Annotated in this window: 183 protein-coding genes and 2 tRNA genes; 96 read left to right on the top strand and 89 right to left on the bottom strand. The window is 71.4% G+C overall.

Going from position 1 to position 199,590, the window contains the following annotated elements; translation table 11 throughout:
* Positions 1-1,207 precede the first annotated feature (1,207 nt).
* Positions 1,208-3,349: an elongation factor G gene (fusA, locus tag ACFQPS_RS07050; RefSeq protein ID WP_377357668.1), complete on the bottom strand. Its 2,142-nt coding sequence runs from the start codon at positions 3,347-3,349 to the stop codon at positions 1,208-1,210.
* 274 nt (positions 3,350-3,623) lie between these two features.
* Positions 3,624-4,403: a TetR/AcrR family transcriptional regulator gene (locus ACFQPS_RS07045; RefSeq protein WP_377357667.1), complete on the bottom strand. Its 780-nt coding sequence runs from the start codon at positions 4,401-4,403 to the stop codon at positions 3,624-3,626.
* A 325-nt stretch (positions 4,404-4,728) separates the two neighbouring features.
* Between ACFQPS_RS07045 and ACFQPS_RS07040 the strand changes: the two genes are divergently transcribed.
* The 7 genes from ACFQPS_RS07040 (at position 4,729) to ACFQPS_RS07010 (ending at position 13,938) form a co-directional block, all read left to right on the top strand.
* Entirely contained in the window at positions 4,729-6,495 is a 1,767-nt protein-coding gene (locus ACFQPS_RS07040; protein ID WP_377357664.1) for an AMP-binding protein, read from the top strand.
* A gap of 91 nt (positions 6,496-6,586) precedes the next feature.
* Positions 6,587-7,777 carry an acyl-CoA dehydrogenase family protein gene (locus ACFQPS_RS07035; protein WP_377357662.1) on the top strand — a complete coding sequence of 397 codons (1,191 nt, stop codon included), beginning with the start codon at positions 6,587-6,589 and terminating at the stop codon, positions 7,775-7,777.
* Complete coding sequence (locus ACFQPS_RS07030) at positions 7,777-9,393, top strand: acyl-CoA carboxylase subunit beta (protein ID WP_377357661.1); 1,617 nt, start codon at positions 7,777-7,779, stop codon at positions 9,391-9,393. Before ACFQPS_RS07035 ends, ACFQPS_RS07030 begins: the two co-directional genes overlap by 1 nt.
* A 5-nt stretch (positions 9,394-9,398) precedes the next feature.
* Positions 9,399-10,217 (top strand): enoyl-CoA hydratase/isomerase family protein, encoded by an 819-nt coding sequence (locus tag ACFQPS_RS07025; protein ID WP_377357659.1) that lies wholly within the window; start codon positions 9,399-9,401, stop codon positions 10,215-10,217.
* Entirely contained in the window at positions 10,214-12,148 is a 1,935-nt protein-coding gene (locus tag ACFQPS_RS07020; protein ID WP_377357657.1) for an acetyl/propionyl/methylcrotonyl-CoA carboxylase subunit alpha, read from the top strand. Before ACFQPS_RS07025 ends, ACFQPS_RS07020 begins: the two co-directional genes overlap by 4 nt.
* An 11-nt stretch (positions 12,149-12,159) precedes the next feature.
* Positions 12,160-13,023, top strand: a complete 864-nt coding sequence (locus ACFQPS_RS07015; protein WP_377357656.1) for an SDR family oxidoreductase — start codon at positions 12,160-12,162, stop codon at positions 13,021-13,023.
* 33 nt (positions 13,024-13,056) lie between these two features.
* A complete protein-coding gene (locus ACFQPS_RS07010; protein WP_377357654.1) occupies positions 13,057-13,938 on the top strand; it encodes a beta-keto acid cleavage family enzyme in 882 nt (293 codons plus the stop codon).
* A 16-nt stretch (positions 13,939-13,954) separates the two neighbouring features.
* On the opposite strand, the gene ACFQPS_RS07005 is transcribed toward ACFQPS_RS07010, so the two are convergent.
* From ACFQPS_RS07005 to ACFQPS_RS06995, 3 genes are read right to left on the bottom strand one after another with little or no spacing between them, the layout of a single operon-like run.
* The gene (locus ACFQPS_RS07005; RefSeq protein WP_377357653.1) at positions 13,955-14,749 is read right to left on the bottom strand and encodes a MaoC family dehydratase; all 795 of its coding nucleotides are present in this window, start codon (positions 14,747-14,749) and stop codon (positions 13,955-13,957) included.
* The gene (locus tag ACFQPS_RS07000; protein WP_377357651.1) at positions 14,746-16,257 is read right to left on the bottom strand and encodes an acyl-CoA synthetase; all 1,512 of its coding nucleotides are present in this window, start codon (positions 16,255-16,257) and stop codon (positions 14,746-14,748) included. Before ACFQPS_RS07000 ends, ACFQPS_RS07005 begins: the two co-directional genes overlap by 4 nt.
* A 50-nt stretch (positions 16,258-16,307) precedes the next feature.
* A complete protein-coding gene (locus ACFQPS_RS06995; protein ID WP_377357649.1) occupies positions 16,308-17,051 on the bottom strand; it encodes a TetR/AcrR family transcriptional regulator in 744 nt (247 codons plus the stop codon).
* Between the two features lie 205 nt (positions 17,052-17,256).
* On the opposite strand from ACFQPS_RS06995, the gene ACFQPS_RS06990 reads away from it, so the two are divergent.
* The 5 genes from ACFQPS_RS06990 (at position 17,257) to ACFQPS_RS06970 (ending at position 24,719) form a co-directional block, all read left to right on the top strand.
* Entirely contained in the window at positions 17,257-18,108 is an 852-nt protein-coding gene (locus ACFQPS_RS06990; RefSeq protein WP_377357647.1) for an alpha/beta fold hydrolase, read from the top strand.
* A gap of 39 nt (positions 18,109-18,147) precedes the next feature.
* The gene (locus tag ACFQPS_RS06985) at positions 18,148-20,355 is read left to right on the top strand and encodes a TonB-dependent receptor (protein ID WP_377357645.1); all 2,208 of its coding nucleotides are present in this window, start codon (positions 18,148-18,150) and stop codon (positions 20,353-20,355) included.
* Between the two features lie 128 nt (positions 20,356-20,483).
* Positions 20,484-21,797: a spinster family MFS transporter gene (locus ACFQPS_RS06980; RefSeq protein WP_377357643.1), complete on the top strand. Its 1,314-nt coding sequence runs from the start codon at positions 20,484-20,486 to the stop codon at positions 21,795-21,797.
* A 187-nt stretch (positions 21,798-21,984) separates the two neighbouring features.
* Positions 21,985-22,803 (top strand): enoyl-CoA hydratase, encoded by an 819-nt coding sequence (locus ACFQPS_RS06975; protein WP_377357641.1) that lies wholly within the window; start codon positions 21,985-21,987, stop codon positions 22,801-22,803.
* Positions 22,804-22,850: 47 nt separating this feature from the next.
* On the top strand, positions 22,851-24,719 hold the full coding sequence (locus ACFQPS_RS06970) for an AMP-binding protein (RefSeq protein ID WP_377357640.1): 1,869 nt from the start codon (positions 22,851-22,853) through the stop codon (positions 24,717-24,719).
* A 21-nt stretch (positions 24,720-24,740) separates the two neighbouring features.
* On the opposite strand, the gene ACFQPS_RS06965 is transcribed toward ACFQPS_RS06970, so the two are convergent.
* From ACFQPS_RS06965 to ACFQPS_RS06955, 3 genes are all read right to left on the bottom strand, one after another.
* Complete coding sequence (locus ACFQPS_RS06965; protein WP_377357638.1) at positions 24,741-25,286, bottom strand: VapC50 family PIN domain-containing toxin; 546 nt, start codon at positions 25,284-25,286, stop codon at positions 24,741-24,743.
* 50 nt (positions 25,287-25,336) lie between these two features.
* Entirely contained in the window at positions 25,337-25,819 is a 483-nt protein-coding gene (locus tag ACFQPS_RS06960; protein WP_377357636.1) for a helix-turn-helix domain-containing protein, read from the bottom strand.
* 263 nt (positions 25,820-26,082) lie between these two features.
* A tRNA-Val gene (locus tag ACFQPS_RS06955) sits at positions 26,083-26,157 on the bottom strand.
* Between the two features lie 454 nt (positions 26,158-26,611).
* On the opposite strand from ACFQPS_RS06955, the gene ACFQPS_RS06950 reads away from it, so the two are divergent.
* The 4 genes from ACFQPS_RS06950 to glk all read left to right on the top strand — a co-directional run bounded on the left by ACFQPS_RS06950 (position 26,612) and on the right by glk (position 30,902).
* A complete protein-coding gene (locus tag ACFQPS_RS06950) occupies positions 26,612-27,484 on the top strand; it encodes an N-formylglutamate amidohydrolase (RefSeq protein WP_377357673.1) in 873 nt (290 codons plus the stop codon).
* Positions 27,481-28,023 carry a GNAT family N-acetyltransferase gene (locus tag ACFQPS_RS06945; RefSeq protein WP_377357634.1) on the top strand — a complete coding sequence of 181 codons (543 nt, stop codon included), beginning with the start codon at positions 27,481-27,483 and terminating at the stop codon, positions 28,021-28,023. The genes ACFQPS_RS06950 and ACFQPS_RS06945 overlap by 4 nt, the downstream gene beginning before the upstream one ends.
* 489 nt (positions 28,024-28,512) lie before the next feature.
* Positions 28,513-29,925, top strand: coding sequence for an alpha,alpha-trehalose-phosphate synthase (UDP-forming) (gene otsA, locus ACFQPS_RS06940; protein ID WP_377357632.1), 1,413 nt, complete (start codon positions 28,513-28,515; stop codon positions 29,923-29,925).
* A complete protein-coding gene (gene glk / locus ACFQPS_RS06935) occupies positions 29,922-30,902 on the top strand; it encodes a glucokinase (RefSeq protein WP_377357630.1) in 981 nt (326 codons plus the stop codon). The genes otsA and glk overlap by 4 nt, the downstream gene beginning before the upstream one ends.
* A gap of 132 nt (positions 30,903-31,034) precedes the next feature.
* Here glk and ACFQPS_RS06930 read toward each other — a convergent pair whose 3' ends face one another.
* The 7 genes from ACFQPS_RS06930 to ACFQPS_RS06900 all read right to left on the bottom strand — a co-directional run bounded on the left by ACFQPS_RS06930 (position 31,035) and on the right by ACFQPS_RS06900 (position 35,314).
* Positions 31,035-31,517 carry a F0F1 ATP synthase subunit B family protein gene (locus ACFQPS_RS06930; protein WP_377357628.1) on the bottom strand — a complete coding sequence of 161 codons (483 nt, stop codon included), beginning with the start codon at positions 31,515-31,517 and terminating at the stop codon, positions 31,035-31,037.
* A complete protein-coding gene (locus tag ACFQPS_RS06925; RefSeq protein WP_377357627.1) occupies positions 31,517-32,248 on the bottom strand; it encodes a F0F1 ATP synthase subunit B family protein in 732 nt (243 codons plus the stop codon). Before ACFQPS_RS06925 ends, ACFQPS_RS06930 begins: the two co-directional genes overlap by 1 nt.
* Before the next feature lie 163 nt (positions 32,249-32,411).
* Entirely contained in the window at positions 32,412-32,636 is a 225-nt protein-coding gene (locus ACFQPS_RS06920; RefSeq protein WP_012568647.1) for an ATP synthase subunit C family protein, read from the bottom strand.
* 71 nt (positions 32,637-32,707) lie between these two features.
* Complete coding sequence (locus ACFQPS_RS06915; RefSeq protein WP_377357625.1) at positions 32,708-33,454, bottom strand: F0F1 ATP synthase subunit A; 747 nt, start codon at positions 33,452-33,454, stop codon at positions 32,708-32,710.
* A complete protein-coding gene (locus ACFQPS_RS06910; RefSeq protein WP_377357623.1) occupies positions 33,447-33,851 on the bottom strand; it encodes an AtpZ/AtpI family protein in 405 nt (134 codons plus the stop codon). Before ACFQPS_RS06910 ends, ACFQPS_RS06915 begins: the two co-directional genes overlap by 8 nt.
* 240 nt (positions 33,852-34,091) lie before the next feature.
* Positions 34,092-34,664: a copper chaperone PCu(A)C gene (locus ACFQPS_RS06905; protein ID WP_377357622.1), complete on the bottom strand. Its 573-nt coding sequence runs from the start codon at positions 34,662-34,664 to the stop codon at positions 34,092-34,094.
* A 14-nt stretch (positions 34,665-34,678) separates the two neighbouring features.
* Positions 34,679-35,314 carry an SCO family protein gene (locus ACFQPS_RS06900; protein ID WP_377357620.1) on the bottom strand — a complete coding sequence of 212 codons (636 nt, stop codon included), beginning with the start codon at positions 35,312-35,314 and terminating at the stop codon, positions 34,679-34,681.
* A gap of 299 nt (positions 35,315-35,613) precedes the next feature.
* Between ACFQPS_RS06900 and ACFQPS_RS06895 the strand changes: the two genes are divergently transcribed.
* Entirely contained in the window at positions 35,614-36,555 is a 942-nt protein-coding gene (locus ACFQPS_RS06895; protein WP_377357618.1) for an L-lactate dehydrogenase, read from the top strand.
* A gap of 28 nt (positions 36,556-36,583) precedes the next feature.
* Here ACFQPS_RS06895 and ACFQPS_RS06890 read toward each other — a convergent pair whose 3' ends face one another.
* Together ACFQPS_RS06890 and ACFQPS_RS06885 are read right to left on the bottom strand one after the other, a co-directional pair.
* Positions 36,584-37,216, bottom strand: coding sequence for an HdeD family acid-resistance protein (locus ACFQPS_RS06890; RefSeq protein WP_377357616.1), 633 nt, complete (start codon positions 37,214-37,216; stop codon positions 36,584-36,586).
* A 110-nt stretch (positions 37,217-37,326) separates the two neighbouring features.
* Entirely contained in the window at positions 37,327-38,073 is a 747-nt protein-coding gene (locus ACFQPS_RS06885; protein WP_377357614.1) for a PhoH family protein, read from the bottom strand.
* Between the two features lie 393 nt (positions 38,074-38,466).
* Between ACFQPS_RS06885 and ACFQPS_RS06880 the strand changes: the two genes are divergently transcribed.
* From ACFQPS_RS06880 to minE, 4 genes are all read left to right on the top strand, one after another.
* The gene (locus ACFQPS_RS06880) at positions 38,467-38,688 is read left to right on the top strand and encodes a hypothetical protein (RefSeq protein ID WP_377357612.1); all 222 of its coding nucleotides are present in this window, start codon (positions 38,467-38,469) and stop codon (positions 38,686-38,688) included.
* A 351-nt stretch (positions 38,689-39,039) separates the two neighbouring features.
* Entirely contained in the window at positions 39,040-39,852 is an 813-nt protein-coding gene (gene minC / locus ACFQPS_RS06875) for a septum site-determining protein MinC (protein WP_377357610.1), read from the top strand.
* Between the two features lie 40 nt (positions 39,853-39,892).
* The gene (gene minD, locus ACFQPS_RS06870; RefSeq protein ID WP_012568638.1) at positions 39,893-40,708 is read left to right on the top strand and encodes a septum site-determining protein MinD; all 816 of its coding nucleotides are present in this window, start codon (positions 39,893-39,895) and stop codon (positions 40,706-40,708) included.
* Positions 40,705-40,998 carry a cell division topological specificity factor MinE gene (gene minE / locus ACFQPS_RS06865; protein ID WP_377357608.1) on the top strand — a complete coding sequence of 98 codons (294 nt, stop codon included), beginning with the start codon at positions 40,705-40,707 and terminating at the stop codon, positions 40,996-40,998. Before minD ends, minE begins: the two co-directional genes overlap by 4 nt.
* Positions 40,999-41,064: 66 nt before the next feature.
* Here the strand turns inward: minE and panB are convergent, their stop codons facing one another.
* A complete protein-coding gene (panB, locus tag ACFQPS_RS06860) occupies positions 41,065-41,892 on the bottom strand; it encodes a 3-methyl-2-oxobutanoate hydroxymethyltransferase (protein WP_377357606.1) in 828 nt (275 codons plus the stop codon).
* 169 nt (positions 41,893-42,061) lie between these two features.
* The gene (locus ACFQPS_RS06855) at positions 42,062-42,697 is read right to left on the bottom strand and encodes an HAD hydrolase-like protein (protein WP_377357604.1); all 636 of its coding nucleotides are present in this window, start codon (positions 42,695-42,697) and stop codon (positions 42,062-42,064) included.
* A 304-nt stretch (positions 42,698-43,001) separates the two neighbouring features.
* Here ACFQPS_RS06855 and ACFQPS_RS06850 point away from each other — a divergent pair, with 304 nt between their 5' ends.
* The 8 genes from ACFQPS_RS06850 to ACFQPS_RS06815 all read left to right on the top strand — a co-directional run bounded on the left by ACFQPS_RS06850 (position 43,002) and on the right by ACFQPS_RS06815 (position 50,226).
* A complete protein-coding gene (locus ACFQPS_RS06850; protein WP_377357602.1) occupies positions 43,002-43,640 on the top strand; it encodes an EF-hand domain-containing protein in 639 nt (212 codons plus the stop codon).
* Between the two features lie 110 nt (positions 43,641-43,750).
* Complete coding sequence (locus ACFQPS_RS06845) at positions 43,751-44,719, top strand: ribonucleotide-diphosphate reductase subunit beta (RefSeq protein ID WP_012568632.1); 969 nt, start codon at positions 43,751-43,753, stop codon at positions 44,717-44,719.
* 99 nt (positions 44,720-44,818) lie between these two features.
* Positions 44,819-45,178: a hypothetical protein gene (locus tag ACFQPS_RS06840; protein WP_377357601.1), complete on the top strand. Its 360-nt coding sequence runs from the start codon at positions 44,819-44,821 to the stop codon at positions 45,176-45,178.
* A 14-nt stretch (positions 45,179-45,192) separates the two neighbouring features.
* Positions 45,193-45,639: a type II toxin-antitoxin system YhaV family toxin gene (locus ACFQPS_RS06835; RefSeq protein WP_377357599.1), complete on the top strand. Its 447-nt coding sequence runs from the start codon at positions 45,193-45,195 to the stop codon at positions 45,637-45,639.
* A gap of 168 nt (positions 45,640-45,807) precedes the next feature.
* On the top strand, positions 45,808-47,955 hold the full coding sequence (locus tag ACFQPS_RS06830; RefSeq protein ID WP_377357597.1) for a prolyl oligopeptidase family serine peptidase: 2,148 nt from the start codon (positions 45,808-45,810) through the stop codon (positions 47,953-47,955).
* Positions 47,956-48,145: 190 nt separating this feature from the next.
* Positions 48,146-48,634, top strand: a complete 489-nt coding sequence (locus ACFQPS_RS06825) for a DUF29 domain-containing protein (RefSeq protein ID WP_377357595.1) — start codon at positions 48,146-48,148, stop codon at positions 48,632-48,634.
* Between the two features lie 26 nt (positions 48,635-48,660).
* Positions 48,661-49,206, top strand: a complete 546-nt coding sequence (locus tag ACFQPS_RS06820; protein WP_377357593.1) for a GNAT family N-acetyltransferase — start codon at positions 48,661-48,663, stop codon at positions 49,204-49,206.
* A gap of 99 nt (positions 49,207-49,305) precedes the next feature.
* Positions 49,306-50,226: a haloalkane dehalogenase gene (locus ACFQPS_RS06815; protein WP_377357591.1), complete on the top strand. Its 921-nt coding sequence runs from the start codon at positions 49,306-49,308 to the stop codon at positions 50,224-50,226.
* Positions 50,227-50,267: 41 nt separating this feature from the next.
* On the opposite strand, the gene ACFQPS_RS06810 is transcribed toward ACFQPS_RS06815, so the two are convergent.
* Positions 50,268-52,133: a ribonucleoside-diphosphate reductase subunit alpha gene (locus ACFQPS_RS06810; protein ID WP_417715181.1), complete on the bottom strand. Its 1,866-nt coding sequence runs from the start codon at positions 52,131-52,133 to the stop codon at positions 50,268-50,270.
* Positions 52,134-52,391: 258 nt separating this feature from the next.
* Here ACFQPS_RS06810 and ACFQPS_RS06805 point away from each other — a divergent pair, with 258 nt between their 5' ends.
* From ACFQPS_RS06805 to ACFQPS_RS06790, 4 genes are all read left to right on the top strand, one after another.
* On the top strand, positions 52,392-52,646 hold the full coding sequence (locus ACFQPS_RS06805; protein WP_377357589.1) for a type II toxin-antitoxin system prevent-host-death family antitoxin: 255 nt from the start codon (positions 52,392-52,394) through the stop codon (positions 52,644-52,646).
* A 291-nt stretch (positions 52,647-52,937) separates the two neighbouring features.
* Positions 52,938-53,084 carry a hypothetical protein gene (locus ACFQPS_RS06800; RefSeq protein WP_377357588.1) on the top strand — a complete coding sequence of 49 codons (147 nt, stop codon included), beginning with the start codon at positions 52,938-52,940 and terminating at the stop codon, positions 53,082-53,084.
* Positions 53,085-53,198: 114 nt separating this feature from the next.
* Positions 53,199-54,545 carry a CRTAC1 family protein gene (locus ACFQPS_RS06795; RefSeq protein WP_377357586.1) on the top strand — a complete coding sequence of 449 codons (1,347 nt, stop codon included), beginning with the start codon at positions 53,199-53,201 and terminating at the stop codon, positions 54,543-54,545.
* A gap of 143 nt (positions 54,546-54,688) precedes the next feature.
* Positions 54,689-56,554 carry a DUF885 domain-containing protein gene (locus ACFQPS_RS06790; RefSeq protein ID WP_377357583.1) on the top strand — a complete coding sequence of 622 codons (1,866 nt, stop codon included), beginning with the start codon at positions 54,689-54,691 and terminating at the stop codon, positions 56,552-56,554.
* 42 nt (positions 56,555-56,596) lie between these two features.
* Here the strand turns inward: ACFQPS_RS06790 and ACFQPS_RS06785 are convergent, their stop codons facing one another.
* The gene (locus ACFQPS_RS06785) at positions 56,597-57,430 is read right to left on the bottom strand and encodes a hypothetical protein (RefSeq protein WP_377357582.1); all 834 of its coding nucleotides are present in this window, start codon (positions 57,428-57,430) and stop codon (positions 56,597-56,599) included.
* Between the two features lie 163 nt (positions 57,431-57,593).
* On the opposite strand from ACFQPS_RS06785, the gene dgcA reads away from it, so the two are divergent.
* Positions 57,594-58,598, top strand: a complete 1,005-nt coding sequence (gene dgcA, locus ACFQPS_RS06780) for an N-acetyl-D-Glu racemase DgcA (protein ID WP_377357580.1) — start codon at positions 57,594-57,596, stop codon at positions 58,596-58,598.
* A gap of 59 nt (positions 58,599-58,657) precedes the next feature.
* On the opposite strand, the gene ACFQPS_RS06775 is transcribed toward dgcA, so the two are convergent.
* Both ACFQPS_RS06775 and ACFQPS_RS06770 read right to left on the bottom strand, forming a co-directional pair.
* Entirely contained in the window at positions 58,658-59,125 is a 468-nt protein-coding gene (locus tag ACFQPS_RS06775; RefSeq protein WP_377357578.1) for a hypothetical protein, read from the bottom strand.
* Entirely contained in the window at positions 59,122-59,484 is a 363-nt protein-coding gene (locus tag ACFQPS_RS06770) for a hypothetical protein (RefSeq protein ID WP_377357576.1), read from the bottom strand. Before ACFQPS_RS06770 ends, ACFQPS_RS06775 begins: the two co-directional genes overlap by 4 nt.
* Before the next feature lie 311 nt (positions 59,485-59,795).
* On the opposite strand from ACFQPS_RS06770, the gene ACFQPS_RS06765 reads away from it, so the two are divergent.
* The 3 genes from ACFQPS_RS06765 (at position 59,796) to ACFQPS_RS06755 (ending at position 63,494) form a co-directional block, all read left to right on the top strand.
* Entirely contained in the window at positions 59,796-60,542 is a 747-nt protein-coding gene (locus ACFQPS_RS06765) for a hypothetical protein (RefSeq protein ID WP_377357575.1), read from the top strand.
* A gap of 64 nt (positions 60,543-60,606) precedes the next feature.
* Complete coding sequence (locus tag ACFQPS_RS06760; protein ID WP_377357573.1) at positions 60,607-61,371, top strand: metallophosphoesterase family protein; 765 nt, start codon at positions 60,607-60,609, stop codon at positions 61,369-61,371.
* A 158-nt stretch (positions 61,372-61,529) separates the two neighbouring features.
* A complete protein-coding gene (locus ACFQPS_RS06755; protein WP_377357571.1) occupies positions 61,530-63,494 on the top strand; it encodes a PAS domain-containing hybrid sensor histidine kinase/response regulator in 1,965 nt (654 codons plus the stop codon).
* Between the two features lie 4 nt (positions 63,495-63,498).
* Here ACFQPS_RS06755 and ACFQPS_RS06750 read toward each other — a convergent pair whose 3' ends face one another.
* The gene (locus ACFQPS_RS06750) at positions 63,499-63,984 is read right to left on the bottom strand and encodes a YajQ family cyclic di-GMP-binding protein (RefSeq protein ID WP_377357569.1); all 486 of its coding nucleotides are present in this window, start codon (positions 63,982-63,984) and stop codon (positions 63,499-63,501) included.
* Between the two features lie 198 nt (positions 63,985-64,182).
* Here ACFQPS_RS06750 and ACFQPS_RS06745 point away from each other — a divergent pair, with 198 nt between their 5' ends.
* Positions 64,183-64,821 (top strand): class I SAM-dependent methyltransferase, encoded by a 639-nt coding sequence (locus ACFQPS_RS06745; protein WP_377357567.1) that lies wholly within the window; start codon positions 64,183-64,185, stop codon positions 64,819-64,821.
* 76 nt (positions 64,822-64,897) lie between these two features.
* Positions 64,898-65,374: a hypothetical protein gene (locus ACFQPS_RS06740; protein ID WP_377357565.1), complete on the top strand. Its 477-nt coding sequence runs from the start codon at positions 64,898-64,900 to the stop codon at positions 65,372-65,374.
* 50 nt (positions 65,375-65,424) lie between these two features.
* On the opposite strand, the gene ACFQPS_RS06735 is transcribed toward ACFQPS_RS06740, so the two are convergent.
* From ACFQPS_RS06735 to ACFQPS_RS06715, 5 genes are all read right to left on the bottom strand, one after another.
* A complete protein-coding gene (locus tag ACFQPS_RS06735; protein ID WP_377357563.1) occupies positions 65,425-66,774 on the bottom strand; it encodes a hypothetical protein in 1,350 nt (449 codons plus the stop codon).
* Positions 66,761-67,378: a BON domain-containing protein gene (locus tag ACFQPS_RS06730; protein ID WP_377357561.1), complete on the bottom strand. Its 618-nt coding sequence runs from the start codon at positions 67,376-67,378 to the stop codon at positions 66,761-66,763. The genes ACFQPS_RS06735 and ACFQPS_RS06730 overlap by 14 nt, the downstream gene beginning before the upstream one ends.
* Positions 67,379-67,502: 124 nt before the next feature.
* Positions 67,503-68,315, bottom strand: coding sequence for an N-acetylmuramoyl-L-alanine amidase family protein (locus ACFQPS_RS06725; protein WP_377357559.1), 813 nt, complete (start codon positions 68,313-68,315; stop codon positions 67,503-67,505).
* Between the two features lie 199 nt (positions 68,316-68,514).
* A complete protein-coding gene (locus tag ACFQPS_RS06720; RefSeq protein WP_377357557.1) occupies positions 68,515-69,405 on the bottom strand; it encodes a response regulator in 891 nt (296 codons plus the stop codon).
* Positions 69,406-69,677: 272 nt separating this feature from the next.
* Positions 69,678-70,448, bottom strand: coding sequence for a DUF1194 domain-containing protein (locus tag ACFQPS_RS06715; RefSeq protein ID WP_377357555.1), 771 nt, complete (start codon positions 70,446-70,448; stop codon positions 69,678-69,680).
* 404 nt (positions 70,449-70,852) lie between these two features.
* On the opposite strand from ACFQPS_RS06715, the gene ACFQPS_RS06710 reads away from it, so the two are divergent.
* Complete coding sequence (locus tag ACFQPS_RS06710; RefSeq protein ID WP_377357553.1) at positions 70,853-71,299, top strand: DUF3224 domain-containing protein; 447 nt, start codon at positions 70,853-70,855, stop codon at positions 71,297-71,299.
* Between the two features lie 15 nt (positions 71,300-71,314).
* Here ACFQPS_RS06710 and ACFQPS_RS06705 read toward each other — a convergent pair whose 3' ends face one another.
* The gene (locus ACFQPS_RS06705) at positions 71,315-72,382 is read right to left on the bottom strand and encodes a magnesium transporter CorA family protein (RefSeq protein ID WP_377357551.1); all 1,068 of its coding nucleotides are present in this window, start codon (positions 72,380-72,382) and stop codon (positions 71,315-71,317) included.
* A 91-nt stretch (positions 72,383-72,473) separates the two neighbouring features.
* On the opposite strand from ACFQPS_RS06705, the gene ACFQPS_RS06700 reads away from it, so the two are divergent.
* The gene (locus ACFQPS_RS06700) at positions 72,474-73,280 is read left to right on the top strand and encodes a PRC-barrel domain-containing protein (protein ID WP_377357549.1); all 807 of its coding nucleotides are present in this window, start codon (positions 72,474-72,476) and stop codon (positions 73,278-73,280) included.
* Positions 73,281-73,336: 56 nt separating this feature from the next.
* Here ACFQPS_RS06700 and ACFQPS_RS06695 read toward each other — a convergent pair whose 3' ends face one another.
* Positions 73,337-73,765, bottom strand: a complete 429-nt coding sequence (locus tag ACFQPS_RS06695) for a CBS domain-containing protein (protein WP_012568590.1) — start codon at positions 73,763-73,765, stop codon at positions 73,337-73,339.
* A 373-nt stretch (positions 73,766-74,138) separates the two neighbouring features.
* Here ACFQPS_RS06695 and ACFQPS_RS06690 point away from each other — a divergent pair, with 373 nt between their 5' ends.
* Complete coding sequence (locus ACFQPS_RS06690) at positions 74,139-75,389, top strand: DUF445 domain-containing protein (protein ID WP_377357548.1); 1,251 nt, start codon at positions 74,139-74,141, stop codon at positions 75,387-75,389.
* 31 nt (positions 75,390-75,420) lie between these two features.
* Here the strand turns inward: ACFQPS_RS06690 and ACFQPS_RS06685 are convergent, their stop codons facing one another.
* The 3 genes from ACFQPS_RS06685 to ACFQPS_RS06675 are packed head-to-tail and all read right to left on the bottom strand — an operon-like array spanning position 75,421 to position 78,811.
* The gene (locus ACFQPS_RS06685; protein ID WP_377357546.1) at positions 75,421-76,344 is read right to left on the bottom strand and encodes a ketopantoate reductase family protein; all 924 of its coding nucleotides are present in this window, start codon (positions 76,342-76,344) and stop codon (positions 75,421-75,423) included.
* Between the two features lie 53 nt (positions 76,345-76,397).
* Positions 76,398-77,351 carry a YcjF family protein gene (locus ACFQPS_RS06680; RefSeq protein ID WP_377357545.1) on the bottom strand — a complete coding sequence of 318 codons (954 nt, stop codon included), beginning with the start codon at positions 77,349-77,351 and terminating at the stop codon, positions 76,398-76,400.
* 44 nt (positions 77,352-77,395) lie between these two features.
* Positions 77,396-78,811, bottom strand: coding sequence for a YcjX family GTP-binding protein (locus ACFQPS_RS06675; protein WP_377357543.1), 1,416 nt, complete (start codon positions 78,809-78,811; stop codon positions 77,396-77,398).
* A gap of 321 nt (positions 78,812-79,132) precedes the next feature.
* On the opposite strand from ACFQPS_RS06675, the gene ACFQPS_RS06670 reads away from it, so the two are divergent.
* From ACFQPS_RS06670 to ACFQPS_RS06650, 5 genes are all read left to right on the top strand, one after another.
* Positions 79,133-81,958, top strand: coding sequence for an EAL domain-containing protein (locus tag ACFQPS_RS06670; protein ID WP_377357541.1), 2,826 nt, complete (start codon positions 79,133-79,135; stop codon positions 81,956-81,958).
* Positions 81,959-82,331: 373 nt separating this feature from the next.
* A complete protein-coding gene (locus ACFQPS_RS06665) occupies positions 82,332-84,482 on the top strand; it encodes a DUF1302 domain-containing protein (protein WP_377357539.1) in 2,151 nt (716 codons plus the stop codon).
* A 46-nt stretch (positions 84,483-84,528) separates the two neighbouring features.
* Entirely contained in the window at positions 84,529-85,869 is a 1,341-nt protein-coding gene (locus tag ACFQPS_RS06660) for a DUF1329 domain-containing protein (protein WP_377357537.1), read from the top strand.
* 68 nt (positions 85,870-85,937) lie between these two features.
* Positions 85,938-86,936, top strand: coding sequence for a WD40/YVTN/BNR-like repeat-containing protein (locus tag ACFQPS_RS06655; protein WP_377357535.1), 999 nt, complete (start codon positions 85,938-85,940; stop codon positions 86,934-86,936).
* 54 nt (positions 86,937-86,990) lie between these two features.
* On the top strand, positions 86,991-89,357 hold the full coding sequence (locus ACFQPS_RS06650; protein ID WP_377357533.1) for an efflux RND transporter permease subunit: 2,367 nt from the start codon (positions 86,991-86,993) through the stop codon (positions 89,355-89,357).
* Between the two features lie 104 nt (positions 89,358-89,461).
* Here ACFQPS_RS06650 and ACFQPS_RS06645 read toward each other — a convergent pair whose 3' ends face one another.
* Positions 89,462-90,220 carry a TetR/AcrR family transcriptional regulator gene (locus tag ACFQPS_RS06645; protein WP_377357532.1) on the bottom strand — a complete coding sequence of 253 codons (759 nt, stop codon included), beginning with the start codon at positions 90,218-90,220 and terminating at the stop codon, positions 89,462-89,464.
* Between the two features lie 198 nt (positions 90,221-90,418).
* Here ACFQPS_RS06645 and ACFQPS_RS06640 point away from each other — a divergent pair, with 198 nt between their 5' ends.
* On the top strand, positions 90,419-91,066 hold the full coding sequence (locus tag ACFQPS_RS06640) for an efflux RND transporter periplasmic adaptor subunit (protein WP_377357529.1): 648 nt from the start codon (positions 90,419-90,421) through the stop codon (positions 91,064-91,066).
* Positions 91,067-91,100: 34 nt separating this feature from the next.
* Here the strand turns inward: ACFQPS_RS06640 and ACFQPS_RS06635 are convergent, their stop codons facing one another.
* Both ACFQPS_RS06635 and ACFQPS_RS06630 read right to left on the bottom strand, forming a co-directional pair.
* Positions 91,101-92,942, bottom strand: a complete 1,842-nt coding sequence (locus ACFQPS_RS06635) for an autotransporter domain-containing protein (protein WP_377357528.1) — start codon at positions 92,940-92,942, stop codon at positions 91,101-91,103.
* Between the two features lie 154 nt (positions 92,943-93,096).
* Positions 93,097-93,318: a hypothetical protein gene (locus ACFQPS_RS06630; protein ID WP_377357527.1), complete on the bottom strand. Its 222-nt coding sequence runs from the start codon at positions 93,316-93,318 to the stop codon at positions 93,097-93,099.
* Between the two features lie 176 nt (positions 93,319-93,494).
* Between ACFQPS_RS06630 and gcvA the strand changes: the two genes are divergently transcribed.
* Positions 93,495-94,409, top strand: a complete 915-nt coding sequence (gene gcvA / locus ACFQPS_RS06625; protein ID WP_377357526.1) for a transcriptional regulator GcvA — start codon at positions 93,495-93,497, stop codon at positions 94,407-94,409.
* Between the two features lie 8 nt (positions 94,410-94,417).
* Here the strand turns inward: gcvA and ACFQPS_RS06620 are convergent, their stop codons facing one another.
* The 4 genes from ACFQPS_RS06620 to ACFQPS_RS06605 form a co-directional block, all read right to left on the bottom strand.
* Positions 94,418-94,774 (bottom strand): hypothetical protein, encoded by a 357-nt coding sequence (locus ACFQPS_RS06620; RefSeq protein WP_377357524.1) that lies wholly within the window; start codon positions 94,772-94,774, stop codon positions 94,418-94,420.
* A gap of 145 nt (positions 94,775-94,919) precedes the next feature.
* Positions 94,920-95,459, bottom strand: coding sequence for a hypothetical protein (locus ACFQPS_RS06615; protein ID WP_377357523.1), 540 nt, complete (start codon positions 95,457-95,459; stop codon positions 94,920-94,922).
* The gene (locus tag ACFQPS_RS06610) at positions 95,456-96,094 is read right to left on the bottom strand and encodes a hypothetical protein (RefSeq protein ID WP_377357520.1); all 639 of its coding nucleotides are present in this window, start codon (positions 96,092-96,094) and stop codon (positions 95,456-95,458) included. The genes ACFQPS_RS06615 and ACFQPS_RS06610 overlap by 4 nt, the downstream gene beginning before the upstream one ends.
* A 183-nt stretch (positions 96,095-96,277) precedes the next feature.
* Positions 96,278-97,306 (bottom strand): NADP-dependent oxidoreductase, encoded by a 1,029-nt coding sequence (locus ACFQPS_RS06605; RefSeq protein ID WP_377357518.1) that lies wholly within the window; start codon positions 97,304-97,306, stop codon positions 96,278-96,280.
* A gap of 256 nt (positions 97,307-97,562) precedes the next feature.
* On the opposite strand from ACFQPS_RS06605, the gene ACFQPS_RS06600 reads away from it, so the two are divergent.
* The 7 genes from ACFQPS_RS06600 to ychF all read left to right on the top strand — a co-directional run bounded on the left by ACFQPS_RS06600 (position 97,563) and on the right by ychF (position 103,167).
* Positions 97,563-98,714, top strand: a complete 1,152-nt coding sequence (locus ACFQPS_RS06600) for a GGDEF domain-containing protein (protein ID WP_377357516.1) — start codon at positions 97,563-97,565, stop codon at positions 98,712-98,714.
* 100 nt (positions 98,715-98,814) lie between these two features.
* Positions 98,815-99,588 (top strand): hydroxyacylglutathione hydrolase, encoded by a 774-nt coding sequence (gloB, locus tag ACFQPS_RS06595; RefSeq protein ID WP_377357513.1) that lies wholly within the window; start codon positions 98,815-98,817, stop codon positions 99,586-99,588.
* 67 nt (positions 99,589-99,655) lie between these two features.
* Entirely contained in the window at positions 99,656-100,267 is a 612-nt protein-coding gene (locus ACFQPS_RS06590; RefSeq protein WP_377357512.1) for a glutathione S-transferase N-terminal domain-containing protein, read from the top strand.
* Positions 100,268-100,272: 5 nt separating this feature from the next.
* Entirely contained in the window at positions 100,273-100,731 is a 459-nt protein-coding gene (locus ACFQPS_RS06585) for a cupin domain-containing protein (protein ID WP_377357511.1), read from the top strand.
* 140 nt (positions 100,732-100,871) lie between these two features.
* Entirely contained in the window at positions 100,872-101,363 is a 492-nt protein-coding gene (gene bfr / locus ACFQPS_RS06580; RefSeq protein WP_377357509.1) for a bacterioferritin, read from the top strand.
* A 356-nt stretch (positions 101,364-101,719) separates the two neighbouring features.
* Positions 101,720-101,917, top strand: a complete 198-nt coding sequence (locus ACFQPS_RS06575; RefSeq protein ID WP_377357508.1) for a (2Fe-2S)-binding protein — start codon at positions 101,720-101,722, stop codon at positions 101,915-101,917.
* A 152-nt stretch (positions 101,918-102,069) separates the two neighbouring features.
* Positions 102,070-103,167 carry a redox-regulated ATPase YchF gene (gene ychF, locus ACFQPS_RS06570; protein WP_377357506.1) on the top strand — a complete coding sequence of 366 codons (1,098 nt, stop codon included), beginning with the start codon at positions 102,070-102,072 and terminating at the stop codon, positions 103,165-103,167.
* Between the two features lie 91 nt (positions 103,168-103,258).
* Here the strand turns inward: ychF and ACFQPS_RS06565 are convergent, their stop codons facing one another.
* From ACFQPS_RS06565 to petA, 4 genes are all read right to left on the bottom strand, one after another.
* A complete protein-coding gene (locus ACFQPS_RS06565; protein ID WP_377357504.1) occupies positions 103,259-103,816 on the bottom strand; it encodes a DUF924 family protein in 558 nt (185 codons plus the stop codon).
* 255 nt (positions 103,817-104,071) lie between these two features.
* On the bottom strand, positions 104,072-104,866 hold the full coding sequence (locus ACFQPS_RS06560) for a cytochrome c1 (protein ID WP_377357502.1): 795 nt from the start codon (positions 104,864-104,866) through the stop codon (positions 104,072-104,074).
* Positions 104,866-106,170 (bottom strand): cytochrome b, encoded by a 1,305-nt coding sequence (locus tag ACFQPS_RS06555; RefSeq protein ID WP_377357500.1) that lies wholly within the window; start codon positions 106,168-106,170, stop codon positions 104,866-104,868. Before ACFQPS_RS06555 ends, ACFQPS_RS06560 begins: the two co-directional genes overlap by 1 nt.
* 31 nt (positions 106,171-106,201) lie before the next feature.
* Entirely contained in the window at positions 106,202-106,771 is a 570-nt protein-coding gene (gene petA / locus ACFQPS_RS06550; RefSeq protein WP_377357498.1) for a ubiquinol-cytochrome c reductase iron-sulfur subunit, read from the bottom strand.
* Positions 106,772-107,101: 330 nt separating this feature from the next.
* Here petA and ACFQPS_RS06545 point away from each other — a divergent pair, with 330 nt between their 5' ends.
* Both ACFQPS_RS06545 and hemF read left to right on the top strand, forming a co-directional pair.
* Positions 107,102-107,563 carry a tRNA (cytidine(34)-2'-O)-methyltransferase gene (locus ACFQPS_RS06545; protein WP_377357496.1) on the top strand — a complete coding sequence of 154 codons (462 nt, stop codon included), beginning with the start codon at positions 107,102-107,104 and terminating at the stop codon, positions 107,561-107,563.
* A gap of 103 nt (positions 107,564-107,666) precedes the next feature.
* Positions 107,667-108,584 carry an oxygen-dependent coproporphyrinogen oxidase gene (gene hemF, locus ACFQPS_RS06540; protein ID WP_377357494.1) on the top strand — a complete coding sequence of 306 codons (918 nt, stop codon included), beginning with the start codon at positions 107,667-107,669 and terminating at the stop codon, positions 108,582-108,584.
* Positions 108,585-108,605: 21 nt separating this feature from the next.
* Here the strand turns inward: hemF and ACFQPS_RS06535 are convergent, their stop codons facing one another.
* From ACFQPS_RS06535 to ACFQPS_RS06520, 4 genes are all read right to left on the bottom strand, one after another.
* Positions 108,606-109,859 (bottom strand): CCA tRNA nucleotidyltransferase, encoded by a 1,254-nt coding sequence (locus tag ACFQPS_RS06535; protein ID WP_377357492.1) that lies wholly within the window; start codon positions 109,857-109,859, stop codon positions 108,606-108,608.
* A gap of 158 nt (positions 109,860-110,017) precedes the next feature.
* Positions 110,018-110,353, bottom strand: coding sequence for a DUF6111 family protein (locus ACFQPS_RS06530; protein WP_377357491.1), 336 nt, complete (start codon positions 110,351-110,353; stop codon positions 110,018-110,020).
* Between the two features lie 65 nt (positions 110,354-110,418).
* Entirely contained in the window at positions 110,419-111,099 is a 681-nt protein-coding gene (locus tag ACFQPS_RS06525) for a CoA pyrophosphatase (RefSeq protein ID WP_377357489.1), read from the bottom strand.
* On the bottom strand, positions 111,054-111,689 hold the full coding sequence (locus ACFQPS_RS06520; protein WP_377357487.1) for a DUF1285 domain-containing protein: 636 nt from the start codon (positions 111,687-111,689) through the stop codon (positions 111,054-111,056). Before ACFQPS_RS06520 ends, ACFQPS_RS06525 begins: the two co-directional genes overlap by 46 nt.
* A gap of 169 nt (positions 111,690-111,858) precedes the next feature.
* Between ACFQPS_RS06520 and ACFQPS_RS06515 the strand changes: the two genes are divergently transcribed.
* From ACFQPS_RS06515 to ACFQPS_RS06500, 4 genes are read left to right on the top strand one after another with little or no spacing between them, the layout of a single operon-like run.
* Positions 111,859-112,872, top strand: a complete 1,014-nt coding sequence (locus ACFQPS_RS06515) for an AAA family ATPase (RefSeq protein WP_377357486.1) — start codon at positions 111,859-111,861, stop codon at positions 112,870-112,872.
* A gap of 52 nt (positions 112,873-112,924) precedes the next feature.
* Complete coding sequence (locus tag ACFQPS_RS06510; protein WP_377357485.1) at positions 112,925-113,836, top strand: DUF58 domain-containing protein; 912 nt, start codon at positions 112,925-112,927, stop codon at positions 113,834-113,836.
* Complete coding sequence (locus ACFQPS_RS06505) at positions 113,836-116,598, top strand: DUF4159 domain-containing protein (RefSeq protein WP_377357483.1); 2,763 nt, start codon at positions 113,836-113,838, stop codon at positions 116,596-116,598. The genes ACFQPS_RS06510 and ACFQPS_RS06505 overlap by 1 nt, the downstream gene beginning before the upstream one ends.
* Positions 116,595-118,673: a hypothetical protein gene (locus ACFQPS_RS06500; protein WP_377357482.1), complete on the top strand. Its 2,079-nt coding sequence runs from the start codon at positions 116,595-116,597 to the stop codon at positions 118,671-118,673. Before ACFQPS_RS06505 ends, ACFQPS_RS06500 begins: the two co-directional genes overlap by 4 nt.
* A gap of 31 nt (positions 118,674-118,704) precedes the next feature.
* Here the strand turns inward: ACFQPS_RS06500 and ACFQPS_RS06495 are convergent, their stop codons facing one another.
* A complete protein-coding gene (locus ACFQPS_RS06495) occupies positions 118,705-119,763 on the bottom strand; it encodes a hypothetical protein (RefSeq protein ID WP_377357480.1) in 1,059 nt (352 codons plus the stop codon).
* Positions 119,764-119,922: 159 nt separating this feature from the next.
* Positions 119,923-121,203, bottom strand: a complete 1,281-nt coding sequence (locus ACFQPS_RS06490; protein ID WP_377357478.1) for a hypothetical protein — start codon at positions 121,201-121,203, stop codon at positions 119,923-119,925.
* 466 nt (positions 121,204-121,669) lie between these two features.
* Between ACFQPS_RS06490 and ACFQPS_RS06485 the strand changes: the two genes are divergently transcribed.
* Both ACFQPS_RS06485 and ACFQPS_RS06480 read left to right on the top strand, forming a co-directional pair.
* Positions 121,670-122,161 carry an RNA pyrophosphohydrolase gene (locus tag ACFQPS_RS06485; RefSeq protein ID WP_377357477.1) on the top strand — a complete coding sequence of 164 codons (492 nt, stop codon included), beginning with the start codon at positions 121,670-121,672 and terminating at the stop codon, positions 122,159-122,161.
* A 218-nt stretch (positions 122,162-122,379) separates the two neighbouring features.
* Complete coding sequence (locus tag ACFQPS_RS06480) at positions 122,380-124,404, top strand: hypothetical protein (protein ID WP_377357476.1); 2,025 nt, start codon at positions 122,380-122,382, stop codon at positions 124,402-124,404.
* A gap of 39 nt (positions 124,405-124,443) precedes the next feature.
* Here the strand turns inward: ACFQPS_RS06480 and ACFQPS_RS06475 are convergent, their stop codons facing one another.
* Positions 124,444-125,316 carry a prephenate dehydratase gene (locus ACFQPS_RS06475; RefSeq protein WP_377357475.1) on the bottom strand — a complete coding sequence of 291 codons (873 nt, stop codon included), beginning with the start codon at positions 125,314-125,316 and terminating at the stop codon, positions 124,444-124,446.
* 10 nt (positions 125,317-125,326) lie between these two features.
* Entirely contained in the window at positions 125,327-126,100 is a 774-nt protein-coding gene (locus tag ACFQPS_RS06470) for a 3-deoxy-manno-octulosonate cytidylyltransferase (RefSeq protein ID WP_377357473.1), read from the bottom strand.
* Between the two features lie 232 nt (positions 126,101-126,332).
* Here ACFQPS_RS06470 and ACFQPS_RS06465 point away from each other — a divergent pair, with 232 nt between their 5' ends.
* Both ACFQPS_RS06465 and hisN read left to right on the top strand, forming a co-directional pair.
* Positions 126,333-126,920 (top strand): c-type cytochrome, encoded by a 588-nt coding sequence (locus tag ACFQPS_RS06465; protein WP_377357471.1) that lies wholly within the window; start codon positions 126,333-126,335, stop codon positions 126,918-126,920.
* Between the two features lie 178 nt (positions 126,921-127,098).
* Entirely contained in the window at positions 127,099-127,920 is an 822-nt protein-coding gene (gene hisN / locus ACFQPS_RS06460) for a histidinol-phosphatase (RefSeq protein WP_377357470.1), read from the top strand.
* A 64-nt stretch (positions 127,921-127,984) separates the two neighbouring features.
* On the opposite strand, the gene ACFQPS_RS06455 is transcribed toward hisN, so the two are convergent.
* Positions 127,985-130,153 (bottom strand): ATP-binding protein, encoded by a 2,169-nt coding sequence (locus ACFQPS_RS06455; RefSeq protein WP_377357468.1) that lies wholly within the window; start codon positions 130,151-130,153, stop codon positions 127,985-127,987.
* 360 nt (positions 130,154-130,513) lie between these two features.
* Here ACFQPS_RS06455 and ACFQPS_RS06450 point away from each other — a divergent pair, with 360 nt between their 5' ends.
* From ACFQPS_RS06450 to ACFQPS_RS06435, 4 genes are all read left to right on the top strand, one after another.
* A complete protein-coding gene (locus tag ACFQPS_RS06450) occupies positions 130,514-131,959 on the top strand; it encodes a porin (protein WP_377357466.1) in 1,446 nt (481 codons plus the stop codon).
* Between the two features lie 236 nt (positions 131,960-132,195).
* Complete coding sequence (locus ACFQPS_RS06445) at positions 132,196-133,125, top strand: 2-hydroxyacid dehydrogenase (protein ID WP_377357464.1); 930 nt, start codon at positions 132,196-132,198, stop codon at positions 133,123-133,125.
* A gap of 120 nt (positions 133,126-133,245) precedes the next feature.
* Complete coding sequence (locus ACFQPS_RS06440) at positions 133,246-133,572, top strand: type II toxin-antitoxin system PrlF family antitoxin (protein WP_377357462.1); 327 nt, start codon at positions 133,246-133,248, stop codon at positions 133,570-133,572.
* Positions 133,563-134,051, top strand: coding sequence for a type II toxin-antitoxin system YhaV family toxin (locus ACFQPS_RS06435; RefSeq protein WP_465269612.1), 489 nt, complete (start codon positions 133,563-133,565; stop codon positions 134,049-134,051). The genes ACFQPS_RS06440 and ACFQPS_RS06435 overlap by 10 nt, the downstream gene beginning before the upstream one ends.
* Positions 134,052-134,071: 20 nt before the next feature.
* On the opposite strand, the gene ACFQPS_RS06430 is transcribed toward ACFQPS_RS06435, so the two are convergent.
* From ACFQPS_RS06430 to ACFQPS_RS06420, 3 genes are all read right to left on the bottom strand, one after another.
* A complete protein-coding gene (locus tag ACFQPS_RS06430) occupies positions 134,072-134,611 on the bottom strand; it encodes a hypothetical protein (protein ID WP_377357460.1) in 540 nt (179 codons plus the stop codon).
* A complete protein-coding gene (locus ACFQPS_RS06425) occupies positions 134,601-135,137 on the bottom strand; it encodes a hypothetical protein (RefSeq protein ID WP_377357459.1) in 537 nt (178 codons plus the stop codon). Before ACFQPS_RS06425 ends, ACFQPS_RS06430 begins: the two co-directional genes overlap by 11 nt.
* A 229-nt stretch (positions 135,138-135,366) precedes the next feature.
* Entirely contained in the window at positions 135,367-136,161 is a 795-nt protein-coding gene (locus ACFQPS_RS06420) for a competence/damage-inducible protein A (RefSeq protein ID WP_377357457.1), read from the bottom strand.
* Positions 136,162-136,296: 135 nt separating this feature from the next.
* Between ACFQPS_RS06420 and sfsA the strand changes: the two genes are divergently transcribed.
* The 3 genes from sfsA to map all read left to right on the top strand — a co-directional run bounded on the left by sfsA (position 136,297) and on the right by map (position 139,089).
* Complete coding sequence (sfsA, locus tag ACFQPS_RS06415; RefSeq protein ID WP_377357455.1) at positions 136,297-136,998, top strand: DNA/RNA nuclease SfsA; 702 nt, start codon at positions 136,297-136,299, stop codon at positions 136,996-136,998.
* A gap of 155 nt (positions 136,999-137,153) precedes the next feature.
* Positions 137,154-138,125, top strand: coding sequence for a glutathione S-transferase family protein (locus ACFQPS_RS06410; RefSeq protein WP_377357453.1), 972 nt, complete (start codon positions 137,154-137,156; stop codon positions 138,123-138,125).
* A gap of 97 nt (positions 138,126-138,222) precedes the next feature.
* Positions 138,223-139,089: a type I methionyl aminopeptidase gene (map, locus tag ACFQPS_RS06405; protein WP_377357451.1), complete on the top strand. Its 867-nt coding sequence runs from the start codon at positions 138,223-138,225 to the stop codon at positions 139,087-139,089.
* Here the strand turns inward: map and ACFQPS_RS06400 are convergent.
* Positions 139,032-139,490 (bottom strand): hypothetical protein, encoded by a 459-nt coding sequence (locus tag ACFQPS_RS06400; RefSeq protein WP_377357449.1) that lies wholly within the window; start codon positions 139,488-139,490, stop codon positions 139,032-139,034. The genes map and ACFQPS_RS06400 overlap by 58 nt on opposite strands.
* 205 nt (positions 139,491-139,695) lie before the next feature.
* Here ACFQPS_RS06400 and radC point away from each other — a divergent pair, with 205 nt between their 5' ends.
* From radC to ACFQPS_RS06375, 5 genes are all read left to right on the top strand, one after another.
* Positions 139,696-140,472: a RadC family protein gene (radC, locus tag ACFQPS_RS06395; RefSeq protein ID WP_377357447.1), complete on the top strand. Its 777-nt coding sequence runs from the start codon at positions 139,696-139,698 to the stop codon at positions 140,470-140,472.
* A 103-nt stretch (positions 140,473-140,575) separates the two neighbouring features.
* On the top strand, positions 140,576-142,537 hold the full coding sequence (locus ACFQPS_RS06390; protein WP_377357445.1) for a M10 family metallopeptidase: 1,962 nt from the start codon (positions 140,576-140,578) through the stop codon (positions 142,535-142,537).
* 123 nt (positions 142,538-142,660) lie between these two features.
* Positions 142,661-143,956: an adenylosuccinate lyase gene (gene purB / locus ACFQPS_RS06385; RefSeq protein WP_377357443.1), complete on the top strand. Its 1,296-nt coding sequence runs from the start codon at positions 142,661-142,663 to the stop codon at positions 143,954-143,956.
* A gap of 121 nt (positions 143,957-144,077) precedes the next feature.
* Entirely contained in the window at positions 144,078-144,890 is an 813-nt protein-coding gene (locus tag ACFQPS_RS06380) for an arylamine N-acetyltransferase family protein (protein ID WP_377357441.1), read from the top strand.
* The gene (locus ACFQPS_RS06375) at positions 144,869-145,528 is read left to right on the top strand and encodes a phosphoribosylanthranilate isomerase (protein WP_377357439.1); all 660 of its coding nucleotides are present in this window, start codon (positions 144,869-144,871) and stop codon (positions 145,526-145,528) included. Before ACFQPS_RS06380 ends, ACFQPS_RS06375 begins: the two co-directional genes overlap by 22 nt.
* A 1-nt stretch (position 145,529) precedes the next feature.
* Here the strand turns inward: ACFQPS_RS06375 and ACFQPS_RS06370 are convergent, their stop codons facing one another.
* The gene (locus ACFQPS_RS06370) at positions 145,530-146,492 is read right to left on the bottom strand and encodes a DMT family transporter (protein WP_377357438.1); all 963 of its coding nucleotides are present in this window, start codon (positions 146,490-146,492) and stop codon (positions 145,530-145,532) included.
* A gap of 1,135 nt (positions 146,493-147,627) precedes the next feature.
* On the opposite strand from ACFQPS_RS06370, the gene ACFQPS_RS06365 reads away from it, so the two are divergent.
* On the top strand, positions 147,628-148,404 hold the full coding sequence (locus tag ACFQPS_RS06365; RefSeq protein WP_377357436.1) for a M48 family metallopeptidase: 777 nt from the start codon (positions 147,628-147,630) through the stop codon (positions 148,402-148,404).
* An 18-nt stretch (positions 148,405-148,422) separates the two neighbouring features.
* On the opposite strand, the gene ACFQPS_RS06360 is transcribed toward ACFQPS_RS06365, so the two are convergent.
* From ACFQPS_RS06360 to ACFQPS_RS06350, 3 genes are all read right to left on the bottom strand, one after another.
* Positions 148,423-148,932 (bottom strand): MgtC/SapB family protein, encoded by a 510-nt coding sequence (locus ACFQPS_RS06360; protein WP_377357434.1) that lies wholly within the window; start codon positions 148,930-148,932, stop codon positions 148,423-148,425.
* A gap of 137 nt (positions 148,933-149,069) precedes the next feature.
* Entirely contained in the window at positions 149,070-150,260 is a 1,191-nt protein-coding gene (locus tag ACFQPS_RS06355) for a phosphoglycerate kinase (protein WP_377357433.1), read from the bottom strand.
* Between the two features lie 153 nt (positions 150,261-150,413).
* The gene (locus ACFQPS_RS06350; RefSeq protein ID WP_012568518.1) at positions 150,414-150,587 is read right to left on the bottom strand and encodes a hypothetical protein; all 174 of its coding nucleotides are present in this window, start codon (positions 150,585-150,587) and stop codon (positions 150,414-150,416) included.
* Positions 150,588-151,196: 609 nt separating this feature from the next.
* On the opposite strand from ACFQPS_RS06350, the gene ACFQPS_RS06345 reads away from it, so the two are divergent.
* Complete coding sequence (locus ACFQPS_RS06345; protein WP_377357431.1) at positions 151,197-152,261, top strand: hypothetical protein; 1,065 nt, start codon at positions 151,197-151,199, stop codon at positions 152,259-152,261.
* Positions 152,262-152,282: 21 nt separating this feature from the next.
* On the opposite strand, the gene ACFQPS_RS06340 is transcribed toward ACFQPS_RS06345, so the two are convergent.
* From ACFQPS_RS06340 to ACFQPS_RS06330, 3 genes are all read right to left on the bottom strand, one after another.
* Positions 152,283-152,714: a YccF domain-containing protein gene (locus ACFQPS_RS06340; protein WP_377357429.1), complete on the bottom strand. Its 432-nt coding sequence runs from the start codon at positions 152,712-152,714 to the stop codon at positions 152,283-152,285.
* A 48-nt stretch (positions 152,715-152,762) separates the two neighbouring features.
* On the bottom strand, positions 152,763-154,142 hold the full coding sequence (locus ACFQPS_RS06335) for a sodium-dependent transporter (RefSeq protein WP_377357427.1): 1,380 nt from the start codon (positions 154,140-154,142) through the stop codon (positions 152,763-152,765).
* A 165-nt stretch (positions 154,143-154,307) separates the two neighbouring features.
* Positions 154,308-154,628 carry a DUF2934 domain-containing protein gene (locus tag ACFQPS_RS06330; protein WP_377357425.1) on the bottom strand — a complete coding sequence of 107 codons (321 nt, stop codon included), beginning with the start codon at positions 154,626-154,628 and terminating at the stop codon, positions 154,308-154,310.
* A gap of 210 nt (positions 154,629-154,838) precedes the next feature.
* Between ACFQPS_RS06330 and ACFQPS_RS06325 the strand changes: the two genes are divergently transcribed.
* The 4 genes from ACFQPS_RS06325 to ACFQPS_RS06310 all read left to right on the top strand — a co-directional run bounded on the left by ACFQPS_RS06325 (position 154,839) and on the right by ACFQPS_RS06310 (position 157,195).
* Positions 154,839-155,090: a hypothetical protein gene (locus tag ACFQPS_RS06325; RefSeq protein ID WP_377357423.1), complete on the top strand. Its 252-nt coding sequence runs from the start codon at positions 154,839-154,841 to the stop codon at positions 155,088-155,090.
* Positions 155,091-155,306: 216 nt separating this feature from the next.
* Positions 155,307-155,462, top strand: a complete 156-nt coding sequence (locus ACFQPS_RS06320; protein ID WP_377357421.1) for an entericidin A/B family lipoprotein — start codon at positions 155,307-155,309, stop codon at positions 155,460-155,462.
* Between the two features lie 73 nt (positions 155,463-155,535).
* Positions 155,536-156,081, top strand: a complete 546-nt coding sequence (locus tag ACFQPS_RS06315) for an NUDIX hydrolase (RefSeq protein ID WP_377357420.1) — start codon at positions 155,536-155,538, stop codon at positions 156,079-156,081.
* Between the two features lie 103 nt (positions 156,082-156,184).
* A complete protein-coding gene (locus ACFQPS_RS06310) occupies positions 156,185-157,195 on the top strand; it encodes an alpha/beta hydrolase (protein WP_377357418.1) in 1,011 nt (336 codons plus the stop codon).
* A gap of 31 nt (positions 157,196-157,226) precedes the next feature.
* Here ACFQPS_RS06310 and ACFQPS_RS06305 read toward each other — a convergent pair whose 3' ends face one another.
* The 7 genes from ACFQPS_RS06305 to oppB all read right to left on the bottom strand — a co-directional run bounded on the left by ACFQPS_RS06305 (position 157,227) and on the right by oppB (position 163,856).
* Positions 157,227-158,291, bottom strand: coding sequence for a TerC family protein (locus ACFQPS_RS06305; RefSeq protein ID WP_377357416.1), 1,065 nt, complete (start codon positions 158,289-158,291; stop codon positions 157,227-157,229).
* A gap of 167 nt (positions 158,292-158,458) precedes the next feature.
* Positions 158,459-158,848: a hypothetical protein gene (locus ACFQPS_RS06300; protein WP_377357414.1), complete on the bottom strand. Its 390-nt coding sequence runs from the start codon at positions 158,846-158,848 to the stop codon at positions 158,459-158,461.
* 130 nt (positions 158,849-158,978) lie between these two features.
* Positions 158,979-159,977, bottom strand: a complete 999-nt coding sequence (locus tag ACFQPS_RS06295) for an ABC transporter ATP-binding protein (RefSeq protein WP_377357413.1) — start codon at positions 159,975-159,977, stop codon at positions 158,979-158,981.
* 136 nt (positions 159,978-160,113) lie between these two features.
* Positions 160,114-160,839 (bottom strand): hypothetical protein, encoded by a 726-nt coding sequence (locus tag ACFQPS_RS06290; protein WP_377357410.1) that lies wholly within the window; start codon positions 160,837-160,839, stop codon positions 160,114-160,116.
* Positions 160,840-160,844: 5 nt separating this feature from the next.
* The gene (locus tag ACFQPS_RS06285) at positions 160,845-161,885 is read right to left on the bottom strand and encodes an ABC transporter ATP-binding protein (RefSeq protein ID WP_377357408.1); all 1,041 of its coding nucleotides are present in this window, start codon (positions 161,883-161,885) and stop codon (positions 160,845-160,847) included.
* Between the two features lie 16 nt (positions 161,886-161,901).
* Complete coding sequence (locus ACFQPS_RS06280; RefSeq protein WP_377357407.1) at positions 161,902-162,813, bottom strand: ABC transporter permease subunit; 912 nt, start codon at positions 162,811-162,813, stop codon at positions 161,902-161,904.
* A 119-nt stretch (positions 162,814-162,932) separates the two neighbouring features.
* Positions 162,933-163,856: an oligopeptide ABC transporter permease OppB gene (gene oppB, locus ACFQPS_RS06275; RefSeq protein WP_377357405.1), complete on the bottom strand. Its 924-nt coding sequence runs from the start codon at positions 163,854-163,856 to the stop codon at positions 162,933-162,935.
* Positions 163,857-164,510: 654 nt separating this feature from the next.
* On the opposite strand from oppB, the gene acnA reads away from it, so the two are divergent.
* Positions 164,511-167,219, top strand: a complete 2,709-nt coding sequence (acnA, locus tag ACFQPS_RS06270) for an aconitate hydratase AcnA (RefSeq protein WP_377357402.1) — start codon at positions 164,511-164,513, stop codon at positions 167,217-167,219.
* Between the two features lie 214 nt (positions 167,220-167,433).
* Positions 167,434-168,285, top strand: coding sequence for an NYN domain-containing protein (locus ACFQPS_RS06265; protein WP_377357401.1), 852 nt, complete (start codon positions 167,434-167,436; stop codon positions 168,283-168,285).
* 24 nt (positions 168,286-168,309) lie between these two features.
* On the opposite strand, the gene ACFQPS_RS06260 is transcribed toward ACFQPS_RS06265, so the two are convergent.
* The 5 genes from ACFQPS_RS06260 to ACFQPS_RS06240 form a co-directional block, all read right to left on the bottom strand.
* Positions 168,310-168,597 (bottom strand): SlyX family protein, encoded by a 288-nt coding sequence (locus tag ACFQPS_RS06260; RefSeq protein WP_377357399.1) that lies wholly within the window; start codon positions 168,595-168,597, stop codon positions 168,310-168,312.
* A gap of 32 nt (positions 168,598-168,629) precedes the next feature.
* Positions 168,630-169,103, bottom strand: a complete 474-nt coding sequence (locus tag ACFQPS_RS06255) for a hypothetical protein (RefSeq protein WP_377357398.1) — start codon at positions 169,101-169,103, stop codon at positions 168,630-168,632.
* Positions 169,103-169,345 (bottom strand): phosphoribosylformylglycinamidine synthase subunit PurS, encoded by a 243-nt coding sequence (purS, locus tag ACFQPS_RS06250; protein ID WP_377357396.1) that lies wholly within the window; start codon positions 169,343-169,345, stop codon positions 169,103-169,105. The genes ACFQPS_RS06255 and purS overlap by 1 nt, the downstream gene beginning before the upstream one ends.
* 86 nt (positions 169,346-169,431) lie before the next feature.
* Positions 169,432-170,196 carry a phosphoribosylaminoimidazolesuccinocarboxamide synthase gene (gene purC / locus ACFQPS_RS06245; protein WP_377357395.1) on the bottom strand — a complete coding sequence of 255 codons (765 nt, stop codon included), beginning with the start codon at positions 170,194-170,196 and terminating at the stop codon, positions 169,432-169,434.
* A 229-nt stretch (positions 170,197-170,425) separates the two neighbouring features.
* Positions 170,426-173,122: an EAL domain-containing protein gene (locus ACFQPS_RS06240; RefSeq protein ID WP_377357393.1), complete on the bottom strand. Its 2,697-nt coding sequence runs from the start codon at positions 173,120-173,122 to the stop codon at positions 170,426-170,428.
* 507 nt (positions 173,123-173,629) lie between these two features.
* On the opposite strand from ACFQPS_RS06240, the gene ACFQPS_RS06235 reads away from it, so the two are divergent.
* Both ACFQPS_RS06235 and ACFQPS_RS06230 read left to right on the top strand, forming a co-directional pair.
* Positions 173,630-174,538 (top strand): ICP22 family protein, encoded by a 909-nt coding sequence (locus tag ACFQPS_RS06235; RefSeq protein WP_377357392.1) that lies wholly within the window; start codon positions 173,630-173,632, stop codon positions 174,536-174,538.
* Complete coding sequence (locus tag ACFQPS_RS06230; protein WP_377357390.1) at positions 174,535-176,142, top strand: hypothetical protein; 1,608 nt, start codon at positions 174,535-174,537, stop codon at positions 176,140-176,142. The genes ACFQPS_RS06235 and ACFQPS_RS06230 overlap by 4 nt, the downstream gene beginning before the upstream one ends.
* 117 nt (positions 176,143-176,259) lie before the next feature.
* Here the strand turns inward: ACFQPS_RS06230 and ACFQPS_RS06225 are convergent, their stop codons facing one another.
* Both ACFQPS_RS06225 and ACFQPS_RS06220 read right to left on the bottom strand, forming a co-directional pair.
* Positions 176,260-177,324, bottom strand: a complete 1,065-nt coding sequence (locus ACFQPS_RS06225; RefSeq protein ID WP_377357388.1) for an NAD(P)-dependent alcohol dehydrogenase — start codon at positions 177,322-177,324, stop codon at positions 176,260-176,262.
* A gap of 57 nt (positions 177,325-177,381) precedes the next feature.
* Positions 177,382-178,374, bottom strand: a complete 993-nt coding sequence (locus ACFQPS_RS06220) for an aldo/keto reductase (protein ID WP_377357386.1) — start codon at positions 178,372-178,374, stop codon at positions 177,382-177,384.
* Positions 178,375-178,506: 132 nt separating this feature from the next.
* Here ACFQPS_RS06220 and ACFQPS_RS06215 point away from each other — a divergent pair, with 132 nt between their 5' ends.
* From ACFQPS_RS06215 to ACFQPS_RS06195, 5 genes are all read left to right on the top strand, one after another.
* Positions 178,507-179,400 carry a LysR family transcriptional regulator gene (locus ACFQPS_RS06215; protein ID WP_377357384.1) on the top strand — a complete coding sequence of 298 codons (894 nt, stop codon included), beginning with the start codon at positions 178,507-178,509 and terminating at the stop codon, positions 179,398-179,400.
* 156 nt (positions 179,401-179,556) lie between these two features.
* Positions 179,557-180,384: a MetQ/NlpA family ABC transporter substrate-binding protein gene (locus tag ACFQPS_RS06210; protein WP_377357382.1), complete on the top strand. Its 828-nt coding sequence runs from the start codon at positions 179,557-179,559 to the stop codon at positions 180,382-180,384.
* A complete protein-coding gene (locus ACFQPS_RS06205; protein ID WP_377357379.1) occupies positions 180,381-181,397 on the top strand; it encodes a methionine ABC transporter ATP-binding protein in 1,017 nt (338 codons plus the stop codon). Before ACFQPS_RS06210 ends, ACFQPS_RS06205 begins: the two co-directional genes overlap by 4 nt.
* Positions 181,394-182,062 carry a methionine ABC transporter permease gene (locus tag ACFQPS_RS06200; protein ID WP_377357378.1) on the top strand — a complete coding sequence of 223 codons (669 nt, stop codon included), beginning with the start codon at positions 181,394-181,396 and terminating at the stop codon, positions 182,060-182,062. Before ACFQPS_RS06205 ends, ACFQPS_RS06200 begins: the two co-directional genes overlap by 4 nt.
* Before the next feature lie 200 nt (positions 182,063-182,262).
* Entirely contained in the window at positions 182,263-184,215 is a 1,953-nt protein-coding gene (locus ACFQPS_RS06195; RefSeq protein WP_377357376.1) for a sensor histidine kinase, read from the top strand.
* A 33-nt stretch (positions 184,216-184,248) separates the two neighbouring features.
* Here ACFQPS_RS06195 and ACFQPS_RS06190 read toward each other — a convergent pair whose 3' ends face one another.
* The 4 genes from ACFQPS_RS06190 to ACFQPS_RS06175 form a co-directional block, all read right to left on the bottom strand.
* A complete protein-coding gene (locus tag ACFQPS_RS06190) occupies positions 184,249-184,863 on the bottom strand; it encodes an ATP-dependent Clp protease proteolytic subunit (RefSeq protein WP_377357375.1) in 615 nt (204 codons plus the stop codon).
* 125 nt (positions 184,864-184,988) lie between these two features.
* A complete protein-coding gene (locus tag ACFQPS_RS06185) occupies positions 184,989-188,366 on the bottom strand; it encodes an SIS domain-containing protein (protein ID WP_377357373.1) in 3,378 nt (1,125 codons plus the stop codon).
* Between the two features lie 176 nt (positions 188,367-188,542).
* Positions 188,543-189,457 (bottom strand): phenylalanine 4-monooxygenase, encoded by a 915-nt coding sequence (gene phhA, locus ACFQPS_RS06180; RefSeq protein WP_377357370.1) that lies wholly within the window; start codon positions 189,455-189,457, stop codon positions 188,543-188,545.
* 249 nt (positions 189,458-189,706) lie between these two features.
* Positions 189,707-190,705 (bottom strand): alpha/beta fold hydrolase, encoded by a 999-nt coding sequence (locus tag ACFQPS_RS06175; RefSeq protein WP_377357369.1) that lies wholly within the window; start codon positions 190,703-190,705, stop codon positions 189,707-189,709.
* Positions 190,706-190,888: 183 nt separating this feature from the next.
* Here ACFQPS_RS06175 and ACFQPS_RS06170 point away from each other — a divergent pair, with 183 nt between their 5' ends.
* Positions 190,889-192,061, top strand: coding sequence for a hypothetical protein (locus ACFQPS_RS06170; protein ID WP_377357367.1), 1,173 nt, complete (start codon positions 190,889-190,891; stop codon positions 192,059-192,061).
* 90 nt (positions 192,062-192,151) lie between these two features.
* Here ACFQPS_RS06170 and ACFQPS_RS06165 read toward each other — a convergent pair whose 3' ends face one another.
* Positions 192,152-192,625: an Lrp/AsnC family transcriptional regulator gene (locus tag ACFQPS_RS06165; RefSeq protein ID WP_377357365.1), complete on the bottom strand. Its 474-nt coding sequence runs from the start codon at positions 192,623-192,625 to the stop codon at positions 192,152-192,154.
* Between the two features lie 297 nt (positions 192,626-192,922).
* Between ACFQPS_RS06165 and hppD the strand changes: the two genes are divergently transcribed.
* A complete protein-coding gene (gene hppD, locus ACFQPS_RS06160) occupies positions 192,923-194,056 on the top strand; it encodes a 4-hydroxyphenylpyruvate dioxygenase (RefSeq protein ID WP_377357363.1) in 1,134 nt (377 codons plus the stop codon).
* A 30-nt stretch (positions 194,057-194,086) separates the two neighbouring features.
* Here hppD and ACFQPS_RS06155 read toward each other — a convergent pair whose 3' ends face one another.
* The gene (locus ACFQPS_RS06155) at positions 194,087-196,540 is read right to left on the bottom strand and encodes an ATP-binding protein (protein ID WP_377357361.1); all 2,454 of its coding nucleotides are present in this window, start codon (positions 196,538-196,540) and stop codon (positions 194,087-194,089) included.
* A gap of 267 nt (positions 196,541-196,807) precedes the next feature.
* Between ACFQPS_RS06155 and ACFQPS_RS06150 the strand changes: the two genes are divergently transcribed.
* Positions 196,808-196,884 (top strand) — tRNA-Arg (locus ACFQPS_RS06150).
* Between the two features lie 178 nt (positions 196,885-197,062).
* Here ACFQPS_RS06150 and ACFQPS_RS06145 read toward each other — a convergent pair.
* From ACFQPS_RS06145 to ACFQPS_RS06130, 4 genes are read right to left on the bottom strand one after another with little or no spacing between them, the layout of a single operon-like run.
* A complete protein-coding gene (locus ACFQPS_RS06145; RefSeq protein WP_377357359.1) occupies positions 197,063-198,055 on the bottom strand; it encodes a contractile injection system protein, VgrG/Pvc8 family in 993 nt (330 codons plus the stop codon).
* Positions 198,056-198,059: 4 nt separating this feature from the next.
* The gene (locus ACFQPS_RS06140; RefSeq protein ID WP_377357357.1) at positions 198,060-198,263 is read right to left on the bottom strand and encodes a tail protein X; all 204 of its coding nucleotides are present in this window, start codon (positions 198,261-198,263) and stop codon (positions 198,060-198,062) included.
* Complete coding sequence (locus ACFQPS_RS06135) at positions 198,257-198,652, bottom strand: phage tail protein (RefSeq protein WP_377357355.1); 396 nt, start codon at positions 198,650-198,652, stop codon at positions 198,257-198,259. The genes ACFQPS_RS06140 and ACFQPS_RS06135 overlap by 7 nt, the downstream gene beginning before the upstream one ends.
* A 23-nt stretch (positions 198,653-198,675) precedes the next feature.
* Positions 198,676-199,506, bottom strand: coding sequence for a phage tail tape measure protein (locus tag ACFQPS_RS06130; RefSeq protein ID WP_377357353.1), 831 nt, complete (start codon positions 199,504-199,506; stop codon positions 198,676-198,678).
* Positions 199,507-199,590 lie beyond the last annotated feature (84 nt).

Below are 199,590 nucleotides of genomic sequence, written 5' to 3'. Positions count from 1 at the left end.
GCATGTGTTAGGCCTGCCGCCAGCGTTCGTTCTGAGCCAGGATCAAACTCTCAGGTTTGATTTGATCCGCCCGAGGGCGGACCAATCGAGGACCGTATCGCACACGATCCAAGATCCCGAACAATCAGACCAGTTGGTCTGGCTTGCGTAGAGCACCGGAACCGTGATGCGATCGGTCTGTTGCGACCCGGTCGGGCCGGACAGCACCGCCGCCCACGCATTCCTTCTCGAAACCGTATTCTGTTGTCCAAGAACCGGACCGGAGAACCCCAGCCCGAACCGGAGCGGTGAAGACGCTTCCGACCACCGCGGAGGGCGGTCGCTGCGCGCTTCCCATTTCCGGAAGGAGCGTCAGGCTCGAACCGCCCGACGTTCCATTTGTTTAAACCTGACGCCGTCCGGCGTCAAGTCCCTTTTTGCTGCGACCAAGAAGTCTTTCGCGGCCGGCGATCCAGAGGATCGCTGCAACTGCGAAACCGAAACCAGATTTACCGCTTACCAAGTCGGGGTGGTGGAATTTACTCCACCAGACCAGACCTCGATTAGCGCCAGCAGGTTCCGGCAGCAAGAGGGGTGTGTACTTTGTTCAAGAACCTCGATCCGTTACTTGGTGTTTCGCGGATCGCCCCGGCGCATCGCGCTGGGGAGGCGGCTTATATGGGAGCCGACACCCCCTGTCCAGGCTTTTCTTCATCCCCCTGTCATTTTTCTGCTGCCGCCCGGAACGGCCCGCCCTGAGCCGGTTCCCACGGGATCGGACAGGGGCTCAGACAGCGGCCCCGTCTGAGCCTGCCTGCCCGCGCCTGCCTGTCAACGCCCCCTGCTCATGCCCCCTTGCCCGCGCGCAGCGCCACGGCCTCTCTCTCTGTAAAGAGGCCACCGCCTCCGTGTCTCCGGACGGAGCGCCACCGGGACGGCCTCGGGCGCGGCGGGCACCTGGCCAGCACCGGCAGCCCGGAGAGGCACGGCACCGGGGCTCTGGCCGGTCCAGAGCCTGCCGACCCCGGCAGATGCCGGGCGGGGATGCCGCGGGCCGTTACCGGCCCTCGCCCGCCTCAGGGTCGCACGGCCCGGCCCTGCGGCACCCGGCCCCACGCCCGGGGTCCCTCCTGACCGGCAGCGCAAAAGGAAACGGCCGCGCCCCGGTGGGGGCACGGCCGTTCCTAGGATCATCGGCTGACCGGGGTCAGCCCACGCGGGAAACCGCTCAGGCGGCCTTGCCCTGCTTGGCGATGACCTCGTCCGCGACGTTCTTCGGCACGGGCTCGTAGTGCGAGAACTCCATGCTGAAGGAACCGCGGCCGGACGTCATGCCGCGCAGATGGCCGATGTAGCCGAACATCTCCGACAGCGGCACATGGGCCTCGACCGCGATGTTCGCGCCACGCTCGAGCTGACCCAGGATGGTGCCGCGGCGGCGGTTCACGTCGCCGATCACGTCGCCGAGATACTCCTCGGGGACCACCACCTCGACCTTCATCACCGGCTCCAGCAGGACCGGGCCGGCCAGCTTGATGGCCTCGCGGAAGCAGGCCTTGGCGGCGATTTCGAAGGTCAGGGCGTTGGAGTCGACGTCGTGGTACTTGCCGTCCACCAGCGTCGCCTTGAAGTCCACGGTCGGGTAGCCGGCCAGGACACCGTCCTCTTTCTGGACCTGGAGGCCCTTGTCGACGGAGGGGATGTACTCGCGCGGCACCGTGCCGCCGACGACCTGGTCGACGAACTTGTAGCCCGCGCCGCGCTCCTGCGGCTCGAACTCGATCTTGACCTCGGCGAACTGGCCGGCGCCGCCCGTCTGCTTCTTGTGGGTGTAGACGTGCGAGACCGGGCGGGTGATGGTCTCACGGTAGGCCACCTGCGGCCGACCCATGACACCCTCCACGCCGAACTCCGTGCGCAGACGGTCGAGCGTCACTTCCAGGTGCAGCTCGCCCATGCCGCGCAGGATGGTCTGGCCGGTCTCCATGTCGGTCTCCAGGCGGAGCGACGGATCGGCGCGGACCATCTTGCCCAGCGCGACGGAGAACTTGTCCTGGTCGGTGCGGTTCTTCGGCTCGACCGAGACGCTGATGACCGGGTCCGGGAAGCGCATGCGCTCCAGCACGACCGGGGCGTTGGCATCGCACAGCGTGTCGCCGGTGTCCGTCTCCTGGAGGGAGACGAAGGCGACGATGTCACCCGCGCGGGCCTCTTCCAGGTCGTTGGTGTCCTTGGCGAACATCTCGACGATACGGCCGACGCGCTCACGCTTGCCGCGGGTGCTGTTCAGCAGCGAGACGCCCTTCTGCACCACGCCCGAATAGACGCGGGCGAAGGTCAGCGACCCGTACTTGTCGTTCAGCACCTTGAACGCCAGTGCGGAGAACGGCTCGTCGTCCGACGACTTGCGCTCGCCGACCGGGTTGCCGTCCATGTCCACGGTCTTGATGTTCTCGACGTCCGTCGGGGCCGGCAGATACCAGACCACGGCGTCGAGAAGCTGGGGCACGCCCTTGTTCTTGTAGGACGAGCCGCACAGGACCGGGACGAAGGCGCCGGTGATGGTCGCCTTGCGGATGCAGGCGCGCAGCGTATCGACGGACGGCTCTTCCCCGGACTCGAGGTAGGCCTCCATCGCCGCGTCGTCCAGCTCCAGGCAGGAATCGACCAGCTCGGTGCGGTACTGGGAGATCTGGCCCAGCAGCTCACGGTCGTAGGCGTTGGAGATCTTCAGCTTGTCGGCCAGATCGTCGGTGATCGGCCACTCTTCCCACTTCGAGTCCTTCTCGTCGGAGAACCAGACGCGGGCCTGCATCGTCACGAGATCGATATGGCCGAAGAAGTTGTCCTCGGAGCCGATCGGCATCTGGATGCAGACGGGCCGGGCGCCCAGGCGGTCGCGCACCATCTGCACGGTCCGCCGGAAGTTGGCGCCGGAGCGGTCCATCTTGTTGACGTAGCACATGCGCGGAACCTTGTAGTTGTCCGCGAGGCGCCAGTTCGTCTCGGTCTGCGGCTCCACGCCCGCCACGCCGTCGAACACGACCACGGCACCGTCCAGCACGCGCAGGGAGCGGTTCACCTCGATCGTGAAATCGACGTGGCCTGGGGTGTCGATCAGATTGATCTTCTTCCCGTTCCAGAAGCAGGAGACCGCGGCGGACTGGATGGTGATGCCGCGCTTCTGCTCCTGCTCCATGTAGTCCGTCGTGGTCGACGTCTTCAGATCCTTGGTATCGTGGACGTCGATGATCGTGTGCTTGCGCCCCGTGTAGTACAGGATGCGCTCGGTCGTCGTCGTCTTGCCGGCATCCACATGGGCGATGATGCCGATGTTACGGATGTCGGAGAGGGGAGTAGTGCGGGGCATAGGGGCTCCGTCCGGCGTCGTCTCGATCTCGATGGAAACCGTGCGAGACGAGGGCGTAACGCCCGACTAAGCCCGCACGAAAAAAACCGGAAGGCTGCCCGTCAAGTGCGGTCAGCGTCCCGGCGCGCGATCAAATAACCTGTCCGTCCCGATTTTCCAAGGGTTCGATGCATCATGCCTCCCCTGCACAGCGCATCGCCGGGGGAATGTCGCCGGAATGTCGCCGCCGGACCATGGGGGGACGCGGCCCGCGGACATCCTCCGGGGGCTCTCCTCAGCCCCGCCCGGCCCGCCGCAGAGGCATGGGGTCCGCGGTCCCCTCCGTCTCGTCGGCGAAGCGCAGCCGGTCGGCCAGCATGGTCGCCCAACTGTCCAGCACCCGCTCGACCAGGACCGGATCGCGGTAGATGCCCGCCTCCAGGCTCAGGCCCCGCAGCAGGGTGAAGGTCATGCCGACCAGCAGCGCCGGATCGGCCTCCACCCCCGGCCGGGGCCGGAACAGGGTGCCCATCGCCTCCGCGAGACTCAGCGACAGCCGCCGCAGCACCGTGTCGATGCGCGCCCGCAGATCGGCATCGCTGCGCACGGCGACGAACACCTCCAGCACCGCGTCATAGCGCGGGCTCGCCACCAGACGGCGCCAGAGCTGGTGGACCAGGGTTCGGAAGCGGTCGTCCCCGCCCGGCTTCAGCCGGTGGACCGTCTCGATGGTCCGGGCCAGCGCCCCGTCCAGCAGGTACTCCGCCGCCGCCGTCACCAGATCCAGCTTCGAGCCGTAATGATGCTGCATGGCCCCGCGCGACAGGCCCGCCATTTCCGCCACCCGCTGGGTGGTGGTGCCGGCATAGCCGTGGGTCGCCAGACAGTCGATGGTCGCCTCGCACAGGCGGCGGCGGGCCTCGGCGCTGCGCTCCTGCTGCCGGCGGCGCACCGGAGCGGCCAGCGCGGCCGGCGCGGGCGTCCCCGCCCCCTGCCCCGGTCCAGCTTCCGGCCCGGCTCCCTGTCTCTTCTCCGCCCGCCCCCGCCGCGCGGGTCCCGCCGCCTCGTCCGGCATGCTGCCGCCACCCTTCCGCTCCCACTGCCGGCAGTGTGCGTCGCCCTTGGGCGAAAAACAATACGCCGTGATGGTTTCTGCCGCCTGTCGGGAGCGGAAGGCAGAACCGGGGAGGTGGTGCCCAGGCCTTGGAATCCGTGCCGACGGGTCAAGCGCGCCCGCCCTGCGGGCAGCGGGACCACCCCCGCCGGGGGCTGTTGACAGGGCCGGATAAACAATCCAGGCTGATTGCAAATGAAGCATGACCGACGGCAGGCCGGACCCCGGACCAAGCCGCGGCACCCCGGCCGGGCCGGCCGGGACGCGACATCGGGAGGCAGCGTCCATGGATGCACTACAGCGGCCGCAGCAGGCCGGGCCGGCCGACACGCCGTCGCCCGGCTACCGAACGATCCCGGAGTTCTTCCGGACCTGCCTGCCGCGCCACGCGGCGAAGATCGGCCTGACCTGCGCCCTGCCGAACGGCATGACGGCGTCGCTCACCTGGGGCGACCTCGACCGCTGGTCGGACGCGGTGGCGGCGTGGCTGCGGGAGGAGCTGAAGCTGCCGCCGGGCAGCATGGTCGCCATCCAGGCGCCCAACAGCCTGGCCTTTCCGGTGGTCTGTACCGGCGTGATGAAGGCCGGCCTGGTTCCCACCGCCGTCAACCCGCTCTACACCGAGCGGGAGATGGCGACGCAGTTGAGCGCGTCGGGCGCGCGGGCGCTGTTCGTGCTGGACGCGCTGGCGGGCAAGCTGCCGGGGGTGCTGGCGAAGACCGGGGCGATGCCCGTGGTCCGGCTGTCGGTGTCGGACTTCTTCCCGCCGGCCAAGGCGATGCTGATCAATCTGGTCGCCCGCCACGTCAAGCGGCTGGTCCCGGCCTTCCCGGTGCCGCACATCCCGCTGCGGCAGGTGCTGACGGCGGGCGACGCGCACGCGCAGCGCCTGGGCAAGGAGGGCATCGCCGCCTACGCCCACGGGATCGGGCCGGACGACATGGTGACCTGCTGGTTCACCGGCGGCACCACCGGCCGGTCGAAGGGCGTGATGACGACGCATCGGGGGCTGCTGGCCAGCCTGACGCAGATCCAGGAGACGCTGAACGACCCCTGGATCGACAACCCGATGCGGACCCTGCTGATCCTGCCCTTCTACCATATCTTCGGCATCGGCATGCTGTTGCAGGCGGCTGACCTGGGCGGGCACGTCATCCTGATCCCGAACCCACGTCCGCTGACGAACCTGAAGGCGGCGGTGGAGGCGTTCCGTCCCACCTACCTGCCCGGCGTGCCGACCCTGTTCGCCAACCTGCTGAACGAACCCTGGTTCGTCGCCGCGGCGAAGGACAGCCTGAAGCTCTGTCTCAGCGGTGCGGCACCGCTGGCCCCGGCGACGCAGAAGCGCTGGATGGAGACGTTCGGCCAGCCGATCTACGAGCTGTACGGCATGACGGAGTGCGGCCTTGCCTCCTGCACGCCGCTGGACGGGCGCGACCATACCGGCACCATCGGCCGCATCCTGCCGAACCTGGAGTCCCGCATCGTGGACCTTCAGGGCAACGACGTGCCGGACGGGGAACCGGGCGAGCTGATCCTGCGCGGGCCGCAGGTGATGCAGGGCTACTGGCAGCAGCCGGCGGAGACGGCGGGCGCCCTGCGCGACGGCTGGCTGCACACCGGCGACGTGGTGGTGCGCGATCCCGACGGCACGCTGCGCATCGTGGACCGCCGCAAGGACATGATCCTGGTCAGCGGCTTCAACGTCTACCCGTCGGAGATCGAGGCCGTCATCACCGAGCATCCGGGCGTCACCGAGTGCGCGGCCATCGGCATCCCCGACGGCCAGACGGGGGAGACGGTGAAGGTCTTCGTCGTCGCCCGCGACCCCGCCCTGACGGTGGACGATCTGCGCCGGCACTGCCGCGAGACGCTGACCGGCTACAAGGTGCCGAAGCAGATCGAGATCGTGCCCGAGCTGCCGAAGTCCCCCGTCGGCAAGATCCTGAAACGCGAGCTGCGCCTGCGTGACCAGGGAGCCGGCGGCTCCGCCGGCGGCACCCTGCCCGGAAGCGACCGCCCTGGAAGCGATCCGGGCCGCAGCCCCGCCTGACCGACCCCTGTCGCCCGACCCGGCCCGTCCCCTGACGGCCTGCCGGCGTCCGGCCCAGCCCCATCAGAGACAGCCGTCCCGAGAGGAAGCCATGCTGTTCACCCAGGAGCACAAGGAACTGTCCCGCACCGTCGAGAAGTTCGTGGCGACGGAGCTGAACCCCTATGTGGACCAGTGGGAGGAGGAAGGCATCTTCCCCGCCCACGAGGTCTTCAAGAAGCTGGGCGACGCCGGGCTGCTGGGCATCACCAAGCCGACCGAGTACGGCGGGCTGGGCCTGGACTTCTCCTACGCCGCGGTGGCGGCGGAAGCCTACGGCACCTGCCGCGCCGGCGGCGTGCCCATGGCGATCGGCGTGCATACCGACATGGCGACCCCGGCGCTCGCCCGCTTCGGCTCGGACGAGCTGCGCCGGGAGTTCCTGCCGCCGATGATCGCGGGCGATCAGGTCTGGTGCCTGGGCGTGTCGGAGCCGGGCGCCGGCTCCGACGTGGCCAGCGTCAAGACCACCGCCCGCAAGGACGGCGACGACTACGTCATCAACGGCGGCAAGATGTGGACAACGTCCGGCACCCAGGCCGACGTGATGTGCCTGCTGGCCAACACCTCCGACGGCGCCCCGCACAAGAACAAGTCGCTGATCGTGCTGCCCATGAAGACCAAGGGCGTCACCGTCACGCGCAAGCTGGACAAGCTGGGGATGCGCTGCTCCGACACGGCGCAGATCCATTTCGAGGACGTGCGGGTGCCGCGCCGCTATCTGATCGGCGAGGAGGGCATGGGCTTCACCTACCAGATGCTCCAGTTCCAGGAGGAGCGGATGTGGGGGGCGGCCGGCTCGCTGCGCAGCATGGACATCATGATCGACGATGTCGTCGCCTACACGCGCAACCGCATCGCCTTCGGCAAGCCGCTGATCGACAACCAGTACATCCATTTCCGGCTGGCCGAGCTGAAGGCCGAGGTGGAGGCCCTGCGCGCCCTGACCTACCGGGCGGTGGAGACCTTCATCAACGGCAAGGACGCGACCATGCTGGCCTCCATGGCCAAGCTGAAGTCCGGCCGGCTGCTGCGCGAGGTGGCCGACGGCTGCCTGCAATATTACGGCGGCATGGGCTACATGAACGAGATGCCGATCACCCGCTACTTCCGCGACAGCCGCCTGACCTCGATCGGCGGCGGCGCGGACGAGGTGATGCTCTCCATCATCTGCAAGTACATGGGCACGCTGCCGAAGGTCCGCTTCGGCACGGACGCGCCGGAGCAGAAGGCGGCCGAGTGATGCCCGTCCTGGAGAGCAGCATCGACCCCGGCAGCGGGGAATACGCCCGGAACCGGGAGGAGATGCTGGCCCTGGTGTCGGAGATCCGCGACATCGAGGCCCGCATCCGCCGCAACTCCGAACGGCAGAAGGAGAAGTTCGCCAAGCGCGGGCAGATGCTGCCGCACGACCGCGTGGCGGCGCTGCTCGACCGGGGCTCCCCCTTCCTGGAGCTGTGCCCCTTCGCCGGCACCGGGATGCACGACGACGACGGCAAGGACGAGGTGGCCGGCGGCAACATCATCGCCGGCATCGGCTATGTCGCCGGCCGGCGCTGCATGGTCGCGGCGTCGAACAGCGCCATCAAGGGCGGCGCCATCAGCCCCATGGGCATGCGCAAGAGCCTGCGGGTGCAGGAGCTGGCCCTGGCCAACCGCCTGCCGCTGGTGACGCTGGCGGAGAGTGCGGGCGCCAACCTGACCTACCAGTCGGAGATGTTCGTGGAGGGCGGCCGCACCTTCGCCAACCAGGCGCGGCTGTCGGCCGCCGGCGTCCCGCAGGTGACCGTCGTCCACGGCTCCAGCACGGCCGGCGGCGCCTACCTGCCGGGGCTGTCCGACTATGTCGTCGTCGTCCGCGGCAAGGCGAAGATCTTCCTGGCCGGGCCGCCGCTGCTGCGCGCGGCCACCGGCGAGATCGCCACGGACGAGGAGCTGGGCGGTGCCGAGATGCATGCCGGCATCGCCGGCACGGCCGAGTTCGTGGCGGAGGACGACTGGCACGGCATCCAGATCGCCCGCGAGGTGATGGACAAGATCGGCTGGCAGCCGCAGAGCGTCGCCCCGCCCCGCCGGCCGCGGCCGCCCCGCTACAGCCCGGACGGGCTGGCCGGGGCCGTGCCGGTGGACTACCGCCGGCCCTACGACGTGCGCGAGGTGCTGGCGCGGCTGCTGGACGACAGCGACTTCCTGGACTTCAAGGCGGAGTACGGCGCCGCCACCGTCTGCGGCATCGGCGCCGTGGAGGGCTGGCCCTGCGGCTTCATCGGCAACAACGGGCCGATCGATCCGGCCGGATCGGTCAAGGCGGCGCAGTTCATCCAGCTCTGCAACCAGTCGGGCACGCCGATCTGCTTCCTCCAGAACACCACCGGCTACATGGTCGGGACGGAGGCCGAGCGCGGCGGCATCGTCAAGCACGGCTCGAAGATGATCCAGGCCGTCGCCAACTCGACCGTGCCGCACTTCACCTTCCTGATCGGGGGCAGCTTCGGGGCCGGCAACTACGGCATGTGCGGGCGCAGCTACGACCCCCGCTTCATCTTCGCCTGGCCGAACGCCCGCACCAGCGTGATGGGGCCGGAACAGGCCGCCACCGTGATGGCGATCATCATGGAGGAGAAGATGCGCCGGTCGGGGGCGGAGCCGGACAAGGCCGTGCTCGACGTGATGAAGGCCAAGATGGTGAAGAAGATGGAGCCGGAGACGACGGCGCTGTTCGGCAGCGCCCGGCTCTGGGACGACGGCATCATCGACCCGCGCGACTCGCGGCAGGTCCTGGCCTGGTGCCTCGCCACCACGGCCGACGCCGCGGCGCGGACGCTGCGGCCCAACAGCTTCGGCGTGGCACGGGGGTGACGGACATGAGCATGCCCGACGAGTTCCAGACCCTGCTGGTGCGCCGCCACGGCTGGCGCCTGGACGTGACCCTGAACCGGCCGGAGAGCCGCAACGCCATGTCCGGCGCCATGGTCGCCGAGCTGCTGGCCGTGTTCGAGGCGGCCGCCGCCGACACCGGCCTGCGCGCCATCGTGCTGCGCGGGGCCGGCGGCACCTTCTGCGCCGGCGGCGACCTGCGCGACATGGGGGGCGGGGAACAGGACGGTAACGACCCTGCCGCTTCCCTGGCCGCGATGAACCGCGCCTTCGGCAGCATGCTCCAGGCGGCGGAGGCCGTGCCGCAGGTGCTGGTCGCGGTGATCGAGGGGGCGGCCATGGGCGGCGGCTTCGGCCTCGCCTGCGTCTCCGACGTCGCCATCGCCCGGGACGATGCCAGCTTCGGCATGCCGGAGGTGCGCCTGGGCGTGGTGCCGGCGCAGATCGCCCCCTTCGTCGTCCGCCGCATCGGCCTGCCGCAGGCGCGCCGGCTGGCGCTGACCGGCGGAAAGCTGAAGGCGGCGGAGGCCCAGGCGCTGGGGCTGCTGCACCATGTCGAGGACGCCGACACGCTGGAGTCCCGGCTGGCCGAGGTGCTGGACGGGGTCCGCCTGTCCGCCCCCGGTGCGGTCGCCGCGACGAAACGGCTGCTGCTGGAGGTGGAGCGGGGCGACCTGCCGGCGCTGCTGGACCGCGCCGCCCGCAGTTTCGCCGACGCCGTGCTGGGCGAGGGGCAGAAGGGCCTGCCCGCCTTCCTGATGAAGAAGCCCGCCCCCTGGGCGGTGGCCGGAGGGGACCAGGGATGACCCGTTTCACGCGGCTTCTGATCGCCAACCGGGGCGAGATCGCCTGCCGGGTGATCGCCACGGCCCGCCGCCTGGGCTACGAGACCGTGGCCGTCCATTCCGCCGCCGATGCCGATGCCCGCCATGTGCGGCTGGCCGATCTGGCGGTGGAGATCGGGCCGGCGCCGGTCGGCCAGTCCTACCTGTCCATCCCGCGGCTGATCGACGCCGCGCGCAGGACCGGCGCCGACGCCGTGCATCCCGGCTACGGCTTCCTGTCGGAGAATGCCGATTTCGCCCAGGCCTGCCGGGACGCCGGTCTGGTCTTCGTCGGTCCCTCGCCGGAGGCGATCCGGGCGATGGGCTCGAAACGGCTGGCGAAGGAGCGGGTGGCCGCCGCCGGCGTGCCGGTGCTGCCCGGCTATTCCGGCGCCGCCCAGGACGAGGAGACGCTGCTGCGGGAGGCGGAGCGGGTCGGCCTGCCGCTGATGGTCAAGGCGTCGGCCGGCGGCGGCGGGCGCGGCCTGCGGCTGGTCACCGACGCGGCTGACCTGCCCGGCCAGATCGCCCGCGCCCGCGCCGAGGCGCAGAGCAGCTTCGGCGACGGCGAGCTGATTCTGGAGCGGGCGCTGATCGAGCCGCGGCATGTCGAGATCCAGGTGTTCGGGGACCGATTCGGCACCCTGGTGCATCTGGGCGAGCGCGACTGCTCGGTGCAGCGCCGCCACCAGAAGGTGGTGGAGGAGGCCCCCTCCCCCGCCGTGACGCCGGAAATCCGCGCCGCCATGGGCGAGGCGGCCGTGAAGGCGGCCCGCGCCGTGGACTATGTCGGAGCGGGAACGGTGGAGTTCCTGCTGGACCGGGACGGCGGCTTCTACTTCATGGAGATGAACACCCGCCTCCAGGTCGAGCATCCGGTGACGGAGATGGTCACCGGCTTCGATCTGGTGGAATGGCAGCTCCGGGTCGCGGCCGGGGAGCCGCTGCCCACGACCCAGGACCGGATCGGGCTGAACGGCCACGCCATCGAGGTGCGCCTCTACGCCGAGGACCCCTACCACGGCTTCCTGCCGCAGACGGGCACGGTGCGTTCCTGGCGACCGCCCGCCGACGAGGGCGTCCGGGTCGATCACGGCATCGCCGTGGGGGGCGAGGTCACGTCCTTCTACGACCCGATGCTGGCGAAGCTGATCGCCCACGGCCGCGACCGCGAGGAGGCGCGCCGGCGGCTGCTGCGGGCGCTGGACCGCACGGTGCTGCACGGCGTCACCACCAACCGCAGCTTCCTGCGCCAGATTCTGGCGCATCCCGACTTCGCGGAGGGCCGCGCCACCACCGGCATGCTGGCCGGGATGGCGCTGGCGCCGCCGCAGCCGGCCCCCGCCGCCCGCGCCCTGGCCGCCGTGATGCTGGCCGACGCGGACGGGCCGGAGCCCTGGCACAGCCACGGCGGCGCCGTCTTCCGCCTGCGGCTGGCCTGGCCCGGCGGGGAGGAACTGGTGGAGATCGTCCCCGGCGGGGACGGGATGTCGGTGTCGCTGGGCGATTCGGTGCATGCCGTGCGCGTGCTGGGCATGGCGGACGGGGTCGCGTCGGTGGTGCTGGACGGTATCCGCCGCGCCATCCCGGCGACGCGCGACGGCCAGTGCCTGCTGCTGGACCTGGACGGCGCCACCTTCGCCTTCGAGGAGGCGCCGCTGACGAAGACCGCCGGCCGCGGCGCCGGGGCCGGCGGGGACCGCGTCACCGCCCCCATGCCGGGCACGGTGGTGGAGGTCGCGGTCGAACCGGGACAGGCCGTCGCCAAGGGCCAGAAGCTGCTGGTCCTGGAGGCGATGAAGATGCAGCTCGAACTGAAGGCGCCCGCCGACGGGACCGTGGAGGAGGTGCGCGCCCGGCCGGGCGAGCAGGTCGCCGCCCGGTCGCTGCTGGTGAAACTGGCGCTCGCCTAGGGAGGTAACGCATGTACCGTTCCGTCTTCCGCGACGGGCTGTTCGCGGGCAAGACCGTCATCGTCACCGGCGGCGGCAGCGGCATCGGCCGCTGCACGGCGCACGAGCTGGCGGCACTGGGGGCCGACGTCGCCCTGATCGGGCGCAACCCGGAGAAGCTGGAGGCGGTGCGGGCGGAGATCGCGGAGGATGGCGGCAGCGCCGCCTGCTTCCCGCTGGACATCCGCGAGGAAGGCCCCGTCGAGGAGACGGTCGGGCGCGTGCTGGAGCGGTTCGGCCGCATCGACGGGCTGGTCAACAATGCCGGTGGCCAGTTCCCCGCGCCGCTCGCCGCCATCTCCCTGAAGGGCTGGGAAGCGGTGGTGAAGACCAACCTCACCGGCGGCTTCCTGATGGCGAAGGCCTGCTTCCTGCGCTGGATGGCGGAGAACGGCGGCAGCATCGTCAACATCGTCGCCGACATGTGGCACGGCATGCCCGGCATGGGCCATTCCGGCGCCGCCCGCGCGGGCATGGTCAACTTCACCGAGACGGCGGCCCTGGAATGGGCGCCCTGCCATGTCCGGGTCAACGCCGTCGCCCCCGGCTGGATCGCGTCCAGCGGCATGGACAAGTACCCGCCGCACATGAAGGACACCATCCGCACGCTCGCGGCCAGCGTGCCTCTGGGCCGGCTGGGCCTGGAGGCGGAGGTGTCGGCCGCCATCGTCTTCCTGCTGTCGCCGGCGGCGTCCTTCGTCTCCGGCTCCACCCTGCGGGTGGACGGCGCCGCCCCCGGCGTCAAGCCCAACTGGCCGATGCCGAAGGCGAAGCCCGCCCCGGCCTTCGACGGCTTCCACCGGGCGGTGACGCCCCGCGTGCTGGCCGAGGACTGAACCGCCCCCCGCCCGAGCAAAGGAGCGAGCGCCATGAGCAAGGTGATTCTCACCGCCGCCCTGAACGGCGTGCTGACCGACCCCAAGCGGTTCAACGTCCCGGTGACGCCGGCGGAGATGGCCGCCGCCGCCCGCGGCGCCCGCGACGCCGGGGCCGCCATCGTCCACATCCACTACCGCCGGCAGGAGCCGGGCATGGGCCACTTCCCGAGCTGGGACCCGGCCGTCGCCGCGGCGGTGGTGGAGGCGATCCGGGCGGAGTGCCCGGACCTCATCATCAACTCCACCAGCGGCCATGTCGGGCCGGACATCGCCGGCCCCCTCTCCTGCCTGCGGGCGGTGCGGCCGGAGATCTCCGCCGCCAACGCCGGCACGCTGAACTACCTCAAGGCCACCTCCGACGGGCGCTGGGCCTGGCCGCCGATGGTGTTCGACAACCCGGTGGAGAAGGTGCAGGGCTATCTGGACGTGATCTACGAGATCGGGTCGGTGCCGGAGTTCGAGTGCTTCGACGTGGGCATCGTCCGCTCCGTCGATCTCTACCGCCAGACCGGCATGATCCGCGGCCAGCCGCAGTACAACTTCGTCATGGGCGTCGCGTCGGGCATGCCGGCAGACGCGGACCTGCTGCCGATCCTGACCCGCTACATCGCCGACGGTTCACCCTGGCAGACGACGCTGATCGGACGGCAGGAGATCTGGCCGGTCCACCGCCGCTCCGCCGAGCTGGGCGGACACCTGCGCACCGGGCTGGAGGACACCTTCTACCTGCCGGACGGGGAGCGGGCGGACAGCAACGCCCGCCTGATCGAGGCGCTGGCCCGGGTCGCGCGCGACGCCGGCCGCGAGATCGCCAGCCCCGCCGAGGCGCGCGCGCTGCTGGGTATCGGCAAGGCCGCCCAGGCGGCGGCCTGAACGGAACGGGGCCGGCCTAAGCGCGCGGAGGATCGGCCACGTCCCCGACGAAGACCAGGGCGCGGCCGCTGGCGACCAGGGTGCCGGCCGCCGTGCGGCAGGTCGTCTCCAGGTCCACCAGCGCCTTCTCCGGCCGCACGCGGGTGACGGCGACGCGGGCGGTCAGCGCCTCCTCCAGCGGGGCGGGGGCGTGGAACCGGGTTTCCTGCTTCAGGTAGTTGGTGCCCAGCCCCGGCAGCCGGACACCCAGCAGATAGGAGAACAGCGCCCCGATCAGCGGCTCCGGCACCCCGCCCGGCGGGGCGGCCCCGCCCAGGGCGAGCCAGTCGGCCACGTCGGCCGCGCCGAAGCGGCGCGTCACCTCCGCCACCGTGGCCGAGGGCGGCGCGGCCGTGTCCGGCGGCGGGGGGAAGCCGCTGCGCCCGTCCGGGTCGAGGATACAGGTCCCGTCGCAGGTGACGGTGCCGTCGGCGATGCGGCTGACCCGGAGATTGACGGGAATGCCCTCCCCCGCCGCCCCGGCCGGGTCCTGCCACGCCTCGAACCGCATCGGCTCCCCGGCGTAGGTGGGGGCGGGGAAGCGCACGGCCTGGCTGACCTGCCGCGCGCCGGGCGCGATCCGGTCGGCCAGCCCGCGCAGGATGGAACAGAGCAGCACCCCGTGCGCCACGGTCCGGCCGAAGCGGGTGCGGGCACAGAAGTCCGGGTCCACATGGATCGGGTTGTCGTCGCCGGAGAGACGGGCGAAGCGGTCGAAATCCGCCTGGGTCAGGGTGCGGTCCAGGACCGCCGAGGCCGTCAGTGTCGTCATGCCATTCCTCCCTGGTCGCGCAGCCGGTGCTTCTGGACCTTGCCCGCCGCGGTGCGCGGGAAATCATCAAGAAAGTCGAAGCTCTTCGGCACCTTGTAGGCGGCCAGCCGCTCCCGGCACCACGCCGCGAGGTCCCCCGGATCGGGCGGCGCACAGCCCGGCCGGAGCATCAGGAAGGCGCGGCCGACCTCGCCCCAACGGTCGTCGGGCACGCCGGTGACGGCTGCCTCCAGCACGGCGGGGTGGCGGACCAGCACGTTCTCCACCTCCGCCGGATAGACGTTCTCCCCGCCGGAGATGAACATCTCCTTCAGCCGGCCGACGATGTAGTAGTAGCCGTCGGCGTCGCAGCGGGCGAGGTCGCCCGAGCGCAGCCAGCCGCCCGGCGCGAAGGCCGCCGCCGTGGCGTCCGGCCGGTTCCAGTAGCCGGGCGTGACGCCGGGGCCGGAGAACCACAGCTCCCCCGTCTCCCCCGGCGGCACGTCGCGCCCGTCCGGCCCGACGATACGCACGGCGCAGAGGAGCTGGGGCCTGCCCACGCTGCCGATCTTGCGCGGCGCGTCGGCCGGATCGACCAGGAAGACGGTCGGTCCCGTCTCCGTCATGCCCATGCCGTTGCAGACCCGCACGCCGCGGGCGAAGAAGCGTTCCGCCAGGGCATCGGGCAGGGGCGCGCCGCCGCAGCCCCAGCTCCGCACCCGGGCCGGGTCCACCGTGTCGAAGCCCGGATGCAGGCCGAGTTGCTGGTAGACCGCCGGCACGCCGAAGAAGGTGTCCAGCCGCCCCGCCGCCAGCAGCCCGATCATCGCATCGGCGTCGAAGCCCGGCAGGACCAGCACCGTGCCGCCGGCGATCAGGGTCGGCAGCGTGTGCAGGTTGATCCCGGCCGTGTGGAACAGCGGCAGGAAGTTCAGGGTACGGTCGTCGCCGCGCAGGTCGATGGCCTGGCCGATGTTGACATAGTTCACCAGCGCCATGGCGTAGGTATGGATCACCGCCTTCGGCCGCCCGGTCGTGCCGGAGGTATAGATCAGATACCAGACCTGATCGCCCGGCCAGCGTTCGCGCCCCGGATGCGGGACGGCAGCGGCCAGACGGGCCGCGAAGCCGTGCGGGCCGGGATCGTCCAGCCCCAGCGGCGGCGTGCCGGACGCAGCGGCGGCCGTGGCCATGTCCTCCCGCCCGGCGACGACGCGCCGGGGCGTGCAGTCGGCCAGCAGCGGCTTCAGCTCCGCCGCCGGCATCCGCCAGTTCAGCGGCACCAGGATGGCGCCCAGCTTCGCCACGGCGAACAGCAGCACGAAGAAGTCGATGCGGTTGCGGCAGAGCACCGCCACCCGGTCGCCCTCCGCCACCCCGTCCGCCGCCAGCACGGCCGCGGCGCGGGCGCAACGGTCCTCCAGCGCGCGGTAGGTAAGGCGGAAGCCGGTCTCCAGCTCCTCCAGCGCGCAGCGGTCCGGCCGCAGGGCGGCGCGTTTCGCCGTGATGTCGAACAGATCCAGCGTCATGCGTTCCCCCCGTTCCGGCGCCCTTTTCGGGCGTCCGTCTGCGACTGCGTCTAGTCCGCGGGCGCGTCCCGGTCCGATGCGCCCCCGTCGGATGTGCCCCCGTCGGATGCTCCCGGTGCGGCGGCCCCCGGTACGGCGGCCCCCGGCGGGGCGGTTCCCGCGGGTGCCAGTCCGTGGGAGATGATCTCCGCCGCGGCGGCCGCGATCTCCGCCGGGGAGCGGTCCTGACTCCACACCCCGTAGCGCAGGCCCAGGAAGACGCTCATCCCGATCAGGGCCCAGGCCCGCTCCTCCGCCGGGCCGGGCCGGATCTCCCCGGCGTCGGCGGCATGGGCGAGGTTGCTGCGGTACGCCTCGGCGAAGGAGGCGTAGTAGTCGCGGTAGGCGTCCTCCGCGACGAACTGCGCCTCCATGATGATGCGGTACAGGTCCTTGTGGCTGCGCGCGAACTCGATGAAGGCCTCGATCCCGAGCCGCTCCGCCGTCAGCCGGTCGGGCGCGCGGGCCACCTTCTCGGCGATGCGGCGGCGGGTCAACCGGCCCATGTGGCCGACCAGGGCGCGGAAGATCTGCTCCTTGCTGTCGAAGTAGGTGTAGAAGCTGCCCAGCGCCGCCCCGGCCCGTTGCGTGATCCCGCTGATCGACGCCTCGTGGTAGCCGCGCTCCCCGAACTCCTGCGCCGCGGCGTCCAGCAGCCGCTGCAAGGTGCGCTTGCCGCGCTCCGTCCGGGGGGCCTTGCCGGCCGCCGCGTCCTGGTCCGTGCCCCGCACGGCCCCGGGGGGCCTGTCCAGCACCCTTTCCTGCGCCTTTCCCCGGGCCGCCCCGTCCGCCGTTCTCTGTGCCCGCACCCGTGCCCCCTCGGCTCTCCGAGTTGAACATTGACTCATGTTTCAGTTTGCCGCAAGCATGGGGAAAACGCACAAGCAGTTCCTGCATGGAAGCCCTCCGCCCGCGGTGCCCGCACCGCCGGAGACGGACGGTCAGGGGAGGCAGGCGCCCATGGGTGAGATCGTCGCCGGCGACGGCGCACGCATCGCGTTCGACGACAGCGGCAGCGGCAGGCCGCTGCTGCTGCTGCACGGCTGGGCCACGCATGCCGGCTTCTTCGGGCCGCAGCGCGCCGGGCTGGCGGACGGCTTCCGGGTGATCGCCGTGGATCTGCGCGGGCACGGCCGCTCGCGCCGGCCGGCGGAGCGCCCCACCATCGAGCAGCTGGCCGACGACCTGCGCACCCTGCTGGACACGCTGGGACTGGAGGATGCGCTGGCCGTCGGCTGGTCGATGGGCGCCATGGTGCTGTGGCGGGCGCTGCTGGACGGGGCCGCCCCCCGCCTCGCCGGGATGGTGGTGGTGGACATGGCTCCGCGCGTGCTGAACGGCGACGACTGGACGCTCGGCCTGCCGGGCAGCCAGTCGCGCCGGCCTACCGCCCAGGTGCTGGACGCCATGGCCGCCGACTGGGCGGCCCTGGTGCCCCGGGTGGCGCGGCGGCTGTTCGCCGCCGGGCTGGAGACCGAGCGCGCCGACCTGACCGCCTGGGCCGCGGCGCAGATCCGCGACAACGACCCCGCCGCCATGGCGGCGCTGTGGGGATCGCTGACCGCGCAGGATTTCCGTGCGCGCCTGCCCGGACTGACGCTGCCCACGCTGATCGCTTCGGGCGCGCTGAGCCGGCTCTACCCGCCGCAGACCGCCGTCTGGCTGGAAGCGGCGCTGGGCGGTGCTGCGCGCCGGGTGACGTTCGCCCGCTCCGGCCATGCGCCGCATCTGGAGGAGCCGGAGCTTTTCAACCGCACGATCCGGGACTTCGCCGCGGGGCTGCCCCTCCGCGGCTCACAACGCGCGGGCTGACGAAGGCCCGCGCACCACAGGAAGGGACGCCCTATGACCATGCTGCGGAGAACCCTGACGGGACTGTTGTTCGCCACCACCGCCGCCGCCGGGCTGCACCAGCCGGCCGCCGCCCAGACCGGCCGGACGGCGCCCCGTGCCGGCCCGGTGGAGGAGATCGTCGTCACCGCCCGGCGCCGCGAGGAATCGCTTCAGGACGTGCCGGTCTCCGTCTCCGCCTTCACGGGTGAGACGCTGGACCTGCGCGGCGTGCCGGACATCACCGGATTGCAGCGCACCACCCCCAACATGACGCTCCAGGTGGCGCGCGGCTCCAACTCCACCCTGATCGCCTTCATCCGCGGCGTCGGCCAGCAGGACCCGCTGTGGGGCTTCGAGCCGGGCGTGGGGCTCTATGTGGACGATGTCTATGTCGCCCGGCCGCAGGGCGCCGTGCTGGACATCTTCGACATCGAGCGGATCGAGGTGCTGCGCGGGCCGCAGGGCACGCTCTACGGCCGCAACACGATCGGCGGCGCCGTGAAGTACGTGACCCGGCGCATCGGCAACGAGAGCGAGCTGCGCCTGAAGACCAACATCGGCACCGACGGCCAGCGCGACCTGATCGTCTCGGGCGGGCTGCCGCTGGTGGAGAACAAGCTGTCCATCGGCGGCGCCTTCGCGCTCTACACCCGCGACGGCTACGGTGAGAACCTGTTCAGCGGGGCCGACCACTACGACAAGGACGTGGGCGCCGGCCGGCTGGCGCTGGAGCTGACGCCGACCGAGACGACCTTCTTCCGCCTGTCCTACGACCGGACGGAGGACGATTCGAACGCCAAGCACGGCCACCGGCTGACGCCGCTGCCCGGCGGCTCCGCCCCCGTGCTGGGCGACGTGTTCGACACCCGCGCCGGCGCCGGCGACGACAACAGCGTCAAGAATGACGGCCTGTCGCTGCTGGGCGAATGGCAGGCGACGGACACGATCACGCTGAAGTCCATCACCGCCTACCGCCAGGGCGACACCGACACGCTGATCGACTTCGACAGCACGCCCGGCCCGATCCTGGACGTGCCGGCCTTCTACAAGGACGATCAGTTCAGCCAGGAACTCCAGCTCCTCTACCAGGGGGCCGGCTGGCAGGGGGTGTTCGGGCTCTACTACCTGGACGCCAACGCCTCCGGCGCCTTCGACACGGTGCTGGGCAATCTGGGCCTGACCATCCTCACCGCGGGCGAGGTGAAGACGGAGAGCTATGCCGCCTTCGCCGACGTCAGCTTCGACCTGACCGACCAGCTCTCCGCCTCCGTCGGGCTGCGCTACACGCTGGATGAGAAGGAAGGCACCGTCTTCCGCGCCAACTATCTGGGCATCCGCAGCCCCGAGTTCGGCGGCATCGCGCAGCCGCCGGCCCTGATCCGCACGGACTACACGAACGACCGCGACTTCGACGAGTTCACCCCGCGCGTCAGCCTGACCTGGCGCCCGACCGCGGACCTGACGGCCTATGCCTCCTACAGCCGCGGGTTCAAGTCGGGCGGTTTCGACATGCGCGGCGACGCGGTGCTGACGCCGAACACGGTCAACGGCTACGACCCGGAGACGGTGGACAGCTACGAGATCGGCCTGAAGGGCCAGTATTTCGAGCGGCTGACCCTGAACCTCGCCGGCTTCTATTCGAAGTATGACGGCCAGCAGATCACGACCCAGGTTCCGGCCACCTCCGGCATCGCCAGCTTCGTGGACAATGTCGGCAGCTCCGAGATCTACGGCGCCGAGGCGGAGGGCAACCTCTCGCTCACCGACGCGCTCTCGGCCAGCTTCGTGCTCGGCTACACCCATGCCGAGTTCAACGAGTTCCTGACCTACGACATCGCCACCGGACAGTTCGTGGACGTGTCCGACCAGCGCGTCTTCCAGAACACGCCGGAATGGAACGCGGCCGTGATCCTGACCTACCTGCACGACATGGGCGAGCGGGGATCGCTGACCTTCAGCGGCTCCGCCGCCTTCCGCGACGACGCCACCATGTTCGAGATCCCGAGCCCGCTGCTGGACCAGGACGCCTACACCCTGTTCGACGCTTCCATCGTCTGGACCTCCGACGACGAGCGCTGGCGGGTCGGCCTGCACGGCCGCAACCTGACGGACAAGGAGTACAAGGTGGGCGGCTACAGCTTCCCCGGTGCGCTCTACGGTGATTCCATCACCGCCTTCTACGGCCCGCCGCGCACCATCACCGGCACGGTGGAGGTGCGCTTCTGAGGACAGGCACCGGCGGCATCCGGGTCCGTCCCGGCTGCCGCCGCCTTGCCCCGGGCGGAGCCCTGCGCTAGGACCCGCGGGGTCCCCCACTTCACCACCATTCCCATTGCACAAGGCAGGACAGGCGCATGGCCGAGATGGCGGCAGGCGACGAGACGAGGACGACGACGGTCGGAGAGGACGGGGCGGCGCACCCGGAGCGGCGCTACCGCTACTACGTGCTGTTCGTGCTGTTCCTGGTCTACATCTTCAATTTCATCGACCGCCAGATCATCAGCATCCTGGCCGAGCCCATCAAGCACGAGCTGGGACTGACGGACAGCGAGCTGGGCCTGATGGGCGGCTGGGCCTTCGCCCTGTTCTACACGGCGCTGGGCATCCCCATCGCCGTGCTGGCCGACCGCCGCAGCCGGACCTGGATCATCACGATCGCGCTCTCGGTCTGGAGCGGCTTCACCATGCTGTGCGGCGCCGCCAACTCCTTCCTGACCCTGTTCCTCTGCCGGCTGGGCGTGGGCGTGGGCGAGGCCGGCGGGGTCGCCCCCTCCTACTCGCTGATCGCGGACTACTTCCCGCCGGGGGAACGGGCGCGGGCGCTGGCGGTCTTCTCCTTCGGCATTCCGGTGGGCTCCGCCGCCGGCCTGCTGTTCGGCGGGCTGGTCGCCGCCTACATCGACTGGCGGGCGGCCTTCGTCATCGTCGGGGCCGCGGGGCTGCTGCTGGCACCGCTCCTGAAGCTGACGGTGCGCGAACCGGTGCGCGGCGGCTTCGATCCGCCGGCGGCGCGGCCGGAGGCCCCGCCCCTGCGTGAGGTCGCGCGCGTGCTGGCAGGCAAGTCCAGCTTCTGGTTCCTGGCCTTCGGCGCTTCGTGCAGTTCGATCATCGGCTACGGCATGCTGTTCTGGCTGGGCTCGCTGCTGAGCCGGACCTACGGGCTGGATCTGGTGGACCGCTCGCTGTTCTTCGCCGCCATCGTCTTCTTCGGCGGCATCGTCGGCGTCTGGCTGGGCGGCTGGCTGGGCGACCGGCTGGGGGCGGCGAACCGCGGCGCCTATGCCGCCGTGCCTGCCGCGTCCTTCCTGCTGGCGGCCCCCTTCTACGCGGCGGGTCTGCTGTCGCCGTCGCTGACGGTCTCCTTCGTGCTGTTCCTGATCCCGCAGGCCCTGGCCCTGACCTGGCTGGGGCCGGTGCTGTCGGCCGTGCAGCATCTGGTGCCGCCGGCCATGCGGACCACGGCGTCGGCCGTCTTCCTGTTCGTCAACAACCTGATCGGGATCGGCTTCGGCATCTGGTTCCTGGGCTGGATGTCGGACCGGCTGGCGGCGGTCTATGGCGACGACAGCCTGCGCTGGTCCATCCTCTACGGCCTGGGCTTCTACATCCTGGCGGCGCTGCTGATGCTGCTGGCCTCGCGCCGGCTGGCGCGCGACTGGCACGGCTGATCCCGCCCCTTCTTTCCCCTTTCCCCTTTCCCGCCCCGGCAGGCGGAGGTCCCCCACCGCAGCGCGGACGGTCCGCGCATCCCGGCGCGAACCCGGTCGCGCCCCCCGGGGGTGCCGGGTAATCATCCCAGGCAACAACGAACGGCCCGGCGCCAGACGGCCGCCGGGACCCTGGGAGGATACGCGCATGGCCTTCACCGACATCCTGTACGAGGTCGCCGACCGGGTGGCGACGATCACCCTGAACCGGCCGGACCGGCTGAACGCCTGGACCCCGGCCATGGCGCAGGACCTGAAGGCCGCCTTCGCCGAGGCCGGCGCGGACGACCGGGTGCGGGTCATCGTCGTCACCGGTGCTGGCCGCGGTTTCTGCGCCGGGGCGGACATGATCGCCATGGGCGGCATGCTGGCGTCCGGCACGGCGCCCGGCCGCGAGGTGTTCCCCGATCTGGCGCACGACCCGACGCCGGGCAGGGATTTCGACCAGCCCCTGACCTATCCGCTGAAGACGCCGAAGCCGGTGATCGCCGCCATCAACGGCCCGGTGGCCGGGATCGGGCTGTGCTTCTCCCTGTTCTGCGACATCCGCTTCATCGCCGCGGACGCAAAGGTGACCACCGCCTTCTCCCGGCGCGGCCTGATCGCGGAATACGGCTCGGCCTGGATGCTGCCGCGGCTGGTCGGGCCGATGAACGCGCTGGACCTGCTCTACACCGCCCGCACCCTGACGGCGGAGGAGGCGGCCGCCATGGGGCTGGCCCGGCTGCTGCCGGCCGAGGGCTTCGCCGAGGCCGTGCGGGCCTATGCCGCCGATCTGGCGCACGGCGTCTCCCCCCGCTCGCTGGCGGTGATCAAGCGGCAGGTCTATGCCGGCCTGCTGCACGGGCTGGCCGAAGCGTCCGTCCTGGCCGACGAGGAGATGCTGGCGAGCCTGGGCTCGGAGGATTTCCGCGAGGGCGTCGCCCACTTCCTGGAGAAGCGCCCGCCGGCCTTTCCCGGCCGCTGACAAGGGGCGCGGTCCCCGACGGACACGAGAAACCAGGGAGGAACGGCATGGACATCCAGGACAGCCGAGAGCGTATCCGCGCCCAGGAGGCGGAGATCGACCGGCAGGAAGCCGAGATCGACCGGCAGGCGGCAGAGCTGATCGAGCGGCACCCGCGGCTGATCGACCTGATCGCCGCCGGGGCGGAGGCGAACCCGGACGGCACGGCGCTGGTCTATCTGCGGGTGCCGGACGACCCGGACCCGCCGACCATCGGCTATGACCGCTTCATGGGCCTGCTGGCCGCCGCCATCCGCTGGTACCGGGCGCAGGGTCTGACACAGGACGACACGGTATCGGTGCTGGCGCCGGGCGTGCCCGCCACCCAGGTCGCCCTGTGGGCAGCGGTGGAGGCGTGCCGCGCCCAGCCGCTGAACCTGCTGTTCACCCGCGAGGCCATCGCCGCCCAGCTGAACGCCGTCGGCGCCCGCCTGCTGCTGGTGCCGCCGCCCGGCCTGCCCGGCGGGCTGTACGAGAAGGTGGCGGGGCTGGAGCGCGAGGTGCCGACGCTGGAACGCATCGTCACCCTGCCGGTGGACGGCAGCGTCGCCTTCGGGGACGATGTGCTGGAGCCCGATCCGGACTGGCGCGCCACCCTGGCCGCGGGCCGCGACCCGGCCCAGGCGGAGCGGGTGGCCGCACTCTATCCCACCGGCGGCACGACCGGCCGGCCGAAGGTGGCAAAGCTGACCAACCGCTCCATGGTGGCGGCGTCGGTGGCGTCCATGCTGTCCACGGGGACGCGGGCGGAGGACCGGCTGCTGCTGGGGCTGCCGCTGTTCCATGTCGGCGGCGCCTTCACCGGCAGCGTCCCCACCTTCGCCGCCGGCGCCGCGCTCTACATCGCCACCGCGGCCGGCTACCGCGACCCGAAGATGGTGCAGGCCGTCTGGCGTCTGGTGGACCGGCACCGGCTGACAGTGCTGGGCGTGGTGCCGACGGTGCTGGGCGCGCTCTGCGCCGTGCCGCGCGACGGGCTGGACATCTCCAGCCTGCGGCTGGTCGGGGTCGGCGCCGCCACCCTGCCGCCGGAGGTGGAGCGGCGCTTCAACGCGATCTGGGGCGGCGCCGTGCGACAGGTCTACGGCATGACCGAGCTGTCGGGGGCGGTGGCGCAGTGGCCGCACTACCGCACGCCGGACAGCACCGCCGTGGGGCCGCGCGCGGCCCTGGCGGAGCTGGCCGTGCTGGCCGACGGCGTGCTGCACCGCGACCGGCCCGGCCCGCTGGGCGAGCTGCTGGTGCGTGGCCCCAGCGTCTTCGCCGGCTATGTCGATCCGCGCGACACCGCGGGCGCCTTCTACCGCGACAAAGCGGGAGACGAGTGGCTGCGGACGGGCGATCTGGCCCGCATCGACGCCGCGGGCTGCGTCCACATCGCCGGGCGGCTGAAGGACGTCATCATCCGCGGCGGCCACAACATCGACCCGCGCATGCTGGAGGACCCGGCCGCCGGCTTCCCCGGCGTCGCCCTGGCCGCCGCCGTGGGCCGCCCGGACGCCTATGCCGGGGAGGTGCCGATGCTGTTCGTCACCTCCGCCGGGCCGCTGGACGCCGAGGCGCTGGCCCGCTTCCTCCAGGAGAGGGTGGACGAGCCGCCGGCCAAGCCGCGCGAGGTGGTGGTGCTGCCGGAGATGCCGCTGACCCCGGTGGGCAAGATCTTCAAGCCGAAGCTGCGCCAGATCGCGGCCGAGCGCGCCTGCCGCGACGAGCTGGCGCTGGCCCTGCCCGGCGTGGCGGCGGCGGTGGAGGCGGTGACGGAGCCGGAGCGCGGCATGGTCGTCGTCGTCCGCGTCCCCGGCGGCGCGGAGGCCGAGGAGACCGCCCGCCGCGCCCTGGGCCGCCTGCCGCTGGCGGTGCGGGTGGAACCGGGGTGAGGCGCGGGAAGCGGGCTCCGCTCACCCCCCGGCCGCCCCGGCCGCCCGCGTGGCCCGCACCAGGTTGGCGAAGCGGGGCGTCAGCCTGTCGAGCGCGCGCAGGATGTCGTCCACGGTGCGCGGCGGCCGGGTCAGGGCCGCCGCCTGATCGGCAACCACCTGCGCCATCCGGTCGGGTGCGAGGTCGTGAAGATCACAGAGGAAGTCCTCCGCGGTCCTGGCCTCGATCCCGTCAGGAAGGCTACGGAAATGCCGGAGGTTGCCGGTTACGATGAGCTGCGCCGCGGACCTGACCGCCGCGGCAGCGACATGGCGATCCTCCGGTTCGTTCGGCATGCAGGGGATCAGGCATTCATGGCCGGTGATCCGCGCCTCCGGGACCGCCGCTGCGATTGCCGCGACCAGACGGTGCGACCGCTCCTCCGTCGTGTGGCCCCGCCCCGCGAGGTTGCGGCGCATCTCCGCCAGGATTCCGTCGGTCCATCCGGGCAGGTACAGATCCTGCTCGGCCGCCCGGAGCAGCGTATCCCGCACCGTGAAGGGGAAAAGGACATTCGCGTCAAGCACGACCCGGAACGGTGCTGGAATCAAGAAGATCCCCCGGTCGAGTTCGGGGCCTAGTCGAGTTCGGGATACCCCTCTCCCTCTTCGCTCAAGGCCGCCAGGGAGTCCAGGGCCTGCCGGCGCTGCCGGGCCCGTTCCTGCCGGAATGCCAGCACATCCTGGATGTCCAGGCGCCGATGGCTGCCCACCTTCCGATACGGAATCCGCCCGTCTTCCAGCAGCGTCACCAGATGCTGGCGGGAGATGTTGAGGATATTGGCGGCCTGCTGGGTGGTAAGGTTCTGGCCGACGGGTACGATGGTTATGGCGTCCCCATGGGCCATGACTTCCGCCACCCGCTCCAGAACATAGAAGACCGAGGGAGGCAGATCGACCGTCTCCCCGAGCGGACCGACGAGCCGGCAGCGGCCCGTGCCGGCCGCCACCCCCTTCAGGGCATCGTCCAGCAGAGCCGACAGCCTACGGACCTCGCTCCGCTCATCCTCTTGCGGTGCGATGGGCTCAAGGCGTCGAATCTGTTCTGCTGCCGCGTCCATGCGTCCCTCTCCCGGACCCGGTCGTTCAGCCCGCCGGTGCCGGCCGGCCACCGTCATGGCATGAGCATGTGGACCTGAACGCTATAAACGCAAGCGCCAAGATCATGGCGCAGCCATGGGCCGCGGCCAGGGATTCGACGCGAGCCAAGCGCAGTCGACGTGCAATGGCGCAGGGCGCCTTGGCTCAGGCCGGGCCACCCCCCTGTCGGGTGAGAAGCCATGCGGCCTGGGGATGCACCCTGATATCTGGATCGGGGAAGGGATGGTGGGCGCGACAGGGATTGAACCTGTGACCCCTACGATGTCAACGTAGTGCTCTCCCGCTGAGCTACGCGCCCATCCCTTGCGGGTCCGCCTCGGGGAAACCCCCGCGGCGTGGAGCGGGGGTTTAGCATCGCCGGCGGGGCTTGGCAACCCTTCCGTTGCGGGGACATGAACTTTTTTCCGGAGCGCCCCGGACAGCCCCGGAGAACCGCGCGCCCCCCGCTGGCAGAGCCGGACGGGACAGGGGCGAACGGGACAGGGGCGAACGGGACAGGGGCCGGGCGGCCGGTACGGAAGGTCAGGTGCGGCGGCGCGCTGCATGGCGGTGCGGTGACAGGGGCGGACAACTCCGTTACATCTGGAATCATGGACAGAACGCTCCCCCTCCCCGAGCCCGACCAGCCCTCCTGCGCCACCTCGACCCGAGGCACGCGGGCGGAGCGGGTCCCCGCGGCCAGGGCGGAGGGGCGCGGGGCAGAGGAAAGCAGGACGGGAGAACCCGGCGCGGGAGAAACAGGCTCTGTCCGGCTGGAGGCGCTGCCCGGCGTCTACCGGCTGTGGCGGCCGGCGCAGCAGACCCTGCCGCTGGTGCTGGCCTCCCCCCACAGCGGGCGGCTCTATCCGGAGAGCTTCCTGGCCGAGGCGCGGCTGGACGCGCACACCCTGCGCCGGTCCGAGGACTGTTTCGTGGACGAGATCTTCGCCGAGGCGGCGGAGCTGGGAACGCCTCTGCTGGCGGCGGAGTTCCCGCGCGCCTATGTCGATCCCAACCGCGAGCCCTACGAGCTGGACCCCGGCATGTTCGAGGGGCCGGTGCCGCCCTACGTCAACAGCCGCAGCGCCCGCGTCGCCGCCGGGCTGGGCACCATCGCCCGGATCGTCGCCACCGGTGAGGAGATCTACCGGCGCAAGCTGCGCTTCGGCGAGGCGCTGGAGCGGGTGGAGCGCTGCTACCGCCCCTACCACGCCGCCCTCCAGTCCCTGGTGGCGGAGACGCGGGAACGGTTCGGCTACTGCATCCTGCTGGACTGCCATTCCATGCCGTCCATCGACCTGCCGCCCGAGGCCGCCGCCGGGGGCCGGCTGGACATGATCCTGGGCGACTGCCACGGCAGCGCCTGTGCCCCCGCCCTGACGGAACAGGCCGAATCCACCCTGACCATGCTGGGCTATCTGGTCGGGCGCAACGCCCCCTATGCCGGCGGCTACACGACCCGGCACTATGGCCGGCCGGAACGGGGTGTCCATGCCCTCCAGATCGAGCTGAACCGGTCGCTCTACATGGACGAGCACAGGCTGCGCCGGCGGCCCTATCTGGCGACCCTGGCCCAGCACATGCGCCGGCTGACCGCGGCCCTGGCGCATGTCCCGGCGGAGCGGCTGCACAGGGGACGGCGGTGAGCCCCGTCCCGGGTGTCGCCGGCGTGCGGTTGCGCCCGGCCACGGCGGCCGACGCCGCCGCCCTGGCCGCCATCTACGCGCCCGAAGTGCTGCACGCCTGCGCCAGCTACGAGCTTGAGCCGCCCGACGCGGCCGAGATGGCCCGCCGCCTGGCCGCGGTGGAGGCCTGCGGACTGCCCTTTCTGGTGGCCGATATGGCGGGGCAGGTGCTGGGCTACGCCTATGCCAGCCCGTTCCGGCAGCGCCCGGCCTACCGCTACACGGTGGAGAACTCCATCTACGTCGCGGCCGGGGCGCGGGGCCGCGGGCTGGGCCGGCTGCTGCTGGAGGCGTTGATCGGGCGCTGCACGGCGCTGGGCTACCGCCGCATGGTGGCGGTGATCGGGGATGCGGGGAACGCCGCGTCGGTCTGCCTGCACCGCTCGCTGGGTTTCGCCGAGGTCGGGCTGCTGCCCGGCGCCGGCTTCAAGCACGGGCGCTGGCTGGACTGGCTGATGCTGCACCGTCCCCTGGGCGAAGGCGACAGCACCCCGCCCTGACGGGGAAGACCCTGGGCAGAGGCGGGCGGCCAAAGAAAAAGGCCGTGCCAAAGGGCACGGCCTGAGTTTAGGGAGGAAACGCCCAAGAAGTGCGTTACGACGTGATCGGGTCGAAGACGCGATCAATGTCGCACTGCACAATATGATCGCCGGGGCCGGAGTCCGCAAGGCCAAATTTCCGGACCAAGTGTCGCGCGGAATCCGCCCCTTGCCGACACCGTTGGGCCGGCGAAATGTTCGCGTCCGACGCAACCGCCTCGCTGCACTGCGAAAATCGACCCGGAAGCCCCATAGGGCCAAGGACATACGCCAACAGTCCGGGTGATGTCGCGCTCCCCTGCCCGTTATCGTGCCGTTACTTCGACCGCTCTGCTGCGGTCGGATGATTCCGTGCGCCCGACTTGCGGGCGCCCTGTCTGCGGCGAGGTGCCGCGGGTCTGTGGGACCCGCCCATCCCAGAACTTTCCTGAATCCGGAGGAACCGAACCCGTGAGCCGACTGGTGGTCGTATCGAACCGCGTCGCCCCGGTGGACGAGAGCAAGAACCAGGCCGGCGGTCTGGCCGTGGCCGTCCAGGAAGCCCTGAAGAGCCGTGGCGGCGGCATCTGGTTCGGCTGGAGCGGCGACATCGTGGAAGGCACCGACGGCCCTCCGCGCATCGCCGAATCCGGCCGCATCACCTACGCCACCCTGGGCCTGACCCAGCGCGACCTCGACGAGTACTACAACGGCTTCGCCAACTCGACCCTGTGGCCGCTGTTCCACTACCGGCTGGATCTGGCCAGCTTCAGCGGGCGCACCTATGCCGGCTACCAGCGGGTGAACAGCCTGTTCGCCGGCAAGCTTGCCGCCCTGCTCCGCCCCGACGACATGGTCTGGGTCCACGACTACCACCTGATTCCGTTCGCCGAGCAGCTCCGCGCCATGGGGCTGAGCCAGCGCATGGGCTTCTACCTGCACACGCCCTTTCCGGCGCCGGAGATCCTGGTGGCCCTGCCGGCGCACGAATCGCTGGTGCGCGGCCTGTGCGCCTACGATCTGGTGGGGTTCCAGACGGAGAGCGACCTGCGCTGCTTCGTCCACTACGTGAAGTACGAGGCCGGCGGCAGCGTGGAGGAGCTGGGCCCGGGCCGCGGGTGTCGCATCCGGGCCTACGGCCGAAACCTGCTGGCCCGCGCCTTCCCCATCAGCATCGACACGCTGCCGCTCGCCCAGCTTGCCGCGCAGGCAGCCGAGTCGGTGCAGACCCGGCGCCTGCGGGAGAGCCTGGTCGAACGGGCGCTGATCATCGGCGTGGACCGGCTGGACTATTCCAAGGGCCTGCCGCAGCGGTTCGAGGCGTTCCAGGAGCTGCTGGACAGCTATCCCGGCAACCGCGGCCAGGTCAGCTTCATGCAGGTGGCCCCGCCCTCCCGCGGCGACGTGGCCGAGTACCAGGCCATCCGGCGCGAGCTGGAGGCCCTGGCCGGCCATATCAACGGCCGCTATGCGGAGTTCGACTGGGTGCCGATCCGCTATCTGAACAAGAGCTTCAACCGGAAAACGCTGGCGGGCTTCTACCGGCATGCCCGGATCGGGCTGGTGACGCCGCTGCGCGACGGCATGAATCTGGTGGCGAAGGAGTATGTCGCCTGCCAGGACCCGGCCGACCCCGGCGTGCTGGTGCTGTCCCGATTCGCGGGCGCGGCGAAGGAACTTGACGCGGCCCTGATCGTCAACCCCTATGACATCCGGGCCACGGCGGAGAATCTCCAGCGCGGCCTGACCATGCCGCTCCAGGAGCGGCGCGAACGCTTCGAGGCGATGATGACCGTGCTGAAGGGCAACGACATCACCCACTGGCGGCGCAGCTACGTGGAGTCGCTGGCAGCGCCGCTCGGCGATGCGGGCGCCGCGGCATGAGCCCCACCGCCGATACGACCGGACACCTGCCGCCGGCCCTGATCGCGGACATCGGCGCCACCAATGCGCGCTTCGCCCTGGTGCTGGACGGCCGCGTCACGGCGGAGCGCACGCTCCGCTGCGCCGACTTCCCCTCCCCCGCCGAGGCGGCGGAGCATTATCTGGAGTCGGCACCGGCCCCGCTGCGGCCCGACCGCGGCGCCTTCGCCATCGCCTCGCCGGTGACGGGCGACCTGATCCGCATGACCAACCTGACCTGGGAGTTCTCCATCTCCGGGGTCCGGCGGGCGCTGGGCTTCGACCGACTGGACGTCATCAACGACTTCACGGCCGCGGCACTCTCCGTCCCCGAGCTGGCGGAGGACGAGCGGGTGCAGGTGGGCGACGGTGTCCCCGTGCCCGGCGCCCCCGTCGGCGTGATCGGACCGGGCACCGGCCTGGGCGTCTCTGCCCTGATCCCCGGCCCGTCCGGCTGGACGGCGCTGGCGACGGAGGGCGGCCATGTCACCATGGCCCCGGTCAGCGACCGCGAGGGGCAGGTGCTGACCGAGCTGCGCAAGATCTACGACCATGTCTCTGCCGAGCGCGTGGTCTCCGGCATGGGATTGCAGAACCTCTACACGGCGCTGATGCTGCTGGACGGGCGCGAGCCGGAGCCGCTGGACCCGGCCGACATCTCCGCCCGCGGGCTCGACCGCAGCGACGTCTACTGCCACGAAGCGCTGGAGATGTTCTGCGCCATGCTGGGAACGGTGGCAGGCAATCTGGCCCTGAGCCTGGGGGCGCGCGGCGGGCTCTATGTCATGGGCGGGATCGTGCCCCGCCTGCTGCCCTTCTTCAGCCATTCCCGGTTCCGCAAGCGCTTCGTCGAGAAGGGCCGGATGCGGGACTATCTGGGACCGGTGCCGACCTACGTCGTCACCCACCCCTACCCCGCCTTCCTGGGCCTGACCGCCCAGTTGAAGCGCACCGCCTAGGCCGCCGCGAGGTCGGCGGCGCGCGTGGAGCGAAGGCCGGCGCCCGCCGATTCCAGGCCGGCACCCCGGCGCGGGCACGAACAAAAAGGGCGCCCGCGAGGGGCGCCCTTTTCCGGACCGGCGGGGCCGGGATCAGTGGAGCTTGGAGGGAAGCTCGGCGATGGCGGTGCCGACCAGCGCCTCGTCGCGCGTCGCGTCCATGTTCTGGACCAGGATGCGCTCCGTGGCGGCGACGGCGATGTCCGCGGCGAGGTCACGGACCTGCTGCACGGCCTGGGCCTCGGCCTGGGCGATCTTCTCCATGGCCTGCGCCTCACGCCGCCGCAGGGATGCCTCCAGGTCGGTGGCGGCGCGGCGGCGGATACGGTCGGCCTCCTCGCGGGCGGCGGCGATGATGTTCTCCGCCTCCTTCAGCGCGTCGCGCTGCTTGCGCTGGTACTGGGCGAGGGCCGCCTGGGCGTCCTCGCGCAGCTTCTGCGCCTGCTCGATCTCCTCGCGGATGCGCTCCGCCCGGTCGTCCAGCGCCTTGCCGATGGTGTTCGCGGCGATGCGCCAGACGGCGGCGACGAACAGCACGAAGGCGACGAGGACCCAGAAGGTAGGATTCTGGAACATCACGCGACCTCCTGCCGGACACGGTTCAGGGCCTCATCGACCGCCGCCTCGGCGGTGGTCCGGTCGAGATCCAGCCCGGCCAGCTTCGCCGCGGCGGCGACGGCCGTCTCGGCCGCGACGCCGCGGATGTTGCCCAGCGCGGCGCGCCGGGCCTGCTCGATGCGGGCTTCGGCGGCGCGGGCGCGCTCGGCCAGATCGGCGGCCAGCTCACCCAGGCGTTGCGTCGTTTCGCTCTCCGCCGCGTGGGTCGCGTCGGACAGCACCTTCTGCGCCTTGGCGCGGGCCTCGGCCAGCTCGCGCTCGTAATTCTCGATGACGGCGTCCGCCTCGGCCTTCAGCGCACCGGCGCGGTCGAGGTCGTCGGCGATCTTCTCCTGCCGGGCTTCCAGCACCTCGGCGACGCGGGGCAGCGCCACCTTGGACATCAGGAACAGCAGCAGGCCGAAGGTCACCGCCAGCCAGAAGATCTGGGTCGGGTAGGTATCGGGGTTGAGCTGCGGCAGCCCGCCCTTGGCGTGCTCCGCCGTCTCCGCCGCCACGCCCTCGGCGATGTGCTCCGCCGTGCCGTGCGCGTCGTCCTGGGCGGCCGCCGGCGGCGCCACCTCCTGGGTCACGCCCTGCGGCGCCCCGGCATCCTGGGCGAAAGCCGGCAGGGCCGGGGAAGCGGCCAGCGCCAGACCCAGCACCAGGGCCCCGGCCCGCCGGGCCAACGTCAGCCTGAAATCCACCATGCGAGGATCACCTTGCGTGCGCGGCCGCCGGAAGGCCCGGCAGCCGCCTCGATCCCGGGAAGCGCGGGCCCCCGTGCCCGAAGGCGGGGGCCGGCCCCAACAAACCGCGGCGCGGAGACATCCCCACGCCGCGGACCGTTCCATCGAGCCGGAAGGGACTGGCTCAGGCGAACAGGATCAGGAAGGCGATCAGCAGCGCGAACAGCGCGACGGCTTCGGTCAGCGCGAAGCCCAGAATGCCGATCGGGAACACCTGGTTGCGGGCCGCCGGGTTGCGGGCGACCGAAGCGATCAGGTTGGAGAAGATGTTGGCGATACCGATGCCAACGCCGGCCAGGGCGAACATGGCCAGCCCGGCGCCGATGTACCTTGCCGCTTCAGCTTCCATTTTAACTCTTCCTCTTCCGATGGGACGGTTGGACGGTTAACCCGACCCCCGCTTCTTGTGCGTTCGAGCGCTCAGTGCAGTTCGATTGCGTCGCGGATGTAGATGCAGGTCAGGATGGTGAAGACGTAGGCCTGCATGAAGGCGACGAGGATCTCGAAGCCGATCAGGGCCACGTTGAGAAGGACAGGGATCAGACCGAAGGCGTAGCCGAGCCCGCCAAGGGCGGCGCCCATGCTGACCGTGAACCCGGCGAAGACCTTCAGCATCGTGTGACCGGCCATCATGTTGGCGAACAGTCGGATGCTGAGGCTGACCGGCCGGGACAGGTAGGAGACGATCTCGATCGGGACGATCAGCGGCGCCAGCCAGATCGGCGCGCCCTGGGGCATGAAGAACGAGAAGAAGTGCAGGCCGTGCCGCACCAGCGCCAGGATCGTCACGAACAGGAACACCACCATCGCCAGCGCGAACGTCACGGCGATGTGGCTGGTGAAGGTGAACGCCCCCGGGATCATGCCCAGCAGGTTGCCGAACAGGATGAAGGTGAAGATCGAGAACACCAGCGGGAAGTAGCGCCGGGCCTCCGGCCCCGCATTCTCCTTCACCATGCCGGCGATGAATTCGTAGAGAAGCTCCGCCATCGACTGCAAGCGGCCCGGCACGATGGCCCGACCGCGCATGCCGAACATCAGGAGCGTCGTGGTGGCGATCACCGCCGCGACCATGAAGGCCGCGGAATTGCTGAAGGAGAGGTCGAGCCCGCCGATCTGGATCGGCACGATCGGCTGGATTTCGAATTGATGCAGCGGATCAGCCACGGTGTCCTCGCCCTTCGTCCTGCCGACTTTCTCCGGCCTCTTCCGCCTCGGCGGAATGCCGGAACCCAACTGCGTAACCGGCGCCCGTGACGGCCCGGAAGACGTTCATGACCCCGGCGCCCGCGCCGAGGAAGAACATCCCCACCAGCCCCCAGGGCGACGTCCCCAGCCAGCGGTCGATCATCAGACCGCCGCCGACACCGACAACCATCGCGGCGAGCAGCTCGACCCCGATCCGGAAACCGAAGCCCAGCCCGCCGCGCGTATCGACTTCACCCCCCGGTTCGGGCGACGATGTCGCGATGCCGGCGTTCCGCCGCGCCTGCCGCAGCCTGGCCTCGATCTCGTCCAGCGAGGGGGGTGTTCTGTCCCCCGCCATGCCCGGATCATCCGTCATGATGGGAGCCCCCTTCGCCGCCGAGTTCGACGCCGCGCGAAAGCGGCGGCACCATACGGGCCGCACCTACCCCTGTCAAGTGTCGAAAACTCTCCGCTAAGTATATGAAATGACAAGGTTTAGTCTCCGCCTCCAAGGGAATGCTGCGGCGCAGCAGGCGGCACCGTCCGGGAACGGACCGGCGCGGTGCCGGAGCCCGTGGCCGACGGAGGACACCCCGCCGGCCACGCCCCGGCGGCCTCAGTGATGGTGGTCGGCGGCCTTCCCGTCCCCATGGTCGTGATCGTGGTCATGGTCGTCGCCATGCTCATGATCGTGGTCGTGCCCGGCATGGGCGTCGGGCTCGTCGCCGGGCGCGCGCACCTGCGCCGTCAGCCCGACAGTCCCCGCCTTCTCGAAGGTCAGGGTCAGCGGGAAGCTCTCGCCCGGCTTCAAGGGCTGCTTCAGGCCCATCAGCATGACGTGCAGCCCGCCGGGCTCCAGCACCAGTTCGGCATCGCCGGGGATCTCGATGCCGCCCTCGACCTTGCGCATGCGGGCGACGGAGCCGTCCATGATGTGGGTGTGCAGCTCCACCGTCTCCGCCACCGGAGAGGCGGCGGCGGTCAGGCGGTCGTCGGCACCGCCGTTGACGATGGTCAGGTAGGCGGCACCCGCCTTGGCGGACGAGGCGGTGGCGCGTGCCCACACCACCTCCAGCGACAGCGGCCCGGCCTTGACCGGGGGCAGCGGATCGGTCGCGGCCAGGGCCGGACCGGCCAGCAGGGCGCAGAGGGCGGCGGCGGCGGCCAGCCGGACGGACTTGGCGGACATGGATGCGGTTCTCCCTATCGGCTTCCGGAGCGGATGTACTGGCGGATGGCGTCGGCGATCTCGCCGGCCTCGGTCCCGCGGGGGAAGACGGTGAGGAACCCGCCGTCCGGCCCCATCAGGTAAGTGTAGGTGGAGTGGTCCATGGTGTAGCTGGAGCCGTCGGCGGCGGGCGCCTTGGCATAGTAGACACGGAAGGCGCGGGCAGCGGCCGCCACCTGTTCCGGCGTGCCGGTCAGCCCGACAATGGCGGGGTGGAACATGTCCGTGTACTCGGCGAGCTGGGCCGGACCGTCGCGCTCGGGATCGATGCTGACGAACAGCGGCTGCACCGCCGCCGCGTCCGACCCCAGCGCATCGAGCGCACGGGCGATGAGCTGCAATTCCGTCGGACAGATGTCCGGGCAGAAGGTGAAGCCGAAGAAGATCAGCCGGTACCTGCCGGCATAGTCGGCCGAGGTGACCTCGCGCCCCGTCTCGTCCACCAGCCGGAAGTCGCCGCCGATGGTCACCCCCGGCGTGGCGACGGCCCCCGCGGGCACGCCGCCGGCCCGGCCGGCATCCTGCCGCACCGTCCAGAGCGCCACCAGGGCGGCGAGGATCAGCCCGGCCAGGATGCCGATGGCGATGCGGAGAACTCGGGATGTCGTCATGCGCGTTCTCTCCTGGGGCGTTCTCTCCGGCGATCTCCTCTCCGGGTGGCTCTCCGGTGAGGGCGGGCCGGGCGGTATCTCCGGAAGCGTCCCGTCAGATGGTCCCGCGGACGCGGCGGCACCAGGGGCGAGCCGGACCTGGACGGGACCGGCCGCAGCCTACGCGCTCGGCCCCGGGGAGGAAAGGCCCGCCGGAGCGGGAGCGGGCGGAAGGAGCGCTCCGCTTGACCTGACTCAACACCCGGACACCATCGAAGCTGTTATGGTTACCGGGATCGAGAGGAAAAAAGGAGAACGGCATGAAGATCGGCATCGTCGGAGCCGGGTTCGTCGGCAGCACAGCCGCCTATGCCATGGTGATGCGCGGAGTCGGCAGCGAGATCGTGCTGGTGGACCGCAACGGCGAACTGGCGGACGCGCAGGCGCGCGACATCCTGCACGCCACCCCTTTCGCCTATCCCACCAAGGTCCGCGCCGGCAGCTATGCCGACCTGGACGGGGCCGGGCTGGTGGTGCTGGCCGCCGGGGTCAACCAGAAGCCGGGCGAGACGCGGCTGGAGCTGCTGACCCGCAATGCCGAGATCTTCGGCGGCATCATCCCCGAGGTCCTCAAGGCGGCGCCACAGACGATCCTGCTGGTGGCGACGAACCCGGTGGACGTGATGACCCAGATTTCCACCGTCATCGCCGCCCGCCACGGCGTGCCGACCTGCCGGGTGATCGGTTCCGGCACCATCCTGGACACCGCGCGCTATCGCGCGCTGCTGGGCCAGCATCTGGGCGTCAGCCCGAAGTCGGTGCATGCCCACGTCCTGGGCGAGCACGGCGACAGCGAGGTGCTGCACTGGTCGAACGCCGAGGCCGGCGGGCTGAACGTGGCGGTGGTCGGCGACCAGGTCGGCCGGCCCGTCACCGATGCCGTGAAGGCCCGCATCGACGACGAGGTGCGCTGCGCCGCCTACCGGATCATCAAGGGCAAGGGCGCCACCTGGTACGGCATCGGCGGCGGCCTGGCCCGGCTGGCGCAGGTGATCGCCAACGACGAGCGGGCGCTGGTCACCTGCTCCATGCTGACGGACAGTTGCCTGGGCGTGCCGCAGGTGGCGCTCTCGCTGCCCCGCCTGCTCGGGGCCGCGGGCGTCATCAGCACCCTGACGCCGGACCTGGACGAGGCCGAAGCCTCGGCGCTGCGCCACAGCGCCGAGGTGCTGAAGTCGGCCTTCGACGGGGTCGCGCTGTAGGACGGGTGTCGCGGCCGGAGGCAGGCGGTCAGGTATGCGGGACGGCGCCACGCGGTGCCGTCCCGCGCGCGTGCAGGCGGCGGTCGAGCCGGCGGAGCTGGAAGCTCCAGGCGATCATGACGCTGCCGAACAGGATCGCGTAGGCGCCGACCAGGAAGACCACGGCGGCCCCGCCGGCCGGGAACGGCACGGCGATCATCAGGATGCCCAGCAGGACGGAGAGCACGCCGCCCAGCACCAGCCAGATCCGCCCGGCCGTGCCCGTCACGGCGCGGGCGGCGACCAGTTCCAGAACGCCGGTGAAGATGGCCCAGGCGCCGACCAGCCAGATCAGCACCAGCACCGTCGCTCCCGGCCAGGAGAGCGCCAGGATGCCGACCGCGATGCCGGCCACCCCTTCCAGTGCCAGGGCCGTCCAGCGGTCGCCCTTCTGTGCGGCGCGCACGCCGGCGACGATCGCCAGCACGCCGTCGGCCAGCAGGAAGACGGCCAGCAGCAGGGCAAGGCTGAGCAGCGCCGGGCCGGGCAGAAGGATGGCGACCAGCCCGAACAGGAGCCCGAGCAGGCCGCGCAGCAGGAAGGCCCACCAGTTGCGGGCCAGCACGGCCATGCGGCCGGTGTCGGGAAGCATGGCGGCGGGATAGGCCGGATCGTGGGTCATCGGTCGCTCCGGGGCGGAGGCAGGGGCGGGGATCGCGGAAACGGGCGGTTGCTCCGCCCGCTCCCCCGTGAACAGCCCCGGCCGCCGGAAATTCCGCCGGCAGCGCCCCGTCAGAGCACCGTCAGCATGCTGGCCACCAGCGGGTGGCGGACAATGTCGCGGTCGCCCAGCCGGACGACGCCGATACCCTCCACCGCCTCCAGCCGGCGGGCGATGTCCGCCAGACCGGACAGCCCGTCCAGCAGGTCTGACTGGTCCGGATCGCCGGTCAGCACCATGGTCGAGTGCCAGCCGAGCCGGGTCAGCAGCATCTTGATCTGGGCATAGGTGCAGTTCTGCGCCTCGTCGATCACGATGAAGGCGTTGTTCAGGGTGCGCCCGCGCATGAAGCCCACGGGCGCGATCTCGATGGCGCCGTCCGCCATCAAGGCACGGGCGCGCTTGCCGCCCAGCCGGTCGTTCAGCGCATCATAGAGCGGACGCAGGAAGGGGGCCATCTTCTCCCCCATGTCGCCCGGCAGATAGCCGATGCTCTCCCCCGCCTCGATGGCGGGGCGCGACAGCACGATGCGGTCCACCCGGCCGGCGTCCAGCGCCTCCACCGCCGCCGAGATGGCGAGGTAGGTCTTGCCCGTGCCGGCGGGGCCGAGCGCGAGCGTCAGGTGGTGGCCGGCGATCGCCTCCATCAGTTCCTTCTGACCCTCGCTCTGCGGCTTGACCGTCCGGACATAGCTCTGCTCCCGGCGATCCCCGCCCAAGGGGTCACCGCCCAGGGGGTCCCAGGCCGCCCCGCGCGGAAACAGCGGGTGGACCTTGGCATCGGCGGAAGCAGCGGCTCTGGACTGGCGCTTGGCCATCTAGGTTTCTCCTCCAAGGGGGTCGGGGAAACGCGCGCACGAAAAAACCGCACCCTCCGGCGGAGGCGTGCGGTTTCGGCAGGGGGGCAGCGGCAGAGGCCGGAAGGGCACCGCCATCGGGGGCGGGTTCCTTCGCCTGGAGCGGGATCGGAGAGGCTGGCAGGTCCCGGCGTCGCAAGTCCCGGTCTTCCTTCAGCGGCTGCACCACGGTTCGGAGAGTACCGGAATAAATGCCGCACGTCAGCATGTGTTGCGTCAGCAACGGAAGGTTCACACAAGATATTGCGCAAGAGACGCGGAACAGGTCCCGTCTCCGGCCCGGGGTGGCCCGGCCGGGCCGGCTCGGCTAGACTGCCCGGCGGCAGGACGGGACGGCGAGCGACGGAGGCGGCCATGGCAGCAGGACCCGGCTACAGGGGCGGTGGATACCCGGCGGCGGCCGGCGCGGTGACGGACGAGGAGTCCGGCACCGAGGCGCCGGACCGGGCCGAGGACGACCGCCGCGCCCGGCAGGCGCTGACCGCCCTGTTCCGCCGCGGCCTGATCCCGGAAGCCGAGTACCGGGCGCGCCTGGCCCGTCTGGGCGGAGCGGGCGCGACCGGGGAAGGCGGCTGATCCCGCGTCGGGGGCATGCCCTGGTCGCGCCGGCTACCCGATTCCGCGCTTGCCGGGCCCCTTCCGGACGGCATAGTTCGGGGGAACGACCGTGGGTCCGCGATCTTTTCCGGACCCATGTGAAGCCTTTGCACGCAATAACATAAATCTTGTATAAGACCCGGGTTTTGTCTCAAAATATGGCGGACGATCCCGCTTGACGGCAGCGCCTGCTTGGGCTTGAACGGCGCTTCCCGCACAGGTCGGTGCCAGGATTCCGAGGATGGGGTCCGGCGCACCGGCCCGGGAGTGCGACCGTTTCGATTCGAACAGAGTGGCGCCGGCCGGGTCGCGGATGACGGGTGGGGACCAGTGAATACAAGCGCCCAGGTGGCCTATCGTGATGCGCCGTTCCAGATGCGCGGAAGCACCTTCACCCTGATGGTCCTGAAGGTGGGCGATCCGCGCAACCCGAATTTCTTCCCCGTTCTGGCGGGCAAGATCGCGCAGGCGCCCAATTTCTTCCGCAACGCGCCCGTCGTGCTGGACCTGGACGACCTGCCGGCCGGCGCGCCCTTCGACTTCGCCCAGTTCACCGGGCTGCTGCGCAATCTGGGCCTGATCTGCATCGGACTCCAGGGCGGCACCCGCGAATTGCAGGACGCGGCGCTGGCGGCCGGGCTGGCCGTCGTGCCGCCGGCCCGCGGCGGCGCCTCCGAACCGATCCGGCCGCTGGCGGATTCCGGCCGCAGCGCGGCGCAGGGCGCGCTGGGCGGCGGCGGCCCGCCCGCCGCGGCGGCACAGCCGCAGCAGCCCCCGCAGCCGGCCCCGCCCCCGCCCCCTGCCCCCTCGCGCGGCAGCCTGATCGTCACCGAACCGATCCGGTCCGGCCGCCAGATCTATGCCGAGGGCGGCGACCTGATCGTGATCGGGGCCGTCAGCCCCGGCGCCGAGCTGGTGGCCGACGGCAGCATCCACGTCTATGGTGCCCTGCGCGGCCGCGCCCTGGCCGGCGTCGGCGGCGACCGCAGCGCCCGCATCTTCTGCCACAGCCTGGAAGCCGAACTGGTCTCCATCGCCGGCCTCTACCGGGTCAGCGAGGACATGGACAAGTCGCTGCGGCGCCGGCAGGTCCAGATCTATCTCGACAACGGTTTCCTGCATATCGACCCCGTGGCCGTGTGAGCACGGGGCGCCCGTCAACCAGAAGAAGTGGAGACGCCTCTTGGCCAAGATCATCACGATGACTTCCGGCAAGGGCGGCGTGGGCAAGACGACCTCCAGCGCCGCCTTCGGGACGGGCCTTGCCCTGCGTGGGTTCAAGACCTGCATCATCGATTTCGACGTGGGTCTGCGGAACCTCGACCTCATCATGGGGTGCGAGCGCCGTGTCGTCTTCGACTTCATCAACGTGATCCATGGCGAGGCGCGGCTCAGCCAGGCGCTGATCAAGGACAAGCGGGTCGAGAACCTGTTCATCCTCCCCACCTCGCAGACGCGGGACAAGGACGCGCTCAGCCGTGACGGCGTGGAGCGCATCCTGGAGGAGCTGAAGAAGGAGTTCGACTACATCGTCTGCGACAGCCCGGCCGGCATCGAGCGGGGCGCGCAGATGGCGCTCTACTTCGCCGACCACGCCATCATCGTGACCAACCCCGAGGTCTCCTCGGTGCGCGACAGCGACCGTATCCTGGGCGTCATCCAGGCCCGCTCGCGCCGCGCCGAGATGGGGCTGGACCCGGTGCAGGAGCACCTGCTGGTCACGCGCTACGACCTGGAGCGCGTGGACAAGGGCGAGATGCTGAAGGTGGAGGACGTGCTGGAGATCCTGGCCATCCCGCTGATCGGCATCATCCCGGAAAGCCCGGCCGTGCTGAAGGCCAGCAATGTCGGCATGCCGGTCATCCTGGACGAGAAGTCCACCGCCGGGCAGGCCTACATGGACGCTGTGGCCCGCTTCCTGGGCGAGAAGATCGAGCACCGCTTCGCCAAGCCGGAGCGCAAGGGCTTCTTCGACCGGCTGCTGCGGAGGTCCGCATGAACCTTATGGATTTCTTCCGCCGGAACAAGGAACCGACCGCCACAACCGCGAAGGACCGCCTCCAGATCGTGCTGGCGCACGAACGCGCCGACCGCAACGCGCCCGACTTCCTGCCGGCCTTGCAGAAGGAACTGCTGGCCGTCATCAAGAAGTACGTGCCGATCGACGACGACAAGGTCGCCGTCAAGCTGGAGCGGGAGAGCGGCTGCTCCATGCTGGAGGTGAATGTCGAGCTGCCGGCGCCGCAGCCGGGCACCCCGCGCCAGCCGGCCACCACCGCGGTCGGCTGAACCGCCGGCGGCCTTGAGGCACAGGGGCCGGAAGGAAACGGGCCCGAAGAAAGCGGGCCGGAAGGATCAGGACGCCTTCCGGGCCGCGAAGACGTGCTCGGCGCCGGGGAAGCGGCGGGCGCGCACATCGGCGGCATAGGCGGCGGCGGCCTCCCCGATCACCGGCCCCAGCTCGGCATAGCGCCGGACGAACTTCGGGGTGAAGGCGCCGTAGAGGCCCAGCAGGTCGTCGGACACCAGCACCTGCCCGTCGCAGGCGGCGGACGCGCCGATGCCGATGGTGACGCAGGGCACGGCCTCCGTCACGGCGCGGGCCAGCGGCTCCACCACCCCCTCCACGACCAGGGCGAAGGCGCCGGCCTCGGCCACGGCGCGGGCATCGCTCAGGATCTTCGCCTGCTCGGCGTCGCTGCGGCCGCGGGCGCGGTAGCCGCCCAGCGCGTTGACCGCCTGCGGCGTCAGCCCGACATGGCCCATCACCGGGATGCCGCGGCGGACCAGGAAATCGACCGTCTCCGCCATCTCCTCCCCGCCTTCCAGCTTGACGGCGGCGCAGCCGGTCTCAGCCAGGATGCGGGCTGCGTTGCGGAAGGCCTGCTCGCGGCTTTCCTGGTAGCTGGCCCAGGGCATGTCCACGACGACGCAGGCGCGCGACGAGCCGCGCACCACCGCCCCGCCATGGGCGATCATCATGTCCAGCGTCACCGGCAGGGTGCTGTCGAAGCCGTACAGCACCATGCCCAGGCTGTCGCCCACCAGCAGCACCTCCACATGCGGGTCCAGCAGGCGGGCCATGGAGACGGTGTAGGCCGTCAGCACGGCGACGGGCTCCCGGCCCTTGCGGGCGGCGATGTCGGGCACGGCGAGGCGCTTGGACTGACCGGTGGCGCTCATGGCGGGTCCCTTCCCTTGCGGACTGGTCGGCCGGCGGACCCCGGCGGGTCCCGCGGCGCAGCACGGCGGTGAGGTACACCAATCCCGCCCGGCGTGCCAGCGCCCCGGGGACCCGCACCGGAGGGCGGCGCCGGGGTGGCGGCCCCGGGGTGACGGCCCCGCGCCGGCGCTACAGGCGGACGCCCAGTCCGGCGGCCATTCCGGCCACCGTATCGAAGACCGGATCGGCCCCGGCGGCGGCGAGCGCGGCCCGGCGGGTATAGCCCCAGGCGACCCCGGCGAAGGGCACCCCCGCCTCCCGCGCCGCATCGAGGTCGCGGATCTCGTCCCCGATGGCGAGCGCCTCCGCCGCCGGCACGCGCAGGTCGCGCAGCAGCCGGCGCAGCTTCGGGGCCTTGCCGAACAGCGCCGTTCCGCAGACGAAACAATCGACGGTTCCCGCCACATCCGGCCCCATCACCCGGCGCACGTTGGGTTCGGAGTTGGAGGTCAGGACGGCGATGGTGGTGCCCGCGGCGCGCAGCCCGGCCAGCAGCGCGGGCACGCCGTCGAACAGGGGCAGGCTGTCGATGTCCCGCGCCATGCGCCGCTTCATGTCGGCCGCGATCAGCGGCAGCTTCCAGGACGGCACCCCCAGATGCGCGATCAGGGTGCGCGCGCCGGTGTCCCGCATCGCCTCCAGCTCCTCCCGCGAGAGCCTGGGAACGCGCCATCGTTCCGCCATCGAATTGAAGTTCGCGGCGAACCAGGGATAGCTGTCGGCCAGCGTGCCGTCGAAGTCGAAGATGGCCAGTCGGACGGTCATGGGCATGCCGGGCAGCGGGGCGGTGGGGCGGGTGGATCGCCAGCTTTAACCTGCACCGCCCCCGTGCGCACCTGCGAAATGCCGGCCCGTGCGCGGGCAGCCCGCCCGGAAGGCTACTCGCCGCCGCGGCCGACGTGTAAGCTGAGGTCCCGCCCGTTCCCCGGCGCTCACCCGCCGCCGTCCCTTCCCCGGCGCCGTCGCGCCGTCGTCCATTCCCGGCGCTCGCGCGCCGCCACCTTTTCCTGGCGCTGACGCGCCGTCCCCCTTCCCGGCGCTCGCGCGCCGAAGCCGAGACCCGCCGCCCATGCGCCAGCTTCCCGCCCTCGCCGCGCTGACCCTGCTGCTCGCCGCCTGCGCCGCCGGTCCCGATCCGCAGGCCCCGCGCCCCCGCCTGACGGCCCTGAGTCCGGCGGGGGAGCCGCTGTCCGCCCCCACCCCGGACCCGGACGCCTACCGCGCCGCGCTGACCGACTGGTTCCGCAGGGCCGACCGCAACGGCGACGGCGTCGTGGACCGGATCGAACTCCTGGCCGACACCGACCGCGCCTTCGCCGCCTTCGACCTGAACCGCGACGGCCGCATCACCGCCGCCGAACTGACAGAGTACCGCCTGCGCTCCCCGTTCCGCGCCCCGCCGCCCCCGGCCGGGGGCGGACGGCCGGGGGCGGAAGGGGCGCCGGGCGGCGATCCGGGCGCGGCAGGCGTCGTCCCGCGCGAGCGTGCCGCCCGCAGCCGGGCCCGGCCCCGCCTGGACGCCGTGATGTCGGCCGACACGGATGCCGACTTCCAGGTGACGGCAGCGGAGCTGCGGACCCAGGCGGAGGCGCGCTTCGCCGCCGCCGATGCGGACGGCGACGGCCGCCTGACGCCGGAGGAGGTGCAGGCCCTCGCTGCCCGCACGCTGGAGGCCGCGACCCGCGCCCAGGACCCGCGGCGGCGCTGAGCGCCGGGAACCGCCCCCGCTTTCCACAGGGGGAGACGGGCAGAAGCCCTTCCCTGGGGCCTATGCTGTGCTATCTTACCGCACCACCCCCTAGATATAGTATGGACGCCATGGCCTCCCCCCTGCTGACGCCCAATCCGGTCTACAAGCCCTTCCGCTATCCCTGGGCCTACGAGGCGTGGCTGACGCAGCAGCGCATCCACTGGCTGCCGGAGGAGGTGCCGCTGGCCGACGACGTGAAGGACTGGCGGCAGAAGCTGACGGAGGCCGAGCGGAACCTGCTGACGCAGATCTTCCGCTTCTTCACGCAGGCCGACGTGGAGGTGAACAACTGCTACATGCGGCACTACAGCCGCGTCTTCCAGCCGACCGAAGTCTGCATGATGCTGGCCGCCTTCTCCGCCATGGAGACGGTCCACATCGCGGCCTACAGCCACCTGCTGGACACGATCGGCATGCCGGAGATCGAGTACTCGGCCTTCCTCCGCTACAAGGAGATGAAGGACAAGTACGACTACATGCAGGGCTTCAACGTCGACAGCCTGGAGGACATCGCCAAGACCCTGGCCGTGTTCGGCGCCTTCACCGAGGGGCTGCAACTGTTCGCCAGCTTCGCGATCCTGATGAACTTCCCCCGCTTCAACAAGATGAAGGGGATGGGCCAGATCGTCACCTGGTCGGTGCGCGACGAGACGCTGCACACGCTCTCGATGATCAAGCTGTTCCGCACCTTCGTGAACGAGAACCCGCAGGTCTGGACCGAGGCGTTCCAGCGCGAGCTGACCGTCTGCTGCGAGACGATCGTCCACCATGAGGACGCCTTCATCGACCTGGCCTTCGAGATGGGCCCGGTGGAGGGCATGACCGCCGAGGATGTGAAGCGCTACATCCGCTGGATCGCCGACCGCCGGCTGGGCCAGTTGGGCCTGGAGCCGGTCTACCGGATCGAGAAGAACCCCCTGCCCTGGATGGACGCCATCCTGAACGGCATCGAGCACACCAACTTCTTCGAGAACCGCGCCACCGAGTACAGCAAGGCCGCCACCCGCGGCACCTGGGACGAGGCGTTCGCGGACTGAGGCGTCCGCGGACGGAAGCGTCCTTGACCCTTGCCCGGCGGCGTGCGTACTCTTGTTCGTACATCCGGCATCCGTACTGCCGGCGGGGAGGGGTTTGACATGACCGGGCGCAGTGGCCACACCGACAGCACCGACTACCAGGGCCGTGGCACGACCGCCGGCAATTCGGAGGCGCTGCGCTTCGACAAGGCGCTGTTCCGCCGCCATCCGGAGTTCCGCGGCGCCCTGAAGGCGCGGGTGGTCGGACCCGGCGTCATGCTGGTCGTGGCGCAGGAGCCGCCCGCGGAGAGCGCGGCGGAGGACGCTGCCGACCCGATGCTGGCGGCCTGGCTGTCCTTCATCGAAGCCGACGCCCGCCAGTTGCGCGACCTGTCCGAGGAGCGGCTGGCGGAGATGCGGGAACTGGTCGCCGGCGTCACCGTGGGCGACGACGACGACCTGGACGGTGCGTCGTTCTGAGGGCCGCGCGGGCGATGCCTGTCATCCGCAACGGCTGGCGCCTGCTGGAATATCCCGCTCTGACGGAGAGCCTGGACCGGCTGGCCGACAGTGTCCGCCGGCTGCGCGCGGCGGACCCGGTGGGATATGTCCACCATCCCAACGCCAAGCTGCTGGGCCGGCTGCTGACCATCATGCTGGTGGAAGTGCCGGCCGACCCGAACCGGGCCGACTACCGGCTGAAGGGGCCACTCTCACCCTGGCGGCGGGTCGCGACCGGGCGCTGGCGGCTGTTCTTCCGCTTCGACAGCGGCAGCCGCATCATCGCCTACTGCTGGCTGAACGGGGCGGACGGGCTGCGCAAGGACGGCGATGCCGGCGATCCCTATGCCGTGTTCGGGCGCATGGTCGCACGCGGCACCCCGCCGGAGGACTGGCCCGCCCTGCTGCGGGCCTGCCGCGACGCGGCGCGGGAAGGATAGGCCGGGGGACCTGCCCGCGGACCGCCTCCCCCCGGGCGCCCCCCGGGCGTCCCCCCCGAGCGGCCCCCCGCCCAGGGGCCGAAGCTGTCCTTCCGCCACCCTCCGGGGGATGGTAAACCCCGAGGAAGGGGGGCGGCCGCCCCCGGCAGGAGGCTTGGAGAAGAAACAATGGCGAAGACGGGTTCCCTTCTCGCGGCGCTGGCCGCCGGTCTGCTGGCCGGCACGGGGCTGGCCGGGGCCGCCCTGGCACAGCAGCAGACGGCACAGGTCAAGGACATGGCGGCGGACGAGTTCCAGTGGCTTGAGGAGGTCGAGGGCGACAAGGCCATCGCCTGGGCCCGCGAGCAGAACGCGAAGACGCTCGCCCGGCTGGAGAAGGACCCCCGCTTCGAGCCGCTGCGGACCGAGGCCGAGCGCATCCTGACGGCGCGCGACCGCATCCCCTACGGCTCGCTGGAAGGCGGCGTGGTCGATAATTTCTGGCAGGACGAGGCGCATGTGCGCGGCCTCTGGCGCCGCACCACGGTGGACAGCTACCGCACGGCCGAGCCGGACTGGGACGTGGTGCTGGACATCGACGCCCTGGCCAAGGAAGAGAACGAGAACTGGGTCTACCAGGGCCATCTCTGCCTGGCACCGGACAGCAGCCGCTGCCTGGTCCGGCTGTCGCGCGGCGGCAAGGACGCCGCCGTGATCCGCGAGTTCGACGTCGAGAAGAAGGCGTTCGTGAAGGACGGCTTCGTCCTGACCGAGGCCAAGCAGTGGTACGCCTGGGCCGACCAGGACACACTTCTGGTCGCCAGCGACTTCGGCCCCGACAGCATGACCGACAGCGGCTATCCGCGGCAGGTCCGGCTCTGGAAGCGCAGCACCGAGCTTGCCAAGGCGCCGGTGCTGCTGACCGTGGCGAAGGACGACGTCTGGGCCCGGCCGCTGGCGATCCACCGGCCGGAGGGCACGGTGCTGCTGCTCAACCGCGGCCCGGACTTCTTCACCGAGGAATGGCATCTGGTCGGCAAGGACGGCAAGGCCACGAAGCTGGCGCTGCCGCTGACCGTGGAGTTGCAGGGCACCTTCCAGGGCCGGCTGCTGCTGCTGCTGCGCGCCGCCTGGACGGTGGGCGGCAAGACCTTGCCGCAGGGCGCGCTGGTCGCCGTGCCGCTGGCGGAGATCGAGGGCGGTGCGGCGCCGAAGACCGCCGAGCTGATCCTGGCGCCGACGGACACGGTCGCCATCCAGTCCGTCGCCATCGCCAAGGACGCCGTCTACGCCGCCCTGCTGGACGATGTGAAGGGCCGGCTGACGGCGCTGACCTCGGGCAAGGACGGCTGGGTCCGCAAGGACGTGGCCCTGCCCGAGGCCGGCAGCCTCCGCATCGTCTCCACCGACAGCTTCAGCACGGACGTTCTGGTGAACTTCGCCAGCTTCCTGCAACCCGATACGCTGTACCTGATGCCGGGCGGCGGCGCGCCGGAGGCGATCAAGTCGCTGCCGGCCCGCTTCGACGCCGCCCCCTTCACCACCGAGCAGCGTTTCGCCACCAGCGCCGACGGCACCCGCGTCCCCTACTTCATCGTGAAGCGCAAGGGGCTGGAGCCGACCGCCGACGCCCCGACCCTGATGTACGGCTATGGCGGGTTCGAGATCAGCTCGACGCCCGCCTACCTGTCGCCCCTGTCCAAGGCGTGGCTTGAGGCGGGCGGGGTCTATGTCGTCGCCAACATCCGCGGCGGCGGCGAGTACGGGCCGCGCTGGCACCAGGCCGCGCTGAAGGAGAACCGGCAGCGCGCCTTCGACGACTTCGCCGCCGTGGCGGAGGATCTGGTGAAGACGAAGGTCACCAGCCCGAAGCGGCTGGGCATCTTCGGCGGCTCCAACGGCGGCCTCCTGGTCGGCACCGCCTTCACGCAGCGGCCGGACCTCTACAACGCCGTGATCTGCGCCGTGCCGCTGCTGGACATGCTGCGCTACAACAAGCTGCTGGCCGGCGCGTCCTGGATGGGCGAGTACGGCAACCCCGACATCCCCGAGGAACGGGCCTACATCGAGAAGTACAGCCCGTACCAGAACGTGAAGAAGGACAAGGACTACCCCGAGGTCTTCTTCTACACCTCGACCAAGGACGACCGCGTGCATCCCGGCCACGCCCGCAAGATGGCGGCCCGGATGCAGTCCCAGGGCCATCCGGTGCTCTATTACGAGAACATCGAGGGCGGCCACTCGGCGGCGGCCAACCTGAAGCAGCGCGCCTTCATCACCGGTCTGCAAGGGGTCTACCTCATGCAGAAGCTGATGGACCCGCCGAAGGACCGCTGACCGGCAGGTCCTCCGGACGGTCCGCCGCACGGTTCGACGACGACATTCCGCGGAAGAGGACGCCGCGCGGGGAGCCCCCCGCGCGGCGTTTTCCGTTCAGAAGCGGCGCCCAGGCCGGCCCCGCAGCCGCTGGACCGGTGTCGCTGGACCGGCATCGGGGGCCACGCTACCATCGCGGCCGGAGGGACCGATGCGCGATCCGCTGGGATACGACACCGACATCTTCGCCTGGTCGCAGCATCAGGCGCAGGTTCTCCGCGGTCTGGCGAAGGGCCGGCGGGACCTGCCCAACGACCTCGACCTCCAGCATGTGGCCGAGGAGATCGAGGATTTGGGCATCTCCGAACTGCGCACCGTGGAATCGCTGCTGCGCCGGGTCCTGGGCCACGGCATCAAGCTCGCCGCCTCGCCCGAAGCGTTGGCGGCGGCCGGCTGGCGACGGGAGATCCGCACCTGGCAGGGCGACGCCCTGACCCGTTTCAGCGAGGGCATGCGCCAGCGTCTCGATCTGGAGCGGGCCTGGAGGCTGGCCCGGCGTGACGCGCTCGCGGACCTTGCGGAGTACGGAGAGACCGCCCCGGACCTGCCCACCACCTGCCCCGCCGGGCTCGACCTGCTGCTCGACGAGGGGTTCGAGCCCGATGCCCTGGCCGCTCTGATCCGGGGGGACGCCGCATGAGCCCCGGGCCGGGGAGCGCCGATCCCATGGTTGCCGGCCCCGCCGGTCCGCTGGCGGCCAAGGAACCGGCGGTCTTCCACAGCGCGCGGCTGGAGTTCCGTCCGCAGGGTCCCGACGATGCCGGCGCCTTCGCGGCCCTGCTGGGCGGGGACCGGGACGCCATCATGATGACCGCCTCCATGCCCTGGCCCTGCACGGAGGAGGCGATGCGCCGGTGGATCGTGGACCGGGGCACGGCCAGCCCCTACTTCACCATCCGCCGCCGCGAGGACGGCGCCGTGCTGGGCAGCATCGGCTGGAAGGACGAAAAGCCGGTGGCCGTGATCGGCTACTGGATCGGCATCCCGTTCCGCGGCCAGGGCTATGTGCAGGAGGCCGTGGCCTTCGCGCTGGACCTGCTGCGCGACCGCGGCTACCGCGAGGTGGTGGGCAACACCTTCGCGGAGAACCATGTCTCCCGCCGCGTGCTGGAGCGGATGGGCTTCGCCTATGTGGGGGATTACGTGGCCGACCTGCCGGGGCGCTGCGCGCAGCGCCCGTCCTGCCGTTACGTCTACCGCCTGGCGGACTGAAGGGCGATCCGTCCGGCCGGTGTCCGGACGGGCGCTCGACGCGCCCGCCGGCTTCCGCCACCCTTCCGGGAAAACCAGAACCGTCCCGGGAGGACCCCCATGACCGACGCCGACAGGCCCGAAGCCCTGCGCACACCCGACGACCGATTCCACGACCTGCCCGGATTCCCCTGGCGGCCGCACTATGTCGAGGACCTGCCGGGCTTTCCCGGCCTGCGCCTGCACCATCTGGACGAGGGGCGGCGCGACGGCCCCGTCTTCTTCTGCCTGCACGGCCAGCCGACCTGGTCCTACCTGTACCGCCGGATGCTGCCGGTCTTCGCCGAGGCCGGCCGCGTGGTGGCACCGGACCTGTTCGGCTTCGGCCGCTCCGACAAGCCGGTGGACGACGGCTGGTACAGCTTCACCCGCCACCGCGACTCGCTGCTGCGCTTCGTGGAGGCGCTGGACCTGCGCGACATCACCCTGGTCTGCCAGGACTGGGGCGGGCTGCTGGGGCTGACCCTGCCGGTGGACATGCCCGACCGCTTCTCCCGCCTGATCGTGATGAACACGGGCCTGGGCACGGGCGAGCATTCGCTGGGCGAGGGCTTCGAGGCCTGGAAGGCGTACAACCGCAGCCAGCCCGACATGGACGTGGCCAAGCTGATCCGGCGGGCGACGCCCGTGCTGACGGAGGCCGAGGCCGCCGCCTATGGCGCGCCCTTCCCGGACGTGCGTTACAAGGCCGGGGTGCGCCGCTTCCCCGAGCTGGTGCCGGCCAGCCCGGACGCGGACGGCGCCGCCGTGTCGCGCCGGGCGCGCGACTTCCTGAAGACGGCGTGGAACGGTCCCGTCTTCATGGCCGTGGGCATGCAGGACCCGGTGATCCCGCCCAAGGCCATGGCCTATCTGTGCAGCCAGATCCGCGGCTGCCCCGAGCCGATGCAGGTGCCGGACGCCGGCCACTTCGTCCAGGAATGGGGCGCCCCCGTCGCCCGCGCCGCCCTGGACGCCTTCGCCCGCGCCGGGGCGGCGTAAGGGGCGGAGAGCAGGGGCGGCGGGTCAGCCGCCCCCGCCCCTCACTGGCAGGCGAGGCATTCCTCGTACTTCGCCGGTTCCAGCGGCGTCTCGGGCTTCGCGGCGGCGGCCGGGCGGGATTCGCTTTCGGCACGCTGCACGGAGAGCGAGCGCAGGTAGTAGAGGCTCTTAACGCCCTTCTTCCAGGCCTGGAAATGGATCTGGTGCAGGTCGCGCTTGTGCACGTCCGCCGGCAGGAAGACGTTCAGCGACTGCGACTGGCAGATGAACGGCGTACGGTCGGCGGCGTGCTCGATCAGCCAGCGCTGGTCGATCTCGAAGGCGGTCTTGAACAGGTCCTTCTCGTCCTGGGACAGGAAGTCCAGGTGCTGCACCGAGCCGCCGTTCAGGGTGATAGACGACCAGGTGTCCTCGTCGTTGCGGCCGTGCTGTTCCAGCACCGCCTCCAGGTACTTGTTGCGGACCGACCAGCTCCCCGACAGGGTCTTGTGCGTGTAGGCGTTGGCCGCGATCGGCTCGATGCCGGGGCTGGCGCCGCCGCAGATGATGGAGATGCTGGCCGTCGGCGCGATGGCGATCTTGTTGGAGAAGCGCTCCTTGCCGCCATACTCCGCGGCGTCCGGGCAGGGGCCGCGCTCCGCCCCCAGCGCGAGGCTGGCGGCATCGGCCTGGCGCTTGATGTGGGCGAAGATGCGCTTGTTCCACACCTTCGCCATCACGCCTTCGATCGGCACGCCCTGGCCTTGCAGGAAGCTGTGGAAGCCCATGACGCCGAGCCCGACCGAGCGTTCGCGCATGGCCGCGTACTTCGCCCGCGCCATCTCGTCCGGCGCCTTGGCGATGAAGTCGGTCAGCACGTTGTCGAGGAAGCGCAGCGTGTCCTCGATGAAGGTCGGGTGGTCCTGCCACTCCAGGAACGTCTCCAGGTTCAAGGACGACAGGCAGCAGACGGCCGTGCGCTGCTGGCCCCAGGGGTCGAGCCCCGTGGGCAGCGTGATCTCCGCGCAGAGGTTCGACATCTTCACCGTCAGCCCGGCCAGCTTGTGGTGCTCCGGGATGGCGCGGTTCACATGGTCGATGAACAGCAGATAGGGCTCGCCCGTCTCCACCCGCGCCGTCAGGATGCGGATCCAGAGCTGGCGGGCAGAGACGACGCGCAGGGTCGCACCGTCCTTCGGGCTGACCAGCTTCCAGTCCTCGTCCGCCTCCACCGCGCGCATGAAGGCGTCGGGGATGACCACGCCATGGTGCAGGTTCAGCGCCTTGCGGTTCGGGTCGCCGCCGGTGGGGCGGCGCATCTCCACGAACTCCTCGATCTCCGGGTGCCAGACCGGCAGGTAGCAGGCGGCCGAGCCGCGGCGCAGGGAGCCCTGGGAGATGGCCAGCGTCAGGCTGTCCATCACCCGGATGAAGGGGATGACGCCCGAGGTCTTGCCGTTGCCCTTCACCCGCTCCCCGATGGAGCGCAGGTTGCCCCAGTAGCTGCCGATGCCGCCGCCCTTGGCAGCCAGCCAGACATTCTCGTTCCAGAGGCCGACGATGCCTTCCAGGCTGTCCGACGCCTCGTTCAGGAAGCAGGAGATCGGCAGGCCGCGGTCGGTGCCGCCGTTGGACAGCACCGGCGTCGCCGGCATGAACCAGAGGCGCGAGATATAGTCGTAGAGGCGCTGGGCGTGCGCCGTGTCGTCGGCGTAGTAGCTGGCGACGCGGGCGAACAGGTCCTGGTAGGACTCGCCCGGCAGCAGGTAGCGGTCGTCCAGCGTGGCCTTGCCGAACGCCGTCAACAGGTTGTCCCGGGAATGATCCACAAGCACGGCCGGGTGCTTGGTCATCTGCACCCGGGCGAAAAGACCGCCCGTTTCCGGCGTTCCCTGCTGCCGCACGTCCCCGATGTCGCCGTCGCGCATGACTCTGTCCCCGTTATCCCCAGCCCCGGTATGCCCGGTCTGTGGATAAGCCGGGCTTCGCCACCACATCTAGCGGCGGCAAGCGGACATCGTACCAGATGTCGCACCCCTGCCAAGGGAAAACTGGTCGTTGGCCCCGGGGCGGGGCGGCCCGTCCGGTCGGACCATGCCCGCCCCGGAGTCGATGGTTGATCGCCACGGCCAGAACACGGATCATCCGGGGGACTGAGGCAACCCTCCAGCATCGGGATTCCAGCCATGCCCACCGTCGGCGTCCTCGAATTCCAGCGCAATATCGGCCAGTTCCAACACGAAGCACGGCGCGAACCGGTGGAGATCACCCGGCACGGACGCCGCGAATATGTGCTGATGACGGCCGAGCACTATGACTGGCTGAAGGCCGCCGCGCAGCGGACGCACAGGACCGCCGATGCCGCCGACATCGTCCAGGCCGCGGTTGAGCGGGCCGAGATGGACCCCGAACACCGACATCTGGATGATCTGCTGAAGTAGGGTGCCTTCGGTGCGGCTCACCGACCCCCGGCCCGGTCTGGTCGTCCGCTATGACTATCTCTGGACGCACGAAGCCGCCCGCGGGCAGGACCAGGGCAAGGACCGTCCGGCCTGTCTGCTGGCCGCCAGCGACAGTGCCACGCAACCGCGTTACGTTGTCCTGCTGCCGATCACGCATACACCGCCCATGGGCGATACGGTCGGTGTCGAAATCCCGGCGAAGGTCAAGCAGGCGCTCGGCCTTGATGACGCACCGAGCTGGGTGATCGTGTCGGAGCATAACATCGACGAATGGCCCAACGGGGGGGGCTTGCGCCGGCCCCGGGCAAAGGTGAGACATTCGCCTACGGGTTCATCCCGCCGGGCCTGTTCGCGCGGATCAAGGCCGCGTTCCTGGAACTGGCCCGGCAGAAGAAGAGCACCGCCGTGCGCCGCTGAGCGCCCCTCTTCCGCGCCGCTCCCTCCGTGCCCGGCCGCGGGCGGTCCGGTGTCTTGCCGGGACGCCGCCGCGGGGTGTATCGAATCAGGCATTTCCGCGGTCCGGAGGTCCGGATGTTCATCGCCTGCTCGAACCTGATCGCCCGCAACCCCGCCGGCCATGCCCAGGGTCTGGCGGTGGCCGATGTGGACGGCGACGGGCGGGACGAGATCCTGGTGGCCGGCCAGCCGAACCGGGTGCTGAAATGGAACGGACAGGGGCTGGCGGACATGGCCGATCCCGTCCTGGCCGACCCCGAGCGCCGCGCCGTCGCCATCGCCTGCGCCGACCTGGACGGCGACGGTCGGGAGGAGGTCTATGTCCTGAACGGCGAGCCGGCTTCCGGCGCGGCACCGGCGGCGGACCGGCTGTTCGCCTGGTTCGGCAGCCGCTGGATCGATCTCTGCGCCCTGCCGGAGAATCTCGGCGCCGCCAACCGTCACGGCGGCCGCGCCCTGGCCGTGCTGGACCGCACCGGCGAGGGCCGCTACGGCGTGCTGGTGGCGGGGCGCGAGGGGGCGCTGCGGCTCTTCGAGCTGGACCGGCGCGGCCGGCTGCACGACATGGCGGAAGAGGCCGGGCTGGACGTGCCGGTGACCGCGACCTGCCTGCTGGCCGCCCCCCTGTTCGGCGAGGCGCCGGACGTGGTCGTCGGCGGGACGGGGCCGAACCTGCTGTTCCGCAACCTGGGCGACGGCGGCTTCGAGGAGATCGGCGGCAGCCACGGCGTGGCCGATCCGGGCTTCGCCGCCCGCGCCGCGGCCCTGCTGGACAGCGACGGCGACGGGCTGCTGGATCTGGTGGTGGCGAACGGGGACGGGCCGCACCGGCTGTTCCAGCGCCGCGCCGGCGGCGGCTTCGCCGACATCGCCCCGCCGGAGCTGGCCGAGCCCGGCCGGGCGCGGACGGTGATCGCCGCCGACTTCGATAATGACGGCCACGAGGAGCTGCTGGTCACCCTCCAGGGCGGGCCGAACCGCCTGTTCGCCTGGCGCGACGAGCGCTGGACCCGGATCGACCCGGGCGACGCCGCGGCCCCGCACGGCACCGCCGCCGTCGTGGCCGACCTGGACGGGGACGGGCAGCTTGAGCTGCTGCTGGGGCCCGGCGGGGCGGCACCGCACCCGCTGAGCCTGTTCCTGGCCGAACCGCGCGGCCACCACTGGCTGCGGGTGCGCCCCCTGACCCGCATGGGGGCTCCTGCCCGCGGGGCGCTGGTGCGGCTGACGGCGGCGGGGCGCACGCAGATCCGCGTCATCGACGGCGGCGGCACCTTCTGCCAGCGCGAGCCGGTGGCGCATTTCGGCCTGGGCGACGCGACGCGGGTGGAGCGGCTGGAGGTGCGCTGGCCCGATGGCGCCGTGACCCGGCTGGACCAGCCGCGCCCCTGCCAGACGCTGACCCTGCGCCAACCCGGCTGATCCCCCGTCCCGGTCCGCGCCTTCCCGGCCGCCCTTCCGGTCCTGGCGGGCGTGACGAAGCGGCCCTTGCCGGGCATCGGCCGCCGCGCGACAGTGCCGCAAATGCGCCGGAGCCACCGGCGCGCAACGACGGACAGGGGCACATGAGCGTCAAGGGATTCCTGCTGGGTACGGCGGCGGTGCTGGGGATCGCCGCGGGGGCGGCGGTCTATGTCGTGGGCTGGGGCAAGCCGCCGGACATCGACTGGATGGTCGAGCGCCAGACCATCTACCAGGTCCTGGACGACCCGGAGACGCTGACCTTCCTGGGGCTGGTGGACAACACCTGGCTGGACTTCCATTCCGGCCGGCTGACCGACCTCTCGCCGGAGCGGTTCGAGGAGTCCAAGGCCGACCTGCGCCGCTACCTGGAGCAGATCCGCAGCTACGCGCCGGAGGAACTGGTCGGCCAGCAGGTGCTGACCCGCGCGGTGATGGAGTCGTTCTACGGCGATCTGGCGGCGCAGCAGGCGTTCGACTGGATGACGCCGGGCGGGCTCTATCCCGTCAACCAGCTCTCCGGCGCGCCGGTCAGCCTGCCGCAGTTCATGGAGGCGCAGCACCGCGTCATCGACCGGCGCAGCGCCGAACGCTACATCGAGCGGCTGCGCGCCTTCGGCCCCAAGTTCGACCAGCTTGCCCACTGGGTCCGCTTCCAGGCGGAAAGGGGCGTGATCCCGCCCGACTTCATCGTCGCCCGCACCGCCGAGCAGATGGAGGCGTTCACCGCGAATCCGGCGGTGGAGAACCCCCTGGTGGGCGGGCTGGCCGCCAAGCTGGAGAAGCTGACCGACCTGACGGCGGCGGAGAAGGATGCCCTGGTGGCCGCGGCCGTGGCGGCGGTGGACGGCAGCGTCTATCCCGGCTACCGCGCGCTGGCCCGGCTGTTCCGCGAGGAGCTGGCCCCGAAGGCGACGCATGACGCCGGCGTCTGGCACCAGCCGCGGGGCGAGGAATACTACGCCCTGATGGTGCGCAGCCAGACCACCACCGACCTGACCCCCGACGCCGTCCACGCGCTGGGGCTGAAGGAGGTGGAGCGCATCACCGCCGAGATGGACGCCATCCTGCGCGGCCTGGGCCTGACCGAGGGCACGGCGGCCGAGCGGCTGAAGGCGCTGTCGGAGGACCCGCGCTTCCGCTACGCCAACGACGCGGCCGGCCGCGAGGCGGCGCTGAAGGACGTGCGCGGCCTGACCGAGGCCGTCATGAAGAAGGCGCCGGACTGGTTCAACCTGCTGCCGAAGCAGCCGGTCGAGGTCTGGCGGGTGCCGGAGCATGCCGAGAAGTCCGCACCGGGCGGCTACTACAACCCGCCGGCCCTGGACGGCACGCGGCCGGGCATCTTCTACATCAATCTGGGCGACATGAACCGCTGGCCGCGCTGGAGCCTGCCGACCCTGACCTATCACGAGGCGGTGCCGGGCCATCACTTCCAGCTCGCCTGGGCGCAGACCATCGAGGGCGTGCCCACCTTCCGCCGCGTCTATCCCTTCAACGCCTATGCCGAGGGCTGGGCGCTCTATGCCGAGCGGCTGGCGCGGGAGATGGGGCTCTACGCCGACGATCCCTACGGCGATCTGGGGCGGTTGCAGTCGGAGATCTTCCGCGCGGCGCGGCTGGTGGTGGACACCGGGCTGCACCACAAGCGCTGGAGCCGCGAGCAGGCCATCGACTACATGGTCTCCGTCACCGGCATGGAGCCGGACGGCGTCCGCATCGAGGTCGAGCGCTACGTCGTCGATCCCGGACAGGCGCTGGCCTACAAGGTGGGCGAGCTGAAGATCCTGGAACTGCGCGAAAGGGCGAAGGCGGCGCTGGGCGACCGCTTCGACATCCGAGCCTTCCATGACGTGGTGCTGGGCAACGGCGGCCTGCCGCTGACCGTGCTGGAGCGGGTGGTGGACGACTGGATCGCCGCGACCCGCGCCCCCGCCGCTACGGCGGGAACGGCGGCGACGGCCGGCTGACGGCCCCCAGAACCGGGGCGACGGAGCGATGCCGGAGCGGGGTCAGTCCCGCTCCGGCGCCACCGGGGCCGCCGGTGCCACCACGGCCTGCCAGAGCCGGGCCATGGAGACGGCGGTGGCGGAATAGGCGAGGAAACTCAGGACCGGGCCGACCACGTTCAGCGCCAGCCCCAGGTCGAGCTGGAGCAACACCGTCCCCACGATGGCTCCGGGCAGGGCGATCAGCCACAGCGTCAGCATGGCGGTAAGGGCCGCCTCCTTCGTCGTCCGCCAGGAGGGGCCGAGCGCCGCCGGCAGGTCCAGCGCCACGGGCGCCACCCCGGGCAGCAGCCGCCCAGTGATGTAGTAGGCGGGCAGCAGACCGATCAGCCCGCCGAGCACCGCCCCGAGCCGGGCCCCGGTAAGGGCCGCCTCCTCCCCCGCCAGCCCGAACAGGGAGGCGCCGAGGAAGAGGAAGACATCGCCCACGAGCACCAGCAGCAGCAGCGTCGGCATGGCGCACAGCCCGGCCAGCAGCGACCAGCCCAGCGTCCGCAGCTCCCGCCCGCCCAGGCCGGGATCGAAGAATCCCCCCGTCCCGTCGCCCGTGACGGTCCAGCGCGACCAGCGCACCACCAGCCGGCCATAGCTCCACATCGCGGTCAGGATGGCCAGCAGGACATACCCGGCATTGGCCGCCATCCAGGCTTCCATGACGGCCGGGTCCTCCGACTCGGGCATCGGGCGGGCGATCGACAGGAACCCCCAGAGCCCCAGCGCCAGCACGGTCGGCAGGCCGCCGAACCGCAGCAGCCGGCCGGGATCGGCCAGCACGGCCGCATAGGCCAGCTTCGTCTCGGCCAGGGCCGCCGGCCAGACGGTTGCGAGCGCCGCCATTCAGTCCCCCTATCACGCTTGCGCAGGCCAGAAGTGGGACGACGCGCCGCGGCAATCAACCATGCCGTCGCGCGGCCCCCTGGCGCATCTGGCCGCAGGACGTAGACTGGGGGCGTTCGCCCGTCCAGCCTTCGCTGAGCGATCCAGGAAGAGAACCGATCCGATGCCGTCGTCCGACGTGGTCCGCCGCCTGACCGTGCGCTGCGAGAGCTTTCCGATCCGCGGCACCTTCCGCATCGCCCGCGGCGCCAAGACGGAGGCGCGGGTGGTGGTGGCGGAGGTGAGCGACGGCGCCGTCACCGGCCGCGGCGAGTGCGTCCCCTATGCCCGCTACGGCGAGACGGTGGAGGGCGTGGCCGCGGCGCTGGAAGGGCTGGCCGGCGCCGTCGCCGCCGGGCTGGACCGGGCGGCGCTGCAACGGGCGCTGCCGCCGGGGGCGGCGCGCAACGCGCTGGACTGCGCGCTCTGGGACCTGGAGGCGAAGCTGACCGGCCTGCCGGTCTGGCAGCGCGCCGGCCTGGATGCGGCCCCCGCTCCCGTCACGACCGCCTTCACCCTGTCCATCGACGCGCCCGACGCCATGGCGCGGGCGGCGCGGGACGCGGCGGACCGGCCGCTGCTGAAGCTGAAGCTGGCGGGGGACGGGCTGGACCTGGAGCGGGTGGCGGCGGTGCGGACGCACGCCCCGGCGTCGCGCCTGATCGTGGACGCCAACGAGGGCTGGACGCCCGAGTCGCTGCACCGCCTCGCGCCCGACTTCCACCGGCTGGGGGTGGAGCTGATCGAGCAGCCCCTGCCCGCCGCGGACGACGACGCGCTGCTGGGCTACGAGAGCCCGGTGCCGCTGGGGGCGGACGAGTCCGTCCACGGGCTGGACAGCCTGGAGCGGCTGCGCGGCAAGTACCGGGTGGTGAACGTCAAGCTGGACAAGACCGGCGGCCTGACCGAGGCGCTGGCCCTGCGTGACGCCGCCCTGGCTGCCGGGCTGGAGGTGATGGTCGGCTGCATGGTGGCGACCTCGCTTTCCATGGCGCCGGCCCTGCTGCTGGCGCAGGGCACGCGCTACGTGGACCTGGACGGGCCGCTGCTGCTGGCACGCGACCGCGACCCCGGCCTGCGCTACGTCGGGGCGACGGTATCGCCCCCGGAGCCGGCGCTCTGGGGGTGATGCCCTCTGGGGCTGCGCTGCCCGCGCGCCCGGCGCCGCTCAGGTCACGACCGGCCCGCTCAGGTCACGACCAGGGAGACGATCAGCACCTCGGTCACGATATCGCCCAGCACCTCGCGGGCGATATCGGTCGCCCGCTCCTTCAGAACCAGGGCCGTCTCCGCCCCCACCTTGCCGTCGCTGCCGACGGCGAGGTTCCAGTTCTCGGCCAGGAGAAGCCCTTGCAGCCGGGGCTGCTGCGAACGGGCATAGTCGCGCCAGGTGTCGGCCTTCAGGACGATGTCCAGTTCCACCGTGGCAAGGCCGAAGGGACCGCGGGCGGGAACCGGGATGGCGAAGGGCTGAAGCCGGAAGTGGTTCTGCGGCGGCCGGTAGGGACCGCCCGCCTGGGCCGTTCCTCCCGCCAGCAGCAGCGGCAGGGCCGCGAGCGCCCCTGCCAGCAGCGCCCGCCGGCCAAGGACAGGACCGGCGGGGGCAGCGCTTCCGGGAGCCGGGCGTGCAGGGGCGGAGGATGACCGGGCGCTCACGCCCCGTCCCCGCCGCCGCCCGCCTCGATCCGCTGCCAGCGGTACCAGGCCAGCCACAGCATCAGAAGGCCGACCAGCAGCGCCCCGTTCAGGAACAGGAGCACCGCCATGGCGCCCAGGCAGGCCACGGAGGTCACGTCCCACAGTTCGCGCTGGCCGCGGCGGACGAGCATGGTGCCCGCCGCCATGCTGGCCAGCACGGCGATGATGAAGGCCAGGAGCATCGCCCACAGGCCCTGGTCGGGCGGCAGGTCCGACGCCCGCACGATGGTGGCGGCGAGCACGCCGTCCCCCAGAATCTTCAAGGCCACCGGCTGGATCGGGAACCCCGCCGGCGGCTGATCGTCCAGCACGCTCATGGTTCTCCTCTGGTCCGGTTCCGTCGTCCCGGTACTGTCCCCGTGGACACCAACGGCCGAGGATGGAGACAAGTCCCCGAACGCCCCCTCCTCGAACGTCCCCTCGTCGCGCGGCCCCCGCCCTGCGGAAAGCGCCGCGGAACCGATCCCGTCGATATGGGCCCGCCGGCCACGGGCCGCAACCTCTCCGACGGCCCGCGGGACCGCCCGCCCGGCGTCCATTGGTCGCGGCCGTGACCGTGCGGGGACCGTTAACGGACCGGCAAGGGACGCCGGCGAAGAGTCGGGAAAGACCCCGACGGAGTGCGCCCATGCGCTTCCCCTTCTCCCGCCGCCCGGCCGCGGCGGCGTTCCGCCCTGCGGCCCTGGCCGTCATGCTGGGGCTGACGGCGCTGCCGGCCGCCGCGGCCGACGGTCCTGCCCCAAGCGACGGGGGCCGGCCGGAGCAGGCCCGCCAGGGGATCTGGCATGCCACCTGCGACGGGCGTGAGGCGGCGCGGACCTGTACCGTCAGCGCCCGCCCCGCCTATGCCGACCACCGCGGTGGCCGCGGACGGGCCAGCATCACCCTGCGCCGCGACTCCGCCTGCACCAGCCTCCATGTCGGTTTCGACCGCGACATCGACGTGCGCCGGCCGGTGCTGCTCCAGGTGGATGACGGCCCTGTCCACGGCTTCCACACCGACCGGGAGCTGGTCGCGCTGGCCCGCGCCGTGGATGAGGGACCGAGCGCCCTGCGGACGCCGATGGCACCGGCCTTCACCGCCTTCCTGGAGGAGGTGGCGACCGGACGTCTCGCCCCCGGCACGGACGCCGCGAGCGAACTGGTGGCCCGCTTCGCCCTCTTGAAGGAGACGCGGCGGCTGGGCGTCACCTGCCCCGGCACCGACCGGCTGCTGCCGGAGCTGCGCCGGGGCCGGATGCTGCATCTGAGCTTCCATGTCCGCCGGGAGGAGGAGCCCGCCCCCTACCACTGGACCGTCTTCGACCGGCGCACGGTGAGCGTGCCCCTGGAAGGACTGGACATCCTCTTGGACTCGCCGGCCCCCCTCCCCTAATCTGCGGACCGCGCCGCCCCGTCCGGAGGGAGGGGCGGCCCGGCGGCAACGGGAGTGGACCTGCGTGATCGGTTCCTGGTTCCGGCGACAGACGGCGAAACCGCCGCCGCGCATCGCAACGGTGCCGGAAGGCCAGCGCCTCTATGCCATCGGCGACATCCATGGCCGTGCCGACCTGCTGGACCGGCTGCTGGAGCGCATCCGTGCGGACGCCGCCGCGGCACCGGAGCTTCAACATACGCTGGTGCTGCTGGGAGACTATGTCGACCGCGGCCTGGACTCCGCCGGGGTGGTGGAGCGGCTGGCCGGCGGCCCGCCGCCGGGCTTCGGGATGATCTGCCTGAAGGGCAACCATGAGGATGCGCTGCTACGCTTCCTGGAGGACCCCGGCGTCGGGGTGGACTGGATGCGCTTCGGCGGCCTGGCCACCCTGATGAGCTACGGCGTGCGCCGGCGCGACGGTCTGCCCGAATCTGTCTGGCTGGAGGAGGCCCGGCTCGACCTGCGCGAGAAGCTGCCGCGGCATCATCTGGCCTTCCTGACGGCGCTGCGCACCCATGTCGCCGTCGGCGACTACCTGTTCGTGCATGCCGGCATCCGGCCCGGCCGCCCGCTGCACCAGCAGGAGGAAGGCGACATGCTGTGGATCCGGGACGCCTTCCTGGCCTCCACCACCGATCATGGCGCCCTGGTGGTCCACGGCCATTCCATCAGCGAGGCCCCGGACGTGCAGCCGAACCGGATCGGCATCGACACCGGCGCCTATGTCACCGGGCGGCTGACGGCACTTGTCCTGGAAAAGTCGGACCGCCGCTTCATCGTGACCTGATAGGGTGTATCGGAACCGGGGCCTCGGCCGAAAGCGCTATCGACTGCATAGACTATTACTTTCGACCATGCCCCGAAAGCGGCTGTTTCCAATCGTTCCATTCAACTTTCTAATCCTTGCGGCCACCGGGTAACCGTCGTTCAGAAGAGTCCCCAGCCTTGCTCAGTCTGTTTCGCGCCCTGATGCCCGCCAACCGCGTGAGCGCGTCCGAGGCGGAGGAACTCCAGCACGCGGTACGCGCCCTGCGTGCCTGGGAAGGCGCGCTGCGGGAAGCCGCGGGCGCCGGCCCGGTCGTCCTGTTCGTGCAGGACTGCGATCTGCGCTATCTCTGGGCCACCGACGGCGTGTCCCTGCATCCCGACGGCATGATCGGCCGCACCGACCACGACATCCCCCGCAGCCCCGACCAGTGCCTGCTGATCTCCACGAAACAGCGCGTGCTGGAGACGGGGGCGGCGGAGCGGCTGTCCTTTCCGCTGGCGGGACCGGAGGGGGTGCAGGTCTTCGATCTGCGCCTGACGCCGATGCGGGCGCCGGACGGCCGCGTCGTCGGGCTGACCGGCATCGGCATCGACGTGACGCACGAGCGCATGGCGGCCCGGGCAGCCGAACAGAGCGAGATGCGCCTGCGTCTGGCCCTGCGCGTGGCCCCGGTGACGATCTTCACCCAGGACCGTCATCTCCGCTACACCTGGGTCTACAATCTGCCCAAGGGCCTGCGGGATGAAGACTTCCTGGGCCGCACCGACCTGATGCTGGACCTGCCGGGCGTCGGTCTGGCGGAGATGTACGCCTTCAAGAAGCGTGTCCTGGAGAGCGGCCGCGGCGACCGCCAGACCTTCCGCATGCCGGCACGGGACGGGGTGGCCGATCGCTGGACCGACATCGCCGTGGAACCGCAGCGGGAGAACGGCGTCATCGTCGGGCTGACCGGCATCGCCATCGACGTCACCGCGGACATGCGCCGCAAGGCCGAGGCGGAAGCCGCGAAGCTGGAGGCGGAGCGGGCGAACCGGGCCAAGTCCCGCTTCCTGGCCGCGGCCAGCCACGACCTGCGTCAGCCCTTCCAGGCCATGCGGCTGTTCCTGCACCTGCTGGAGTCCCGGCTGGAGGACCCGACGCAGCTCGACCTCGCCCACAAGCTGGGCGAATCGCTGGATTCGGGCGAGAGCCTGCTGAACGCGCTGCTGGAACTGTCGGCGCTGGAGGCGGCGACGGTCACACCCTCGCTGGCCAGCGTGCCCGCCGGCCCGATGCTGCGCCGGCTGGCCCAGGAATTCGCGCCCCAGGCCGCCGTCAAGGGGCTGCGCATGCGGGTGGTGCCGGCCACGGTGGACATCCGCTCCGATCCGGTGCTGCTGGACCGCATGCTGCGCAACCTGCTGAGCAACGCCGTGCGCAACACGGCCCGGGGCGCCCTGCTGCTGGGGGCCCGCCGGCAGGGCGGACATCTGCGGCTGGAGGTCTGGGATACCGGCAGCGGCATTCCGGCGGACAAGCAGCAGGCCATCTTCGAGGAGTTCGTCCAGCTCGACGAGGGCCCGCGCGACCGCCGCCAGGGCCTCGGGCTGGGCCTCGCCATCGTGAGCCGCACGGCCCAGTTGCTGGGCCATCGGGTGGAGGTGCGCTCGGTTCCCGGCAGGGGGTCCTGCTTCAGCGTGACGGTGCCGCTGGCGCGGGCGGCCCTGCCCGCCGCGGGCAACGGCGGGGACGGGGACGAGCGGGGCCGCACCCCCGGCATCGTCGTGGCCGTGGCCGAGGACGACCGCCTGCAACTGGCCGCCCTGGAGGCGATGCTGAGCGACTGGGGGCTGCGGCCCGCGGCGGCCCCGGACGCGCCGGGGCTGCTGGCGGCGCTGGAGCGGCTGGGCCGCGCGCCGGATCTGGTGATCTCCGACTACCGGCTGCCCGGCGGCGGCCTGGGCACGGACCTGATCGCCCAGGTGCGGACGCGCTTCGGCACTGCGGTCCCCGGCATGCTGCTGACCGGCGACACCCACCCCGACCTGCTGGAGCAGGCGGATCAGCTGGGCATCGCCATCGAGCACAAGCCGATCCACCCCAACCGTCTGCGCCGGGCCATCGAGGCCGCGATCGGCACCGACCTGCGCCGGCGGGCGTAGCGGGTCAGTCGCGGAAGTTCACGTACTGCAAGGGCTGTTCGATCTTCAGCCCCTTGACCAGCCGGATGCACTCCTGAAGGTCGTCGATCTTCTTGCCGGTGATGCGCAGTTCGTCGCCCTGGATCGAGGCCTGGACCTTCATCTTGCTGTCCTTGACAGCCTTGACGATCTTCTTGGCGAGGTCCTGGTCGATGCCCTGCCGCACCGTCACCACCTGGCGCAGGGTGCTGCCGGCCGCGTTCTCCTCCCGGCCCCAGTCGAGCGCACCGGGGTCGAGCTTGCGGCGCACGAAGTAGCCCTTCACCATCTCCTGGAGCTGGGACAGCTTGGTCTTGTCCTCGGTATGAAGGGTGATCTCGTTCTCCTTGCGCTCGATCGTGCTCTTGGAGCCCTTGAAATCGAAGCGGTTCTGGATCTCGCGCAGCACGCCGTCGATGGCGTTCTGCACCTCGGCGAGGTCGGTCTTGGAGACGATGTCGAAGGACGGCATGGGGCCTCTGTCGGAACGTCTTGGAACAACGGAACGTCTCGGGACGGCGGAACGCCCTGGATCTGCCCCACGGGTCGCGCGGTTCCGCCATCCTGTCAAGCGCGTGTGACCGCAGGCGGGTGCGGCTATGCGGCGGCCAGGCGGTCTGCTACCCATTCGGGACCATGGCAGACGGGTAACGGAAACAGGAAGGACAAGATGCAGAAGGTGCTTCATGTCGGCTGCGGTCCGGCGCCGACCCGTCTCCACGCCCTGTTCGACCGCACGGCCTGGGAGGAGGTGCGGCTCGACATCGACCCCGCGGTCCGACCGGACATCCTGGGCTCCATCACCGACATGGGGCAGGTGCCCGACGGGGCGATGGACGCGCTCTATTCGTCGCACAACATCGAACACCTCTACCCGCACGAGGTGCCGGTGGCGCTGCGCGAGTTCCGCCGCGTGCTGCGGCCGGACGGGTTCGCCCTGATCACCTGCCCCGACATGCAGTCCATCGCCACCCTGGTGGCGGAGGGCAGGCTGGAAGACCCGGCCTATGTCTCCCCCGCCGGGCCGATCACGCCGCTGGACATGATGTACGGGCTGCGCTCGGCGCTGGCCGCCGGCAACCTGTTCATGGCGCACCGCACCGCCTTCACCCACCGCACCCTGGGCGCCCATCTCCAGGCGGCGGGCTTCTCCCGCATCCTGGTGCAGCGCGATGCCCGCCGCTTCGCCCTGTGGGCGCTGGCGCTCGTGCAGGACGCCCCGCCGGAGCGGCTGCGGGTCCTGCTGGACAAGGGCTTCCCCCTGCCTGTGCCGGACAGCGTGCTGCAACCGCCGCAGCCGGCCGGCTGACGGCAGCGGTTGACGGGGCCCGGCCGCTCCCCACCTAAGGGGCGGACGCGAAAGGCGAAAAAGGAGACGAACCGCCATGCCCTTCATGGACCGCGAGAGCTTCATCGCGCTGCTGGACAGCCTGGGCGATCCGGATGACGCCAAGGCCCTGGAGGCGGCGCGGACGGTCCACCGCCGCATGGTCGATGCCGGGGTCGGCTGGGATGCGCTGCTGGTGCCCGCGCCGCGGGCCGATGGCGACGAAGGGGACGGGGACGCGGGAGACGGGCTCGACCTGGATCTGGACGATGCCGGCGTGGACGATGCCGGCGTGGACGACACCGGCGGAGACGGGGCGGACACCAGCGGGGCAGAGGCGGGCGGCAGGGCCGGGGGACCGGAGGACCAGGCCCTGATCGACCGGCTGCTGGCGGACTACGCCCTGTCCGAGCAGACGCGGCAGGAACTGACCGACCTGCGCAAGGACATCGCCGCCGGGGAGTTCGGCCCGGCAGACAGCCGCTATGTCCGCCAGCTCGCCCGGCGGCTGAAGCCGCGGGCAGGCGGCCGGTAGGGTCCAGGGCGTAAAGCGTCATGCGCGGGGCGGAACATCCGCCCCGCCGCTCACTCCAGCATGGCGCGCCCGGTCTCGATCTCCACCAGGGCGGCGAGGAAGGGCACGGCCACGTCGCGCCGCGCCTGCCCCTCCCGGTCCGACTGGTCGAGCGCCTGCTGGAAGCGCGGACGCCAGCGCTGGTCCTTGAACAGCAGCCGGTCCGCACGGGCGCGCTGGATCAGGAGCAGCGGGCTCTTGTCGGCCCCCTTCAGCATGCCGTCCAGGCGGGTGGAGACCAGATCGGCCTGCCTGCGGTCCCCGGCCTTGAGCGAAGCCCCGATCAGCTCGACATAGGTTTCCGCCTTCAGCTCCACGTCCGCGATCTGGTCGGCGAAGGTGAGGGTGAGGGTCTTCTCCCCGCGGGCGCCGAGCTTGCCCAGCACCTGCGGCACGGTCCAGGGGCTCTCCTCCTGCACCGTGCGCAGCAGCCCGAGGGCGAGGTTGACGTCGCCCAGGTCGCCCGCCGCCACGGCCAGCTCGGGCGGGCAGCAGGTGCCGCGGCGGTCCTTGAAGCGGGAGAACTGCTCTTCCACCGTGTTCAGGAACAGGGTGCGGGCGCGGCCCTCGTCGCCCACCCGCAGCAGGGCCTGGGCGACCAGCCCCAGTTCCCAGGCGCAGGCGTTGGCGCGGGCGTAGTCCGCCGCCTCCTCCGCCACGGCGGTGGCGCGGGTCCCTTCGCCCTGCCAGACCAGCGCCTCGGCGATGTCCGTCAGGTTGTAGATGCGGGTGGAGCAGTCGGCGATGGATCGGGTGATGCGCAGCGCCAGATCAGGCTCGCCCGTAAGCGCGAGCGCCCGGCCCAGGAAAAGGTCCTGGCTGCCCTCCGCCGGCGGCGCTGACCGGCGCAGGGCCATCACGAAAGGGGCGATGATCGGTTTCACCCGCCCCCTGTCCCCCAGATGCCAGTGGGCGACCGCCAGCGACAGCCAGTCCCAGCGTGGGCCCGCGATGGGATACTCCAAGGGCGGCATCATCGCCTCGATCCGGTGCAGGAAGCAGCCGGTCGCCTGCGGTTCGGCACAGACCAGCCCGCGGATGCGGCTCTGGAACGCGACATAGTCGAAATCGCCGATGAACTGGTTGGTGACGAGTTGCACCGCCAGCGGGCTTTCCGGCAGGCGGGTGATGATGTCGGACAGGAGCTTGTCCGCCTCCATCAGGAACTTCGCCTGCTCCTGCGGGTCATAGGTCTGGTCGGCCTTCTGGATGGCCTGCATGGCCTGGACGAACAGGCGGTTGGCCTGGGCCGCCGGGTCGGACTCCGCGAAGGCGGCGCCCGGCCAGACGAACGCCACCAGGATCAGCAGGACGCCGCAGAACCCCTGAGCGGGATGCGGAATGCCCCTAGAGAACGACATGATTGACCACCCGCCTGACGCGCGGCACGGCGCGCACATGGGAAAGCACGCGGTCGAGCTCCACCTGCGAGCGGGCCCGGCCCATGACGTAGACGGTGCCGTTCACGGTATCGACCGAGAACATGCCCGAGGAGATGTCGGCGTCGAACAGCAGCTTCGAGCGGATCCGGGTGCTGATCCAGAGATCGGTCGCCTTGTCGGTGAGGCCGCTCTCGTCGTCGATCTGGATCTCGTTGATGACCTCGGTCACGCCGTCCGCCTGCCAGGCGAGGCGCACCGCATCCACCCGCTGATCGGGCGTGCGGGCGCGGCCGGTCAGCAGGACGCGACCGCCGCTGACGGACAGATCGACGCCGCGGCCGGCCGACCCCTGCTCCTGCCAGCGCCGCTCGATCTCCTTGCGGATCGTCGCGTCGGGCACGGCGGGGGTCTGGGCCGCCGGGGCGGCCGGACGGGGTGCGCCCGTATCCAGCTGGGCGCAGGCCGGCAGCAGGAAAAGGGCCGCCAGCAGGGCGCCACGCAGGCGCCGGCCGGCGCGCGCCTCGCCGCACGCGGTCGAACCTCCCGGAGCCGTTCCCCGGACCTGCTGGTACCCTTCGCCCATCGCCGTCATCTCCCGCCGGACGCACGACCAACGCGCTTCCGGTTCTAACCAGTTCAGTTGTGGTGGGGCTTCCCGTCCGCCAGGGCCATGCCCGCCCGATGCGTCGTTACGCGGCAGCGGCACCTCAGGCGAAGGGGGCGGCGTTGACCACCGCCACCAGTTCCCGGGCCAGGACACCGGCGATGCGCCGGCGTGCCGAGGCGTCGCGCAGCAGCTTCTCGTCGTCGGGGTTGGACAGGAACCCGGTCTCGACAAGCACCGAAGGCACGTCGGGCGCCTTCAGCACCGCGAAGTTGGCGGAGCGCATCGGGTTGTCGAGCAAGCGGATGTCGCGCCCCACCCCCTTCACGATGCCCTGCTTGGCCGAGAGCGAGGCGCGGCGGGTGTAGTCGGCGGCGAGATCGACCAGGAAAGCCTGCACATTGGCGTTAAACTGTTCCTCTGCCACGCCCAGCCGGTCGGCCAGATTCTCCTGCTGGGCCAGCGCCTCGGCGAAGGCATCGGTCGCTTTCTCCGAGAGGGTGTAGGCGGAAAGGCCGCGGGCGTTCGGGTTGGGCGCACTGTCGGCGTGGATGGAGATGAACAGCTCGGCCCGCGCGGTACGGGCGATCTCCACCCGCTTGCCGAGGCTGAGGAAGACGTCCGTCTCCCGCGTCAGCACCGCCTCCAGGCCGCGCGCCTTGCGGAGCTGGCGCGCCAGTTCCTTGGCGATGTCGAGGGTGACATCCTTCTCATGCGTGCCGCGCACGCCGACGGCGCCGGGGTCATGTCCGCCGTGGCCGGGGTCCAGAACCACGCGCCGCAGGGGACGCGGCGGCTCCGGCTTGCGCGCCGGGACCGGCCGGTCCTGCGCTGCGAACGCGCCCGCTGACCATCCCCCGCCGAGGGTGAGGAGGCACCCGCCGGCGGCGATACGGAACAATGTCCTGCGATCCATGTGCCCGACCCGCGCCCGGATCGGCCCAAGGGTACCGACTGTCCGTACCACCGCCGATCCTGTCTGCTGAGGTATCTTTGGACCGCCGGGAATCGGCGTGCAACAGAAACTTGGCAACTTTTTGCGGGCGCGTCACACTGTGTTCCGGCGTCCACACCGATGCCGCACAATGTCACAGACGGCCCTTGCCGCCCGGGGGTCAGACGGCTCCCCCGGCGGGGTCCCGGGTGAGGGCCGCCAGTGCGGGAATACGCGCCTCCCGCGGCGGTGCGAAGACCGCCTGGGTGATGGCGCGCTCGATCTGTTCGCGGGTGAAAGGTTTGCGGATCACGGGGCCGAGATGCTCCAGCCCGCGCCGGGTCAACTCGTCGCCGAAGGCGGTGACGAAGATGATCGGCAGTTCGCTGCTCTGGCGCAGGCGCTGCGCCGTCGTGATGCCGCTGTCGCCATGGGCGAGGCGCAGATCCATCAGCGCCAGCGTGGGATGGCAGTTGCGGGCGGTGGCCAGGGCCGACTCCATCGTCGCCGCGGTGCCGCAGACGGTATGTCCCATGCCGCGCACCGTCTCGGCCAGATCGAAGGCGATGATGGCGTCATCCTCGACGATCATGATGCTGGCGATCAGGGCCTCGCGCAGGGCCTCCTGCGCGTCGGCCATCAGGGCGTGCGCCTGATCCGGCGTGACGCCCAGCACGGCGGCAGCCTGCTGGAACGACAGCGCCTCCAGGCTGACCAGCAGGAACAGGCGCCGCTCCGCCTCCGGCAGCAGAGCCAGCGCCGCTTCCATTGGATGGCCGCCCTTCGGCGGCCGGGGGGAATGGCCGCCCTCCGGCGGCCGGGACGGGTGTCCGGCGGCGGACCCTGGGTCGGCCTCGTCCTGCAACCGGTTCAGCAGGGCGTAGAGCGCGCCGCGCCCCCTCTCGTCGTGGCCGCCCTCACCTCCCAGGCCATAGGTGTCGGGATCGTCGAGGGCAACGGGCAACGCCCGGCCGACCAGCTCGTCACCGGCCTCCGGAGAGCCCGTGAGGGCACGGGCGTAGCGGCGCAGGAACGGCACCTGCCGCAGCAGCGCCTCGGAAATTGCATCCATGGGTTTGCGTCCTCGACCCTCTCCGCCGGACCGGCTCCGGCACCATCGACCAGGGCCATTTTGGGAACTTTATCCGCGGATGCCATTCCACAGACGGGGTCACTCCGAAGGAGGGGCGCGGAACCGGCCCCTGGCGCGGGCGATCTCCCGGGGAACGGGGGAAACGGAGCCCGGACACGGAACCCGCCCGCCGGGCGGGATGTTGGGGCGGGCACTGGTGCGTTGCCTCCCTGAACCGCCAGAAACTGGCGGGTCGCCGCGGTCTCCGGAGGTTACCGGGCCGCGGCGGCCCCGTTCTGTCCGATCGCTTCCGGCGCCCCGCCGGCAAGTCGGGAACCGGGAACCGGTGCGGGCACCTGCGCGATCTCCTTCACCAGCTTGGCCAGAATCGCCTCCCCGAAGGCCGGAAAGTCCTCTGCCACCAGGATGAAGGCGCCGGGACCGCCGATGACGTGCGTCTGGTAGTAGCTGTCCAGATCAAGGGGCGGCAGGCCGCCCCACGGGTTGGGCCGGCTGTTCAGGATCGGCAGGCCGTTGATGGTGATGCCCGCCGCTACGGCGGCGTCGCGCGCCTCTGCCGGGGGCCGGCCGCGGTTGCTGTAGCCGTCGCCGGAGATGTCGATGACGCGACGGGTGCCCTCCGCCCCGTTGCCGTCGAACTGGCGCGTGGCGAAGTCCAGCGCGCTGCCGATGGCGGTCCAGAAGGCGGTGGTGATGGGGGCGGCGGTCAGCCGCTCCGCGAAGGCGCGGGCGCTCTCCGGCCCGTCCAGCACGGTCCAGCCGACGATCACCGTCTGGTAGGTGTCGTCGGCCCATTCCACATAGGTGACGGCGATCCGGCCCAGCGGACCGGAGCGGATGGCCTCGACCACCTGGTCGCTGATCAGCGCGTCGGCATAGCCGCGGCGCTGTAACTCCGCCTCCTGCGCGTCCACGCTGCCGGAGACATCCACCAGCAGCACCAGTTCCAGGTCCACCGGCAGCTCCTGCGCCCGCGACGCCCCGGACGGGAGCACGGCGACCAGGGTCCCCAGCGCAACCAACAGCGCCGCGCCAAGGACGCCGCGGAGGCGGCGGAGGCCCGGTCTGACGCGCGGCACCTGCATGCGGAAGCCTTTCGCTGGCGGGCCGGAGCCCTGCGCCCAAGGGACAAAGCGTGCCGGACCCTGCCGGGCGGTGCAAGGGGAACGGAACGACGGGAGCGGCTCCTCCCCCCTTCCCCCGAGGGCGGCGCGTGCTAGGCTGGACGGAACCGGATCGGGAGGGGGCCATGCGGCGGGCAGCGGACAAGGGACCCCGGGGCCGGCCGGGAAGGCACCCATGGGCGGGCCTGCCGGGCGTGGCGGTCCTGCTCCTGATGCCCGCGCTGACGCCCGTCGGGCTGACGGCGGCGGCACAGGAGGTCCCGCGGAGCGGGGCTCCGGAGGACAGAAGCGGGGAGGCGGTCATGAACGACGGCACGGAGGGACGGGTGACGGTGCGGGCGAGCGGCGGGTTCGAGGTCACCCTCACCCCCCAGGCGACGGGCGAGGCCGGCGGCGGGTCCGGCGAGGGCGCGAAGCTGGGCCGCATGATCCTGGCCAAGCGGTTCCAGGGCGACCTGGAGGGAACCTCCGAGGGGGAGATGCTGACCGCCATGGCGCCGGTCCAGGGGTCCGCCGCCTATGTCGCGGTGGAACGGTTCAGCGGCATGCTGCACGGCCGCAGCGGCGGTTTCGCCCTGGTCCACCGCGGCGTCATGGAGCGCGGGGCACAGTCCCTGTCCATCACCATCGTGCCGGATTCGGGCACGGGGGCGCTGACCGGCATCCGCGGCGGGATGGGCATCAGCATCGCCGAGGGCCGGCATTCCTACACGCTGGACTACAGCCTGCCGGATACACCGGCCCCCTGACGGGGACCGGCGGGGCTACAACCAGCCGCGGCGCTTGAACCAGAGATAGGGCACCACGGCCGAGATCACCATGAGGACCAGGGCCAGCGGATAGCCGAAGGTCCAGTCCAGTTCCGGCATGTGGCGGAAGTTCATGCCGTAGATGCTGGCGACCAGCGTCGGCGGCAGGAACACGACCGCCGCGACCGAGAAGATCTTCACGATGTTGTTCTGTTCGATCCCCACGAGGCCGAGCAGAGCGTCGAGCTGGAAGCTGATGTTGGAGGACAGGAAGGCCGTGTAGTCGGACAGCGACTGGCTGTCCTGGAGCATGGTCTTCAGCCGCCCGCGCAACCCCTTGTCGGACACCACCTCCTTCAGCGCGGCGACGAAGGCCAGCACGCGGGCCAGGGTGACCAGGCTCTCGCGCGCCTTGGCCGTGACGTCGTGGCCACGGGCGATCCGGCGCAGCAGGTCGGCCTGAAGCTCAGAGGACAGCCGCGCCCGGTCGTCGCCCTGGAGCAGGAGATGCTGCGCCACGGTATTGAGGTCGCGCGCCGTCCCCTCCAGCACATCGGCGATGCGGTCCAGGATGGCTTCCAGCAACTGCACGAAGGCGACGATACCGGTGTCCAGCCGGATGCCCTGCTTCTGGACCTGATTGTGGAAGCCGTAGAAGGGCTTGGGATCGTCGAACCGCAGCGTGATCAGGGAGCGCCCCGTCAGCACGAAGGTGACGTCCATCGTCTCCGGCACGGGCGCGTCGGCGCGGCAGAGCACGGTGGCCGTCAGGAACACGCCGCCGGCCTCGCGGTAGACACGGCTGGACAGCTCGATCGCCCGCATCTCCTCCCGCGTCGGCAGTTCCAGCCCGAAGGCGTCCTGCACCAGGGCCAGTTCCTGCGGCGTCGGGGAGAACAGGTCGATCCAGGCGGACGACACCAGGACATCCTGGGCGACGGCGCCCTCCAGCCGTTCGTTCCGGCCCTCGACCACCCGGTAGGCGCGCAGCATCGCGGGCTCCTCCCGTTCCACCAACCCGATCCTACGGATGTAGCGCGTCCACGCCGCCTCGGGGAAGGCCGGAAGGGGCGGGACCGGCATGCGTGCGCCATGCCGGCGCCCGGGGAACCGCTCCGGCCCTGCCCGGTTGGCTCTGGGGCAAGGCCCGGCGGGCCGACACGGGAGGCGGGGGATGATCTGGAACTTCGACACGCTGAAGGGCTACACGCTGCGCGCGGCCGACGGCAGCATCGGCCGGGTCCATGACCTGCTGTTCGAGGACCGCGACTGGACCGTGCGCTATCTGGTGGTGGACACGGGATCGTTCCTGTTCGGCCGGCGGGTGCTGATCGTGCCGTCGGTCCTGGGCGTGCCCGACGCCGGAGCGAAGGAGATCGAGGTCGCCCTGACCATGGCGCAGGTGGAGTCCAGCCCCAGCATCGAGACGGACCGTCCGGTCAACCGCCAGCAGGAGGCGTTGCTGCACCGCTACTACGGCTGGGCCCCCTACTGGACCATCGGCGGGTCCGTCGGCGGGGCGGCGGGGATGGCGGCCGGGCTTGCCCCCGGCCTGGGCATCCCGCCGGCCGCCCCCCTGCCCCCCGGCGCGGGCGGGCCGCCAGGGGAGGACGGCGACGGGCCCCCGGCGGAGATTGGCGCGACGGAAACGACGGGGACGGAAACGACGGGGCCGGACGGGGATCCGCACCTGCGCAGCACGCGGGAACTGGCGGGCTATACCCTGACCGCGACGGACGGCGACATCGGCAGCATCGACAGCCTGCTGCTGGACACCGACCGCTGGACGGTGCGCCGGGTGGTGGTGGATACGGGCACCTGGCTGCCCGGCCGCAAGGTGGTGATCGATACCGGCTGGATCAGCACCATCGAGTGGGCGGAGAACCGCGCCGGCGTCTCGGTCCCCCGGTCCCGTGTCGAGGCCGCGCCCGACTACGACGTCCACCGGCACCAGCCGCTGGAGGGCGGGGGCGGGACCTGACCCCCCGCCCCGGCAGTCCTCGCTCCGCCCCCCCTGACCCCCCGCCCCGGCGGGCCTCAGCCGTTGGGGGGAGCCTTGGCGATGTCGCCGTGGGTCAGCCCGACCACGTCCTCGTCCCGGCCCCTGGCCGCCACGTCGCCCAGGGAGACGACGCCGACCAGCCGCTTGTCGCGGTTCAGCACGGGCAGGCGGCGGACGGAGCGTTCGGACATGAGCTGGGCCGCCTCGCTGCTGTCCTGGTCGTCGAAGACGAAGACCAGCTCGTCCGTCATGGCGTCGCGGACGGCGGCGCTGTTCGGGTCCGCCCCCTCTGCCACGCAGCGCACGGTGATGTCGCGGTCGGTGACGGTGCCGACCAGACGGTCGTTCTCGCCGACCGGCAGGAACCCGGTGTCGGCGTCGCGCATCTTCCGCGCGGCCTCCTTCAGGGTGGTGCCGGGGTTCACCAGCTCCACGTCCTTCGTCATGATGTCCCGGATCTGCATGGACGATCTCCCTGGCTTGCGCGCCCCCCGCCGTGGAGGGCTGCGGTTCAACCGGGGCGGCCGGGTGAAGTTCCTGGAGGGACGGGTCGGAAGGATGCCGGGCAGAAAAAGGAAACCCGGCGGCCGCAGCCGCCGGGTCCAGTCCCCGCCGACGGTGGAAAGGGAAAAATCCCCGCCCGCGGGATCGCCGTCACAGGACCGGCGTACCCCGGAAACGGCCGGGGGACGCGGTCGGCCCATGTCCAGGCGCCGTTCTAGGGGAAATCGCGTTACCCGGGCTTTTCGCTTTGTAACACCTCGGTAAATCCTGGACGGACGCCGCGCGGCGGCGGGATAGCGTTGGGAAGCGGTGCGACCATGACGGGGACGACGGATGCGGACCGGGGATGATCAGGCGCTGCGTGAACGGGAGACGGAGCTGGCGCGCTACCGGCTGCTGGCCGGGTCCGCCCTGGGCGTGGCGGCCGCCGGCTGGGCGGCCTCCCACTTTGCTCCGCTGCCGCCGGAGGCGGTGCATCCCCTGCGCGCCGTGGCGGAGGCCGGCATGGTCGGCGGGCTGGCCGACTGGTTCGCCGTGACCGCCCTGTTCCGCCGGCCGCTGGGCCTGCCGATCCCGCACACCGCCCTGGTGCCGAAGAACCGCGACCGCATCGCCGACGGCATCGCCGCCTACATCGACCGCGAGTTCCTGGAGCCCGGCATGCTGGTGGAGCAGCTCCACCGCATGGATCTGGCGGACCGCATCGCCCGGATGCTGCACGACGGGCAGAGCCGCGCCCGCGTCGTGGACGTGGTGGTGCGGCTGCTGCCGGGGCTGGTGCGCGGCGACGGCGAGGCCGCCATCCGCGGCACCTTGACCCGTGCCTTGCAGGAGGCGCTGGGCGGGGTGGACCTGCGCCGGCCGCTGGCCCGGGTGCTGCGCGCGGTGGTCGAGAGCGATGCGCTGGAGGCGCTGCTGACCGAACTGTCCGACCGGCTGGTCGGCATGGTGCAGGACCGCCGCGACTGGTTGCAGGAGGCGGTGGAGGCGCGCTCGCGCTGGTGGATCCCCCGTGCCGTGGACCGCCGCGTCGCCGGCAATCTGGCCGATGCCGCGATCGACCACCTGTTCGATCTGCGCAGCCCCCATTCCGACGTGGGCCGCGACCTACGCCGCTGGCTGCGCGAGCTGCCCGACGAGGTGGAGCGCGGCGGCCCGCTGGGCGAGCGGCTGACGCGCGTCGTCCGGATGGCGCTTCAGGACACCAGCTTCAGCCAGTTGCTGGACAAGGCGGTATCGACCCTGCGCCGGCTGGTGGTGGACGATCTGGAAGGGCCGGACAGCCGCATCCGCGGCGTGGTCGAGGCGGCCGTCGCCTCGCTCGCCAGCCAGCTCGACGATGCCGAGCTGCGCGGCCGCGTCAACCGCTCGGTGGAGGATGCCTTCGTCGCCGCCATCCCGCGCTGGCGCGAGCGCATCCGCGACTTCATCTCCGAAACCCTGCGCGGTCAGGACCTGGACGAGTTCACCCGCCGGATGGAGGTGCGGGTCGGCAAGGATCTCCAGTACATCCGGATCAACGGCACCATCCTGGGCGCCATGATCGGCGGGCTGCTGTACGTGCTGAACGGGCTGCTGGCCTGACGCGCCCGCCCCCGTCTCCCCCGCGGCCCTCTCAGCCGGCGCGGCGGAGCCGCTCGGCCTCGTAGGCGCGCAGGTGCAGCAGGGCCAGCGACATCAGCGTCATGGAGAGGCCGTGGCGTTCGCCGCGGCGGACCATGTCGCCGATGATGTGCTCCCCTTCCACCCGGTGGCCGCGGACCACGTCGCGCATCATGGAGGCGGTCAGCGCGCTGTCCTTGTCGGTGAGCTGGTCCAGGCTGTCCGTCACCGAGGCGGGCGAGGGCGGATGCCCTTCCGCCAGGGCGGTGGCCTGCGCCTCCGCGAATAGGGCGCGCAGGAAACCCTCCCCGCCGGGCTGGGAGACGATGGCGCGGACCGGCGCGCGCATCAGGCAGGTGGCGCCCGCCAGCGTCGCCAGGAAGACGAACTTCTCCCACAGGTCCTGCATGATGGCATCGCTGCGCCGCCAGTCCACCGGGGTCGGGCGGAACGCCTCGGCCAGCCGCCCGACCATGGCCTCCTGCCCGGGCGAGCGGGCGCCGAAGGCCAGCCGGTGGACCGGCGACAGATGGCGGATGGTGCCGTCCGGCTCCAGCGTGATCGGGATGTGGCACATGCCGCCCAGCACTCGCTCCCGGCCGAAGGCGGCATCCAGCAGGTCGATGTGGTTCAGCCCGTTGAGCAGCGGCATCACCAGCGTGTGCGGCTCCATCGCGGGCCGGATCGCCTCGATGGCGCCGTCCAGGTCGTAGGCCTTGGAGGTCAGCACGACGAGGTCGTAGCCGGGCCGGGCCTTGCTGATGGTCTGCGCCGGCAGGCGGATGTTGCCGGCCGGGCTCTCCACCACCAGCCCGTTCTCGCGGAGCTGCGCCAGCCGCCGGGGCCGCACCAGGAAGGTGACGTCGGCCCCCGCCTCCATCAGGCGTCCGCCGAAATAGCCGCCGGTCGCCCCGGCGCCGAGGAACAGGATGCGCATGGCCTCTCCCCTCACGCGCCCGCCACCGCCGGGCGCCATCCCGACTGCCGAGGCTACAGCACTTCCTTGGGCAGGCGCAGCAGCTCCTTGCGGATTTCCGCCAGACGGGGACGCCGCTCCGGGGCGAAGGGCAGCGGCCGGCAGAGATGCATGGCCGTGAGACCGATGCGCGCCGTCAGCAGGCCGTTGATGACGCCCTGGCCGATGCGGGCGGACAGGGCCGCCGCCACCGTGCCGCCCAGCGCGTCCACGGCGATGCTGTCGCCGGACTCGGCCACGCCGGCGATGGCGATGTTCTCCGCCATCCGGCGCAGCAGCCGGGCGGAGCCGAACAGGCCGGGCCGGGCGCCGTAGAGGCTGGCGACCTCGCGCACCAGTCTGGCGTTGCGCCAGATCACCAGGGCGGCGTCGAGCAGGGCGGCGGGGCTGAGCGCCGTGCCCAGCGCCACGTCGCGCGATGCGCGCACGACCAGCCGGTAGGCGGTCTGGTCGATCGGCGTGAGCAGCGTGCGCTCGGCCAGGTCCAGCACCTCGCGGTCGTCGTGAGCGTCGGTGACGGAGGTGCGGTAGGCCTCCCGCGCGCGTTCCAGCTCGGGCCGGCCGACATAGAGGGCGAGCACCTGCCGCGCCACCGGCTGCGCCTTGCCGTGGCCGGCCTTGGCGCGCAGCGCCGCCGCCCGCTGGCGCAGCCCGTCCACCTTGGCAAGGCGGGAGAAGGCCCGCCATTCGCGGCCGGCCATCATGCCCAGCGCACCGGCCGCCACCGCCACCAGCCCGCACAGCACCCCGCCCATCCAGGGCGAGACGGCGAAGGCGCGGATCACCAGGTCCGCCGTGTCGATGCCGATGGCGGCGACGACCAGGCCGGCCAGCGAGAAGACCAGGGCGCGGGCGGCGAAGCGCCGCGGGTTCGGCGTCGGCGGCGGCAGCAGCTCTCCCGCCAGCGGCGTCGGCGCGTCGCGCTGGTCGAGCGGCGCCGGCATCGCCCGCGCGGGGTCGAACTCCATGGGCGGAACCCAGGGCGTCCGCGTTGTCTCGTCTGTCCGCAAAGTCATGCGAGGCGATCCCCCACGAGGAACTGGAGTGCCTGATCGATCCGGATGTTGGGCAGGCCGCGGCCGTCGCGGCCCAGCCCCTGCGGCGGCAGGAAGGGCAGGAAGTTGAAGCGCCCCTCCCCCGTCGGTCCGACATCGTGGTGGCTGGCCGGGATCTCCCCGGGGAAGATCACCGCCTGTTCGGTGCGGCCGGCCGGCACCCCCTGCACGCAGGCGAGCGGCCGTCCACGGTACTCGGTCAGCACGGTCTCGGTACACTTCACCGAGGCGATGGCCATGGTGTCCACCGCGGCGCCTGTATAGCGCACGGAATTGAGCGAGCCGGACAGGAAACTCTCCAGCAGCGAACGCAGGTTGCCGTGCTGGCTGGCGGCGACATGGTCGGCCTTGGTGGCGGCGAACAGCACCTTCTCGATGCGCGAGCCGCCCAGCCAGTTCAGCCAGCCGGTGCGGCCGTGGCGGAAGCTCTCCAGCGTCGCCGCGAGCGACTGGTGCAGGTCCTCCAGCCCCGGCGCCCCGGCATTGAGAGCGGAAAGCACGTCCACCAGCACGATCTGCCGGTCCAGCCGGCCGAAATGATCGCGGAAGAAGCGGCGGACCACCTTCTCCTTGTAGCCCTCGAACCGCTCGGCCATCAGGGCGTAGAGGGAGTCCGGGGGCGCGGCCTCCTGCGGCGGCAGGGGGCAGAAGGTCAGCACCGGGGCCCCCTCCATCTCCCCCGGCTCGACGAAGCGGCCGGGCTGCACGAGGCTGAGGCCGACGCTGCTGGCCCGGCAGGCCTTCAGATAGTCGGTGTAGAGCGCGGCCAGCCGGCGGGCGACCGCCTCGTCCGCGTCGGCCGTGGCATCGACGCCGCGCAGATACTCACGCCAGCGCCGGGACAGTTCGTCGCGGGGCGGCCGCAGCGACAGGTCCAGCGTCTGCCGCGACCACTCGGCGAAGCCCTGGCCCAGCATCGGCAGGTCCAGCAGCCATTCGCCGGGATAGTCCACGATGTCCAGGTTCAGCGTGGCGATGCCGCCCAGGTTGCGCCGCATCAGCCCGACCGGGCGGAACCGCAGGGCGATACGGATCTCGCTGACGGCCTTGGTGTTCTCCGGCCAGCGCGGCAGTTCGGCCGTCAGCTCGGCCAGACGGCCCTCGAAATCGAATCGGGGCACGGCGGGATCGGGCTGCGGCTGGAGGCGGGAGGCGATGAAGCGGCCCTGGGACATCACGTCCAGGAAGGGCAGCCGCCCGGCCGTCAGCAGGTTGTGCAGCAGGGAGGTGACGAAGACGGTCTTGCCCGACCGGCGCAGGCCGGTCACGCCCAACCGGAGGTCGCCGCCCGACAGGCGCGCGAAGACCTGCGCCAGCCCGTCGGCCGCGCGCTGGCCCGCCCCCTCGATCTCGCCCAGGATACCTCGTGCCAAACCACTCCTCCGCTCAGCTCTTCCGCTCTCCTAGCAAACGGCCGCGCGGTGCGCGACGGTTACCTGCGCCGTCCCCCTGCGCCGGCGCGTCGCCCTGCTCCGCTCGAACCGGTTAACACGATTGTCATGTCCAAACCGACGATGGCAGTCTAGTCTTCAGGACGCACACGGGGGACAGGTCACAGCACGGTGCGGGCATCGGACGCTTCTTTTCCTGCGGGAAGGCAGGACGGCGGTAATCCGCCGTCGCCGGGGGAGGAGTGTGTCGGCCCGGGCGCAGGGGAGCCGCAGCCGGCGCCCCCCATGCCGCCGGCGCCCCCCATGATGAAGATCCCGCTGCGCAAGCGCCTGTCCTACAAGCAGGCCCGCAACACCCTGGTCTTCACCCTGGTGCTGGGCCTGTTCCTCAGTTCGGTGCAGATCGCGCTGGACCTGCTGGACATGGAGAAACAGACGGACCAGCTCGTGAAGCAGGTCCTGTCCACGCTGGAAGAACCGGCGGCCGAGGCTGCCTATTCCTTCGACCAGGCGCTGGCGGAGCGGGTCATCACCGGGCTGTTCGCCTACCGGCCGGTCTACCGCGCCGCGATCCACGAGGATCTGGGCAATGTCCTGGCCTCCAAGGAGCGGTTGCCCACCGAGGGCCGGCTGAAATGGCTGGCGGAGCTGCTGCTGCCGCACGAGAAGACCTTCGCCATCCCGCTGGTCGTCCGCCGGGCCGAGGAGCTGCGGGTGGGCGAGCTGCGGGTCAGCATCGACCGCTACGTCATCGCCGCCGACTTCTTCCGCCGGGCGGAGCTGGTGCTGGCCACCAGCGCGCTGTGGATGCTGGGGCTGGCGACGGCGCTGGCGGTGATGCTCTATCTCAGCATCACCAAGCCCTTCCTGCGGCTGGCGGGCGCCATCGCCGAGGTCGATCCGGCCCAGCCCGCCGGCCGGCCGCTGACGGTGCCGCCGCACCATGCCGACGACGAGCTGGGCCTGCTGGCCGGCATCACCAACGACCTGCTGACCCAGTTCGACCGCTCGCTGGTCGAACGCCGGCGGGCGGAGGCCGCCCTGCGCGAGCGTGAGACGCGGCTGTCCGGGATCATGGACAACGTCGCCGACGGCATCATCACGCTGGACGAGGATCTGCGGATCGAGACGATGAACCGGGCGGCGCTGGAGCTGTTCGGCTATGCCGCGGACGATGTGGTGGGCAAGCCTTTCGTCACCCTGATCGACGAGGCCGACTGGACCCGCGTGGCGATGGCGCTGATGGCCTGCCTGCGCCAGAGCGGGGAGGGTCGGCGGCGCGAGACCTGGTCGGAGATCCAGGGCCGCACCAGCCGGAACGTCGTCTTCAGCATGGCCTTCGGCGTCAGCCAGATGTGGCTGGGCGACCGTCGCACGGCCATCTGCGTGGTGCAGGACATCACCCAGCGCAAACAGGCCGAGCAGGCCCTGCGCGACAGCGAGGAGCGGCTGAAGCTGGCCGTGCGCGCCACCCGCTCGGGCGTGTTCGACGTGGACTATGCCCACGGCATCTTCTGGTGGAGCCCGGAATTCATCGAGATGCTGGGCTATGAGGGCAGCCCGCCGGGGCAGGCAGATCTGCTGTTCCGGGAGATCCTGCACCCCGAGGACCGGCCCGCGGCCCTGGCGCAGATCGAGCGCTACCTGTCCGGGGAGTCCGGCGACTACCATGCCTTCTACCGGCTGCGCCACCGCGACGGCTCCCTGATCTGGATCGAGGCGCGCGGACAGGCGATCCGGGACGACCGGGGCCGCCCCGTGCGGATCACCGGAACCATGACGGACGTCACGGACCGCAAGCGGTTCGAAGAGCAGCTCATGTATGTCAGCACCCACGACCCGCTGACCGGGCTGCCGAACCGCACCCTGTTGCAGGACAGGCTCCAGCATGCCGCGGACCAGGCTGAACGCAAGGGCAACTCGGTCGCGGTGCTGCTGCTGGACCTGGACCGCTTCAAGCTGGTCAACGACAGCCTGGGCCATCAGGTCGGGGACAAGCTGCTGCGCGCCATCTCGCAGCGGCTGGCCAGCTCGGTCCGCCCGGCCGACACCATCGGCCGGCTGGGGGCGGACGAGTTCCTGATCATCGCCGAGGACCTGCCCGATCCACAGATGGCCGCCCGCGTGGCCGAGACGGTGCTGGCCGGCCTGTCACAGCCCTTCGGGCTGGACGGGCAGCAGCTCTTCATCACCTGCTCCATCGGCATCACGCTGTTCCCCGGCGATGCCACCGACATCAGTGCCCTGCTGCGCGACGCCGATACCGCCATGCACACCGCCAAGTCCTCCGGCGGCAACGGCTACCGCTTCTTCACGCCGGAGATGAACGAGGCGGCCGTGGCGCGGCTGTCGCTGGAGCACGCCCTGCGTGAGGCGATCGAACAGGGCCAGTTCGAACTGTACTACCAGCCCAAAGCCAGCCTGGAGACGATGGAGACGGTGGGCGTGGAGGCGCTGCTGCGCTGGCGCCATCCGGAGATGGGCATGATCCCCCCCTCCACCTTCATCCCGGTGGCGGAGGAGACGGGCATGATCCTGGCCGTCGGCGACTGGGTGCTGCGTGCCGCGCTGGAGCAGATCAAGCGCTGGGAGCGCGCCGGACTGGAGCCGCTGCCCGTCGCCGTCAACGTCTCCGTCCGCCAGATCACCTCCAGCCACTTCGCCGAGCGCATCCAGTCCCTGCTGGACGAGTACGGCGTGCGGCCCGACCTGCTGGAGCTGGAGATCACCGAGACGGCCATGATGTCCAACATGGCCTTCATCGCCGACGGCCTGTCGGAGCTGCGCGGTCGCGGCATCCGCATCGCCGTGGACGATTTCGGCACGGGCTACTCTTCGCTGTCCTACCTCCGCCGGCTGCCGATCACGACCCTGAAGGTGGACCGCTCCTTCGTCAGCGAGGCGCCCAGCAACGCCGACACCGCGGCCATCGCCGCCACCATCATCGCCATGGGCCGGCAGCTCGGCCTGACCGTGGTGGCGGAGGGGATAGAGACGCAGGCGCAGCTCGACTTCCTGCGCCGGCACCGCTGCCACGAGGCGCAGGGCTTCCTCATCGGCTTTCCCGTCCCGGCGGCCGAACTGGAGGCCCGCTGCCTGCGGCCAGCGCGCAACAAGGCCGCGGGCTGACCCCCTGCCGCCGACGGGGCAGCGCGCGCCCCGCCGCCTCTCCCCGACTCGGCCCCGGTTGCGGCCCGGTTGCCGGCGGATCGCCGGGCCGGGTCTCCGGCTGACCCGGTCCCTTTATGCAACGGAGCCTTGAATCAAGGACTTACGGGGCAGCCGGCTGGCATCCACAGTGCGGACAGACTTTTCAAGGACGCTCCGGAACCCTGTTCGGCAGGGTCGGAGCCCTGCATTCCGGGCATAGAGACCTTGACGCAGGCGCACGCCAGCCTTTACTGCTACAGCCTTGAAATTCCCGCAAATCGGGCTGCCTCCGTTCCGGCGCCCCCAATAAACGCGGGCGAAAAAGAGAAACGTGGAGCGAGGAGGAAACGCCATGGCACGCACGATCACGCCCGAAATCCGTCCACATCGTCGCAGGCTCAACCGCCGCATGCTGGCCGGCGCCAGTGCCGCGGCCCTGCTGGCCCCGCTGCTGGCGGCGGGCAGCGCGCAGGCGGTGCAGTTCAACCGCGGCGAGCTGACCGGCAGCTTCGACACGACCCTGACCCTGGGCGCGCTGTTCCGCGTGCAGGACCGCGACGAAAGCATCATCGCGCGGGTCAACGGCGGCACCTTCAACTCGCACAATGGCGACAACGGCAACCTGAACTACGACAAGGGCCTTGTCTCGCTGACCGGCCGTGCCCTGCACGAGCTGAAGCTGAACTACCGGAATCTGGGCGCCTTCGTGCGCGCCACCTACTTCTACGACGTCGTCAACGCCGACAAGGACAGCACGGACTTCGCCCGCACCGGCCGCTTCCCGCTGGACGGCGAGGCGGTGGAGCGCGTCGGGCGCGACTTCAAGCTGCTGGATGCGCTGGTCTACGGCAATTTCAGCCTGGGCGACGATGCCGGCCTTGACGTCCGCCTGGGCAACCAGGTGCTGAGCTGGGGCGAGAGCACCTTCATCGCCAACGGCATCAACACGATCAACCCGATCGACGTCTCCGCCCTGCGCATCCCGGGCTCGGAGCTGAAGGAGTCCTTCCTGCCGGTGCCGATCGCCGACGTCTCCGTCAGCCTCGGCCAGAACTTCAGCCTGGAAGCCTTCTACCAGTTCAAGTGGGACCAGACGGAGCCGGAAGCCGCCAACAGCTTCTTCAGCACCACCGACTCCGGCTCGCCGGGCGCGCGCTACCTGCTGCTGGGCTTCGGCAATCCGCTGATCCCGGACATCGACCGCTCGGTCGTGAACGCGGCGGCCTCCGTCGGCTCGCGCGTGCCGCGGCTGGAGGACGACCAGCCGAGCGACAGTGGCCAGTTCGGTTTCGCCGCGCGCTACTTCTCGCCGGATCTGGGCAACACCGAGTTCGGCGCCTACTACATCAACTACCATTCCCGCCTGCCGGTGCTGGAGACGATCGTCGGCACCCAGTCCGACTTCTACCGTTTCGCCGCCAACCCGCAGGGCGCGCCCTTCTCCGAGGCCAGCGGCTACCGGCTGGTCTATCCGGAGGACATCCAGCTCTTCGGCCTGAGCCTGAACACGACCCTGCCCGCCGGCATCTCCTTCCAGGCGGAATACTCGTTCCGCAAGGACCAGCCGCTGGCGTTGGACGATGTCGAGCTGTTGCAGTCCACCTTCGCCGCGCCCGCGGTGCTGGGCGGTGCCTCCTCCGGGCAGGCGGCCGGGCAGGCCGCGGCGCAGACGCAGTATCAGGCGGCGGTGAACCGGGTGCTGGCGGTGGCGGCCCCGTCGCTCGTCGGCACCTCCTTCACCAGCCTGCCGGGCGCGGTGCAGGGTCAGGTCCAGGCGGCCATCGCCGCGCAGGGCGGCCCCGCCACCTACGCCGCGGCCTTGCAGGCCGGGGCCCAGGCGGGGGCGCTGGCCGGTGCGCGGCAGGCGGCCGCCCTGTTCAACCAGTATCCGCTGATCCAGCGGCTGGGCGGCATCGACCTGAACGACCCCGTGGCCAGCGCCAGCCGTTTCTTCGGCAGCACGCTGAAGGGCTACGAGTTCTTCGACATCTCGCAGTTCCAGTTCACGGCGACCAAGGCGTTCAGCCCCATGGTCGGCGCCGACCAGTGGGTGCTGCTGGGTGAGTTCGGCTTCAACTATGTCCATGGCTTCCCGGGGGCGGACGAGTACCGCCTGGACGGGCCGGGCACCGACCGTTCCTACATCCCGGCCTTCGCGGAGTCCGGTGCGGGCGGCGCCGCCCCCGGCCCGGCGGTGGAGGATGGCTTCGCCACCCGGTTCTCCTGGGGCTACCGGATGACGGCGCGCTTCGACTACCTGAACGCGTTCTCGGGCGTGAACCTGTCGCCCTCCATCTCCTGGCAGCACGACGTCAACGGCGTGACGCCGGGCCCGATCGGCAACTTCGTCGAAGGGCGCAAGGCGCTGAGCTTCGGCCTGCGCGCGCTCTATCTGGAGAAGTGGACCGCGGACATCAGCTACTCGACCTTCTTCGGTGCCGGGCAGCGCAACCTGATCCGTGACCGTGACTTCGTTTCGATGAGTATCAAGTACTCCTTCTAAAGGCCGGCAAAGAGCCAGGAAGGATCGACTAAAAGGAGGAAACCTCATGAATCGCGTTAAGGCCGCGCTGCTCGGCGGTGCGCTGGCCATCACCCTGGCCCTGCCGGCACAGGCGCAGACCGCATCGGACCTCGGCAAGACGCTCACCCCCATGGGGGCGATCAAGGCCGGCAATGCCGACGGCAGCATCCCGGAATGGACGGGCGGCATCACCGCCCCGCCCCCGGGCTATGACCCCGGCAGGCAGCACATCGACCCGTTCGCGGACGACAAGCCCCTGTTCACCATCACCTCGGCGAACATGGACAAGTATGCGGACAAGCTGCCCGAGGGCCTGAAGGTCCTGCTCAAGACCTATCCGGACACCTACAAGCTGCCGGTCTACCCGACGCGCCGCAGCGCCTCGGCGCCGCAGTTCATCTATGACGCCACCGCGAAGAACGCCGAGACGGCGAAGCTGGCCCCCGGTGGGAACGGCGTGCTGGAGGCGAAGACCGGCATTCCCTTCCCGATCCCGAAGGAAGGCGTCGAGGCGGTCTGGAACCACCTGCTGCGCTGGCGCGGCCTGAACGTGTTCCGCCAGTACGGCCAGGCGAATCCGCAGGCCAACGGCGCCTTCAACATGATCACCCTGACGGAGAAGGTGAAGTACCTGTACTCCCGTCCGGAGGGGGCGGACGGCAACCTGGCCCTGTTCTTCCTCCAGGAAGTGGTGGCGCCGGCGCGGCTGGCAGGCGAAATCCTGCTGGTCCACGACACCATCAACCAGGTGGAGGAACCGCGCTCGGCCTGGACCTACAATCCCGGCCAGCGCCGCGTCCGCCGCGCCCCGAACGTTGCCTACGACAACCCGGGCACGGCGTCGGACGGTCTGCGCACCAACGACCAGCTCGACGTCTTCAACGGGTCGCCCGACCGCTACGACTGGACGCTGGTCGGCCGGAAGGAGATGTACGTGCCGTACAACTCCTACAAGCTGCACAGCGGCGATCTGCGCTACGACCAGATCATCAAGCCGCGCCACATCGACCAGGATCTGACCCGCTATGAGCTGCACCGGGTCTGGATCGTCGAGGGCACGGTGCGGCCCGGCACCAGCCATGTCTATGCCAAGCGTCGCTTCTACATCGACGAGGACAGCTGGCTGATCCTGGCGGCCGACAATTACGACAGCCGCGACCAGATCTGGCGCGTGAGCGAAAGCCACGGCATCAACTACTACAATCTGCCGGGCTACAACACGACGCTGGAATGCACCTACGACCTGCCGTCGGGGCGCTACACCTGCAACGGCTTCGACAATCAGGAGCCGCCCTACCGCTTCGACCAGGACTACACGGCGGCGGACTTCGCCCCGGACTCCCTCCGGCGGGCGGGAGTGCGCTGATCCGCGCTGCCGACGGGCCGGCCGGGCAACTGGCCGGCCCTTTTCCTTCGTAGGAAGAACCGGGTGCCATGACCCCATTCCGCGCCCCGGCGGCCCTGGCCGCCGCAGCCTTCGCCCTGGCCATCGCCATGCCCTCCCTGGCCAGGCAGGACCCCTCTGCCGCTGCCCCGCCGCTCCAGACCGACGGCATCAAGCCCGCGACGCTGGCCCCGCTGGCCGTCCGGTCGCTGCTGCTGGACGCCGCGCGCGCCGGCGACCGGCTGGTCGCCGTCGGCCAGCGCGGGCACATCCTGTTGTCCGACGATAACGGCAGGACCTGGCGGCAGGTGCCGGTCCCGGCTGATTCCACCCTGACCGGCGTCTTCTTCGCGGATGCCCGCAACGGCTGGGCCGTCGGGCATGACAGCGTGATCCTGCACACCGCCGACGGCGGCGAGAGCTGGACCCTCCAGCATGCCGCCCCGGACTGGGAGCAGCCGCTGATGGACGTGCTGTTCGACGACCCGGCGCACGGCATCGCCGTAGGCGCCTACGGCCTGTTCCTGGAAACCGACGACGGGGGCCGCACCTGGACCCGGCGCCGGATCGAGGAGGATGACTACCACCTGAACGCCATCATCGCCCCCACGCCCGACCTGCGGCTGATCGCGGGGGAGTTCGGCCTGGCCCATGTCAGCCGTGACCGCGGCCGGACCTGGGAGACCGTGCAGACACCCTACGAGGGATCCTACTTCGGCGCGCTGGCGCTGGGGCCGGAGACGGTGCTCGTCTACGGCTTGCAGGGCAACATCTACCGCAGCACGGATGCCGGCGCGACCTGGACCGCGGTGGAGAACCGCTCCACCGCCGGGCTGCTGGGCGGCGCGCGGCTGTCGGACGGGCGCGTGGTGCTGGTGGGGATGCAGGGCATCGTGCTGACCAGCACCGACCAGGGCCGCAGCTTCGTCCTGGAGCAGCGGCCCGACCGCATCGCCCTGGCCGAAGCCATCGAGGCGCCGGACGGGAGCCTGATCCTGTTCGGGCAGGACGGCGTGCTGATGACCGGCCCGCCCGCGGCGGCCCACTGATGCCGCGCCGCCCGCCGCCCCCCTGACGCCCGGTTCCCGGAAAGACGCCTCGCCATGTCCACACCGTTCCTCCAGAACCTCGAAGGGCTCGTGTTCCGGAACCGGGCACTGCTCCTGGTCCTGTTCGCGCTGGCCACCCTCTTCATGGGCTGGAACGCCGCCAAGCTCCGGGTCGATGCCGGCTTCGAGAAGATGCTGCCGATCGACCACCCCTACATGGACACCTTCCTCACCTACCAGCAGGAGTTCGGCGGCGCGAACCGCATCGTCGTCGCCCTGTCGGTGGACGAGGGCGACATCTACACCCCCGACTTCATGGAGCGGCTGAAGAAGGTCACCGACGAGGTGTTCTTCATCCCCGGCGTGGACCGGGCCAGCGTGACCAGCATCTTCACGCCCAACGTGCGCTTCGTGGAGATCACGTCGGAGGGCTTTTCCGGCGGCAACGTCATCCCGGCGGAGTTCCAGCCGACCGAGGAGTGGATGCCCGTCGTGCGGGAGAACGTGCTGAAGTCGGGCACGGTCGGCCGGCTGGTGGGGGAGAAGTTCGACGCCGCCCTGGTCAGCGCGCAGTTGATCGAGCGCGACCCGCGCACGGGCGAGAAGCTGGACTACCAGGCCGTGGCCGACAAGCTGGAGTCCATCCGCAGCCGCTACACCGACGCCAAGATCGACATCCACATCATCGGCTTCGCCAAGTCGATCGGCGACATCGCCGACGGCGCCTCCAGCGTCGTCACCTTCTTCGTCATCGCCTTCATCATCACGGCCCTGCTGGTCTACGGCTACGGCCGGTCGTTCATGATGATGGCGGTGATGCTGCTGGTGTCGCTGACCACGGTGATCTGGCAGTTCGGCATGCTGGTGCTGCTGGGCTTCGGCATCGACCCGCTGTCCATCCTGGTGCCGTTCCTGGTCTTCGCCATCGCCGTCAGTCACGGCGTCCAGAACATCGGCACCATCAGCCAGGAGATGGGCCGCGGGGCGGACGCCTACACGGCCGCCCGCATCAGCTTCGAGCGCCTGCTGATCCCCGGTTCCTCGGCGCTGGTGACGGACGCGCTGGGCTTCCTCACCATCGCCATCATCCAGATCCGTATGATCCAGGAGCTGGCCGTCTCCGCCTCGGTGGGCATGGTCATCATCATCCTGACCCATCTGTTCATCCTGCCGGTGCTGCTGAGTTACCTGCCGCTGGACGAGCGCTATCGCGCCCGCGTCGCCGGGCAGGTGGACCGTTTCGACCCGCTGTGGCGGCGCATCGCCGTGCTGGCGACGCCCAAGGGGGCGGTGCCCATGGTGCTGGCGGCGCTGCTGGTGCTGGGCGGCTCCTTCTACATCCAGAAGGACATGACCATCGGCGATACCGAGGCGGGCGTGCCGGAACTGTGGCCGGACTCCCGCTACAACCAGGACGCCGCCCTGATCGTAGACCGCTTCAGCATCGGCACCGACGTGATCCAGGTGATCGCGGAGGCGCCGGCGAACGGCTGCATCGACCATGGCGTGATCCGGCAGATCGACGATTTCACCTGGCACATGAGCAACGTGCCGGGGGTGCAGTCCGCCTTCTCCCTGTCCACGGTGATGAAGGGGGTCAACACCGGCTGGAACGAGGGGAACCTGAACTGGCAGGTGCTGCCCCGCAACAGCCAGGTGCTGGTGCGGACCGTCACCCCGATCGAGACCTCGACCGGGCTGCTGAATGCCGACTGCTCGGTCATGCCGGTCGTGATCTACACCGTGGATCACCGGGCGGAGACGATCGACCGCATCGTCCAGGCGGTGGAAGGCTATGTGACGGCGAACCCGTCGGACGAGGTGAGATTCCGGCTGGCGACGGGCAATGTCGGCGTCATGGCCGCCACCAACGAGGCCGTGCGCGAGGCGGAGAAGCCCATGCTGGGGCTGGTCTACGCCACGGTGGTGCTGTTCTGCCTGATCACCTTCCGCTCGCTGGTCGGCTCGCTGGCGACGGTGCTGCCGCTGATCGTGGTGTCGATCCTGTGCAACGCGCTGATGACGGTGCTGGGGATCGGGCTGAAGATCTCCACCCTGCCGGCGGCGGCGCTGGGCGTGGGCATCGGCGTGGATTACGGGCTCTACATCTTCAACCGGCTCCAGGCCTACCTGAAGCACGGGCTGAGCTTTGCGGATGCCTATTTCCGCACCTTGCAGGAGACCGGCAGCTCGGTGCTGTTCACCGGCATCACCCTGGCCGTGGGCACCGCCACCTGGGCCTTCTCCGACCTGAAGTTCCAGGCGGACATGGGCGTGCTGCTGACCTTCATCTTCCTGGCCAACATGGTGGGGGCGGTGATCCTGCTGCCGGCCGTGGCCTCGCTGCTCTACAGCCGCTTCCCGCGGCTGTTCGAGAAGGAGGTGGAGCGCGCCTCCAGGCGGACCTTCGCCCAGCACTGACGCGGCGGCGTCTGCGGGCGGTCAGGCCCGGATGCGGAACGGCCGCGGAGGGGGGTGCCCTCTGCGGCCGTCGGCAGTTCCGGGGTCACGCGCCGCGCGCAGCGTCAGCGCCGCAGGATGCCGTAGAGCTGGGTCCGGATCAGGGCCTCCACCAGCTCCTCCTTGTGCGCCCGGAAGCGGGGGGAGTTGCCGATCATCAGCGAGACGAGGCCGTGCCCGCTCATCCAGATGACCTCGGTCGCCAGATCCACGTCCTGGCCGTCCGCCCCGGCCTCTGCGATCAGGTCGGCCATGGCGTCGCGCAGCCGGGCATAGGCCTGCGGCCCGCTGTAGCCCGGCTGACCAGGCTGGCGGGCGCCGGGATCGCGGTGGTCCACCGACATCCGGCCCAGCGCCTTGACCATGAAGGTCAGGCGGTATTCGTCGGGATGCTCCAGCCCGAAGTCAATGTAGGCGCGCATGATCCGGCGCACCTTGTCCAGGGCACCGCCGCCCCCGGCCAGGATGGCGTCCATCCGCTGCACCAGCTTGGCGAAGGCCTGCTCGCACAGCTCTTCCAGGATCGTCTGCTTGTCCGGAAAATAGAGGTAGAGGGCGGTCGGTGAGATGCCGGCCCGCGCGGCGATCTTGCGGATCGTCGCCTGCTCGAAACCGTCCTCGATGAAGATGCGCTGGGCCGCGGTCAGGATCTCGTCCCGCCGGACATGGCCTTCGCCCTTGCGCTTGCGGTAGGGGCGGCTTCCGGCCGCAGCCCCGGCCGCGTCGCCGGGACCGGCCCCGGCCGGATCCGCCACGGTTTCCACGACGGTTTCAGCGATGCCGCCCGGACCGTCCTCGTGCTTCACATGCGCTCTTGCGACCACCTGTCGCTTCCCCCTTGACGCTCATATGAACGATGATAAGTTTTGCGTCCGGTAAGTTATCAGCGTTCAAGTTACTGTACCCAGCGTACCAGAGCGGTGCGGGCCCGGGCAACGGGCGCTGCCCGCGCGTACCCCGACCCGCACCTTGATACCGCAGTCTCCGCCCGTGCGACCGGGCGGCGTAAGCCGGAGGGCAGAATGTCCGTTCCCGCCGTCGCGTCCAACGCTTTTGCGCAGCCCTGCCTGCGGCCCCCGCGGCGCGTGGCCGGTGCCGGCCTTCTGCTGGCCGGCGCGCTGCTGCTGGCGTCCACCGCCCTTGTCCCGGCGGCACGGGCCGAGCTTCGGCCCGACGGAACCGCCGTGGTGCAGCCCCTCGCCGCAGGGGAAGGGGCGGTCGCCTTCCGCGTTCCCGGCACGGTTGCCGGGCGGCATGTGTCCGTCGGCGACCAGGTGGGCAAGGGCCAGCTTCTGCTCGAACTCGACTCGGTCGCCTATTACCAGTCCGTCCGCGCCGCCGAGGATGCGCTGGCCGCAGCCGCGGCGGACTGCGACCGTGCCGCCCGTGCGGTGCGCCTGACAGCGGCGCTGCTGCGCGACGGCCGGGCCGACGCCGACACGCTGGAGGCCCGCCGGGCGGAGGCCGCCCTGGCCCGGCAGCGCCTGCGCGACGCGCATGCCGCGCTGGACCAGGCCCGCGCCCTGATGGACCGGACCATGCTGACGGCGGAAACCGATGGCACGGTCACCGCCGTGCTGGTCGGGGTGGGGGACCGGGTGCGCGACGGCGTGCCCGTGCTGCGCCTGAAGCCCACCCTGACCCAGACGGCGGAGCGGACGGAGCGCTGAGGCCCGGTCCGCTCCGCGCCGGGGTGCCTGCGGATCAGAAGCCGATCCGCACCCGGCCGACGACCGCGTGGTCCTCGCGGTCGCTGCCGCCGAACGGCTCGCCCCTGTACCCGGCGGAGAGCAGCAGGCCGCCCGCCGTCTCCACCGTCACACCGGCATCCAGCACGATCCGGCCGCGGTCGCCGGCTCCGACCTCGGTCATCCCGACCTCCCCGTTCGCCAGCCGCGCCGTGAGGCTGCGGCCGTCGCCCAGGAATTCGTGCTCGTAGGCGAGGCCGAGGGCGGGCACGACCGCCAGCCCGTCATCGCCGAAACGGCCGGATGCCTGCACGCCCAGGGAGCCGATCAGGGATTCCGCCCGGCTGCGCTCCACGGTCAGGGCGAGCGGCCCGGCATCCTCCTCGGTGAAGCCCTCGACTTCGGTGTTCAGGTACCGCAGGCCGACCTCCGGCCCGATGCCGAAGCCCCCGGCCTGGATCACGTAGCCCGCCCGGCCCGACAGGCCGTAGGTGCTGCCGTCCGTGTCCGCCTCGGCCTTGGGGAAGGGCGCGAAGCGGGTGGACCGCTCCAGGGTGCCGTAATCCTCGTAGCTGTAGCCCATGCTGCCGTCGGCGTACCACGGCCCCCAGGCGGCCGTGCCGTAGATCTGGACGCTGTAGGACTTCGCGTCGGCCGAACCGGCACCGCCCTCCAGGTCCAGCGAGCCGTCGGCATAACCCAGCGCGATGCCGGCCAGCAGGTGATCGTCCACCTGGTAGTCGAGGCCGGCGCCCACGTTCCAGCCATCGTAGTCGTAGCCGAACTGGCCGGGGATGCGGTCGCGCTCGCCGTCCACATAGCCGCCGAAGGCATAGAGGCCATAGCGCCCGTCCGCCCCCGCCTGGGCCGAGCCGAGCAGGCCGACATCGCCGCGGCCGGTGCGGGCCGCGGCCATGCGCGACTGCACCCCCTGGGCCGCCAGCTCGAACAGGCGCAGGCCGAGCTGACTGGTGGCGACATAGGCCGCCGGCGCATCATAGAGCGCGGCGAAGGTGCCGTTGACATACTGGGCGATGCCCTGGTGTCCGGTCACGGTCGGGTGGATCGGGTCGAAGAACAGCGTCGCCGCCGCCGCGTCCGCCGTGGCGCAGGCGCCGGTCGGGCCGCTGGTCCCCAGGCAGGGCACCCGCACGTTGGACAGGCCGTAGGCCGCCGGGTCCGCCACCACGGACCGGATCAGCGCCCCGATGTCCACATAGGTGATGCTGGCGCCGGTGCCGGCGCGCAGGGAGCGCACGGCCTGTTGCAGATTGGCGTTGTGGACATCCGTGATCTGGCTGGCCTGCGCCGCCGCGGCGGGGCCGTTCGCGGCCACGCCGGGCGTCGATCCCAGGTCGGGCAGGCCCAGCACGATCAGGTTCCGCGCCCCGGCCTGGATCAGCCGGGTGGCCCCGGCCACCGTGTTGCCCACCGTGGTGCCGACCACCTGGAACGGGTCGCCCACGGGGTTGGACGCATAGGCCAGATAGTCGTTGCCGCCGATCCAGACGGCGTAGAGCGCATCCCCGCTGAGCTGGGGCCGCGCCGCGAGATACTGGTCGAGCTGGACCTGGAGGTCGATGGGCTGCACCCGGCCGGAGCGGGCGCCGCCCAGGGCCACGCTCTGCACCGGCGTGCCGCGCAGGGTGCCGAGCTGCTCGGCCCAGACGGGTCCGTTGGAGAAGCGGCCGCCGACATAGGGCGCGCCGGGCCGCAGCGGGGCCGGCAGGTTGCCCGTGTCGCTGAGGCTGTCGCCGAAGACGACGATCGAGGAATAGCTGCGCTGCTGCGCCATGGCCGGGGCGGCCACCGACGCCATCACCACGGCAAGGGCCGTGGTCGCCAGAAGACGGGTCATCCTTGGGCTTCCTCCACTGTCACGGCCGTTAGCCGGCCGCAGGTTTCAGCCCAGGCTAGCCAATGTTACCGTTCTGCGAAAGCCCCGCGGAAGTTCCCGCCCTGGGCGTGTCGTCTGCGCGCACCGGAAGGGCCGCACCCCGGCCGATCCCAGCTCAGCCGCAGTGGCCCGGACCGTCCCAGCCGATCGGCCGGCAGCCGGCGGTGTCGCCCCCGCCGCGGGGGTCGGGATGCCAGGCATTGCGCATCAGCCCGAGCAGCACCCCTTCCAGCAGGGCGCCGAGGGCGCCGGCCGGGGCCGCAGCTCCCGAGAGCAGGCCGGCGCCCGTCTCGGCGGTCGCCCAGTCCGCCTGGGTCGCGCAGGTCCGCTTATGCATGATCGCCTCACCACTCGACAGGAATACCCGGTGCCAGTGCTGGCCGGGAGGCCGAAGCCGGCCCTTGATGCTAGTTTCGCAGGGCCGGCCGATGGACGACAAACGAGAAATCCGGATAGAATGCAAAAGCTGATTTTATGCATACGCCCGCGCCGGGCGCTCCCGGAGATTCCGCCATGACCCGCCGCCTGCCCCCGCTGAACGCGCTCCGCGCCTTCGAGGCCGCGGCGCGGCACCTGTCCTTCACCCGCGCCGCGGCGGAGCTGGGCGTCACCCAGGCGGCCGTCAGCTACCAGATCCGGCTGCTGGAGGAGCATGTGCGCCAGCCCCTGTTCCGCCGCCTGACCCGGCGGCTGGAGCTGACCGACGCCGGCCACGATCTGGCCGAAGCCGTGGCCGACGGCTTCCAGCGCATCGGCGGGGCGGTGGAGCGGCTGACGGAGCGGCGGGCGGGCACGGTGCTGTCCATCAGCACCTTGCAGACCTTCGCCAGCCAGTGGCTGGTGCCGCGGCTGGGGCATTTCCAGGTGCTGCACCCGGAGATCGCCGTGCGCCTGGATGCCAGCGCGCGCATCGTGGACCTGGAGCGGGAGTTCGACGTGGCCATCCGCAACGGCCGCGGCGACTGGCCGGGGCTGGCGGCGGACAAGGTGATCGACCTGTCGGTGGCGCCGGTGCTGAGCCCGGCCCTGCTGCACCGCGCCGGCGGGCTGGCGGGACCGGCGGACCTGCTGCGGCTGCCGCTGCTGGACACGGTGGACCCCGACGACCGCCGGCTCTGGCTGGGCTGGTTCCGGCAGGCCGGCGTGCCGGTGGACGCGGCCGACCTGCCGGCCAGCATCCAGTTCGACACGCAGCAGTTCAGCGGGCAGGCAGCGATGATGGGCCAGGGGGTGGCCATGGTCTGCCCCGCCTTCTTCGGACCGGAGATCGCCGCCGGCCGGCTGGTCCCCCCCTTCCCCGGCCTTCTGTTCGATACCGGCGACGCCTTCTGGGTCGTCAGCAGCCGCCGGCGGGCGCAGGAGCCGGACATCCGCGCCTTCCGCGCCTGGGTGCTGTCGGAGGTGACGGCCTGCGCCGGGGCGGCCTGAGCGTCCCGTCAGGCCCGGCCGCGGCGGGCCAGCAGCCGGGCGGCTCCCGCCCCTGCCGCAGCACCGGCCAGCGCCGGCACCGCTGCCACGGCGGCCGAGATCAGCCCGCGCTCCAGCGGCGCCAGTTGCGCGCCCGGCGGCGGCGGCGAGACGAGATGCGCCAGCAGCACCCCGGCCGCCACCGCCAGCGCCAGCAACGGCGCCCGCCGCGGCGGGGCCGCGGCCGCCAGCAGGGCGGCGGAGACGGCGAGGATCGCCAGCGTTTCGTGCAGCGCGGCCGCGGTCAGGTCCCAGAGGCCGGCGCAGGCCCCGCAGGCGAGCGCCAGCAGCAGCAGCGGTGCTGTTCGCGTGGAGACAAGGAACATGGTGCGACCCCGGGCGCGCCGATCACCGCCGGGGCGCACGCCCATCCACCCCAGGCTTCATCCAACACCCGGATTGCGGCCAAAGGCTGTCCCGCTCCCGGCGGCGTCTGGGCATTCCCACCCGCCGTCCGGCGCGGACGGGGGGTCATATCTCGTCGAGATTGCCTTCGTAGAGACTGACGGGACCGACAACGAACCCCCGCTCCGGCGGGTGGCGCTGGTTGGCCTTGGCCTGGGCCAGCTTGTCCACCGCGGCGAACATCAGGTAGCGCCGCCCGGCCTGCCAGGACTCGACCACCTCCGCCGGGGCATTGCGCGAGACGCGGCGGAAATCGGGGTGGCTGACCACCACGGTGAAGGGCTTGTCGCCGGGATTGCAGCGGTCATCGAAGATGTAGAGCCACGCCTCCTGGCTGGTCTCCCGCGCCACCGTGTCGTCGCCGTATTCGATCTGCGCCTGCAACTCCGCCAGCTCTCGGCTCATGGCGCGCTCCTCCCGCTTCAGGTCCAGGCTGATGCGGGCCTTGTCGCGGAGCTGCCGGGTCGCCTCGCGGAGCTGGCGCAGCCGCCCCTCCTGCATCTGGTGCATCCGCTGGAGCCGCTTCTGCACCGTGCTGGCGACCTGGGCGGCGGCGCCGACCCCGGCGATGACGCCCAGCCAGACGGCGACGTCCTGGGCGCTCATCGCCCCGCCGCCCGGAAACCGGCCGCCGGCGGTTCGGACTCCGGTTGAAGGTTGGCGGCCGGATCGGCGAGCGCGGCCTCCCCGTCGGGTTCGGAGATGTCGATCACGGCGAACCCGGCCGAGGGCGGATAGACCCGCTCGATCAGGACCTTGGCGTCGCCGATGGAGCTGGCCCAGGCATGCACCTGCTGCGCCCGCCCCCAGGAGGGGGCGAGGAAGGGATGCGCCTTCTGCTCCAGGTGGGCACGCTGGACATGGCGGTTGATGACATGGGCGATGAAGCGCCGGGCCGGCCGCTCGGCCCGGGCGAACGCCTCCTCCTCCCCCAGCACGCGCAGCAGGCGGGAGCGGCTGACCGCCAGGTCGGCGAGGCGCTTGTTCACCATGTAATGGCGGCGGCGGGCGGACTTCACCTGGTCGTCCAGGCGGACCAGCATGGGCAGCATCTGGTCCCGCCGGTGCTGGAAGCGGGAGATCAGCTTCAGCACGCGCTGGATGCGCTCCTCCACCCCTTCCGCCTTCAGCCGGCGCAGGGTCAGGCGTTCGACGCAGTAGGCTACGGCGAGGCCCGCCAGATAGGCGATGCCCGCGATGGAAAAGAGGACGGCCCCCGCCTTGGCAAGCTGTTCAAGCATCCGTTCCCGCCGTCGGACGGCACGTCCACACCGGGCGCGCCCGTCACTATCGGAGCATGGGCCTGAACGTCCCGTTAAGACGCCGGCTCCGACCCGGCACCGCCCCGCAGGGCGGCCCGGAGCAGGGAGTATGGCACCGCATCATGACCGGACAAGGTAAGCCGAAAGAGTAGACGCCCCGTATCAGGCGGCCGGCTCCTCGCCCACCTGCACCACCAGCTTGCCGGTGTTGCCGCCGCTGAACAGCTTGCGCAGGGAACGGGGGGCGGTCTCCAGGCCGTGGTCCACGTCCACCTTCCACTTCAGCCGCCCGTCGGCCAGCCACGGCCCGACCTCGCGCAGCATCTCTCCCGCGCGGTCCATGTAGTCCAGGACGATGAAGCCCTCCATCCGGCAACGCCGGACCAGCAGGATGTCCATGTTGCGGGGCCCCGGCTGCGGTTCGGCGGCGTTGTACTGGCTGATCAGGCCGCAGAGCGGGATGCGGGCGCGCAGGTTGAGGAAACCGTAGGCGACCTCCGAGATCCAGCCGCCGACATTCTCGAAATAGACGTCGATGCCGGACGGGCAGGCCGCCTTCAGGCCGCGGCGCAGCTCGGCCGGGCCGCCGCGGTAGTTCAGCGCGGCGTCGAAGCCCAGCTCCTCCACCAGCCAGCGCGCCTTCTCGTCGGAGCCGCAGATGCCCACCGCCCGGCAGCCGCGCAGCTTGGCGAACTGCCCGACCATGGAGCCGACGGCGCCGGCCGCGGCGGTGACGACCACCGTCTCCCCCGGCTGCGGGCGGCCGATGTCGTAGAGCCCGAAATAGGCGGTCAGGCCCGTCGGCCCCAGCACCCCGGTGAAGGCCTGGAGCGGCAGGCCGGGAATGCGCGGCACCGGCCCCAGCCCCTTGCCGTCGCTCAGGCAGTAGTCGGCCCAGGCGCCCATGCCGGTGACCAGATCGCCCGGCCGGAAGCGGGGATTGCGGCTCTCCACCACCTCGCCCAGGATCACGCCCCACATCGGTTCGCCCAGCGGTACCGCGGGGATGTAGCTGGCCTGCTGCATCCAGATCCGGTTGGACGGGTCCATGGACAGGTAGATGGTGCGGACCAGCACCTGGTCCGGGCCCGGCTCCGGCACCGGCTGTTCCCGCCATGCCAGACAGTCCTCGAAGGCGTCGCCCTGCGGCCGCGCGGTGAGAATCCACTGGCGGTTCGTCCTGGCGGTCATATCCCCTCCCTCTTCTCTTCCTTGCGGTTCCCGACGGATTCCGTCCGCCGTCGCCCGAGCCGCCGGTCGCGGCCGGCGCGGAGTGTAGCAAGGCTGCAACGACGCGCAGAAGTCGGCATGGGTGCGGCCGTCCGCACGTCGGCGGCGGCGGAACTCTCTGGTAGATACCCTCGAAATAGGTATGATGCACACATTGGCAGGAGCCCGCCGGCACCGGCCCATGGTCGCAACGGCGGCGGGGGGTCCGGGAAGGCGGATGGTCGGATCGTTTCATACTTTCGACGGGCCCACGGAGACACGCTTCGAGGCGTGGCGCTGCGACCGGCTGCGCGACCTGCTGCCGACACCGATCGTCATCGGTGCCCTGGCGTTGGTCGGGTTCACCCTGTGGGACTGGGTGCTGCACCCGGCATCGCTGCCGTGGGCGCTGGCGATCCGGCTGACCGCGGCAGTGGCCATGCTGTGGAGCGCCTGGCGCATCGCCGCCGATGCGGAGGCGCCGCTGCGGCCGCTGACGATCCTGGCGCTGACCACGGGCGTCGGCGCCGTGGCGCTGACCCAGGCGCTGGCACCCGGCGGCTTCGACTACGGCACCGCAGGCCTGGTGCTGTTCCCCACCGTGTCCGCCGTGGCCGCACCGCGGGCGCGCGACGTGCCGGTGCTGAATCTGGCACCGGCGGTCGTCGTGCTGACCGTGCTGCTGGCCAGCGGCGCCGGCGGCTTCACCCTGGGCAACGTGCTGGCGCATTTCAGCACCGGTCTGTTCACCGCCTATGTCGTGGCGCTGGCCCTGGAACGCGCGGCGCGGCAGAGCTTCGCCCTGGAGCTGCGGCTGGAGGAGGAGGCCCGGATCGACCCCCTGACCGGCCTGGCCAACCGCCGCCGGCTGGAGGAGCTGGCCGCCCAGGAGGTGGAGCGCGCCCGCCGGTTCGGCCGGCCGCTGTCGGTGCTGATGCTGGACCTGGACCATTTCAAGCGCGTCAACGACGAGCACGGCCACGCCCGGGGCGATGCGGTCATGTCGGCACTGGCGGCGCGGTGCCGGCGGGCGCTGCGGCAGACCGATCTGTTCGCCCGCGCCGGCGGCGACGAGTTCGTGGCGCTGCTGCCGGAGACAGCACTGGATGACGCCACCGCCCTGGCCGGGCGGCTGCGCGCCCTGGTCGAGGCGGAACCACTGCTGCGCGATCCGCCGCCGGTCCGCGCGACGGTCAGCATCGGCGTCGCCACCTATGCCGTGCACGGCCGGTCGTGGACCGCCATGTTGCAGGCGGCGGACGACGCGCTCTACCGCGCCAAGGAGGCAGGCCGCAACCGGGTGGAAACGGCTCCGGAGGCCGGGACCGGCTGGAGCCGGACCGGGGAATCGTCCTGCTGCCGGGGCGGCACGGGTCTGGCCGCCTGCTGAACCGGCCCCCGCCGGACCGCGCTGCGGCACGCCGCCGTTCCCCGCCCGCCCGTCCACCCGGTCGCTTGGCCCGGCCGCGCCCTTCGTATAGGATTCCGCCATGGCCCCGCTCGACATCCGTCTGATCCCGGCCCTGGCCGACAATTATGTCTACCTGCTGCGCGACCCGGAGACGGGCGCTGTCGCGGTGGTGGACCCGGCCGACCCGTTCCCGGTGGAGGCCGAGCTGAACCGCCTGGGCTGGCGGCTGACGCACATCCTGAACACGCACCACCACGCCGACCACACGGCCGGCAACGGCGAGCTGAAGCGGCTCTTCCGGGCGCCGGTGATCGGCCCGGCAGCCGACCGCGCCCGCATCCCGGAAATCGACGAGGCCTATGGCGACGGCGACCGCTTCCTGCTGGGCGCCCGCCCGGTGGAGGTGATCGACGTGCCCGGCCACACCCGCGGGCACATCGCCTTCTGGTTCAGCGATGCCGGCGCGCTGTTCAGCGGCGACAGCCTGTTCGCGCTGGGCTGCGGCCGGCTGTTCGAGGGCACGCCGGCGCAGATGTGGCAGTCGCTGCTGAAGCTGCGCCGCCTGCCGGAGGAGACAGCCGTCTACTGCGGCCACGAATACACCCTGTCGAACGCCCGCTTCGCCGTCACGGTGGACCCCGGCAACGACGCCCTGCGCGCCCGCGTGGCGGAGGTGGAGCGGCTGCGCGCCCAGGGCCAGCCGACGCTGCCCAGCAGCATCGGGCTGGAGCGGGCGACCAACCCCTTCCTGCGGGCCGACGACCCCGCCGTGGCGGCGGCGGTCGGGCTGGCCGGCGCCGACCCGGTGACGGTCTTCGCCGAGATCCGCCGACGCAAGGACGGCTTCCACTGACCCCTTCGTCCGACCGCTTTCCCGATCCGGCGGCACCCGCCGGTCAACCCCTGCCGAGCCTGCCAAGATGAAGCTGCACTACAGCCAGACCTCCCCCTTCGTGCGCAAGGTGATGATGGCCGCGCACGAGACCGGCCTCGCCGGCCGCATCGAGATCGACCCGGTGGATGTCTGGGTGCCGGACAGCCCCATCGTGCGCGACAATCCGCTGTCCAAGATCCCCACCCTGGTGACGGAGGACGGGCTGGTGCTGTTCGACAGCCCGGTCATCTGCGAGTACCTGGACAGCCTGCATACCGGCCCGTCGCTGTTCCCGCCGCCGGGCCGCGCCCGCTGGGTGGCGCTGCGCCAGCAGGCCATCGCGGACGGCATCTGCGATGCCGCCGTGCTGCGCCGGCTGGAGACGCTGCGGCCGGAGAGCCAGCGTTCCGCCGACTGGACGGAGCGGCAGCGCCGCGCCATGGCCCGCTCGCTGGACCGGCTGGAGGAGGAGGCGGGCGACCTGCCGCCGCCGGACCGGCCGACCATCGGCGGCCTCGCCATCCTGGCCGCGCTCGGCTACCTCGATTTCCGCTTCGCGCACGAGGGTTGGCGGGCCGGCCGCTCGGCCCTGTCGCGCTGGTTCGCCGCCGCGTCCGAGCGGGAGAGCTTCCGCCGCACCGCCCCGCCGAGCGAGTGAGCCCGATGCCCTGGCAGGACCTGACCCCGGCGCAGATCATCGAACTGCTGGGGATGCGGCCGCACCCGGAGGGCGGCCACTATGTCGAGACCTACCGGCACGCGCCGGCGGACGGCGGCCGCGGCGCCTCCACCGCCATCTACTTCCTGCTCCAGGCGGGGGAGGTGTCGGCCTGGCACCGGGTGCTGGACGCGGACGAGGTCTGGCACTGGCACGCCGGGTCCCCCCTCTCCCTGGGCCTGAGCCCCGACGGGACTACGGTCCGCACCCATGAACTGGGCCCGGCCCTGCATCGGGGCCAGCGGCCGCAGGTGGTGGTGCCGGCGGGCCACTGGCAGACGGCGCGCAGCCTGGGTGCCTGGACCCTGGTCGGCTGCACCGTCGCCCCGGCCTTCGAGTTCGCCGCCTTCGAGCTGGCCCCGCCGGGCTGGGAGCCGGGCAGCGGGCACCCCGGGGGTCGGTAGGGGCAGGCGGAATCCCCCCGTGTTTGGGGTGGGCAAGGCCGGGCTGGTTGTTTAAACTCGTTCCAGACTGGCCACCACCAGACGGCCTACCACCAGACTGCTCACCCCCAGACTGCCCACCAGACGACGGGAACCATCATATGCAGGGCGATCCGCAGGTCCTCCGGCACCTGAACACGATCCTCACCAACGAACTGACCAGCATCAACCAGTACTTCCTGCATGCGCGCATGCTGAAGAACTGGGGCCTGATGCGGCTGGCGAAGAAGGTCTATGAGGAATCCATCGGCGAGATGAAGCATGCCGACATGCTGATGGAACGCATCCTGTTCCTGGAGGGGCTGCCGAACCTTCAGGATCTGCACAAGCTGAAGATCGGGGAGGAAGTCCCCGAGATGATGACCTTCGACCTGGAGGCGGAGACCAAGAACCGCACCGACCTGCTGGAGGCGCTGCACTACTGCGAGGCCGTGCGCGACTACCAGAGCAAGGAGATCTTCCGGCGCATCCTGGAGGATACCGAGGAGCATATCGACTATCTGGAGACCCAGCTCGGCCTGATCGCCCGGCTGGGCATCCAGAACTACCTCCAGGAACAGATGGGCAGCGGCGACCCGACCAGCGGGGACTGACCGCCCGCCGCCCTGCGCTCCTCCCTTCCCGCCCTTCGCCCCCCCGGCGCCGGTCCGTCCGGCGCCGGTCCGCGTTTTACGCCCCCGTTTCCCGGTCCCCGTTTTCCGGCCCCGCATGCCGCAAGGCCGGCAGCCGGTCCCCGGGCGGCAGTCCCCGGAATGTCACCGCCCCGGCGCCGGCTGCTTGCGCCCCGTCAACGAAGGGGACGGCCGGGCCGGGGCATCCTGTACGCAGCGGGAGGGCCGCAGCGACGACAGGCGGGGGAATGTCCCCGGACGCTGCCCGAAAGTGCGTTGCGGCTGCGATTGATTTGCATTACCTTCCGCATGCAACCAGTCGGGAGCCGGGCGGGATCATGTATGTCTGCGTCTGCAATGCCATCAACTGCCGGACCGTGAAGCGCTGCGTGGATGACGGCGCGGCCTCCATCGGGGGGGTCTTCAAGGCCACCGGCAAGACGCCGCAGTGCGGCAAGTGCTTCTCCACCATGCGCGAGATGATCGCCGAGCGGATCGCACCGGCCCCGGACGCCCTGGCCGTCGCCGCCGAGTGAGCGCCCGGCGGCAGGACCAGGCCGCCCCGCACACCGCGACTCGGGGCGGACCGGGCGGCGACGCGGGTCCCCGTTCCGCCCTGCGCGTTTGCATTCCGGGCCGCGATCCCCCATAACCTGCGCGGCCTTCCAACCAGACCGGCGCACCACCCATGGGTTTCAACTGCGGCATCGTCGGGCTGCCCAATGTGGGCAAGTCCACCCTGTTCAATGCGCTGACCAGCACGGCGGCGGCCGAGGCGGCGAACTATCCCTTCTGCACCATCGAGCCGAATGTCGGCCGCGTCGGCGTGCCCGACCCGCGGCTGGACCGGCTGGCCGTCATCGCGAAATCGGCGAAGACGGTCCCGACGCAGCTTGAGTTCGTGGACATCGCCGGTCTGGTCCGCGGCGCCAGCCGGGGCGAAGGGCTGGGCAACCAGTTCCTGGCGAACATCCGGGAGGTGGACGCCATCGTCCACGTCCTGCGCTGCTTCGAGGATGGCGACATCACCCATGTCGAAGGCTCGGTCGATCCCGTCCGCGATGCGGAGACGGTGGAGACGGAGCTGATGCTGGCCGACCTGGACAGCCTGGAGAAGCGCCTGCCGCCGCTCCAGAAGAAGGCCAAGGGCGGCGACAAGGAGGCCAAGGCCACGGCCGACCTGATGGAGCGGGCGCTGGCGGTGCTGCGCGACGGCAAGCCGGCCCGCACGGTCGAGCTGTCGGCCGAGGAGGTGTCCGGCTTCCGCCAGATGCAGCTCCTGACCGGCAAGCCGGTGCTCTATGTCTGCAACGTGGAGGAGGCCAGCGCCGCCGCCGGCAACGTCTTCTCCGCGCGGGTCGAGGCGATGGCGAAGGCGCAGGGCGCTGCCAGCGTCGTCATCTCCGCCGCCATCGAGGCGGAGGTCTCGCAGCTCCCGCCCGAGGACAAGGCCGAGTATCTGGCCAGCATGGGGCTGGAGGAACCGGGCCTGAACCGGCTGATCCGGGCCGGCTACGGGCTGCTGAACCTGCTGACCTTCTTCACCGTCGGCCCGAAGGAGGCCCGCGCCTGGACCGTCCGCCGCGGCGCCAAGGCGCCGGAGGCCGCCGGCGTCATCCACACCGATTTCGAGCGCGGCTTCATCAAGGCCGAGACGATCGACTTCGAGACCTACGTCACGCTCGGCGGCGAAGGTCCGGCCAAGGAAGCCGGCAAGATGCGGATGGAAGGCAAGGAATACGTCGTCCAGGACGGCGACATCTTCCACTTCCGCTTCAACGTCTGATCCCCGGCCCCCGGCGCTCCCCCGACCGCCCCCGCGGGCGGGGCGTCCGGCCGGGGGATGGGCCGGGGGATGGTCGGGGTGACCTGACCGCTCAGAAGCCGCTGTCCGGCATGGCGAGCCAGGCCGCCTCCGCTGCCGTCGTCTCCCGCCCCAGGGCGGCGTTGCGGTGCGGGAAGCGGCCGTAGCGGTGGATCACCGCCAGATGCCGGCAGGCATAGTCCAGCCAGAGCGGGTCCACGGTGCGCCCGGCGAACAGGCGGACGGCCGTGCGCTGGTCCTCCAGCGACTCGGAATGCTCGAAGGGCAGGTAGAGGAAGACCCGCTGTTCCTCCCGCATGCCCTGGTCGAAGCCCCGCTCCAGCGCGGCGCGGGCCACCTCCAGCGCCCGGGCATCGGTGGCGAAGGCGCGGGCGGTGCCGCGGAAGATGTTGCGCGGCACCTGGTCCAGCAGGATGCAGAGCGCGAGGCTGCCCTCCGGCGTGCCGGCCCAGGCGTCGTGCGCGCCGGCCGCCGCCTGCCCGTGCAAGTCCGCCAGCCGCTCGCGACAGAGCGCATCGAACCCCGGCCCGCCCTTGAACCACGCCTCCCGCCCCGCTTCCTCGAACCAGAAGCGCAGGGTGCGCACGATCTCCGCATAATGTCCGGCCATGATCCCCCCTCCGGCGGTGCGGGCGCGCCCGCCCTTGCGACCGGCTGGGTATGGGGTGCGGCGCGCGTCCTGGCAAGGGGGCGCAGTGGGGGGCGCAGTGGGGGGCGCCGAGCGGGGGATCGGCCCGGCGCAACGGAAAAGGGGCGCCCCCGCGCGGGGACGCCCCTTCAGCCTTGTCACCTGAAACCTTCCCAGGGTCCCTTGCCGGGAGGACCGCCGACCGGAGAACCGGCCGGCGGAACCGCGGCACGGAGATCAGTGGGCGGTCTCCCAGATCCGGCGCTTGGTCATGTAGAGCAGGCCGGCGAAGACCATCAGGAACAGGATCACCTTCACACCCATGGAGCGACGCGCCTCCATGTGCGGCTCGGCCGCCCAGGCGAGGAACTGCGTCACGTCGCGGGCCTGCTGCACGGCCGTGGCCGGCGTGCCGTCCTCATAGGTGACGCCGTCGTCGAACAGCATCGGCGGCATGGCGATCAGGTGGCCCGGATAGTACTGGTTGTAATAGGCGCCATCCGGAACCGTCACGCCCTCCGGCGGATCGACGAAGCCGGTGAGCAGGTGGAAGACGTAGTCCTCGTGATGCTCGCGGGCCTTGACGATCAGCGACAGGTCGGGCGGGGCCTTGCCGTTGTTGGCCGCGGCCGCCGCCTTCGCGTTCGGGAACGGCGAGCGGAAGCGGTCGGACGCCAGGGCCGGGCGGGTGAACATCTCGCCCTGGTCGTTCGGGCCGTCCGTCACCTCGTACTCGGCGGCAATCGCCTTGATCTCCTCCTCCGAGTAACCCAGGGCCTCCAGGTTACGGTAGGAGAGCAGGTGCATGGCGTGGCAGGCCGAGCAGACCTGCTTGTAGACCTGGAAGCCCCGCTGCAACGCGGCGCGGTCGAAGGTCTTGAAGCTGAAGCTGTTCACGCCGCCGTGCGGCCATTCCTCTTCCGGCGGAACCGTGCTGCCGGCCGCAGCCGCCGGGGAGGTCGCCGCCGCCAGGGAGAGGAGCCCGGCGAAGACGGCGCCGGCCAGGGTGGTCTTCAGATCGAAACGCGGCATCACGCCTTCTCCATCGGCTTGGCGGTCGCACCGTCGGCAGCCGTATCCGAACCCAGGACCGCCTCGGCGATGCTGGAGGGCAGCGGCAGCGGCTTCTCATGCCGGGTGATGTACGGCAGGCCCAGGAACCACGCGAAGTACGCCACGGTCCCGATCTGGCCGATCTGGACATAGGGCGCCTCGGCCGGCTTGCCGCCCGCATACATCAGCATGAAGAAGCTGATCGGGAGCATCCAGATCCACTGGCTGTAGATCGGCCGGAAGCGGTAGCTGCGCACCGGCGACTTGTCGAGCCAGGGCATGGCGAACCAGATCAGGATCGACGCGAACATGGCGATCACGCCGCCCAGCTTCGCCGGGATCAGCACGATGTCCGTGAACGGGATGCCGATGGAGAACGTGATCGAGCGCAGGATGCCGTAGAAGGGCAGGAAGTACCATTCCGGCACGATGTGCGGCGGGGTCACCAGCGGGTCGGCCGGGATGTAGTTGTCCGGGTGGCCAAGGTAGTTCGGAGCGAAGAAGACGAACGCCGCGAAGATGATCAGGAAGATCGCCAGACCGAAGCTGTCCTTGCTCGTGTAGTACGGGTGGAACGGCAGCGTGTCCTGCGGACCCTTCGGCTCGATGCCCAGCGGGTTGTTCGAGCCCGTGATGTGCAGCGCCGCGACGTGCAGGAACACCACCGCGAAGATCACGAACGGCAGCAGGAAGTGCAGCGCGAAGAAGCGGTTCAGCGTCGGGTTGTCGACCGAGAAGCCGCCCCAGAGCAGGGTGACGATGTCACCGCCGACCAGCGGCACGGCTGAGAACAGGTTGGTGATGACGGTGGCGCCCCAGAAGCTCATCTGGCCCCAGGGGAGCACGTAGCCCATGAAGGCGGTGGCCATCATCAGCAGGAAGATGACGACGCCGATGATCCACAGCAGTTCGCGCGGCTGCTTGTAGGAGCCGTAGAGGAAGCCGCGGAAGATGTGGATGTACACCGCGATGAAGAACATCGAGGCGCCGTTGGCGTGCAGGTAGCGCAGCAGCCAGCCATAGTTCACGTCGCGCATGATGCGCTCGACGCTGTCGAAGGCGAGGCTGGTGTGCGGCGTGTAGTGCATCGCCAGCACGAGGCCGGTGGCGATCATCACCACCAGAACCACCATGGCGATGGCGCCGAAATTCCAGAAATAGTTGAAGTTCCGGGGCGTCGGGAAGACCCCGTATTCCTTCTGGATCATCGTGAACAGCGGCAGCCGCTGATCGATCCAGTTCACCACCGGGTTCTTGAAGTCAGAAGTCTGGGCGTGAGCCATTGCGCTCTCCCTGTCCGGCCTGGGCTCAGGCTCAGCCGATGCGGATGCGGGTGTCGTCCAGGAACACGTATTCCGGGATCGCGAGGTTCAGCGGCGCGGGGCCCTTGCGGATGCGGGCGGCCGTGTCGTAGTGCGAACCGTGGCAGGGGCAGAACCACCCGCCGTAGTCGCCGCGCGGATCGGTGGACTTCTGCCCCAGCGGCACGCAGCCCAGATGGGTGCAGATGCCGACCGCGATCAGCCACTGCTCATGGCCTTCCTTCACGCGGACGCTGTCCGGCTGCGGGTCGATCAGCGAGCCGAGGTCCGTCTTCTGGGCAGAGGCGATCTCTGCCGCCGTGCGGTGGCGGACGAAGACCGGCTTGCCGCGCCAGGTCACGGTGATCGCCTGACCTTCCGCGATCGGGCTCAGATCGACCTCGGTCGAAGCCAGCGCCAGGGTGTCGGCTGCCGGGTTCAGGCTGTCGATGAACGGCCAGACGGCCGAGACCGCACCGACGGCACCGACGGCCACGGTGCTCAGAATGAGGATGTCACGGCGGGAAGGGTCCCCGCCCTCATGCGCGGCACCTGGGGGAGCCGGCTGCGTCGTATCCGCCATTACGTCTCATCTCCTCGGCAGCGGGGGAGTACGGTCGCTGCACCGCTGCGCCCCGGCCATTCTTGCTGAGTTTCCGCAGGACCCCCGCCCGGCCGGCGACCACGGCGAGAGCCGGCCGGACACATGCCTGGGGTAGCGCCCGGACAGCAGGCCCGGTCGCGGACTGTGGATATACATCCCGGCATGGCCGATGGAAAGCGCGACCGCTCGATTAACCATCTCCCCCGCCCGATCAGGGACACTCTGTCGCGGGGGGTGCGACCCCGGGGACTGTATCGGTTCCACTGCGGGGTTGACGCCGGCGCGGCCGGCAGGCCAGAGAGTCCCGCCATGCGCCTCGCCCTCTTCCAGCCGGACATACCACAGAATGCAGGCACCCTGATCCGCACCGGGGCCTGCCTGGGCGTTCCCGTGGACATCGTGGAACCCTGCGGCTTCATCCTGGACGACACCCGTCTGCGCCGGAGCCTGATGGACTACGGTGAACTGGCGGCGGTCTCCCGCCACGTCAACTGGGCGGCCTTCGCGGCCAGTCGTCCCGGCCGCATCGTGCTGGTGGAGACGGATCATGGCGTGCCCTACACCGGCTTCGCCTTCCACCCCGAGGACACCCTGCTGCTGGGACGGGAGAGTGCCGGCACGCCGCCGGAGGTGGCCGCCGCCTGCCATGCCGCGGTCCATATCCCGATGCACCCCGGCGCGCGCAGCCTGAACGTGGCGATCGCGGCGGCCATGGTGCTGGGCGAGGCGCTGCGCCAGACGGGGCCCCGGGCGAAGAACCCGACGAGGTAGCCCGGAACCGCCAATTCCGCAATATTTGTAAGGACATAGCCCTATGGCCCGGCGGCGCCGGGCGCGCTACACCATCGGGAAAAACCCGGAGGCGTTCAGAGACATGTCCAGCCCATCCCCCGTCCCCACCCCGCTTCCCCCCGCCGACGTGCTGGCCGACCGCAAGGCACGGGTGGAAACCTGGTTCCAGGGCCTGCGCGACCGCATCTGCGCCGCCTTCGAGGCGCTGGAGGACGACCTGGCCGACGGCCCGCACACCGGGCTGCCGCCGGGCCGGTTCGAGCGCACCGCCTGGGACCGCCCCGGCCAGGGCGGCGGGTCCGGCGGCGGCGGCGTCATGTCGGTGATGAAGGGCCGGGTGTTCGAGAAGGTGGGGGTCAACGTCTCCACCGTCTTCGGCACCTTCTCCGATGAGTTCCGCGGCTCCATCCCCGGCGCGGCGGAGTCCGGCGGCTTCTGGGCCAGCGGCATCAGCCTGGTGGCGCACATGCGCAGCCCGCTGGTGCCCGCCGTCCATATGAACACGCGCCATCTGGTCACCAGCTACGCCTGGTTCGGCGGCGGTGCCGACCTGACGCCCATGTTCCTGGACACGGCGGAGACGGCGGAGGACAAGGCCGACTTCCACGCCGCGCTGAAGGCGGCCTGCGACGCGCACGGCCCGGACTTCTACGCCCGCTTCTCCGACTGGTGCGACCGCTACTTCTTCCTGCCGCACCGGAACGAACCGCGCGGCGTGGGCGGCATCTTCTACGACGGCCACGACACCGGCGACTGGGAGGCGGACTTCGCCTTCACCCGCGCCGTGGGCGAGGCGTTCCTGGAGGTCTATCCGCGCCTCGTGCGCCGCCGCATGCACCTGCCCTGGACGGAGGCGCAGCGCGAGCACCAGCTCCACCGACGCGGCCGCTATGCCGAGTTCAACCTGATCCACGACCGCGGCACACTGTTCGGGCTGAAGACCGGCGGCAACATCGACGCCATCATGATGAGCCTGCCGCCCGAGGTGAAGTGGTCCTGAGGGCGGTCCGGCCGGGCGGAATCAGGGGGACGGGCCGGGGGAGAACGGATCGGGGGAGGATGGATCGGGGGGAGCGGCCAGCCGCCGCTCCAGTTCGGCCAGACACTCCTCCCGCCCGGGCCGGTAGTCGCGCCCGGCCCACCAGCCCTCCACCGCCTCCAGCAGGCGGCCGACCGCCGGTCCCTGCGGCACGCCGCGGTCCACCGCGTCCTGCCCCTTCAGCGGGAAGGGGATGACGCGCCAGGCCGCGGCCTCGGCCAGCGACTCCAGGATCTCGAAGGCGGGGATGCCGCGCATGGCCGTGTCCAGCAGCAGCAGGTCGCGGAACAGCTCCGGCCCCACCGTCTGCAAGGCGCGGCGGCGGGCGCGCACGTCCAGCCCGGCATCCACCGCCAGCGGCGGGGCGCAGAGGACCAGCAGCCGGTCGCGCTGGGCGTTCGAGAGGCGCATCCGGTCGGCCACGGCCAGGGCGGCGGCCCGCCCCTCCTCCCCGCCGCGGGGCAGCAGGGCGGCAAGGTGGGCCAGCGGCCCCGCCTCCCCGACCATCCATTCCAGCCGGTCCAGGGCGGCCAGCGTCTCGATCCGCGTGGCCTGGGGCAGCAGGTGCTGGATGATCCCACGCTCCAGCATCAGCCGCCAGGTCTCCACCGCTCGGTCGGTGGCGAACAGGCGCAGCAGCTCCTCCCGCACCCGCTCGCCCGAGAGGGTGGGCAGCAGGCACGCCTGCGCGGCGCAGGCAGCGATGGCCTCCTCCTCCACCCCGCCCTTGCCGAAGCGGGCATGGAAACGGAAGTAGCGCAGGATGCGCAGCACGTCCTCGCGGATGCGCGCCTCGGCATCGCCGACGAAGCGGACACGCCCGGCGGAGAGGTCCGCCAGCCCGCCGAACGGGTCGTAGAGATCGCCCTCGCTGGACAGCGAGAGCGCGTTGAAGGTGAAGTCGCGCCGGCGCGCATCCTCCAGCCAGTCGTCGGTGAACTCGACCCGGGCATGGCGGCCATAGGTCTCCACGTCGCGGCGGAGCGTGGTGATCTCGAAGGCAAGACCGTCGCGGATGGCGGTGACGGTGCCGTGGCGGATGCCGGTCGGCACCACCCGGATGCCGTCCTGCTTCAGCCGGCGCATCACCTCGTCGGGCGGCAGCGGCGTGGCGATGTCCACATCGTCCGCCTCCTGCCCCAGCACGGCGTCGCGCACGCAGCCGCCGACGAAGCGCGCCTCCTGCCCCGTGCGCATCAGCGCCTGGAGGACGAGACGGGCCTGGACGGTGGCCATCAGGCCGACGGGTTCTAGGGTGCCGACCGGTTTCATCGGAAAGGGGGGCGGAAGCGGCGGGGCGCCGGGCGGGATCGACCGGGTCTCCGTTCTACCCGCCCCGGCGGCCGGATTGCCAGCCGAATGCGCCGCCGGCCCGGGCAACGGGACGCGGCGACTCAGCGGCCGGATGCGTCAGGCGCCGGCGCATCGGCCGGCGGGGCCTCGCCGGGAGCATAGGTGCGGGCGGGAACGGTGCGGCCGTCCGGCCCGACATGCGCCGGCACGTAGACGCCGTGCGGCCCGCCGGCGCCGCGGGTGGAGAGCGTGCCCAGCGCCACCAGGGCAAGGGCGAGGCCCCCGGCCAGCAGCCAGGGCCAGGGCGCGCGGGCGTGCCAGGGGTCCGGCGCATGGCCCGCGGCCCGCAGCCGCCGCGCCTCCCACAGGCTGTAGGCGACGAAGACCAGCGTCGGCAGCAGCAGCGGCAGCAGAACGGTGAGCACCGGCCTCAGCATCGCAGCTTCCTTTCCTTTGCCCTTGCCTGCCCTGACCTGCCTTCCCTGCCTGCCTGCCCGCCCGGTCAGGCCGGCTGCGCTGCGGGATCGGCGCCTTCGCCGCTCAGCACTTCGCAGAGATTGACCAGCATGCCCGCGGTGGCGCCCCAGATGAAGCGGTCCCGGTAGGGCACCACCCAGAAATGGCGCAGGGCGCCGCGGAACTCGGCACTGCGCCGCTCCCGCCCGCCGGGCCCCAGGATGAAGGCCAGCGGCACCTCGAACACGTCCGCCACCTCGTAGGGATCGGCGCTCAGGGTGAAGGGCGGGCGGATGATGCCGACGACGGGCGTGACGCGGAAGCCGGTGCGGGTCACATAGGTGTCCAGCCGGCCGATCAGGTCCACCTTGGTGCGCGGCAGCCCGACCTCCTCCTCCGTCTCGCGCAGGGCCGTGTCCTCCGGCCCGTTGTCGGCCGGTTCCACCCCGCCGCCGGGGAAGGAGATCTGGCCGGCATGGGCGGCCAGATGGGCCGTGCGCTGGGTCAGCAGCACGGTCACCCCGGCGTCGCGGTCGATCAGGGGCACCAGCACGGCCGCCTCGCGCAGTTCCGCCGGCACCCCCAGGCCGGGATTGCCCTCATGGTCGCCGCGCACGCCGATGATCCGGCCGGGCTGGCCGGTGCGGCGCAGGAAGCGCGCGCGGATGTCTGCCTCGGTGATCAGTCCGTCAGGCTGCCCAGGGGAAAGAAGGTCCCGTCGCTCCATAGTCCGAATTCTGTCCCGCCGGACCCGGGTCCGTCGGGCCTCCGCCTGCTTTCGCCGCGCTCCACCAGCTCGTAGAAGACGGGCCGGTTGATGCGGGCCTCCAGATTGTCCCGGACCAGGATATAGGGGCGGGGCTCCCCCGTCCTAGCGTCCGTTCGGACATGGATGGGATGCCCGGGGCCGGCAGTCACCCACTCGTCCAGGCTGGTGCGGAAGCGCACGGTCTGGTCCGGGCCGGTCCCCTCGAACGCCGCCTCGACGACCATGAAGGGCACGTCGTCCACCCGGATGCGGCCGCGCTCGGCCGGCGTCACCAGCCAGTAGTCGCCGGCCTCGTCCCGCCGCAGCACGCTGGCGAACAGCTTGACGAGCGGCAGCCGGCCGATCGGGCTCTCATGGTAGTACCAGGTGCCGTCGATGCCGATGCGGATGTCGTAGGATTCGTCCTCGGCCGTCGGTCCGAGGGCCCCCGGATGATCGGAGGCGTCACGTCCAGGCAGGGGACGTCCGGGCAGGGGCAGGCGGCCGTCGGCGAGATTTTCGCCGCCTGCCGCAAGTCTCTTGCTTTCCTCCATGGCGCTGCCGACCATCTGTTATCGTGCCGTTCTGTTATCGTGCGGTTGCCGTGCCGTCCGTCCGGGCGCACCCGCCCGGGACCGTGAGTTGCGATGACTGCCTTTCCCGGAAGGGCGGCCACAGAGTTAACATAATGGGCCCGTCTTCGTTCGGACACCCCCGCCGCCACCCTGGAGAGCCATCGTGAGTGCCCTCGACCTGTCCCGCTCCACTGCCGACGCCCAGGCCCTCGTGCGCGAGGTGGACGCGCTGGGCCAGCGCCTCGCCACCGTGCGGGAGATGATCGGCCGGGTCATCTACGGCCAGCAGACGGTGGTCGACCTGTCGCTGGTGACGCTGCTGGCCGGCGGCCACCTGCTGCTGATCGGCGTGCCGGGGCTGGCGAAGACGCGGCTGGTGGAGACGCTGGGCACCGTGCTGGGCCTGGACGAGCGTCGCATCCAGTGTACCCCCGACCTGATGCCGGCGGACATCCTGGGTTCGGAGGTGCTGGAGGAGGACGAGGGCGGCCGCCGCGGCTTCCGCTTCATCCCCGGCCCGGTGTTCAGCCAGCTCCTGATGGCGGACGAGATCAACCGCGCCTCCCCGCGCACCCAGTCGGCGCTGTTGCAGGCGATGCAGGAGGGGCGGGTCTCCGTCGCCGGGCACTACCACCCGCTGCCGCGGCCCTTCCATGTGCTGGCGACGCAGAACCCGCTGGAGCAGGAGGGGACCTATCCCCTGCCGGAGGCGCAGCTCGACCGCTTCCTGATGCAGGTGGACGTGGCCTATCCCGACCGCGAGGCCGAGCGGCGCATGATGATCGCCACCACCGGGGCGGAGGCCGCCGCCGCCAGCCCCGTGCTGGGGCCGGAGGACCTGATGGCGGCGCAGCGGCTGGTCCGCCGCGTGCCGGTGGGCGACAGCGTCGTCGACGGCATCCTGGATCTGGTGCGGAGCGCCCGGCCGGAGGAGAGCGACCTGCCGGAGGTGCGCCGCAACGTCGCCTGGGGTCCCGGCCCGCGCGCCAGCCAGGCGCTGATGCTGGCGGCGCGCGCCCGCGCCCTGCTGGACGGGCGGCTGGCCCCCTCGCTGGACGACGTTCTGGCCCTGGCGAAGCCGGTGCTGAAGCATAGGATGGCGCTGAACTTCGCCGCCCGTGCCGACGGCGTGACCCTGGACGACGTGATCGACCGGCTGTGCGCGCCCCTGGCCTGACAGCGCGGATGCGCCGCCGCCCCCGCTTCCGCGTGACAGGTCCCGGACCCGAATGAGCCGATCCACCGCCCCCGCCGCCGCCCTGCGCGCCCAGCACCGGGCCGAGACCCTGGCCCTGCGCCTGCCGCCGCTGCTGGTCGCGGCCGAGCGGGTCGCGGCCACGGTGGCGCAGGGCGTCCACGGCCGCCGCCGCGTCGGCACCGGGGAGAGCTTCTGGCAGTTCCGCCGCTACCAGCCCGGCGACAGCGCCCAGATGATCGACTGGCGCCAGTCGGCGAAGAACCGCCATGTCTTCGTGCGCGAGAACGAGTGGGAGGCGGCGCAGAGCGTCTGGATCTGGCGCGACGGCTCCGCCTCCATGGACTGGCGCTCTGACCGCGTCCTGCCGACCAAGCGGGAGCGGGCCGACCTGCTGGCGCTGGCGCTGGCCGTCCTGCTGGTGCGCGGCGGCGAGCGGGTGGCGCTGCTGGGCAGCGGCGTCGCCCCGTCGGCCGCGCGCAGCATCCTGCCGCGGCTGGCGCTGCACCTGACCGGCCCCGCGGCGGCGACAGCCGGCGGGAGCGCAGGCGACGGCGTGCCGCCGGTGGAGGCGCTGCCGCGCCATGCCCGGATCGTGCTGATGGGCGACCTGCTGGGACCGCTGGAGCGGGTGCAGGCCGCCGTCGCCGCCTATGCCAACCGCGGCCTGCGCGGCCATCTGGTGCAGGTCCTGGACCCGGCGGAGGAGACCCTGCCCTTCGGCGGGCGGGTCGAGTTCACCGGGCTGGAGGGCGAGGAGGAGCTGCTGGTGCCGCGCGTCGAAGGCATCCGGGACGCCTATCTGGAACGGCTGGCAGCCCAGAAGGCCGGCCTGTCCGATCTGGCCCGCACCGCCGGCTGGAGCTACAGCGTCCACCGCACCGACCGGCCGGCCCAGGTGCCGCTGCTGTCCCTCTGGGGGGCGCTGGCCCGGGAGGCCGTGTGATGCTGAGCCTGGGCTCCCTTGCCTTCGCCGCCCCCTGGGCCCTGCTCGCGCTGGCCGTGCTGCCGGCGCTGTGGTGGCTGCTGCGGGTGACGCCGCCCGCCCCCCGCACCGTCGCCTTCCCCGCCATCCGGCTGCTGCGCGATCTGGTCAGCCGGGAGGAGACGCCGCAGCGCACGCCGCCCTGGCTGCTGCTGCTGCGCATCGTGCTGGCCGGGCTGGTGATCCTGGCGCTGGCGCGGCCGCTGCTGAACCCCGACGCCGCCCTGCCCGGCAGCGGGCCGCTGCTGCTGGTCGTGGACAATGGCTGGGCCGCGGGCCGCGACTGGCCGGCCCGGCAGGAGATGCTGGGGCGGCTGATCGACCAGGCCGACCGCGTCGGGCGCGAGGTGGCGATCCTGCCCACCGCCCCGGCGGCCGCGGCCGGGGCGCCCCGGCTGATCGGCCCGATGGTCGCCGCCGACGCCCGGCGGGAGGCGCAGGCGCTGCAACCGCAGCCCTGGCCCGGCGACCGCCGGGCGGCACTGGCGGCCCTGGACGATCTGCGCCCGCGCGGCAGCATGCACGCCATCTGGCTGTCAGACGGGCTGGGAGCCGACGGCGATGCGGAACTGGCCGCGCGGCTGGTCCGGCTGGGCGGAGTGGAGGTGGTGGAGGACGGCCCCGACCGGCCGGCCCTGCTGCTGCGCCCCCCGGTGGCGGACGGGCTGTCGCTGCTGGTGCCGGTGGAGCGCGCCCGGAGCGGGCTGCCGCAGCCGGTGGCGGTGCGCGCCAGCGGCGCCGACGGCCGCCTGCTGGCCGCGGGCAGCGGCGCCTTCGCTCCCGACGCGCGGCGGACGGAGGTGCGGCTGGACCTGCCGACGGAACTGCGCAACGAGGTGACGGAGGTGCGCCTGGACGGGCAGTCCACCGCCGGCGCCACCGTGCTGCTGGACGAACGCTGGCGCCGCCGCCCGGTGGGGCTGGTCTCCGGCCGGACGGAGTCCGAGGCGCAGCCGCTGCTGTCCGACCTCTATTATCTGGAGCGCGCCCTCTCCCCCTTCGCGGAGGTGCGGCGCGGCACCATCGCCGACCTGCTGGCACGGGACCTCGCCGTGCTGGTGCTGGCCGATGTCGGCTCGCTCTCCGTCCCGGAGGCGGAGCGGCTGGAAAGCTGGGTCCGGGGGGGTGGCATGCTGGTGCGCTTCGCCGGGCCGCGGCTGGCGCAGAACGCCGACGCGCTGGTGCCGGTGCGGCTGCGCGCGGGCGACCGCGCCCTGGGCGGGGCGCTGTCCTGGTCGGTGCCGGCGCGGCTGGCCCCCTTCGCCGCCGACGGCCCGTTCGGCGGGGTCGCGGTGCCGGCCGACGTGACGGTGGCCCGGCAGGTGCTGGCCGAACCGTCCGTGGACCTCGGCGAGAAGACCTGGGCGCGGCTGGAGGACGGCACGCCCCTGGTGACGGCCGAGCGGCGCGGCACCGGCCATGTCGTGCTGGTCCACACCACCGCCAGCCCGGAATGGTCGAACCTGTCGCTCTCCGGCCTGTTCGTGCAGATGCTGCAACGGCTGGTGGCGCTGTCGGCCGGCGTCGCCGGCGAGGCGGAGGCGGGCGGCGCGCTGCCGCCGCTGGAACTGCTGGACGGGTTGGGCCGGCTGGTGCCGCCGCCGGCCACCGCCTTTCCGCTGGCCTCCGAACGGCTGGCGGAGACGCCGCCCGGCGACCTGATCGGCCCGCGGCACCCGCCCGGCTTCTACGGCACCAGCGAGGCCCGGCGGGCCCTGAACCTGTCCGCCGCCGTGGCGGAGCTGCGCCCGCTGGCGGGGCTGCCGCCCAACGTGGCGCGCGGGCTCTACGGCAGCCGCGGCGAGCTGGACCTGAAGCCGGCCCTGCTGACGGCGGCGCTGGCCCTGGCGGTCCTGGACCTGTTCATCGGGCTGGCCCTGCGCGGCCTGCTGCCCCTGCCCCGCCTGCGGTCCCGGCGCGGCGGCATGGCGGCCGGGCTGGCGCTGCTGCTGGCGGCCGGCCTTACAACCGGCATCACGGCGGACGGGGCGCGGGCGGCGCAGCCGGTGACCGGCGGCCCCGATGCCCGCGCCGTGCAGGCGAGCACGCAGAACTGGCTGGCCTATGTCGAGACCGGCGACCGCGGCGTGGACGCGACCAGCCGCGCCGGCCTGCAAGGGCTGGCGGAGCAGCTCAACCGCCGCACGGCGGTGGAGGCGGCCGGGGCCATGGCGGTGGACCTGGAGACGGACGAGCTGGCCTTCTTCCCGCTGATCTACTGGCCGATGACGGAGACGCAGCCCGCCATCTCGGAAGCGGCCCGGCAGCGGCTGAACGAGTATCTGCGCCAGGGCGGGCTGATCCTGATCGACACCCGCGACCGCGGCTTCTCCATGGGCGGCGGCTCCCGCCTGGAGGAGCTGCTGCGCGGGCTGGACATCCCGCCGCTGGCGCCGGTGCCGCCCGACCATGTGCTGACCAAGGCCTTCTATCTCTTGCAGGATTTCCCCGGTCGCTATGTCGGCGGGGCGGTCTGGGTGGAGGCGGAGGAGGGCCGGGCCAATGACGGTGTCTCCGGGGTCGTCGTCGGCGGCAACGACTGGGCCGGCGCCTGGGCCGTGGACGCACAGGGCCGCGCCCTGAACGCCGTCGTGCCCGGGGCCGAGCGCCAGCGCGAGATGGCTTACCGCTTCGGCGTCAACCTCGTGATGTACGCCCTGACCGGCAACTACAAGGCCGACCAGGTGCATGTCCCCGCCATCCTGGAGCGGCTCGGCCAATGACCGGCACCTCGATCGCCTTTTCGCCCCTGGTGCCCTGGGCGGTGCTGCTGATCCTGGCGCTGCCGGCCCTGGCCGGGCTGGGTTTCGGCCTGATCCGCCGGGCGCGCGGCACGCTGCTGCGCGCCCTGGCCCTGGCCGTGCTGTTCCTGGCCCTGCTGAACCCCGCCCTGGTGCAGGAGGAGCGCGAGCCGATCAAGGACGTGGCCGTCATCGTCGTGGACCAGTCGCCCAGCCAGAACGTGGGCGAGCGGCGGGCCCGGGCGGAACGGGCCCTGGAGGACCTGCAACGGAAGCTGGCCCGCTACGACGATCTGGAGGTGCGCGTCGTCCGCACCGCCGACGCCGCCGGGGCCGAGGGGGCGGGCATCGAGCAGACCCGGCTGCTGGAGGCGATGAACCGCGCCGTCGCGGACGTGCCGCGCCGCCGCCTCGCCGGGGCCGTGCTGCTGACCGACGGGCAGGTCCATGACGTGGCCGAGGCGCTGCCGACGCTGGAGGGGTTCGGCCCCGTCCACGCCCTGCTGACCGGCGAGCGCGACGAGGGCGACCGCCGGCTGGCGGTGGTGCAGGCGCCGTCCTTCGGCATTGTGGACCGGCCGGTGACGGTGACCGTGCGGGTGGACGACCTGCCCGGCGGGACCGGCGGCATGGCGACCCTGGTGGTGACGCAGGACGGCGGGACCGGCCGGCCCTACCGCGTGCCGGTGGGGGAGGAGATCCCCCTCACCTTCACCCTGACGCACGGCGGCCAGAACGTCGTGGAGCTGGAGGTGGAGCGCGGGCCGGAGGAGCTGACGCTGGCGAACAACCGCGCCGCCATCGTCGTCAACGGCGTGCGCGACCGGCTGCGGGTGCTGCTGGTGTCGGGCGAGCCGCATGCCGGCGAGCGGACCTGGCGCAACCTGCTGAAAGCGGACCCGTCCGTCGATCTGGTTCACTTCACCATCCTGCGCCCGCCGGAGAAGAACGACGGCACGCCGATCCGGGAACTGTCGCTGATCGCGTTCCCGATCCGCGAGCTGTTCGAGATGAAGCTCGACGAGTTCGACCTCATCATCTTCGACCGCTACCGCCGCCGCGGCGTGCTGCCGAACATGTATCTGGCGAACATCGCCGACTATGTGGAGAAGGGCGGCGCCTTCCTGGAGGCCAGCGGCCCGACCTTCGCCACGCCGCTGTCGCTGTTCCGCACGCCGCTGGGGACCGTGCTGCCGGCGGAGCCGACCGGGGAGGTGCTGGAGCAGCCCTTCACCCCGACGGTGACGGAGGTCGGCCGCCGCCATCCGGTGACCGCCGGGCTGGCGGGGCCGGACGGCCGCGGCGACTGGGGCCGCTGGTTCCGCCAGATCGCCACCACGCCCAGTCGTGGCACCGTGGTGATGGACGGGCTGGACGGGCGGCCGCTGCTGATCCTGGACCGGGTCGGCCAGGGCCGGGTGGCGCAGCTCACCTCGGACCAGATCTGGCTGTGGAGCCGCGGCTTCGAGGGCGGCGGCCCGCAGGCGGAGCTGCTGCGCCGGCTGGCGCACTGGCTGATGAAGGAACCGGCGCTGGAGGAGAACGACCTGCGCGCCCGGGTGGACGGCAACCGTATCACCGTCGAGCGCCGCGCGCTGGAGCCGGACCCGCGGACGGTCCAGGTCGCCTCCCCCTCCGACGTGGCGCGGGACCTCACCCTGGAGGAACAGGCCGACGGGCTGGAGACGGCGACTCTGCTGGCGACCGAGCCGGGCATCTGGCGCGTCAGCGACGGCGAGCGGACGGCGCTGGCCGTGGTCGGCGCCGTGAACCCGCCGGAACTGGCCGACATGCGCACCTCGGCGGACCCGCTGGAGCCGGTGCTGCGGCGGACGGGCGGCGGCGCCTTCTGGCTGGCCGACCGGGACGGCGCCGCCCCGGACACCCGCCGCGTGCGCCCCGGACGCGACGCCGCCGGGCGCGGCTGGCTGGGACTGCGCGCCAACGGCGACCATGTCGTCACGGGCGTGGATCAGGTGCCGCTGCTGCCCTGGATCGCCGTGCTGACGCTGGCGCTGGGGCTGCTGCTGGCGGCGTGGCGGCGGGAGGGCCGCTGAGGAGAAGGCGAGGAAAAGGCGGCGGGGCGGCTCAGCCGCCGCGCTGCCAGACCTTGCTGATGAGGAAGTTCTGCGCCAGGAACTGGTAGAAGCGCTTGAGCAGCGCCTCCGTCTCCGGCGTCTTCTCCATCTCCTGGTCGGTCCAGGCCTCGATCTGGTCGTCCCAGACCATCAGCGCGGTGTGCAGCTCGTCGCGGATGCGGCGGATGAAGGCGACCTGGGCGTCATAGGTCTTCAGCACCGCCATGATCTCGCCGGTCTGGCCGTCGAGCTGCTGGAAGATGTCCTCGAAATGGGCATAGGGCGCCTTCACCAGCGTCTGCATCCGGGCGATGTCCGACAGGAGCTGCTGGTCGCCGCGGAACACCCGCTTGGCCTGCCCGAGCTTGAAGACGATCTTCTGCACCAGCCCGAAACGGTCGCGCAGCGCCTCGATGTAGGACAGCTCGCGGGCCAGGGAATCCACCCGGTCCACGACCTCCTGCTTGCGCTCCTCCGGGATGCCCATGCGCTGGGCCAGGAGCGCGAAGGCCTCCTGCGTGCGCTGCTTGGTCTGCGGGTCCTCGACGATCTGTTCGAGCTGGTAGCGCTCGGTGATCACCGTCTCCTTCCCGGTGATCCAGGAGACGAGCTGGAGCGCCAGCCGGCCCCGGGCGATGTTCAGGTGCCGCTCGTCCACCCGCCAGGAGGCGGAGCCGTCCAGCAGCTCCCGCGGGATGCTGTCGCCGGGCCGGATCTCCTTGACGTATTTCAGGCCGCGCTCGACCACCTGGAGCAGGCGGCCGTCGTCGCTGCGCTCGTCGATGTCGAAGGTCTGGCGCAGGGTGCGGAAGGGCAGCTTGCCCCAGACGTCGCCCAGATGGACGTTGTAGACCGCCTCTCCGGTGTCGCGGGTCAGGCTGAAATACCCGCCGGCCAGGGTGAAGACCTTGTTCCTGAAGACGAAATGGGTGCTCGGGTCGCTCCCCTCCGGCGCCGGAGCCGGCTCCTGGGGCGGGGGCGCGGCGGGCGCCTGGGCCTGCGGTTCCGCCCCGGCGGGTCGGGCGCCGTCGCCATCTGCGGGGGAAGAGGTGCCGGGGGCGGTGGACATGGCCGTCGATGGATGCCTGTGGCTGGCGGATGGTCGCGCGGACGGCGACTCAGCTCCTGTTACGACAGGATGGCCCCGCCGTTAAGCACCCCCTCCGCATAGGAGGCCGGCTTCCCGGAGGTTTCAGGGAGGCGGCGGGCCGCGGCACCGGCCATCGCTTCAGTCATCGCTCATGACCTTGGCGGTCTTGATGGCATCGTGGATCAGCACGCCCTTGCGCAGGATGTTGTCCACGACGCGGCCCTGCACGAGGCCGATCCCGGCCCGTTCCGCGAACATCAGGCCGCTGACCGTGCCGCAGCGGGCCAGGACGAAGCGGCAGTTGTGCTGGGCCCGGATCTTCTCGGAGAAGGTCTGGTACTCGTCCTCCGACATCAGGTCCATGTCGTCGGACCAGATGATCTTGGCGTAGTCGCAGGCCATGTATTCCAGGTCCATGTGCGTGACCCAGAACTCGTTCAGCCCGTCGATGCAGATCCGGTAGCCGCGGGTGGCGGCGAAATCCACCACCTCCTTGTAGAGGGAGATGTTCTCGACCAGGTCGGCCTTGTTGATCTCCAGCACCACGTTGCCGCGGAGGTCGGTGGTCAGCCGCTCATCGAACTTGATGAAGGAGGCCGACAGGATGGTGGAGAGGTTCAGGTTCAGCCCCAGCCGCCGGCCGCGCAGGAAATCCACCCCGTAGTTCAGCGCCTTCAGCACCGACTGGTCCAGGTTGGCGGTGAAGTAGCTGAACAGCCACTTGTTGGCCGTGATGTCGAACTGCGGCGACAGCCGCTCCTCCAGCGCCTTCACGGCGATGTACAGCTCGAAATACTCGAACTCGTTCTGCTCGGCGTTGTGGATGTTGATGACCGGCTGGTTCAGCATGAAGGGGGACAGGTCGAACATCTGCACGGCGCGTTCGATCTTGCCCAGTTCCTCCAGCGTGATCGGCGGCTTGGTCTGCTGCACCGCCTGCTCGCCGCCCACGTCCTTCTGCAAGCCCTCCACGAAGCGCAGGACGTTCACGAAATTGAGCGACAGCTCCATGATCGAATAGAGGCTGTCCTCCCCGTAGGGATTGCGCTTGACCATGATGGTCCGCGCCAGCATCAGCTTCTCGATCTTCTGGCAGACGTCGGAGATGAGGGAGAACTTGATCCCCTTGTAAAGGACGATGACGTCGTCGTTGGAGAGGTTGAAGACCTGGAGATAGGCGGACTGGTCCGCCGTCTCCTGCATGGCGCGGCGGATGGACATGATGTCCAGGTGCGTCTTGTCCTTCAGCAGCGACATGTGCAGATGGATCAGGCGCAGGCCCTGCACCTCCCGCTTGGCGGATTGCAGGAGCGTCAGGAGCTTCTGGTCGTCGTGCTCCGGCTTCTCCGCAATCGGCGCCGCCCGCTCGCCGGGCTTGACCCGGACCCAGTCGCGCTTGGGTGCATTCGGACGATTCATCTCCGTTCCTGGCCCGCCGTGATCCGCCCTGGTCCTTACAGCGCCCCCCGCCCGACCTGTTCCGCCGGCCGGGGTTCACGCATCCTACATGCGTCGTCCCCACGATGCACCGTCCCGTCGGCAGGACTAGCCCCGGGATGCATCAAACTATACGAAATTGTCGGAAAGTGTAACCCGTTCCTCCGGCTCCACGAAGACCTCGACGGCTGTCGCAGGATGTCTGCCGGCTGAAAACGCTGGTGCAGGAAATCCGGGAACATTGCGTTGCATGCGGGACAACGCCGGCTGGCGTTGATCTCGGCCGGATCAGGACCGCACGATCAGCGCCGGATGCCCCGCCGCGAGCCGGACAGGTCACTGGCTGCGACACCGGGCAGAGGCGGATGACGTGCCCGCGGAACCGTCCACCGTGTCGGCTGCATCCGGCGGACGATCGGTGTAGGGTGCGCCCTTCCCGCTACCGGATATGCCGCGTGCCATGAAGATCGACCCCGAAACCCTTCCTTACCGCCCCTGCGTCGGCGTCATGCTGCTGAACCGGGAGGGCCGGGTCTTCGTCGGCCGCCGGCTGGACACGCGCGACGCCTGGCAGATGCCCCAGGGCGGCATCGACCCGGGCGAAACCCCGCGCGAGGCCGCGCTGCGCGAGCTTGAGGAGGAGATCGGCACGGCGAAGGCCGAGTTCCTGGCGGAAAGCCGCGACTGGCACCGCTACGATCTGCCGCCGCACCTGCTGGGCAGGGTCTGGGGCGGCCGTTTCCGCGGGCAGGAGCAGAAGTGGCTGCTGTTCCGCTTCACCGGCACCGATGCGGAGATCGACCTTGCCACCGCGCATCCGGAGTTCGACGCCTGGCGCTGGGTGCCCATGGACGATCTGATCCGCCTGATCGTGCCCTTCAAGCGGGAGATCTACACCAAGGTGGTGGCGGAGTTCCGCGATCTGGTAACCGGCGGCTGAGGCCAGTCCCCCAGTAAGTGGACGGGGGTAGAGGCTTGCGGCATCAGGGACCCGGGTCCGGCAGGTCTGTCCGGCCGGGTCGTGCGGACTGATGACAAGCGACCAATGGAGTCCGGCCGCATAGAGGCTTGGACCTGCCGCATCAGCCCCCCTAGTTTCGTTCAAGCTACCACTCCCTCCCTTCAGGATCACTCCCCTGCCACAGTCCGGAGTCTTCTGTGCCGAGTAACGCCCCCCAGAACGCCACCGCCGGGGAGGTGACGGTCTTCGTGCTGGGCCTCTGCCTGGTGTCGATCATCGTCTTCTACGTCCAGACCGCGCTGTGGTCGCCGCCCTCCTTCGATGGCGGGCTGAACCTGAACGTCGCCCGCTCGCTGCTGGAGGGAACGGGTTACGGAAGCTATTACAACGGCTTCCACCTGTTCCCGATCGAGACGCAGACGAACGCGCCCTATGTCGTTCCTGCTGCGCTGGCCTACGGCGTGCTGGGCGTGGGCGTGTTCAGCAGCCAGGTGGTGAACCTGGGCTATGTCGTGCTGTTCGCGCTGGCGCTCTATGTCGCCGTGCGCCGGCGCGAGCGGCCGGCCGTGGCCCTGCTGGCGGTCGTGCTGGCCGTGCAGGCGCCGGGCATGGCCGAGTACGCGATGAACGGCTATGGCGAAGTGCCGGCGCTGGCCTTCCTGTTCGCCGCCCTGGCGCCGCTGGCCCGCGCGCTGGAGCGTGGCACCGGGCGGCGCGCCGCGGCGCTGGCGCTGCTGGGCGGTATGGCGCTTTCGCTGTCCTTCCTGACCAAGACGGTGGCGCTGATCTGGGTACTGCCGGTCTCCGGCCTGTTCGCGCTGCTGGCCCTGGGCCGCCCCGCCCGCTGGCGGCTGCTGGCGGCGCTGGCCCTGGGGCTGGCCGGGCCGGTCCTGGTCTGGGAGGCGTACCGCCTGCTGTCGCTGGGCGGGCTCGACGCCTATGTCGGCTGGTGGATGCCGCAGATCGGGGAGATCCTGTCGCAGTCCGGCGTGGAGTCGAAGCTACAGGACACGCCGGGTATCCTGGCCAAGGGCTGGACCCACCTGGGACTGCTGGCGGCGCAGACCGGCACGCCCTGGCCGCTGCTGCTGCTGTTCTGGGTGCTGCCGGCGCCGGTGGTGCTGGCGATGCTGCGGGCCGATCTGCGCGCCGGCCGCGTCGGCCGGCTGCTGGTGCTGGGCAGCATCGCCGGCGTGGCAGCGGCCTATGCCCTGTGGTGGCTGTTCGTGACGCCGACCGAGCAGGCCTGGCTGCGCCGGATCATGAACGGGCTGGTGTTGCAGGAGGTGACGATCCTGCTGGTCGCCACCGCCTGCGCCCGTGCCGCCTGGACCGGGGCCGCCTGGACCGGGGCCGCCCTGCCCCGGCGGGTGCCGCGGATGCTGCCCCTGCTGCTGGTGCCGCTGCTGGCGCTGCCGCTGGCGGCGCTGGGCTTCAACGGCCAGCTCATCTTCCGCTCTGCCGAGCCGCCGCCTGCCGTCGCCGCCGAGGTGGACGTGGCGGAAGCGGTCGCGGTCCTGCCGGCGGACGCCCGCCTGTTCGGCAAGGGCTGGTGGCAGGCGCCGGTGGTGGCGCTGCTGTCCGGACGCCGCATCGACGATATCGAGACCTGGTCGCCAGAGGCGGTCCGCACCGGACCGGAGAGCTATCTGGTATGGGACCGCTATGCCCTTGCGTTGAGCGCCGGTGGGCTGGAGGAACTGCGCCGCCTCTACGCGCTGGAGCCGGTGTTCCGCAGCGATGGCGGGGTCGTGTTCCGCATCCTGCCCGTGCCGCCAGAGGTCCTGCCCTCGGACCGGCTGCGGCGGGCCGTGGACCTGGGCACGGAGGACTATCCCCATGTCACCGGCGTCCATCCGCGCGAAGCCGGCTACCGCTGGGCCACGCCGGAGGTGACGGTCACCCTGGAACGGTTGGCGGAGACGAGGGTCGCGGCCCGCGTCACGCTGGTGGAGGGCGTCATCGGTCTGGACGGCGGCAGCGCCCCGGACGGCGGACCGGTGATGCTGCGCCTCTCCATCCCGGGCTGCGCCGGGGCGGAGCTGCCGGTGCCGGCGCCGGGAACCTACCGGATCGAGGCGCCGATCACCTGCCCGGCCACGCCGGAGCCCGGGCCGGTCACGGTCCGGCTGACCCTGAACAGCCGCATTGATCCGGCGCGCGCGGCCCCGGACCGGCGCGCGCTGGGCTTCCTGGTGCAGGATGTCGGGGTCTGGCCCTGACGGGCAGAGGCGGGCGCAGGCGGACGCCGCCGCCGGGGATCAGTCCTCCCCGGCGGCGTCCTCGCCCTGCTTGATGCGGAACGGGTGCGCCGGATAGACGCCCAGGATCGTCACCTCACGGGCGAAGAAGGCCAGTTCCTCCAGCGCCAGCCGCAGGGGCCGGTCCTCCGGGTGGGCTTCCACCTCGACATAGAACTGCGCCGCGGTGAAGCGGCCGTCCACCAGATAGCTTTCCAGCTTGGTCAGGTTGACGCCGTTGGTGGCGAAGCCGCCCAGCGCCTTGTAGAGCGCGGCCGGCACGCTGCGCACGCGGAAGACGAAGCTGGTGACGCACGGGCCGGAGCCGCGCGGCGGCACCACCGGCTCGCGCGCCATCAGGACGAAGCGGGTGGTATTGTGCCGGGCGTCCTCGATCCCCTCGGCCAGCACGTCCAGCCCGTAGATCTCCGCCGCCAGCCGGCTGGCGATGGCGCCCTGGGCCGGGTCGTTCCAGCGCGCCACGTCCGCCGCCGCCCCGGCCGTGTCGGCGTGCGTCATCGGGGCCAGCCCCCGCTCGCGCAGCCAGCCGCGGCACTGGCCCAGCGCCTGGACATGGCTGTGGACCTGCCGCAGCCCCGCCAGCGTGGCGCCCTTCGGCGCCAGCAGGCAGTGGACGACGCGCTGGTAGTGCTCGCCGATGATGTGCAGCCCGCCCTTGGGCAGCAGGTGGTGGATGTCGGCCACGCGGCCGGCGACCGAGTTCTCCACCGGGATCATCGCCAGCCGCGCCCGGCCCTCGCGCACGGCGGCGAAGGCGTCCTCGAAGGCGGCGCAGGCCAGCGGCTGCATCTCCGGGAAGACGCTGCGGCAGGCGAGGTCCGAATTGGCCCCGGGGGCGCCCTGGTAGGCGATGATGTCGGCGGGCTGGCTCACGGTCGGGTCCTCAGGGCAGGGCCGGCCGCGCGCCGGTCCGGGGGTCGAGCAGGGCGCGGGCGCGCTCCAGGTCGTCGGCCGTGTCCACGCCCAGCGGCACGGTGTCCACGACGGCGACGGCGATCGTCATGCCGGCCGCCAGCGCCCGGAGCTGTTCCAGCTTCTCGCGCCGCTCCAGCGCGGCCGGGGGCAGGCCGACGAACCGGGCCAGCGCCTCGCGCCGGTAGGCGTAGAGGCCGATATGGTGGAACAGCGGCCCCTCACCCCAGGGCGCGGTGGCGCGGGTGAAGTAGAGCGCGCGGCCGTCGCGGGCGCCGGGCGCCAGCTCCACCACCGCCTTCACGACGTTGGGATTGCTCCGCTCCTCCGCCCGCACGATCTCGGCCGCCAGGGTGGCGATGTCGGTCCCCGGCCGGGCCAGCGGCCCGAACACGGCGCGGACCGCCGCCGGGTCGATGGTCGGCAGGTCGCCCTGCACGTTGACGACAGCGTCGTGCCGGCCGTCGGGATCGACGCGGCAGACCGCCTCCCAGACCCGGTCGGAGCCCGACGGGTGGTCCGGGTCGGTCAGCACGGCCCGGCCGCCGGCGGCGGTCACCGCATCGGCGATGGCGGCATCGGCGCAGGCGACGACGACGGGACCGATGTCGGCCTCACGCGCGCGGTCGAGCACGTGCGCGATCATCGGGCGGCCGTGGATGTCGGCCAGCGGCTTGTCGGGCAGCCGCGAGGCGGCGAGACGGGCCGGGATGACGATCAGGGGGTTGCGCGGAGCGGCAGTCATGGTCCCCGCTGCCTGCGGCATTCCGCCCCGCCGGTCAAGCCCCAATCACGGCCTGCGGCCGCGTGTCCGCCGCAGGTCCGACACGGTTCCGCCGCAGGGCACAGGCCTGATGGCTTGCCCGGAAAGGGCTGGCCCGGGACTGTCCGGGGCCGTGGACGGTTCGGGATGGGAACGGTATTGTCGCCAGCGCAAAGCGAACCGGACCAGACCGGCAGACAGGGAAACGGGAGTGATGGCAGGAAGCGACCTCAACAGGATTCTCATGGCGGTGCTCGGAGCGATCCTGCTCGCCATGATGTGCGGCTTCATCGCCGACCAGATCGTGAAGCCCAGACAGCTTGCGGAGAACGCCTACAAGGTGACGCTGCCCGAGACGGCGGCGGCCCCGGCGGAAAGCGCCCCCGGCACGCCGGCCGACACCGGCGCCCCCGCCGGCGCAGCCGGGCAGGAGGAAGGCGGGCCCGAACCGATCGCGCCGCTGCTGGCGGCGGCCGATCCGCAGGCCGGCCAGAAGGCGAGCCGGCCCTGCCTGGCCTGTCATACCTTCGAGCAGGGCGGCCCCACCCGGGTCGGGCCGAACCTCTGGAACATCGTCAACGCCCCGCACGCCCACATGGAAGGCTTCGCCTATTCCGACGCCATGAAGGCGCTGCACGACAAGCCGTGGGACTATGAGGCGCTGAACCGCTTCCTGGCCGACCCGCGGGGCACCGTGCCGGGCACGAAGATGATCTTCGCGGGGATCAAGAACCAGAAGGACCGCGCCGACCTGATCGCCTGGCTGCGCACGCTGTCGGACAACCCGGCACCGCTGCCCTGAAGAACCGCCCCGCGGCCCCGGCCCGGCGCCTCCGGTGCGATGCGATCCCGCGATGCGATCCGGCGGCTTGATCCGTCGCAATCGCAGGGTCCGGATTCCGGTTAACATGGCGGCGGCCAAACAGGGGGGCGGCCCGCGGGCCGCCCCCTTTCCGTTCACCCCCGGCGCGGAGACCGTCATGACCGGCGCACCCCTTCAGAATGACCCGGCCGCTGGCCCCACCGTCCCCCCCTGCCCGCCGGCGCTGATCGCCCTGGGCCAGCGGCTGGCCGAGGCCAGCGGCGCCGTGATCCGGCACTACTGGCGCACCCGCGTGCCCGTGGACATCAAGCCGGACGAGACGCCGGTCACCATCGCCGACCGCAAGGCGGAAGAGGAGATCCGCGCCATCCTGGCCGAGGAGCGGCCGGACGACGGCATCCTGGGCGAGGAGCAGGGCTCGGCCGGGCTGGACAGTGAGTATGTCTGGTGCATCGACCCGATCGACGGGACCAAGTCCTTCATGACCGGCCGGCCGCTGTTCGGCACGCTGATCGGGCTGTTCCGCGGCGGCGTGCCGATCCTGGGCATCCTGGACCAGCCGGTGCTGGAGGAACGCTGGGTCGGCGCCGCCGGCCACCCCACCCTGTTCGAGGGCGGCGAGGCCAGGGTGCGCCCCTGCCCTGTGGTGGCGCAGGCGGTGCTGACGGCGACGACGCCCGACATGTTCGGCCCCGGCGAGCGCGACGCCTTCGCGCGCCTCTCGAAGGCGTCGCGCTACACGGTCTATGGCAGCGACTGCTACGGCTACGGGCTGCTGGCCGGCGGCTTCATCGACCTTGTGGTGGAGGCGGGGCTGAACACCTGGGACTGGGCCGCCCTGGTCCCGGTGGTGGAGGGAGCCGGCGGCCGCATGACCGACTGGCAGGGCCGGCCGCTGCGGCTGGGCTCCTCCGGACAGGTGATCGCCGCGGGAGACGCCCGCACCCACCGCGAGGCGCTGGCGCTTCTGGCGGGCTGAACCGTCCCCCGCCGCCCCGGGGCCGGGCCGTTCCGTGTCGGCCCCTCCCGTGCCGGGCCGCCCGTCAGGCGCGGGCGGCCTCCGGCAGATAGACCCGGCCGCGCGGCAGGGTGACGGTCACGGTGGTGCCCACGCCGGGATCGCTGGCGATGGCGAAGTGGCCGCCATGCGCCTCGACATAGCCCCGGACCAGCGGCAGGCCCAGTCCGGTGGAGCGGCGGCCGAGGTCCTCCGCCTCCCCGGCGGTCGGGCTCTCGCCGAACGGACGCAGCGCGGCACGCAGTTCCTGCTCGGTCATGCCGACGCCCTGATCGACCACCTGCAAGGTGAAGACGCCGCCTTCCCCCGAGACCCGGACCTGGACATGGCTGCCGCGCTCGCTGTGGCGGACCGCGTTGTCGAGCAGGTTCGCCAGGATCTGCCGCAGCCGTGCCTCGTCCGCCAGGACGCGCAGGCCCGGCGGCTGCACATCGGCGCCCAGGGAAACGCCCTGGTCGGCCGCCCGCTTCGCCCCCAGGCGCAGGCAGCGGTCGAGCAGCCCCTGCACGTCCGCCCAGGATTCGCGCAGGTCGAGCTGCCCCGCCTCGATCCGGGCCAGATCGACGAGATCGTTGGTCAGCCGCAGCAGATGCAGCCCGCCCTCGTGGATGTCCTGGGCGTAGTCGCGGTAGCGGTTGTTGCCCAGGCTGCCCAGCAGTTCGTCCCGCAGGATCTCGGAGAAGCCGATGATGGCGTTCAGCGGCGTGCGCAGCTCGTGCCCGACGGCGGAGAGGAAGCGGCTCCTGGCCTGGCCGGCGCGCCCGGCCGCGGCTTCGACCTCCCGCAGCCGCTCGCGCAGGCCGGCAAGGTCGGAGAGATCGCGCGCCAGGGCCAGCAGCAGTGGCCCGTTGCCGTCCGGGACCGACAGCAGCGCCAGATCGACCGGCACCTCCGCCCCGTCGGTCCGGAGCAGGGTCGTGCTGCACCAGACGGGCCGGTTCTCCTGGGCGGCCTGCACGGCCATCATGCGGAAGCCGGCGCGCCCGGCCTCCGGCAGCAGATCGGTGAAGGGGCGGTCCAGCACCTCTTCCGGATCGCGCAGGCCCAGGATGGCGCTGCCGCCCGGATTCATCAGCATGATGCGGCCGTCGCGCAGCAGCACGACCATGTCCGGCAATGCCTGCAACAGCAGCCGGTAGCGCTCCTCGCTCTGACGCAGGGCGCCGGCCATCTCCTGCCGCTCTGCCTGGGAGGCATGGGCACGGGCCAGGAACAGGGCCGTCAGCCCGACCATGGCAGCGATGACGCCGAACAGGAACCAGCCGGTGCGGCCGAGGAAATCCCGCGCCGGGGCCGGCGGAGTCCAGGTCAGCAGGCCGGCGGGACGGCCATCCGTGGTGGTCAGCGCCAGACCGGCGGGGGCAGCCGTATCGCCCGTCCCCCCGCCCGTCCCCCCACCCGTCCCCCCACCCGTCGATGACAGCCCCGCTGGCGCCAGCCCCAGCGGCCCCAGCATGAGCGGCGCCGCCAGCCGCTCCAGCACGGCGCCCTCCAGGGGCTGGACCATGACCAGCACGCCCCCCGGACCAGGGCGCTCCTCCCACCGTTCCCAGCGGATGTCCGCCGCCGCGGCCAGGGCGGGCCGGCCATGGTGGAGCACGATGCCGGTGACGGGCCCGTCCTCCCGCTTCGACATGGCCCGGGCGCGGGTCGCCAGGGCGGCCAGGGCCGGATCGGCCGGCGTGCCGGGCGGGTCCGGCACGACAGTCCCCTTCTCCATCAGCAGCATGATCCGCCCGGCATCATCCACCACCGCCGTGGCAGCGATGCCGAAGGTGCTGTCCAGGCTGGCCCCGAGATGACGCCGGGCCCACCCGGGATCGGGCGCGACCAGCAGATTGATCACCGCGTCGTCCCACAGGGCGTAGTCGCGGACATTGTTGCCCAGGGCCCGCTCGGCCTGGACCAGGGCGACCTCCACCATGCGGCGGGACTGGGCGGCCATGGCGCGGTCCTGCTCGCGCGCGCCCAGGATCAGGATGCCGGCGACCGCGGCGACCGCGACCAGAAGCAGCAGGATGACGGGGACGAGAAGCGGTAGCTGCCCGCTGCCGCCGGGGTCCGCCGCCGCGGCGACAGCGGGCGGAATGCCGGGGGGACACGCGCCGGCAGCCGGCCCGTCGGGGGACGTCCTGCCCCTGCCGGCCACGATCCCGGTATCGGCGTCTTCCCCCTCGCCCGTCGGCCCGCCCATGGTCCCCGCGCCCGAATTCCCCGCAGCAGTCCCCTGCCCGCCACCATTGCTTGGTCGCGGCCCGTTCTCAACCTTTTTGTGCAGGCCCTTTCCCCGTCCGCGCGGATGGCGCCGGGGCATTCTCGACCGGAAGGGGTACGCCGTCCCCCGCGCAAAAGGATGTGTGGCGTGACAGGCACAGTGGCGCTGCGCCGTCAGGTTGAAACAAAATGGAAATATTAGTTCATTCGAGGTGTCATACAGCTTTGGTAGGGCTTCGGCGGCCTGGAACACCATTTCCGATCGGGGGCCCGGATCGCGTTCGGGAATCCGTGGGTGTTGCGGGCACCACGGCGTCAGAATCCCGAACGGAGCACAACAATGACGTTCAAGACCACCTTGCTCGCCGGCACCGTCCTCGGTGTGGCGACGCTGGCGTCGGGCACCGCCCTCGCCCAGACCCCGGCCGGCCAGACCGCCTCGCAGCAGGCTCAGATCGAAGCGCTGAACCGTCAGATCCAGGCGCTTCAGAGCCAGATGACGTCCCTCAAGGAGTCGCTGCAAAAGGACATCTCGGCCGTCGGCAAGAAGGTGTCCGACGCCCCGACCGTCTCGGTGGACGGCGGCCGCCCGCGGTTCCGCACCGCCGACAAGGCGTTCGACATGGCGATCCGCATGCGCGTCCATGCCGACTACGGCGCCTGGTTCCCCGAGGAGGACCAGGGCATCCCCGACCTGACCGACGGCTTCAACATCCGCCGCGCCTTCTTCGGCATCAACGGCACCGTGTACAACGACTGGGCCGTCGAGCTGACCTTCAACGCGGCCCCGAACCGCGGCAACGGCATCGAGCTTCAGGCCGCCAACGTGTCCTACCGGGGCATCAAGGGCTGGACCTTCGACTTCGGCGTGATGCAGCCCAAGTTCACCCTGGATGACAGCACCTCCTCCAACGACATTCCGTTCATGGAGCGGGCGCCGGCCGCCAACTACATCGTGAACATCGGCGCGTCCGACGGCCGTACCGCCATCGGCGTGACCAACCGGGGTGACAGGCACATCGTTGCCGCCTACGTGACCGGCAACCGCATCGGCACCGGCACCGGCGACGACCAGGTGAACATCCTGGGCCGCGCCGCCTACCGCGTCATCGATACCAACATGGGCGGCATGGGCATCGGCGCTTCGGGCGTCTATCAGGTCCAGCCCGAGGCCGGCACGACCAGCGCCGGCGGCACCGCGATCCGCTTCGACGACCGGCCGGGTGCGCGCATCGGCTCCAGCACGCAGCGCCTGACCCGTTCGGCCAACATCACCAACATCGACTCGGCCTACGGCTACGGCGTCGATGTCGGCGGCAACTACCGCAACCTCTGGGCGGCGGGCGAATACACCGTGTTCGGCGCCAACACCAAGGAGCGCGTCCCGGGCACCAACGCCGTCAACCCGTTCAACGACCCCGAGTTCGACGCCTTCTACGTGTCCGCCGGCTACGTGCTGACCGGCGAGCGCCGCAACTACACGGTCGGCGAGTTCGCCGGCGTGAAGCCGGCCTGGCCGTTCACCCCGACCGGCGGCATCGGCGCCTGGGAAGTGGCCGTGCGCTACAGCCAGGCCGACCTCGTGGACGCCTCGGCCGGGGCGGGCAGCAGCGGTTCCGCCTTCGACCGCCCGGGCAAGGAGACGCTGTGGACCTTCGGCCTGAACTGGTATCCGAACGCCGCGATCCGCTTCATGCTGAACTACATCATGGCGGAGAGCGACAAGCCGACCGGCAAGGACGTCGAGGCCGACATCCTGGCCGCCCGGTTGCAGTTCCAGTTCTGATCCGGCTCTGATCGGCCGCTCCGATCAGGCAGCCTCGAACCCCGCCGGCCCGACCGGCGGGGTTCTTTTTCGTGGCGGCGGCAACGGCGGCCCCGGTGCGGGCCGAGGCGCAACCTGGAAAACAGCGCCGTATCCGCCCGGATAGGACCCCGGCTGACCCCGGCCGGCAGGGGTTTCACGTTCCGCCCCTCTGTGGGATAAGCGGTGACGTATTCCTCCGCTAACGGCTTGCTGCCATGACGCTTCTGTTCGTTTCCACGCATGAGGACCCCGCCGCCTGGACGGCGGAACTGCGCGCCCGGCTCACCGAGGTGCCGCTGCGGGTGTGGCCGGAACTGCCCGACCCCGACGCCGTCGAATACGCCCTGGTCTGGGCGCCGCCGCCCGGCCTGCTGGCCACCCTGCCGAATCTGAAGGTGGTGTTCTCCGTCGGTGCCGGCGTCGATGCGCTGCTGGCCGATCCTGACCTGCCGCGCGTGCCGCTGGTCCGGATGGTGGAGCCCGGCCTGACCGAAGGCATGACCGACTATGTCTGCCAGCAGGTGCTGGCCTGGCACCGCCGCGGTCCCCTGTTCGCGCGCCAGCAGCGCGAGGCGGTGTGGCGCCCCGTGCTGCACCAGAAGCTGGCGCGCGAGCGCAAGGTCGGCATCCTGGGCATGGGGGCGCTGGGCGCGGACGCCGCCCGGACCCTGGCCGCGCTGCGCTTCGACGTCGCCGGCTGGAGCCGCACCCCGAAGTCCCTGCCCGGCGTGCAGAGCTTCCACGGGCCGGAGGGGCTGGCCCCGTTCCTGGCCCGCACGGAGATCCTGGTCTGCCTGCTGCCGCTGACGCCGGAGACGGACGGCATCCTGGACCGCCGGCTGTTCGCCGCCCTGCCGCGCGGGGCCGTCGTCATCAACGCCGCCCGCGGCCGTCACCTGGTCGAGCAGGACCTGCTGGCGGCGCTGGATTCCGGCCAGCTCGCCGGCGCCACCCTGGACGTCTTCCGGGAGGAGCCGCTGCCGCACACGCACCCGTTCTGGAGCCATCCGAAGATCGTGGTGACCCCGCACATCGCCGCCATCACCCAGCCGCGCACGGCCGTGGCGCAGGTGGTGGAGGGCATCCGCCGCCACCGCGCCGGCCAGCCGCTGGAGCATCTGGTGGACCGCGACCGCGGCTACTGACGCCGGGCGGGCGGTCGCCTCCGGGGCGGCCGCCCCTCGGGACCATGCCCGGAACCGCGTGCGCCTTGACAGGTAATGAATTCCCATTACCCTGAACCCCCTCGGGACAGGGAGGATGTCATGGCGCCTGCGGCACGGATCGAGAAGATCTGCACGGTGACCAGCAAAGGGCAGACGACGCTTCCGCTGGCGATACGGCAGTTGCTCGGCGTCCCTGACGGCGGGCGCATCCGCGTCCGGACGGAGGAGCGCCGGATCGTTCTGGAGGCGGTGGAGGAGGAGCATACCGACCCCGCCATCGGCGCCTTCCTTGCCATGATGGCCGCGGACATCGCCGCAGGCCGGGTGGAGCGGCTCCCGGACGATCTGGCCGGTGCGCTGCGACAGGCCCTGGACGACGTCGAGGTCGATCTCGACGCCCCCATCGAGGGCGACGTGTGCCTCTGACCGCGGGCGGCTGGACGCTGCTCTTCCACGGCATGATGATCGACCAGATGCGCTCCCTGAGCGAGGCCTGCGCGCGGGCGCGGGCCTCGGACCCGGACGGCTTCCGGACGAACGCCAACGTCCGGGTGCTGGCCGCTGTGGCCAGACTGGTCCTGGAGGTCATTCCGGCCGATCCCGGGAAGCCGGACTACCGCATCGGCAATACGATGGGAGAGGCATACCGGCACTGGTCGCGCGCGAAATTCGGCCAGCGGTTCCGACTCTTCTTCCGCTACGACAGCCGGGCCCGGATCATCGTCTTCGCCTGGGTGAACGACGAGACCACCCTGCGCGCCCGCGGCAGCCGGACCGCCCCCTATGCGGTGTTCAGGGCCATGCTCGGGCGCGGCACCCCGCCCGACGACTGGCCCCACCTGCTGAAGGCGGCGGAGGACCTTTCCGATGACCTGCTGGGGGCGTTACGGGACACGGGTCCCTGACCCGCGCCCGTCCGCCGCCGTCAGGCGACGGCGCGGCGGGCGGCCAGCGCGGTTTCCGACGGCATGAACAGGGTGACGCTGCCGACCGTGAAGCCGCCGGCGGCGGGGAAGCGGGCCGACAGTTCCTCGCGGAAGGCGGCCTCGTCCGGGGCCGGGCCGGCATAGATCCGGCTGTCCGCGCGGCCGCCCGGCTCGGACTCGAAGCCGGTAGCGGCATCCACCGGGGCCATGTAGAGGGGCCAGGACGGTTCCACCTTGCGCGACAGCAGATGGATGCGGACAGGCTTGCGCGCCTTCGCCTCCTCCAGCTCGGCCCGGGCGGTTTCGAGCTGGGCGGTGAGCTGCGCCACCTGCTCGCCGGTGGTGCGCAGCAGGGACTCGTTGCGCTGGCGGATCGCCTCGCGGTCCGTCCGTTCGGCGCGGGCGTCCACGAGGTCGAGGTCGAGCCGGCGCAGCCGCGCGCGCCCCTCGGCCAGGGCGACGAAGGCACGGATGCCGAAATAGGTGGCCCCGCAGACCAGCAGCAGGGCGAACAGGCCGAGTCCGATGTCAGCGTCCAAAGGCGCGCTCCTCCAGCAGCGAGGACCGGCGGAAGCCGGACCGGGCATCGAACGTCAGTTCGACGAGGCGGGCCGCCGTGCGGGCGTCCTCCGACCAGACTTCGGCATAGCTGCGGTGCAGCCAGAACCGCGGATCGGCCAGCGGTCGCTGCCCCGGCGCCTGCCGCGCGGCCGGTCCGTCGGTCCGCAGCAGTTCGAAGACGAAGCAGCGCCGCTCCGGCGCGGGGCGACCCAGCGGCTGCACGATGGTGTAGCGGTTGCGCGCCAGATCGGCGACCTGACGCTTGATGATGCCGGTCTCCCGGCGCAGGGCGTCCGCCTTCTGGCGCTGCTCCCGGTAGGCCAGATCCAGTTCCGCCGCCTGCCGCACGATGCCCTTCGTCTCCGTCACCAGCCGCTCCAGCTCGCGGGTCCGTTGCAGGCCGCGCATCTCGAACAGCAGACCGACGCCGTAGCGCCAGCCGGCCGCGCCGATGAACAGCAGCAGCGAGAGCAGCAGAAGCGGTTCGATGAGACTGGACGGCACGGGCGACGGGCCCCAAGAAGTGGTCGCGGCCGGGCGAAGCTCGGCCTTTTTTTATTTATTTAAAGTCCGAGAGAGATGTCAACAAGCGCCCGGGTCTATTTGACGCCGGGCAGACATCAACTCGGCGCCGCACGTTAACGCATAAACATGAACCAAGCACTTGCGGGCAACGACTGCATACCCTGGGCACGAAAGCTGTGCCGTTACCATCCCGGGGGCTCCCGCCCTGTCAGCCGGTCCCGTCCTGCACCGACGGCTCGTCGCCGAGTGCGCGCACCATCGCGGCGACGCGCTCCGTCGCCGCCTCCAGCCGGGCCGGATCGGTCCCGCGCAGGACCAGACTGGTGCTGACGCGGCCCTGCCGGAAGGCGGGATAGCTGCCGATGTCCACGTCGGCGAAATCCGCCTGGATGGCGCGCAGCGCATCGGCCAGCGTGCCTTCCGGAACACTACAGACGACCGCCTTCGACAGCACCGGCGGGCCGCCGACCAGCCGCGGCGCCAGCCCCGCCAGCATGGCCTGCATGATGACCGGCACCCCGGCCATGACGAAGACGTTGCCGATCTGGAAGCCCGGCGCAGCGCTGACCGGGTTGTCGATCAGGCTGGCGCCCTCGGGCGTGTCGGCCATGCGCAGCCGGGCCTCGTTCAGCATGCCCGTGCCCGCATAGTGCCGCTCCAGCCGGGCCTGCGCCTCCGGGTGCCGGACCAGGGGCACGCCGAAGGCCGTGGCGATGCTCGCCGCGGTGATGTCGTCGTGCGTCGGCCCGATGCCGCCCGTGGTGAAGACGTAGGAATAGCGGGCGCGCAGGGCGTTCACCGCCGCCACGATCTCCGCCTCCAGGTCCGGCACCACCCGCACCTCGCGCAGGGGGATGCCCAGCCCGCCCAGCGTCCGGGCGATGTGGGCCAGGTTGGCGTCCTGCGTGCGGCCGGACAGGATCTCGTTGCCGATGATCAGCAGGGCGGCGGTGGGAGAGGATGCCGGATCGGCGGCGGCGGGGGCTTGGCTCTCGGTCGTCATGGTCCGGCTCCGGGGGGCGGCCGTCGCGGCGCGGTTACAGGGAGGGCGGGACTACAAGGATATAGACCGCCGGCCGGTTTGCGGACATTGCTGTCTGCCCGCCCCGGACATGCTCCGACCACAGCCCGGCCCGCCATGCGCTTCCCGACCCCGCTGATCCCCGCCACCCTGGTGCGGCGCTACAAGCGCTTCCTGGCCGACGTGCTGCTGCCCGACGGCACGGCGGCGACGGCGCATGTGGCGAATTCCGGGACCATGCTGGGGATCGACGCGCCCGGCAGCCCGGTCTGGCTGTCGCGCAGCCCGAACCCGGCACGCAAGCTGCCCTATACGCTGGAGCTGGTGGAGGCGGACGGCACCCTGGTCGGCTGCAACACGGCGCACCCCAACCGCATCGTCGCCGAGGCCATCGTCGCCGGCACGGTGCCGGCGCTGGCCGGCTATGCCACGCTGCGCCGGGAGGTGAAGTACGGCCGCAACAGCCGCATCGACATCCTGCTGGAGGACCCGGTGCGCGGCAGCGCCTATGTCGAGGTCAAGAACGTCCATCTGCGCCGCCAGGACCGGCTGGCGGAGTTCCCCGACTGCGTCACCAGCCGCGGCGCGAAGCACCTGGAGGAACTGGCGGCGATGGTGGCCGCCGGGCACCGGGCGGTGATGGTCTATCTGGTGCAGCGGGCCGACTGCGACACGTTCCGCATCGCCGCCGACATCGACCCGGCCTATGCCGCCGGCCTGCGCGTCGCGCTCGACCGCGGGGTGGAGGCGCTGGTGCTGGGCTGCGCCCTGACGCCGGACGGCATCGCGATCGACCGGACGCTACGCCTGTTGGCCTGAGGGGCGCCGGCGGCCGGACGTCTTCCGGACAGGCGGATCGTTGCCGCGGGCGGGACGCTGCGTCCCGGGCCGGCCGGCTGCCACCGGCCGCCGCAACGCCCATCTGGGAAGGGCCATCTGGACGGGGATGGAGCGCAACCGAGCGGGAGAGCACCATGGGACTGCTGGTGGACGGCGTCTGGCATGACGAATGGTACGACACGACGAAGACCGGGGGCCGCTTCGTCCGCTCGGAAAGCCGGTTCCGCGACCGGGTGACGGCCGACGGCAGTTCCGGCTTCCCGGCCGCGGCCGGGCGCTACCACCTGTTCGTCTCGCTGGCCTGCCCCTGGGCGCACCGCACCCTGGTCTACCGCGCCCTGAAGGGGCTGGAGGAGGCGATCACGGTCAGCGTGGTCGATCCCCTGATGCTGGAGCATGGCTGGGCCTTCGGCCCGCCCGGCAGCGACGCGCGCGATCCGCTGACGGGCGCGCGCTACCTGTACGAGGTCTATCTGGCCGCCTGCCCCGGCCTTTCCGGCCGGGTGACGGTGCCCGTGCTGTGGGACAAGGAGCGCCGGACCATCGTGAACAACGAATCCGGCGAGATCATCCGCATGCTGAACCGGGAGTTCGACGCCGTCGCCACCCGCAGCGTGCCCGACCTCTACCCGGCGGAACTGGCGGCGGAGATCGACGCGCTGAACGCCCGCATCTACGACACCGTGAACAACGGGGTCTACAAGGCCGGCTTCGCCACTGCCCAGGATGCCTACGAGGAGGCGGCGGAGGCGCTGTTCGGCACGCTGGACTGGCTGGAGCAGCGCCTGGAGACCCGCCGCTACCTGCTGGGCGACCGGCCGACGGAGGCGGACTGGCGGCTGTTCACGACGCTGGTGCGGTTCGACGCCGTCTATTATTCACATTTCAAGTGCAATCGCCGTCAGCTCCGGGACTATCCGGCGCTCTGGGGCTATGTGCGCGACCTGTACCAGACCCGCGGCGTGGCCGGGACCGTGAACCTGGACCACATCAAGCGGCACTACTATGTCAGTCAGCGGACGATCAACCCGTCGCAGGTGGTGCCGATCGGTCCCGGGATCGACTTCGGCACGCCGCACGGCCGGGAACGGCTGGCGGGCGATTAGCCGTTGCGGCGGGGGAGCGGCCGTGTAGGGTACTCCCCGGCGCGGCCCCGGCCCGCCGCCCGTTCCCTTCAGTGCCTTCGCAGTTGGACCCGAGACGATGACCAGAGCCGCAGAGGCCGAGCCGCAGACCGACGACCGCCAGATCCCCCTGCACCCGCCCGAGGATTTCGAGGGCATGCGCCGCGCCGGGCGGCTGGCCGCGGCAACGCTGGACTTCATCACGCCCCATGTCGTGCCCGGTGCGGTGACGGAGGAGCTGGACCGGCTCTGCGAGCAGTTCATCCGCGACCACGGCGCCGTGCCCGCGCCGCTGGGCTACAAGGGCTATCCCAAGGCCACCTGCATCTCCATCAACCATGTCGTCTGCCACGGCATTCCGGGGCCGAAGCGGGTGCAGGACGGCGACATCCTGAACATCGACATCACCGTCATCCTGGACGGCTGGTACGGCGACAGCAGCCGCATGTACATCGCCGGCAATGCCAGCGTGAAGGCGCGGCGGCTGGTGGATGTGACCTACGAGGCGATGATGCGCGGCATCGCCGTGGTGCGCCCCGGCGCCACGCTGGGCGACATCGGCCACGCCATCCAGAGCTATGCGGAGGCGCAGCGCTTCTCCATCGTGCGCGACTTCTGCGGCCACGGGCTGGGCCGGGTCTTCCATGACGCGCCCAGCATCCTGCATTTCGGCCAGCCCGGCGAGGGGACCGTGTTGCAGGAGGGCATGTTCTTCACCATCGAGCCGATGATCAACGCCGGCCGCTTCGATGTGAAGGTGCTGTCCGACGGCTGGACCGCCGTGACGCGGGACAAGAGCCTGTCGGCCCAGTTCGAGCATTCCGTCGGCGTGACGGCCGACGGGGTGGAGATCTTCACCCTCTCCCCCGCCGGGCTGCACAGGCCGCCCTACGACACCGGTTCGACCGGCGCCGCCACAGCGTCCGGCAGTTCCGCCGGAGCGTAGCGCCGACGCACCTGCGCGGTGGCAGCCAGCGTCTCCGTCAGCATCTCCGTGACCAGGGCGGCGGCATCCCCGGCCGCCGGCCGCTCGATCAGCAGGCGGCAGCAGCGGGCCAGCCGCTGCCCGCCGATCTCCAGCGCCGCGCCTTCCAGCAGGAAGGCGCGGCGGCACGCCTCCGGCCCGCCGCCGGCCTCCAGCGCCCGCACCAGCCCGCGCCCCTCCTCCACGACCAGCACCTCGAACCGGGCCAGGGCCTCCTGCACCACGGCCGGACCGCGGTCGCGCGCCAGACTGTCCAGCCGGGCGGGCGACAGGGCGGACAGGTGGGACAGGAGCAGACGCTCGCGGCACGGGATCATCATCGGTCCTGGAATGCGGGTCCCCTGCGGCGGGGACCGGGCCATCCGCCGGTTCCTGCAAGCGCCGTGCCCGGTCCGACCCCGCGGAATCCCGGGGGCGGCCGCGCCGCCGCTCGCAGGCTGCGACGGAATTCCGGAAAGCACGCCGGCCAGAGGGGGCGACGCCGCCCTCCCGGCGCCCCGACTGGAAGGGGCGGTGCCCTGCTGCTAGACTTCCCCTGAAGTGCAGCCAGCCCGGAGTATTCCCCGCATGGGAGGCAGTCGCAGGCGCCCGTCGCGCGTGGAGGAGCAGGACCCACCCCCGCCGGCAACTGCCGGTTCCGACGGGGCCGCAGGCAGCGGGGCGGCCGGGGAAGACACGCCGCACTATCACGGCCACCGCGAGCGCCTGCGCGCCCGTTTCCTGGAGCAAGGCGCCGAAGCGCTCCAGGACTACGAACTGCTGGAACTGCTGCTGTTCCAGATCCCCCGGCGCGATGTGAAGCCGCTGGCCAAGGCCCTGCTGAAGGCGCACGGCTCGCTCTGGGGCGTCGTCAGCGCCCCGGCCGACGCCCTGCGCCGGCAGCGGGAGATGACGGAGGGCGCCGTGGCCGCGCTGAAGGTGGCCGGGGCCATCGGGCTGCGCATGGCGCGGCAGGAGGTGCTGGGCAAGCCGGTCCTGTCCTCCTGGCAGAAGCTGCTGGACTACTGCGCCGGAGCGATGGCGAACGAGCCGGTGGAGCAGTTCCGCATCCTGTTCCTGGACCGCAAGAACACCCTGATCGCCGACGAGGTGCAGCAGCGCGGCACCGTGGACCACACCCCCGTCTATCCGCGGGAGGTGGTGAAGCGGGCGCTGGAGCTGAACGCCAGCGCGCTGATCCTGGTCCACAACCACCCCTCGGGCGATCCCACGCCCAGCCGCGCCGACATCGAGATGACGAAGCAGATCACCCAGGCCGCCACGGCGCTGGGCGTGGTGGTCCACGACCATGTCATCATCGGCAAGGGCCGGCATGTCAGCTTCAAGAGCACCGGCCTGATGTAGGCGCCGGTCGCCCGTGCCGCACGGGTAACCGGTATAAAACCGATTGAGCTGATCCCAATGCGCAGGGATAGTCGAGGTCCCATTTCCACCCCCGGACCGGATCATGGCCTTCGAGACTGGCAGCGAGGTTGACGACAGCGCCCTTTCCTCCTGGCCGCAGGACCCGGCCGATCCGCCGGCCTGGGAGGCCGGGAGCCTGCTGATGCAGGCGCTGGCCAGGACCACCGGGGACGAGGGGCTGGCCTGCGGCTGTCCGGGCTGCGTCGCGGGGGCCGAGCGCCAGGCGAAGGGCGGGCTCGCCACCATCCCCGCCACGGGACAGATCGGCATCGACGCGCTGGTGGCAGCGATCGACGATTCGCCGACGGCGCGCTGGAACCTGCTGAACGCCGTCGGCCAGCCGCTCACCCCGACGGTGGCGCTGGGCACCGCCGTCACCGTGCCCTACGCCTTCCTGACCGCGGTGCCGGCGGACTACGACACACTCCAGGACCCAGACAAGCCGACGGCCGCGACCTTCGTGGCGCTGACGGACGCGCAGCGGGCGGCGACCCGGCTGGCGCTGGCGCAGTACGAAGAGGTCTCCCTGATCCGCTTCACCGAGGTGACGGACGAGGACGCCGCCCTGCTGCGCTTCGGCAGCCATCAGATGGACGGCTCGCTGGCCGGCTATGCCTATTACCCGGCCTTCGCCGTCCGGACCTCCGACGATATCATCACCGCGATGACGCCCAGCGGGATCTCGGGCGATTCCTGGCTGGCGGCAACAGCGTCGAACGCCGCGCCCACACCGGGCACGGACGCCTTCAACACGGTGATCCACGAGCTGGGCCACGCGCTGGGCCTGAAGCACCCGTTCGAGGGCGTGCCCTCCGTCTCCGCGGCGGAAGACAGCGTCCGTTACACGGTGATGTCCTACACCTATCCGGACAATTCGGAGATCTGGGAGGAGCAGGAGGGGGGCTGGCAGTCGGCGCAGGTATCGCCGCGCACGCTGATGCTCTACGACATCCTGGCGGTCCAGTATCTCTACGGCGTCAACACCGCCACGCGCGCGGGCGACACGGTCTATTCCTGGCAGCAGAACGAACGCTTCTTCGAGACGATCTGGGACGGCGGCGGGACGGACACGCTCGACGCCTCCGCCCAGACGCTGGACTGCGTCATCGACCTGCGTGACGGGCATTTCAGCTCCATCGCCATCCGGGCGACGGAGGCGCAGAAGCGCATGGATCTGCCGGCGGATGCCGGCCATGTGCCCACCCCCGGCTATGACGGCCGCGACAACCTCGCCATCGCCTACGGCGTCGTCATCGAGAACGCCCGCGGCGGGGCGGGCAACGACCGGCTGATCGGCAACGCCGTGGCGAACGTGCTGGAGGGCGGCGCCGGCAACGACACGCTGACCGGCGGGGCGGGCGATGACCGTCTCTCCGGCGGGGCGGGGAACGACACGATCGACGGCGGCTCGGGGGTGGACGTGGTCCGCATCGAGGCCGCGCGCTCGGTGGTGACGCTGGAGGCGACGGGTCCCTGGGGCGTGCGGCTGGACGGGGCGGCGACGGGCACGGACACGGCCATCGACGTGGAGCTGATCCGCTTCGACGACCAGGTCGTCTATGTCACCCTGCCGGCGCGCTTCGAGGCGGTGCAGCCGGGCGGCGGGGCGTTCGACGAGGCCTTCTACCTCGCCCGGTGGGCCGATGTGCGGGCCGCGATCGAAGCCGGGCAGGTCAAGAGCGGCCTGGAGCACTATCTGGCGTTCGGTCAGGCCGAGGGGCGCGACCCGACCCCGCTGTTCGACGAGCAGGCCTATCTGGCCCGCTGGGCCGACGTGCGCGCCGCGGTCGAGGCCGGCACGTTCCGCTCGGGCTACGAGCACTACCTCGACTCCGGCTGGCGCGAGGACCGCGACCCGTCCGCCTGGTTCGACCTCTCCGCCTATCTGGAGCGCAACCCCGATGTCGCCGCCGCCGGCATCGACCCCCTGCGCCACTGGCTCGTCTGGGGCATCGGCGAAAACCGCACCGCCACCGCCGCCGACACGGGACTCTGGCTCGCCTAGGCGGAAAGAGCGAGGGCGCCGCCGCCGCCGAGAAGGCGCCCCTGCGTCGGGTGCGCTTCCCAAAGCGGCGGCTTGCCCCTATGGTCGCGCCGTTCCGTGCCGACCCGAGCGAAGAGTCCGCCCATGATCCCGCGCTATTCCCGCCCCGAGATGACCCGCATCTGGGAGCCGGAGAACCGCTTCCGCATCTGGTTCGAGATCGAGGCCCATGCCATGGACGCCATGGCGGCGCTGGGCGTGGTGCCGAAGGATGCAGCCGAAGCCGTCTGGCAGCGCGGCAAGTGGGAGATCGCCCGGATCGACGAGATCGAGCGCGAGACCAAGCACGACGTCATCGCCTTCCTGACCAACCTGGCCGAGCATGTCGGGCCGGAGGCGCGCTTCGTCCACCAGGGCATGACCAGCTCCGACGTGCTGGATACCTGTCTTGCGGTGCAGCTCAAACAGGCCGCCGACCTGCTGCTGAACGATCTGGACGCGCTGCTGGCCGCCCTGCGCCGCCGCGCCTACGAGCACCGCCACACCCCCACCATCGGCCGCAGCCACGGCATCCATGCCGAGCCGACCACCTTCGGCGTCAAGCTGGCCGGGCACTACGCCGCCTTCGCGCGCAACCGCGCCCGGCTGGAGGCGGCGCGGGCGGAGATCGCCACCTGCGCCATCTCCGGCGCGGTCGGCACCTTCGCCAACATCGACCCGCGGGTGGAGGAGCATGTCGCGGCGAAGCTGGGCCTGACGGTGGAGCCGCATTCCACCCAGGTCATCCCGCGCGACCGCCACGCCATGTTCTTTGCCACGCTGGGCGTCATCGCCGCGTCGGTCGAGAATCTGGCGACGGAGATCCGCCATCTCCAGCGCAGCGAGGTGCGCGAGGCCGAGGAGTATTTCAGCCCCGGCCAGAAGGGCAGCAGCGCCATGCCCCACAAGCGCAACCCGGTGCTGACGGAGAACCTGACGGGCCTGTCGCGCATGGTGCGCGCCTACGTCACCCCGGCGCTGGAGAACGTCACCCTCTGGCATGAGCGCGACATCAGCCATTCCAGCGTGGAGCGGATGATCGGCCCGGATGCCACCGTGACCCTGGACTTCGCGCTCGTGCGGCTGACCGGCGTGGTGGACAAGCTGGTGGTCTATCCGGAGAACCTGAAGGCCAACCTGGACAAGCTGGGCGGGCTGCACAATTCCCAGCGCGTGCTGCTGGCCCTGACCCAGGCGGGCATGAGCCGCGAGGACGCCTACCGCGCCGTGCAGCGCAACGCCATGCCGGTCTGGCTGGAGGGCAAGGACTTCCGCTCCCTGCTGAAGGCCGACGCCGAGGTGATGCGCCACCTGACGGCCGAGCGGATCGACCATCTGTTCGATCTCGCCTACCACACCAAGCATGTGGACACGATCTTCCGCCGCGTCTTCGGTGAATGACGCGGCCCCGCCGCGTCTGCGGGGAATGACGCGGCTCCGCCACGTCTGCGGGGAATGACGCGGCTCCGCCACGTCTGCGGGGAATGACGCGGCTCCGCCGCGGGGGACTGCGATGACGGACATGAGCAGCGTCGATCTGGACGCCTATCTGGAGCGGATCGCCTTCGCCGGTCCGCTGCGCGCCGACGCCGACACGCTCGACGCGCTGCACGTCGCCCAGGTCGGCGCCATCCCGTTCGAGGCGCTGGACGTGGCGGCCGACCCGCCGCGGCCGGTGCGGATCGACCCCGCCGGCATCGCCGCCAAGCTGGTGGCGGGCCGCCGCGGCGGCTACTGCTTCGAGCAGAACGGCCTGCTGCGCGCGGTGCTGACGGCGCTGGGCCTGCCCTGCCGGCCGGTGATGGCGCGGGTGAGCTGGAAGACCGGCGTGCCGGGCGGGCGCACCCACATGCTGCTGCTGGTGGAGGCCGGGGGCCGCTCCTGGCTGGCCGACGCCGGCTTCGGCCGCCACGGGCTGATCAGCCCCCTGCCCCTGGAGCCCGGCGTGGAGACGGTGCGGCACGGGGAGAGCTGGCGGCTGCTGCCGGTGACGGCGCGCGACCTGGAACTCCAGGTCCGGCTGGGCGGGGTGTGGGCGCCGCTCTACCGCTTCGACCCGGACGAGCCGGCCCTGGACGCGGACATCGCCATCGCCAACCACTACATGTCCAGCCACCCGGACTCGCGCTTCATGCACAGCCGGGTGGTGGCGCGCGCCACGCCGGGCTGCCGCCGCTCGCTGCACGATGGCGAGCTGAAGATCGCCCGCGACGGGGTGACAAGCGTGCGCGCCGTCACGGACGGGGAAGAATACCGCCGTATCCTGGCGGAGGAATTCCAGCTTGTGCTGCCCGAAGAGATGAGGCTGAAGCCATGGCCCGCCGAACCCGCCTGAAGGTCTGCTGCATCGCCTCGGTCGAGGAGGCGCGGATCGCCGTCGCCGCCGGCGCCGACGCGCTGGGGCTGGTGGCCGCCATGCCGTCCGGTCCCGGCCCGATCCCCGACGAGACGATCGCAGAGATCGCGGCCACGGTGCCGCCGCCCGTCGCCACCTTCCTGCTGACCTGCCGCACCGATCCCGACGGCGTGGTCGAGCATGTCCGGCGCTGCGGCACCAACACGGTGCAGCTCGTGGACGCGGTGGCGCCGGAGACCTATGCCGCCCTGCGCCGGCACTGCCCCGCCGTCCGCATCGTGCAGGTCCTGCATGTGGAGGACGAGGCGGCGCTGGAGGAGGCCCGGCGGGTGGCGCCCCGGGTCGATGCCCTGCTGCTGGACAGCGGCCGGCCGTCGCTGGCGGTGAAGGAGCTGGGCGGCACCGGCCGAGTCCACGACTGGGCGGTCAGCGCCCGCATCGTGGCGGAGAGCCCGGTGCCGGTGTTCCTGGCCGGCGGGCTGAAGGCCGGCAACGTGGCCGACGCGGTCCGGGCGGTGCGGCCCTTCGGCATCGACCTCTGCTCCGGCGTGCGCACGGACGGACGGCTGGACCCGACCCGGCTGGAGGCGCTGGTCGCCGCCCTGGGGGCGGTCTGACTCAGGCTCCCGGGACGGGGCCGCCGCGCCGGCCGGTCAGCCGTGCCGAGGCCCAGGCCAGCGGGCGGCCGTCGATGGCGGCCAGGCCGAGGAAGATCAGCCCCATGCCGGCGAAGGCGTTCGGCCCCAGCCTCTCCCCCATCACCACCGCGCCCATCAGGATGGCGCTGACCGGGACCAGAAAGGTGACCAGCGAGGCGTTGCTGGGACCCGCCGTGCGCAGGATGCGGTAATAGATCAGATAGGCCAGCCCCGTGCTGAACAGGCCCAACATGGCCACGGCCCCCACCGTCACCCAGGAGGGGGCGAGCGTCCACGGCCGGTCCACCGCCAGCGACAGCGGCACGGTCAGCACCGCCGCCGCGGCCAGCACCCCGGTGGAGGAGACGATCGGCGGCTGTCCGGCGAAGCGGCGGCTCCAGACCCCGGCAAGGCCGTAGCAGAAGCTGGCCGTCAGCACGGCGACACAGCCCAGCAGCGCCATGTCGGCCCCGGTCAGCGCCTTCGGCCCCAGCAGCACGGCGACCCCGATGAAGCCCGCCACCAGCCCCGTCAGCTTCAGCGGCCCCGGCCGGCCGGCCCCGCCCAGCAGCGCCATCAGCACCACGGTGAACAGCGGCGTCGTGGCGTTCAGGATGGAGGCGAGGCCCACCGTGATCTGCGACTGGCTCCAGGCGATCAGGCTGAACGGCACCAAGTTGTTGACCGCGGCCATGATGAAGAAGTCGCGCCAGCTCCGCCCGTCGCAGGGCATGGCCTGCCCCAGGGCGCGGGCGGCGAGGTAGAGCGCGCCGGCCGCCAGGGTGACGCGGCAGGCGACGATGGTGAAGGGCGGCAGCTCCCGGATCGCCAGCCCCATCCAGAGGAAGGAGCCGCCCCACAGGACGGACTGGAAGCACAGCAGCCCCCAGTCGGCCGCGCGCATCGTCTGAGGCGTGGGGGCCTGGGCGGTGGGGGCGTGCATCGGCGGGCCTCTCGGGTCGGTCCGGACCCTGCGACACTAGGGACAGGGTGGGGGTGGTGCGACCCGGAAATTGCGATGCCAGCCCTGCGGCGTCGGGCGGAACCGCCGGGGGAGGTGCCGGAGAGGCCGCCCCGGAAAGCATACCGGAGTGGGTAATCCATCCACGTCCGCTGGCAGAATAACCCTTGACGGCCGGCAGCGACGGGGGCAGCATAAGTCCATGGAAAACAGAAGGAGGGTGTCGTGGAAGACATTACTCCCCCCGACAGTCACCGGGGCGCTTGAAGCGCCAGTACTCCTGCTCCGAATACAAGAGAGGAGGGTGCATAACGGCATGGTTCTTCCAGATAAGGTGTGGCTGACCCCGTGAACGGGCCAGCCGATAGCAAGCAGGATATGGTCCCGGACGTCTGTCCGGGCGCGGAATACAGTCCGCAAACCGGCCCCCGGGCGCCCTAGATGCGCCGGGGGCCTTTGCGTGTGCGCACGGGTTGCTGCGTGTCCGCACGGGTTTGCGTGTGCGCACGGGCCGGAGCAGGTGCGCAAGGAACCCAAGGGTGTACGCAGGGGCCGGGGAGTACGGTCCCGACCGCCGTTCCGCGGTCACCGGGACCGATCCCGCCGCAGCGTGACGCCGCCCCGGCCCACGGCTACAATGCCGGCATGACGGATCCGGCCGCCCCCTTCCCCAAGCTACGATAGCCCCGGCAGCGCCGCCCCAGGTCGGGCGAAGCGCACCGGGGCATCGAGCTTGGAGAGGCACGATGTTCAAAGACATGAAGCGGGCATGCCGCCGGCATGCACGGCAGCGCATGATTGCCAGGGCGCGCCGGGTCCGCCCTTGGGCCGAGGTTCCGCAGAAGGCGGCCGACAATCTGGCGTCGTGCAGTTGCTGGATGTGCGGCAATCCCCGTCGCTACGGCATGGGGCCGACCGTGCAGGAGCGGCGGCATGGCATCCGGGCAAGGAACCGGGATCGGGACGACGGCTGGCAGCCGTGTCGCCGCCCCCAGGCCCCGGACTGAGGAACGATCGCCCGGACCGACCGGTTTCCCGCCGCGCGGCGCCGCGATAGAGTGCCGGTCCCTGAGTGTCCCCCCGTTGCCGCCCGCCTGCGCGGGCCTGCCGAGGACGCATGTTCGGACGCCTGCTGAAGCCCCGTGCCAAGGCGCCGCCGCGGCGGACGCCCGCGGCGAAATCCCCGCCCCTCCGGGTGCGCGCGCTGGCCGTGGACGGCGTTCCGGCCCCGCTGGAGCTGCGCCTGTCCCCCCGCGCCCGGCGCCTGAGCCTGCGGGTGGATGCGGCGCGGGAACTGGTCCAGGTGGTGGCGCCGGCCGGGGTCGGCGATGCCGAGATCGCCCGCTTCGTCGGCCGGCACCTGGACTGGGTGCGCCGGCGGCTGGCGGCGATCCCGCCCCGGCTTCCCTTCGCCGACGGCGCACTGGTGCCGATCCTGGGCGTGCCGCACCGCATCCGCCACGACCCCGACCACCGCGGCGCCCCGCGGACGGCCGCCGGGCCGGACGGGCCGGAGCTGCGCGTCGGCGGCGGGGCGGAGTTTCTGGCCCGGCGCGTGCGCGAGTGGCTGAAGGCGGAGGCGCGGCGGCGGCTGGCCGAGCGGGCCCGGGCCAAGGCCGCGGGGCTGGGCGCCACGGTCGCCGCCGTCAGCGTGCGCGACACCCGCTCGCGCTGGGGAAGCTGTTCGGCCGGAGGACGGCTGTCCTTCTCCTGGCGGCTGATCCTGGCGCCGGAGCCGGTGTTCGACTATGTCGTCGCGCACGAGGTGGCGCACCTGCGGGAGATGAACCACTCGCCCCGCTTCTGGGCGCTGTGCGCCACCCTGACGGCGGAGGTGGACGGCCCCCGCGCCTGGCTGAAGGCGCACGGCGCGGCCCTGCACCGCTACGGCTGAGGCCGGGGCACCCCGCCGTCAGTCCGTCGCGTCCTCCTCCTTGTCGCCGAAGAAGCGCCGCTCCACGAGGCTGAGCGTCAGCAGCAGGACCAGCGCGATCCCGCCCGACAACAAGGCGATGCCATAGAAACCGGCGCCGCAGGCCAGCCCCAGCGAGGCCGCCATCCACAGCGTCGCGGCCGTCGTCAGGTTGCGCACGCGGGTGCCGCGGCCCTGGATGATGATGCCGGCACAGATCAGCCCGATGGCCTGGGCCACGCCCTGGATGGCGCGGATCGGGTCCGGCGGGTTGCCCTGCCCGTCCGCGGCGAGGTCGTAATGGAGTTCCAGCGCCACCAGGGTCGCCACCGCCGCGGAGACGGACAGCAGCGTGTGGGTGCGCAGACCCGCTGCCTTGCCCCGCAGTTCCCGGTTCAGCCCCAGCATCAGCCCCAGCAGCGCCGCCGTCCCCAGACGCAGGGCCACATCGGCCAGCGGCAGGTGCGCGGTGTGGACAAGGTCGGCGGGGGCAAGCTCGGCGGGGAGCATGGGAAACCGGGCAGTGGCGGGCGGTTCCCGGTCAACGCCCGGCGGCGGGGAACGATCCCCGCCTCTGGCGGATGCGGGAAGGGCCGGGCGTCGCCGCCCGGCCCCTCGGAAAACCTACCCGGCCGGTGGCCGGCGGATCAGGCGCCCAGCGCCTTCACGCCCGGCAGCTCCTTGCCTTCCAGCCACTCCAGGAAGGCCCCGCCGGCGGTGGAGATGTAGGAGAAGCGGCCGGCCACGCCGGCCTGCTCCAGCGCGGCCACCGTATCGCCGCCGCCGGCCACCGACAGCACCCGGCCGTCGCCGGTCAGGGCGGCGACCAGCCCGGCCACCGCGTTGGTGCCGCTGTCGAAGGGCCGGATCTCGAAGGCGCCCATCGGGCCGTTCCAGACCACCGTCTTCGCCCCCTGGAGCTTCAGCCCGACGAACTCCACCGTGGCCGGGCCGACATCCAGCATCATCTCGTCCTCGGCGATCTGCTCCACCGGAACGACGCGGTGCGGCGCGTCGGCCTTGAATTCCTTCGCCATGGAGCCGTCCCTGGGCAGCAGGATCTCGCAGCCGGAGGCCGCGGCCTTCTCCATGATGGCGCGGGCCTGATCGGCCATGTCCTTCTCGGCTAGCGACTTGCCGACCGGGCGGCCCTGGGCGAACAGGAAGGTGTTGGCCATGCCGCCGCCGAGCACCAGCATGTCCACCTTGGTGACCATGTTCAGCAGCAGGTCCAGCTTGGTGGAGATCTTGGCGCCGCCAACCACGGCCATGACCGGCCGCTCCGGCCGGGCCAGCGCCTTGCCCAGGGCCTCCAGCTCCGCCTGCATCAGCCGGCCGGCGGCGCTGGGCAGCAGGTGCGCGATGCCCTCGGTCGAGGCGTGGGCGCGGTGGGCGGCGGAGAAGGCGTCGTTGACGTAGATGTCGCCCAGTGCGGCCATCTGCCGCGCCAGCTCGGGGTCGTTCTTCTCCTCACCGGCATGGAAGCGGGTGTTCTCCAGCAAGACCACCTGACCGGGCTGGATCGCGGCGATCGCCGCCCGGGCCGACTCGCCGACGCAGTCCTCGGCGAAGGCGACGGGAAGGCCCAGCGCCGCCTCCAGCGCCGGCACCACCTGACGCAGCGAATTCTTGGCGTCCGGCCCGCCCTTGGGCCGGCCGAAATGCGACAGCACGACGACCTTGGCGCCCTTGCCCGCCAGTTCCTTCAGGGTCGGCGCCAGCCGGTCGAGCCGGGTGGTGTCGCTGACCTGACCGTCCTGCACCGGGACATTGAGGTCGCCGCGCACCAGCACGGTCTTGCCGGCAACGGACAGGTCGTCGAGCGTCTTGAAGGCCATGACTGCGTTCCCCGTGTTTGTGACTGGTTTGGATTCTGGTGGGCGATGTGCCGTTCGCGGCCGCGAGGGAAGCACAGCCCCCGGGCCGTTTCAACCGGCGCCGCGCGGCACCTTCCGGCGGATCTGCGGCTCCCGCATCGCGGCACGCCCCCGTCAGAACGGGCCGAACAGGCTGTAGATCAGGCCGAGCGCCGCGAAGGCCGCCAGCCAGAGGGCGATGTTGCGCAGCAGCACCTGCCCCGGCATGCGCAGACGGAGGAAGGCCGGCACCAGCAGGACCAGCAGGGCCAGCGCGTAGACGAGGCTCATCCATTGGGATTCGGTCATGGTCTGCCGAGATGGCCCCGCCGGCCCCGCGGATCAAGGTGGCCGCCGCCGCGGCATCCGGTCCCGCCGGCGGTCCGGGCCGGGCGCTGCCCCTCGAAATCCGGTTCCGGTTGTGGCATGGTCCCCCGCCTCGGTGCGGACGTGGCGAAACCGGTAGACGCAGCAGACTTTGATTTGGAGTGCCCCCCGGGAAACCGGGGGAGTAGAACCGCCCAAAGTCGGGGAAAGCTTCGGGTCCCAGGACCCATGCCGATCCCGAGTCAAGCCCGCCGCCCCCGGGGCGACCCCGGCGGCGGGAAGGTGTAGAGACTAGACGGGTGGCACCTAAGGCCGGCCCACGGCTAGGGTGAAGGGATAGTCCAGACCACGAACGCGGGACCGGCCCGGACGGGCCGGCCGGCGGCGGCGAAAGCCGAAGTGGTACGAAAATCTGGTTCCCGTAAGGGAGTGCGGGTTCGAGTCCCGCCGTCCGCACCAATCTCCCTCCCTCCCCCTCCCCTCCTGGCCATTCCCCGACGGCCAGTCCCGCGGCCGCCTGCCGGGTTGCGGGGGCCGCGGCGGCTGCCTTACCCTGCGCCCTTCCGCAGCGCAGCATGGGACCGTCGGCGCATGGACCGTCCGCTCCGCCTTCTCGCAGGACCCGAAGCCTACCGGCGCCTCCGGGAGGAGGGCCTGCACGAAGACCTGTTCGACGTGGTGGCCGGCGCCTCGGGCGGGCCGAAATGGCTGGCGCTGACCCGGCTGGACCGCGCCATCTTCGGCCGCTGGTTCCGGCAGCGCACCCGGCCGCTGGCCATGGTCGCCAGTTCCATCGGCGGCTGGCGCTTCGCCTGCGTCGCCCGGCGCGACCCGGTGGAGGCCTGCCGCCGCTTCGAGGAGTATTATCTGGGCTACACGGTGGAGCCGCCGGTCACCCCGGCCCGGCTGACGGCGGACTGCCGCCGCATCCTGGAGGTGATCCTGGGGGAGACAGGGGCGGAGGAGATCCTGTCCCATCCCGCCATGCGGCTGGCCATCCTGGCGGTGCGCGGCAAGGGACCGATCGGCCGCCGCCATCCAGTCGGCATGGGCGCAGGTCTGGCCGCGGCGGCGCTCGCCAACGGGATCAGCCGGCGCAGCCTGCCGCTGTTCTTCGAGCGCACCCTGATCTACGACGCCCGCAGCCGGCCGCCCTTCGACTGCCGCCAGGGCTTCCCGACCCAGCCGGTGCCGCTGACGCCGCAGAACCTCGTGCCGGCGCTGCTGGCCTCGGGCGCTGTGCCCTTCGTCTTCGAGCCGGTGCCGGAGCTGCACGGTGCGCGGCCGGGCCTGTATCTGGACGGCGGGATCATGGACTACCACCTGGACATCCCCTATCAGGCGCCCGGGCTGGTGCTGTACCCGCACTTCTCCGACCGGATCGTGCCCGGCTGGTTCGACAAGGCCCTGCGCTGGCGCCGGCCGGACCCGCGCAACCTGTCCCGCACGCTGCTGGTCTGCCCGAGCCGGGAGTTCCTGGCCACGCTGCCCGGCGGCAAGGTGCCGGACCGCAGCGACTTCCGCCGCCTGCCGACGACGGAGCGGCTGCGCGTCTGGCGGGCCGCGGTGGCGGAGACGCAGCGGCTGGCCGACGCCTGGAGCGAGGCTGTGGAGACCGGCCGCGCTCCCGACCTGCTGGAGCCGCTGCCCGGCTGAGGGTGATCGGCCCGGTCCGCGTCAGCGGTAGCGGGCGCGGATCGAGTCCATCACCGGGGCGTCCACGATCTCCTTGCCGATCGGGGCCAGCGACAGGCCGGCGAACTTGAAGTGCTGGAAGCCGAACGGGATGCCGATGATGGTCAGGCAGAAGCCCAGACCGATCAGCAGGTGCCCCAGCGCCAGCCACCAGCCGGCGAAGAGGAACCAGAGGACGTTGCCCAGCGTGCCCAGCGCGCCGGTGCCGATATCCTCCTCCCCCGTCAGCAGGCGGCGATCCACCGCCGTGCGCCCGAACGGCCACAGCATGAAGACGCCGATGGTCAGCGCGGCGCGGGCCCAGGGGATGCCGACGATGGTGATCAGCATCACCAGCGCCGCCGTGAACCAGCCGATCGCGGCGGCGAAGCCGAACAGCACCAGCCAGAGCACGTTGAGCAGCAAGGTCAGCATCGGCACCTCCGGCACAAGGGGGGATCACATCCCCCCTTGTAGCCGCCGTCAGAACAGGGCGTCGAGGGCCACTATGACGATGGCGGCAGGCGCCAGGAAGCGCACCAGGAACAGCCAGACGCGATAGACCACGCCCTCGCCCATGCCGAACTCCTCCACCCGCGCCTCCCGCGTCAGCACCCAGCCGGCGAACACGGCCAGCAGCACGCCGCCCAGCGGCAGCATGATGTTGGTGGTGGCGTAGTCGATCAGGTCGAAGAAGGTGCGCCCGCCGCCCAGCGGGTGGATGTCGCTCCAGCGGTTGAAGGAGAAGATGGTGAGGAAGCCCAGCACCCAGGAGAGGAAGGCGACACCCAGCGCCAGCACGATGCGGGGCAGCCGCACCCGCTCCTGAAGGGAGGCGACGATCGGCTCCAGCAGGGAGACGGAGGAGGTCAGCGCCGCCACCGCCAGCAGCACGAAGAAGACCGCCCCGAACAACGAGCCGAAGGGCATGGCACCGAAGGCCACGGGCAGGGTCACGAACACCAGTCCCGGCCCGCCGGCCGGGTCCAGCCCGCTGGCGAAGACGATGGGGAAGATCGCCACACCCGCCACCAGCGCGCAGGTGGTGTCCGCCGCGGCGATGGTCAGCGTCATCTTCGGCAGCGAGACATTGTCCCCCACATAGGCGCCATAGGCGAGCATCGTGCCCAACCCGATGGAGAGGGAGAAGAAGGCCTGTCCCGCGGCGCTGATCGCCACCTCGGTCGTCAGCTTGGAGAAGTCGGGCGTGAACAGGAACGCCATGCCGCGCGCGAAGTCGCCGGTCACCGAGGCATAGATGGCCAGGATCACCAGCATCACGAACAATGCAGGCGTCAGCAGCGTAACCGCCCGCTCGATGCCCCCGGTCACACCCTGCGCCACGATCACCACGGTCAGGGCCATGAACAGGGTGTGCCATCCCGCCATCGCCAGCGGATCGGCCAGGAGCCCGTCGAAGATGGCGCCGGTGGCCTGGGCCGTGGCCCCGGCGAAGGCGCCGACCGCGAGCTTGGGGATGTAGGCCAGCGCCCAGCCGGCGATGACGCTGTAGAAGCTGAGGATGAGGAACGCCGCCACCACCCCCATGCCGGCCACCAGCCCCCAGGCGGGGGTGCCGCCGTAGCGGCGCCCCAGCGCGACCAGAGCCCCGATCGGTCCCCGCTGGGCCCGGCGGCCCAGCATCAGCTCCGCCACCAGCACGGGGACCCCGACCATGAGCACGCAGCCCAGATAGAAGAGGACGAAGGCGGCCCCCCCACCCGTGCCCGTCATGTAGGGGAACTTCCAGATGTTCCCCAGCCCGACGGCGGAGCCCACGGCCGCCATGATGAAGGCGAAACGCGACGACCAGTGCGGCACGGCGACCCCGCCCTCCGCGTCCTCCGAACCAACCTTAGCCAATTGCCCGTCCCTCCAGACGCTTTATTGCCTGCTGCCGGCATGAACCGGACCGCTTGGTGCGCGACAATAGCGCCACCGCGGGCGTGGGGGCCATACCCCTTGTCCGGCTTCCGTCCGGTTCATGTCCGGTCCGCTTCAGAGCGGACAGGGGGGACGGGTCGGCGCTCAGCCCTCTTCCCGGGCAGTCCGGCGGTCGGGGGCGGGGACCTGCCGCTCCTCCCCCTGGTCGGCGAGACCGGGTAGGTCGCCCAGGCTCTCCACGGCCAGGATCGGCTCCACCGGCTGGTCGCGCCGGGCCACATCGTCCGGCCCGTGGGAGGGGTTGCGCCGGAGCGTCCCGGCAAGCCCCTCCTCCTGCGCCAGCAGTTCGGAGGCCTTGTCCCAGTGTTCCGCGGCGCGGCCCTCCGGCCGGCCCTCGCGTTCCCAGATCTCGTGCGCCTTGCGGCGGATGCGCTCCTCGTGTTCCTGCTCCCGGGCGGCGTCCATGACGGCTCTCCTGAAATCGGCCCCGGAGGATCGGGGCGGGTCCGGCCGTTAAACAGGCGGAACCGGGGTCGGGCTCCAGCCATGGCGCCGGGATCCGCGCAGGGCCGTGCAGGCCAGCCATGCCGGAACACTTCCGGATACAGGGTGAAGGGCGACTTTACCGTGCCCATCTATTGGAGTAAGACTCGGGATAACTGAGTGAGGTGTATCATGGCCGTGGGTTCGATCTTCAACTCGGCCGGCTACGGGTCGGCTTTCCAGGCGAACAGCGTCCGCCCGGCGGAACAGTTCGTCCGCACCCCGGTGCAGCCGGTCGATCCTGCGGCCAGCGCCCAGCAGGCGCAGGACGAACAGCAGGAGCGTCAGGTCCAGGCCTTCGCCGGCACGCCCAGCGAGGATGAGCGCCAGCAGGCGCTGGACCAGGGCCGCAGCCGCGGCGCCTTCCTGGACATCCGCGCCTGATCCTCCGCCTGCCCTGACACTGCCCGGCCCCTGCCGACGGCCAGACATCGGCCGTCGGCTTGGTGCGCCCGCTTTCCGGCAAGCCTCCTTCCGGCGGTCTTACCCCAGGAAGGTCACCGGAACCTCGTTGACAAGCCGCCGTTCCTTTGACCGTCCCGCGGCCGATGCCGCGACGGACCCGGACGAGCCTCTCCGGCACGAACGAAAGGAACAGACATGGCAACGCATTTCTCCTGGAGGAAGTTCTGGGCCGCGGCGCTTCTCGTTGCCGCCTGCGGCGTCTCCGCCTGCAACACCGTCGAGGGGGCCGGTGAGGATCTGCAAGCCGGTGGCCGCGCGGTCGAGAACACGGCCAAGGACGTGAAGAACTGACAGGCGGACGTCCCGCCACGGACGGCGCGCACCGGCCTTGCCCGGCCGGCGCGCCCGTTCCACACTGGGCGTCATGACGCCCGGCCAGAAAGCAGGCGGACCCAGCGTCCGCACCATCCCCGAAGGCGAGGACCGCGAGCGGCTGGTCTGCCCCGACTGCGGCTACATCGCCTACGAGAACCCGAAGATCGTCGTCGGCTCCGTCACCACCTGGGAGGACGGACGCATCCTGCTCTGCCGCCGCGCGATCGAGCCGCGCCGCGGCTTCTGGACCCTGCCCGCCGGCTACATGGAGCTGGGCGAGGCCTCGGCGGCCGGCGCCGCCCGCGAGGCGTGGGAGGAAGCCCGTGCCCGCATCGAGATCGACTGCCTGCTGGCGGTCTACGACATCCCCCGCATCAGCCAGGTCCAGCTCATCTACCGTGCCCGCCTGCTCTCGCCCGAGATCGGGCCAGGGCCGGAGAGCGTGGAGGTCGGCCTGTTCGCCTGGGACGACATCCCCTGGGGCCAGCTTGCCTTCCCCAGCGTGGTCTGGTCCCTGAACGAACACCGCGCCCGGCTGGGCCAGCGCGACTTCCCGCCCGGCGGCAATCCGCCGGACCCGGTTCACGGCCTCTGACCGCGGCGCGTCACCGACGCGCCCCTCCCTGCCTTCTTTTCCCCTTCCCCTCCTCCCCTCCCCTCCCCTCCCCCTCCCCTCCCTCCGGAACCGGATACCGATCATGCACCGTTCGCCCGACACGCCCCGCGGCACCGTCCAGCGCCTGACCGTCGTCAGCGAGGTCCTGAAAGGCAACCTGCTGGGCGACCGGCCCGCCCGCGCGGTGGACGTCTACGTCCCGCACGGGCACGACGGTCGGGGCCTGCCGCTGCTGGTGGACGTGGTGGGCTACACCGGCTCGGGTCTGTCGCACACCAACTGGAAGAACTTCGGAGAGAACGTGCCGGAGCGGCTGGACCGTCTGATCGCCGCGGGAACCCTGCCGCCCGTCGTCGTCGCCTTCCCCGACTGCTTCACCCGGCTGGGCGGCAACCAGTACATCAACTCCGCCGCCATGGGCCGCTGGATGGACTTCCTGTGCGCGGAGATGCTGCCGGCGGTGGAAACGGCGGTGGGCTGCGGCGGGCCGGGCCGGCGCGGCATCTTCGGCAAAAGCTCCGGCGGCTACGGCGCCATGATCCACGCCATGAAGCGGCCCGACGTGTGGTCCGCCGCGGCCTGCCATTCCGGCGACATGGCCTTCGACCTCTGCTACCTGCCGGACATGCCGGCCACCCTGCGGGCGCTGGCGAAGCATGGCGGCTCCGTCGAGCGCTTCATGCAGGCGCTGGAGACGGCGGACAAGGTGGACGGCAAGGACACCCACGCCCTGATGATCCTGGCCATGGCCGCCAGCTACGACCCCGACCCGTCGCAGCCCTTCGGCGTGCGGCTGCCGGTGACGCTGGACACCTGCGAGCTGATCGCCGACCGCTGGGTCAACTGGCTGGCCTGGGACCCGGTGGTGATCGCGGAGGCGCACGCCGACGCGCTGCGCTCGCTGAAGGGGCTGTTCATCGACTGCGGCGACCGCGACCAGTACAACCTGGTCTACGGCGCCCGCCGCATGCACCGCATCCTCGACGGGCTGGGCATCGCCCACCGGTACGAGGAATTCGGCGACGACCATTCCGGCGTCGACTACCGGATGGACCGCAGCCTGCCCTTCCTGGCCGAAGCCCTGTCCCGGTAGGGCGGGACAGGGCCTGCACCCACGGCGGTTCTTACTCGGCCGCCCCGCCGTGGGCCTTCTCCAGCCGGCGCGGCGCCGCCTCGGCCGCGGCGTCCGGCACCGGCGCGCTCTCCGCATCCGTGGGACCGCGGCCGGTCTTCCACAGGGAGTAGAGCACGCCCGAGGCCAGCAGGGTGAAGGTGACGGACAGGGAGATGGCCGGATCGACCTTGCCGTAGATCTGGTTCCAGAAGATCTTGGCCCCGATGAAGACCAGCACCAGCGAGAGCGCGTACTTCAGGTACTTGAACCGGTGCACCATCGCCGCCAGCGCGAAATAGAGCGCGCGCAGGCCCAGGATGGCGAAGATGTTGCTGGTATAGACGATGAACGGATCGGTCGTGATGGCGAAGATGGCCGGCACGCTGTCCACCGCGAAGATCACGTCGGCGATCTCCACCATCAGCAGGGCCAGGAACAGCGGCGTGGCGACCCGCTTCAGCCGGCCGGTGGCCGGATCGGGTTCCCGCACGAAGAAGGCATGCCCGTGCAGACGGTCGGTCACCGGCACCCGCCGCTTCAGGAACAGGAGCAGCCGGTTCTGGGAGAGGTCGGTCTCCTCCTCCCCGCTCATCAGCAGCATCTTCACGCCGGTCGCCAGCAGGAAGGCGCCGAAGATGTAGAGCACCCAGTCGAACTGCGTGACCAGCGCCGCCCCCAGCCCGATCATCAGGCCGCGCAGCAGGATCACGCCCAGGATGCCCCAGAACAGCACCCGGTGCTGGTACAGGCGCGGAACGGCGAAATAGGTGAAGATCAGGGAGATGACGAAGACGTTGTCCAGCGCCAGCGCCTTTTCCAGCGCGAAGCCGGTGAAGTACTGCATGCCCGGGGTCGGGCCCATGTACCACCAGACCCAGCCGCCGAAGGCGGCGGCGATGGCGATGTAGAAGGCGGAAAGCCACAGGCTTTCCTTCACGCCGATCTCATGGTCCTTGCGGTTCAGCACGCCCAGGTCGAAGACCAGGAGTGCGAGGACGATGCCCAGGAACAGGAGCCAGAGCCAGACTGCCTTTCCCAGGAACGGGGTGGACAGCAGAAGAAGCAGCGCTTCCAAGGGAGGCCTCTTGCGGACATGCCGTGCGTCGGCGATGAGGGATCAAGTCCGACATCACAGCCGACGCCTCGACTGCCAGAGGGGCCCGGACCGCCTCTTAGGTAGGAACGGGGAGCGGAGCGTCAAGCCCGGCCGCGGGTGCTCCCCGGATGCTCCTGCGCCAGGGCCTATCCCAGCCGGTTCGCCAGCGTCGTCAGGGCCACGGCCAGCAGGCTGGCGTCCAGCGCGTTGGGAAACGGCGCCCAGGCGGCGGTCGCATCGGCGCGGGCCGGCGGGGCGGGCAGGTCGTCATGGTCGCCGCGCCACCAGCCCGGATTGCCCGGACCGCCGTCGGTCTGTTCGGCGATCCAGCGGCCGAGCTGGGCCGCGGCCGTGCCCAGATAGCAGAGCTTGACGATGTTGAGCGCGAAGACCGCCCAGGACTTGTCCGCCATCACCTCCGGCGACAGCAGCAGCAAGGTGGCGGCGACGCCGAAGCCGGCCAGGGCCGGTGCGGCGATGACGGCGAACAGGGATGCCACCTCGACCCGGGTGGCGCCGGGAAGCTGGAAGAACAAGGCTCGGACCTCCGTCGAAGACGGCTCCGACCCTGCGCCCCAAGTCTTAAGGCCCTGTCAATGTCCCCGGCTTGTCCCCGGCGCCCCCGCCCTTGCGGACGGGAGCGGTGCGGGAGCCGTTCCGGAGGCTCTAGAGGAGGGCCTGCTCCGGCGGGCCCCAGTGGTGGCAGGCGGCCTGGTGGCCCGGGCGCTTCGGCTCCAGCACCGGCACCTCCTGCGCGCAGATCTCCGTCGCCCGCGGGCAGCGGGTGCGGAAGACGCAGCCGGACGGCGGGTTCATCGGGCTGGGCAGGTCGCCGCCCAGGACGATGCGCTGCTTGGACTTCTCCAGGTCCGGGTCCGGGATCGGCACGGCGGAGATCAGCGCCTGGGTGTAGGGGTGCAGCGGCTCGGCATAGATGGCGTCGCGGTCCGCGATCTCCATCACCTTGCCGAGATAGAGCACCATCACCCGGTGGCTGACATGGCGGACGATGGAGAGGTCGTGGCTGATGAACAGCAGCGACAGCCCCATCTCCTCCTGCAACTCCATCAGCAGGTTGATGATCTGCGCCTGGATCGAGACGTCCAGCGCCGACACCGGCTCGTCGCAGACCACCATCTTCGGCCGCAGGATCATGGCGCGGGCGATGCCGATGCGCTGGCACTGCCCGCCCGAGAATTCGTGCGGATAGCGGTTGATCATCTGCGGCAGCAGGCCGACCTTCGCCATCATGTCCTTCACCAGCTCCTTCCGCTCGGCGGCGGAGAGGCGGGTCTGGAACACGGTCAGCGGCTCGGCGATGATGTCGCCGATGGTCATGCGCGGGTTCAGGCTGGCCAGCGGGTCCTGGAAGACGATCTGCATCTCCGCCCGCTTGGCGCGCAGCGCCTCCCCCTCAAGCCCGGCAAGGTCGGTGCCCAGCCAGACGACGCGGCCCGCCGTGGGCGGGATCAGCTTGAGGATGCCGCGGCCCAGGGTGGACTTTCCGCAGCCGGACTCGCCGACGATGCCCAGCGTCTCGCCCGCCTTCAGGCTGAAGCTGACCCCGTCCACGGCCTTCAGCGGCGTGTACCTGCCGATCACCAGACCGCCGGTGCGGATGGGGAAATGGACCTTCAGGTCCTGGACGGTGAGGAGATCGGTCATGGGGGCGGGCACCACTGTTCCAGATACAGAAGAGATTGACAGGGACTATTCGTCGGTTGCGGACCCGGGGCCTGTCCGGCCGGCCATGCCCACATCCGCGATGCGGCCATGGCTCAGAGGAAAAGACGCGGCGACGTCATGCACTTCCCGCTTCCGCGCCCGAAGCCAGACGATCTCGGATTCGGTCAAGGCCGTCGCTCCGGAGGAGATAGCCCGCTTCCGGTTCGGTGAGGCAGTCGAGCCCGTGGCCGAAGGTTTCGCGCCAGAAGTCGTCAAGATCGCCTCCAAACCGTGCGTGCAACGCTTCGTGGGTTTCCCGCCGCAGGGCCAGCCTGTCGCTGTCGCGGCTCTTGGTCAGCGTCGTGGCCGCGACCACGCGGCCGCCCTTCGTCTCGACATATCCGCGGAGATTCGCCAGCGTCCCGCCCAGGCCGACATGGTCGTCGACGAGAATATAGGCACAATCGGGCTGCACCGCACCGTCGAAGGTCGCCGGGGAGCGCAGGCGATGCCAGCCGTCGGCACGGGTGTGGAAGACGACGTTGGTCTGCACCACCTGGTCCCGGTCCGCCGGTATGCCGAGCGTCCGCGACAGGATCGCCGCCATGGCATCCGGGATGCCGTTGAAACCCGTCGATTCCTTTGCCGACACGGGCAGAAGGCGTGCGTCTTCCGAACAGAACGCCCCCAGCTCCCGGATCACGGTATCGTCCATGAGATCTGCGGCCAGCCGCAAGGCGGCATCCGCATGGCCCGACTTCGCGGCGGCATAATCGGGGTGCCCGTCCCGGAGCTTGACGGTCGTATGCACGAACACGTCCGGAAAATCCGGCGGCCAAGGCACCCTGGGCGCGAAGTCCATCGGGATCAGCCCCTGGCGATCACCGGCGGCAGCGCCTCCGCCGGGATCGCCGCGGCGGCGGGGTCGTCGACCGGATGGTGCAGGCTTTGCAGGTGGCAGGCCTTCATCTGGCCGCCGGGGCCGGCGCTGCGCAGGAGCGGCAGTTCCGCCGCGCAGCGGTCATGGACGAAGGTGCAGCGTTCCTGGAACGGGCAGCCGGCCGGCAGGCGCTGGAGGTTGGGCGGCTGGCCGGGAATGGCATAGAGCTTCTCCCGCCGGTCCTCGGTCAGCCGCGGCATGGAGGAGAGCAGGCCCTGCGTGTAGGGGTGCTGCGGATTGTAGAAGATCTGGCGGACGTCGCCCGTCTCCATGAAGCGGCCGCCATACATCACCTGCACCCGGTCGCACAGGCCGGCGACGGTGCCGAGATCGTGCGTGATCAGCACGATGGCCGCCTTGGTGACGCGCTTGAGATCGGCCATCAGCTCCAGGATCTGGGCCTGCACCGTCACGTCCAGCGCCGTCGTCGGCTCGTCCGCGATCAGCAGCTCCGGCTCGCAGAGCAGCGCCATGGCGATCATCACGCGCTGGCGCATGCCGCCCGACAGCTCGTGCGGGTACTGGTTCAGCCGCCGCGCCGCTTCGGGGATGCGGACCAGTTCCAGCATCTCCAGCGCCTTGCCGCGGGCCTGACCCTCCGTCATGCCCTTGTGCTGGATCAGCACCTCGGTCATCTGGCGGCCGACCCGCATGTGCGGCGTCAGCGAGGTCATGCTGTCCTGGAAGATCATGGCGATCTTGTCGCCACGGATGCGGTTGAGCTGCGCCACCGGCATGCCGACCAGCTCGGTCCCGCGGTAACGGGCGGAGCCCAGGGCCCGGCCGTTCCGGGCCAGCAGCCCCATCACCGCCATGAAGAGCTGGCTCTTGCCCGAGCCGGATTCGCCGACGATGCCGACGCACTCGGACTCGTTGACGTCGAAGGAGACGGAATTGACGGCGCTCACCTCGCCGTCGGGGGTGGCGAAGCGGACCTGGAGATCGCGGACTTCGAGCACGGCTGTCATGGCTGGCGATCCCCGGTCAGCGGTCTTTCGGGTCGAGGGCGTCGCGCAGCCCGTCGCCGATGAAGTTGAAGCAGAAGAGGGTCACGGCCAGGAATACCGCCGGGAAGACCAGCATCCAGGGGGCATTCTCCATCTGCGCCGCCCCTTCGGAGATCAGCACGCCCCAGCTCGTCATCGGCTCCTGCACGCCCAGGCCCAGAAAGCTGAGGAAGCTCTCGACCAGGATCACGACCGGCACCAGCAGGGTCATGAACACGATGACCGGGCCGATCACGTTGGGGATGATGTGGCGCCGGATGATGGAGGCGTTGGAGACGCCGGCAGCGCGGGCCGCCTCGATGTACTCCTTGCGCTTCACCGACAGGGTCTGGCCGCGCACGATGCGCGCCATGGTCAGCCACTCGACGCAGCCGATGGCGGCGAAGACCAGCAGGATGTTGCGGCCGAACACCACCACCAGGATGATGACGAAGAACATCAGCGGCATCGAGTAGAGCACGTCCACGATGCGCATCATGATGTTGTCCACCCGGCCGCCGACATAGCCGGCGATGGCGCCGTAGCTGACGCCGATGATCAGCGCCACCAGGGTGGTGACGATGCCGACCATGAGCGAAACCCGGGCGCCGTAGAGGGTGCGGATGAACAGGTCGCGGCCGTTGGCGTCCGTCCCGAACCAGTGGCTGTTCTCGAAGGTCGGCGGGATACCGATCGCCTCCCAGTAGACGGCGTCGTAGTCGTGCGGGCTCAGCACGTCGGCGAAGATCGCCATCAGCGCGATCAGCGCCAGCACCACCATGCTGGCGACCGCCATCTTGTTGGCGAAGAGGCGCCGGCGCGCATCGTCCCAGAGCGACCGGCCCTGGACCTCCTCCGCCGCCTTTTCCATCAGGTCGGAGCCCCCGCCCCGGATGCTGAACTGTGCCATCGCTTCCGTCACTCCGCCCTTACCGTCACTCTGCCGCCACCGCCCGGGCCGAGCGTGACGGGTTCAAGGCTGGGATCGTCGCCGGGGGCGGCCGTCTCAGGGACGGCCGGCCGCCCGCGTCAGTCATAGCGGACCCGGGGGTCCAGCAGGCCGTAGACCAGATCCACGATCAGGTTCATCAGCACGATCAGCGAGCCGTAGGTGATCACCGTGCCCATCACCAGCGTGTAGTCGCGGTTGATGGCGCCCTGCACGAAGTAGCGGCCGATGCCGGGAAGCTGGAAGATCTGCTCGATCACGACCGAGCCGGTCACCAGCCCGGCGATGGCCGGACCGAGATAGGAGACCACGGGCAGCAGTGCCGCCCGCAGCGTGTGCCGCCAGATGATGAGGCGCTCCGGCAGCCCCTTGGCGTGCGCCGTGCGCACGAAGTTGGAGCGCAGCACCTCGATCATGCCGCCGCGGGTCAGGCGGCTGATGATGGCGATCTGCGGCAGCGCCAGCGCGATCACCGGCAGCACCATGTTCTGGATCGCCCCGCTGCCCCAGCCGGCCACCGGCAGCCAGCCCAGATAGATGCCGAAGACCAGCGTCAGCAAGGGCGCCATGACGAAGTTCGGGATGGTGATGCCGGCCATGGCGACGCCCATCACCGCATAGTCGGTGCGGGTGTTCTGGCGCATCGCGGCCAGCACGCCCAGGGTGCAGCCGATGGCGACGGCCAGGAAGATGGCCGACAGGCCCAGCCGCAGCGAGACGGGGAAGCCGGTCCCGATCAGCTCGCTGACCGTGAAGTCCTTATAGGTGAAGCTGGGCCCGAAATCGCCTTGCAGCGCGTTGCCCAGATAGATCAGGAACTGCTGCCAGATCGGCTTGTCCAGATTGTAGGCCGCCTTCAGGTTGGCCTCGATCTCCGGCGGCAGCACGCGCTCGCCGTCGAACGGGCCGCCCGGCGCCGCGTGCATCAGGAAGAAGGCCAGCGCGACGATGACCAGCAATGTGGGGATCGCTTCCAGCAGACGCCGGACCGCATAGGACAACATCTCTTCGGAATCCTCCGCCCGCGCGCGCCGGAGCTTTTTCACAGGAGAGGCATGCAAGGCGCGCAACCCGCTCGGCCGGTGACCTTTCTGTTAAAATTTCTCCGGTGTCAACCGCAACCGGGCCAGAAGAACAAGATTCCGGAACAGCCGCCGATCCGCGCAACCGACCGCGCCGACACCCGACTCAGCACGAAAGAAAACGCCGGATACGCCCCTCCCGGCGGGACCCGGCCGGGGCGGTCGCGCCCCTGCCGGAGACGGTCACCCGCGACGCCCTGCCGCCCCGCCCCGCTGGAACGGGAGCGCGTGGAACGGGTATGAACGACCCAAATGGCAACCCTGGGCGGCATCCACGACACGGGCCGCGACATGCGGGGACGCCGCCGGTTCATGCCGCAGAGCGGTCCGGATGCGCCTGTCAAGCTATCCCCGGCGCATTTGATCCGACCCGGAAAACGCGCTACATCACGCCCGCGAGAATCCACCGGGCGGAACGCCCGGGAGTAACACCCACCGGGCGGAATGCCCGGAAGGAATACCTGGGCGGCAAGCCCGCGCGAATCCCTGGGCGGTGCGCGTTCCGGACGCTGGAGCCGGAAGCCGACAGCGCCGTTCCAGGCGGCACACCCGACGACCCGATGGAGGAGTCCACCCGTGTCCACGATCACCGGCCAAGACAGCCTGAAGACCCGCCGCACGCTCGACGTCGGGGGCAGGACCTACGACTACTTCAGCCTGAAGGCGGCCGAGAAGGCGGGCCTGGGCGACCTGTCCCGCCTGCCCTTCTCCATGAAGGTGCTGCTGGAGAACCTGCTGCGCTTCGAGGACGGGCGCACGGTGAGCGTGGACGACGTCAAGGCCGTGGCGCAGTGGCTGAAGGACCGGCGCAGCGACCGGGAGATCGCCTACCGCCCGGCGCGCGTGCTGATGCAGGACTTCACCGGCGTGCCGGCCGTCTGCGATCTGGCGGCGATGCGCGAGGCGATGCAGGCGCTGGGCGGCGACCCGCAGAAGATCAATCCGCTGACGCCGTGCGATCTGGTCATCGACCATTCCGTGATGGTGGATTCCTTCGGCAGCCCGACCGCGTTCCAGGAGAACGTGGACCTTGAGTTCCAGCGCAACGGCGAGCGCTACGCCTTCCTGCGCTGGGGCCAGAAGGCCTTCGCCAACTTCCGCGTGGTGCCGCCGGGCACCGGCATCTGCCACCAGGTGAACCTGGAATATCTGGCCCAGACCGTCTGGACCGACACCGACCAGACCGGGACCGAGGTCGCCTATCCCGACACGCTGGTCGGCACCGACAGCCACACCACCATGGTGAACGGGCTGGCCGTGCTGGGCTGGGGCGTGGGCGGCATCGAGGCCGAGGCGGCCATGCTGGGCCAGCCGATCTCCATGCTGATCCCGGAGGTCGTCGGCTTCCGCCTGACCGGGAAGCTGAAGGAGGGGGCGACCGCCACCGACCTCGTGCTGACCGTGACGCAGATGCTGCGCAGGAAGGGCGTCGTCGGCAAGTTCGTGGAGTTCTACGGCCCCGGCATCGAGCACCTGACGCTGGCCGACCGCGCCACCATCGCCAACATGGCGCCGGAGTACGGCGCCACCTGCGGCATCTTCCCGATCGATGCCGAGACGATCCGCTATCTGAGCTTCACCGGCCGCGACCCGAACCGGGTGGAACTGGTGGAGGCCTATGCCAGGGCCCAGGGCATGTGGTGGACCCCGGACGCGGCGGAGCCGGTCTTCACCGACACGCTGGAACTGGACCTGTCCACCGTGGAAAGCTCGCTGGCCGGGCCGAAGCGGCCGCAGGACCGGGTCCAGCTCTCCGACGCCTGCGCCGACTTCAAGGCGTTCCTGGAGAAGGACGTGGCCGGCCGGCCAGCCAGCCAGCCCACCCCGGTTCCGGGCGCGGACTACGCGATCGACCACGGTCATGTGGTGATCGCCGCCATCACGAGCTGCACCAACACCTCCAACCCCTCCGTCCTGGTGGCCGCCGGGCTGCTGGCGAAGAAGGCGGTGGAGAAGGGCCTCACCCGCAAGCCGTGGGTGAAGACCTCGCTGGCGCCGGGCAGCCAGGTCGTCACCGAGTATCTGGAGGCGTCGGGCCTCCAGGGCTGGCTAGACCGGCTGGGCTTCAATCTGGTCGGCTACGGCTGCACCACCTGCATCGGCAATTCCGGCCCGCTGCCGGACCCGATCAGCAAGGCGGTGGACGAGGGCAAGCTGACCGTCGCCTCGGTGCTGTCGGGCAACCGCAACTTCGAGGGCCGCGTCAATTCCCAGGTCCGCGCCAACTACCTCGCCAGCCCGCCGCTGGTCGTGGCCTATGCCCTGGCCGGCAGCATGAACCTGGACCTGACCCGCGAGCCGCTGGGCACGGGCAAGGACGGCCAGCCGGTCTATCTGCGCGACATCTGGCCGAGCAACCATGAGATCGAGGCCACCATCGCGCAGTATCTGACGCCGGAGATGTACCGCAGCCGCTACTCCAACGTCTTCGCGGGTCCGGAGCAGTGGCAGGCGATCCGGACGGCGGAGGGCGAGACCTACCGCTGGGAGGGCGCGTCCACCTATGTGAAGCGGCCGCCGCTGTTCGACGGCATCGCCCCGGTGCCGGGCGACGTGTCGGACGTGACGGGCGCCCGCGCGCTCGCCATCCTGGGCGACAGCATCACCACCGACCACATCTCCCCGGCCGGCAACATCAAGAAGGCGAGCCCCGCCGGCGAGTACCTGACCGGTCACGGCGTCGGCGTCGTGGACTTCAACAGCTACGGCGCCCGCCGCGGCAACCACGAGGTCATGATGCGGGGCACCTTCGCCAACATCCGCATCAAGAACGAGATGGTGCCCGGCGTGGAGGGCGGCGTCACCCGCTTCGTGCCGACGGGCGAGGTCATGCCGATCTACGACGCCGCCATGAAGTACCAGGCCGAGGGCACCCCGCTGGTGGTGTTCGCCGGGCAGGAGTACGGCACCGGATCGTCGCGCGACTGGGCGGCCAAGGGCACGCGCCTGCTGGGCGTCCGCGCCGTGGTGGCGGAGAGCTTCGAGCGCATCCACCGCTCCAACCTGGTCGGCATGGGCGTGCTGCCGCTCCAGTTCCCGGCCGGCGTCAACCGCCAGACCCTGAAGCTGGACGGCAGCGAGACCTTCGACATCGCAGGCGTGGAGGCCGGCCTGAAGCCGCGCATGACCCTGGCCCTGACCATCACCCGCGCCGACGGCAGCAAGCAGACGGTGGACCTGCTCTGCCGCATCGATACGCTGGACGAGGTGGACTACTACAAGCACGGCGGCATCCTGCAATATGTGCTGCGCAGCCTCGCCGCCCCGAAGGTGGCGGCGGAGTGAGGTCCTGACGGGCGGTTCCGGCTTGCGCTGGCGCCGCCCAAAGGTCTTGGGCAATGGCGGGCTCGCATTCCCGCCCCGTAGAACAGCCGAAGTTGCAGAACCGGCAGAAGCGCGTTATATTCAAGTTGCTCCCGCTTCCCGCTATCAATCTGGGGAGTGGCAGCCTATCTAGGGGCTCCCTGCGGGGGGCCCTTTTTATTTTCGGATCGGCCCCGTGGATCGCGTCGCCATCTTCGTTGACGCCGGATACCTGTTCGCGCAGGGGTCCGCCGCCCTGGCCGGCAGCCGGCAACCCCGGCACCTGATCGATCTGGACATTGACACGGTCGTGGCCGAGCTTCGCCGTGTGGCGGATGCCGTCAGTCCCGGTCTGCCCCTGCTGCGCATCTATTGGTACGATGGCGCCGCCTACCGAGGCCCCACCGCCGAGCACACCCGCATCGGGCGCACACCGGACATCAAGCTGCGCCTGGGGATCGTGAACAGCGCCGGAGAGCAGAAGGGGGTGGACTCCCTGATCGTCACCGACATGATCGAGCTGGCCCGCAACAAGGCCATGGCCGATGCGCTTCTGTTGTCCGGGGACGGCGACATCCTGCCCGGCGTGATGATCGCGCAGTCCTTCGGCGTCCGCGTCCACCTGCTGGGGATCGAGCCCGGTCGCGGGTCGCAGTCGCCGCAGTTGCGGGACGAAGCCGACACGGTTTCGGAATGGGACAGGGCGACCGTCGCCAACCTGATGGCACTACGCCCACCCCACGGGCCGGAAGTGACCGCGGACAGGCCGCCCGGACCGGCCCCTGGAACGGACCCGCCGCCCCTGGAACGGATCGTGGCGGAGTTCGCCGACACCCTGGCTCCGGACGACAAGGCCCTTATCCGGCAGGAGATGGCCGTCAGGAGAGGGGTTCCGCGGGAGATCGACAGGCGTCTCCTCGCCACCTGCGGCAACCGGCTCGGCCGCGATCTCGACCAGACGGAATGCCGTCGCATGCGCCAGCTTCTGGCGCAGCATCTGGCAGAGGAGATGACGCGGCAGCCGACACCACCGGTCGCCGCTCCCTGACCCTTCAGTAATACCCCCGCCCCCTCAGTAATGCGGCGGGGGTTTTTCGTCCTGGGGGCTGGGGCGCCAGGATTCGGCGTCGCGCAGGCGTTCGGTGACGAGGCGCAGGCGCAGCGTCAGGGTGTCGATCGTGCGGGCCTGGGCGGCCACCACGTCGGACAGTTCCTCCAGCATGCGGTCCTGGTGGGTCAGCCGGATCTCCAGCTCCGTCACCCGCGCGGCCAGGGCGCTCGCCGGGGCATCCGACAGGATGTCCGGCGTGGCGGGCTGCGGGGGCGGGCTGGGGGTGGTCGGCGTGTCGGTATCGGTCATGCGGTATCGGTCATCGGGTGTCCCGGGCGGGGTCAGCCGACCCGCTCCACCTTGAACAGGCGCGGGGTGCGCGGGGTGCGGAGGTTGTAGCTGCCCAGCACGCCCGGTTCGATGGTCACCGTGTCGCCCTCCTTCAGAGGCAGGCGGACGGTTTCGGTCTGGACCCAGACATGGCCGTTGTCCAGGTCGATCCGGAGCCGGCCCGTCGGCGTGCTGCGCAGGGCGGCGACGCGGGCGGTCAGGGTGCGCGGGGCGGCGTCCTGGCCGTCGGCGTCGGGCCGGGCCAGACGTTCGGCGCCCAGGTCGTCCGCGGACGAGGCCCCCTCACCCCGCCCGGCATCGCGCAGGGCGGGCACCGTGCGGTCGTAGCAGGCCAGCCGCTCGGCCGCATCGGTCACGCCGGTGCAGGCCAGGACCGCCGCCGCAGGCGCGTCGGGCGCCCCTGCCACGGCCGGACCGGCCAGCAGCAGGGCGAGCGCCAGCGCCGGAGCGGCGGCGCGCACCATCAGCCCACCAGCTCGATCGTGTAGTTCTCGATCACCGTGTTGGCCAGCAGCTTGCGGCACATCTCCTCGACCGCGGCCCTGGCCCTCCCCTGGTCGGTCTCGGCCAGTTCCAGCTCGATCAGCTTGCCCTGCCGCACCTCACCCACGCCCTCGAAGCCGAGGGAATGCAGGGCGTGGCCGATGGCCTTGCCCTGGGGGTCCAGAACGCCGTTCTTCAGGGTGACGATGACCTTGGCCTTCATGGGGTGTTCATCCGGGATCGCGGGAGGGAGGACCGGCCGGCCGGCCCAGGGGCCGGCGGCGGGGGGAGTGCTGCTGCGCCGGCGCGTCACTGCACCAGCTTGGGGGCCTTCATGTCGCCGGGACCGGCCTCGGGCATGATGCCCAGGCGCTTCGCCACCTCCTGGTAGGCCTCGGCGACGTTGCCGAGATCCTGCCGGAAGCGGTCCTTGTCCAGCTTCTCGTTGGTCTTGACGTCCCAGAGGCGGCAGTTGTCCGGGCTGATCTCGTCGGCCAGGATGATCCGCATCTCCTCGTTCTCCCAGAGCCGGCCGAACTCCACCTTGAAGTCCACCAGCCGCAGGCCGATGCCGAGGAACAGACCCGAGAGGTAGTCGTTGACGCGCAGCGCCAGCGCCAGCATGTCGTCCAGGTCCTGCGGGGCCGCCCAGCCGAAGGCGGTGATGTGCTCCTCCGAGACCATGGGGTCGCCCAGTTCGTCGTTCTTGAAGTAGTACTCGACGATGGAGCGGGGGAGCTGCGTGCCCTCCGGGATGCCGAAGCGCTTGGTCAGCGAGCCGGCGGCGACGTTGCGGACCACCACCTCGATGGGGATGATCTCGACCTCGCGGATGAGCTGCTCGCGCATGTTCAGGCGGCGGACGAAGTGGGTGGGGATGCCGATCTCCCCCAGCTTCACCATCAGGTACTCGGAGATGCGGTTGTTCAGCACGCCCTTGCCGGTGATGACGCCCTTCTTCTGCGCGTTGAAGGCGGTGGCGTCGTCCTTGAAGTACTGAACCAGGGTGCCGGGTTCCGGGCCCTCGAAGAGAATCTTGGCCTTGCCCTCGTAAATGCGCCGGCGTCGGGTCATGGTTCGCGGTCCGAGCTTCGCGCGCCCCCGCGGCGGGGATGCGCTGGAAAGGGGTGTTCCACAAGCAACAACGACCCGCGGGGCGGCTGCCACGCGGGTCCCTGTGCGATCGGGGCAGGATATAGCAAGCAACAGCCTCCGAAACAATCGCGCCGGGCGCAGGGCAGGGCCGGCGCCCGCGGGCGTCCCCGAAGGATCACGGACGCGCCGGATGCCGCGGCCACCCCGGTCAGGCCCGGGCGAGACGGCCGCCGAGGCCGGGGGCATCCACGCAGGCAGCCTCCGCGGACAGCGCATCCAGGGGACCGGTCCAGGGGGCCGCCCCCTGCACCAGCGCCTCGGCCTCCCAGGGGGTCAGCGGCTTGGCGAAATGGAAGCCCTGGCCGCGGCCGCAGCCCAGCGCACGCACCTGTTCGAGCTGGTCGGGCGTCTCGATCCCCTCCGCCACGACGCTGAAGCCCAGGATGCGGGCGAGCTGGACGATGGTGCGGACCAGCTCCGTCCCCTGCACGGACTCGCCCATGCCGGCGATGAAGCTGCGGTCGATCTTGATCGATTCCACCGGCAGGCGTTGCAGGTAGGAAAGCGACGAGTAGCCGGTACCGAAATCGTCGATGGCGAGGCCGACGCCGAGGTCACGCAGCCGGTGCAGCACCTCCACGGCGTTGCTGGCGTTGGCGATCAGGCCGCTCTCGGTGATCTCCAGCTTGACCCAGGAGGGGTCGGCGCCGGTCAGCTCCAGCACGCCGCGGACCCAGCGTGCCAGATCGATGCGGCCGGGGTCCATCTGGTAGGGCGAGAGATTGACCGAGACATAGAGCGGGCAGTCCGGCCGCAGCTTGTTCCAGCGCCCGATCTGCCGGCAGCCCTGCATCAGGATCTGGTTGCCCAGCGGGACGATCAGGCCCGTCTCCTCCGCGATCGGGATGAACTCGCTGGGCGAGATCTCGCCGCGGTCGGGGTCCTGCCAGCGGGCCAGCACCTCGAAGCCCAGCAGCCGGCCGTCCGCCAGATCGACGATGGGCTGGTAGGCGGTGCGGATGCCGCCGCTGAAATAGACGGCGCGGCGCAGCCGGTCGTACAGGTCGTAGCGTTCCGTCAGGCGGGCGCGCATGGCCGCCTCGAAGGAGCGGGTGCCACCGCCGGAGCTTTCCGCCTCCAGCGCCGCGATCTCGGCGTTGCGCAGCACCTCCATGGGCAGGCCGTGCGCCTGGGCCGAGGAGACGACGCCCAGGCTGGCGGTGACGAACACCTCCCGCCCCTCGACCTCCACCGGGTTGCGCAGCGCCTCGCGCACGGCGTGGCTGATGAGGCCCGCCCCTTCCGCCCCGCGGGCGGCGGGCACCAGCACGGCGAACTCGCCGCCGTCCACCCGTGCCAGCTTGTCGCCCGGCCCCAGGCAGCCCTCCAGCCGGCGCGCGACGGCGGCGACCAGCCGGTCGGCAGCCGTGAAGCCCAGGCTCCCGGCGAGCGTCTTGTAGCGGTCCAGGCTGATGATCAGCAGGGCCGGATCCTCGCCCACGGCCAGGGCGCGTTGCAGGTCCTGCAACAGGAAACTGCGGTTGGGCAGTTCCGTCACCGGATCGTAGAAGGCCAGCCGGTGCAGCCGCATCTCCGTCCGCACGCGGTACAGTTCGGCGTGACGCTCCACCATCAGGCGGTGCAGTTCCTGGGCGGAATCCAGCTCGCCCGCGGTCCACGGCTCGGGCGAGCGGCGCAGGATCAGCAGCCAGGCGTCGGGGGCGGCCTCGATCCGCAGCACCGCGCGGTAGTCCCCGGGCGCCTCCGGTTCGCAGGCGGCGACGACACCGTCGCGCCGCTCGACATCCGTGCGCTCCAGCATCTCCATCAGCCAGCCGGGGGACGGCGGGGTCCCCTCGCTGCGCATCTCGCCGTCGATGTAGGCGACCCAGGCGTCCGGCGCGAACAGGATGTGCAGGTCGTCGCGGCGTTCCTCGACGGCGGCGGCAAGGTCGTGGTTCGCCCGCAGGGCCGCCGTCAGCCGTTCGATCGACCGGCTGGCCGCCAGCCGCGCCCCGGCACTGGCGCGCTCCTCCATCACGCTGATCTGGGCGGCGGCGATCTCGCCCAGCGCTTCGGCCAGGGCACAGACCGACGGGGACAGCCGGCGGGGCTGCGGGTCGAAGCCGGCCAGCAGCCCCCACAGCCGTCCGCCCGACATCAGCGACACCAGCAGCACGGCCCGGACACCGCGCTCCTGCACATAGGCAGACAGGCCCGGCGATCCGGGGCGCAGCGCCAGCCGGGTCATGTCCGGCGGCTGGCCGGTCAACGGGTTCAGCGCCGGCACCAGCGGCACCGTCGCCTCCAGCACGTCGGGAACGGCGCAGAGGCGGGTGGTTTCCCAGTGCGCCCGGCTCTCCGCCGGGATGAGGGTCGCCGCCACCCGCTCCCCCAGCATGCTGCCGGCGGAAACGGCGGAATCCTCGACGACCATCAGCGCGTTGCCCTGCCGGTCGAAGCGGATCGCCAGCGCCCGCTCGTACCCGATGGTGCGGCGCAGATCGGCCACGGCGGCGCGCAGCAGGGTGTCGATGCCGGGACTGGAGCGGTAGCTCCGGACAGCGCCGCAGAGGCCGGCCAGGAGCGGCCCGGTGTTCGCCGGGTTCTCGTTCGGCACCAGTTCCAGCAGCAGGCCGGTCGGCTGCCGGTGCCCCAGCCCCCAGAGTTCCCGCGGCCTGTCGCCGCACGGAAGACGGCAGTCGAAAGGCCCCACCGAGTCGCCGGCGCCGAGCATGGCACGGGCCAGCGGGTCGGCCACGGGTGGCCCCAGCAGTTCCGCCACCGTCAACCCCAGGCAATCCGCCGCAGCCCGGCCGGTCAGCTCGGCGATGTTGGCGCTGGCCTGGACGATGCGCCCGGTGTCGCGGTCCAGGACGAGAAGCCAGCCGTGGGGCTGGATCATCGGAAGGCGACCGGGATCCGCCGGTCCGGCCGCCGCTTCGGCCCCGTGCGTCAAGGTGAATTCCTCCGCGGGTCCGGCACCGTCCGCACGCCACGGGGGCGCGGAATTCCGCCGGTTCTGGATTGCCGGATCACATGAGCACCCTGGTCACTCAGACACCCTGCGGGGACGCCGGGTCAGGCCGGGCGGGAAGGCCCGCACCATCGGCCCCGATCCGTTAATGTCCTGTTGACACAGCTTTTCGACCAGCCCGCGCCGGATTTCAAGCGTCTTCGCGGCAGTTGCGTGGGCGCATCGCCGGTGACAAAACGCTTCCTTCCGCAAGGGCAGGCCCCCTCCTGGCTGGGTAGCCAAATTGAATAGTTCGGTTCCACATGATAACGATAGCGTCATGGCACAGTGGACAGGGCGCGACAACAGTATAGCGGCGCAGGAACGGACGCTCCGGCGACCCCTTCTGTGCGCCCACGGCATGGCTGCGGATATGGCAGCGGGTGGAGGACGCAGATGTTCGGCCGCGTGTTGAACTGGCTGCGCAGCAACCCGTCGGAGGCACCGCCCCGCGCGGCGCCGACGATGGCCGCCGCGCCGGCGGCCGAACCGCTGCCCCCTCTGCGCCCGCCCGCCGAACCGGGCGTCCGGCGTCGCGGCCCCGTCTTCTCCTCCCGCGCCGTGCGTGACGCAGCGGTGGTGACCGGCGCGATCGAGACGCTGCGCAAGTTCGCCGCCGGCACCGAGTCGGTCGAGGATCTGGACTACCGTCTGGCCGGGCTGACGAAAGACCAGTTCGCCTTCCTTCAGATCAGCGTCGGTCCCGAGCTGGTGCAGAACTGCATCAACAGGGCGGCCGGCGGAAAAGGCGTGAAGGCTGCCAGCCTGCGCCGCACGCTGAACGAACTGGCCGGCATCGCAACGCCCGAACCGGACCGCCCCGTGGAGGCGGATGGCGACGGCTCCGCCGGGGCCGACTCGGACGACGCGCCGGACGCCGGCGATACCGACGCCGGCGATGCCGACGCAGAGATGCCCCGGAGCGCCTCCGACGCGGACAGTCCCGGAGCGGACAACCTGCCGGAACCGGATGCCGGGACGGACCTGCCGGCGCACGCCTCCGGGGAGACGGAGGCCGGCCAGCCGGGATCCGACGACCCTGCCCCGGAAAAGGTCACGGCAGCGATCTCCGGACCGGACAGCCCCCTGCCTCCGGTGCCGGAGCCGCCTGCCGTCCTGCCGGTGCCGCCGCTCGCGGCCGCCGCCGCGGCGGAGGAGGAGGTCGTGCCGGCGCCGCCGCATCCCCGGCCCGCGCACGAACCGGCCCTGCTGCCCCGTCTGGCCCGTGCCGCGGCCGATGCACGCCGCGCCCGCCTGCTCGACACCCTTACGGACCACCTCTCCGCCAGCGAGACATCCCGATGACGATCCAGTCCACGGACACCAAGGAGATCCGCCCCGCCGGCCAGCCTCAGGCGCCGGGTGGGGGGGACGGGATCGCCCCCGCACAGGCCGCGGCGGCGCCCGCTCCGGCCGCGGTCTCCGGGGACGCCCCGGCGGTCTCCGACGGGGCCGCGGGAACGGCCGTGGCCGCCGCGGGTACCGGCCAGCCGATGGACGGGGAGATCCATGAGACGGTCGATCCCTTCGACTATGCCGAAGCCATCGTCCGCGATCTGGCCCTGCATGTCGGCACGCGCCTGCGCGACTTCCGGACCGATCTGATGGCCATGCACAACGCCATCGTCCAGCTTCCCGAGCAGATGCGGCTGCCGGCCCTGGGCCAGAGCATCCAGGAACTGCGCGAGCGCGTGGCGCATCTGGCCGGCGTCGTCAGCCAGCAGGCCTCCCGCCCGCCGGAGGAGCCTGAGCGGCTGGTCCGCGCCGTCAACGACCTGATGCAGCGGGTGCATGGGCTGGAGGGCTGGGTCGCCGCCGCCGCCCGCCGCGCCGCCGCCGGGGGCGAGGACGAGGACGATGTCGTGCCGCTGCTGCCGGGGGCCGGCGCGGGCGGCGGGCTCGTCTCCGTCGGCCAGTTCGACCGGGCGGTGGATCAGCTCCACCAGTCGATCCTGCGCGTCGTCGCCGCCGTGCGCGACATGCAGCTCGATATCCGCGACCTGCGCGACGGTGCCGTGGCCCCGGCCGGAACGCCCCCGGCCACCGGCACGGCCGTCTCTCTCGCCTCGCTGATGCCGCAGCCCCCGGCGATCGACGCCGCGGCGCTGGAGCGCCGGCTGGAATCCCTGGGCAGCCGGCTGGACGCGCAGGCGACGCGGCTCCAGGGTCTGGTCGAACGGCTGGACTCGCAGGAGGACACGGTCGCCGCCCTGGCGGAACAGGTCACGGCCCCGCCTGCCCCTCCCCCTGCCCCTCCCCCGCCGCCGGTCGTGGTGCCCGTCGCCGCGCCCGTGCGCGCACCGGCCCCCGCCCTGGAGCCCGTGGCCGAGCCGACCTTCTCCCCCAGCGACGTGGCGACGCTGATCTTCGCCGCCTGGCCGCGGTTGAGCCAGCCGCAGGGGGCCGAAGCCCTGACCCGCACGGTCGAGGAGACGCTGGCCCATCTCGCCACCCGGCTGGACGACAGCGTGCGCACCCCGCAGGTGGCGAAGGGCTCCGGCCTTGTCGCCCTCTGCACCGGGGAGCGGCCGCGCGGGCTGGTCGTGGCCCTGCTGGCGGTGGAGGATCTGTGCGCCCAGGGCTGGGAGCTGTCGGCCGACGCCGGCCGCCTGAACTCGACGGAGCATCCCTCCTCGCCGCCGCGCTATCCGGTCTGGCGCTCGCTGCTGAACGCCGCCGCCATGGTCGAGCAGACGCGGCCGGGCAGCATCGCCGTCCCGGTCGTCATCTACGGCAACGGCTGGCTGGACCGCGTGCCGGGCGAGGATGAGGTCGCCGCCTACGGCGAGTATGTCGGGGCGCCGGAGGCCGCGGCGCGGCTGGTGACGGTGGGGGCGGGCGACCTGCACCTGCCGGGCCTGGGCACCCCGTCCGACGCCGGGGCCGCCATCGCCGCCCTGGACGAGTAGGCCGACCCCGGCCGCCAGCCCCTGACACCTGCCCGTGACACGGAAACGGCGGCCGGGATCGCCCCGGCCGCCGTTTTCCTGTCCGCTGCTGTCCGCCCGGGAGGAACGGGGTGCCGCTCAGAAGCCCACGTCCGCCGGCAGCGGCAGCGAGGCCATGTCGATCACGAAGCGGTAGCGCACGTCCGCCCGCTCCATCCGCTCGAAGGCGGCGCCGATCTCGTCCATGCGGATCATCTCGCAGTCGGGCAGGATGTTCTTGCGGCCGCAGAAATCCAGCAGTTCCTGCGTCTCCGCGATGCCGCCGATCAGCGACCCGGCCACCCGGCGCCGGCCCATGATGAAGGGCACCGTCACCGGCGGCTCCAGCGGCCCGACCTGACCGACGATGACCAGCGTGCCGTCCACGTCCAGCAGCGGCATGTAGGGCGTCACGTCGTGGCGCACCGGCACCGTGTCGATGATCAGGTCGAAGGCGGATGCCGCCGCCTTCATCGCCGCCGCATCGCCCGAGGCGAGCAGGGCGTCCGCCCCCAGGGCCAGCGCGTCCTGTTCCTTCGCCCGGGTGCGGCTGATGACGGTGACATGCGCGCCCAGTGCCGCGGCCAGCTTCACCGCCATGTGGCCGAGCCCGCCCAGCCCGATGACGCCGACCCGGCTGCCCGGCCCCACGCCCCACTGGCGCAGCGGCGAGTAGGTGGTGATGCCGGCGCAGAGCAGCGGGGCGGCGCGGGAGAGGTCCAGCCCCTCCGGCACGGCGAGCACGAATTCCTGGCGCACGACGATGTGCCGGGAATAGCCGCCCTGGGTCAGCTCGCCCGTGATCCGGTCGCGGTCGGCATAGGTCTGGGTCATGCCGTTGCGGCAGAACTGTTCCTCGCCGGCATGGCACTGGTCGCAGTCCTGGCAACTGTCCACCATGCAGCCGACCGCCACCGGGTCGCCCGGCCGGAAGCCGACGACGTCGGCGCCGACCGCGACCACGCGGCCGACGATCTCGTGCCCCGGCACCAGGGGAAAGCGGGCCCAGCCCCAGTCGTTGCGGACCTGGTGCAGGTCGGAATGGCAGACGCCGCAGTAGAGGATCTCGATGGCCACGTCCTCGGGCCGCAGGGCGCGCCGCTCGAAGCTGAAGGGGGCGAGCGGGCTGCCGGCGGCCTGGGCCGCGTAACCGATTGTCTTCATGGACTGTCCCGTTCGAGGGCGGAAAGGGGGATTACGACGGAGGAGATAGGGGTGGGATCAGCGATCGACCAGGGCCTGGCTCTGCGGCGGATAGCGGTCCCCCTGTACGGCGATCCCGGCGAGCGCGGCGTCGATGCCGCGCAGGTCCTCCGCCGTCAGGATAAGGCCGACGGCCCCCAGATTCTCCTCCAGCCGGTGCAGCCTGGTGGTGCCGGGGATCGGCACGATCCAGGGCTTCCGGGCCAGCAGCCAGGCCAGCGCCACCTGCGCCGGGGTCGCGCCCTTGGCCGCCGCCAGCTCCTTCACCCGGTCCACCAGGGCCAGGTTGGCCGCACGGTTCTCCGGCGCGAAGCGGGGCGAGCGGGCGCGGAAGTCGTCGGCCGCGAAATCGGTGGACTGGTCGATGGCGCCGGTGAGGAAGCCCCGCCCCAGCGGGCTGTAGGGCACGAAGCCGATGCCCAGCTCCTCCAGCACCGGCAGCACCTCCCGCTCGGGGTCGCGGGTCCAGAGGGAGTATTCGCTCTGCACGGCGGTGACCGGCTGCACCGCGTGGGCCCGGCGGATCGTGCCGGCCGCGGCTTCGGACAGGCCGAAATGCCGGACCTTGCCCTCGCGGATCAGTTCGCCGACCGTGCCGGCCACGTCCTCGATCGGCACGGCGGGATCGACGCGGTGCTGGTAGAACAGGTCGATCACCTCCGTCCCCAGGCGCTTCAGCGACGCCTCCGCGACCTCCCGGATGTGGGTGGGGCGACTGTCCACGCCCCGCTGCTTCCCGGTCGCGGGGTCGATGTCGAAGCCGAACTTGGTGGCGATGACGACGCGGTCGCGGACCGGCGCCAGCGCCTCCCCCACCAGCTCCTCGTTGCTGAAGGGGCCGTAGATCTCGGCCGTGTCGAACAGGGTGACGCCGCGTTCCACCGCAGCGCGGATCAGGGCCACCGCCTGCTGCCGGTCGGTGGCGGGACCATAGGCGAAATCGAACCCCATGCAGCCGAGGCCGAGGGCCGAAACCTCCAGCCCGCTGCGTCCCAGAATACGCTTTTCCATGCCGACCCTCCGCTGCGATGCAGTGCGATGCGATCCGGACGCGGTGCGCTCCGGAGCGGCCGCATGATCGGTGTCCCCCGCCGGCGGGAGAAGCTGGTAAAATCCGCATGAACCTGTGAGCCGGATTCAATAATGCAGCGCGGGACCGCCAACGACCTTCTCGCCTTCGTCGCGGTGACGGAGGAACGGAGCTTCACCCGGGCCGCGGCGCGGCTTGGCGTCTCCCCCTCCGCCCTGAGCCACACCATCCGCGGCCTGGAGGAGCGGCTGGGCCTGCGGCTGCTGACCCGCACCACCCGCTCCGTCGCCCCGACGGAGGCCGGGGAGCGGCTGTTCCGCAGCGTCGGCCCCCGGCTGGCGGAGATCGAGGCGGAGCTGGCCGCGCTGAGCGCCCTGCGCGAGACGCCGGCCGGCACCGTCCGGCTGACGGCGGGCGAACACGCGGCGACCTCCCTGCTCTGGCCGGCCCTGGCGCGGCTGCTGCCCCGCTACCCGGACATCCGGGTGGAGGTGGACATCGACAACCGCCTGACCGACATCGTGGCGGAGCGGTTCGACGCCGGCGTGCGGCTGGGCGAGCAGGTGGCCAAGGACATGGTCGCCGTGCGGATCGGCCCCGACCTGCGCATGGTCGTGGTGGCGGCCCCCGCCTGTGCCGCCCGCCGGCCGCCGCCGCGGACCCCGCACGAGCTGACCGGGCACGAGTGCATCAACTTCCGCATGCCCAGCTCGGGCGGGCTCTATGCCTGGGAGTTCGCCCGCGGCGGGCGGGAGCTGCGGGTGCGGGTGGAGGGGCCGCTGGTCTTCAACAGCCTGGAGATGATCCGGCAGGCGGCGCTCGCCGGGTTCGGGCTCGGCTACCTGCCGGAGGACATGGTGGCGGCGGATATCGCCGCCGGGCGGCTGGTCCTGCTGCTGGAGGACTGGTGCCCGCCCTTTCCCGGCTACCATCTCTACTATCCCTCGCGGCGGCAGCCGACCCCGGCCTTCGCGGTGCTGGTGGAGGCGCTGCGCCACCGGGGTTGAGGCGGGGGGAACTCGGCGCCGATACAACACTATTTACTGTGTTGTTTCTTGATAAGAACGCGATTGATCTGGATTTTGACCGTCGTCGGTGGTTGGATGGTCCGCCGATGCGTTCCCCCTTGTTCCGTCCCCCTCCGTCCGAGGTTCCGCAGAGCCATGGTCCATCGTCCCACCCGGCGGCACCTGCTGCTGTCCGCCGCCGCCCTCACCCTGCTGCCGGTACTGCCGGTACTGCCGGCCCGCGCCGGCGACGCGCCCTTGCGCGTGCTTGCCTCCGCCGTGCCGCACGCGGAGATCCTGACCTTCGTGCAGCGCCGGCTGGCGCCGGACCTGAAGCTGAAGATCATCGAGATCACCGGCGAGCTGCGGGTGAACGAGCTGACCCTGGCCGGCGACGCCGACGCCAACTTCTACCAGCACCGCCCCTTCCTGGAGACGGAGGAGGCGATCCTGAAGACGACCTTCGCCGTCACCGCCACGGTCCATATCGAGCCGCTGGGCATCTATTCCCGCCGGGTGAAGAGCCTGGACGCGGTGCCGGAGGGCGCCGCCGTCTCGCTCTCCAGCAATGTCACCAACCTGAGCCGCGGCCTCGTCCTGTTGCAGGCCGCCGGCCTGATCCGGCTGCGCCCGGACCTGGACCCGGCACGCCGCCAGCTCGCCACGCCGCGCGACATCGTGGAGAATCCGCGCCGGCTGAAGCTGCTGGAGATCGAGCCGGCGCAGCTTCCGCGCACGCTGGACGACGTGACCCTGGCGATCATCAACGGCAATTATGCGCTCCAGGCCGGGCTGGTGCCGGCGAAGGACGCGCTGGCGCTGGAACCGGCGGAGGGCAACCCCTACGCCAACCTGCTGGTCACCGTGCCGGAAAAGGCCGAGGACCCGCGCATCCAGCGCCTGTCCCGCCTGCTGGAGGGGCCGGAGGTGGCCGCCTTCATCCGCGAACGCTATGCCGGGTCCGTGATCCCGGTCCATTCATGAGCCAGCACGCCCCCATCCGGATCGAGGGGCTGCGCAAGGAATACCGCCAGGGCGACCGCACCGTCGTCGCCCTGGACGATGTCAGCCTGGACATCCCGTCCGGCAGCATCTTCGGCATCCTGGGCCACAGCGGCGCCGGCAAGACCACCCTGATCCGCTGCCTGAACCTGCTGGAGCGCCCGACCGCGGGCCGCATCCTGCTGGGTGACGTCGATCTGGCGGCGCTGGACCCGGCGGCGCTGCGCCGGCAGCGGCGGCGCATCGGCATGGTGTTCCAGCAATTCCACCTGCTGCACGCGCGCACCGCCGCCGCCAACGTGGCGGCCCCGCTGGAGATCGCCGGCGTGCCGGCGCCGGAGCGGCGGCGGCGGGTGGCGGAGCTGCTGGATCTGGTCGGGCTGGCCGACCGCGCCGACGCCTGGCCGTCGCAGCTTTCCGGCGGCCAGAAGCAGCGCGTCGGCATCGCCCGCGCCCTGGCCGCGGACCCCGACATGCTGCTCTGCGACGAGCCGACCAGCGCCCTGGACACGGAGACGACGGGCCAGATCCTGGAGCTGCTGCACAACGTCAACCGCCGGCTGGGGGTGACGGTGGTGCTGATCACCCACGAGCTGGCGGTGGTGAAGGCGGTCTGCGACGGTGCGGCGCTGCTGGAGGCGGGGCGCCTGCGCGAGAGCGGGCCGCTGCCCGCCCTGCTGGCCGACCCCGCCTCCCGCCTGGGCCAGTGGCTGCTGCCGCCGGTGCAGGAGCCGGTCCCGGCCGGGGAGCTGCCGCCGCACGCCCGGCTGGTCGAGCTGACCCTGGCCGACACGCTGGCGACCGGCCCCGTGCTGGGGGCGCTGGCGCGCGAGCTGGGGCTGGACGTCACCCTGCTGGGCGGCGGCATCGAGCGCATCGGCGGCTGCCGCGTCGGCCGCCTGCTGCTGGCGCTGTCGCGCGCCGGCGGGCCGCCCGACCTGCCGGCGGCCCTGTCGCTTCTTTCGGCCCACAAGGTGAGGGCGGTGCCGCGATGAACCCGGAAAGCTGGAGCGAACTGCTGGACCTGGTGGCCGGCGCCACGCTGGAGACCCTCTACATGGTCGGGCTGTCGGGGCTGGTGACGCTGGCCGTCGGCCTGCCGGCCGGGGTCGCGCTCTACCTGATCGAGCCGGCGGGGCCGTGCCCGCTGCCCTGGCTGCACCGGCCGCTCTCCACCCTGGTCAATATCGGCCGGTCGCTGCCCTTCATCGTGCTGCTGATCGCGGTGATCCCGCTGACCCGCGCCATCGTCGGCACCTCGCTGGGCAGTTCGGCCGCGGTGGTGCCGCTGACCCTGGGCTCCATCCCCTTCTTCGCCCGCGTCGTGGAGGCGGCCCTGCGCGAGGTGGACCGCGGCCGGATCGAGGCGGTGGTCGCCATGGGCGGCACCCTGCGCCACCTGATCTTCATGGTCCTGCTGCCGGAGGCGCTGCCGGCGCTGCTGGCGGGGGTGACGCTGACGCTGGTGATGCTGGTCGGCTTCTCCGCCATGGCCGGGGTGGTCGGCGGCGGCGGGCTGGGGGACCTTGCCATCCGCTACGGCTACCAGCGCTTCAACACGGAGGTGATGGTGGCCACCGTCGTGGTGCTGATCCTGCTGGTGCAGCTCCTGCAATCCCTGGGGGACCGGGCCGTGCGCCGGCTGGCGCACAGACGCTAAGACAGGTGCGCCGACTGGCGCACAGACGGTAAGGCAGGCGCGCCGGCTGGCGCATAGACGTTGAGACAAGGGCGCCGACTGGCGCACAGGCGGTAAGCCAGAAGCTCCGACCGGCGCAGACGGGACTGCCTGCGGGTCTGCGGCGGGGCGCGACGTTGCCATGCCCGGCCGGGCGTGTTAGCGCTTACGGTCCTGTGGGGGTGGATTACGGTAAGATCATGCGGCTGGGGGCGCCCTGGGGCGGCAGAATCGGTCCCGACCGGATTCTGGCCCTGAGCATGCTCGCCTGTGCCCTGCTCGGCACGGCGCTGCTGTACGGCCACGCCATGCAGACGCTGGCGGACCGCCGGGCCCGTCTGGTCCAGGCTCTGGAGATCCGGGCCGTCGCGCTGGACGGGGTCCTCTCGGAGCGGCTGCGCCAGATGGAGACGCTGAGCCGCCGCGCCGCCCTGTTTCTGGCGCAGAACCCGCCGCCCGTGGCGGTGGCGCCGGGCTCCCCGCTCGACCGCTTCCTGGAAAGCAATCCGGAGGAGGCGGCGGACCGTCTGTTCTCGCTGGACCCGTCGCCCCGCACCATCGGCACCCTGCTGGCGCTGCCCACGGTGGCCGCCCGCCGCCGCACCGGGCTGTACCGGCCCGATCCCGTCGCCTGGCACCGGGAGGCGGCGATGGCGCTGACCCTGGCGCCGCTGGCCGACGCCATCCGCACCTCCCACCCGGACACGCTGCGGGTCTACTACGCCTCCGCCGCCGGGCTGGTGCATGTCGATCCCGGGGACACGGACGGGGCGACCGCCCTGCTGGACGGCTTCGCGGCGCAGGAGCCGTTCCGCCGCGCGACCCCCGAGGCGAACCCGCTGCGCCGGCCGTTCTGGACGGTGCTGGGCGACACGGGCGGAGGGCGGCTGGCCGCCGCCGTGGCGCCGGTGGACCAGGACGGCCTGTTCCTGGGCATCTATGCGCAGGAGGTGCCGCTGCCCGATCCGGGGGCCGCCCCGGCGCCGGGCACCGTGCTGGCGCTGCTGGACCGTGACGGGACCGTGCTGGCAGCCAACGCCGCCCCGGACCGGACGGCACCGGCCCCCGGCGAGCGGCTGCCCGGCGTGGCCGACCTGCCCGACGGGCCGGGCCTGAGCCGCAGCGGCGACAGTCTGGTGGCCGTGCAGACCCTGGGCACGGCCCCCTGGCGGCTGGTGCTGATTCTCCCGGTGGGCGGATTCCGGATGGCGGTGCTGACGGAGACGGTGCTGTCGCTGGGCACCGTGCTGGCCCTGTTGCTGGGGTCACTGCTGCTGGCCTACCGGCTGATGGAGCGCATCCTGCGCGAGCGCGAGCAGGCCGCCGCGGCCGAGCGCGCGGCCCGCGCGGAGGCGGAGAAGACGCTGGAGGAACTGCGCGCCGCGCATGACGAGCTGGATTTCCTGAACCGGGAGAAGACCCGCTTCTTCAGCCTGATCTCCCACGACCTGCGCGGCCCCTTCAACGCGCTGTTGGGCATGACCCAGGAACTGGCCGACCATGCCGGGCGGATGCCGGCCGAGGCGGTGGCCGACTTCGCCCGCTGCACCCACGAGTCGGCGCGCAAGGCGTTCGACATGCTGGAGAACCTGTTGCAGTGGTCGCGCGTGCAGATGTCGGGCAAGCCGTTCGCCCCGGCCGTGTTCGATCTGCGCGCCGTGGTCACGGACGCGATGGGCGACGTCGCCTCCATGGCCGCGGCGAAGCAGGTCGCCCTGCTGGACGCCGTGGGCGACCGCTGGGTCCTGGCCGACCGCACCATGGTGCTGGCGGTGCTGCGCAACCTGCTGGTCAACGCAGTGAAGTTCAGCCACCCCGCCGGTGTCGTCCATGTCACCTCCCGCGCCGAAGGCGACCGGGTGGAGGTCGCCGTCACCGACCACGGCATCGGCATGGAGCGGGCGCAGGTGGCGGAACTGCTGCGGGCCGGCAGCGGCGGCCAGGGCTCGCGGCCCGGCACCCGGGGGGAGCAGGGCACGGGCCTGGGCATGACGCTGGTGCGCGAGCTGGTGCTGCGCCATGGCGGCGACCTGCGGGTGGAAAGCGAGGTCGGGCGCGGCACGACGGTCAGCTTCACCGTGCCGCTGGCCGCCCCCCCGGAGGACCGCCGCCGCCCGGGACAGACACCCCCCTGACGGGAGCGGACCGCGAGGGGGTGCCCGGCCGGATCAGGGCGTCAGGTCGGTGACGATGTTGGAGCCGTTGGCGACGAGCTGGGCCGCGGTCTCGCGGTGGTCCACGCTGCCGCTGAAGCCGCCCTGTTCCTTCACCCGCTCGATCCAGGCGGCAGAGGCGCCGAGATCCACCAGCCGCTCGATCATCCGGCCCGTGGACTTGACCGTTACGGTACCGGAATAAAGCCCGCGGGGGGCATGGACCATGAAGCGGGCGTCGGCGCTGGCATAGCGGGGCTGACCGGCCAGGAACAGCCCGACGCACATGCTCTCGCAGCTCTCCCCGCCCTTGACGCGGGTGGCGATGCGCCGGCCCCGGCCGCGTTCGGCCAGCAGCCGGTCGATCATGGCATAGCCGGCACTGGTGTAGCCGCCGGGGCTGTTCAGTTCCAGCAGCAGCGGCCGGCCGGGGGGCAGCGCATCCATCACGGTTGCGAAACGATCCCCCAGTTCCGGGGTGATGATGCCGTCGATCCGGATCACCGTGGCCTGCCCGCCCTCCTGCACGCTGACCTTGGCGGTCGGCAGCGGCCTTTCGTCACCCCGCACGGGCGTGGCGGTGGCGGCGACGAAAACGAGCAACAGAGTGACCAGGATGGGCAGTCGCATGGCAATCTCCGGCATGGCAATGCCAGAGTGCCCGGATGGAGATTGCCCATTCGTTAACGACCCTCACCTTTCGCGGGGCGGAACGATCCCCCGGCAGGCTGGTTCCGCCCGGCCGGCCTACCCCGTCAGGGCTGGCGGAGCAGGTCGGCGGCGGGGCGGAACAGCAGGTCGCGCGGGCTGGCCGCGGCGATGAAGGCGGGGAAGTCGGTGCGCCCGGTGGCGTGGCTGGCCTCGCTGAAGGCGTCCAGCAGGTCCTCGTAGAGCTTGAGGTCCTTCAGCAGCGCCGTCTTCTGCTGCAAGGACGCCTGCGGCACCAGCTCGGCATGCAGCAGCACCAGCCCCGCCACCTCCCAGTCGGCCTCCTCGAACACCGGCACCAGCAGCAGGCTCTCCCGCCCGTGCGGTCCGCCCGACAGGATGGCGCGGCCCAAGCGCAGGGCGCGGCGCTTGCTGCCCGCCGCCGGCCGCGGCCGGTCGTAGCCGGACGGCACGGCCGAGCGGCCGGACTTGCGCATGGCCTGGAGGAGCGGCGCCCCGTCCGGCCCCTCCCCCGTCTGGCGGTAGAGGATGCCGCCCGGCACCGCCGTCACCAGCGGCGACAGCGCCGCCAGCATGCGGCGGTCGTGCTCGGCCAGCGCCGCCGGCGCCACCTCCAGCGCGGCCAGCGCCGCCAGCAGCACCGGCCCGATCTCCTTGCCCGGCCGGCTGATGCCCACGGTCACGGTCTTCGCCTGATGGCGGATCGTGTCGATCGGCCGGCTGGTCTCCTCGAAGGCGGCGCGCAGCAGCGCCTCCGCCCGCCCGGCCAGGGCCTCGCGCTCCGCGGCGCCGCGGGCAAGCTGGTGGAAACCGCGCAGCTTCGGCGCCAGCAGCGCCAGCCCGGCCGCCAGCCGCGGCGGCAGGGCGGCGTCCATCTCGCCGGCGGCGATGCGCTCCAGCTCCGTCTCCAGCCGGTCGGCCACGTCGTCCAGCCGCGCGTCGTCCCGGGCCGCACGCTCGTTCACCACCGAGGCCAGCTCGCGGAAGACATGGGAGCGGGCGTCGATGGCGCGGGCCGCGTGGAAGCCCCAGAGGTGCCCCGCCACGGTGGCCAGCACGAAGTCCAGCCCGGCCCCGGCGGAGGGCAGCCGCACCACCGCCTCGGCATAGGCGTCGAAGCAGGTTTCGCCCTTGGCGCAGAAGACGATCGGCTTGCCGCTGTGCGCCTTGAAGATGGCGACCTCCTTCGCCGTGTCCTGCGCGAGCTGCGCCGGCATGTCGTTGGCGATGACCAGCGTCAGCGGCTCGGTCGAGAGGTCGATGTGCTTCTTGTCCTCGGTGTAGTCCACCGGGATGGACTTGTAGCAGAGCTCCGACAGCTTGATCCGGATCTCCTCCGCCGCGATCTTGTTCGGGCCGTTGCCGACCACCGCCCAGTAGCGGTTGAAGGGCGCGTAGGCCTCGGCGCAGCGGGCGATCTCCGCCTCCTCATCCAGCACCTCCTGGATGCGGGCGGGCAGCGATTCCAGGCAGACCAGCTCGTCGTGGATCTGGCCCGGCGGCAGCGTGCCCAGCGCATCGGCAAGGCAGAGGGCCGTCAGCTTGCCGGCCGCGACCTGGCTGTAGAAGGCCTTCGTGCTGGCCACCGCCATCTCGATGTCGCGGCCGTCGCTGGTGAACAGGTGGCTGTCCGACTTGCGCACCAGCGGGCTGTTGCGCCGGTTGACGATGGCGTGGATCCAGGCGCCGGCGGCGCGGGCGAGATCGACCGTGCGGTTGGTGTCGGTCGTCGTGCCGCTCTGGCTGATGGCGACGACCAGCGCGTCCTCCAGCCCCGCCCCCTCCAGGTCGGCGGACAGCTCCGACGCCTTCGCACTCTCCACCTGGATGCCGCTGCCCGGCAGGGCCTGCCGGATCAGGTGCGCCACCCCCATGGCGGCGATGGCGGCGGTGCCCTGGCCGGTGACCCAGATGCGCCGCACCGCCGGCCGGTCGGGATCGGACAGGCGGCGGCGCAGCGCGGCCCAGGGGCTGCCCTCGCCCGTCTCGAAGGCGGCTTCGCGGCCGCCGCGGCGGTAGCGCCCGGCGAGCGTCTTGCGCACGCTGGCGGGGGCCTCGTGCACCTCCTTCTCGAAGAAGTGCTCGAAGCCGGCGCGGAAGATGTCGCGCGAGAAGATCTCGATGGGCTCGGCCTTCAGCGCGGCTGGCGCGCCGTCGTCGATGCCGCGGGCGGCGAGCGCCGGGTCGCCCGGCCGGGTCGAGAGCACGACGGCGAGGCCGCCGCGCTCCACCTGCGCCAGCGCCACCGAGGCGCGGGCGCGCGGCGCCAGCCCGTAATTCTCCGATGCCAGGATCAGCCCGTCCGGCCCCTCGGCCACGAACAGGCTCTGGCCGCTGCCCTTCTGGCCCAGATGCAGGCGCTCGGGGTCGTCCGGGTGCTGCACGACGATGGCCATGGAGCCTTCCAGCCGGCGCAGCGTCGCCAGCACCCGCTCCTCCACCGGGGCGTTGCCCTGGTGCAGCCGGAACAGCACCGGGATCACCTTGGCGTCCGTCGTCACCGGGGCGGCGATGGCGTGGCCGGCGGCCTCCACCAGCGTCTCCTTCAGGGCGCGGTAGTTGTCCACGTCGCCGTTCAGCACCGCCACCGCGTCGGCATCGGCGGAGAGGTCCGCGGCCGTCTCCCCGGCGAGGCTGCCGTTCAGCGGGTGGCAGTTGGTCAGGTTGATCGCCCCGTGCGAGGCCCAGCGGGTGTGCGCGATGGCGCTCAGCCCCTCGGCCTGGGCGGCGAGGCGCCAGAGCAGGGCGTCGCCGCGCACCCGGGCGCGCAGGCTGGCGCCGTTGTCGCCCAGCCGGCCGATGAGCTGCGCCACCTTGTAGGTGAAGCGCGCGGTCAGCCCGCCATCGGCCAGGGCGTGCAGGGCGATGCCGCCGTCATGGTCGCCGAACTCCCGTCCCGCCTCGCGCGCCGCGGCCTGCACGGCGCGCAGGTCGCGCAACGGGGCGGCCGGCGCCAGCCGCAGCAGCACGGCGATGCCGGCGCTGTCGCGGCCGCGCACCTCCAGCCGGTCCAGATTCTCCAGCGTCTGCCCGACGCCCCAGGCGACCAGATGCTGCGCCCGGTTCGCGGCGGCGGCGTCGGGCATCAGGGCGAGCGTGCGGTCGATGTTGGCGACCACCTCGGTGCCGAGCTGCCAGGCATAGTCGCGCAGCCGCTCCGCCACCCGTTCCACCGCCTCCTCGCGGGCGCGGGGGCCGGCGCGCAGGGCCGCCTCCAGCGCCTGCGCCCGCACCGCCGCCGCCTCCAGCCGGGCGCGGACCGCGGGACGGGTGGCGGCGGCCAGATGCGTGCCGAACGCCATCAGCGCGTCGAAGCGCCCGGCCAGCAGGTCGAGCGCCGCGTCGATCCCCGCCGGATCGTCGGGCGTGGCGGCGGCCAGCGCGTCCGCCGCGCGGTCCAGCCAGGACAGGTCCGGATCGGCGGTCCAGTGGCGGTTGGAAAGGAAGCCGGCGATGCCGCACATGACCTGGACCCCCGCGGGCTGGGCGTGGAACGGTGTGGGATTGTCGCCCCTTGATAGACCGCGGCCCGGCCGGGAGCAAAGGCCCGTAAGCGGAACCGTGCCGTGCGCGCGGCGACGGGTCCGTCCCGAAGGGGCGGACGCGGACGGGGTAGGACAGGCCGGCCCGGGGGGCGGCGCTACTCCGCCGCCGGGGCCCGCACCCGCTCCTGGGTGCCGCGGGTCAGCACGCGGTCGTCCGCCAGCACGGCGTCAGGAGGCAGGTCGGGCCGGTCCGCGACGCGGTCATAGACCGGCGCGAAGTCCACCGCCGTGGCATCGAAAAGCTGCTGGTAGCTGTCGATCACGAAATAGGTCTGCTGGTAGTCGTCGATGCGGTAGCGGGTCCGCATCACCCGCTCCAGATCGAAGCCGATACGGTTGGGGCTGGGGCTCTCCACCGCGAAGGGCGTCTCCCCGGCGGAGGAGAGGATGCCGGCGCCGTAGACCCGCAGCCCGTCCGCCCCGGCGATCAGCCCGAACTCCACCGTGTACCAGTAGAGCCGGGCCAGGTGTTCGATCCGGCCCAGCCGCAGGGCCCGCTGCCCGCCCTCGCCATAGGCCTGGAGATAGTCCGCGAAGATGGGATGCAGCAGCAGCGGCACATGGCCGAAGAAGTCGTGGAAGACGTCCGGCTCCTCCAGATAGTCCATCTCCTCCGGCCGGCGCAGCCAGGTGCTGACCGGGAAGCGCCGCGCCGCCAGATGGTCGAAGAAGGCGTCCTCCGGGATCAGGCCGGGCACCGCGACGAGGCGCCAGCCGGTCGCCGCCTGCAAGCGGTCGGAGGCGCGGCGGAAATCGGGGATGCCGTCCTCCGCCTCCAGCCGGGCGAGGCAGTCCATGAACTCCGGCGCGGCATAGCGGGGCAGCAGCCGCGACTGCCGCCGGTAGAGCGCCCGCCAGAGCGCGTGCTCCGCCGCCGTGTGGCGCTCCCAGCCCTGCTCGACGGTGAAGTCCCCGGCGATGGCGGAATAGTCGCCACGCAGTTCCTTCGCCGTCTTGCCGGAGCCGGCCGTCCGCCGCTTGAAGCCGTCGCCCGCGCTGCCGTCGCCCATGGCGTCCTCCCCTGTCCACCGCCCCGCGCCGCCGGTACTGGGTCGGTTTCCCGATGCAAGTACAGGGCAAGTCTATCGCGGACAGGGGGCCATTTCCTTGCGAACGGACCCGGTCACCTTCCCGGCCGGGCAAGATCGTGCCGGCCGGGGCCCCGTACCGGCAATGTCCTGCCGGGGAAAACGCTGCGCCGCGGCAGGACCTGCCCTTCCGCCCCAGCCGGTCAGCCCCCGCCGGTCAGCCCCTGCCGGTCAGGCGGACTGTCCGGCCCCCAGCAGGTCCCGCAGGATGGCGGGGTGGTGGTTGAAGATCAGGGAGAAATGCCCCTCCCCCGCCAGGAAGTGCGCCGTCGCCCCCGGGATGCGGGCGGCGAAGCGGCGGCCGGCCGCCACCGGCACCGTGGTGTCCGCCGTCCCGTGCCAGACCGCGACCCGGCCCCGGATCTCCTCCAGCGCGAAGCCCCAGGGGGCCGCATAGATGGCGGCGTCCGACAGGGGGCCGGCGATGCCGCTGCGCAGCGCCTCCCGCCAGCCGGCGACGATGCGGTCGCCCACGCCCGGCCCCAGCAGCCCCCGGTCGCTGGGCGGCAGGCCGGCGCGGGCGCGCAGCATGGTGGCGACGGCGAGCGGATCAGTGCGGCGCACGAGCTGCCGCGCCGCCGTCGCCGCCAGCCGCAGCGTCACCGGCCGGCGGCCCAGGCGCAGCAGGAAGCCGGCCGGGCTGCCGCCGGCCCAGCCCGTCTCCTTCCCCGGCCCGTCGTCCGTTCCATCCTCCGGCCCCTCACCCGGCCCGTCCGGCGGGGCGATGCCGCAGACGATGGCGGTGGCGGTCACCCGCTCCGCCAGGGCATGGGCGCAGACCGCGGCATAGGGCCCGCCGCCGGACATGCCCAGCACCGCCGCGCGGGCAAGGCCGAGATGGTCCAGCAGCGCCGCCACGTCCGCCGGCCAGTCCAGCAGGCGCCGGCCCGGCTGCGGCGCGGACAGGCCGTAGCCCGGCCGGTCCGGCGCGATCAGCCGGACATGGCGCAGCGGGATCAGGCCCGCCTCCAGCCGCGAGCTGGGATAGCCGTGGAAGTAGAGCAGCGGCGGCCCCGCCGGATCGCCGTATTCGGCATAGCCCAGCAGCCGCCCGTCCGGCAGCCGCAGCACCCCGTCGCGCCGCCCGGAACCCGGCCCGGCCGGACCCAGCGGGGCGGAGGCGGGGGGCGGCGGGGCGTGTGCCTGGGCGGGCGCGGGATCGGTGGGCATGGGCAGTCTCCGGTCAGGAGGGCCGGTGGACGGGCTCGGCCTCAGGATAACGCAGCCGCGCTGCGACCACGCCGCCGGACCGGGAAAAATCGCGCATAACCTGTGCAACCGTCCGTTATTGCACGCGTCGAGCGACACTGATATCTTTCAGTCATATGCCTTTTGGGGGGAATATATATGGTTATGAGATGTTCCGCTGTCGCTTTCCTGGCACTGGCGGCGCTCGCCGCCCCCGTCGCGGCGGCCGAAGCGCCGGCGAAGTCCTGCCCGCCGCCGGGCACGCATGTGGTCAGGATCGGGCTGGACGTCCAGAGCGACAGCGCCTTTCCCGGCATCCCGCAGAAGTTCGCCACCCGGGTGCGGGTGCTCGCCGCCCCGGCTGACGGTCCGCAGAGCGGCGCCGGTGCGGGGCCGACGCGCGGCGGACCTGTCCATGGCGTGCAGATCGACACCGGCTCGCGCGGGGTACTGCTGCCCATGGCCGCCCTGATGTCCGGCGGACAACTGGTGGAAGGGGTGGAGATCCTGGGCGACGGGTCGCTGAAATACACGTCCGACGACCTGATCCTGAAGGGCAAGCAGGCGCGCGTGACGCTGGAGATCGGCCTGACGGACCCGCCGGGTGGCGCGGCGACGGTGACGACCACGCCCATCGTCGTGCTGGCGGTGGAACAGACCTGTCCCAAGAACAAGCCCTGCACCCAGGGCTGGGACGGCGGCATGATGGGGATCGGCTTCGGCCGCGGCCCCGCCCCGGACCAGGTGCCGACGCCGGGCACCGAGAACGCCTACGCTCTGGACAACCCGCTGATCGCCGTGCAGGGGATGCAGGTCGGGGGCGCGCTGCAACCGGCCTACACGATCACGAAGACAGAACTGCTCCTCGGCCAGACGGAGGAAACCCTTCAGGGCTTCACCTTCGTGCCGCTGACCCGGCGGTCGCTGAACCCACCGGACTGGTGGAGCCCCCCGGCCTGCATCACCCTGGGCCAGGGGGCGGCGGCGAAGCAGTCCTGCGGGACCATGCTGCTGGATACCGGCATCACCACCATGATCGTGGGGCTGGCGGAGGCCGACCGCCCCGCCGTCCCGGACGGCACCGTGCTGACCGTCACCTCCCCCGGCCCGGCGGCTGCGGGGGCCGCCTTCAGCTACAGCTTCACCATCGGGGAACCGCCCCACGGTGCGCCCTACCACGCGCCGGTGGACCCGGCGCAGCCGATGTCGCCCGGTCAGGTCCGCTGGGGGCAGCCGCACGCGGACGGCGCCTTCGTCAATACCGGCATCCACCCGATCGCCGGCTACGACTACCACTATGACGCCGGCTGCGGCCAGTTGGGCTTCCGCCGGCACTGACGGGCGGCGGCACTGACGGGCGGCGGTACTGGCGGGCGGGAGGACGGGGCGAAGGGCGCGGAACGGGGGGCGCGGAACGGGTCCGCGCCCTCACGCCGGCGGCAGCGGCAGGGCGGTGGAGTGCTTGACCACGTCCAGCACGAAACTGGAGCGCACGTCCTTCACGCCGGGGATCTGCAACAGCCGCTTCATGCTGACCTCGGCATAGGCGTCCAGGTCCGGCACCACGACCTGGAGCAGATAATCCATGGTGCCGGTCATCACGAAGCAGGACACCACCTCCGGGATGCGCTCCACGGCGCGGCGGAAGACGGCGTCGCCCTCGGCGTTCTGGTCGATCTTCACCTCCACGAAGGCGACGACGCCCAGCCCCAGCCGGCGGCGGTCCAGGATCGCGGCGTAGCCCTGGATGTAGCCCGCCTCCTCCAGGTCGCGGACCCGGCGCAGGCAGGGGCTGGGCGACAGCCCCACCTGTTCCGCCAGATCCACGTTGGACAGGCGGCCGTTGCGCTGCAACGCCTCCAGGATGCGCAGATCTGCCGCATCGAGCGTGGATTTCCCCATGTTCTGCCGGCCTCCCTCCGGGTCGGGGCTGATTGTTGCGCGATCGTGCCCGGCGGCCGGGCGATTCGCAAGGAAATGCCCCCGGGAAGACCGTATCATGTGAAACGGTTGGCTTCCCGGATCGGCGATCCGGGGGGTGCGACCTGCCGTCACGCTGACCGCCCGGACGCTTCGCGGAACGCGGGCCGACAGGGCATGAGAAACAGGGCATGAGAAGCGGCGGACGGCTTTCCAGGGGGACACCCGAAGGAAACCCCCGAGGGGGAGAACCCCCGCGCAGGACCACCGGAGGAAACGATGACCATGGCGACCGCACGACGCGACGAGGCTGACAGGACGGACGGCGACCTCTGGGAGAACCCCATGGGCACCGACGGGTTCGAGTTCGTGGAGTTCGCGGCCGAGGACAAGGGCCCGCTGGACCGGCTGTTCGTGGCCATGGGCTTCACCCAGGTCGCCCGGCACCGGTCCAAGGATGTCGGCCTGTACCGCCAGGGGGACATCAACTTCATCCTGAACGGGGAGAAGACCGGCCGCGCCGCGGACTTCGCCCGCGCCCACGGCCCCGGCGCCTGCGCCATGGCCTTCCGCGTGCGCGACGCGGCGGCGGCCCTGCGCCGCGCGGTGGAGATGGGCGCCACCCCCGCCTCGCCCGAGGCCGGACCGATGGAGCTGAACCTCCCGGCCATCGAGGGGATCGGCGGCAGCCTGCTCTATCTGGTGGACCGCTATGACGGTCACCCGTCCGGCGCCCCCACCCTCTATGACATGGACTTCGTGCCCGTGGCCGGTGTGGAGCAGCGGCCCGCGGGCGCCGGGCTCCAGGTCATCGACCACCTGACGCACAATGTGCGCAAGGGCCGGATGGACCATTTCGCGGACTTCTACGGCCGCCTCTTCAACTTCCGCCAGATCCGCTACTTCGACATTACCGGCGAGTACACCGGCCTGACCAGCCGGGCCCTGACGGCGCCGTGCGGGCGCATCCGCATCCCGGTCAACGAGTCGAAGTCGGAGCCGGGCTCCGACCGGATGGACCAGATCCAGGAGTTCATCGAGCAGTACCGCGGCGAGGGCATCCAGCACGTTGCCCTGCTGACGCAGGACATCCTGAAGACCTGGGACGCGCTGAAGGAAGCGGGCGTGCGCTTCATGACGCCGCCGCCGGAGACCTATTACGAGATGCTGGAGGAACGGCTGCCCGGCCACGGCCAGCCGGTGGAGGAGCTGCGCCGCCGCGGCATCCTGCTGGACGGCAAGGACGGCAAGTACCTCTTGCAGATCTTCACCGAGACGGTGATCGGCCCGATCTTCTTCGAGATCATCCAGCGCAAGGGCGACGAGGGCTTCGGCGAGGGCAACTTCAAGGCCCTGTTCGAGAGCATGGAGCGCGACCAGATCCGCCGCGGCGTGCTGAAGGTGGCGGAGTAGGGCCGGGCCGGGTCCCGCCGGCGCGGCATCTCACGCGCGCGGCAGCAGCTCCTCCAGCACCCGGCGCAGCTCGCGCGGGCTGTAGGGCTTGTGCAGCAGGCGGTGGCCCCGCTCCGCCGCCTGCCGCAGCTCCGCCGCCCCCGTCTCCCCCGTCAGCACCAGGGCGGGGACGGGCCGGCCGGCGGCGGCCTGCACCTCCCGGATGGCATCGAAGCCGTTGGCCTCGCCGGGCAGGCGCAGATCGGTGATGACGAGATCGGGCACGATCCCGGCGACCGCCTTCGGCACGGCCGCCACGGCACCGGCGACCCGCACGGTCAGGCCCCAGCTCACCAGGAGCTGCTGCATCGCCAGCCGTTGCAGCGCGTCGTCCTCCACCACCAGCACAGTGCCGGCCAGCGCCGCCGCCTTCGTCGGCGTGGGCGGCAGGGTGCGCACGGCGCTGCGCGTGGCCGGCAGCTCGATCATGAAGACGGTGCCCCGGCCGGGGCGGGAGAAGAGGCGGATCGGGTGGCCCAGCATGCGCGCCGCCCGGCGCACGATGGCCAGGCCCAGCCCCAGCCCCTTGCTGCGGTCGCGCTCCGGGTTGCCGAGCTGCACGAACTCCTCGAACACGGTGTCCAGCCGGTCCTGCGGGATGCCGCGGCCGGTGTCCCAGACCTCCACCCGCACCCGGTCGCCGCGCGGCCGGCAGGCGACCAGGATGCCGCCTGCGGCGGTGTACTTGACCGCGTTGGACAGCACGTTGCGCAGCATCCGCTCCAGCAGCACCGCATCGGTCAGGGCGGCGGCGGAGCGGGTGCGCAGCCGCAGCCGCAGCCCCTTGGCCGTGGCCTGGGGCTTGGCCTCCGCCACCAGCCGGACCAGCAGCGGGGTCAGCTCCACCGGCGCGATGGCGGGCGAGACGGTGCCGGCGTCCAGGATGGAGATGTCCAGCAGCGCCCGCAGCAGCTCCTCGCCGGAGCCGAGCGCGACCGAGAGCTTGTGCGCCAGCTCACGCTGCTCGGGCCGGTCCAGCCGCTCGGTCAGCAGGTGCAGCAGCAGCCGCATGGCCTGGAAGGGCTGGCGCAGATCGTGGCTGGCGGCGGCCAGGAACTGCGACTTGGCGCGGTCGGCCTGTTCGGCGACCCGGCGCGCCTCGCGCAGCTCCTCCTCCGCCACCCGGCGGTCCTCGATGTCCACGCTGGTGCCGAACCAGGCGGCGATGCCGCCGCGGGCGCCGCGCAAGGGCAGCGCCCGGCAGAGGTGCCAGCGGCTGCCGCCGTCCGCCGTCCGCAGCCGGTACTCGACCTCGAACGGGCTGCCGTCGGCGACCGAGGCCCGCCAGCGGGCCACCACCCGGTCGCGGTCCGCGGGGTGGACGCAGTCGGCCCAGCGGTCGGCCGCGGCGGCACTGGCCGGGGTGCCGGTCCAGGCGCTCCAACGGGCGTTCACATAGGTGACCCGGCCCTGGCGGTCGGCCGTCCAGACCAGGGCCGGCACCATGTCGGCCATCTCGCGGAAGCGGTGCTCGTTGGCCCGCAGGGACCGCTCGGCCCGACGCATGGCCGTGATGTCGACGAAGGCGGCGATGCTGCCGCGGGGGCCGCCCGCCGGACCGGCCAGGGGCGCGACATTGCCCAGCAGGGTGCGCGCGCCGCCGCCGCGGGCGCGCAGTTCCAGCTCCACGTTGCGCTGCCCGCCCTCCGGGCAGTCGGCCTTGACCAGATGGGCGAGCAGGTCGGCAGGCGGGATGTCCGCGCCGCCCCGGCGCAGCCGCCGGACCTGGCGCAGCACCTCGGCCGGATCGGCGACGACGCCCTGGGATGCGTTCCCGGGCGCGTCCCGGGGCAGGCGCAGCAGGGATGCCGCGGTCCCGTTCATCCAGACCCGGTCGCCGCCGTCGCCGGCGATCCAGACGGCGGCGGGCACGGCCGCCATCAGCGCCGCCAGTTCCTGCGACAGGGTGCGCTCGCGGGCCGCGCTGTCCTGTGCCCTGCGGTGGTCGCGGGCCTGGGCGATGGCGGCACCGGCGCGGCGGCCCAGCTCCGCCGCCAGGGCCAGCGACTCGGTCCCGAAACGGGCGCGGCGGCGGTCACGCAGCAGGGTCAGCACGCCGAAGGTCTCGCCGCGGGCCTCCACCGGCACGGCCAGGGCGGAGGCCGTGCCCGGCACCGCCCCGGCCAGCCCCGGCCCGGTATCCGCAAGGCAGGGCGGCGGCCGCGTCCCGTCCGCCAGCGGCGCCAGGGCGGCCAGCGCATCGCCGGCGGCGACGGGCGCCGGCACCGGCCCCAGCGCGGCCAGGGCGTCGGCCCGGCGGTGCGCCACGGCGGCACGGCGCCGCCCCCCGCCCGGTTCCAGCAGGTCCAGGACGGCGCCGTCGGCAAGGTCGGGAACGGCCAGCCCGGCCACGGCCCGGATCGTCTCCTCGGGATCGAGGCACGCATCCAGGCGACGCCCGGCGGCGGAGAGAAAGTCGAGCAGGCTCGACGGAGTACACCTCACATCGGTCTCCACGGGGACGCGGAAACGAGTACCCTAGATGGCACGGCGCTTCTCCCGTCTCCAGTATCCGTCCGGCAAGCCCTCCTCCCCAATAAGGATTACCGCACACCTTCCGCGCCGCCCCGGCCGGGGCAGGATGGCGGTGCGGGGAGCCGCCCCTGGGCACCTGCGGAAATCCGCATCGGAGTGTTTGCATGGGCCGGAACGATGCGCTATGGTCCGCGCCACAGCGACGGCCGGCACCCCGGCCGCCCCGCCCCGTGGCATGGACCCGTAGCTCAGCTGGATAGAGCGCTGCCCTCCGAAGGCAGAGGTCGTGAGTTCGAATCTCGCCGGGTCCGCCAGCTTTTCAAGCACTTAGCAGACACTCCCAAATCTGACGGATTACCCGCGGAATCGCTGTGGAAGCAGCTGGTCCGTTGAGCCGGGGGCATTTTCCACGGCCGAATGCTCCTGTAGCGGCGCGCCTGATTTGGAACTGCGCGGCGGCTTGTTTGATACACTTCACTGCTGCCCTCGGCATCAGACATCCCCCACCCCTTCCGCCTCGATCTCCGTCGTGAAGCCCGCTCCCGAGAGGGTGTGGGTGGCCTTGGTGATGGTCCAGGTTCCGTCGGCCGCCGCGTCCAGCCCGGACACGGTCAGCCGGACTTCCGCAGCCAGGGTCAGATCGGCCGGACAGGTGAGACGCAGCCGGGCGGTCCCGCGGGACAGGGCTGCCAGCTTGGCGGCGGCGGCGCGGCGCGCGGCGTCCTCGGTCGGGAAGGCGTGCGGCAGCGTCAATGTCGGCTCGTCGCCGCCGACCGTCACGGAGCGTCGCTCGGCCGTGGACGGATCATGCCAATGGGCGGTGACGGCGCCGTACCGCCCGCGGTCCGAGAGCGTCGCGGTCCATGAGGTGATGCCGTCCTCGGGCGACAGAGAGGCCGGAGGCAGCGACCGGCCGGAAACCGTCTTCGCCTCGCCTCGCGGCACGAAGACCAGCCGGCCGTTGGCGGGCTTGGCGACGGCGTCATGGTCCCGGGCCAGCCGGGTCAGCAGCGCCATGTCGCTTTCGGCCGTCTGGTCGAGATGGGGGACGGGAATGGACGCCAGCCCGGGCGCCACCGCCGGCACCAGGCCATGGCTGCCCGCCACCGACCGCACCAGGTCGCCCAGCGTGGTGTCGTGCCAGGAGCGCGTCCGGGGCGCCTTGTAGCTGGCCCGGACATCGGCCGCCTTGGCCGCGATGGTCAGGGTCCGGACCGGACCGCTGCTGCGGACCTCGTCCACCGTGAAGAGACCCATGGGCGTCAGGCCCTGACCGGCCCAGCCCAAGGAGAGCGACAGTTCCGCGCCCGTGCGCGGCAGGGCCAGGGCGCCGTCGCGGTTGTCCAGCTCCACCTCCAGCGTGTCGCTGGCGATGCCGGCCTCGTCGGTGAGGGTCAGACGCAGCAGCCGGTCGCGCATCCGTGCCGTGATGTCGGCGCCGTCCGCCAGTAGGCGCCAGTCGGGAACCATGGCATAGCGGGGCATCGCGTCAGTCCCACAGCCGCAGACGGGCGGTCGCCGGCGGCGGCGGCAGGTCGGGCAACTCGACGATCCTGCCCGCCGGCAGGGTAGCCCCCGCCGCGGCAAGGCCGGGATTGGCCGCCAGCACCTCCGGCACCACGTCCACACGGCCGTAATGGCGCAGGCAGACCGCGTCCAGCACGTCGCCCGCCGATGTCCGGTACCTCACCATGAATCCTCCCCGTAGGCGGCCAGTTCCACCTGGAACTCGACCTTCAGCGGGGCGCCGTTGGCCAGGAGCGCCGACTGTGTCTCGCGCACGGCCAGCACGACCCAGGCGCCCCAGACGCGGCCGTAGCCGTCCACCAGATCCAGCGGCTCGCCCCGGCCCGCCTCCTGGCGCAGCCGGTCGAGCTGCCGGAGACCGCCGCGGTAGTGCGGATAGATGACGCCCGACAGCGTGATGCCGTCCTCGCCCGGCCCGAGGAACTGGCGCGCCGGCAGCCGCCCCAGACGGTCCTGCGCCGCCCACCGATAGGCGGTCGCGCGCTCCAGCGTCTGATAGGCCGCGGTCCCGATGCCGAAGCGGTACGTGCCCAGCCCCATCATGATTTCCGCCATCAGCGTCCTCCGGTTCCCCTGCGTCAGTCGTGCAGCGCGGCGCGCCGGCGCCGGTCCAGTTCGCCCACCACCAGATCGGCGACGCGCCGCGGGTCCTCCACCCCGTGGACGTGGATGTGGATTTCCTCCCGATGCTCGATCCGGCCGGCGGAAGCAGGAGCGGCGGCGGCCCTGCCGGGCGCGGGGGTGGCGGGCAGCGCGGCGACCTGCTGCCGGGGGGCCGCATCGGACGGCGCAGACGGGGCGGGATTGGCCACCGCCGCCCCGATCCGGGGCGCGACATCGGCGCTTCCCTCCGGCGTATCGCCGCCGGACAGCCAGCGCCCGACGGCGGCCGCGGCGTCCCCGACCCAGGCGAGCTTCTCCGCGACCCAGGCCATGAACCGGCCGGCCCTGGCTTCTACCCCGTCCCAGAAAGCTCCCAGCCAGCCGGCGACGGGCTCCCACGCGGCGACTACGAGGCCCATGGGCGACCAGGACAGGGCCGCCCCCATCCCCTCCCACAGGGACGCGATGCCGGCCCGGATGCCACCCCAGAGACGCCCGAAGAAAGGCCCCACCCGCTCCCAGTTGGCGATGACCAGCCCCGCGGCCAGGGCGATGCCGCCGACGATCAGCCCGATGGGGTTGGTCATGAAGGCCACCGTCAAGGCCCGCAGGCCGCCCAGGACCGCGGGGATTGCGGTCCGGGCGGCGGACAGCAGCGCGCCGCCGACCGCGGCGACCCCGCTGACGATGGCTCCACCGGCCATGCGGGCGCCGGTGGCCAGCAGTGCCGCCCCCAGCCGGACATGGGCCAATACAGCGGCCCCTGCCGCCTTGGCGTGCGCCCACAGTCCGACTGTGGCGCGCATCCCTGCGGCGGCCATGCCGACCAAGAGCGCCTAACAGAACCATCTCTGGACGAATTTCCAGCAGATGAGGCTGGCGGCGATGCG

Source organism: Rhodocista pekingensis (assembly GCF_042665545.1).
Classification (GTDB): Bacteria; Pseudomonadota; Alphaproteobacteria; order Azospirillales; family Azospirillaceae; genus Rhodocista; species Rhodocista pekingensis.
The sequence above is the reverse complement of the archived record's forward strand: the minus strand, read 5'-3'. Positions and strand labels throughout refer to the sequence as shown.

Excerpts from the sequence above, each read along its gene's own strand:
- ACFQPS_RS06520 (WP_377357487.1), bottom strand. The coding sequence starts at position 111,689 with ATGGTCGGCAGCGCCATGGAGGAAAGCAAGAGACTTGCGGCAGGCGGC.
- ACFQPS_RS06710 (WP_377357553.1), top strand. The coding sequence starts at position 70,853 with ATGAACGACGGCACGGAGGGACGGGTGACGGTGCGGGCGAGCGGCGGG.
- ychF (WP_377357506.1), top strand. The coding sequence starts at position 102,070 with ATGGGTTTCAACTGCGGCATCGTCGGGCTGCCCAATGTGGGCAAGTCC.
- ACFQPS_RS06980 (WP_377357643.1), top strand. The coding sequence starts at position 20,484 with ATGGCCGAGATGGCGGCAGGCGACGAGACGAGGACGACGACGGTCGGA.
- ACFQPS_RS07000 (WP_377357651.1), bottom strand. The coding sequence starts at position 16,257 with ATGACGCTGGATCTGTTCGACATCACGGCGAAACGCGCCGCCCTGCGG.
- ACFQPS_RS06135 (WP_377357355.1), bottom strand. The coding sequence starts at position 198,652 with ATGGCGGAAATCATGATGGGGCTGGGCACGTACCGCTTCGGCATCGGG.
- hemF (WP_377357494.1), top strand. The coding sequence starts at position 107,667 with ATGTCCAGCCCATCCCCCGTCCCCACCCCGCTTCCCCCCGCCGACGTG.
- ACFQPS_RS06920 (WP_012568647.1), bottom strand. The coding sequence starts at position 32,636 with ATGGAAGCTGAAGCGGCAAGGTACATCGGCGCCGGGCTGGCCATGTTC.
- ACFQPS_RS06535 (WP_377357492.1), bottom strand. The coding sequence starts at position 109,859 with ATGGCCACCGTCCAGGCCCGTCTCGTCCTCCAGGCGCTGATGCGCACG.
- ACFQPS_RS06695 (WP_012568590.1), bottom strand. The coding sequence starts at position 73,765 with ATGCAGATCCGGGACATCATGACGAAGGACGTGGAGCTGGTGAACCCC.
- ACFQPS_RS06350 (WP_012568518.1), bottom strand. The coding sequence starts at position 150,587 with ATGACCGAATCCCAATGGATGAGCCTCGTCTACGCGCTGGCCCTGCTG.
- ACFQPS_RS06235 (WP_377357392.1), top strand. The coding sequence starts at position 173,630 with ATGTTCGGCCGCGTGTTGAACTGGCTGCGCAGCAACCCGTCGGAGGCA.
- ACFQPS_RS06770 (WP_377357576.1), bottom strand. The coding sequence starts at position 59,484 with ATGAGCGTGCTGGACGATCAGCCGCCGGCGGGGTTCCCGATCCAGCCG.
- ACFQPS_RS06660 (WP_377357537.1), top strand. The coding sequence starts at position 84,529 with ATGAATCGCGTTAAGGCCGCGCTGCTCGGCGGTGCGCTGGCCATCACC.
- ACFQPS_RS06170 (WP_377357367.1), top strand. The coding sequence starts at position 190,889 with ATGAGATGTTCCGCTGTCGCTTTCCTGGCACTGGCGGCGCTCGCCGCC.
- phhA (WP_377357370.1), bottom strand. The coding sequence starts at position 189,457 with ATGGGCGACGGCAGCGCGGGCGACGGCTTCAAGCGGCGGACGGCCGGC.
- ACFQPS_RS06565 (WP_377357504.1), bottom strand. The coding sequence starts at position 103,816 with ATGGCCGGACATTATGCGGAGATCGTGCGCACCCTGCGCTTCTGGTTC.
- ACFQPS_RS06380 (WP_377357441.1), top strand. The coding sequence starts at position 144,078 with ATGAGCAGCGTCGATCTGGACGCCTATCTGGAGCGGATCGCCTTCGCC.
- ACFQPS_RS06985 (WP_377357645.1), top strand. The coding sequence starts at position 18,148 with ATGCTGCGGAGAACCCTGACGGGACTGTTGTTCGCCACCACCGCCGCC.
- ACFQPS_RS06310 (WP_377357418.1), top strand. The coding sequence starts at position 156,185 with ATGCACCGTTCGCCCGACACGCCCCGCGGCACCGTCCAGCGCCTGACC.
- ACFQPS_RS06835 (WP_377357599.1), top strand. The coding sequence starts at position 45,193 with ATGCCTGTCATCCGCAACGGCTGGCGCCTGCTGGAATATCCCGCTCTG.
- ACFQPS_RS06345 (WP_377357431.1), top strand. The coding sequence starts at position 151,197 with ATGGACCGTCCGCTCCGCCTTCTCGCAGGACCCGAAGCCTACCGGCGC.
- ACFQPS_RS07025 (WP_377357659.1), top strand. The coding sequence starts at position 9,399 with ATGAGCATGCCCGACGAGTTCCAGACCCTGCTGGTGCGCCGCCACGGC.
- ACFQPS_RS06765 (WP_377357575.1), top strand. The coding sequence starts at position 59,796 with ATGCGCTTCCCCTTCTCCCGCCGCCCGGCCGCGGCGGCGTTCCGCCCT.
- gloB (WP_377357513.1), top strand. The coding sequence starts at position 98,815 with ATGGCCCCGCTCGACATCCGTCTGATCCCGGCCCTGGCCGACAATTAT.
- ACFQPS_RS06315 (WP_377357420.1), top strand. The coding sequence starts at position 155,536 with ATGACGCCCGGCCAGAAAGCAGGCGGACCCAGCGTCCGCACCATCCCC.
- ACFQPS_RS06165 (WP_377357365.1), bottom strand. The coding sequence starts at position 192,625 with ATGGGGAAATCCACGCTCGATGCGGCAGATCTGCGCATCCTGGAGGCG.
- ACFQPS_RS06255 (WP_377357398.1), bottom strand. The coding sequence starts at position 169,103 with ATGGTGCGCGCCGCCGCTCCGGCGCTGGCGCTCGCCCTGCTGCTGGCC.
- petA (WP_377357498.1), bottom strand. The coding sequence starts at position 106,771 with ATGGCGGATACGACGCAGCCGGCTCCCCCAGGTGCCGCGCATGAGGGC.
- ACFQPS_RS06340 (WP_377357429.1), bottom strand. The coding sequence starts at position 152,714 with ATGCTGACCTTGCTGCTCAACGTGCTCTGGCTGGTGCTGTTCGGCTTC.
- hisN (WP_377357470.1), top strand. The coding sequence starts at position 127,099 with ATGACCGGCGCACCCCTTCAGAATGACCCGGCCGCTGGCCCCACCGTC.
- purB (WP_377357443.1), top strand. The coding sequence starts at position 142,661 with ATGATCCCGCGCTATTCCCGCCCCGAGATGACCCGCATCTGGGAGCCG.
- sfsA (WP_377357455.1), top strand. The coding sequence starts at position 136,297 with ATGCGCTTCCCGACCCCGCTGATCCCCGCCACCCTGGTGCGGCGCTAC.
- ACFQPS_RS06185 (WP_377357373.1), bottom strand. The coding sequence starts at position 188,366 with ATGTGCGGCATCGCCGGCTTCCTTTCCAACCGCCACTGGACCGCCGAT.
- ACFQPS_RS06600 (WP_377357516.1), top strand. The coding sequence starts at position 97,563 with ATGGTCGGATCGTTTCATACTTTCGACGGGCCCACGGAGACACGCTTC.
- ACFQPS_RS06225 (WP_377357388.1), bottom strand. The coding sequence starts at position 177,324 with ATGAAGACAATCGGTTACGCGGCCCAGGCCGCCGGCAGCCCGCTCGCC.
- ACFQPS_RS06855 (WP_377357604.1), bottom strand. The coding sequence starts at position 42,697 with ATGACCGTCCGACTGGCCATCTTCGACTTCGACGGCACGCTGGCCGAC.
- ACFQPS_RS06190 (WP_377357375.1), bottom strand. The coding sequence starts at position 184,863 with ATGCGACTGCCCATCCTGGTCACTCTGTTGCTCGTTTTCGTCGCCGCC.
- ACFQPS_RS06280 (WP_377357407.1), bottom strand. The coding sequence starts at position 162,813 with ATGGCACAGTTCAGCATCCGGGGCGGGGGCTCCGACCTGATGGAAAAG.
- ACFQPS_RS06680 (WP_377357545.1), bottom strand. The coding sequence starts at position 77,351 with ATGGAGTTCGACCCCGCGCGGGCGATGCCGGCGCCGCTCGACCAGCGC.
- ACFQPS_RS06450 (WP_377357466.1), top strand. The coding sequence starts at position 130,514 with ATGACGTTCAAGACCACCTTGCTCGCCGGCACCGTCCTCGGTGTGGCG.
- fusA (WP_377357668.1), bottom strand. The coding sequence starts at position 3,349 with ATGCCCCGCACTACTCCCCTCTCCGACATCCGTAACATCGGCATCATC.
- ACFQPS_RS06375 (WP_377357439.1), top strand. The coding sequence starts at position 144,869 with ATGGCCCGCCGAACCCGCCTGAAGGTCTGCTGCATCGCCTCGGTCGAG.
- ACFQPS_RS06130 (WP_377357353.1), bottom strand. The coding sequence starts at position 199,506 with ATGCGCGCCACAGTCGGACTGTGGGCGCACGCCAAGGCGGCAGGGGCC.
- ACFQPS_RS06505 (WP_377357483.1), top strand. The coding sequence starts at position 113,836 with ATGCTGAGCCTGGGCTCCCTTGCCTTCGCCGCCCCCTGGGCCCTGCTC.
- ACFQPS_RS06900 (WP_377357620.1), bottom strand. The coding sequence starts at position 35,314 with ATGACGACATCCCGAGTTCTCCGCATCGCCATCGGCATCCTGGCCGGG.
- ACFQPS_RS06605 (WP_377357518.1), bottom strand. The coding sequence starts at position 97,306 with ATGACCGCCAGGACGAACCGCCAGTGGATTCTCACCGCGCGGCCGCAG.
- ACFQPS_RS07035 (WP_377357662.1), top strand. The coding sequence starts at position 6,587 with ATGCTGTTCACCCAGGAGCACAAGGAACTGTCCCGCACCGTCGAGAAG.
- ACFQPS_RS06795 (WP_377357586.1), top strand. The coding sequence starts at position 53,199 with ATGTTCATCGCCTGCTCGAACCTGATCGCCCGCAACCCCGCCGGCCAT.
- ACFQPS_RS06815 (WP_377357591.1), top strand. The coding sequence starts at position 49,306 with ATGACCGACGCCGACAGGCCCGAAGCCCTGCGCACACCCGACGACCGA.
- ACFQPS_RS06790 (WP_377357583.1), top strand. The coding sequence starts at position 54,689 with ATGAGCGTCAAGGGATTCCTGCTGGGTACGGCGGCGGTGCTGGGGATC.
- ACFQPS_RS06665 (WP_377357539.1), top strand. The coding sequence starts at position 82,332 with ATGGCACGCACGATCACGCCCGAAATCCGTCCACATCGTCGCAGGCTC.
- ACFQPS_RS06650 (WP_377357533.1), top strand. The coding sequence starts at position 86,991 with ATGTCCACACCGTTCCTCCAGAACCTCGAAGGGCTCGTGTTCCGGAAC.
- ACFQPS_RS06260 (WP_377357399.1), bottom strand. The coding sequence starts at position 168,597 with ATGACCGATACCGACACGCCGACCACCCCCAGCCCGCCCCCGCAGCCC.
- ACFQPS_RS06905 (WP_377357622.1), bottom strand. The coding sequence starts at position 34,664 with ATGTCCGCCAAGTCCGTCCGGCTGGCCGCCGCCGCCGCCCTCTGCGCC.
- ACFQPS_RS06410 (WP_377357453.1), top strand. The coding sequence starts at position 137,154 with ATGGGACTGCTGGTGGACGGCGTCTGGCATGACGAATGGTACGACACG.
- map (WP_377357451.1), top strand. The coding sequence starts at position 138,223 with ATGACCAGAGCCGCAGAGGCCGAGCCGCAGACCGACGACCGCCAGATC.
- ACFQPS_RS06750 (WP_377357569.1), bottom strand. The coding sequence starts at position 63,984 with ATGCCGTCCTTCGACATCGTCTCCAAGACCGACCTCGCCGAGGTGCAG.
- oppB (WP_377357405.1), bottom strand. The coding sequence starts at position 163,856 with ATGTTGTCCTATGCGGTCCGGCGTCTGCTGGAAGCGATCCCCACATTG.
- ACFQPS_RS06560 (WP_377357502.1), bottom strand. The coding sequence starts at position 104,866 with ATGCCGCGTTTCGATCTGAAGACCACCCTGGCCGGCGCCGTCTTCGCC.
- ACFQPS_RS06620 (WP_377357524.1), bottom strand. The coding sequence starts at position 94,774 with ATGTTCCTTGTCTCCACGCGAACAGCACCGCTGCTGCTGCTGGCGCTC.
- ACFQPS_RS06440 (WP_377357462.1), top strand. The coding sequence starts at position 133,246 with ATGGCGCCTGCGGCACGGATCGAGAAGATCTGCACGGTGACCAGCAAA.
- ACFQPS_RS06465 (WP_377357471.1), top strand. The coding sequence starts at position 126,333 with ATGGCAGGAAGCGACCTCAACAGGATTCTCATGGCGGTGCTCGGAGCG.
- glk (WP_377357630.1), top strand. The coding sequence starts at position 29,922 with ATGAGCCCCACCGCCGATACGACCGGACACCTGCCGCCGGCCCTGATC.
- ACFQPS_RS06800 (WP_377357588.1), top strand. The coding sequence starts at position 52,938 with ATGGCCCAACGGGGGGGGCTTGCGCCGGCCCCGGGCAAAGGTGAGACA.
- ACFQPS_RS06230 (WP_377357390.1), top strand. The coding sequence starts at position 174,535 with ATGACGATCCAGTCCACGGACACCAAGGAGATCCGCCCCGCCGGCCAG.
- ACFQPS_RS06735 (WP_377357563.1), bottom strand. The coding sequence starts at position 66,774 with ATGTCGTTCTCTAGGGGCATTCCGCATCCCGCTCAGGGGTTCTGCGGC.
- ACFQPS_RS06365 (WP_377357436.1), top strand. The coding sequence starts at position 147,628 with ATGTTCGGACGCCTGCTGAAGCCCCGTGCCAAGGCGCCGCCGCGGCGG.
- ACFQPS_RS06360 (WP_377357434.1), bottom strand. The coding sequence starts at position 148,932 with ATGCTCCCCGCCGAGCTTGCCCCCGCCGACCTTGTCCACACCGCGCAC.
- ACFQPS_RS06740 (WP_377357565.1), top strand. The coding sequence starts at position 64,898 with ATGCCCTTCATGGACCGCGAGAGCTTCATCGCGCTGCTGGACAGCCTG.
- ACFQPS_RS06490 (WP_377357478.1), bottom strand. The coding sequence starts at position 121,203 with ATGAATCGTCCGAATGCACCCAAGCGCGACTGGGTCCGGGTCAAGCCC.
- ACFQPS_RS07010 (WP_377357654.1), top strand. The coding sequence starts at position 13,057 with ATGAGCAAGGTGATTCTCACCGCCGCCCTGAACGGCGTGCTGACCGAC.
- ACFQPS_RS06635 (WP_377357528.1), bottom strand. The coding sequence starts at position 92,942 with ATGACCCGTCTTCTGGCGACCACGGCCCTTGCCGTGGTGATGGCGTCG.
- ACFQPS_RS06400 (WP_377357449.1), bottom strand. The coding sequence starts at position 139,490 with ATGGCCCGGTCCCCGCCGCAGGGGACCCGCATTCCAGGACCGATGATG.
- ACFQPS_RS06615 (WP_377357523.1), bottom strand. The coding sequence starts at position 95,459 with ATGAGCGCCCAGGACGTCGCCGTCTGGCTGGGCGTCATCGCCGGGGTC.
- ACFQPS_RS06840 (WP_377357601.1), top strand. The coding sequence starts at position 44,819 with ATGACCGGGCGCAGTGGCCACACCGACAGCACCGACTACCAGGGCCGT.
- ACFQPS_RS06525 (WP_377357489.1), bottom strand. The coding sequence starts at position 111,099 with ATGGAGCGACGGGACCTTCTTTCCCCTGGGCAGCCTGACGGACTGATC.
- ACFQPS_RS06285 (WP_377357408.1), bottom strand. The coding sequence starts at position 161,885 with ATGACAGCCGTGCTCGAAGTCCGCGATCTCCAGGTCCGCTTCGCCACC.
- ACFQPS_RS06240 (WP_377357393.1), bottom strand. The coding sequence starts at position 173,122 with ATGATCCAGCCCCACGGCTGGCTTCTCGTCCTGGACCGCGACACCGGG.
- ACFQPS_RS06295 (WP_377357413.1), bottom strand. The coding sequence starts at position 159,977 with ATGACCGATCTCCTCACCGTCCAGGACCTGAAGGTCCATTTCCCCATC.
- ACFQPS_RS06390 (WP_377357445.1), top strand. The coding sequence starts at position 140,576 with ATGGCCTTCGAGACTGGCAGCGAGGTTGACGACAGCGCCCTTTCCTCC.
- ACFQPS_RS06745 (WP_377357567.1), top strand. The coding sequence starts at position 64,183 with ATGCAGAAGGTGCTTCATGTCGGCTGCGGTCCGGCGCCGACCCGTCTC.
- ACFQPS_RS06200 (WP_377357378.1), top strand. The coding sequence starts at position 181,394 with ATGAACCCGGAAAGCTGGAGCGAACTGCTGGACCTGGTGGCCGGCGCC.
- ACFQPS_RS06210 (WP_377357382.1), top strand. The coding sequence starts at position 179,557 with ATGGTCCATCGTCCCACCCGGCGGCACCTGCTGCTGTCCGCCGCCGCC.
- ACFQPS_RS07040 (WP_377357664.1), top strand. The coding sequence starts at position 4,729 with ATGGATGCACTACAGCGGCCGCAGCAGGCCGGGCCGGCCGACACGCCG.
- ACFQPS_RS06850 (WP_377357602.1), top strand. The coding sequence starts at position 43,002 with ATGCGCCAGCTTCCCGCCCTCGCCGCGCTGACCCTGCTGCTCGCCGCC.
- ACFQPS_RS06730 (WP_377357561.1), bottom strand. The coding sequence starts at position 67,378 with ATGGGCGAAGGGTACCAGCAGGTCCGGGGAACGGCTCCGGGAGGTTCG.
- ACFQPS_RS06530 (WP_377357491.1), bottom strand. The coding sequence starts at position 110,353 with ATGCTGAGGCCGGTGCTCACCGTTCTGCTGCCGCTGCTGCTGCCGACG.
- ACFQPS_RS06455 (WP_377357468.1), bottom strand. The coding sequence starts at position 130,153 with ATGGGCGGGCCGACGGGCGAGGGGGAAGACGCCGATACCGGGATCGTG.
- ACFQPS_RS06655 (WP_377357535.1), top strand. The coding sequence starts at position 85,938 with ATGACCCCATTCCGCGCCCCGGCGGCCCTGGCCGCCGCAGCCTTCGCC.
- ACFQPS_RS06845 (WP_012568632.1), top strand. The coding sequence starts at position 43,751 with ATGGCCTCCCCCCTGCTGACGCCCAATCCGGTCTACAAGCCCTTCCGC.
- ACFQPS_RS06545 (WP_377357496.1), top strand. The coding sequence starts at position 107,102 with ATGCGCCTCGCCCTCTTCCAGCCGGACATACCACAGAATGCAGGCACC.
- ACFQPS_RS06910 (WP_377357623.1), bottom strand. The coding sequence starts at position 33,851 with ATGACGGATGATCCGGGCATGGCGGGGGACAGAACACCCCCCTCGCTG.
- dgcA (WP_377357580.1), top strand. The coding sequence starts at position 57,594 with ATGCCGTCGTCCGACGTGGTCCGCCGCCTGACCGTGCGCTGCGAGAGC.
- ACFQPS_RS06575 (WP_377357508.1), top strand. The coding sequence starts at position 101,720 with ATGTATGTCTGCGTCTGCAATGCCATCAACTGCCGGACCGTGAAGCGC.
- ACFQPS_RS06495 (WP_377357480.1), bottom strand. The coding sequence starts at position 119,763 with ATGTCCACCGCCCCCGGCACCTCTTCCCCCGCAGATGGCGACGGCGCC.
- gcvA (WP_377357526.1), top strand. The coding sequence starts at position 93,495 with ATGACCCGCCGCCTGCCCCCGCTGAACGCGCTCCGCGCCTTCGAGGCC.
- ACFQPS_RS06485 (WP_377357477.1), top strand. The coding sequence starts at position 121,670 with ATGCCGCGTGCCATGAAGATCGACCCCGAAACCCTTCCTTACCGCCCC.
- ACFQPS_RS06510 (WP_377357485.1), top strand. The coding sequence starts at position 112,925 with ATGAGCCGATCCACCGCCCCCGCCGCCGCCCTGCGCGCCCAGCACCGG.
- ACFQPS_RS06685 (WP_377357546.1), bottom strand. The coding sequence starts at position 76,344 with ATGCGCATCCTGTTCCTCGGCGCCGGGGCGACCGGCGGCTATTTCGGC.
- ACFQPS_RS06975 (WP_377357641.1), top strand. The coding sequence starts at position 21,985 with ATGGCCTTCACCGACATCCTGTACGAGGTCGCCGACCGGGTGGCGACG.
- ACFQPS_RS06670 (WP_377357541.1), top strand. The coding sequence starts at position 79,133 with ATGATGAAGATCCCGCTGCGCAAGCGCCTGTCCTACAAGCAGGCCCGC.
- ACFQPS_RS06785 (WP_377357582.1), bottom strand. The coding sequence starts at position 57,430 with ATGGCGGCGCTCGCAACCGTCTGGCCGGCGGCCCTGGCCGAGACGAAG.
- ACFQPS_RS06830 (WP_377357597.1), top strand. The coding sequence starts at position 45,808 with ATGGCGAAGACGGGTTCCCTTCTCGCGGCGCTGGCCGCCGGTCTGCTG.
- ACFQPS_RS06720 (WP_377357557.1), bottom strand. The coding sequence starts at position 69,405 with ATGGATGCAATTTCCGAGGCGCTGCTGCGGCAGGTGCCGTTCCTGCGC.
- ACFQPS_RS07020 (WP_377357657.1), top strand. The coding sequence starts at position 10,214 with ATGACCCGTTTCACGCGGCTTCTGATCGCCAACCGGGGCGAGATCGCC.
- ACFQPS_RS06470 (WP_377357473.1), bottom strand. The coding sequence starts at position 126,100 with ATGACTGCCGCTCCGCGCAACCCCCTGATCGTCATCCCGGCCCGTCTC.
- ACFQPS_RS06890 (WP_377357616.1), bottom strand. The coding sequence starts at position 37,216 with ATGACCCACGATCCGGCCTATCCCGCCGCCATGCTTCCCGACACCGGC.
- ACFQPS_RS06700 (WP_377357549.1), top strand. The coding sequence starts at position 72,474 with ATGATCTGGAACTTCGACACGCTGAAGGGCTACACGCTGCGCGCGGCC.
- ACFQPS_RS06990 (WP_377357647.1), top strand. The coding sequence starts at position 17,257 with ATGGGTGAGATCGTCGCCGGCGACGGCGCACGCATCGCGTTCGACGAC.
- purS (WP_377357396.1), bottom strand. The coding sequence starts at position 169,345 with ATGAAGGCCAAGGTCATCGTCACCCTGAAGAACGGCGTTCTGGACCCC.
- ACFQPS_RS06145 (WP_377357359.1), bottom strand. The coding sequence starts at position 198,055 with ATGCCCCGCTATGCCATGGTTCCCGACTGGCGCCTACTGGCGGACGGC.
- ACFQPS_RS06880 (WP_377357612.1), top strand. The coding sequence starts at position 38,467 with ATGGCAGCAGGACCCGGCTACAGGGGCGGTGGATACCCGGCGGCGGCC.
- ACFQPS_RS06810 (WP_417715181.1), bottom strand. The coding sequence starts at position 52,133 with ATGCGCGACGGCGACATCGGGGACGTGCGGCAGCAGGGAACGCCGGAA.
- ACFQPS_RS06690 (WP_377357548.1), top strand. The coding sequence starts at position 74,139 with ATGCGGACCGGGGATGATCAGGCGCTGCGTGAACGGGAGACGGAGCTG.
- ACFQPS_RS06585 (WP_377357511.1), top strand. The coding sequence starts at position 100,273 with ATGCCCTGGCAGGACCTGACCCCGGCGCAGATCATCGAACTGCTGGGG.
- ACFQPS_RS06725 (WP_377357559.1), bottom strand. The coding sequence starts at position 68,315 with ATGGATCGCAGGACATTGTTCCGTATCGCCGCCGGCGGGTGCCTCCTC.
- ACFQPS_RS06555 (WP_377357500.1), bottom strand. The coding sequence starts at position 106,170 with ATGGCTCACGCCCAGACTTCTGACTTCAAGAACCCGGTGGTGAACTGG.
- ACFQPS_RS06215 (WP_377357384.1), top strand. The coding sequence starts at position 178,507 with ATGCAGCGCGGGACCGCCAACGACCTTCTCGCCTTCGTCGCGGTGACG.
- ACFQPS_RS06445 (WP_377357464.1), top strand. The coding sequence starts at position 132,196 with ATGACGCTTCTGTTCGTTTCCACGCATGAGGACCCCGCCGCCTGGACG.
- ACFQPS_RS06610 (WP_377357520.1), bottom strand. The coding sequence starts at position 96,094 with ATGCTTGAACAGCTTGCCAAGGCGGGGGCCGTCCTCTTTTCCATCGCG.
- ACFQPS_RS06290 (WP_377357410.1), bottom strand. The coding sequence starts at position 160,839 with ATGGACTTCGCGCCCAGGGTGCCTTGGCCGCCGGATTTTCCGGACGTG.
- ACFQPS_RS07015 (WP_377357656.1), top strand. The coding sequence starts at position 12,160 with ATGTACCGTTCCGTCTTCCGCGACGGGCTGTTCGCGGGCAAGACCGTC.
- ACFQPS_RS06930 (WP_377357628.1), bottom strand. The coding sequence starts at position 31,517 with ATGTTCCAGAATCCTACCTTCTGGGTCCTCGTCGCCTTCGTGCTGTTC.
- ACFQPS_RS06825 (WP_377357595.1), top strand. The coding sequence starts at position 48,146 with ATGCGCGATCCGCTGGGATACGACACCGACATCTTCGCCTGGTCGCAG.
- ACFQPS_RS06175 (WP_377357369.1), bottom strand. The coding sequence starts at position 190,705 with ATGCCCACCGATCCCGCGCCCGCCCAGGCACACGCCCCGCCGCCCCCC.
- ACFQPS_RS06205 (WP_377357379.1), top strand. The coding sequence starts at position 180,381 with ATGAGCCAGCACGCCCCCATCCGGATCGAGGGGCTGCGCAAGGAATAC.
- ACFQPS_RS07030 (WP_377357661.1), top strand. The coding sequence starts at position 7,777 with ATGCCCGTCCTGGAGAGCAGCATCGACCCCGGCAGCGGGGAATACGCC.
- ACFQPS_RS06320 (WP_377357421.1), top strand. The coding sequence starts at position 155,307 with ATGGCAACGCATTTCTCCTGGAGGAAGTTCTGGGCCGCGGCGCTTCTC.
- hppD (WP_377357363.1), top strand. The coding sequence starts at position 192,923 with ATGACCATGGCGACCGCACGACGCGACGAGGCTGACAGGACGGACGGC.
- radC (WP_377357447.1), top strand. The coding sequence starts at position 139,696 with ATGGGAGGCAGTCGCAGGCGCCCGTCGCGCGTGGAGGAGCAGGACCCA.
- ACFQPS_RS06590 (WP_377357512.1), top strand. The coding sequence starts at position 99,656 with ATGAAGCTGCACTACAGCCAGACCTCCCCCTTCGTGCGCAAGGTGATG.
- ACFQPS_RS06325 (WP_377357423.1), top strand. The coding sequence starts at position 154,839 with ATGGCCGTGGGTTCGATCTTCAACTCGGCCGGCTACGGGTCGGCTTTC.
- ACFQPS_RS06925 (WP_377357627.1), bottom strand. The coding sequence starts at position 32,248 with ATGGTGGATTTCAGGCTGACGTTGGCCCGGCGGGCCGGGGCCCTGGTG.
- ACFQPS_RS06355 (WP_377357433.1), bottom strand. The coding sequence starts at position 150,260 with ATGGCCTTCAAGACGCTCGACGACCTGTCCGTTGCCGGCAAGACCGTG.
- ACFQPS_RS06895 (WP_377357618.1), top strand. The coding sequence starts at position 35,614 with ATGAAGATCGGCATCGTCGGAGCCGGGTTCGTCGGCAGCACAGCCGCC.
- purC (WP_377357395.1), bottom strand. The coding sequence starts at position 170,196 with ATGACCCGACGCCGGCGCATTTACGAGGGCAAGGCCAAGATTCTCTTC.
- ACFQPS_RS06885 (WP_377357614.1), bottom strand. The coding sequence starts at position 38,073 with ATGGCCAAGCGCCAGTCCAGAGCCGCTGCTTCCGCCGATGCCAAGGTC.
- ACFQPS_RS06640 (WP_377357529.1), top strand. The coding sequence starts at position 90,419 with ATGTCCGTTCCCGCCGTCGCGTCCAACGCTTTTGCGCAGCCCTGCCTG.
- ACFQPS_RS06370 (WP_377357438.1), bottom strand. The coding sequence starts at position 146,492 with ATGCACGCCCCCACCGCCCAGGCCCCCACGCCTCAGACGATGCGCGCG.
- ACFQPS_RS06140 (WP_377357357.1), bottom strand. The coding sequence starts at position 198,263 with ATGGTGAGGTACCGGACATCGGCGGGCGACGTGCTGGACGCGGTCTGC.
- ACFQPS_RS06970 (WP_377357640.1), top strand. The coding sequence starts at position 22,851 with ATGGACATCCAGGACAGCCGAGAGCGTATCCGCGCCCAGGAGGCGGAG.
- ACFQPS_RS06500 (WP_377357482.1), top strand. The coding sequence starts at position 116,595 with ATGACCGGCACCTCGATCGCCTTTTCGCCCCTGGTGCCCTGGGCGGTG.
- ACFQPS_RS06820 (WP_377357593.1), top strand. The coding sequence starts at position 48,661 with ATGGTTGCCGGCCCCGCCGGTCCGCTGGCGGCCAAGGAACCGGCGGTC.
- ACFQPS_RS06805 (WP_377357589.1), top strand. The coding sequence starts at position 52,392 with ATGCCCACCGTCGGCGTCCTCGAATTCCAGCGCAATATCGGCCAGTTC.
- ACFQPS_RS06330 (WP_377357425.1), bottom strand. The coding sequence starts at position 154,628 with ATGGACGCCGCCCGGGAGCAGGAACACGAGGAGCGCATCCGCCGCAAG.
- bfr (WP_377357509.1), top strand. The coding sequence starts at position 100,872 with ATGCAGGGCGATCCGCAGGTCCTCCGGCACCTGAACACGATCCTCACC.
- panB (WP_377357606.1), bottom strand. The coding sequence starts at position 41,892 with ATGAGCGCCACCGGTCAGTCCAAGCGCCTCGCCGTGCCCGACATCGCC.
- ACFQPS_RS06630 (WP_377357527.1), bottom strand. The coding sequence starts at position 93,318 with ATGCATAAGCGGACCTGCGCGACCCAGGCGGACTGGGCGACCGCCGAG.
- ACFQPS_RS06705 (WP_377357551.1), bottom strand. The coding sequence starts at position 72,382 with ATGCCGGTCCCGCCCCTTCCGGCCTTCCCCGAGGCGGCGTGGACGCGC.
- ACFQPS_RS07045 (WP_377357667.1), bottom strand. The coding sequence starts at position 4,403 with ATGCCGGACGAGGCGGCGGGACCCGCGCGGCGGGGGCGGGCGGAGAAG.
- ACFQPS_RS07005 (WP_377357653.1), bottom strand. The coding sequence starts at position 14,749 with ATGACGACACTGACGGCCTCGGCGGTCCTGGACCGCACCCTGACCCAG.
- minE (WP_377357608.1), top strand. The coding sequence starts at position 40,705 with ATGAACCTTATGGATTTCTTCCGCCGGAACAAGGAACCGACCGCCACA.
- ACFQPS_RS06960 (WP_377357636.1), bottom strand. The coding sequence starts at position 25,819 with ATGGACGCGGCAGCAGAACAGATTCGACGCCTTGAGCCCATCGCACCG.
- ACFQPS_RS06420 (WP_377357457.1), bottom strand. The coding sequence starts at position 136,161 with ATGACGACCGAGAGCCAAGCCCCCGCCGCCGCCGATCCGGCATCCTCT.
- ACFQPS_RS06220 (WP_377357386.1), bottom strand. The coding sequence starts at position 178,374 with ATGGAAAAGCGTATTCTGGGACGCAGCGGGCTGGAGGTTTCGGCCCTC.